The sequence below is a fragment of the Arthrobacter sp. Cza30 genome, from assembly GCF_059090765.1.
Genome location: NZ_JBNHGA010000001.1, coordinates 574,951 through 799,748 on the forward strand (window position 1 = coordinate 574,951; position 224,798 = coordinate 799,748).

211 protein-coding genes, 4 tRNA genes, 1 other RNA gene and 2 pseudogenes (2 of these 218 only partly in view) are annotated in these 224,798 nt (G+C 70.1%); 131 read left to right on the forward strand and 87 right to left on the reverse strand.

Annotated features, from left to right (window positions below; genetic code table 11):
- From AC5RVZ_RS02490 to AC5RVZ_RS02510, 5 genes are all read right to left on the reverse strand, one after another.
- Positions 1-488 carry the beginning of a LacI family DNA-binding transcriptional regulator gene (locus tag AC5RVZ_RS02490; RefSeq protein ID WP_494064195.1) on the reverse strand. The gene continues 526 nt to the left of window position 1, outside the view, so the window shows 488 of its 1,014 coding nt (coding positions 1-488); its start codon is at positions 486-488; the stop codon falls past the left edge of the window.
- A complete protein-coding gene (lacZ, locus tag AC5RVZ_RS02495; protein ID WP_494064196.1) occupies positions 488-3,493 on the reverse strand; it encodes a beta-galactosidase, LacZ type in 3,006 nt (1,001 codons plus the stop codon). Before lacZ ends, AC5RVZ_RS02490 begins: the two co-directional genes overlap by 1 nt.
- A gap of 8 nt (positions 3,494-3,501) precedes the next feature.
- The gene (locus AC5RVZ_RS02500) at positions 3,502-4,320 is read right to left on the reverse strand and encodes a carbohydrate ABC transporter permease (protein ID WP_494064197.1); all 819 of its coding nucleotides are present in this window, start codon (positions 4,318-4,320) and stop codon (positions 3,502-3,504) included.
- Entirely contained in the window at positions 4,313-5,281 is a 969-nt protein-coding gene (locus AC5RVZ_RS02505; protein WP_494064198.1) for a carbohydrate ABC transporter permease, read from the reverse strand. Before AC5RVZ_RS02505 ends, AC5RVZ_RS02500 begins: the two co-directional genes overlap by 8 nt.
- Positions 5,282-5,355: 74 nt before the next feature.
- Positions 5,356-6,657: an ABC transporter substrate-binding protein gene (locus AC5RVZ_RS02510; RefSeq protein WP_494064717.1), complete on the reverse strand. Its 1,302-nt coding sequence runs from the start codon at positions 6,655-6,657 to the stop codon at positions 5,356-5,358.
- Positions 6,658-7,020: 363 nt separating this feature from the next.
- Here AC5RVZ_RS02510 and AC5RVZ_RS02515 point away from each other — a divergent pair, with 363 nt between their 5' ends.
- Positions 7,021-9,186 (forward strand): glycosyl hydrolase 53 family protein, encoded by a 2,166-nt coding sequence (locus tag AC5RVZ_RS02515; protein WP_494064199.1) that lies wholly within the window; start codon positions 7,021-7,023, stop codon positions 9,184-9,186.
- Positions 9,187-9,302: 116 nt separating this feature from the next.
- Positions 9,303-10,556, forward strand: coding sequence for a glycoside hydrolase family 43 protein (locus AC5RVZ_RS02520; RefSeq protein ID WP_494064200.1), 1,254 nt, complete (start codon positions 9,303-9,305; stop codon positions 10,554-10,556).
- A gap of 155 nt (positions 10,557-10,711) precedes the next feature.
- Here AC5RVZ_RS02520 and AC5RVZ_RS02525 read toward each other — a convergent pair whose 3' ends face one another.
- Positions 10,712-12,010: a cation:proton antiporter gene (locus AC5RVZ_RS02525; RefSeq protein ID WP_494064201.1), complete on the reverse strand. Its 1,299-nt coding sequence runs from the start codon at positions 12,008-12,010 to the stop codon at positions 10,712-10,714.
- Positions 12,011-12,310: 300 nt separating this feature from the next.
- On the opposite strand from AC5RVZ_RS02525, the gene AC5RVZ_RS02530 reads away from it, so the two are divergent.
- A complete protein-coding gene (locus AC5RVZ_RS02530; protein ID WP_494064202.1) occupies positions 12,311-13,408 on the forward strand; it encodes a hypothetical protein in 1,098 nt (365 codons plus the stop codon).
- Between the two features lie 62 nt (positions 13,409-13,470).
- Here the strand turns inward: AC5RVZ_RS02530 and AC5RVZ_RS02535 are convergent.
- Both AC5RVZ_RS02535 and AC5RVZ_RS02540 read right to left on the reverse strand, forming a co-directional pair.
- Positions 13,471-13,546 (reverse strand) — tRNA-Met (locus AC5RVZ_RS02535).
- 85 nt (positions 13,547-13,631) lie between these two features.
- Positions 13,632-14,648, reverse strand: coding sequence for a helix-turn-helix transcriptional regulator (locus AC5RVZ_RS02540; protein WP_494064203.1), 1,017 nt, complete (start codon positions 14,646-14,648; stop codon positions 13,632-13,634).
- Positions 14,649-14,709: 61 nt separating this feature from the next.
- Here AC5RVZ_RS02540 and AC5RVZ_RS02545 point away from each other — a divergent pair, with 61 nt between their 5' ends.
- The 10 genes from AC5RVZ_RS02545 (at position 14,710) to AC5RVZ_RS02590 (ending at position 23,681) form a co-directional block, all read left to right on the forward strand.
- On the forward strand, positions 14,710-15,804 hold the full coding sequence (locus AC5RVZ_RS02545) for an ABC transporter ATP-binding protein (protein WP_494064204.1): 1,095 nt from the start codon (positions 14,710-14,712) through the stop codon (positions 15,802-15,804).
- A complete protein-coding gene (locus AC5RVZ_RS02550) occupies positions 15,801-16,598 on the forward strand; it encodes an ABC transporter permease (RefSeq protein ID WP_494064205.1) in 798 nt (265 codons plus the stop codon). Before AC5RVZ_RS02545 ends, AC5RVZ_RS02550 begins: the two co-directional genes overlap by 4 nt.
- A gap of 290 nt (positions 16,599-16,888) precedes the next feature.
- Positions 16,889-17,758, forward strand: a complete 870-nt coding sequence (locus AC5RVZ_RS02555) for an ABC transporter permease (protein WP_494064206.1) — start codon at positions 16,889-16,891, stop codon at positions 17,756-17,758.
- A complete protein-coding gene (locus AC5RVZ_RS02560; protein WP_494064207.1) occupies positions 17,758-18,549 on the forward strand; it encodes an ABC transporter permease in 792 nt (263 codons plus the stop codon). Before AC5RVZ_RS02555 ends, AC5RVZ_RS02560 begins: the two co-directional genes overlap by 1 nt.
- A 68-nt stretch (positions 18,550-18,617) precedes the next feature.
- Complete coding sequence (locus AC5RVZ_RS02565; protein ID WP_494064208.1) at positions 18,618-19,682, forward strand: ABC transporter substrate-binding protein; 1,065 nt, start codon at positions 18,618-18,620, stop codon at positions 19,680-19,682.
- Positions 19,683-19,714: 32 nt separating this feature from the next.
- On the forward strand, positions 19,715-20,863 hold the full coding sequence (locus AC5RVZ_RS02570; protein WP_494064209.1) for an ABC transporter ATP-binding protein: 1,149 nt from the start codon (positions 19,715-19,717) through the stop codon (positions 20,861-20,863).
- Complete coding sequence (locus AC5RVZ_RS02575; RefSeq protein ID WP_494064210.1) at positions 20,860-21,675, forward strand: carbon-nitrogen hydrolase family protein; 816 nt, start codon at positions 20,860-20,862, stop codon at positions 21,673-21,675. Before AC5RVZ_RS02570 ends, AC5RVZ_RS02575 begins: the two co-directional genes overlap by 4 nt.
- Entirely contained in the window at positions 21,672-22,349 is a 678-nt protein-coding gene (locus tag AC5RVZ_RS02580) for an RraA family protein (RefSeq protein ID WP_494064211.1), read from the forward strand. Before AC5RVZ_RS02575 ends, AC5RVZ_RS02580 begins: the two co-directional genes overlap by 4 nt.
- 24 nt (positions 22,350-22,373) lie before the next feature.
- Complete coding sequence (locus AC5RVZ_RS02585; protein ID WP_494064212.1) at positions 22,374-23,102, forward strand: 3-keto-5-aminohexanoate cleavage protein; 729 nt, start codon at positions 22,374-22,376, stop codon at positions 23,100-23,102.
- A gap of 27 nt (positions 23,103-23,129) precedes the next feature.
- The gene (locus AC5RVZ_RS02590; RefSeq protein WP_494064213.1) at positions 23,130-23,681 is read left to right on the forward strand and encodes an Lrp/AsnC family transcriptional regulator; all 552 of its coding nucleotides are present in this window, start codon (positions 23,130-23,132) and stop codon (positions 23,679-23,681) included.
- On the opposite strand, the gene AC5RVZ_RS02595 is transcribed toward AC5RVZ_RS02590, so the two are convergent.
- Positions 23,614-24,132: an Lrp/AsnC family transcriptional regulator gene (locus AC5RVZ_RS02595; protein ID WP_494064214.1), complete on the reverse strand. Its 519-nt coding sequence runs from the start codon at positions 24,130-24,132 to the stop codon at positions 23,614-23,616. The genes AC5RVZ_RS02590 and AC5RVZ_RS02595 overlap by 68 nt on opposite strands.
- Positions 24,133-24,376: 244 nt before the next feature.
- Here AC5RVZ_RS02595 and AC5RVZ_RS02600 point away from each other — a divergent pair, with 244 nt between their 5' ends.
- From AC5RVZ_RS02600 to AC5RVZ_RS02625, 6 genes are all read left to right on the forward strand, one after another.
- Complete coding sequence (locus tag AC5RVZ_RS02600) at positions 24,377-26,593, forward strand: adenylate/guanylate cyclase domain-containing protein (RefSeq protein ID WP_494064215.1); 2,217 nt, start codon at positions 24,377-24,379, stop codon at positions 26,591-26,593.
- A 2-nt stretch (positions 26,594-26,595) separates the two neighbouring features.
- Entirely contained in the window at positions 26,596-28,014 is a 1,419-nt protein-coding gene (locus AC5RVZ_RS02605) for a mechanosensitive ion channel domain-containing protein (protein ID WP_494064718.1), read from the forward strand.
- A gap of 61 nt (positions 28,015-28,075) precedes the next feature.
- Positions 28,076-29,083, forward strand: a complete 1,008-nt coding sequence (locus AC5RVZ_RS02610; RefSeq protein ID WP_494064216.1) for a hypothetical protein — start codon at positions 28,076-28,078, stop codon at positions 29,081-29,083.
- Positions 29,084-29,202: 119 nt separating this feature from the next.
- On the forward strand, positions 29,203-29,715 hold the full coding sequence (locus tag AC5RVZ_RS02615; RefSeq protein WP_494064217.1) for a hypothetical protein: 513 nt from the start codon (positions 29,203-29,205) through the stop codon (positions 29,713-29,715).
- A gap of 341 nt (positions 29,716-30,056) precedes the next feature.
- Positions 30,057-30,614: a YflT domain-containing protein gene (locus AC5RVZ_RS02620; protein ID WP_494064218.1), complete on the forward strand. Its 558-nt coding sequence runs from the start codon at positions 30,057-30,059 to the stop codon at positions 30,612-30,614.
- A gap of 73 nt (positions 30,615-30,687) precedes the next feature.
- On the forward strand, positions 30,688-33,216 hold the full coding sequence (locus AC5RVZ_RS02625) for an ATP-dependent helicase (RefSeq protein WP_494064219.1): 2,529 nt from the start codon (positions 30,688-30,690) through the stop codon (positions 33,214-33,216).
- Positions 33,217-33,343: 127 nt separating this feature from the next.
- On the opposite strand, the gene AC5RVZ_RS02630 is transcribed toward AC5RVZ_RS02625, so the two are convergent.
- Together AC5RVZ_RS02630 and AC5RVZ_RS02635 are read right to left on the reverse strand one after the other, a co-directional pair.
- Positions 33,344-34,750, reverse strand: coding sequence for an NAD(P)/FAD-dependent oxidoreductase (locus AC5RVZ_RS02630; RefSeq protein WP_494064220.1), 1,407 nt, complete (start codon positions 34,748-34,750; stop codon positions 33,344-33,346).
- 517 nt (positions 34,751-35,267) lie between these two features.
- Positions 35,268-36,809 (reverse strand): PucR family transcriptional regulator, encoded by a 1,542-nt coding sequence (locus tag AC5RVZ_RS02635; RefSeq protein WP_494064221.1) that lies wholly within the window; start codon positions 36,807-36,809, stop codon positions 35,268-35,270.
- A 91-nt stretch (positions 36,810-36,900) separates the two neighbouring features.
- Here AC5RVZ_RS02635 and gabT point away from each other — a divergent pair, with 91 nt between their 5' ends.
- The 8 genes from gabT to nusG all read left to right on the forward strand — a co-directional run bounded on the left by gabT (position 36,901) and on the right by nusG (position 45,619).
- Positions 36,901-38,274, forward strand: a complete 1,374-nt coding sequence (gene gabT, locus AC5RVZ_RS02640; RefSeq protein WP_494064222.1) for a 4-aminobutyrate--2-oxoglutarate transaminase — start codon at positions 36,901-36,903, stop codon at positions 38,272-38,274.
- Between the two features lie 162 nt (positions 38,275-38,436).
- Positions 38,437-39,858 (forward strand): flavin monoamine oxidase family protein, encoded by a 1,422-nt coding sequence (locus AC5RVZ_RS02645; RefSeq protein ID WP_494064223.1) that lies wholly within the window; start codon positions 38,437-38,439, stop codon positions 39,856-39,858.
- Positions 39,855-40,739 (forward strand): universal stress protein, encoded by an 885-nt coding sequence (locus tag AC5RVZ_RS02650; RefSeq protein WP_494064224.1) that lies wholly within the window; start codon positions 39,855-39,857, stop codon positions 40,737-40,739. The genes AC5RVZ_RS02645 and AC5RVZ_RS02650 overlap by 4 nt, the downstream gene beginning before the upstream one ends.
- Positions 40,736-42,307 carry an APC family permease gene (locus AC5RVZ_RS02655; RefSeq protein ID WP_494064225.1) on the forward strand — a complete coding sequence of 524 codons (1,572 nt, stop codon included), beginning with the start codon at positions 40,736-40,738 and terminating at the stop codon, positions 42,305-42,307. The genes AC5RVZ_RS02650 and AC5RVZ_RS02655 overlap by 4 nt, the downstream gene beginning before the upstream one ends.
- A 38-nt stretch (positions 42,308-42,345) precedes the next feature.
- The gene (locus AC5RVZ_RS02660) at positions 42,346-43,710 is read left to right on the forward strand and encodes an NAD-dependent succinate-semialdehyde dehydrogenase (protein ID WP_494064226.1); all 1,365 of its coding nucleotides are present in this window, start codon (positions 42,346-42,348) and stop codon (positions 43,708-43,710) included.
- Between the two features lie 254 nt (positions 43,711-43,964).
- Positions 43,965-44,037: transfer RNA gene (locus tag AC5RVZ_RS02665), tRNA-Trp, on the forward strand.
- 92 nt (positions 44,038-44,129) lie between these two features.
- Positions 44,130-44,402: a preprotein translocase subunit SecE gene (gene secE / locus AC5RVZ_RS02670; protein WP_494064719.1), complete on the forward strand. Its 273-nt coding sequence runs from the start codon at positions 44,130-44,132 to the stop codon at positions 44,400-44,402.
- A gap of 77 nt (positions 44,403-44,479) precedes the next feature.
- Positions 44,480-45,619 carry a transcription termination/antitermination protein NusG gene (nusG, locus tag AC5RVZ_RS02675; RefSeq protein WP_494064227.1) on the forward strand — a complete coding sequence of 380 codons (1,140 nt, stop codon included), beginning with the start codon at positions 44,480-44,482 and terminating at the stop codon, positions 45,617-45,619.
- Positions 45,620-45,717: 98 nt separating this feature from the next.
- On the opposite strand, the gene AC5RVZ_RS02680 is transcribed toward nusG, so the two are convergent.
- The gene (locus tag AC5RVZ_RS02680; RefSeq protein ID WP_494064228.1) at positions 45,718-46,116 is read right to left on the reverse strand and encodes a VOC family protein; all 399 of its coding nucleotides are present in this window, start codon (positions 46,114-46,116) and stop codon (positions 45,718-45,720) included.
- A gap of 81 nt (positions 46,117-46,197) precedes the next feature.
- Here AC5RVZ_RS02680 and AC5RVZ_RS02685 point away from each other — a divergent pair, with 81 nt between their 5' ends.
- The 3 genes from AC5RVZ_RS02685 to rplA all read left to right on the forward strand — a co-directional run bounded on the left by AC5RVZ_RS02685 (position 46,198) and on the right by rplA (position 48,460).
- A complete protein-coding gene (locus AC5RVZ_RS02685) occupies positions 46,198-47,208 on the forward strand; it encodes a helix-turn-helix transcriptional regulator (RefSeq protein ID WP_494064229.1) in 1,011 nt (336 codons plus the stop codon).
- 113 nt (positions 47,209-47,321) lie between these two features.
- Positions 47,322-47,753: a 50S ribosomal protein L11 gene (gene rplK, locus AC5RVZ_RS02690; protein WP_494064230.1), complete on the forward strand. Its 432-nt coding sequence runs from the start codon at positions 47,322-47,324 to the stop codon at positions 47,751-47,753.
- Positions 47,754-47,767: 14 nt separating this feature from the next.
- Complete coding sequence (rplA, locus tag AC5RVZ_RS02695; RefSeq protein WP_494064231.1) at positions 47,768-48,460, forward strand: 50S ribosomal protein L1; 693 nt, start codon at positions 47,768-47,770, stop codon at positions 48,458-48,460.
- 122 nt (positions 48,461-48,582) lie between these two features.
- On the opposite strand, the gene AC5RVZ_RS02700 is transcribed toward rplA, so the two are convergent.
- Complete coding sequence (locus AC5RVZ_RS02700) at positions 48,583-48,858, reverse strand: acylphosphatase (protein ID WP_494064232.1); 276 nt, start codon at positions 48,856-48,858, stop codon at positions 48,583-48,585.
- A 54-nt stretch (positions 48,859-48,912) separates the two neighbouring features.
- Positions 48,913-49,626 carry an L-lysine exporter gene (gene lysE / locus AC5RVZ_RS02705; protein ID WP_494064233.1) on the reverse strand — a complete coding sequence of 238 codons (714 nt, stop codon included), beginning with the start codon at positions 49,624-49,626 and terminating at the stop codon, positions 48,913-48,915.
- A gap of 65 nt (positions 49,627-49,691) precedes the next feature.
- On the opposite strand from lysE, the gene AC5RVZ_RS02710 reads away from it, so the two are divergent.
- Positions 49,692-50,588: a LysR family transcriptional regulator ArgP gene (locus AC5RVZ_RS02710; RefSeq protein WP_494064234.1), complete on the forward strand. Its 897-nt coding sequence runs from the start codon at positions 49,692-49,694 to the stop codon at positions 50,586-50,588.
- A 17-nt stretch (positions 50,589-50,605) separates the two neighbouring features.
- Here AC5RVZ_RS02710 and AC5RVZ_RS02715 read toward each other — a convergent pair whose 3' ends face one another.
- Together AC5RVZ_RS02715 and AC5RVZ_RS02720 are read right to left on the reverse strand one after the other, a co-directional pair.
- Positions 50,606-51,637, reverse strand: coding sequence for an NADP-dependent oxidoreductase (locus tag AC5RVZ_RS02715; protein WP_494064235.1), 1,032 nt, complete (start codon positions 51,635-51,637; stop codon positions 50,606-50,608).
- A gap of 313 nt (positions 51,638-51,950) precedes the next feature.
- Entirely contained in the window at positions 51,951-53,141 is a 1,191-nt protein-coding gene (locus AC5RVZ_RS02720; protein ID WP_494064236.1) for an ROK family transcriptional regulator, read from the reverse strand.
- A 115-nt stretch (positions 53,142-53,256) separates the two neighbouring features.
- Here AC5RVZ_RS02720 and AC5RVZ_RS02725 point away from each other — a divergent pair, with 115 nt between their 5' ends.
- The 10 genes from AC5RVZ_RS02725 to AC5RVZ_RS02770 all read left to right on the forward strand — a co-directional run bounded on the left by AC5RVZ_RS02725 (position 53,257) and on the right by AC5RVZ_RS02770 (position 63,769).
- A complete protein-coding gene (locus AC5RVZ_RS02725; protein WP_494064237.1) occupies positions 53,257-54,363 on the forward strand; it encodes a Gfo/Idh/MocA family protein in 1,107 nt (368 codons plus the stop codon).
- 8 nt (positions 54,364-54,371) lie between these two features.
- Positions 54,372-55,952, forward strand: coding sequence for a sugar ABC transporter ATP-binding protein (locus AC5RVZ_RS02730; RefSeq protein ID WP_494064720.1), 1,581 nt, complete (start codon positions 54,372-54,374; stop codon positions 55,950-55,952).
- Between the two features lie 5 nt (positions 55,953-55,957).
- On the forward strand, positions 55,958-57,052 hold the full coding sequence (locus AC5RVZ_RS02735; protein ID WP_494064721.1) for an ABC transporter permease: 1,095 nt from the start codon (positions 55,958-55,960) through the stop codon (positions 57,050-57,052).
- Positions 57,049-58,128, forward strand: coding sequence for an ABC transporter permease (locus AC5RVZ_RS02740; protein ID WP_494064238.1), 1,080 nt, complete (start codon positions 57,049-57,051; stop codon positions 58,126-58,128). Before AC5RVZ_RS02735 ends, AC5RVZ_RS02740 begins: the two co-directional genes overlap by 4 nt.
- Positions 58,129-58,130: 2 nt before the next feature.
- Positions 58,131-59,345: a substrate-binding domain-containing protein gene (locus AC5RVZ_RS02745; RefSeq protein ID WP_494064239.1), complete on the forward strand. Its 1,215-nt coding sequence runs from the start codon at positions 58,131-58,133 to the stop codon at positions 59,343-59,345.
- A 134-nt stretch (positions 59,346-59,479) separates the two neighbouring features.
- On the forward strand, positions 59,480-60,388 hold the full coding sequence (locus AC5RVZ_RS02750) for a sugar phosphate isomerase/epimerase family protein (RefSeq protein WP_494064240.1): 909 nt from the start codon (positions 59,480-59,482) through the stop codon (positions 60,386-60,388).
- 9 nt (positions 60,389-60,397) lie between these two features.
- Positions 60,398-61,210, forward strand: coding sequence for a sugar phosphate isomerase/epimerase family protein (locus AC5RVZ_RS02755; RefSeq protein ID WP_494064241.1), 813 nt, complete (start codon positions 60,398-60,400; stop codon positions 61,208-61,210).
- Positions 61,210-62,337, forward strand: a complete 1,128-nt coding sequence (locus AC5RVZ_RS02760) for a Gfo/Idh/MocA family protein (RefSeq protein ID WP_494064242.1) — start codon at positions 61,210-61,212, stop codon at positions 62,335-62,337. The genes AC5RVZ_RS02755 and AC5RVZ_RS02760 overlap by 1 nt, the downstream gene beginning before the upstream one ends.
- 113 nt (positions 62,338-62,450) lie before the next feature.
- Entirely contained in the window at positions 62,451-63,464 is a 1,014-nt protein-coding gene (locus tag AC5RVZ_RS02765) for a sugar phosphate isomerase/epimerase family protein (RefSeq protein ID WP_494064243.1), read from the forward strand.
- An 8-nt stretch (positions 63,465-63,472) separates the two neighbouring features.
- Positions 63,473-63,769 carry a Dabb family protein gene (locus AC5RVZ_RS02770; protein WP_494064244.1) on the forward strand — a complete coding sequence of 99 codons (297 nt, stop codon included), beginning with the start codon at positions 63,473-63,475 and terminating at the stop codon, positions 63,767-63,769.
- A 12-nt stretch (positions 63,770-63,781) separates the two neighbouring features.
- Here the strand turns inward: AC5RVZ_RS02770 and AC5RVZ_RS02775 are convergent, their stop codons facing one another.
- Positions 63,782-64,246: a MarR family winged helix-turn-helix transcriptional regulator gene (locus tag AC5RVZ_RS02775; RefSeq protein WP_494064245.1), complete on the reverse strand. Its 465-nt coding sequence runs from the start codon at positions 64,244-64,246 to the stop codon at positions 63,782-63,784.
- Positions 64,247-64,257: 11 nt separating this feature from the next.
- Positions 64,258-66,006 (reverse strand): MDR family MFS transporter, encoded by a 1,749-nt coding sequence (locus tag AC5RVZ_RS02780; protein ID WP_494064246.1) that lies wholly within the window; start codon positions 66,004-66,006, stop codon positions 64,258-64,260.
- Between the two features lie 182 nt (positions 66,007-66,188).
- On the opposite strand from AC5RVZ_RS02780, the gene AC5RVZ_RS02785 reads away from it, so the two are divergent.
- A complete protein-coding gene (locus AC5RVZ_RS02785) occupies positions 66,189-66,692 on the forward strand; it encodes a 2'-5' RNA ligase family protein (protein WP_494064247.1) in 504 nt (167 codons plus the stop codon).
- A 107-nt stretch (positions 66,693-66,799) separates the two neighbouring features.
- Here the strand turns inward: AC5RVZ_RS02785 and AC5RVZ_RS02790 are convergent, their stop codons facing one another.
- Complete coding sequence (locus AC5RVZ_RS02790; protein WP_494064248.1) at positions 66,800-67,480, reverse strand: YqaJ viral recombinase family protein; 681 nt, start codon at positions 67,478-67,480, stop codon at positions 66,800-66,802.
- A 413-nt stretch (positions 67,481-67,893) separates the two neighbouring features.
- Between AC5RVZ_RS02790 and AC5RVZ_RS02795 the strand changes: the two genes are divergently transcribed.
- From AC5RVZ_RS02795 to rplL, 4 genes are all read left to right on the forward strand, one after another.
- Positions 67,894-68,745, forward strand: a complete 852-nt coding sequence (locus AC5RVZ_RS02795) for a hypothetical protein (protein WP_494064249.1) — start codon at positions 67,894-67,896, stop codon at positions 68,743-68,745.
- Entirely contained in the window at positions 68,702-68,875 is a 174-nt protein-coding gene (locus AC5RVZ_RS02800) for a hypothetical protein (RefSeq protein ID WP_494064250.1), read from the forward strand. Before AC5RVZ_RS02795 ends, AC5RVZ_RS02800 begins: the two co-directional genes overlap by 44 nt.
- 456 nt (positions 68,876-69,331) lie before the next feature.
- Positions 69,332-69,847, forward strand: a complete 516-nt coding sequence (gene rplJ, locus AC5RVZ_RS02805; RefSeq protein WP_494064251.1) for a 50S ribosomal protein L10 — start codon at positions 69,332-69,334, stop codon at positions 69,845-69,847.
- A 44-nt stretch (positions 69,848-69,891) separates the two neighbouring features.
- On the forward strand, positions 69,892-70,281 hold the full coding sequence (rplL, locus tag AC5RVZ_RS02810; RefSeq protein WP_165128292.1) for a 50S ribosomal protein L7/L12: 390 nt from the start codon (positions 69,892-69,894) through the stop codon (positions 70,279-70,281).
- Between the two features lie 88 nt (positions 70,282-70,369).
- Here the strand turns inward: rplL and AC5RVZ_RS02815 are convergent, their stop codons facing one another.
- Entirely contained in the window at positions 70,370-71,419 is a 1,050-nt protein-coding gene (locus AC5RVZ_RS02815; RefSeq protein ID WP_494064252.1) for a LacI family DNA-binding transcriptional regulator, read from the reverse strand.
- A gap of 236 nt (positions 71,420-71,655) precedes the next feature.
- Here AC5RVZ_RS02815 and AC5RVZ_RS02820 point away from each other — a divergent pair, with 236 nt between their 5' ends.
- From AC5RVZ_RS02820 to AC5RVZ_RS02830, 3 genes are all read left to right on the forward strand, one after another.
- A complete protein-coding gene (locus AC5RVZ_RS02820) occupies positions 71,656-73,011 on the forward strand; it encodes an ABC transporter substrate-binding protein (protein WP_494064253.1) in 1,356 nt (451 codons plus the stop codon).
- A gap of 116 nt (positions 73,012-73,127) precedes the next feature.
- Complete coding sequence (locus AC5RVZ_RS02825; protein ID WP_494064254.1) at positions 73,128-74,096, forward strand: carbohydrate ABC transporter permease; 969 nt, start codon at positions 73,128-73,130, stop codon at positions 74,094-74,096.
- Positions 74,093-75,079: a carbohydrate ABC transporter permease gene (locus tag AC5RVZ_RS02830; protein WP_494064255.1), complete on the forward strand. Its 987-nt coding sequence runs from the start codon at positions 74,093-74,095 to the stop codon at positions 75,077-75,079. Before AC5RVZ_RS02825 ends, AC5RVZ_RS02830 begins: the two co-directional genes overlap by 4 nt.
- Before the next feature lie 78 nt (positions 75,080-75,157).
- Here AC5RVZ_RS02830 and AC5RVZ_RS02835 read toward each other — a convergent pair whose 3' ends face one another.
- Both AC5RVZ_RS02835 and AC5RVZ_RS02840 read right to left on the reverse strand, forming a co-directional pair.
- Positions 75,158-75,835: a DUF305 domain-containing protein gene (locus AC5RVZ_RS02835; RefSeq protein WP_494064256.1), complete on the reverse strand. Its 678-nt coding sequence runs from the start codon at positions 75,833-75,835 to the stop codon at positions 75,158-75,160.
- 2 nt (positions 75,836-75,837) lie between these two features.
- Positions 75,838-76,548: a thioredoxin-like domain-containing protein gene (locus AC5RVZ_RS02840; RefSeq protein WP_494064257.1), complete on the reverse strand. Its 711-nt coding sequence runs from the start codon at positions 76,546-76,548 to the stop codon at positions 75,838-75,840.
- Positions 76,549-76,901: 353 nt separating this feature from the next.
- Between AC5RVZ_RS02840 and AC5RVZ_RS02845 the strand changes: the two genes are divergently transcribed.
- The 5 genes from AC5RVZ_RS02845 (at position 76,902) to AC5RVZ_RS02865 (ending at position 84,104) form a co-directional block, all read left to right on the forward strand.
- Positions 76,902-78,287 (forward strand): multidrug effflux MFS transporter, encoded by a 1,386-nt coding sequence (locus AC5RVZ_RS02845; protein ID WP_494064258.1) that lies wholly within the window; start codon positions 76,902-76,904, stop codon positions 78,285-78,287.
- 57 nt (positions 78,288-78,344) lie between these two features.
- Positions 78,345-79,001 (forward strand): phosphatase PAP2 family protein, encoded by a 657-nt coding sequence (locus AC5RVZ_RS02850; RefSeq protein ID WP_494064259.1) that lies wholly within the window; start codon positions 78,345-78,347, stop codon positions 78,999-79,001.
- Positions 79,002-79,103: 102 nt separating this feature from the next.
- Complete coding sequence (locus AC5RVZ_RS02855) at positions 79,104-81,719, forward strand: ATP-binding protein (protein WP_494064260.1); 2,616 nt, start codon at positions 79,104-79,106, stop codon at positions 81,717-81,719.
- 80 nt (positions 81,720-81,799) lie between these two features.
- Positions 81,800-82,072 carry a DUF4242 domain-containing protein gene (locus tag AC5RVZ_RS02860; protein WP_494064261.1) on the forward strand — a complete coding sequence of 91 codons (273 nt, stop codon included), beginning with the start codon at positions 81,800-81,802 and terminating at the stop codon, positions 82,070-82,072.
- Positions 82,073-82,145: 73 nt separating this feature from the next.
- On the forward strand, positions 82,146-84,104 hold the full coding sequence (locus tag AC5RVZ_RS02865; protein WP_494064262.1) for a helicase HerA-like domain-containing protein: 1,959 nt from the start codon (positions 82,146-82,148) through the stop codon (positions 84,102-84,104).
- A 185-nt stretch (positions 84,105-84,289) separates the two neighbouring features.
- Here AC5RVZ_RS02865 and AC5RVZ_RS02870 read toward each other — a convergent pair whose 3' ends face one another.
- On the reverse strand, positions 84,290-84,943 hold the full coding sequence (locus tag AC5RVZ_RS02870) for an NTP transferase domain-containing protein (RefSeq protein WP_494064263.1): 654 nt from the start codon (positions 84,941-84,943) through the stop codon (positions 84,290-84,292).
- A 207-nt stretch (positions 84,944-85,150) separates the two neighbouring features.
- On the opposite strand from AC5RVZ_RS02870, the gene AC5RVZ_RS02875 reads away from it, so the two are divergent.
- Positions 85,151-85,750, forward strand: a complete 600-nt coding sequence (locus AC5RVZ_RS02875; RefSeq protein WP_494064264.1) for a GNAT family N-acetyltransferase — start codon at positions 85,151-85,153, stop codon at positions 85,748-85,750.
- Positions 85,751-85,823: 73 nt separating this feature from the next.
- Positions 85,824-87,365, forward strand: coding sequence for an SDR family oxidoreductase (locus tag AC5RVZ_RS02880; RefSeq protein ID WP_494064265.1), 1,542 nt, complete (start codon positions 85,824-85,826; stop codon positions 87,363-87,365).
- 124 nt (positions 87,366-87,489) lie between these two features.
- On the opposite strand, the gene cydC is transcribed toward AC5RVZ_RS02880, so the two are convergent.
- The 5 genes from cydC to AC5RVZ_RS02905 all read right to left on the reverse strand — a co-directional run bounded on the left by cydC (position 87,490) and on the right by AC5RVZ_RS02905 (position 94,040).
- Positions 87,490-89,193 carry a thiol reductant ABC exporter subunit CydC gene (gene cydC, locus AC5RVZ_RS02885; protein ID WP_494064266.1) on the reverse strand — a complete coding sequence of 568 codons (1,704 nt, stop codon included), beginning with the start codon at positions 89,191-89,193 and terminating at the stop codon, positions 87,490-87,492.
- The gene (gene cydD / locus AC5RVZ_RS02890) at positions 89,190-90,887 is read right to left on the reverse strand and encodes a thiol reductant ABC exporter subunit CydD (RefSeq protein WP_494064267.1); all 1,698 of its coding nucleotides are present in this window, start codon (positions 90,885-90,887) and stop codon (positions 89,190-89,192) included. Before cydD ends, cydC begins: the two co-directional genes overlap by 4 nt.
- An 8-nt stretch (positions 90,888-90,895) precedes the next feature.
- A complete protein-coding gene (gene cydB, locus AC5RVZ_RS02895) occupies positions 90,896-91,927 on the reverse strand; it encodes a cytochrome d ubiquinol oxidase subunit II (protein ID WP_494064268.1) in 1,032 nt (343 codons plus the stop codon).
- A 28-nt stretch (positions 91,928-91,955) separates the two neighbouring features.
- Positions 91,956-93,374 carry a cytochrome ubiquinol oxidase subunit I gene (locus AC5RVZ_RS02900; RefSeq protein WP_494064269.1) on the reverse strand — a complete coding sequence of 473 codons (1,419 nt, stop codon included), beginning with the start codon at positions 93,372-93,374 and terminating at the stop codon, positions 91,956-91,958.
- A 180-nt stretch (positions 93,375-93,554) separates the two neighbouring features.
- On the reverse strand, positions 93,555-94,040 hold the full coding sequence (locus AC5RVZ_RS02905; RefSeq protein WP_494064722.1) for a Dps family protein: 486 nt from the start codon (positions 94,038-94,040) through the stop codon (positions 93,555-93,557).
- 228 nt (positions 94,041-94,268) lie between these two features.
- Between AC5RVZ_RS02905 and AC5RVZ_RS02910 the strand changes: the two genes are divergently transcribed.
- On the forward strand, positions 94,269-95,678 hold the full coding sequence (locus AC5RVZ_RS02910; protein WP_494064270.1) for an amidase: 1,410 nt from the start codon (positions 94,269-94,271) through the stop codon (positions 95,676-95,678).
- A 57-nt stretch (positions 95,679-95,735) separates the two neighbouring features.
- Here the strand turns inward: AC5RVZ_RS02910 and AC5RVZ_RS02915 are convergent, their stop codons facing one another.
- Positions 95,736-99,668, reverse strand: a complete 3,933-nt coding sequence (locus tag AC5RVZ_RS02915; protein ID WP_494064271.1) for an IPT/TIG domain-containing protein — start codon at positions 99,666-99,668, stop codon at positions 95,736-95,738.
- A 378-nt stretch (positions 99,669-100,046) separates the two neighbouring features.
- Between AC5RVZ_RS02915 and AC5RVZ_RS02920 the strand changes: the two genes are divergently transcribed.
- The 3 genes from AC5RVZ_RS02920 to AC5RVZ_RS02930 all read left to right on the forward strand — a co-directional run bounded on the left by AC5RVZ_RS02920 (position 100,047) and on the right by AC5RVZ_RS02930 (position 101,237).
- Positions 100,047-100,427 carry a hypothetical protein gene (locus AC5RVZ_RS02920; protein ID WP_494064272.1) on the forward strand — a complete coding sequence of 127 codons (381 nt, stop codon included), beginning with the start codon at positions 100,047-100,049 and terminating at the stop codon, positions 100,425-100,427.
- Positions 100,428-100,494: 67 nt separating this feature from the next.
- On the forward strand, positions 100,495-100,980 hold the full coding sequence (locus AC5RVZ_RS02925) for a DUF2975 domain-containing protein (RefSeq protein ID WP_494064273.1): 486 nt from the start codon (positions 100,495-100,497) through the stop codon (positions 100,978-100,980).
- Entirely contained in the window at positions 100,980-101,237 is a 258-nt protein-coding gene (locus AC5RVZ_RS02930) for a helix-turn-helix domain-containing protein (RefSeq protein WP_494064274.1), read from the forward strand. Before AC5RVZ_RS02925 ends, AC5RVZ_RS02930 begins: the two co-directional genes overlap by 1 nt.
- A 15-nt stretch (positions 101,238-101,252) precedes the next feature.
- Here the strand turns inward: AC5RVZ_RS02930 and AC5RVZ_RS02935 are convergent, their stop codons facing one another.
- On the reverse strand, positions 101,253-102,194 hold the full coding sequence (locus AC5RVZ_RS02935; protein WP_494064275.1) for a helix-turn-helix transcriptional regulator: 942 nt from the start codon (positions 102,192-102,194) through the stop codon (positions 101,253-101,255).
- A 158-nt stretch (positions 102,195-102,352) separates the two neighbouring features.
- Between AC5RVZ_RS02935 and AC5RVZ_RS02940 the strand changes: the two genes are divergently transcribed.
- A complete protein-coding gene (locus tag AC5RVZ_RS02940; RefSeq protein WP_494064276.1) occupies positions 102,353-103,498 on the forward strand; it encodes a zinc-dependent alcohol dehydrogenase in 1,146 nt (381 codons plus the stop codon).
- A 48-nt stretch (positions 103,499-103,546) separates the two neighbouring features.
- The gene (locus AC5RVZ_RS02945; protein WP_494064277.1) at positions 103,547-104,128 is read left to right on the forward strand and encodes a hypothetical protein; all 582 of its coding nucleotides are present in this window, start codon (positions 103,547-103,549) and stop codon (positions 104,126-104,128) included.
- A gap of 125 nt (positions 104,129-104,253) precedes the next feature.
- Here the strand turns inward: AC5RVZ_RS02945 and AC5RVZ_RS02950 are convergent, their stop codons facing one another.
- Genes AC5RVZ_RS02950 through AC5RVZ_RS02960 form a run of 3 tightly spaced genes read right to left on the reverse strand, consistent with a single transcriptional unit; the run spans position 104,254 to position 105,190 of the window.
- Positions 104,254-104,463, reverse strand: coding sequence for a hypervirulence associated TUDOR domain-containing protein (locus tag AC5RVZ_RS02950; protein ID WP_494064278.1), 210 nt, complete (start codon positions 104,461-104,463; stop codon positions 104,254-104,256).
- A 10-nt stretch (positions 104,464-104,473) separates the two neighbouring features.
- A complete protein-coding gene (locus AC5RVZ_RS02955; protein WP_494064279.1) occupies positions 104,474-104,929 on the reverse strand; it encodes an SRPBCC family protein in 456 nt (151 codons plus the stop codon).
- 39 nt (positions 104,930-104,968) lie between these two features.
- Positions 104,969-105,190, reverse strand: a complete 222-nt coding sequence (locus AC5RVZ_RS02960) for a hypothetical protein (protein ID WP_494064280.1) — start codon at positions 105,188-105,190, stop codon at positions 104,969-104,971.
- 168 nt (positions 105,191-105,358) lie between these two features.
- Here AC5RVZ_RS02960 and AC5RVZ_RS02965 point away from each other — a divergent pair, with 168 nt between their 5' ends.
- Positions 105,359-106,006 (forward strand): DUF1345 domain-containing protein, encoded by a 648-nt coding sequence (locus tag AC5RVZ_RS02965; RefSeq protein WP_494064281.1) that lies wholly within the window; start codon positions 105,359-105,361, stop codon positions 106,004-106,006.
- 57 nt (positions 106,007-106,063) lie between these two features.
- On the opposite strand, the gene AC5RVZ_RS02970 is transcribed toward AC5RVZ_RS02965, so the two are convergent.
- Genes AC5RVZ_RS02970 through AC5RVZ_RS02985 form a run of 4 tightly spaced genes read right to left on the reverse strand, consistent with a single transcriptional unit; the run spans position 106,064 to position 109,216 of the window.
- Positions 106,064-106,975, reverse strand: coding sequence for an ABC transporter substrate-binding protein (locus tag AC5RVZ_RS02970; RefSeq protein ID WP_494064282.1), 912 nt, complete (start codon positions 106,973-106,975; stop codon positions 106,064-106,066).
- A gap of 26 nt (positions 106,976-107,001) precedes the next feature.
- Positions 107,002-107,727 (reverse strand): ABC transporter permease, encoded by a 726-nt coding sequence (locus AC5RVZ_RS02975; RefSeq protein WP_494064723.1) that lies wholly within the window; start codon positions 107,725-107,727, stop codon positions 107,002-107,004.
- Positions 107,724-108,395, reverse strand: a complete 672-nt coding sequence (locus AC5RVZ_RS02980) for an ABC transporter permease (RefSeq protein WP_494064283.1) — start codon at positions 108,393-108,395, stop codon at positions 107,724-107,726. The genes AC5RVZ_RS02975 and AC5RVZ_RS02980 overlap by 4 nt, the downstream gene beginning before the upstream one ends.
- Positions 108,392-109,216 (reverse strand): ABC transporter ATP-binding protein, encoded by an 825-nt coding sequence (locus AC5RVZ_RS02985; RefSeq protein ID WP_494064284.1) that lies wholly within the window; start codon positions 109,214-109,216, stop codon positions 108,392-108,394. The genes AC5RVZ_RS02980 and AC5RVZ_RS02985 overlap by 4 nt, the downstream gene beginning before the upstream one ends.
- 98 nt (positions 109,217-109,314) lie before the next feature.
- On the opposite strand from AC5RVZ_RS02985, the gene AC5RVZ_RS02990 reads away from it, so the two are divergent.
- Positions 109,315-110,730 (forward strand): dihydrolipoyl dehydrogenase family protein, encoded by a 1,416-nt coding sequence (locus AC5RVZ_RS02990; protein WP_494064285.1) that lies wholly within the window; start codon positions 109,315-109,317, stop codon positions 110,728-110,730.
- A gap of 16 nt (positions 110,731-110,746) precedes the next feature.
- On the opposite strand, the gene AC5RVZ_RS02995 is transcribed toward AC5RVZ_RS02990, so the two are convergent.
- Positions 110,747-111,349: a flavodoxin family protein gene (locus AC5RVZ_RS02995; RefSeq protein WP_494064286.1), complete on the reverse strand. Its 603-nt coding sequence runs from the start codon at positions 111,347-111,349 to the stop codon at positions 110,747-110,749.
- A gap of 131 nt (positions 111,350-111,480) precedes the next feature.
- Here AC5RVZ_RS02995 and AC5RVZ_RS03000 point away from each other — a divergent pair, with 131 nt between their 5' ends.
- The 4 genes from AC5RVZ_RS03000 (at position 111,481) to AC5RVZ_RS03015 (ending at position 115,039) form a co-directional block, all read left to right on the forward strand.
- Complete coding sequence (locus AC5RVZ_RS03000; protein ID WP_494064287.1) at positions 111,481-111,999, forward strand: PadR family transcriptional regulator; 519 nt, start codon at positions 111,481-111,483, stop codon at positions 111,997-111,999.
- The gene (locus AC5RVZ_RS03005; protein WP_494064288.1) at positions 111,996-112,631 is read left to right on the forward strand and encodes a GyrI-like domain-containing protein; all 636 of its coding nucleotides are present in this window, start codon (positions 111,996-111,998) and stop codon (positions 112,629-112,631) included. The genes AC5RVZ_RS03000 and AC5RVZ_RS03005 overlap by 4 nt, the downstream gene beginning before the upstream one ends.
- A gap of 92 nt (positions 112,632-112,723) precedes the next feature.
- On the forward strand, positions 112,724-113,296 hold the full coding sequence (locus tag AC5RVZ_RS03010) for a PadR family transcriptional regulator (protein ID WP_494064289.1): 573 nt from the start codon (positions 112,724-112,726) through the stop codon (positions 113,294-113,296).
- Positions 113,297-113,350: 54 nt separating this feature from the next.
- Positions 113,351-115,039 carry an ABC1 kinase family protein gene (locus AC5RVZ_RS03015; RefSeq protein ID WP_494064290.1) on the forward strand — a complete coding sequence of 563 codons (1,689 nt, stop codon included), beginning with the start codon at positions 113,351-113,353 and terminating at the stop codon, positions 115,037-115,039.
- Between the two features lie 55 nt (positions 115,040-115,094).
- On the opposite strand, the gene AC5RVZ_RS03020 is transcribed toward AC5RVZ_RS03015, so the two are convergent.
- The gene (locus AC5RVZ_RS03020) at positions 115,095-116,201 is read right to left on the reverse strand and encodes a fatty acid desaturase family protein (RefSeq protein WP_494064724.1); all 1,107 of its coding nucleotides are present in this window, start codon (positions 116,199-116,201) and stop codon (positions 115,095-115,097) included.
- A 253-nt stretch (positions 116,202-116,454) separates the two neighbouring features.
- Complete coding sequence (locus AC5RVZ_RS03025; RefSeq protein ID WP_494064725.1) at positions 116,455-116,658, reverse strand: cold-shock protein; 204 nt, start codon at positions 116,656-116,658, stop codon at positions 116,455-116,457.
- A gap of 589 nt (positions 116,659-117,247) precedes the next feature.
- Here AC5RVZ_RS03025 and AC5RVZ_RS03030 point away from each other — a divergent pair.
- Positions 117,248-117,649: a nuclear transport factor 2 family protein gene (locus AC5RVZ_RS03030; RefSeq protein ID WP_494064291.1), complete on the forward strand. Its 402-nt coding sequence runs from the start codon at positions 117,248-117,250 to the stop codon at positions 117,647-117,649.
- Here the strand turns inward: AC5RVZ_RS03030 and AC5RVZ_RS03035 are convergent.
- The 3 genes from AC5RVZ_RS03035 to AC5RVZ_RS03045 are packed head-to-tail and all read right to left on the reverse strand — an operon-like array spanning position 117,630 to position 119,730.
- Positions 117,630-118,436 (reverse strand): glycosyltransferase family A protein, encoded by an 807-nt coding sequence (locus AC5RVZ_RS03035; protein WP_494064292.1) that lies wholly within the window; start codon positions 118,434-118,436, stop codon positions 117,630-117,632. The genes AC5RVZ_RS03030 and AC5RVZ_RS03035 overlap by 20 nt on opposite strands.
- A complete protein-coding gene (locus AC5RVZ_RS03040) occupies positions 118,433-119,236 on the reverse strand; it encodes a cytochrome c oxidase assembly protein (RefSeq protein WP_494064293.1) in 804 nt (267 codons plus the stop codon). Before AC5RVZ_RS03040 ends, AC5RVZ_RS03035 begins: the two co-directional genes overlap by 4 nt.
- Positions 119,237-119,244: 8 nt before the next feature.
- Positions 119,245-119,730 (reverse strand): DUF2243 domain-containing protein, encoded by a 486-nt coding sequence (locus tag AC5RVZ_RS03045; RefSeq protein WP_494064294.1) that lies wholly within the window; start codon positions 119,728-119,730, stop codon positions 119,245-119,247.
- 237 nt (positions 119,731-119,967) lie between these two features.
- Between AC5RVZ_RS03045 and AC5RVZ_RS03050 the strand changes: the two genes are divergently transcribed.
- Positions 119,968-122,055 (forward strand): serine hydrolase, encoded by a 2,088-nt coding sequence (locus AC5RVZ_RS03050; RefSeq protein ID WP_494064295.1) that lies wholly within the window; start codon positions 119,968-119,970, stop codon positions 122,053-122,055.
- Positions 122,056-122,115: 60 nt separating this feature from the next.
- Here AC5RVZ_RS03050 and msrA read toward each other — a convergent pair whose 3' ends face one another.
- The gene (msrA, locus tag AC5RVZ_RS03055) at positions 122,116-122,676 is read right to left on the reverse strand and encodes a peptide-methionine (S)-S-oxide reductase MsrA (RefSeq protein WP_494064296.1); all 561 of its coding nucleotides are present in this window, start codon (positions 122,674-122,676) and stop codon (positions 122,116-122,118) included.
- A gap of 280 nt (positions 122,677-122,956) precedes the next feature.
- Positions 122,957-123,625, reverse strand: coding sequence for a DUF4386 domain-containing protein (locus AC5RVZ_RS03060; RefSeq protein ID WP_494064297.1), 669 nt, complete (start codon positions 123,623-123,625; stop codon positions 122,957-122,959).
- Between the two features lie 86 nt (positions 123,626-123,711).
- On the opposite strand from AC5RVZ_RS03060, the gene AC5RVZ_RS03065 reads away from it, so the two are divergent.
- Positions 123,712-124,395, forward strand: coding sequence for a TetR/AcrR family transcriptional regulator (locus AC5RVZ_RS03065; protein WP_494064298.1), 684 nt, complete (start codon positions 123,712-123,714; stop codon positions 124,393-124,395).
- A 34-nt stretch (positions 124,396-124,429) separates the two neighbouring features.
- Here the strand turns inward: AC5RVZ_RS03065 and AC5RVZ_RS03070 are convergent, their stop codons facing one another.
- Positions 124,430-125,371, reverse strand: a complete 942-nt coding sequence (locus AC5RVZ_RS03070; protein WP_494064299.1) for a hypothetical protein — start codon at positions 125,369-125,371, stop codon at positions 124,430-124,432.
- Between the two features lie 174 nt (positions 125,372-125,545).
- Here AC5RVZ_RS03070 and AC5RVZ_RS03075 point away from each other — a divergent pair, with 174 nt between their 5' ends.
- Complete coding sequence (locus AC5RVZ_RS03075) at positions 125,546-126,301, forward strand: HNH endonuclease family protein (RefSeq protein WP_494064300.1); 756 nt, start codon at positions 125,546-125,548, stop codon at positions 126,299-126,301.
- Positions 126,302-126,437: 136 nt separating this feature from the next.
- Positions 126,438-126,754: pseudogene (locus AC5RVZ_RS03080) on the forward strand (DUF3054 domain-containing protein).
- A gap of 12 nt (positions 126,755-126,766) precedes the next feature.
- On the opposite strand, the gene AC5RVZ_RS03085 reads toward AC5RVZ_RS03080, so the two are convergent.
- On the reverse strand, positions 126,767-127,351 hold the full coding sequence (locus AC5RVZ_RS03085; protein ID WP_494064301.1) for a helix-turn-helix domain-containing protein: 585 nt from the start codon (positions 127,349-127,351) through the stop codon (positions 126,767-126,769).
- 93 nt (positions 127,352-127,444) lie between these two features.
- Here AC5RVZ_RS03085 and speB point away from each other — a divergent pair, with 93 nt between their 5' ends.
- The 5 genes from speB to AC5RVZ_RS03110 all read left to right on the forward strand — a co-directional run bounded on the left by speB (position 127,445) and on the right by AC5RVZ_RS03110 (position 132,028).
- Entirely contained in the window at positions 127,445-128,446 is a 1,002-nt protein-coding gene (speB, locus tag AC5RVZ_RS03090; protein ID WP_494064302.1) for an agmatinase, read from the forward strand.
- Positions 128,447-128,478: 32 nt separating this feature from the next.
- Complete coding sequence (locus AC5RVZ_RS03095) at positions 128,479-128,868, forward strand: YybH family protein (protein WP_494064303.1); 390 nt, start codon at positions 128,479-128,481, stop codon at positions 128,866-128,868.
- 96 nt (positions 128,869-128,964) lie between these two features.
- Entirely contained in the window at positions 128,965-130,356 is a 1,392-nt protein-coding gene (locus tag AC5RVZ_RS03100) for a purine-cytosine permease family protein (protein WP_494064304.1), read from the forward strand.
- A gap of 7 nt (positions 130,357-130,363) precedes the next feature.
- Positions 130,364-131,008, forward strand: a complete 645-nt coding sequence (locus AC5RVZ_RS03105) for a cyclase family protein (RefSeq protein ID WP_494064305.1) — start codon at positions 130,364-130,366, stop codon at positions 131,006-131,008.
- 129 nt (positions 131,009-131,137) lie between these two features.
- Positions 131,138-132,028, forward strand: coding sequence for an aldo/keto reductase (locus AC5RVZ_RS03110; RefSeq protein WP_494064306.1), 891 nt, complete (start codon positions 131,138-131,140; stop codon positions 132,026-132,028).
- Between the two features lie 41 nt (positions 132,029-132,069).
- Here the strand turns inward: AC5RVZ_RS03110 and AC5RVZ_RS03115 are convergent, their stop codons facing one another.
- From AC5RVZ_RS03115 to AC5RVZ_RS03170, 12 genes are all read right to left on the reverse strand, one after another.
- Positions 132,070-132,390: a biopolymer transporter Tol gene (locus tag AC5RVZ_RS03115; RefSeq protein ID WP_494064307.1), complete on the reverse strand. Its 321-nt coding sequence runs from the start codon at positions 132,388-132,390 to the stop codon at positions 132,070-132,072.
- A 126-nt stretch (positions 132,391-132,516) separates the two neighbouring features.
- Positions 132,517-133,602 (reverse strand): type I restriction endonuclease, encoded by a 1,086-nt coding sequence (locus AC5RVZ_RS03120; protein WP_494064308.1) that lies wholly within the window; start codon positions 133,600-133,602, stop codon positions 132,517-132,519.
- A gap of 79 nt (positions 133,603-133,681) precedes the next feature.
- The gene (locus AC5RVZ_RS03125; RefSeq protein WP_494064309.1) at positions 133,682-134,362 is read right to left on the reverse strand and encodes a signal peptidase I; all 681 of its coding nucleotides are present in this window, start codon (positions 134,360-134,362) and stop codon (positions 133,682-133,684) included.
- Positions 134,362-135,279, reverse strand: a complete 918-nt coding sequence (locus AC5RVZ_RS03130; protein ID WP_494064310.1) for a hypothetical protein — start codon at positions 135,277-135,279, stop codon at positions 134,362-134,364. Before AC5RVZ_RS03130 ends, AC5RVZ_RS03125 begins: the two co-directional genes overlap by 1 nt.
- On the reverse strand, positions 135,276-135,875 hold the full coding sequence (locus AC5RVZ_RS03135) for a hypothetical protein (protein ID WP_494064311.1): 600 nt from the start codon (positions 135,873-135,875) through the stop codon (positions 135,276-135,278). Before AC5RVZ_RS03135 ends, AC5RVZ_RS03130 begins: the two co-directional genes overlap by 4 nt.
- Positions 135,876-135,939: 64 nt before the next feature.
- Positions 135,940-136,512 (reverse strand): alternate-type signal peptide domain-containing protein, encoded by a 573-nt coding sequence (locus AC5RVZ_RS03140; RefSeq protein WP_494064312.1) that lies wholly within the window; start codon positions 136,510-136,512, stop codon positions 135,940-135,942.
- A gap of 605 nt (positions 136,513-137,117) precedes the next feature.
- A complete protein-coding gene (locus AC5RVZ_RS03145; protein WP_494064313.1) occupies positions 137,118-138,347 on the reverse strand; it encodes a hypothetical protein in 1,230 nt (409 codons plus the stop codon).
- Between the two features lie 264 nt (positions 138,348-138,611).
- Positions 138,612-139,859 carry an RNA polymerase sigma factor gene (locus tag AC5RVZ_RS03150; protein ID WP_494064314.1) on the reverse strand — a complete coding sequence of 416 codons (1,248 nt, stop codon included), beginning with the start codon at positions 139,857-139,859 and terminating at the stop codon, positions 138,612-138,614.
- 25 nt (positions 139,860-139,884) lie between these two features.
- On the reverse strand, positions 139,885-140,304 hold the full coding sequence (locus AC5RVZ_RS03155; RefSeq protein ID WP_494064315.1) for a YciI family protein: 420 nt from the start codon (positions 140,302-140,304) through the stop codon (positions 139,885-139,887).
- 111 nt (positions 140,305-140,415) lie between these two features.
- Positions 140,416-140,943: a DUF1697 domain-containing protein gene (locus AC5RVZ_RS03160; protein WP_494064316.1), complete on the reverse strand. Its 528-nt coding sequence runs from the start codon at positions 140,941-140,943 to the stop codon at positions 140,416-140,418.
- Between the two features lie 77 nt (positions 140,944-141,020).
- On the reverse strand, positions 141,021-142,208 hold the full coding sequence (locus tag AC5RVZ_RS03165; RefSeq protein WP_494064317.1) for a MalY/PatB family protein: 1,188 nt from the start codon (positions 142,206-142,208) through the stop codon (positions 141,021-141,023).
- 231 nt (positions 142,209-142,439) lie between these two features.
- The gene (locus AC5RVZ_RS03170) at positions 142,440-143,207 is read right to left on the reverse strand and encodes an SDR family oxidoreductase (RefSeq protein WP_494064318.1); all 768 of its coding nucleotides are present in this window, start codon (positions 143,205-143,207) and stop codon (positions 142,440-142,442) included.
- Positions 143,208-143,307: 100 nt separating this feature from the next.
- On the opposite strand from AC5RVZ_RS03170, the gene AC5RVZ_RS03175 reads away from it, so the two are divergent.
- The 6 genes from AC5RVZ_RS03175 to AC5RVZ_RS03200 all read left to right on the forward strand — a co-directional run bounded on the left by AC5RVZ_RS03175 (position 143,308) and on the right by AC5RVZ_RS03200 (position 148,873).
- Positions 143,308-144,171 carry a helix-turn-helix transcriptional regulator gene (locus AC5RVZ_RS03175; protein ID WP_494064319.1) on the forward strand — a complete coding sequence of 288 codons (864 nt, stop codon included), beginning with the start codon at positions 143,308-143,310 and terminating at the stop codon, positions 144,169-144,171.
- 84 nt (positions 144,172-144,255) lie between these two features.
- Positions 144,256-144,717 (forward strand): hypothetical protein, encoded by a 462-nt coding sequence (locus AC5RVZ_RS03180; protein ID WP_494064320.1) that lies wholly within the window; start codon positions 144,256-144,258, stop codon positions 144,715-144,717.
- A 117-nt stretch (positions 144,718-144,834) separates the two neighbouring features.
- Positions 144,835-146,106 carry an HNH endonuclease signature motif containing protein gene (locus tag AC5RVZ_RS03185; protein ID WP_494064321.1) on the forward strand — a complete coding sequence of 424 codons (1,272 nt, stop codon included), beginning with the start codon at positions 144,835-144,837 and terminating at the stop codon, positions 146,104-146,106.
- Positions 146,107-146,233: 127 nt separating this feature from the next.
- Complete coding sequence (locus tag AC5RVZ_RS03190; RefSeq protein WP_494064322.1) at positions 146,234-146,578, forward strand: DUF2200 domain-containing protein; 345 nt, start codon at positions 146,234-146,236, stop codon at positions 146,576-146,578.
- Between the two features lie 101 nt (positions 146,579-146,679).
- Positions 146,680-147,981 (forward strand): M18 family aminopeptidase, encoded by a 1,302-nt coding sequence (locus AC5RVZ_RS03195; RefSeq protein WP_494064323.1) that lies wholly within the window; start codon positions 146,680-146,682, stop codon positions 147,979-147,981.
- Positions 147,982-147,997: 16 nt separating this feature from the next.
- Complete coding sequence (locus AC5RVZ_RS03200; RefSeq protein WP_494064324.1) at positions 147,998-148,873, forward strand: alpha/beta fold hydrolase; 876 nt, start codon at positions 147,998-148,000, stop codon at positions 148,871-148,873.
- A gap of 30 nt (positions 148,874-148,903) precedes the next feature.
- On the opposite strand, the gene AC5RVZ_RS03205 is transcribed toward AC5RVZ_RS03200, so the two are convergent.
- The 7 genes from AC5RVZ_RS03205 to AC5RVZ_RS03235 all read right to left on the reverse strand — a co-directional run bounded on the left by AC5RVZ_RS03205 (position 148,904) and on the right by AC5RVZ_RS03235 (position 155,414).
- Entirely contained in the window at positions 148,904-149,938 is a 1,035-nt protein-coding gene (locus tag AC5RVZ_RS03205; protein WP_494064325.1) for an isopenicillin N synthase family dioxygenase, read from the reverse strand.
- 78 nt (positions 149,939-150,016) lie between these two features.
- On the reverse strand, positions 150,017-150,496 hold the full coding sequence (locus AC5RVZ_RS03210) for an S-ribosylhomocysteine lyase (RefSeq protein ID WP_494064326.1): 480 nt from the start codon (positions 150,494-150,496) through the stop codon (positions 150,017-150,019).
- Positions 150,496-151,668 (reverse strand): aminotransferase class I/II-fold pyridoxal phosphate-dependent enzyme, encoded by a 1,173-nt coding sequence (locus AC5RVZ_RS03215; RefSeq protein WP_494064327.1) that lies wholly within the window; start codon positions 151,666-151,668, stop codon positions 150,496-150,498. The genes AC5RVZ_RS03210 and AC5RVZ_RS03215 overlap by 1 nt, the downstream gene beginning before the upstream one ends.
- Positions 151,665-152,333: a methionine ABC transporter permease gene (locus AC5RVZ_RS03220; protein WP_494064328.1), complete on the reverse strand. Its 669-nt coding sequence runs from the start codon at positions 152,331-152,333 to the stop codon at positions 151,665-151,667. The genes AC5RVZ_RS03215 and AC5RVZ_RS03220 overlap by 4 nt, the downstream gene beginning before the upstream one ends.
- Positions 152,330-153,385, reverse strand: coding sequence for a methionine ABC transporter ATP-binding protein (locus tag AC5RVZ_RS03225; RefSeq protein WP_494064329.1), 1,056 nt, complete (start codon positions 153,383-153,385; stop codon positions 152,330-152,332). The genes AC5RVZ_RS03220 and AC5RVZ_RS03225 overlap by 4 nt, the downstream gene beginning before the upstream one ends.
- Entirely contained in the window at positions 153,382-154,239 is an 858-nt protein-coding gene (locus tag AC5RVZ_RS03230; protein ID WP_494064330.1) for a MetQ/NlpA family ABC transporter substrate-binding protein, read from the reverse strand. The genes AC5RVZ_RS03225 and AC5RVZ_RS03230 overlap by 4 nt, the downstream gene beginning before the upstream one ends.
- 173 nt (positions 154,240-154,412) lie before the next feature.
- Entirely contained in the window at positions 154,413-155,414 is a 1,002-nt protein-coding gene (locus AC5RVZ_RS03235) for an aggregation-promoting factor C-terminal-like domain-containing protein (RefSeq protein ID WP_494064331.1), read from the reverse strand.
- 246 nt (positions 155,415-155,660) lie between these two features.
- Between AC5RVZ_RS03235 and AC5RVZ_RS03240 the strand changes: the two genes are divergently transcribed.
- Both AC5RVZ_RS03240 and AC5RVZ_RS03245 read left to right on the forward strand, forming a co-directional pair.
- The gene (locus tag AC5RVZ_RS03240) at positions 155,661-156,503 is read left to right on the forward strand and encodes an SDR family oxidoreductase (RefSeq protein ID WP_494064332.1); all 843 of its coding nucleotides are present in this window, start codon (positions 155,661-155,663) and stop codon (positions 156,501-156,503) included.
- A gap of 14 nt (positions 156,504-156,517) precedes the next feature.
- Positions 156,518-156,757: a hypothetical protein gene (locus AC5RVZ_RS03245; RefSeq protein ID WP_494064333.1), complete on the forward strand. Its 240-nt coding sequence runs from the start codon at positions 156,518-156,520 to the stop codon at positions 156,755-156,757.
- Here the strand turns inward: AC5RVZ_RS03245 and AC5RVZ_RS03250 are convergent.
- The gene (locus AC5RVZ_RS03250) at positions 156,748-157,326 is read right to left on the reverse strand and encodes a DUF2510 domain-containing protein (RefSeq protein ID WP_494064334.1); all 579 of its coding nucleotides are present in this window, start codon (positions 157,324-157,326) and stop codon (positions 156,748-156,750) included. The two genes, AC5RVZ_RS03245 and AC5RVZ_RS03250, sit on opposite strands and share 10 nt — an antisense overlap.
- A 59-nt stretch (positions 157,327-157,385) precedes the next feature.
- Here AC5RVZ_RS03250 and AC5RVZ_RS03255 point away from each other — a divergent pair, with 59 nt between their 5' ends.
- The 3 genes from AC5RVZ_RS03255 (at position 157,386) to AC5RVZ_RS03265 (ending at position 159,771) form a co-directional block, all read left to right on the forward strand.
- Positions 157,386-158,108, forward strand: a complete 723-nt coding sequence (locus AC5RVZ_RS03255; protein WP_494064335.1) for an NUDIX hydrolase — start codon at positions 157,386-157,388, stop codon at positions 158,106-158,108.
- A gap of 63 nt (positions 158,109-158,171) precedes the next feature.
- Positions 158,172-158,549: a nuclear transport factor 2 family protein gene (locus tag AC5RVZ_RS03260; RefSeq protein ID WP_494064336.1), complete on the forward strand. Its 378-nt coding sequence runs from the start codon at positions 158,172-158,174 to the stop codon at positions 158,547-158,549.
- 19 nt (positions 158,550-158,568) lie between these two features.
- Positions 158,569-159,771, forward strand: a complete 1,203-nt coding sequence (locus AC5RVZ_RS03265) for an NAD(P)/FAD-dependent oxidoreductase (RefSeq protein WP_494064337.1) — start codon at positions 158,569-158,571, stop codon at positions 159,769-159,771.
- On the opposite strand, the gene AC5RVZ_RS03270 is transcribed toward AC5RVZ_RS03265, so the two are convergent.
- The 3 genes from AC5RVZ_RS03270 to AC5RVZ_RS03280 all read right to left on the reverse strand — a co-directional run bounded on the left by AC5RVZ_RS03270 (position 159,768) and on the right by AC5RVZ_RS03280 (position 161,970).
- The gene (locus tag AC5RVZ_RS03270; protein WP_494064338.1) at positions 159,768-160,370 is read right to left on the reverse strand and encodes a dihydrofolate reductase family protein; all 603 of its coding nucleotides are present in this window, start codon (positions 160,368-160,370) and stop codon (positions 159,768-159,770) included. The genes AC5RVZ_RS03265 and AC5RVZ_RS03270 overlap by 4 nt on opposite strands.
- Before the next feature lie 24 nt (positions 160,371-160,394).
- The gene (locus tag AC5RVZ_RS03275) at positions 160,395-161,117 is read right to left on the reverse strand and encodes a cache domain-containing protein (RefSeq protein ID WP_494064339.1); all 723 of its coding nucleotides are present in this window, start codon (positions 161,115-161,117) and stop codon (positions 160,395-160,397) included.
- Between the two features lie 73 nt (positions 161,118-161,190).
- On the reverse strand, positions 161,191-161,970 hold the full coding sequence (locus AC5RVZ_RS03280) for a FadR/GntR family transcriptional regulator (protein ID WP_494064340.1): 780 nt from the start codon (positions 161,968-161,970) through the stop codon (positions 161,191-161,193).
- Positions 161,971-162,099: 129 nt separating this feature from the next.
- On the opposite strand from AC5RVZ_RS03280, the gene AC5RVZ_RS03285 reads away from it, so the two are divergent.
- From AC5RVZ_RS03285 to AC5RVZ_RS03300, 4 genes are all read left to right on the forward strand, one after another.
- On the forward strand, positions 162,100-163,170 hold the full coding sequence (locus AC5RVZ_RS03285) for an ABC transporter ATP-binding protein (protein ID WP_494064341.1): 1,071 nt from the start codon (positions 162,100-162,102) through the stop codon (positions 163,168-163,170).
- A gap of 50 nt (positions 163,171-163,220) precedes the next feature.
- Complete coding sequence (locus AC5RVZ_RS03290) at positions 163,221-164,408, forward strand: extracellular solute-binding protein (RefSeq protein WP_494064342.1); 1,188 nt, start codon at positions 163,221-163,223, stop codon at positions 164,406-164,408.
- A gap of 151 nt (positions 164,409-164,559) precedes the next feature.
- Positions 164,560-165,387, forward strand: a complete 828-nt coding sequence (locus tag AC5RVZ_RS03295; RefSeq protein ID WP_494064343.1) for an ABC transporter permease — start codon at positions 164,560-164,562, stop codon at positions 165,385-165,387.
- A 9-nt stretch (positions 165,388-165,396) separates the two neighbouring features.
- Entirely contained in the window at positions 165,397-166,209 is an 813-nt protein-coding gene (locus AC5RVZ_RS03300) for an ABC transporter permease (RefSeq protein WP_494064344.1), read from the forward strand.
- A gap of 11 nt (positions 166,210-166,220) precedes the next feature.
- Here the strand turns inward: AC5RVZ_RS03300 and AC5RVZ_RS03305 are convergent, their stop codons facing one another.
- Entirely contained in the window at positions 166,221-167,237 is a 1,017-nt protein-coding gene (locus AC5RVZ_RS03305; RefSeq protein WP_494064345.1) for a serine hydrolase domain-containing protein, read from the reverse strand.
- A 55-nt stretch (positions 167,238-167,292) separates the two neighbouring features.
- Entirely contained in the window at positions 167,293-167,670 is a 378-nt protein-coding gene (locus AC5RVZ_RS03310) for a cupin domain-containing protein (RefSeq protein ID WP_494064346.1), read from the reverse strand.
- Positions 167,671-167,740: 70 nt separating this feature from the next.
- On the opposite strand from AC5RVZ_RS03310, the gene AC5RVZ_RS03315 reads away from it, so the two are divergent.
- Positions 167,741-168,283: a DUF488 domain-containing protein gene (locus AC5RVZ_RS03315; protein WP_494064347.1), complete on the forward strand. Its 543-nt coding sequence runs from the start codon at positions 167,741-167,743 to the stop codon at positions 168,281-168,283.
- A gap of 95 nt (positions 168,284-168,378) precedes the next feature.
- Positions 168,379-169,455, forward strand: coding sequence for a phosphogluconate dehydrogenase (NAD(+)-dependent, decarboxylating) (gene gnd / locus AC5RVZ_RS03320; RefSeq protein WP_494064348.1), 1,077 nt, complete (start codon positions 168,379-168,381; stop codon positions 169,453-169,455).
- 13 nt (positions 169,456-169,468) lie between these two features.
- On the opposite strand, the gene AC5RVZ_RS03325 is transcribed toward gnd, so the two are convergent.
- Positions 169,469-170,605, reverse strand: coding sequence for a helix-turn-helix transcriptional regulator (locus AC5RVZ_RS03325; protein WP_494064349.1), 1,137 nt, complete (start codon positions 170,603-170,605; stop codon positions 169,469-169,471).
- Positions 170,606-170,749: 144 nt separating this feature from the next.
- On the opposite strand from AC5RVZ_RS03325, the gene AC5RVZ_RS03330 reads away from it, so the two are divergent.
- Positions 170,750-172,120: an FAD-binding oxidoreductase gene (locus AC5RVZ_RS03330; RefSeq protein WP_494064350.1), complete on the forward strand. Its 1,371-nt coding sequence runs from the start codon at positions 170,750-170,752 to the stop codon at positions 172,118-172,120.
- Positions 172,121-172,199: 79 nt separating this feature from the next.
- Here AC5RVZ_RS03330 and AC5RVZ_RS03335 read toward each other — a convergent pair whose 3' ends face one another.
- Positions 172,200-173,180 (reverse strand): LLM class F420-dependent oxidoreductase, encoded by a 981-nt coding sequence (locus AC5RVZ_RS03335; protein ID WP_494064351.1) that lies wholly within the window; start codon positions 173,178-173,180, stop codon positions 172,200-172,202.
- A 274-nt stretch (positions 173,181-173,454) separates the two neighbouring features.
- Here AC5RVZ_RS03335 and erm point away from each other — a divergent pair, with 274 nt between their 5' ends.
- The 5 genes from erm to AC5RVZ_RS03360 all read left to right on the forward strand — a co-directional run bounded on the left by erm (position 173,455) and on the right by AC5RVZ_RS03360 (position 178,396).
- On the forward strand, positions 173,455-174,255 hold the full coding sequence (gene erm, locus AC5RVZ_RS03340) for a 23S ribosomal RNA methyltransferase Erm (RefSeq protein WP_494064352.1): 801 nt from the start codon (positions 173,455-173,457) through the stop codon (positions 174,253-174,255).
- Positions 174,252-175,517, forward strand: a complete 1,266-nt coding sequence (locus tag AC5RVZ_RS03345) for an MFS transporter (RefSeq protein ID WP_494064353.1) — start codon at positions 174,252-174,254, stop codon at positions 175,515-175,517. The genes erm and AC5RVZ_RS03345 overlap by 4 nt, the downstream gene beginning before the upstream one ends.
- Positions 175,518-175,521: 4 nt before the next feature.
- Positions 175,522-176,016 (forward strand): metallophosphoesterase family protein, encoded by a 495-nt coding sequence (locus AC5RVZ_RS03350; protein WP_494064354.1) that lies wholly within the window; start codon positions 175,522-175,524, stop codon positions 176,014-176,016.
- Positions 176,017-176,028: 12 nt separating this feature from the next.
- Positions 176,029-177,114, forward strand: a complete 1,086-nt coding sequence (locus tag AC5RVZ_RS03355) for a DNA glycosylase AlkZ-like family protein (protein WP_494064355.1) — start codon at positions 176,029-176,031, stop codon at positions 177,112-177,114.
- A gap of 64 nt (positions 177,115-177,178) precedes the next feature.
- Positions 177,179-178,396 (forward strand): alpha/beta hydrolase family protein, encoded by a 1,218-nt coding sequence (locus AC5RVZ_RS03360; protein WP_494064356.1) that lies wholly within the window; start codon positions 177,179-177,181, stop codon positions 178,394-178,396.
- Position 178,397: 1 nt separating this feature from the next.
- On the opposite strand, the gene AC5RVZ_RS03365 is transcribed toward AC5RVZ_RS03360, so the two are convergent.
- Entirely contained in the window at positions 178,398-179,429 is a 1,032-nt protein-coding gene (locus AC5RVZ_RS03365) for an LLM class flavin-dependent oxidoreductase (protein WP_494064357.1), read from the reverse strand.
- A gap of 90 nt (positions 179,430-179,519) precedes the next feature.
- Between AC5RVZ_RS03365 and AC5RVZ_RS03370 the strand changes: the two genes are divergently transcribed.
- Together AC5RVZ_RS03370 and AC5RVZ_RS03375 are read left to right on the forward strand one after the other, a co-directional pair.
- Positions 179,520-180,002, forward strand: a complete 483-nt coding sequence (locus tag AC5RVZ_RS03370; RefSeq protein WP_494064358.1) for a GNAT family N-acetyltransferase — start codon at positions 179,520-179,522, stop codon at positions 180,000-180,002.
- An 86-nt stretch (positions 180,003-180,088) separates the two neighbouring features.
- Positions 180,089-180,577, forward strand: coding sequence for a bifunctional nuclease family protein (locus AC5RVZ_RS03375; RefSeq protein ID WP_494064359.1), 489 nt, complete (start codon positions 180,089-180,091; stop codon positions 180,575-180,577).
- A gap of 29 nt (positions 180,578-180,606) precedes the next feature.
- Here the strand turns inward: AC5RVZ_RS03375 and AC5RVZ_RS03380 are convergent.
- Together AC5RVZ_RS03380 and AC5RVZ_RS03385 are read right to left on the reverse strand one after the other, a co-directional pair.
- Positions 180,607-180,694: transfer RNA gene (locus tag AC5RVZ_RS03380), tRNA-Ser, on the reverse strand.
- Positions 180,695-180,783: 89 nt separating this feature from the next.
- Positions 180,784-181,119, reverse strand: a complete 336-nt coding sequence (locus AC5RVZ_RS03385; protein WP_494064360.1) for a hypothetical protein — start codon at positions 181,117-181,119, stop codon at positions 180,784-180,786.
- Between the two features lie 228 nt (positions 181,120-181,347).
- On the opposite strand from AC5RVZ_RS03385, the gene AC5RVZ_RS03390 reads away from it, so the two are divergent.
- On the forward strand, positions 181,348-182,826 hold the full coding sequence (locus AC5RVZ_RS03390) for a dicarboxylate/amino acid:cation symporter (RefSeq protein WP_494064361.1): 1,479 nt from the start codon (positions 181,348-181,350) through the stop codon (positions 182,824-182,826).
- 97 nt (positions 182,827-182,923) lie between these two features.
- Here the strand turns inward: AC5RVZ_RS03390 and AC5RVZ_RS03395 are convergent, their stop codons facing one another.
- Genes AC5RVZ_RS03395 through AC5RVZ_RS03405 form a run of 3 tightly spaced genes read right to left on the reverse strand, consistent with a single transcriptional unit; the run spans position 182,924 to position 187,524 of the window.
- Positions 182,924-185,224, reverse strand: coding sequence for a transglutaminase TgpA family protein (locus AC5RVZ_RS03395; RefSeq protein WP_494064362.1), 2,301 nt, complete (start codon positions 185,222-185,224; stop codon positions 182,924-182,926).
- Complete coding sequence (locus tag AC5RVZ_RS03400) at positions 185,211-186,458, reverse strand: DUF58 domain-containing protein (RefSeq protein WP_494064363.1); 1,248 nt, start codon at positions 186,456-186,458, stop codon at positions 185,211-185,213. The genes AC5RVZ_RS03395 and AC5RVZ_RS03400 overlap by 14 nt, the downstream gene beginning before the upstream one ends.
- Positions 186,459-186,465: 7 nt before the next feature.
- Positions 186,466-187,524, reverse strand: coding sequence for an AAA family ATPase (locus AC5RVZ_RS03405; protein ID WP_494064364.1), 1,059 nt, complete (start codon positions 187,522-187,524; stop codon positions 186,466-186,468).
- Positions 187,525-187,662: 138 nt separating this feature from the next.
- On the opposite strand from AC5RVZ_RS03405, the gene ffs reads away from it, so the two are divergent.
- From ffs to AC5RVZ_RS03445, 8 genes are all read left to right on the forward strand, one after another.
- An RNA gene (gene ffs / locus AC5RVZ_RS03410) (signal recognition particle sRNA small type) lies at positions 187,663-187,759 on the forward strand.
- Positions 187,760-187,805: 46 nt separating this feature from the next.
- Entirely contained in the window at positions 187,806-189,935 is a 2,130-nt protein-coding gene (gene pta, locus AC5RVZ_RS03415; RefSeq protein ID WP_494064365.1) for a phosphate acetyltransferase, read from the forward strand.
- A 13-nt stretch (positions 189,936-189,948) separates the two neighbouring features.
- Positions 189,949-191,184 (forward strand): acetate/propionate family kinase, encoded by a 1,236-nt coding sequence (locus tag AC5RVZ_RS03420; protein ID WP_494064366.1) that lies wholly within the window; start codon positions 189,949-189,951, stop codon positions 191,182-191,184.
- Between the two features lie 39 nt (positions 191,185-191,223).
- Positions 191,224-191,949, forward strand: a complete 726-nt coding sequence (locus AC5RVZ_RS03425) for an HAD family hydrolase (protein ID WP_494064726.1) — start codon at positions 191,224-191,226, stop codon at positions 191,947-191,949.
- The gene (locus tag AC5RVZ_RS03430; protein ID WP_494064367.1) at positions 191,946-194,471 is read left to right on the forward strand and encodes a glycoside hydrolase family 65 protein; all 2,526 of its coding nucleotides are present in this window, start codon (positions 191,946-191,948) and stop codon (positions 194,469-194,471) included. The genes AC5RVZ_RS03425 and AC5RVZ_RS03430 overlap by 4 nt, the downstream gene beginning before the upstream one ends.
- Positions 194,472-194,539: 68 nt before the next feature.
- Entirely contained in the window at positions 194,540-196,735 is a 2,196-nt protein-coding gene (locus tag AC5RVZ_RS03435) for a DNA polymerase III subunit gamma and tau (RefSeq protein ID WP_494064368.1), read from the forward strand.
- A gap of 3 nt (positions 196,736-196,738) precedes the next feature.
- Positions 196,739-197,332, forward strand: a complete 594-nt coding sequence (gene recR / locus AC5RVZ_RS03440) for a recombination mediator RecR (RefSeq protein WP_494064369.1) — start codon at positions 196,739-196,741, stop codon at positions 197,330-197,332.
- Positions 197,333-197,345: 13 nt separating this feature from the next.
- Entirely contained in the window at positions 197,346-198,278 is a 933-nt protein-coding gene (locus tag AC5RVZ_RS03445; protein WP_494064370.1) for a DMT family transporter, read from the forward strand.
- A gap of 2 nt (positions 198,279-198,280) precedes the next feature.
- Here AC5RVZ_RS03445 and AC5RVZ_RS03450 read toward each other — a convergent pair whose 3' ends face one another.
- Positions 198,281-198,769, reverse strand: a complete 489-nt coding sequence (locus AC5RVZ_RS03450) for a hypothetical protein (protein WP_494064371.1) — start codon at positions 198,767-198,769, stop codon at positions 198,281-198,283.
- Between the two features lie 151 nt (positions 198,770-198,920).
- On the opposite strand from AC5RVZ_RS03450, the gene AC5RVZ_RS03455 reads away from it, so the two are divergent.
- The 9 genes and pseudogenes from AC5RVZ_RS03455 to AC5RVZ_RS03495 all read left to right on the forward strand — a co-directional run.
- Positions 198,921-200,219, forward strand: coding sequence for an aspartate kinase (locus AC5RVZ_RS03455; protein WP_494064727.1), 1,299 nt, complete (start codon positions 198,921-198,923; stop codon positions 200,217-200,219).
- Positions 200,220-200,224: 5 nt separating this feature from the next.
- Positions 200,225-200,677, forward strand: coding sequence for a hypothetical protein (locus AC5RVZ_RS03460; RefSeq protein ID WP_494064372.1), 453 nt, complete (start codon positions 200,225-200,227; stop codon positions 200,675-200,677).
- Positions 200,678-200,771: 94 nt separating this feature from the next.
- On the forward strand, positions 200,772-201,860 hold the full coding sequence (locus tag AC5RVZ_RS03465) for an aspartate-semialdehyde dehydrogenase (protein ID WP_494064373.1): 1,089 nt from the start codon (positions 200,772-200,774) through the stop codon (positions 201,858-201,860).
- A 100-nt stretch (positions 201,861-201,960) separates the two neighbouring features.
- Positions 201,961-203,469 (forward strand): malate:quinone oxidoreductase, encoded by a 1,509-nt coding sequence (locus tag AC5RVZ_RS03470; RefSeq protein WP_494064728.1) that lies wholly within the window; start codon positions 201,961-201,963, stop codon positions 203,467-203,469.
- 17 nt (positions 203,470-203,486) lie between these two features.
- A complete protein-coding gene (locus AC5RVZ_RS03475) occupies positions 203,487-203,918 on the forward strand; it encodes a pyrimidine dimer DNA glycosylase/endonuclease V (protein WP_494064374.1) in 432 nt (143 codons plus the stop codon).
- 9 nt (positions 203,919-203,927) lie between these two features.
- A complete protein-coding gene (locus AC5RVZ_RS03480; RefSeq protein WP_494064375.1) occupies positions 203,928-204,575 on the forward strand; it encodes a thymidine kinase in 648 nt (215 codons plus the stop codon).
- A gap of 25 nt (positions 204,576-204,600) precedes the next feature.
- Entirely contained in the window at positions 204,601-205,620 is a 1,020-nt protein-coding gene (galE, locus tag AC5RVZ_RS03485) for a UDP-glucose 4-epimerase GalE (protein ID WP_494064376.1), read from the forward strand.
- Between the two features lie 78 nt (positions 205,621-205,698).
- Positions 205,699-206,403, forward strand: coding sequence for a FadR/GntR family transcriptional regulator (locus AC5RVZ_RS03490; RefSeq protein ID WP_494064377.1), 705 nt, complete (start codon positions 205,699-205,701; stop codon positions 206,401-206,403).
- A gap of 36 nt (positions 206,404-206,439) precedes the next feature.
- A pseudogene (locus AC5RVZ_RS03495) lies at positions 206,440-207,681 on the forward strand (alpha-hydroxy acid oxidase); the annotation flags it as partial.
- A gap of 288 nt (positions 207,682-207,969) precedes the next feature.
- Here AC5RVZ_RS03495 and AC5RVZ_RS03500 read toward each other — a convergent pair.
- From AC5RVZ_RS03500 to AC5RVZ_RS03520, 5 genes are all read right to left on the reverse strand, one after another.
- A complete protein-coding gene (locus AC5RVZ_RS03500; RefSeq protein ID WP_494064378.1) occupies positions 207,970-208,761 on the reverse strand; it encodes an HAD-IIB family hydrolase in 792 nt (263 codons plus the stop codon).
- 53 nt (positions 208,762-208,814) lie between these two features.
- A tRNA-Pro gene (locus tag AC5RVZ_RS03505) sits at positions 208,815-208,888 on the reverse strand.
- Positions 208,889-208,905: 17 nt separating this feature from the next.
- The gene (locus tag AC5RVZ_RS03510; RefSeq protein WP_494064379.1) at positions 208,906-210,738 is read right to left on the reverse strand and encodes a hypothetical protein; all 1,833 of its coding nucleotides are present in this window, start codon (positions 210,736-210,738) and stop codon (positions 208,906-208,908) included.
- Between the two features lie 96 nt (positions 210,739-210,834).
- Positions 210,835-211,776 (reverse strand): metallophosphoesterase, encoded by a 942-nt coding sequence (locus AC5RVZ_RS03515; protein ID WP_494064380.1) that lies wholly within the window; start codon positions 211,774-211,776, stop codon positions 210,835-210,837.
- Complete coding sequence (locus AC5RVZ_RS03520) at positions 211,776-214,487, reverse strand: transglycosylase domain-containing protein (RefSeq protein WP_494064381.1); 2,712 nt, start codon at positions 214,485-214,487, stop codon at positions 211,776-211,778. The genes AC5RVZ_RS03515 and AC5RVZ_RS03520 overlap by 1 nt, the downstream gene beginning before the upstream one ends.
- Positions 214,488-214,605: 118 nt before the next feature.
- Here AC5RVZ_RS03520 and sp36 point away from each other — a divergent pair, with 118 nt between their 5' ends.
- Together sp36 and AC5RVZ_RS03530 are read left to right on the forward strand one after the other, a co-directional pair.
- Complete coding sequence (gene sp36 / locus AC5RVZ_RS03525; protein WP_494064382.1) at positions 214,606-214,827, forward strand: Sp36 family protein; 222 nt, start codon at positions 214,606-214,608, stop codon at positions 214,825-214,827.
- On the forward strand, positions 214,824-215,291 hold the full coding sequence (locus tag AC5RVZ_RS03530) for a RidA family protein (RefSeq protein WP_494064383.1): 468 nt from the start codon (positions 214,824-214,826) through the stop codon (positions 215,289-215,291). The genes sp36 and AC5RVZ_RS03530 overlap by 4 nt, the downstream gene beginning before the upstream one ends.
- A 44-nt stretch (positions 215,292-215,335) precedes the next feature.
- On the opposite strand, the gene acs is transcribed toward AC5RVZ_RS03530, so the two are convergent.
- Complete coding sequence (gene acs, locus AC5RVZ_RS03535) at positions 215,336-217,303, reverse strand: acetate--CoA ligase (RefSeq protein ID WP_494064384.1); 1,968 nt, start codon at positions 217,301-217,303, stop codon at positions 215,336-215,338.
- 442 nt (positions 217,304-217,745) lie between these two features.
- Between acs and AC5RVZ_RS03540 the strand changes: the two genes are divergently transcribed.
- The 8 genes from AC5RVZ_RS03540 to AC5RVZ_RS03575 all read left to right on the forward strand — a co-directional run.
- Positions 217,746-218,924: a TadA family conjugal transfer-associated ATPase gene (locus AC5RVZ_RS03540; RefSeq protein WP_494064385.1), complete on the forward strand. Its 1,179-nt coding sequence runs from the start codon at positions 217,746-217,748 to the stop codon at positions 218,922-218,924.
- Complete coding sequence (locus tag AC5RVZ_RS03545; RefSeq protein WP_494064386.1) at positions 218,909-219,838, forward strand: type II secretion system F family protein; 930 nt, start codon at positions 218,909-218,911, stop codon at positions 219,836-219,838. Before AC5RVZ_RS03540 ends, AC5RVZ_RS03545 begins: the two co-directional genes overlap by 16 nt.
- 42 nt (positions 219,839-219,880) lie before the next feature.
- Entirely contained in the window at positions 219,881-220,120 is a 240-nt protein-coding gene (locus AC5RVZ_RS03550; RefSeq protein WP_494064387.1) for a DUF4244 domain-containing protein, read from the forward strand.
- Positions 220,117-220,452, forward strand: a complete 336-nt coding sequence (locus tag AC5RVZ_RS03555; RefSeq protein WP_494064388.1) for a TadE family type IV pilus minor pilin — start codon at positions 220,117-220,119, stop codon at positions 220,450-220,452. Before AC5RVZ_RS03550 ends, AC5RVZ_RS03555 begins: the two co-directional genes overlap by 4 nt.
- Positions 220,452-220,772 (forward strand): helicase, encoded by a 321-nt coding sequence (locus tag AC5RVZ_RS03560; RefSeq protein WP_494064389.1) that lies wholly within the window; start codon positions 220,452-220,454, stop codon positions 220,770-220,772. The genes AC5RVZ_RS03555 and AC5RVZ_RS03560 overlap by 1 nt, the downstream gene beginning before the upstream one ends.
- A gap of 68 nt (positions 220,773-220,840) precedes the next feature.
- Positions 220,841-223,561, forward strand: a complete 2,721-nt coding sequence (gene topA / locus AC5RVZ_RS03565) for a type I DNA topoisomerase (protein ID WP_494064390.1) — start codon at positions 220,841-220,843, stop codon at positions 223,559-223,561.
- On the forward strand, positions 223,558-224,199 hold the full coding sequence (gene tmk, locus AC5RVZ_RS03570; RefSeq protein ID WP_494064391.1) for a dTMP kinase: 642 nt from the start codon (positions 223,558-223,560) through the stop codon (positions 224,197-224,199). Before topA ends, tmk begins: the two co-directional genes overlap by 4 nt.
- A gap of 56 nt (positions 224,200-224,255) precedes the next feature.
- Positions 224,256-224,798, forward strand: partial view of a DNA polymerase III subunit delta' gene (locus AC5RVZ_RS03575; RefSeq protein ID WP_494064392.1) — the beginning only. It continues 621 nt past the right edge of the window; only the first 543 of its 1,164 coding nucleotides appear in the window; it begins with the start codon at positions 224,256-224,258; its stop codon lies off the right edge, out of view.

Sequence of the window (224,798 nt, forward strand, 5' to 3'; positions counted from 1 at the left end):
AAGTCGAGCGCGGCGGCGCCGGCGAGCACAGGAGGTCCGATCACGACGATGGGCACACCCGGCGGGATGTGAAGCGACTCGACCGCATCGAAGTGGTCCGGCAGCACCACGATGATCGCGTCGACCGCCATCTCGCCCAGGCGCATGAACGCGCCATCGGCGGCCTGACTCGACGTGACGGCGATGGGCATGAGCGTCGTCGCGTAGTCCTGCTCGGCCGCGCATTTCGAGATCGCCTCCACCGACCGGTGCACGCCGACGCTGACGAGGTCGTGATAGACGACCCCGACAGTGTGGAATGCCCCGCGCCGGATCGCTCTCGCAGCGGCATTGGGGCGGTACCCGAGCTCGTTCATGGCTGTCAGCACCCGGCTGCGCAGCGCGTCGGTCACGTTCGGCTCGCCGTTCGCCACACGCGAGACGGTCTGCACCGACGCGCCGGCGCGGTCGGCGACATCCCGCAGCGACGGACGGCGAAGGCGCTCCATCACAAGCCCTGGAAGGAGAACTCGAAGCGGAGCATCCCCTCCGCGGGCAGGTGGTACTTCTCGAGCGTCCGGGCACCCCACGAGTCGTCTCCGCCGACCCCGCGACGCATCAGCGCCGGGCGCAGGATCGTGCGATGGATCGGCGGCAGCTCCGTGTGGTGCAGCGCGTTCTCGATCTCGAACGGCGTCCACGGCAGGGCCGAGAACTCCATGGTGTCGGCGCTCTCCATCCGGATGCCCCGCCCCCGGTCATCTGTCACCTCGGCCCAGCGCACACCCGTCCGGCTGCCGGCCTCCTGAGGCCGCAGGTAGGGGGTGAGCTGCTCGCGCACATCTCCTTCATACACGTCCAGCCGGGCACCGTTCCGGCGGTCGATGTAGCACTCCTCGGGTCCCTCGCCGTACCAGCGGAGGTTACGGAACTCCGGCCTGGTGGCGAACAGCATCCCGAACTCGGGCAGCGCAGGAAGGCCCTCGAGAAGCTCCATCGTCTGGGTCACGGTGACCCGTCCGGCGCCGTCCACGCGGTAGTCGACCACGCACTCGGTGGCCGGCGCGGTGGGCAAGGCGTAGCGGAAGGTCACCGTCGCCGTGGATCCGTCCGACCGGAAGCCCACGTCGGCGGGCTCGTCGGCACGGGCGTACCGGCTGGCGAGCAGCCACTGCCCGTCCTCGAACGGCCCGTCCCATCCCCGTTCATTCGAGGTCGGGGCATGCCAGAACAAGGGCTTCGGGATGGTGGCGAGCAGCTCGTCGGCGGCCGCGGGATCGGGGCCGAAGCGATACGACTGCAAGCCGCCGTGAAGCCGCGAGAACAGCACCGAGAACCGGTCGCCGTGCACCCCGACGTTGTGGGTTCCGACCACGACCCGAGGAGCCGGCGCGCTCACGGTCGCGGGAGTTCCCGCAACCGCGACCACGCGCTGCTCCCGGGCGACCTCGTGGCCGGCCGGAGCCCATTCGGTCTCGTCCCGCAGGCGGAACGAGACGTCGATGGTGTACTCGCCCGGCGATGACGGCACCGCGAAGGGAAGGGCGTACGTGGCGCGCCGCTGCGGCGGGCACGCCGTCTCCACTCGGGCTTCGTCGAGCACCTCGCCTTCGCGAGCCAGCCACACGACGCATTCGAACGCCTCCGACGACGTGGCGAGCAGGCGGTTGTCGACCTCGAAGGAGGCGTCGCCGAGCCGGATCCGCAGCGGTTGATAGAGGTAGCTGACCTCCTGCAGCTTGGGCGTCGGCGAATGGTCCGCGAAGTAGATGCCGTTGCCGCAGAATTCGCCGTCGTGAGGAGCTTCGCCGCAGTCGCCGCCGTAGCCGAAGAACGGCTGCCCGTACCTGTCGGTGAGGGCGATGGCCTGGTCGGCGAAGTCCCAGATGAACGCGCCCTGGAACAGCGGCTCGCGATATGCCAGGTCGACGTACTCGTCCACCGCCCCGAACGAGTTGCCCATGGCGTGGGCGTACTCGCACAGGATCATCGGCTTGTCGCGGTGGTCGCGGAGGTACGCCTCGACCTCGGCGGAGGGCGTGTACATCCGGCTCACGACATCGGTGGTCTCCGGATAGCGGGTGTCCCAGTCGACGCCTTCATAGTGCACCGGCCGTGAGTCGACCGAGCGGAACCAGTCGGCGAGGTCCCGCAGGTTCGACCCGCCGTAGGACTCGTTCCCGAGCGACCAGATCACGATGCTCGGGTGATTCTTGTCGCGCTCGAACATGTTCACCGCACGGTCGCGGAGCGCCGGCATCCACTCCGGACGGTCACCGGGAACGGCCTCGTCGATCGACGCGCCGAACTTGCGGACACGATCCCACAGCCCGTGCGTCTCGAGGTTCATCTCGTCGATCACCATGAGCCCGTAGCGATCGGCGAGCTCGTAGAACGGCGTGCTGTTCGGGTAGTGGCTGGTGCGGACGGCGTTCACCCCCGCGCGCTTGAGCGCCTTGAGGTCCTCCGCGATCTCGTCCCGCGTCATGACGCGGCCGCGCAGCCCGAACTCGTGCCGGTTCACGCCGAAGAAGACCACTCGCGTGCCGTTCAGGGTCAGCACGCCGTCATCGATCGCGAACCGGCGCACGCCGATCCGCTGCGGGATGACTTCGACGAGGTCGCCGTCGTCGCCACGCACCTCGATCGTGAGGTCGTACAGCGCCGGACTGTCCGGACTCCACAGGCGCGGGCTCTCGATGCGGATGCCGAAGCGGCCGTCGCCGCGGTTCTCCAGCGTGCCCACACCGTCCAGGTGGGCGGAGACGCTGCCCTCGCCGTGAAGCGTGACCGAGAGCTCGACGTCCGCCGTGGCGGCGTCGAGGTCGAGCTCGGTCTGCACCCGGAGATCCTCGACGTGCACGACGGGCCGGCGGTAGAGCGTCACGTCGCGGAAGATGCCCGAGAAGCGGTAGAAGTCCTGATCCTCGAGCCAGGAGCCGGACGACCACTTGAACACCTGCGCGGCGAGGACGTTCTCACCGTCGACGACGGCATCCGTGAGGTCGAACTCGGACGGCGTGAAGCTGTCGGTCGCGTACCCGATATAGCGCCCGTTGAGCCACACGGCGATCGCGCTCTCGGCGCCATGGAAGGTGACGCTGAGCGACTCGCCTTCGAGGAGCGGCTGGTCGAGCGCGAAGCGCGTGAGGTAGGAGGCCACGGGATTGAACCGTGTGGGAATCTCCCCCGGCGCGATCTGCTCGACGCCGTCCCACGGGTACTGCACGTTGACGTACTGCGGACGGTCGTACCCGTGCAGCTGGATATGTGCGGGCACCGGGATGTCGTCCCAGCTGGAGCTGTCGAAGGACGGCTCGTGGAAGCCCGGGACGACGGCATCCGGGCTCTCGGCGTAGTGGAACTTCCATGTGCCGTTGAGCGACTGCTCGAACCCGCTCACTCCCGCCCGCGCCTCGACGGCGCTGCGGAACCAGCGATGATCCGAATGCGCCGGGCGACGGTTCTCGGAGACGAAGGTGGGATCGGCGAGTCGTACGATGCCGACGCTCATGTCGATGCTCATTTGATCGCCCCCGTGATCCCTTCGGCGAAAGCCCGCTGCAGCAGGAAGAAGACGACCATGGTCGGCAGGGATGCCAGCAGGACCGCCAGCATCAGCACGCCGTAGTCGGTGACATACCCCGCGCTGAGGTTCGCGATCAGCATGGGCATGGTGAACACGTCGCTGTCGAGGAGGATCACCTTCGGCCAGAGGAAGTTGTTCCAGGCCATCATGAAGGTGATCACCGCCGCGGCGGCGAACGTCGACCTCATGGTCGGGATGTAGATGCGCGCGAAGATCGACAGCTCGCTCAGACCGTCGATCCGCGCGGCCTCGACCAGCTCGTGCGGGAACGACCGCGACGCCTGCCGGAACAGCAGGATCAGGAACGGCGTCGCGACAGTCGGGATGATGACCGCCCACAGCGAGTTCACCATCCCGACGGACGCGAACAGCTGGAACAGCGGGATCATGATCGCCGCGAACGGGATCATGATCGCCAGCAGCAGCACCGACATCAGGATGTCTTTGCCCCGCGAATGGAAGACCTCGAACCCGTAGCCGGCGATCGAGCACACAGCGAGAGCGAGCACCGTGGTGCCCACGGCGATCGCCGCCGAGCTCCACATCGCGCTGAGGACGTTCTGCGTCTGGAAGAGCTTGGCGACGTTGTCGAAGAGGTGTATCCCGGGGATGAGCTTGGACGACAGCACCTCGGCACTCGTGTTGGTGGCCGAGACCACCATGAAGTAGAGCGGGAACACCGAGAAGATCGCGAACACGGTCAGGAACGCGTATCCCGGCAGGCGGCGGAGTCTGGCCTTGGTCTTAGTCACGCTTGTCACCGACCCTCAGCTGGACGAGGGCGAGGATCGCCACGAGGATCAGGATCACGTACGAGATCGCGGCCGCGTACCCGAAGTTCGGGTTCTTCAGGAACGACACCTCGTAGAGGTAGTGGGACATCGACATCGTCATGTATGCGGGGCCTCCTCGGGTCAGCGCCCAGGACTCGTCGAACAGCTGCAGCGTGCCGTTCGTGGACAGGATCGCGGTGAGCACGATCATCGGCTTCAGTTGCGGGACGGTCACGTGCCAGAAGACCTGGAAGGAGTTGGCACCGTCCATGCGCGCGGCTTCGATGCTGGAGTAGTCGATGTTCTGCAGCGCGGCCAGGTAGAACACCATGTTGTAGCCGGTCCACCGCCACAGCAGACCGAGGATGATCACGAAGCGCGCGGTCTCGGCGTCGCCCAGCCAGTTGACCGGGCTGTCGAGGATGCCGATCCCGGTCAGCATGTCGTTGACGAAGCCGTCGTTCGCGAAGAGCGTGCGGAAGACGAGCGAGTACGACACCAGCGAGACGGCGCAGGGCAGGAAGATCGCCGTGCGCCACAGGGCCTTGAATCTCAGGTTCCTGTCGTTGAGCAGGTTGGCGAGGATCATCGCCAGGATCAGCATCACCGGCACCTGGATGATCAGGTAGATGAAGGTGTTCTGGAGCGTGAGCTTGAAGATCTCGTCATTGAGCATCCGCTCGTAGTTGAACCACAGCGGGTCGGCCCAGTTCAATCGCGAGCCGCGTCCCGTCTGCAGCGACAGCAGAAACGCCTGCAGCATCGGCAGGAAGTTGATGCCGACGATGAGCAGGGACGCGGGGATGAGGAATCCCCAGCCGGTCAGGTTCCTGCGCCGGCTCGGGTTCAGCCAGGGCTTCTTGTGTCCGATGTAGTTGTCCAGCGGCGGGGCGCCGCCGTTCTCCGGCGCCTTCGAGGGCGCTTTCAGTTGAAATGCCACGTCGTTCTCTCTTTCATGCAGGGGACGGCGGAGCCGGCCGGCCGGGATAGACCCCGGCCGGCCGACGGATCGCGTTACTGCATGCCGAACTCGACGTTGGCCTGCGCCTCGGCGAGTGCCGTGTCGCGGTCGGTGCCGTTCATGATCTGGGTGACGGCAGCGCTCACGGCATCCCGGCCCTCGTAGTAGTAGGCGCCGGTGTTGTTCGAAGGGACCTCGGAGCCGTACTCGACAACCTTGGCGAAGATGGCATCGCCGCCGAAGAACTCGATCGGCTGGGCGTACACGTCGCTCTCGCCCGCCGGGATCCAGTTCGCGACCGCACCCGACGCGGGCAGGATCGTGTCGTAGAGCTCGGTCGAGCCGGCGAAGGTGGCCGCGAGGAAGTCTCCCGCGAGGTCGACGTTGGCGTTCGACGAGATGGCCCAGGACGAGCCGCCGTTCGCGGTGTAGTTCGTCGCGCCCGAGACCCCGTCGAGGGACGGGACGTTGGTCACGCCCCACAGGCCGCTCTGGTCCTCGGCGGTCTGAATGGAGCCGACGATCCAGACGCCCTGCTGGGTGCCGGCGACGTTCCCGTTCACGAAGGTGCCGATGTACTCGTCCCACGAGTTGACCTCGAGGTACACGCCCGCCTCGACGAGCTCGGTGTAGACATCGATCGCCGCGTTGAGCGCGTCGTTGTCGACGATGGTCGGGTTGCCTTCCTCATCGAACAGGCTCGCGCCCGCCGACTGCAGCATCATGACGATGAGGTCGGACGAGCCCGCCTGCCCCGACAGCAGCGGCTTGCCGGTCTTCGCGAGGACATCCTTGCCCTGCTCGATGAAGGTGTCCCACGTGATGTCGGTGAAGTCGTCGATCGTGTAGCCGGCGGCCTCCAGCACGTCGGTCCGCAGGGCCGTGATGGCCGTTCCGGAGTCGAACGGCACGCCGTAGTTGACCCCGTCGAGCGTGGAGTACTTCACGACCGAGTCCGGGAACTCGGAGAAGTCGATGTCGGCGGCCCCGACGTCGCTGAACAGGTCGGGGTAGTTGATGAGGTTCTTCTGGAACGCGTTGTTCTGCATGAGGAAGATGTCGGGCAGTTCGTCGAACGACTGGGACTGCGCCAGCGTCGTGAGGCGGGTCTGCAGGTCCTCCCACGGCACCTCGACGATCTCGAGCTCGAAGTCCGGGTTCTCCTCCTGGTAGATCTTCTCGGCTTCTTCGAGGGCGTAGATGTTGAACGCCGGGTCCCAGGCCCAGACCGTCAGGGTGTTGTCGTCGCCCGGGGACTGGGCGTCGTTGCCGCCTCCGCTGCACGACGTGAGAAGCAACGCCGCGGGCAGTGCGAGAGCGAGGGCACCGAGTCCGGCTCGCTTGTAACGATTCATTTTCAACGCAGGATCCTTCCGAGTGTCTGTTCCGCAAGATGCCTCTAGCGGTGAGCAGGGCGGGGGAAGGCGCTCTCCCGGCACACTCCGACGCGTCCGTGTGTCGGGTTTCGTGTGAGAGGGCGACCTTGCCTGCTCTGGCGTCAAAGTAACACTGGTGACGTCACCACGCCAGTGTTTTCTTGGGTTCACGGAATGAACGGTGGCCGGATGCGGCCACATTCGGCCGAGATGTTTGCACGTTTCAACGTGCGGGGCTCACTGTGGGACGCACATCAGCGAGCACGGTGTGCCGGCCGGACCGCGATCGCCTCGACGACGAGGGCGAGCGACCCGCGGTGCACCCGAGCGAAGGAAGAGGAAATGCACAGGAAGTCACTGCGGACTTGTGCGGGAGTCGGCGCCGCGTCGGTGCTGGTGCTCGCGGGAGTCGGCTTGGCCGCGCCCGCGAGCGGTCTCTACGGCCAAGCGGAGATCGATCCCGTCGAGAGCAACCTGGCCGGCAAGTACTGGACGAGCGTCTCGGCCACGGGCGGTGAAGACACCGCCGCACTCGCCGTCGATCAGGACCGTTCCACCTCATGGATCGGAGCCGCCGGTGAGTCGCTGACGCTGGACCTCGGCGGGGCGTATGACAACGCGCGGAAGGTGGCCCTCGAGTTCACCGACCCCGGGGCCGCGTACCGGTACGTCATCGACGTCTCCAGCGACGGTGAGAACTGGTCCACCGTCGCCGACGAGAGCTCCGCCGTGCGCGCCAGCGCCGGCGCCGAGCACCTCGTCACCAGCCCCGGCATGCGGTTCATCCGTGTGACGATGCTCGGTGCGTCCGGCGACGCCCAGGTCGGCATCCGCGAGCTGGAGGTCTTCAACTACCTCCGGGAGGATGTCGTCCTCGGTGCCGACATGTCCGGTGTCGACGGCGACAACAACCAGTACTGGGTATCGCCGCTCGAAGAGGACCGCGGCGCAGGGCCGCACCTGTTCGACGTGGCGAAGGACCGCGGCATGGACTTCGTCCGCCTGCGCATCTGGAACGAGCCGCGGAGCGAGTCGACCGGGCAGCCGTCGGCCGTGCCGCGTCAGGGCCCGGCGCGGTCGCTGGTGTCGGCCAAGGCCGTCGCCGACCGCGACCTCCAACTCGGGGTGGACTTCCACTACGCCGACTCCTGGGCCGACCCCGGCAAACAGCCCAAGCCCCGCGCCTGGGCCGAGCTGCCCTTCGACCAGCTCACCGACGCGGTGTACGACTTCACGTACGACTACGTGAACCAGCTCGTCGCCCAGGGCACGACTCCCGACAAGGTGGCCGTGGGCAACGAGATCCTGCACGGCTTCATGTGGGGCAGCGAAGCGAAGCTGTCGGCCGACGCCAGCGCGCCGGTGTGGACGGGCGCCAACCCCGCCTACTTCCGCAACCAGGCTCACATCTATCAGTCGCAGCCGGGTGGCGGCATCCTGTGGCAGTACTGGAACTCGGACGACCCGGCCGAGCGCGCGCTCTACCTCGAGTCGTTCGACCGCTTCACCGCGCTGCTGGGCGCCGGCATCGACGCGGTGCGGGATGCCTCGCCCGAGACCAGCGTCGAGCTGCACTCGATCGTGCGCAACGAGGGGTACGACGGTCGCAGCGGTCTGGACATGGCGAGCGAGTTCTGGAACCAGGTGCTGAGCCGGCTGGAAGCGCGTGAGCTCGCGCCGGACTACATCGCCCACTCGTACTACCCCGAGTGGCATGGCACCGCGGAGACGATGGAGCGCAACCTCCAGACGATCAGCGCGCAGCACCCGGAGTACAAGATGGCGATCGCGGAGACCTCCTACCCGGCTTCGGGTGGCGGCGGGGCGCCGATGCCCAACGCGATCTACCCGCGCACCGTCCAGGGTCAGGCCGACGCGCTGCAGCGCGTGTTCGCGATGGTCAACGACATCCCGAACAACCGCGGTGCCGCCGTCCTCACGTGGGAGCCGCAGTTCTGGCAGTCGATGTTCCGCACGGTGCCCGGCACGAACATCCGTGAGCCGCACACCTCGATCGACGTGTACAACAAGAGCGCCGCACGTCAGGTGCTCGAGGACCGGGTCTACGTCGCGTCGGAGGTCGGCGACGTGCCGGCGCTGCCCGAGACGGTCGACGTGCTGGATGTGGCGAGCGGCGCCGTCTCGCCGACCGTCGTCACGTGGCAGTCGGTCGGGGCTCAGGACGCCGAGGGACGGATCACCGTCGCCGGCACCACCGAGTTCGGCGCCGTCGAGGCGATCGTCGACGTCGTGACCGACACGACGGCTCCGGTGATCACGTCGATCACGAAGACCGGCGATCAGAAGCTGGTCGTCGAGGCGACCGACGAACTGAGTGGTGTCGCCGTCATCGAATACAGCACGCAGAAGAACAAGCAGGCCGCCGGTGAATGGCAGGTCTACACCGGGCCGCTGCAGGTCGATGCGAAGAGCACCGTCTCGTTCCGCGTGACCGACAACGCCGGCAACGTCAGCGAGATCACGGAGGTGAACCGCAAGGACCTCTGAGCGCAGGTGGGGGCGCCGCGTGCGCGCGGTGCCCCCACCTCGCTGGCCCGCTCCGCCATCGAGGAGCGGACCGCTGTTGCTTCACCGACGGACGCCAACCAAAGGAGAACTCAACGATGAGCAAGGTATTGGGACGGAACTTCACAGCGATCGGCACGGTGGTGGCTGTCGCCTTCGCGGGCCTGTTGCCGCTGGCGATCGGCTCGTCGGCGGCGCCATCCGGGGCGGAGACAGCGGCAACCAGTCGCACCGTCGATCAACGGGAGCGTTCAGACGCACGAAGCGGGAGTGGAGACGACCTCGTTGCCGGAGATCACGGCGCCCGGGCCGCGACCCAACTGCCGTGCGAGGCGACGCACAAACTGCCTGACATCGGCGTGCACGACCCGTTCATCATGCCCGACCCTGTCAGCGGCATCTACTACCTGTACCAGGGGAGGACTGCTCGGATGAGCATCGACCTGGTGAACTGGTGTGCGCCCCAGACCGTGTTCACCGTGCCGGAGGGGACCTGGGCGAATCCGCGCCAGGCGCCATGGGCGCCGGAAGCTTGGTATTTCAACGGGAAGTACTACTGGTTCGGAACCCTGCACAACCGCAACACCGTGCTCGCGGAAGCGTCCACGCAGGGTCAGGCGTGTGGAGACTGCGGGCAGATCTGGCAGACGCAGACGGCGCGCGGAACCATCGTGGCGAAGTCGGACTCGCCGATGGGCCCCTTCGAGATGGTGAACACCGAGAGCCCCGTCGCGCCGGCCGACTTCATGACTCTCGACGGGACACTCTTCGTCGACCGTGACGGTACCCCGTGGATGGTGTACGCCCACGAATGGATCCAGAAGATCGACGGAACCATCGAAGCGATCCGACTCGAGCAAGATGAGGCCGGCGACCTGACCGGTCGTGGGACCGGGGATCCGATCTACCTCTTCAAGGGATCGGACGCGCCCTGGTACGGACAGGAGGCGCGAGCCGACAACGTCCAGCTGCCTCCCTATGTCACCGACGCCCCCTCGTTCTTCCGGACCGCCAGTGGCGAGCTGCTGATGTACTGGACCAGCTATCGCAAGCACAACAACGAGTACGTGGTGACACGCGCCCGCTCCGAGTCTGGCGAGCTCACCGGTCCTTGGACCCAGGAAGATGTCGTGATCACCGAGAACAAGGGCCATTCGATGCTGTTCTGGACCTTCGCCGACAAGGGAGAGAAGAGCCAGCTCATGATGGCGCTTCACAACAACATGAACCGGCAGAACATCCGAACCGAACTGTATGAGATGAAAGCGACCGGTAACGACGTCAGCGTGGTTCGCCAGCGTACCGACATCGACGGCGACCCGGTGTCCAGCTGGGTGTGGCCGATCGAGTAGCTCCGTCCGGCATCGTTGCCGACTCGTCAGCGCCGTGGGGCGGCATCCGGATACACGGATGCCGCCCCACGGTCGCGTCGTATCCGCTGGTCTGCTGCGCCGACGCCATCAGGCGGGTCCGCTCCGCCATCCGCAAGGCGGGTGGACCTGTGCGTTCAGATCGGGGTGTCCTTGACCGCATCCGGCTTCCCCCGGCGTGCGGCGCGCCGCCGGCGCGCGCGATCGAGCAGCGCCATGGTCGGGGTGGCGGCCAAGCCATGGATGAGGATGGAACCCAGGATCACGACGGTCACGATCGCCCAGAGGCGCTCGCCGCCGGGAAAGTCACCGTGCTGCAAGCCGTAGGCGATGTAGAACAGAGACCCGACACCCCGCACTCCGAAGAACGCGATGACGCCTCGTTCGCGCGGTCCGGTCTTGCCTCGAGCAAGCGCGATCCACCCCGTGAGCGGTCGGATGACGAAGAGAATCGCCGCCGCGAGAAGAACATCGGCGAGCGTCAGCGACTCGAGGATGCCGCGCGCGACGGCGCCGCCGAGCAGGATGAGGACGAGGACGGTGAGCAGACGCTCCACCTGCTCGACGAAGGTGTGCAGCACCGAGTGAAGTCCGTGCGCCTTCTCAGCGGCTCGGATGGTGCACGCACACACGAACACCGCCACGAATCCGTAGCCCTCCGCCACCTCGGCTGCGCCATACGCGAGAAAGGTGGCCGCAAGTGCGATGAAACCATCCGCCTTGCGGGTGAAACCGAGCCGCTCAGAGAACGAGGAGAAGAAGAGGCGGCGCAGAAGCCAGCCGGCCGCCAGCCCGACGGCCACGCCCACGCCGAGCCGCCACACGACATCGAGCAGCAGCCATTGCCCGAGCCAGCCGGAGGGAGCGAGCCCGGCGAGGCTGATGGCGATCGCGGCGTAGGTGAACGGGAAGGCGAGCCCGTCGTTGAGGCCGGCCTCGGACGTGATGGCGAAGCGCGCTTCATCGTCGTCGGCTTCCTCGTCGTCGGTGAGGGGCTCACTGACCTGCACTTCGCTGGCGAGCACCGGGTCGGTCGGGGCGAGAGCCGCGGCCAGGAGAAGGGCGCTTGCTGCCCCCAAGCCCAGGCCCCACCATCCGAAGACCGCCACGGCCGCGATGGACAGGGGCATCGTGATGGCAAGCAGCCTCCACGTCGTCGACCAGGTGCGCCAGTTGAAGGCGCGGTTGATCGCGAGCCCGGCACCCATCAGCGACACGATGACGCACAGCTCCGTGAGATGGAGCGCGAAAGACGAGTGCGTGACCGGGTCGGGGTCGGGCAAGTTCGGGAACAGGGCGAACGCCGCGATGCCGGCGCCGACGAACACCATGGGCATCGACACCGGCACCCTGCCGAGGAGCCGAGGAAGAAGGGCGGCGACCAGCGTGGCGATGCCGCCGGCGAAATAGAGCAGTCCGACAGGATCGAGTTCCACCGCCCGACCGTCCCCTCTCGAGCCGGCACCCCGATAGGGGCGGCGGCACGCTTCGTCGAATGAACCCGACTGTTGCGGGCCCGTGCCGGCCGTTCCACGCTACGCGCCACCGGAGCGGTGAGGGCCGGACGGAGATGAGACTTCCCCGCCGCGCCCGTCCCTGCTCTCACCTCCTGCGGTTAATGCCTGGGGACGGCCGCGTGAACACACTCGCTCCGCGGGATGGTGGCCGGTCGCGCGCCCGTATCTTCAACCTGGGCGGAACCGCCCGGACGGAACTCCATTCGACGTGAGGATGACATGCGAAGAATTCACGGGCTCGCGGGGGCGGGGATCGCTCTCGCGGTGGTCGCTGCACCGCTGCCGGCCATGGCGGACGAGACGACGGACGCCGCAACCGGCGACCTCGCCGTCACGCGCTTCGACGACCGATACCCCGACGGGCTGTTCGACACGTCGAAGACGGCTCCGAGCGGAGACGTCGACAGCCTCAACTCATCCTCTTCCGCACAGCTGGTGGACGTGAACGGCAAGCGCTGGTACTCCAGTGCTGACGCGGACGGGGTCTACCGGTTCACCGACGTTCCCGTCGGTCCCGCGACGCTCTACGTGGGACACGACCCGGCCAACACGGTCCTGTTCGACGCGACCGGGGCGACGAGCGCCGCGGACATCACGCGCCTGGCTACCACGGAGTACTTCGGAACGCAGGGCACGCTGCCCGTCGTCATCGACGAGGACGGCGAGGATCGCCTCATCGGCACAACCGCGCTCCGGCTGGTTGCGAAAGTGCAGCTCGCTGACGGCACTCCGGTGCCCGGGCTGACCGGCATCGAACTCGGCTCCGGTGACCAGTGGTATCCGGCGACGGAGTACTGGTTCCAGGCCGGCACCTACGAGGCGTTCCAGGGATCCGGCTACAGGTACCACCTCCCCGGCGACCTCGGCGTGCGGCTGACCGTTCCCGACGGGTACCGCATCGCCGACGTGACGGCCGGCGACAACACCCAGTTCACGGTGACCGAGCGGGACGGCTCGTACTACTTCGACTCGACTGCCGTCTGGAACTACTTCTGGAACCCGGCCTTCACGGTGACTCTCGCAGAGGCGGACACGACCGCTCCCGCGGTAGCCGTGAAGCACGGGGCGCCGTTCACGGTCCTGCATGGCGGTGGGCGGAACGGGAACTCGTACAACAAGGTCAGCTTCGCCCTGTCCGACGACGAGAGCGGCCTCGACCGCTTCGCCATCAACGGTGTCGTGACGCCTCTCTCAGGGGAGTCGTACGAGCTCGAGTCCGTCAAGCCGGGCACGTTCGGCGCCGTGCGCGGTGCGAACACCCTGGTCGTCTACGACGTCGAGGGTAACGCCCAGACCGTGACCTTCACGCTTCGCTGATCGCTGCGCCGGCTCGCATGGGCCGGCGCAGCGCAAGCGCATCCAGCACGGGCCGTTCGACGTGGACGCGACGGCGGGAGTCGAACCCGCAGCGCAGCCGGTTATGAGCCGGTGCCCGGGACCGCCCGGATCGCCGCGATGCCACCTACGGTAGAGGGCCAGGCGTGGTGGCGCATCAGCGTTGCGGATGGTTTCGCTATGCGTCTGTGCGTGACGGGGGTCGTCAGTCGCGCGGCTGATCGGCCCGGGCGGAATCGGGCCGCGACGAAGGCGGGGGAGCATCGAGCGCTCGCAGCATCCGCTCGAGGGTCTCGCGCAGCTCGCTGCGCTCCGGCTCGGCGAGGTCGGTGGTGTACTCGACGCCCGCCGGTATCCACGAGAACCCGTACATCGTCTCGCGGAAGTCCGACCCGCCGACCGGCCAGCGCGTGCGGTGCTCGTCCTCAGCGGTGGCGCCTTGGCTCCACTGGCCGAAACGCTCCCGCATCTGGCCGAGCGGCATCTCCATGACGGCATCCGCCTCGACAGCCTGCCGCACCCACGACCGCGCGACGAAGATGAACTCCTCGATCTGCTCCGGGGTGAGGGGCTTGGGCGTGAACAGCACGCGCGTGTGCTCGACATCCGCCAGCCGGTCGACGCGGAAGGTGCGCCAGTCGTCCTTCTCAAGATCCCAGCACAGCAGGTACCAGTGCCGGTCGGCGGGCGCGAGCGCGTGGGGCTCGACACGACGTTTCGTGACCGCACCGGATGCCGCCGTATAGGTGAACCGCACCCGCTCGTGGTCACGGCAGGCCAGCGCCAGCTCGCCGAGCACTTCGCTCGAGACGGCGGCGCCGGCGTTGATGCCGGCCGGCTGCACCGTCTCGGCGAGCGCGTTCACGCGTCGCCGCAGGGGAGCGGGCAGCACCTGCTCGAGCTTCGCGAGCGCCGTGATCGTCGTCTCGGGTCCGCTGACGAGGCGCTGGGATGCCGCCACCCGCAGCCCGATCGCCATGGCGACCGCCTCCTCGTCGGTGAGCAGCAGCGGCGGCACGGCGCTCCCGGCCTCGAGGCGATAGCCGCCCGCGGCGCCCGGTGTGGACTCGATGCGGTAGCCGAGGTCGCGCAGGCGCTCGACATCCCGCCGCACCGTGCGTTCGGTCACGCCCAGCCGGGCGGCGAGCTCGGAGCCGGGCCAGTGCCGGTGCGTCTGCAGCAGATTCAGCAGCGACAGCGCTCGTGTCGTCGTGTCGGACATGACTCAAGATTGCCTCACAACGCGGACGGGATCTGTCCGGGTTGGCTCCTAGCTTGAGTCCATGGCGAAGGAACCGATCATCGAAGCGCAGGGCCTGACCAAACGCTTCACCGTCAAGAAGAAGACCGTCGAGGCGGTCACCGACCTCACCTTCCAGGTTTCGCGCGGCGAGCTCGTCGCGTTCCTGGGACCCAACGGCGCGGGCAAGTCGACGAGCCTGCGCATGCTGACCACCCTCATCCCGCCGACCTCGGGCACGGCCCGCGTCGTCGGCCACGACATCCTGACGCAGCCCGCCGACGTGCGCGCCCGCATCGGCTACGTCGGCCAGCTCACCAGCGGAAGCTTCTCGCAGCGGGCACGCGACGAGCTGCTGAGCCAGGGCGCGTTCTACGGCATGTCGAAGGCGGCATCCCGTGCGCGCGCCGACGAGCTGATCGCGTCGCTCGATCTCGCGGGCTTCGCGAACCGCTCGGTGCAGCAGCTGTCGGGCGGGCAGAAGCGCCGGCTCGACATCGCGCTCGGCCTCATGCACGCGCCGCCGCTCATCTTCCTCGATGAGCCGTCGACGGGGCTCGACCCGCAGAGCCGCGCGAACCTGTGGCAGCACATCCTCGACCTGCGCGCGAAGTACGGCACCACGATCTTCCTCACCACCCACTACCTGGAGGAGGCGGACCGCTACGCCGAGCGCGTCATGGTCATGGACAGGGGGCGGGTGATCGCCGACGACACCGCGGCGCACCTGAAGGCGAACCTCGCCGGCGACCTGCTCACCTTCGGTTTCACCACCCCGGCCGATGCGGATGCCGCTGTCGCCGTGGTGCAGCGGCTCACCGACCGCGAAGTGCGGCGGGAGGGTGAGGCAGACGTCGTGCTCACCGCGCCGGAGGGCGACGCGCTGCTGCCGACCGCGGTGCGGGCGCTGGATGCCGCCGGCATCCAGGTGCAGCGCGCGACGGGCGTGCCGCCGACCCTCGACGACGTGTTCCTCGCGCTGACCGGACGGACGCTGCGCGAAGCGGGCGAGGGCGAGCCGGTCGAAGAAGAAGGAGCGGCCGAGGCTGAGGCGCCCCAGGCGCCCGAGGCTGCGAAGAAGACGGATGCCGCGGCGCAGACCGCGCCGGCGGCCCAGGCGACGGGAGCGAACCGATGACCACCATGCACGACGAACGCCGACCCGACACCGTGGTGCGGGCCAACGCCGCCCGTGACACCTGGAACGTGCTCACCCGCGAGCTGAAGCCGGTCATGCGGGATCCGTTCACGCTCATCTTCAGCCTCGTGCAGCCGCTGGTCTTCCTCGGGCTGTTTGCGCCGCTGCTCGTCGGCTCGTCGGGGCAGCCGGTGGGGGAGACGCTGCAGTGGTTCGTCCCCGGCGTGCTCGTGATGATCGTGCTGTTCGGCACCGGGGCGACCGGGTCGAACCTGCAGTACGAGATGATGACCGGCTCCCATGAGCGCACGCTCGTCGCGCCGCTGTCGCGATCGTCGCTGCTGGTCGGCCGGGCGCTCAAGGAGATCGCGCCGATCGTGGTGCAGGCGCTTCTCATCGTCCTCATCGCGTGGCCGTTCGGGTTCAGCATCCACGTGCCCGGGCTCGTGATCGGCCTGGCACTGCTGGCCGTGTTCGGCGTGGGCCTCGGTGCGCTGTCGTACACGCTGGCGCTGAAGACCAAGGACCGCGAGTGGCTGTTCTGGGGCGTGCAGCAGACGCTCATCTTCCCGCTGCTGATTCTGTCGGGCATGCTGCTGCCGCTCGATGAGGGACCGGCCTGGATGAGGGCGGTCGCGACCGTCAACCCGGTGAACTGGGTGGTGCAGGCCGAGCGTGCCCTGCTCGCCGGTGACCTCGGCGACATCACGGTGCTGTGGGGCTGGGTCGCCGCGCTCGCGCTCGCCGTGGTCGGCCTCTGGGTCGGTGTGCGCGCGATGCGCAAGAGCAGCTGACACCTCACGCCTTGAAGGGTCGGATGCCTCGGCGCGAGGCATCCGGCCCTTCCGCTCGCGGGTGCTCGCTCGCTCAACGACCGAACGCTCCCCGCGATTTACGCGAGTGGAAACGCGTTCGCCGGGGCGCGTGATTCCGGGAGTCGGCGGACCGAGCGGCGTCCCCGTCACACGGTGTTCTTCGAAACGCGTCAACGAGAAACCTGCCGACTGCGGGATTCGTTGCGAGTTTCCCGCATCGCTCCGCCGGGTTGCCGAAGGATGGACGGCATCCGAACGCAAGGACCGTCATGACATCCACCCCGCAGTCGCGCCGACCGAAGGCACTCGCCGGCTACCTTCTGCTGCTTCCGGCGACTGCGGTGATCGTCCTCCTCGTCGTCGTGCCGATGCTGGTCATCCTGCGTGACAGCTTCGCCGTCAGCGACCCCCTCGGCGGCAACCTCGGCGGCTTCACGCTCGAGAATTACGGCAAGCTGCTCGACCCGGTCTATGCCAAGACGCTCGGCTACAGCCTCGGCATGGCGGCGCTCAACGCCGTGATCTGCACGGTGATCGGCTACATCGTCGCCTACTTCATCGCCACGCGGTCGGCACGAACGCAGCCGGTGCTGCTGGTGCTCGTCATCATCCCGTTCCTGACGGACTTCCTGGTGCGCACCTTCGCCTGGATCACCCTGCTCGGCTCGGGTGGGCCCCTCATCCCCGTGTTGCGCCTGCTGGGACTCGACGCGACCTCGCTCGTGCCCTCGCAGCTCGCGGTGACGCTCTCGCTCCTGTACGCGTTCCTTCCGGTCGCGGTCTTCCCGATCTACGCGTCGCTGCGGGCCGTCGACCCGTCGCTCCGCGAGGCGGCGGCCGACCTCGGCGCCAGCTCGATCCAGACGCACCTGCGCGTCTTCATCCCGCTGTCGTCGTCGGGGCTGGTCTCGTCGGTGATCCTCACGTTCGTGCCGACCCTCGGGGTGTTCGTCATCCCCGTGCTGCTCGGCGGAGGGAAGGACCCCCTCGTCGGCAACCTCATCGTCACCCTGTTCACCGAGTTCCGGAACCAGCCGCTCGGCGCTGCGCTCTCGATGGTCGTGCTCGCGCTCATGCTGCTCTCGATCCTCCTCTCCGCGCTCCTCCTGCGCGGTCGCAACCCGCGGAAGGCCCGCTGATGGACCGCATCATCGCCTGGATCGCCGGCGCGATCTTCGTCTTCCTCTACATTCCGATCGCCGCTCTGATCGTGTACTCGTTCAACGCGTCCGAGGTGGGATACCGATTCGACGGCCTGACCCTCGCCTGGTACGCCGAGCTGTTCCGTGACGAAGCGCTGGCTGACGCACTGCGCACGAGCGCGATCGTCGGCTTCGCGGCAGCCCTGCTCTCCACCGTGCTGGGGCTGCTGTCGGCCTACGGCCTCGCCCGATTCCGCGTGAAGGGGCGCGCGCTCTTCCTCGGCGCCATCCTCATCCCGCTCATCGTGCCCGAGATCGTCCTGGGCGTCTCGCTGCTGACGATCTTCTCGACGGTCGGGATGCCGACCGGGTACGTCACCCTGATCCTCGGGCACATGGTCGTCACGCTGCCGCTGTCGACCCTGGTCCTCCTGGGCGCCATGAGCACGCTCGACCCGAGCCTGACCGAGGCCGCCGCTGATCTTGGTGCGAGCCCGTGGGACACCTTCCGTCGCGTCATCCTGCCGCTGCTGCGCCCTTCGCTGACGGCTGCGTTCCTGCTCAGCTTCACCACGTCGTTCTCGAACATCGTCATCTCGACGTTCACCTCCGGTGTCGGCACGACGACGCTGCCACTGCGCATCTACAGCACTCTGCGCACCGGCCTCACACCCGAACTGAACGCTCTCGGCACCCTCCTCGTCGTCGCGACCCTGGGAGTCATCCTCGTGGTCGGCGTTGCCCAGATGCGCCGCATCCTCGCCGGAGCACCGGCCACCGGCGCATGAGCGCGCCGGCATCCCGACCCTTCCTCCACCCGAACACACCCACGACCCACCACGAAAGCAGGCTCCACATGCACAAGCGTCAGCTGGCCATCGGTGCGGTACTCACCGTCGCGGCCGTCACCAGCCTCACCGCATGCTCCTCCGCCTCGAGCGCCGACGGCGACGCCGAGAGCCTCAGCATCTACGCGTGGGCCGGCGAGATCCCAGACTCGGTCATCGCCGGTTTCGAGGAAGAGACCGGCATCTCGGTGACCGTCGACACGTTCGACAGCAACGAGACGATGATCTCCAAGCTCGCAGCGGGCAACTCCGGCTACGACATCGTCGAGCCGAGCCAGTACGCGGTTCAGCTCCTCGTCGAGCGCAACCTCATCGCCCAGATCGACCACGACAAGCTCGAGGGCTTCGACAACCTGGCCGAGAAGTTCGTCGACCCCTCCTTCGACCCCGGCAACGAGCACAGCATCCCGTGGGCGTGGGGCACCACCGGCATCCTCTACAACGAGGCATGCACCGGCCGCCCCATCACCGGCTGGGCCGACATGTGGGATCCGGCATTCAGCGGCAAGATCTACATGCTCGACAACATGCTGTCCGCCTACATCGCCGGCCTGCAGGTCGCAGGGCTCAGCGCGACGACCACCGACGAAGCCGACATCAAGGTGGGCACCGAGAAGCTCCTCGAGCAGAAGCCGCTCCTCGCCGGCTACAACAGCCAGAACTACGCCGACCTGGTCGGAGCCGGCGACGCATGCATCGCGCAGGCGTACAGCGGCACGGTGGCGGCCAAGGCCGTCGAGGCGAACCCCGACGTCCACTACATCCTCCCCGAGGAAGGCGGCACGCTCTGGACCGACAGCTTCTCGATCGTCGAAGGCACGAGCAAACTGGACGCCGCCTACGAGTGGTTGAACTACACCCTGCGCCCCGAGGTCGCAGCGCTTCTCACCGACGACGCCTCGCTCGCATCCACCAATGAGGCGGCGCTCGAACTCGTCTCGGACCAGTCGCTGGTCGAGAACCCGGCGATCTACGCACCGGCCGACTCGCTCCTGAACTCCGAGTTCATCGTGGACCCGGGCGACGCGCTGGCCTACTTCCAGGACGGCTGGACCCGCCTGCGCGCCTCCTGACCTGACCTGACCTGACCTCGACAGGGAACCTCATGACGACCATCGCAAGCCCCGTGGCCGGCACAACGCCGGCCACGGGCCCGATTCCCGCAGTCCGCCTGCGCGGCATCACCAAGACCTTCGGTGACAACCGCGTCGTCGCGCCGCTCGACCTCGATATCCGCCAGAACGAGTTCTTCAGCATCCTGGGCCCGTCCGGATGCGGCAAGACCACCCTCATGCGCATGATCACCGGGTTCGAGACGCCGACCGGCGGGACCGTCGAGCTCGACGGACGCAACGTCGACGGGGTTCCCACGCGGCACCGCGACCTCAACATGCTGTTCCAGAGCTACGCGCTGTTCCCGCACCTCAGCGTGTACGAGAACGTGGCGTTCGAGCTGCGCGTCCGGCGCGTGCCCAAGAGCGAGATCGACGACCGCGTCCGCGCCGCGCTCGAGCTCGTGCGCCTCGGCGGATTCGCCGGGCGCAAGCCCGCCGAGCTCAGCGGCGGTCAGCGTCAGCGTGTCGCCCTGGCCCGCGCGGTGGTCGGGCGCCCCGCCGTCGTGCTCCTGGACGAGCCGCTGGGCGCGCTGGACCAGAAGCTGCGCAAGGAGATGCAGTTCGAGCTGAAGCGCATGCAGCGCGAGGTCGGCATCACCTTCATCTACGTCACGCACGACCAGGAAGAGGCATTGACCATGTCAGACCGCATCGCGGTCATGTCGGAGGGTCACGTTCAGCAGATCGGCACGCCGACCGAAATCTACGATGCTCCGGCCTCGCGGTTCGTCGCCGGCTTCATCGGCAGCTGCAACCTCCTCGAGGGCACGCTCACGGCCGACGGTGCGGCTTTCAGCGTGCCCGGCGTCGCCGACATCCCGGTCGAATCCGCGCCGAGTGCGTCGCGTGGGATGCCGCTGACGCTGGCGGTCCGCCCGGAGCGCGTGCGAATCCTGCACGAGTCGACAACGCACGCCGTCGACGGATCGTTCGCTCTCCCGACGACGCTGTCGGATCGGGTGTTCATGGGAGACGAGTGGGTCTACCACCTCACGCTCGCGTCCGGCGTCGTGGTGACGGCATCCGTCCCCAGCGGCCCCGCCGCCGCCGCTCTCGCGGCCCTCCCGGACAGCACTCGCCTGTCAGTGACGTGGGACCCGGCAGACGGCCGCGTGGTCGGGAACGGGGTGGCCGCGTGAATCCGTCGCTCATCGCCGCGGTGGGGCAGCTCGCCCCCACGACATCGCCCGCGCACAACCGCGACGAGATCGCCGCACTGGCCGAGGGAGCCGCAACCGGGGGAGCGCGGCTCCTGGTGCTGCCCGAGGAGTCCATGCTCCTCGCCGGCGAGCTTGCCGCCGAGGACCGCGCCGCAGCCGTCGAGGAGGCCTGGCCCGCCTTTCTGACGCACCTGTCCGCGCTCGCGACGCGGCATGACCTGTGGATCATCGCCGGCGGCTACGAGCCCAGTGGCACGGAGCGCCCGTACAACACGCTGGTCGTCGTCAATCCCCGCGGCGAGCTCGTGGATGCATACCGCAAGCTGCACCTCTACGACGCCTTCGCCTACCGGGAGTCCGACTACGTCACCGCCGGCTCGGAGCTGCCGCCGCTGGTGCTCGTCGACGGCGTCGCCATCGGGCTCGTGAACTGCTACGACCTGCGGTTCCCGGAGCTCAGCCGTGACCTCATCGATCGCGGCGCGGATGTGCTCAGCGTCTCGGCGGCGTGGGTCGCCGGCGATCGCAAACCCGAGCACTGGCACACGCTCGCCGCGGCGCGCGCCATCGAGAACACGTGCTGGGTCATCGGGGCAGGGTCGTCCGCACCCGACTGCATCGGTTCGAGCATCGTGATCGATCCGCTCGGAATCGAGCGGGTCCGGCTCGAGCCCACCGGCCGCGCACTGGCCGTGGCGGAGATCTCGCTGGATCGCACCGCCGAGGTGCGCGAGACCCTGCCCGCCCTGTCCAATCGCCGCCTCACCGCCGCCCTCACGATCCAGGAGTGACCATCGCCTTCGCCTCCGCCCCCACCCCCGAGCCGCTCGACAGCACGCTGCTGGAAAAGCTCCGCCGGGTCTCGTTCCCCACGCTCGGTCACTACCTCGAGGAGGGCTTCGTCGACCCCGCGATCCGCCGTCACGCCGGCACCGATCGCGTCGTCGGGCGGGCGATCACGGTGCGGATCACGGCGCAGGACTCCACCGCCCTCCACCACGCCGCGGGGTGGTGCGAGCCGGGCGACGTCTTCGTCATCGACACCGGCGGTGATACCCGGCACGCGCCCGTCGGCGAGGTGCTCGCAGCGGCGCTCAGCATCCGCGGCGCCGCAGGCATCATCGTGGACGGCGTCCTGACCGACCTCGACGAGGTCGAGTCGTTCGGCATCCCCGTCTACGCGCGGGGCACGAGCGTGCTCACCACCAAGCTGCTGGGAGTGGATGCCGGCGGGCACAACGTGCCGGTCACCTGCGGTGGCGTCGTCGTGAGCCCGGGCGACGTCGTGCTCGCCGACCGCAACGGAGCCTTCATCGCCCCGTCGGCCGTTCTGAACGCGATCATCGACGTCGCGCTCGAGGACGACGCCGAGGAGCCCGCTCTCATCGACCAGCTCCGCCGCGGCGCTCGCCTCGGCGAACTGACCGGCGCGACCGAGACCCTCGCCGCGCTCGCGCGTGGCTGACAAGCCCACCAGGAGAACCACGCAATGCTGATCAAGGCCGCCATCAACGGAGGTCGCTCGCGCGACGAGCATCCCGCCATCCCGCTGTCCGCGGACGAGATCGCGGCGGCCGCCGTCGCCGCCGTGCGCGCCGGCGCCGACGTCGTGCACGCGCACGCCCGCACGGAGGACGGCGGGCAGAGCATCGCCCCCGACGACATCGCGGCGATGGTGCGCGCGGTGCGCGCGGCAGACCCGTCGGTGATCGTCGGCACCACGACCGGCCTGTGGACATGCTCCGGCCATGCGGAGCGCATGGCGTCGATTGCGCAGTGGCCGCAGGAATGGTTGCCCGATTTCGCGTCCGTCGCGTTCTCGGAAGAGGGCGCAGATGAGGCGGCCGTCCTCGTGCGCGAGCGCGGCATGGTGCTCGAGAGCGCCGTGTGGCACATCGACGAAGTGCCCGCGCTGCTGGCCTCGCCGACGCTGCACGACAACGTGCGCATCCTCATCGAGCCCGAGGACGAGGACACGCAGGACGCCATCGACCATGCGCGTCGGATCGCGGCCGCGATCCGCGACGCGGGCGTCACCGTGCCGCTGCTGTACCACGGCTATGACGAGACGGCATGGCCGGTCGTCCAGGCGGCGATCGAGGACGGATGCGAGGTGCGCGTCGGCTTCGAAGACATGCTGACGCTCCCCGGCGGACAGACCGCAGCGGACAACGTCAGCATGGTGCGCACGGCGCGCGCGATGGCGGCGACGTTCTGACCTGTTCGGCGGGAGCACAATGTAAGGATGAGCGCGGACGATCTGGACCGCCGCCTGGTGGAACTCCTGGTCGAGGACGGCCGGCGGGCGTACACCGAGATGGCGGCGATCGTGGGGGTATCGGAGGCGACCGTGCGCACGCGTGTCCAGCGGCTCACGTCCACCGGCATCCTGCGCATCGTGGCGCTGTGCAATCCGCTCACCCTCGGTCATCAGTCGGTGCGTCTCATGCTGACGGTGCAGGGTCTGCGTCCGCGGCAGGTCGCGCGCTCACTGGCATCGCTCCCGATGATCGGGCACGTCTCGCTGACGTCGGGGCCGGCGGACATCTACCTCGAGGTGACGACCCGGGATCTCACGCAGCTCGTCGATGTGCTCGACGAGATCCGCCGCACGCCGGGGGTGGCGCGCATCGATCAGTACGTGCTGACCCGCCTGTACAAGGACTACTCGTGGGACGGGCTGCGCGACCACTCGGGTCAGCGGGCCGCGGGCGGGTCGACGGGAACCGTCACGAGCGAGACGGGATCGATCCGGCAGCCGGATGCGGGCGCGCGAAACGGCCGACGGGGTCCCTGAAGCCCGACCACAGGTATTCGTCCTTGATCACCTCGAGGATGTTCGTCGTCTCGAGCACGTAGACGCCGGGAATCACCCGGACCGTGTCGGTGAGGAACGTGGTCAGCTCCTCCTGCGTCTCGCAGCGCACATCCGCGATCAGGTCGAACGCGCCGATGCACGCGCCGACGTACTTCACCGGAGCCAGAGCCGAGAGCGCCTGGGCCACCGACTCGACCGTCGAGCTGCGTACGCGGATGGACAGCCGCACCTCGACGTAGCCGAGAAGCGGACTGTTCGGCATGCCGATCACCTGGACGACCCCGAGGTCGAGCAGTCGCTTGTAGCGCTGGCGCACCCGGGCCTCCGACAGGCCGACGTACCGGGCGATCTGGCCGAACGAGCGCCGTCCATCCAGGCGCAGCTGATCGATGATCTTGCGATCGATCACATCGATGGCCTCGAGCTCCACTCGCCGATCCAATCACATCGCTCCGTACGGGCGCGCTCGCTCGAGGGCGCGGAGCGAGATGAAGGTCCCGTGGGTCTCGTCTTGCTCGTTCCTCGCTCGCTCAACGACCGACCGGGGTGTGCGCTATCTCGCCCGACGACCGACCGGCGCGAGGCATCCGGCCCTTCCACTCTTCTCCCACCCTTGTTCGCGTGATGCCGCTGTGAATAGAGTGACCGGTGAGACGAACCGGGGGGCCACGTTCGTGACGATCACCGAATCGACATCGGATCTCAAGCAGGAAGAGGGTTCGCCGTCGAGCGAGCCGCTGCGTCGGCGGGAGCGTCCGGCGCCTCCGCCCAAGGAGAGGCGTATCCGCCGCGGTGGACTGACGATCCAGTCGAAGCTGCTCATCATGCTGCTGGCAGTCAGCCTCGTCTCGTCCGTCATCGTCGGCATCATCGGCTTCGTCAGCGGACGGGAGTCGCTGCGCGCGGCGGCCGTCGAGCAGCTCACGACGATCCGCGAACTGCGTGCGAACGAGATCGAGAACGCGATGGCGGGCCTGCAGCAGGGCGTCACCCTGGACTCCCGCAACCTCAGCGCGCAGAACGCGTCGGTCGCGCTGAACGAGGGGTTCGCGCAGCTGCAGAACGCGCCGCTCACCCCGGAGCAGGAGGCCGAGCTCGAGGCGTACTACGCGAACGCCTTCATCCCCGCGCTCGAGCAGCGCTCGGGCACCGAGTACGGCGAGAGCGCGTTCATCCCCGAGTCAGCCGCCGGCCGGTATCTGCAGTACTGGTACACGCGAGCCAACACCACCTACGACGACGCCGGGTTCGAGCAGGCGCTCGCGGTCGCCGACCCCGGCGACGGCAGCGCCTACTCGGCAGCGCACGCGCAGTTCCACGACTACTTCCAGCTCCTCATCGACGAGATCGGCTACGTCGATCTCCTCATGCTGAACACCGACGGCGACGTCGTCTACAGCGCCCACAAGGGCGTCGACCTCGGCACCAACCTCACCGACGGTCCGTACCGCGACACCGTCCTCGCCGAGGCGTACCGCGACGCGATGGCGACCAACACGGTGAACACCGTGGAGACCACCGACTTCGAGCGGTACATCCCGGCGCTGGACGTGCCCGCACTGTGGGTCGTCTCGCCCGTCGGCGATGAGGACGAGGTCACCGGGGCGCTCGCGGCGCAGATCCCGATCGAGACGATCAATGAGGTCATGACCGGCGGGCAGTCGTGGGAGGAGCAGGGCCTCGGCCGCACCGGCGAGGTGTACCTCGCCGCCCGCGACGACCTTATGCGCAGCATCTCGCGCGAGCTCGTGGAGTCGCCCGAGGAGTACGCCGAGGAGGTCGTCCGCAACGGCACCCCGCCGGATGTCGCGAAGCGCATCGAAGAGGTCGAGGGCACGATCCTGCTGCAGCCCGTGGACACCCCCTCGGTGAACGAGGCGCAGCAGGGCCGCACCGGCTGGGCGATCACCTCGGACTACCTCGGCGGCGAGAGCATCACCGCGTACCGGCCGCTCGACATCGACGGGCTGGAGTGGGTGGCCGTCGCCCGGATCGAATCCGACGAGGCGTTCGCGCCGGTCACCGACTTCACCCGCAACCTGGTGCTGTCGACCCTCGCGATCCTCCTCGCGGTCAGCGTGATCTCGCTGCTGCTCGCCCAGGTGTTCACCCGGCCGATCCGCCGCCTGGTCGACGCGGTCCGCCGCATCGCCGGAGGAGACCTCGCCGTGCAGGTGCCGCACAGCTCGCGCGACGAGTTCGGCGACCTCGGAAGCGCGTTCAACGACATGGCCTCGAGCCTGCGCATCAAGCAGGACCTCATCGACCAGCAGCGTCAAGAGAACGAGAAGCTGCTGCACACCCTCATGCCCGAGTCGGTCGCCCGCCGCTACCGCGAAGGCGAGGAGTCGATCGCCGAGCAGCACGACAACGTCGCGGTCGTCTTCGCCGAGCTCGTGGGCTTCGACGAGCACGCCGCGACGCTCACGAGCGACCAGGAGATCACCCAGCTCAACACGATCATGCGCGGATTCGACGAGGCCGCCGAGAAGGCCGGCGTCGAGAAGGTGCGCACGCTGCGCGGGGGCTACCTGGCATCGTCGGGGCTCATCGTCCCGCGCGTGGACAACGTCCGCCGCGCGGTCGAGTTCGCCCGCGAGATGCGCGCCTCCATCGAACGGTTCAACGCCCAGCACGGCACCGCCATCGATCTGCGCGCGGGCGTCGACACCGGAACGGTGACCAGTGGCCTGGTCGCCCGCACGAACCTCGCCTTCGACCTGTGGGGGGATGCCGTCAGCCTGGCGTACCGCGTGCGCTCGGTGAGCGGCGAACCCGGGATCTACGTCAGCGACGCCGTGCGCGATCGCCTGCAGGACAGCGTCGCGTTCGACGAGGCGGGAGTGGTCGAGCTCGACGGCCGGCAGCAGACGGTCTGGCGGGTCGAGTGAGCATGGACCCGTTCCGCGACGGCTGGATCTGGGCGGCGCTCGCACTCGCCGTCGGCGTGCCCGTCGTCCTCGTCACGCTCACCGAAATCATCGGCGCGCTGCAGCGTCGCGGGAACCCGGCGGTGGGCCCGCTCAAGCTGCTGCGCAACTGGGTGGTTCCCACGGCGGCCCTGCTCGCGCTCCTGGCCTTCGCGTTCTCCTCCCCGGCGGACCAGGCCTGGGTGCGCGTCGTGGCGACAGTGCTCGGGTTCCTCCTGATCCTGCTGATCCTCTCGAGCTTCAACGTCGCTCTCTTCGCCACGGCCCGGAAGGGGTCGTGGCGCGAGCGGATCCCCACGATCTTCGTCGAGCTCGCGCGCCTCATCCTTGTCGTGGTCGGCCTGGCGCTGCTGTTCCAGTGGGTGTGGGGCGCGGATGTCGGCGGACTGATCGCCGCCCTCGGCGTCACCTCGATCGTCATCGGCCTGGCGCTGCAGAACGCCGTCGGCGGCGTCATCTCGGGACTCCTGCTGCTGTTCGAGCAGCCGTTCAAGATCGGCGACTGGCTCGACACCGGCAGCGTCGTCGGGCGGGTCATCGAGGTGAACTGGCGGGCGGTGCACATCGACACCGGATCCGGCATCCAGATCGTCCCGAACTCCATGCTGTCGGGATCGTCGTTCCGCAACCTCAGCCAGCCCGCCGGTGTGCACCACGCCTCGACGACCGTGAAGTTCACGACCGACGATCCGCCCCACGAGGTCATCCGCCTGCTCGTGGAGGTGGCCGACTCGCTTCCGATGCGGGTGGCGGAGCAGCGCGCGACCGCCGCGTACTCCGGCGCCGGCAGCTACACCATCACTCTGCCGCTGCAGGGCCCGGCGCTGGTCGACCAGGCGATGAGCGTGTACCTCGCGTGGCTCTGGTACGCCGCGCGCCGCCGCGGCCTGGCGCTTGACGGGGATGCCACCGACCCGATCGCCGAGCCGGAACGGCTCGAGTCCGCGCTCGACATCGTCGGCCCGACGCTGCACCTCGGTGACGAGGAACGCGAACTCGTGCGGTCGGCGTCGCGACTGGAGCGCTGGGGGTCGGGCGAGGTGGTCCTCCCCGCCGGTGCGGTGCCGTCCGAGATGCGGTTCATCGTCGAGGGACGCGTGCGACTCTCCGTCGAGGTGGCCGGTGGACGCCTCGACGTGGGGTGGGCCGAGCCGGGGGACTACATCGGCCAGACCGCCCTCACGCGGGAGCCGACGATCACGACCGCCGTCGCCGCCGACACCCTCACGGTGCTCGTCGTGCCGCTCGCGACGGTCGACCAGCTGGTGCGCCGCCGCCCGCCCCTCGCGCAGGACATCGGCCGCTCCATCGAGGTCAAGCGCAAGCTCGCGAACGAGGCGCTCGCCGAAGCCGGGGTCGTGCGCGGCACCCTCGCACGCTGACGGGTCCGACGGCCACCGGTAGTGGTCCTGGGAGCCCGCGCGCATCTACTACCGTTGTCGCATGACGACGGCGACGCGGCGGGGGATCCTCGCTGTCGTCACCGTCGTCGCGCTCGTGGCCATCGGGCTGGGTCTGGGCGCCGCGGTGGATGCTTTCGGACCGGCCGCGGGCGCGACGGATGCCTTCGGTTCGGACGCCGATGCGGCGGATGCCGGTTCTCGTGCTGACGCAGCCGAGCGCGACGCGACGATGGCGTGGCTGGCGCGGGGACTGCTCGTTCTCGCCGTCGCGTGGGTCGTGATCGGCATGCTGTCTGCACGGACACGGCTGGTGCGGCGGCCTGGTGCCGCCGCGGCACGAGCGTCGTGGCTCGCCTCTTCCCGCCCGTGGCGCGCGCGGGAATCGACCCTCGGGATGCTCGAACTCGACCGCGGGCTGCTGCTCGTCATCCCGACCGGGCTGCTGGTCGCCACTCGTGCCGTGCAGGCGTCGTTCCTGGCGTGGGCGGATCTGGCAATCCTTCTCGGCGCGTGGCTCGCCTTCGCCGCTGTGGTGCGGCTGTGCCTCTGGCGGCTCTCGCCGTGGCCTGTCATCGCCGCGGTCGGCGGTGTGGTCGTGCTCCGCTGCATCGTCACGCTCGCGCTTCTATCATTCAACGGACCGAGCGGGTACTGGTCCGTGCTGTCAGCTGAGCCGGTGCTGCGCACGATCTTCATCGCCGTCGCGTTCGCGTTGCTGGTGTGGCTGTTCACCGCCGGAGGCTGGGCGCTGTCGACCCAGGTCGGCCCGCGTAGGGCGACCGGGTTCATGCTCGCCGGGATCGGCGGAGGACTCGCCGTGCCGGCACTGGTGGTCGGCGCGGTCGGACTCGAGGCGGTGCTCGCCCAGTCCGGCGACGCGTCGGGACTGCTTCCCTGGGGGCTCGTGCGCGTTGTAGGCGTCACGACGTTCACGGAGATCCCCACCGGAGCGCCGTGGTTCGTCACGGCCGTCGGCGGCGTGGTGCTGGTGGTCGGCGTTCTGCTCGCCATGCCGTGGCGGCGTCGGACAGAGGCATCCGCGTCCTGACCTGAGCCGGCGAGGTCGAGCAGGCGTCGCCGCCTCTTCCGGGCCTCTGTGGTCAGACCACACCGAGGGCCGGGTAGCGTAGAGGCATCCCCCGAAGCTGATCCGAAAAGGTGTTTGTCATGCGTTCCCGCAGTACCGCTGTCCTGTCCCTCTTCGCCGCCGGTGTCCTCCTCGCCGGCTGCGCCTCCAATGCGCCCGCAGCTGCGCCCGGTGGCACCCCGGGCGTGACCGTGGTGGCCTCATCCATCACCGAGCCCGCCTCCGTCGGCGAGCGCGTCGGCGCGGACGGGAATGCGCTCGAGGTGTGGAGCGGCATCGTGCCCGACGAGGCGGCCGCCGGCGCACTCGGCGCCCCGGAGGCGGGCACCCAGTGGGTCACCGCGAACGTGGCGCAGTGGGTGGAGGACGACGACCTCACCGGTGCCGACGTCGCTCCCGTCCTGCGCTCGACCGCTGACGAGTCGTTCCAGGGCGTCGCCGTGCCGCAGCAGAACGTCGACGTCGTGATGAAGCCCGGCAAGTCCTACACCTACGTGTGGAGCTACCAGGTTCCGGTCGAGCTCGTGGATGCCGACGCGCTCGTGCTGTGCGTCGGCACGGGAGACGAGGGCTGCAGCAGCCTCATCAAGTGATCCGGGTGCGGCCCGGTGCCGCGCCTGCTGACACGCGTTCGCGCCGCGTCCCGTTCGGGGCGCGGCGCGATCGCGTTCACGGCGTGCGGTGCGGCGTGCGGTGCGTGTGCGGCGGTGCGAGACGGGGTTCGCGGCATCCCTCCTGACCGCTCCGCTGCCGGCCGCGGGCAGGCTGTCGACCGCGGTGTCCTGCGCAGGAGAAGTGCGCTTGCACAGGGGAGCCGCCCTCCCGTCGTCCGGTGGAGGGCTGCATCTCCGGTCGGGGGCTCGCCGCTCGCCCGCGAATCGCGGGGAGCAATACACTGGCGCCAGGGGCGGGTCCCCGCCCGCGAAGGAGAGTCATGAGTGATGTCATGAGCGCGGTGCCCGAGCGCCGCCTGCTGTCCAGCTTCTCCGACTACGCCGGTGCGCAGGCCGTCGTGGATCGGCTGTCCGACGCCGGGTTCCCGGTCGAGAACGTCGCGATCGTCGGGCACAACGTCAGGATCGTCGAGCAGGTGACCGGTCGCATGACCAGCGCGCGCGCCGCCGGGTACGGCGCCGCCTCCGGTGCGTGGTTCGGCCTGCTCATCGGGCTGCTGTTCGGCCTGCTCTCGCCCGGACCGGTGTGGCTGTGGCTGATGCTGTGGGGCCTCGTGCTCGGTGCCGTGTGGGGCGCCGTGTTCGGCTTCGTCGGGCACTGGGCCACCCGCGGCCGCCGTGACTTCAGCTCGGTGCAGAAGTTCGAAGCGGAGCGCTGGGACGTCATGGTCGACGCGGAGCACCTGCTGCGGGCGCAGTCGATCCTGGGATCGACGGGTGGCTCCGCCGCCGCGGGTGCGCGGGCGACGGGTGCGACCGCGCCCGGTGCTGCCGGTCCGGCCGCTCCGACGACCCCTCCGGCGCCGCCCGCTTCCTGATCCCCGGGGAGGAGGCGGCTGCCTCACTCGCCCGGACCGGGGTGTCGGCGGTCGCGCCTAGACTTGATGGGACATGACCGACGCATCAACGCCTGGGCCCACTCGCTCCGAGGCTCCGCGCAGCGCGTCAGCGATGCGGGGAGGAAGCGTGGGGATCATCGTCAGCGGCGATCGCGGTCCGCAGATCGGTGCTGCTGCGCCGCGCCCGGACGACGATCTGCTCGTCGGCCTCAACCCGCAGCAGCGCGAGGCCGTCACCTACCGTGGGCAGGCCCTGCTGATCGTCGCGGGCGCGGGATCGGGCAAGACGAGCGTGCTGACGCGTCGCATCGCGAGCCTGCTGCGCAGTCGCGAGGCGTGGCCGAGCCAGATCCTCGCGATCACGTTCACCAACAAGGCCGCCGGCGAGATGCGCGAGCGTGTCGAGCAGCTCGTGGGCGACACCGCGCGCGGCATGTGGATCTCGACCTTCCACTCGGCGTGCGTGCGCATCCTGCGCCGCGAGGCCGAGCAGTTCGGCTTCACCAAGGCGTTCACGATCTACGACTCCGGCGACTCCCGGGCGCTCATCAAGCGCCTGGTCAAGGAGCACGAGGCCGACGCGTACGGACTCACGCCCGCCGCTACGCAGGGCAAGATCTCGAAGCTGAAGAACGAGCTCGCCGACGCGGAGTCCTACGCGCGGCAGGCCAACATGAACGACCCCGCCGAGCGGGTGTTCGTCGAGCTGTTCGGTGCGTATCAGCGCGAGCTGCAGCGCGCGAACGCGTTCGACTTCGACGACCTCATCGCGCAGACGGTATACCTCTTCCGCGCGTTCCCGCATGTCGCCGACGTGTACCGGCGCCGCTTCCGGCACATCCTTGTCGATGAGTACCAGGACACCAACCACGCCCAGTACGCCCTCATCCACGAGCTGACGCGGCCCATCGGATCGGATGCCGGCCCCATCGCCTCGTCCGGCGGCATGATGATCTTCGAGCCCGACCCCGCCGACGACCCCGACCGGGCCGGGGCATCCCTCACGGTCGTGGGTGACTCCGACCAGTCGATCTATGCGTTCCGTGGCGCCGACATCCGCAACATCAGCGAGTTCGAGCGCGACTTCCCGGGCGCGAAGGTCGTGCTGCTCGAGCAGAACTACCGCTCGACGCAGAACATCCTGTCGGCGGCCAACGCCGTCATCAGCCACAACTTCGACCGCAAGGACAAGCGGCTGTGGACCGACGTCGGCGAGGGCGAGAAGATCGTCGGCTTCACCGGGTACTCGCAGCACGACGAGGCGCAGTTCGTCGCCGACGAGATCGAGACGCTGCACCGGTCGGGCGTCGACTACTCCGACATGGCGGTGTTCTACCGCACCAACTCGCAGTCCCGTGCGCTGGAAGAGATCTTCATCCGCTCGGCGGTGCCCTACAAGATCATGGGCGGCACGAAGTTCTACGAGCGCGCCGAGATCAAGGACGCCCTGGCCTACCTCGTGGCTGTGGCGAACCCCGCCGACGAGATGGCGATGCGTCGCATCATCAACCGGCCTCGGCGCGGCATCGGCGACGTCACCATCGAGGCGATCTCCCGCTACGCGCAGGAGGAGGGCATCACCTTCCGCGATGCGCTCGCGAACGCCTCGGCGCTCGGCGTCGGCCCCAAGATCCAGGCGGCGATCTCGCATCTGGACGCGGTGCTGGCCGAGGCATCCGAGCTGATGCTCCCGTCATCGGGTGAGCTCGCCCCGCCCACCGCGGTCGCCGACGGACTGCAGCTGCTGCTGAGCAAGAGCGGCTACTACGACGCGCTGCGCGCCAGCAAGGACGCGCAGGACGAGGCCCGCATCGAGAACCTCGACGAGCTCGTCGCCGTCGCCCGCGAGTTCGCCCGCAACAACCCCGAGGGGACGATCCTCGACTTCCTGACCGAGGTCGCGCTCGTCTCGGATGCCGACGACCTCGAGGATGCCTCCGGCTCGGTGTCGCTGATGACCCTCCACACCGCGAAGGGCCTGGAGTACGACGCGGTCTTCGTGACCGGTGTCGAGGAGGACCTCATCCCGCACCGCATCTCGGCGGGGGAGCCGGGCGGTCCGCAGGAGGAGCGGCGCCTGTTCTACGTCGGCATCACGCGTGCCCGCAAGCGCCTGTACCTCTCGCTGGCGATGACGCGCGCGCAGTTCGGCGAGGTGTCGGTCGCGATGCCGAGCCGGTTCCTGCAGGAGATCCCGGCCGAGCTGCTGAACTGGCGCCAATCGCCCGGAGACGTGAACTCCCGCGGCGGGACCCAGTCGCGCGCGCTCAACGCCCGTCGCGGTTCGGGCTCGGGCGGGTTCGGCGGTTCGGGCAAGCGCTACGGCGACGACCTCGTGCCGCTCGCGCGCCGGCAGCCGACCGGGAACCTCGAGCGGTTCGCCAACAAGATCCCCGCCAAGGTGCGCGACAACGGCGATCTCGAGCTCGCCCCGGGCGACCGCATCCGTCACGACGACTTCGGCGAAGGCCGCGTGGACGCCGTGACCGGCGAGGGCGCCAAGCGCGTCGCTCACGTGCGGTTCGATTCGGCGGGACCGAAGAAGCTCCTCATCAAGATCGCCCCCATCGACAAGCTCTGACCTGGGCGCGGCCGGCCGGAGGTCGAGGAGCGCGAAGCGCGTATCGAGACCCGGTGCGTGTGGATCTCGGTGCGGCTCGTTCTTCGCCTGCTCGATCACCGCAGCGGGCCGGCGCGCCAGGCGGGACCTAGTGCCGTCCGGCGACGAGGTCCGCGACGTGCGCGGGCCACGCCGTGCGGGTCGACGAACCGGATGCCTCCACCCGGTCGGCGAGGCGATACGCGGTGTAGATGGCGTTGACGGCGACCCAGCGCAGGGGCTCGATCTCCCAGCGCTTCGCACGGTGCCCGACCCACGGCAGGCGCGTCAGCTCGGTGTCGCGCTCGAGCACGAGGTCCGCCAGGGTGCGCCCGGCGAGATTCGTCGCGGTGACGCCGGTGCCGACATAGCCGCCGGCGTAGCCGAGGCCGGTCGCACGGTCGTGCTGCACGGTCGCCGCCCAGTCCCGCGGCACACCGAGGACGCCGGCCCACGCGTGGGCGATGGGCACGTCCGAGGCATCCGGGAAGAAGTCCCGCAGAAGGCGGGCGAGCGACGCGATGGTGCGCTGCTGCGTGCGGCCGTCAGTGTCGACGCGCGAGCCGTACCGGTACGGGACCCCGCGCCCGCCGAACGCGATGCGGTCGTCGGCGGTGCGCTGCGCGTACATGTAGACGTGGGCGAAGTCGCCGAGCGTCTCGCGCTGCGCCCAGCCGATCCGCTCCCACGCAGCAGCGGGAAGCGGGTCGGTGACGATCATCGACGAGTTCATCGGCAGCCACGTCCGGTGCTGGCCGCGCAGCTCCGGCGTGAACCCCTCGGTCGCCCGCAGCACGTGGGTCGCGCGCACGGTGCCGGCGTCGGTCTCGGCCCGTCCCGGCGCGATCTCGCGGACGCGTGTGTTCTCGTAGATCGGCACCCCGAGCGCCTCGACCGCCGCCGCCAGCCCGCGCACAAGCTTGACGGGGTGAACGCGCGCGCAATGCGGATGCCACACCGCGCCGAGTACTCCATCGACCGCGATGCGGGATGCTGCCTGCGCGGCATCCAGCAGTTCCAGGTCGGTGTGCGGCCAGGTCTGCTCGGCCGCGGCGCTGGCCCGGAGCCGCGCCAGCTGTGACGGGGTCCGTGCGACGTTGAGCTCGCCGCCCTTGGCGATGTCGGCGTCGATGCCCTCCCGTGCGGCGACCGCGATGACCTCATCGACGGCTGCATTGAGCGCACGCTGCTGCGCGATCGCGGCGTCGCGGCCATGCGCTCCGGCGTACCGGGCGCGTCCGCCGGTGACCGTGTTGGTGAGCCAGCCGCCGTTGCGACCGGATGCCCCGAACCCCGCGAACCGCTGCTCGAGCACGGCCACGCGCAGGTCGGGCTGCGCCCGCTTGAGGTAGTACGCGGCCCAGAGGCCCGTGTACCCGGCGCCGACGATCGCGACGTCCGCCTCGAGCGGGCCGGGAAGCGACGGTCGTGCCGCCGGCGTGCCGCCGAGGCTCCGCCACCACCATGAGACGTCGCCGTTGGGAACGGACGCGAGATCGCCGCGGGATGCTGACACGCGCACAGGCTATCGGCCGGTCGCACCCGGCCGACGCCGCGGCATCCGTCGATCCGTCCGGTTCCCCCGGTTCGTTCGTCACACATGTACGGCGAGGGCGCCGTACGCCCGTCGGGCCGCCGGACGGCAGGGCCTTAGCTGCGCCGTCGAACTCTGCGCCGTCGAAACCGCATGTTCTCGGCGGCAGGGACATGCGTTCTCGGCGAGACCGTACGTTCTCGTCGAAACCGCACGCCGTCGGCGGCAGGGACATGCGTTCTCGGCGAGACCGTACGTTCTCGACAGGGGGAGAGCGGACGGTCTCGACAGGGGAAGCCGGGACGGTCTCGACAGGCGGAGGGGCGAGGGGCGGCCGCCGGATGCGAGGCCGCTCGCTGCGCCGTCGAAACCGCATGTTCTCGTCGAAACCGCACGCCGTCGGCGGCAAAGACATGCGTTCTCGGCGAGACCGTACGTTCTCGATGGCGGGAGGGGCGAGACCGTACGGTCTCGACGGGCACAACATCGTCCGGCGCGTCTACCCGTCGCCGTCGAGGGCGCGGAAGGCGGCCCACAGCTCGGCGCGGGTCGCGAACGAGGTCAGCTCGCGGCCGAGCACGCGCTCGGTGAGGGCCAGGCGCGTGCGGATCGTGTGCCGGTGCACGCCCAGCGACTGAGCGGATGCCTCGTGCGAGCAGTCGTTGTCGAGCCAGACCCGCAGCGTGTCGACGAGCCGCGTGCCGTTCGCGGCATCGTGCTGGAACAGGGGACCGAGTTCCGCCCTCGCCAGAGACCGCGCCTCTTCGCTGAGCGCCGACAGCACGCCCGAGCGCGCGACCTCGGCGAAGGCGGTGATCGCCGCCGTGCCGCGATCGCGCGCGACCCGCGCCTGGCCGACGGCTGCCGCGATGCCGTCGTACGCCGTCGGCTCCGAAAGACCCACTCTCACGTCGAAGCGCTCGGTGAGCTCGCGCACCACCGCGAGCTCGCCCTCGGGCACGATCAGCACGAGCCCGTCGTCGCCGCGACCGAAGAACAGTCCGCCGCGGGTCTCCTCGGCCCGCAGCTCGAGAAGCTCCGCGACGGCGTCGACGCGGCTGGCCGCCGCATCCGTCACCGCGACCACGACGGGCGCGGTCGGCAGCGGACCCCACAGCTCCCGCGAGATCCGGCGGGCCAGACCCACGTCACCGGTCAGCAGCGTCTGCACCAGTCCGGCGCGCAGCGCACCGCGCGCGCGGGTGAGGCCCTGCTGCTGCTCGAGCGCCAGACCGGCCATCGCGATGACCGCGGTGACGACGACCCGGCCCTCCTGGTCCAGGTCGCCCGCGGCGATGGCGATGACACCGCGCAGGTGCCCGCCGCGCCCGAGGGTCTGCAACGTGAACGGGGTGTCGCCGATCCGCAGCGACGACCCGGCGCGCGCGCCGCGGTGCAGCACTCCCGTCACCTCGCGCTGCAGGGCCTCGGCCGTCGCGGGCTCGAGACCGCCGACCGGATGCTCCCGCGACAGCTCGCCCGCCGCATCGAACATGCCCACCCACGTGTCCAGCTGCCGGGCGAGCTCCGCGACGGTCGCTCCGAGCCCGTCCGGTCGCAGCGCCGCCAGCGCGATCGCCCGCTGCGCCGCGAGGGCCCAGCTGCGCCGGGCGTACGCCTGCGCGGCGATCGCCTCCGCGTTCGCGCGGGCCACCGCGATGAAGGGCGTGCGGTACGGGACCTCGAACAGGGGCATCCGCTCGGCGCGGCACGCGTCGGCCAGCGCGGGCGGGATGCCGGCGCGCACCACCTCCGTGCCGAACCCGAGCCCGACCACGCCCCGCACCGCGAGCCGGTGCACGTAGGCGCGGTACGCCTCCGGATCGTCGGCGTCGTGGTCGCTCGACTGGAACTGCGTGCCGGTCGTCAGCAGCACGAGCCCCTCCGACAGGAACGGCGTCGGGTCGGCCAGATCCGAGCTGTGCACCCAGCGGATCGGGCGGTCCAGGGCGCCGGCATCCAGGGCGTCCTCGTCGGCGAGCCGGAGGCGCAGGTCGGTGCGCGCGAGCAGGGCGCGCAAGGTGGGAGCGTCGTTGTCCATGGGATCCGATGTACTGGTCGTATAGCGGGCTATTGAGAATGTACAGCCGGGAAGGTGCGACCGCTGCGAGACCCCGCATACGCTCGCGACCATGAGTGCCGACACCGTCTCCGCCGTCTCGACTCAGACCGCGACCTCGCTGGGCGGGCCGACCCTGCCGCAGGAGCGTCGCCTGGTCACCAGCATCCCCGGTCCCCGCTCGCAGGAGCTGATCGACCGCAAGGGCGCCGCCGTCGCCGCCGGTGTGGGCCACACCGCCCCGGTGCACGCCGTCGCCGCCGGTGGAGGCGTGATCGTCGACGCCGACGGCAACTCGCTGATCGACCTCGGGTCGGGTATCGCCGTCACCACCATCGGCAACGCGCACCCGAAGGTCGTCGCCGCGGTGCAGGAGCAGGTCGCGCAGTTCACCCACACGTGCTTCATGATCGCGCCGTACGACTCGTACGTGTCCGTCGCCGAGGCGCTCAACCGCATCACCCCCGGCGATCACGCCAAGAAGAGCGCGCTGTTCAACTCGGGCGCCGAAGCGGTGGAGAACGCGGTCAAGATCGCCCGCAAGTACACCGGCAAGCAGGCGGTCGTCGCGTTCGACCACGGCTACCACGGCCGCACGAACCTCACCATGGCGCTGACGGCGAAGTCGATGCCGTACAAGAGCGGTTTCGGGCCCTTCGCATCGGAGATCTACCGCGCGCCGCTGTCGTACCCGTTCCGCGACGGGCTCAGCGGCGCCGAGGCGGCCAAGCGCGCGATCGCGGTCATCGAGAAGCAGGTCGGCGCCGACAACCTCGCCGGCGTGATCATCGAGCCGATCCAGGGCGAGGGCGGGTTCATCGTCCCCGCCGACGGGTTCCTGCCCGCGCTCGTGGAGTGGTGCCGCGCGAACGGCGTCGTCTTCATCGCCGACGAGATCCAGACCGGCTTCGCCCGTACCGGCGCGATGTTCGCCAGCGAGATCTTCGGCATCGTCCCCGACCTCATCACGACGGCCAAGGGCATCGCGGGCGGCCTTCCGCTCGCCGCCGTCACGGGCCGGGCCGAGATCATGGATGCCGCGCACACCGGCGGCCTCGGCGGCACATACGGCGGCAACCCCATCGCCTGCGCCGCCGCCCTCGCCTCGATCGACGTGTTCGAGAACGACGGGATGCTCGAGCGCGCCCGTGAGGTCGGCGAGATCCTGCTCAGCCGCCTCGGCGCGCTGCAGCAGTCAGACCCGCGCATCGGCGATGTCCGCGGTCACGGCGCGATGATCGCAGCGGAGTTCGTCGACCCGGCGACGGGGGAGCCGGATGCTGCGCTGACCGGCGCCGTCGCGAAGGCCTGCATCGCCGAGGGTGTCATCGTCCTGACCTGCGGCACCTACGGGAACGTGATCCGTTTCCTCCCGCCGCTGTCGATCACCGACGACCTGCTCCACGAGGGCCTGGACGTCGTCGCGGCTGCGCTCGCGGCATCCTGACCCCTCCACCACCGACCGTGTCCCCAACCCGCGCCTGCGTGTCCCGAGAACACGGCTGAAACGCCGCGTGGAAGCGCGATCTCGGGACACGCAGTCCCGTGTCGACCGCGCGGCCGCGCCTACCGCGGCCGGCAGACCCACCAACACCAAGGAGTGATGCGAGTGACCGATCTCACCCGCGACGTCGTCATCGTCGGAGCCGGCGCGGCAGGCCTCACCGCCGCCAACGAGCTCGAGAAGGCCGGACTGTCCGTCGTCGTCCTCGAGGCGCGCGACCGCGTCGGAGGCCGGCTGTGGACCGACGTCGTCGACGGGGCGATGCTCGAGATCGGCGGCCAGTGGGTCTCGCCCGACCAGGAGGCGCTGAAGGAGACGATCGCCGAGCTCGGGCTCGAGACCTACAGCCGCTATCGCGACGGCGAGTCCGTCTACATCGGTCGCGACGGTCGGCTCAAGCGCTTCACCGGCGAGATCTTCCCGGTCGCGCCCGAGACCGAGAAGGAGATCGTCCGCCTCATCGAGCTGCTCGACCGGCTGGTCGCCGAGGTCGACCCCGACAGGCCGTGGGAGCACCCGGATGCCGAGGCGCTGGACCGCATCTCGTTCGAGGCGTGGCTCGAGGAGCAGACCGACGACGTGGAGGCCCGCGACAACATCGCCCTCTTCATCGCCGGTGCGATGCTCACCAAGCCCGCCTACGCGTTCTCAGCGCTGCAGGCGCTGCTGATGGCCGCCAGCGCCGGAAGCTTCACGAATCTCGTCGACGCGGACTACATCCTCGACGAGCGCGTGATCGGCGGTCTGCAGCAGGTGCCGCTGCTGCTGGCGGAGCGTCTGGGCGACGACGTGATGCTCGGGCAGCCGGTCAACGAGGTGCACTGGTCGGAGGACGGCGTGACCGTCGTCACCGACAAGGGCCTGCGCGTCCGCGCCCGCTTCGTCGTGCTCGCCCACGCGCCGATCCTCTACCCGTGGATCCAGTTCTCCCCGCCGCTGCCGCGCCTGAAGCAGCAGATGCACCAGCACCTGTCGATGGGCTTCGTCATCAAGGTGCACGCGGTCTACGACCGCCCGTTCTGGCGCGAGCAGGGACTGTCGGGCACCGCCTTCAGCCCGTACGAGATCGCGCACGAGGCCTACGACAACACCAACCACGGCGACGAGCGCGGCACGCTCGTCGGGTTCGTCTCGGACCGCAATGCCGACGACCTGTTCCGCGTCTCGCCCGAGGAGCGCAAGGAGCGCATCCTCGAGTCGCTGTCGCACTACTACGGACCCGAGGCGAAGAACCCGCTGGTGTACTTCGAGAGCGACTGGGGCGCGGAGGAGTGGACCCGCGGCGCGTATGCCGCGAGCTTCGACCTCGGCGGCCTCGCCCGCTACGGCGCGGACCTGCGCACCGCCGTCGGACCGATCCACTTCGCGTGCAGCGACATGGCCGGTGCCGGGTACCAGCACGTCGACGGCGCCATCCGCATGGGACGCCTCGTCGCGGCGAACATCCTCGACGGCGCCCGGCTCGAGCACGCAGACCCCGAGAGTGCCGAGCTCGAGAGCGCCGACCTCGAAGGCGCGCGCCGATGACCGGCCGCATCGTCGTCGGCTACACCGCGACCGACGCGGGAGCGGATGCCGTCGCCCTCGGCGTGCGCCTCGCCACCGCCGTCCGCGCCGCTCTCGACCTCGTGCTGGTGCTCCCCGGCGAGGACCGCAGCGTGATCACCCCGCCGAACGCCGCCTACGACCGCTACCTCGTGACCGAGGCGGAGTCCTGGCTCGCCGAAGCGGCCGCCACGATCCCGGGCGACCTCGCTCACGCCACGCACGTGCGCTTCGCCGACTCGTTCGCCGAGGGTCTGATCGCCGCAGCGCACGAGCGGGAGGCATCCCTCATCGTCGTGGGCGCCGCCAACGGCGGGCTCCGCGGGCGTCACCGCTTGGGCACCGTCGCCAACGAGCTGCTGCACTCGTCCGACGTGCCCGTCGCCCTCGCCCCCGAGGGATCCCGACGCACGGCGGTGACCGGCGTCAGCCGCGTCACCGCGGCCATCGGCACGCGGCCGGGCGCAAGCGCGCTGCTGGAAGCGAGCGTCGCTCTCGCGACAGCCACCGGCGCGCAGCTGCGGCTGCTGTCGCTGGTCTCGGTGGACCTGCCGGCCGGCGTCGACACCGGCGTCATCCGCCTTGCGGGAGCCGCCCACGCCGACGATGTGCTCGGCAGAGCGCTCGACGCGCTCCCCGAGGGAGTCCAGGCTGACGTCGTCGTGGCACGCGGGGAGAGCATCGAGGACGCCGTCGCGCACCTCGACTGGAATCCCGACGAGCTGGCCGTCGTCGGCTCCAGCCGGCTCGCGCAGCCCCGGCGCCTGTTCCTCGGCTCGACTGCGGCGAAGATGCTGCACGAGCTGCCCGTCCCGATGGTCGTGGTGCCCCGCACCCGCGACAAGGAAGGCGAACGCGCATGAGCGCTTCCCAGAAGTCCAGCGGCGCTGCGGCCGCGCCGGCACCCGCAGCCCGCGTCCACGCGGGCGAACTGTCGAAGAAGGGCCTGCGCGCCGGCGCCGTCGGCGTGGTCGGCGCGGTGGTCATCGGCATCTCCACCATCGCACCGGCGTACACGCTCACCGCGTCGCTGGGTCCGACGGTGGCGGAGGTGGGGACGCAGGTGCCGGCCATCATCCTGGTCGGATTCATCCCGATGCTGCTGACGGCGTTCGGCTATCGCGAGCTCAATCGCGCGATGCCCGACTCGGGCACCTCCTTCACGTGGGGCGTGCGGGCCTTCGGCCCCTGGATCGGATGGATGACCGGGTGGGGGCTCGTCGCGGCCACGGTCATCGTGCTCTCGAACCTCGCCGGCATCGCGGTGGAGTTCCTGTTCCTGCTGATCTCGCAGCTGACCCGGAACCCCGACATCGCCGACCTGGCCTTCAACCCCTTCATCAACGTCTTCGTGTGCCTGCTGTTCATGCTCGGCGCGACGCTGGTGTCGTACCGCGACATGCAGACGACGCAGAAGTTCCAGTACGTGCTCGTCGGCTTCCAGGTCGTCGTGCTCGTGCTGTTCGCGGTCGTCGCGATCGTGAAGGCCGTCGACGGCGAGGCGCCCGACCCGACGCCCTTCTCGTGGTCGTGGTTCAACCCGCTCGAGGTGCCGACGTTCAGCGCGTTCGCTGCAGGGCTCTCGCTGTCGATCTTCATCTTCTGGGGCTGGGACGTCGTCCTCACCATGAACGAGGAGACGAAGAACCCCGAGAAGACGCCGGGTCGTGCCGCGATGATCACCGTCATCGTCGTCGTGACGCTGTACCTCCTGCTGTCGATCGGCCTCATGATGTTCGCCGGTATCGGCGACGGCGACCTGGGGCTTGCGAACGAGGAGATCTCGGCCAACGTGTTCTTCGCGCTGTCGGATCCGGTGCTCGGACCGCTCGCGTTCCTCGTGTCCCTGGCGGTGCTGTCGAGCTCGGCGGCCTCGCTGCAGTCGACCGCGGTGGGACCCGCCCGCACGCTGCTCGCGATGGGCCACTACGGGGCGCTGCCGCAGAGCTTCGCGCGCGTGAGCCCCCGCTTCTTCACCCCCGGGTATGCGACGGTGGTCTCGGCTGTCGTGGCATCCGTGTTCTACGCCGTGATGCGGGTGGTGAGCGAGAACGTGCTCACCGACACGATCCTCTCGCTCGGCATGATGATCTGCTTCTACTACGGCCTCACCGCGTTCGCGTGCGTGTGGTACTTCCGCAAGCAGTGGTTCGACTCCGCCCGCAGCTTCTTCTTCTCGTTCCTGTTCCCGCTCGTCGGCGGCGGCATCCTCGCGGTGCTGTTCGTCACGACGCTGATCGACTCGATGGACCCGGCGTACGGCAGCGGATCGAGCATCGGCGGCGTCGGGCTCGTATTCATCCTCGGCGTGACGATCATCCTCGCCGGCGTCGTGATCATGTTCTGGCAGGCGATCAAGCGTCCGGCGTTCTTCCGTGGCGAGACACTCGGTCTCGACGCGCCCGAAAGCCTTCGACGTCCGCGCCGCTGAGCGGCAGACTGTAAACCCACCCGATCGGAGAGAACGCTATGACTGACTACGCCGTCGTCAATCCCGCCACGGGAGAGACCCTGGCCACCTATCCGACGATCACCGACGACGCCCTCGAGGCCGCGATCGCGCAGGCGGATGCCGCGTTCCGCTCGTGGCGCGACGTGCCGGTCGCCGACCGCGCGGACCTCATCCGCCGGGTCGCCGAGCTGCACCGGGAGCGCCGCGACGAGCTCGCCGCGATCATCGTGCGCGAAATGGGCAAGCCGCTGTCGGCCGCCCTCGCCGAGGTCGACTTCGCCGCCGACATCACGGAGTACTACGCCGACAACGCCGAGAAGGTCACGGCGGACCAGCCCATCGACATCGAGGGGGAGGGGTCGGCGGTGATCCGCCGGTCGCCGCTCGGGGTGCTGCTGGGCATCATGCCCTGGAATTTCCCGTACTACCAGGTGGCCCGGTTCGCCGCGCCCAACATCGTCGTGGGCAACACCATCCTCCTCAAGCACGCGCCGCAGTGCCCGGAGTCGGCTGCCGCGATCGCGCAGATGTACGCCGATGCCGGCCTCGGCGACGGCATCTACACCAACGTCTACGCGACCAACGAGCAGGCGGCGACGATCATCGCCGACCGTCGCGTGCAGGGCGTCTCGGTCACCGGATCCGAGCGTGCCGGCTCGGCCGTCGCGGCGCTGGCGGGGCAGAACCTCAAGAAGGTCGCGCTCGAGCTGGGCGGATCCGACCCGTTCATCGTGCTGTCCACCGACGACCTCGACGCGACGGTCGCCGCGGCGGTGGAGGCCCGCATGGACAACAACGGGCAGTCCTGCAACGCGCCCAAGCGGTTCATCGTGCAGGAGGGCCTGTACGACGCCTTCCTCGAGAAGTTCACCGCGGCGATGACCGCCGCGAAGATCGGCGACCCCTTCGCCGAGGACACGGTGCTCGGCCCGCTGTCGTCGCAGGCGGCGGCCGATCGGCTGCAGGACCAGATCGACCGGGCGGTCGCGCAGGGCGCCAAGCTGGTCGCGGGCGGCAAGCACGAGGGCGCCTTCTTCCAGCCCACGGTGCTCACCGACGTCACGCCCGAGATGGACGTGTACCGCGAAGAGCTCTTCGGTCCCGCCGGCGTCGTCTACAAGGTCGCCGACGAGGACGAGGCCGTCAAGCTCGCGAACGACACGAGCTTCGGGCTCGGCTCGTACGTGTACACGACCGACCCCGAGCAGGCCGAGCGCGTCGCGAACAAGATCGAGGCCGGCATGGTCTACGTCAACATCGTTCTCGCCGACTCGCCCGAGCTGCCGTTCGGCGGCATCAAGCGCTCCGGCACCTCGCGCGAGATGGGCCTGCTCGCCGCCGACGAATTCGTCAACAAGAAGCTGATCCGCGTCGCGCCCTGACGCGTTCCCGGTCGTTGAGCGAGGAGCGCAGCGGCGAGACGAACCGCACCGCCGAGGTCGCCGTTTCGTCTCGCTTCGCCCGCTCAACGACCGGGTGGCGGTCCCCGGCGGGTTCGCGGGGTTCGCGGGCATGCCGTACACTGGATCATGCAGTTGAAGTCTGCATTCTTTCGCTGTGCCCGCCCGTCGGGTACGTGCCCCCCTCGCTCAGGTGACCGGGGTAGAGTGCGGACTTCCGAGGCCCCCGGGTCTCTAGGGCGGTAGCTCAATTGGCAGAGCAGCGGTCTCCAAAACCGCAGGTTGCAGGTTCGATTCCTGTCCGCCCTGCGCGTCAGCGCAACACCGGAAGAGATTCCGGCGGTTGACAGAAACAGTGTGTCGGCGCCAGCCGGCTCACGGAAGGTAATCAGGTGGCATCGATGGTTCAGGACGAGCCGACGGGCGAGGTCGTCCGCGCAGACGGCGTGGCCGCCCCGCGCGAGAAGAAGCCGAACGTCTTCGCGCGCATCGCCCTGTTCATCCGTCAGGTCTTCGCCGAGCTCCGCAAGGTCGTCACGCCGACCCGCCAGGAGCTGCTGAAGTACACCGGCGTGGTGCTCGGATTCGTCGTCGTGATGATGGCGATCGTCTACGGCCTGGACGTGCTGTTCGTGTGGATCACGTCGTACGTCTTCGGAGTGCCCGGCGCCTGAGGCCCGGCCTAGCCAATCAAGGGGCGCGACGCGGACGGACGATGCAACCCGCCGCGACGGAACGGAAGAGAATCCACGTGACTGAAAGACATGTCGACGACGCCGACTGGGCGACCGCCGCGGAGCAGTCCTCGGAGGACGACGAGGCGCAGGAAGGCAGCGTCCTGGCCGCCGAGCAGCGGTCGGTCGAGTCGGCCGAGCACGCCGCCATCCACATCGTCGAGGACCCGGACGACGATGACGCCGGCCTCGACGACATCGACGACATCGACGACCCGGAAGCGGACGCAATCGTGAACGACGCCCTGAACCTTGACGAGACGGCCGAGACCGAGGCCGCCGCCGAGGTGCTCAACGACTCCATCGCAGAAGAAGCCGCCGAGCGCGAAGCCGACGCGGCGGACGAGGTGACCCCCTATGACGGACCTGACGTGAACGGCGACGAGGACGAGCCGGTGCTCGATGAGGAGTTCGTCGAGCAGGTCGACGCCGCCGAGAGCGTCGTCGACGAGGTCGAGGCGGGCGTCTCGCCCGCGGATGCCCCCGAGGCTCCGGTCGACCTCGACGAGGACGAGGCCACCGACGTCGACGACGAGGACCCGTACGAGGCGTTCCGCGCCGAGCTGCGCAGCCTCCCGGGCAAGTGGTACGTCATCCACTCCTACGCCGGCTTCGAGCGCAAGGTGAAGGCCAACATCGAGCAGCGCAAGTCGACGCTCGAGGTCGAGGACGACATCTACCAGATCGAGGTCCCGATGGAGGACGTCGTCGAGATCAAGAACGGACAGCGCAAGATGGTCACGCGCGTCCGGATCCCCGGCTACGTGCTCGTGCGCATGGAGCTCAACGAGGACACCTGGTCGGTCGTCCGCCACACGCCGGGCGTCACCGGCTTCGTGGGCAACGCCCACAACCCGACCCCGCTGCGCTTCGAAGAGGCCTTCAACATGCTGAAGAGCCTCGTCGAGGTCAAGGAGGTCGCCGCCGCGAAGGGCGGTGCCGCCAAGAAGGGTCAGGCTGCCACCGCGCGCGCGATCCCGGCCGAGGTCGACTTCGAGGTCGGCGAGACCATCACGATCAAGGAAGGCTCGTTCGCGGGTCTGCCCGGCACGATCAGCGAGATCAAGCCCGAGAGCGGCAAGCTCACGGTGCTCGTGTCGCTGTTCGAGCGCGAGACCCCGGTCGAGCTGTCGTTCGACCAGGTCACCAAGCTCTGACGCACGCCTACGTCACGACGACGCCCCGCTCGGCCTCGGCCGGCGGGGCGTCGTCATGTCGGGGGCATCCGCACGAATCCGTGTTGCCGTCAGGCGAGTCACCCGGCGTGACGAGCGGCCCAGTGGGGGCTCTGGATCAGCCCGATCAGGTTGCCGAAAGGATCGCTGACGGATGCCGACCACCAGCCTTCTCCACGCTCCGTGATGGGATCGACAGGCGCGGCGCCGAGCTCGATGATGCGCTCGAAGGACGCGTGGATGTCGTCGACGTGCATGCTCACCAGTGCGCCGCCGGGCTGCGGAAGGACGGGCCGGAATCGAGCATCCATGAGGGCCAATTCGTCCTCGTCGTCGCCGAAACGCCACTCCGCGTACTGCGCGGGACCGCCCTCCGGTCGAACGAAATACGGCGGCGCGCCGAGAACGGCCGAGTACCAGTCGACGGCTGCGTCCATGTCGTCGGCGACGAGATTCAGATTGGCGAGTCCGCGGAACATTCTTCCTCCTTGGTCGTGACCTCCTCTTATGCTCGCAGTCGAAGTGCTCACCGAATGAGCACTTCTGGGAAGAGGTTCGCCATGCGCGCTGACCGCCTCATCCAGGCGCTCCTGCTGCTGCAAGGCCGCCAACGAATCACCGCGGCCGAACTCGCAGCGGAGCTGGAGGTGTCTGTGCCGACCGCGCGACGCGATCTCGAGGCGCTCGCCATGGCTGGGGTTCCGCTGTACCCCAGCCGGGGCAAGGGCGGGGGGTGGCGGCTCATCGGAGGTGCCCGCACGGACCTCACCGGCCTCACTTCCCCGGAGGCGATCGCGCTGCTGATCGGACTGACGCAGAGCGCCGGAGCGTCTCCGGACCGGATCGCCGCGATGCGGAAGCTGGTGCGTGCCATGCCGGAGCCGTTCCGAGAAGGGGCCCAGAGGGCGGCGTCCGCGACGGTGCGAGAAGCGCCCTGGGGGAGACGCGAACCCCAAGATGCCCCCGCTGCCGTAGGCCAGCTGCAGCAGGCGATCGCTCAGAGCAGAAGGGTGCGCATCGACTATTCCGGGACGGGAACGAACTCCGTGGTGGAGCTCGTGCCGCTCGTCGTCGGCAGCCGAGGCGATCGCTGGTACCTGATCGCCGCTCCTCCCGAAGATGAGCGGGGCACAGCGGACGCGAGCCGCCTGCGTACGTACCGGGTCGATCGGATCCGATCAGCGCAGATCCTTCCGAGCAGGGGAGAGGCACCCGGCGCGTTCGATCACGCACGAGTCTGGGCCGACATGGTCGCCCGTGTGGAGGAGTGGCGCGGAGCCGCCCGTGCCGTCGTCGTCGTCAAGGCGGACGCGGCCGGCGCGCTTCTTGAGCGCTTCGGCGCCCAGGCGCGGGTGATCGACGACCCGGCGGCGGAATCCAGCGCGGACCTCGTGTGTGTGGAGGTGCGGGCGCATCGGCTGGAGGCGCTCGCCGAACAGCTGGTGGGATGGTCGGACGTGGCTGAGGCCATCGAGCCGCCGGAGCTTCGCCGCGCGCTGTTCGAGCTGGCGTCTCGAGTGCGACGGATGTACGCCGACAGTGTTGAGGAGGCTCCCGAGCACATCAGGTAGACTTACGTGGTTTGTGTGCCGCTTCGGCGTGCGCAAACCGACACCGCGGCCCGGAACGGCCGGATTCGCGGGAGAACGGATGCTGCGGCATCCGCTCGATGAAAGGAAAGAGAATGGCACCGAAGAAGAAGGTGACCGGCCTGATCAAGCTCCAGATCAACGCCGGCGCCGCCAACCCGGCGCCGCCGATCGGCCCCGCGCTCGGTCAGCATGGCGTCAACATCATGGAGTTCTGCAAGGCGTACAACGCCGCGACCGAGTCGCAGCGCGGCAACGTCATCCCCGTGGAGATCACCGTCTACGAGGACCGCAGCTTCACGTTCGTCCTGAAGACCCCGCCGGCCGCTGAGCTCATCAAGAAGGCCGCCGGCGTGCAGAAGGGCTCGAAGACGCCGCACACGGCCAAGGTGGGCAAGCTCACCAAGGAGCAGGTGCGTCAGATCGCCGAGACGAAGCAGCCCGACCTGAACGCGAACGACCTCGAGGCCGCCTCGAAGATCATCGCCGGCACTGCCCGTTCCATGGGCATCACGGTCGAGGACTGAGGGGAGTAAGGAACATGGCTACGAAGTCCAAGGCCTACCAGGCTGCTGCCGCCAAGATCGAGGCGGACAAGTTCTACACGCCGACCGAGGCTGTCGCCCTCGCGAAGGAGACCGGCTCGGCGAAGTTCGACGCGACCGTCGAGGTCGCGCTCAAGCTCTCGGTCGACCCGCGCAAGGCCGACCAGATGGTGCGCGGCACCGTCATCCTCCCGCACGGCACGGGCAAGACCGCCCGCGTCATCGTGTTCGCGACGGGTCCGGCCGCTGAGGCCGCGATCGCCGCGGGTGCGGACGAGGTCGGCGGCGCCGAGCTCATCGAGAAGGTCGCCGGCGGCTACACCGCGTTCGATGCGGCCGTCGCCACGCCCGAGCTCATGGGCCAGGTCGGTCGACTGGGCAAGGTGCTGGGCCCCCGCGGCCTCATGCCGAACCCCAAGACCGGCACGGTGACCCCGAACCCGGCCAAGGCCGTCGAGGAGATCAAGGGCGGAAAGATCGAGTTCCGCGTCGACAAGCACGCCAACGTGCACTTCGTCGTCGGCAAGGCCTCGTTCTCGACCGACCAGCTCGACGAGAACCTCAAGGCTGCGCTCGAGGAGATCGTGCGTCTGAAGCCGTCGAGCTCGAAGGGTCGCTACATCCAGAAGGGCGCCGTGTCGACCACGTTCGGTCCCGGCATCCCGCTGGACGTCAACGCGCTCGTCTGAGTCGTACAGTTCGAACGCAAGGGGCTTCACCTTCGGGTGGGGCCCCTTCGTCGTCCCGGGCGGCGCGCGGGGCATCCGATCCGCGCTGACGCCTGCCGCAGCGGTGAGGCGCCTCGTCGGCGTCACGCCGTCGGCCGCACCTCGAATCCGTGCTCGCCGGTGGGTGTGACATCCGTCACGGTGGAGGCTTCGACCCGCGACCCGGGCGGCCCCTCGGCCATCCACGCCAGCACTTCGTCGACCTGTTGCGGGCTGCCCTCGACCTCGGCCTCGACGCTGCCGTCGCGGCGATTGCGCACCCAGCCGGTGACGCCGGCATCCCGGGCGACCATCCGCATCGTGTAGCGGTACCCGACGCCCTGGACGTCGCCGGTGACGAGAACGTGCACGCGCCTCATGGTCCCATGGTGCCCGGGTGCCGCTGTCGTTCGCGACCCGCGACGCGCCACGGCTCAGTGAGGCAGGACGAGCGAGACCCCGAGCGCGATCATCACGACGGCGATGACGGCATCCAGGATGCGCCATGCACGGGGCGTCGAGAGCCAGCGCCCCAGCAGGCGCGCGCCGAACGCGAGGCCGAAGAACCAGACGATGCTCGCCGTGATGGCGCCGGCGGCGAAGAGCCAGCGCGCGTCGCCGTGCGTGTTGGCGATCGACCCGAGCAGGAACACGGTGTCGAGGTACACGTGGGGGTTCAGCCAGGTCAGTGCGAGGCAGGTCAGGAGCACGGGGACCAGTCGCGTGCGTGACAGCGTGGTCGTGGACCGGATGCCGGTGCCCTGTGTGCCAGGGCGACGCCCGTGCCCGGTCCTGGCCGCTCTGTCGCCGTCTCGCGTGCTGTCCGTCTCGTCGTCCGAAGCGGCGGCGAGGGTCTGCCCCGACGGCCGCCAGGCTCTGCGGGCGGCGAGCAGGCCGTACGCGACGAGGAACGCAGCCCCCGCCCATCGCACCGCGTCGACGAGCCACGGCACCGCCTGCAGCACGAGTCCGATACCCGAGACCCCCAGCACGATGAGGGCGGCATCCGACACCGCGCACACGGCGGCGACGGCGACGACGTGTTCACGGCGCAGCCCCTGCCGCAGCACGAAGAGGTTCTGGGCGCCGATGGCGATGATGAGGGAGAAGCCAAGGCCGAGGCCGGCGAGCAGGGGAGTGAGCACCATACGACGGTAAGCGCGGGCCGATCGATAGTACAGCTCATGCTTCTTCAGTATCATTAGCGCCACTTATGGCACGCATACCGTTCGAACTGGCCGAGACGCTGGCCGCCGTTGTCGACGAGGGGACGCTGGATGCCGCCGCCCGTCGCCTGCGCATCACACCGTCCGCCGTCAGCCAGCGCATCAAGGCCCTCGAGGAGCAGCTCGGACGCGTCGTGCTCGTGCGCTCCAGGCCGGCTCGCACCACCGAAGCCGGCAGCGCCGTGGTCCGCCTCGCGCGCCAGGCGGCGCTGCTCGAGCACGACACGCTCGTGACGCTCGGCGAGGACCCGGCCGAGGGATCACGCATCAGCGTTCCGCTGGCGGTCAACGCCGACTCGCTCGCCACGTGGTTCCTCGCGCCGCTCGCGCGCCTCGTGCAGCGGCATCCGATCGTGTTCGATCTGCACCGGGACGACCAGGACTTCACCGCCGGGCTGCTGGAGTCGGGAACCGTCATGGGCGCCGTGACCTCGCGCGCGGCGCCGGTGCCCGGGTGCCGCGTATCGGCACTCGGGGCGATGCGGTACGAAGCGGTCGCGACGCCCGCGTTCGTCGCCCAGTGGCTGGCCGACGACCCGGTCGCGGCGCTCGCCGACGCGCCGCTGGTCGACTTCGACCGCCGCGACGACCTGCAGAACGTCTGGCTCGCCCGTCGCGGGATCGATCCTGCGCGACCGCCTCGCCACTACGTGCCGGCGTCGAACGACTTCGCGACGGCTGTCCGGCTGGGCCTCGGCTGGGCCATGCTGCCGCGCTTCCAGTCCGCCGACGCGCTCGAGCGCGGTGAACTCGTGCTGCTGGGCGGCCCGCCGGTCGACGTCGCCCTGCACTGGCAGCAGTGGAACCTGCGCTCGCCGCTGCTGGATGCGATCGCCGACGAGGTCGTCGCGGAGGGCCGTCGCCTGCTCACCCCGGCCGCCTAGCCGAGGCGGATCCGAGCTCAGTCGTCGGTCACGCGCAGCACGATCTTGCCGCGGGTGTGACCGTCCTCGATCTCCCGGTGCGCGGTCGCGGCGTCGGCAAGGTCATGAACCCGATCGATGTAGACCTGCACCGCACCGGAGTCGAGCAGGCGCCCGATCGTCGCGAGCGCGCCGCCGTCGGGGATGACCTTGTAGCTCGTCGCGCGCACGCCGGCTTCTGCGGCGGCATCCGCGTAGCCGGGCCACGCGCCCGTCGGCACCATGACGTACAGGCCGCCCGGACGCAGCACCCGCAGCGACCGGGTGCCCGTGTCGGCCGCAACGTTCCCCACCAGGTCGATGACAACGTCGACATCGGCGACGACCTCGTCGAAGCGGGTGGTGGTGTAGTCGATGACCACGGACGCGCCGAGCTCCCGCAGCCACGAGGTGTTGCGACCCGACGTGGTGGCGGTGACGTGCGCGCCGAAGTACGCGGCGAGCTGCACGGCGAAATGCCCGACGCCGCCGCTGCCGGCATGGATCAGCATCCGCTGCCCTTCGTGGGCGTGCGCCGTCTCGACGACCAGTCCCCACGCGGTGAGCGCTGCCAGCGGCACGCCGGCCGCTTCGACGTGTGACAGCGACGACGGCTTGCGGGCCACCGACAGCGTCGGCGCCACCGTGTACTCGGCGTACGTGCCGCCCGATCGCGGAAAGGTCGCCATCCCGAACACGGGCGTCCCGGGCGGAAACGGGTGCGATTCGTACGGGGCCGACACCACGATGCCGCTGAAGTCGAAGCCCAGCGTCGCCGGGAAGCCCGAGATCGCGCCAGACACCCCTCTGCCGGCGCGCGTCTTGGCGTCGATGGGGTTCACGCCCGCCGCGACGACCCGCACGAGCAGCTCGCTGAGCACCGGCTTCGGGACGGGAATGGATGCCTCGCGCAGCGCGTCGGCCTCGCCCGGCGCGTCGAAGACGACGGCGCGCATCTCTGCCGGAGGCTTGCTCACCGGCATGATGTCGGCATCCGATGAGGCCGGGGATCGCAGCGGTCGGAATCTCATGGCTCGCTCCTTCCGCGTGCCTGCCGGCGTCGGCAGCGCTGGTCGCCGTTGTCGTGAACAGTCAATCGTGCCAATGTCTCGCCCGTGTTACGTCGGTGCTACCGCTGGACGCAGTGCTCCGCCACCGGCATCTGTCAGCCCTTCGACGACCGCCTCGCCGTGTCCCAAAGGCTCGGCTGCATCCGGGGTTGCAGCGGATCTTTCGGGACACGAAGCGTCGGCATGTCCCGAATCCACGGCTGGGAACAGCCTTGCAGCCGGTGTTTCGGGACACGGAACCGATCATTCGGGACACGGAGCGAGCGGTGCTGCATCACCCCTGGGCGGTGCGCGCGTCGACGCCTGCCGGCGAGAGGACCTGCTGCGTCACCATGATCGCCGCGCCCACGACACCGGCGGTCTCGCCGGCCTGGGACTGCACGATGGCGAGGTGCTGCGTCGCCAGCGGGATCGAGCGGCGGTATACGACCTCGCGCACGCCGGCGAGCAGGTGCTCGCCCGCCCGGGCGACGCTGCCGCCGATCACGATGATCGACGGATTGAGCATGTTCACCACGGTCGCCAGCACCTCGCCGACCTCGCGCCCGGCCTGCCGCGTGGCGGCGATCGCGGCCGGATTGCCGCCGCGAACGAGATTCACGACGTCGGAGCTGCCGGCGGCCTCGATGCCCTGCGCACGCAGCTCGGCGGCGATGGCGGTGCCGCTCGCGATCGCCTCGAGGTCGCGTTCGTCGCCGGGAGGCCGGGGGGAATCGTGACTGTAGGGCACCTGCACGTGGCCCATGTCGCCGGCCGATCCCTGCGCGCCCCGCTGCAGCTGACCGCCCGAGATGATGCCGGCGCCGATGCCCGTGGCCACCTTGACGAAGATGAGGTCGTCGACGTCCTTCCACGTGATCGCGCGCTCGCCGAGCGCGAGGATGTTCACGTCGTTGTCGACGAGCACGGGCACATCCAGCGTGCGCTGCACGTACCCCGGCACGTCGAAGCGGTCCCACCCGGGCATGATGGGCGGGTTCGTCGGCCGGCCGGTCGAGTGCTCGACCGGTCCTGGCACGCCGATGCCCACGCCGACCAGGCGCGAGAGGGGGTGCGATCCGGCTTCCAGCAGGCGCGTGCCGTCGGCGATGACGCTGTCGAGGACGAGCTCCGGCCCCTCGGCGATGCGCAGCTGCCTCGTGTGGCTCGACAGGATGCGTCCCGACAGATCCGACAGCGCGACGGTGGCGTGGGTGGCCCCGAGATCGACGGCCAGGACGATGCCTGCGAGCGGGTTGAACGCGACGCGAGCCGGCGGACGACCGCCCGTCGAGGCCGCCTCGCCCGCCGGGTGGACGAGGCCGGATGCCACGAGCGCATCGACCCGTGACGAGACGGTGGACCGGGCGAGACCCGTCAGCAGCGCGAGCTCGGACTTGGTCCGCGCGCGACCGTCGCGGAGGATCTGGAAGATCTCTCCCGCGCCCGGGCTCACGGCGCCCGGAGCACGCGTCACGTCGACCATGGCGACAGTAAAGCACACGACTTCCTTGCCCTCGCCATGGAACTTCGGGGCTTGAGCGGATCACTTTTGACGAAGTACTAGCAAAAGTTCGGTGCGTCGTGTCACAATCGTCCGCATGACAACGGGTGTCACCGACACCGGCGTCGGGACGATCCGCACCGGAGTCCTCGGCGGCGGATTCATGGCCAGAGTCCACTCCGGCGCCGCGCGCACCGCGGGCGCACGGCTCGTGGGCATCGCGACCTCGAGCGCGTCGCGTGCCGCGTCGGCCGCGGCCGCCCTCGGCGTCGACCGCGCCGAGGCCGACGCGCAGGCGCTCCTCGCGGCATCCGACATCGATGCCGTGCACATCTGCACACCCAACGCCACGCACGCCGCGCTGGCCTCGGCGGCGCTGGAAGCCGGCAAGCACGTCGTGTGCGAGAAGCCGCTGGCGACGACGGTCGAGGACGCGCGGCGCCTGGCCGAGGCGGCGCAGGCCAGCGGCCGCGTCGCCGCCGTCCCCTTCGTCTATCGCTACCACCCCATGGTCCGCGAAGCGCGGGCGCGGGTCGCCGCGGGCGAGGCGGGTGCCCTCATCAGCATCGACGCGGCGTACCTGCAGGACTGGATGCTGCTGCCCGACGACGACGACTGGCGGGCGGATGCCTCAGCGGGCGGTCCGTCGCGCGCGTTCGCCGACATCGGCTCGCACCTCTGCGACCTGATCGAGTTCGTCGCGGGGGAGCGCATCGTGCGGCTGACCGCCCGCACCCGACGCGTGTACGACGAGCGCGGTGGGCGTGCAGTGACGAACGAAGACGTCGCGGCGGTGCTGGTGGAGACCGCCTCCGGCGCGCTCGGGACCCTCCTGGTGTCGCAGATGGCGGCCGGCCGCAAGAACGGGCTCGTCCTCGAGCTGCATGGCACGGCCCACACCCTGCGCTTCGAGCAGGAGCGCCCTGAGGAGCTGTGGGTCGGCGGCCGGGAGGGGTCTCGGCTGCTGCTGCGCGACCCGGCCACCGCGGCGCCCGACTCCGCGCGTCTGCAGCGGGTCCCCGCCGGGCATCCGATGGGGTATCAGGACGCCTTCGACGGATTCGTCGCCGACGTCTACGCGGCGATCGCGGGCGAGCAGCCCGAGGGGCTGCCGACCTTCGCCGACGGTCTTCGCGCCGCCGTGCTCACCGACGCGGTGCTGCGAGCGGCCGAGACGCGAACCTGGATCGAGGTGGACTCGTGAGCGACACGATGCTCGCCGACGCCCCGGTGCCGCAGGGCGAGACCGATGTCGTGCTTCGGGCACGCGGCATCGGCAAGAGCTTCTTCGGCGTCACGGTGCTCTCGGACATCGAGATGGACATCCGCCGCGGCGAGGTCCACGGCCTCGTCGGCGAGAACGGCGCCGGCAAGTCGACGTTCATGAAGATCCTCGCCGGCGTCCATCAGGCTGACGCCGGGACAGTCGAGTTCGAAGGTCGGCAGGTGTCGTTCACGCACCCCCGGCCGGCGATGGATGCAGGGCTCGTGACCGTGTTCCAGGAGTTCAACCTGCTTCCCGAGCGGACCGTCGCGCAGAACGTGTTCCTGGGCCGCGAGCCGCGCAAGGCCGGCTTCGTGGACAAGAAGGGCATGGAGAGGCGCACGCGCGCGCTGCTGGAGGACCTCGGCGTCGCCTTCATCGATCCGGCCTCGCGCGTGGGGTCCCTCACGGTCGCCGAGCAGCAGATCGTCGAGATCGTCAAGGCGCTCTCGTTCGACGCGCGGGTCATCTCGATGGATGAGCCGACCGCGGCGCTGAGCGACCACGAGGTGGAGCTGCTCTACGCGATCATCCGGAAGCTCACCGCACGCGGCGTCGCGGTGATCTACGTGTCGCACCGGCTCAAGGAGATCTTCGACCTCTGCGACCGCATCACGATCCTCAAGGACGGCGCGCTGGTCTCCACCGACGCCACCGCGGACCTCACCAGCGCCGAGCTCGTGCGCCGCATGGTCGGCCGCCCCCTGCAGTCGTACTTCCCGGCCGCCGTGGAAGGCACGACGGTGGGCGCGGCGCGCCTCGAGCTGCGCGGATGCGGCAACGAGTTCGTCGACGACGTCACCCTCACCGTCCACGCCGGGGAGATCGTGGGACTCGCGGGGCTCCAGGGCTCGGGGCGCACCGAACTCGTCGAAGGCGTCTTCGGCGTCCACGCGTTCACGCGCGGGACCATGATCCTCGACGGGCGGACGATCCGCCTCACCAGCGCCCGCGCCGCCGTGAAGGCCGGGCTCGCCCTGGTCACCGAGGACCGCAAGGCGCAGGGTCTCGCGCTCGGCCAGTCGGTCCTCGACAACGCGCTGCTCGTCGTGCGGAGCGTCTTCGCCGGGCGCACCCGCACCTCCCGGCGTGACGTGCCGGGCATCCTGAGCTCCCTGGAAGTGTCGTCGCGCGGGGTCGACCAGGAGGTGCGGTTCCTCTCCGGCGGCAACCAGCAGAAGGTCGTGCTGGCCAAGTGGCTGGTGACCGACCCGCAGGTGGTCCTGTTCGACGAGCCCACCCGAGGCATCGACGTCGGCGCCAAGGTCGCGGTGTACCAGCTGATGCGCCAGCTCGCCGCTGAGGGCAAGGCGGTGCTCATGGTCTCCAGCGAGCTTCCCGAGGTCATCGGCATGAGCGATCGCATCCTCGTCATGCGCGACGGCGAGCTCGCCGCGGAGCTTCCCGCCGGGTCGGCCGAGCACGAAGTGCTGGCGGCGGCGACCGGGTCGCACGAGGACCTGCCGGGGCCGGTCACCGCGCCCGAGCCGGCAGATCCCCGCATCGAGTCCGAAGGAGGCCGGCCGTGAAGCGCATGCGCATCGATTCCACCGTGATCGTGCTCGGCATCCTGATCCTCGTGATCGCGGTCGGGGCGATCCTCGTCGCCACCGTCGGGCGCAACTTCTTCAGCCCAGGCAACATCCGCGACATCCTCACCGGCATGAGCGTGCTGGGACTGGTCGCCATCGGCCAGACGCTCGTGATCCTCGGGGCGTCGCTGGACCTCTCGGTCACCTACGTCATGAGCCTGGCGAGTCTGATCGCGGCGACCACGATGAACGGCAACCCGGGGAACATCCCGTGGGCGGTCACCCTCACGCTCATCGTGTGCGCCGCGATCGGGCTGGCCAACGGCCTCATCGTCACCGTGCTCAAGGTCAACGGGTTCATCGCCACGCTCGGGGTGGGCCTCATCCTGCAAGGCGTGCTGAACACGAACTTCCAGGGGAGCGCGGGCTCGGTGCCGTGGGAGTTCCAGATGGTCGGCGCGACGGTCGTGGGCCCCGTGCCCGTGTCGACGATGATCATGATCGCGCTCGCCGTCGTGGTGTGGTTCCTGCTCGACCGCACGCGCACCGGCGCGCACCTGTTCGCCGTCGGCGGCGACCCCGAGGTCGCGCGCCTGTCGGGTGTGCGCACCCGCCCGCCGCTCATCGTGGCGCACGTGCTGTGCTCGGTGTCCGCGGGCCTTGCCGGACTGCTGCTGGCGAGCCGCCTCGGCGTGGGCAGCCCGACGGTCGGCCAGCAGGGCGGCTACGCCCTGCTGTCGATCGCCGCCGTCGTGCTGGGCGGAACGCTGCTGCTGGGCGGCCGGGGCTCCATCTGGGGCACCATCGGCGGCGTGGCGATCTTCGCGGTCGTCGACAACGTCATGAGCGTCATGCAGGTCAACCCCTTCCTCAAGGACGTCGTCCGCGGCGTGGTCATCGTGGCCGCCGTCGCGGTCTACAGTCGCCGCGCGATCATCCGCCGGCGCACCCGCTTCGGACCGGGGGGCACGAGGACGGGTGGGGATGCCGCGGCTCAGGCCGCCGCGCCGGCCATGGCCGCGGCATCCCAGGCCCTCGAAGCCGAGGCCGAGGCGGCCGATACCCGCTCGGCGACCCAGGGAGGTGAGTTCCGGTGAACGCCCTGCGCACTCTTGTGAGCCCGCGCGGCGCGGTGTTCCTGCTGCTGGTGATCCTGCTGGTCGCCGTGACGGTGCTGAACCCGAACTTCGCCGAGCCCGGGCAGATCATGCGCTACATCCAGCGCGTCGCCCCCGTCGCGATCGTGGCGATCGGGCAGTACTTCGTCATCATCGCCGGCGAGTTCGACCTGTCGCAGGGCTCGCTCATCACCGCGCAGGTGATCGTCGCCGGCAACCTCGTCGGTCAGGACGACTCCCGTACGATCCCCGTGCTGTGCCTCATGGTGGTGCTCGGGCTCTTCGTGGGACTCCTCAACGGCCTGCTGACGACGCTGCTGCGGGTGCCGTCGTTCATCGTCACCCTCGGCATGATGCTGGCTCTGCTCGGCCTCGTGCTCTGGTGGACCGGCGGTGCGGCGACCGGCAACCCGGCCGACAGCTTCCGGCAGATCGGGCGCGGCGGCATCCGCGACATCCCGCTCATCGACTTCCTGCCGTGGTCGGTGCTGGTCCTCGCCGCGTGGCTGGCCCTGGCCATCTGGCTCACCAAGCGCCCGCTGGGCAGGCTCCTCATCGCGATCGGCGACAACGCCCGCGCGACCCGCTACTCGGGAGCCCGGGACTGGTGGGTGACCACGCGCGCCTTCATGATCTCGTCGCTGTCCGCGACGCTGTCGGCCGTGCTGCTCGTCGGGTACGCCGGCGTGCACCCGTCGGTCGGCCGAGGCTACGAGTTCATCGCGATCACCGCCGTCGTGCTCGGCGGCGTGGTGCTCGGGGGCGGCCGCGGCTGGATCGTCGCCGCCGTGGCCGGCGCCTTCGTGCTCGAGGCGCTGTTCCTGCTGCTGAACATCGCCGGCGTCCCGTCCTCGCTCCGCGACGCCGTGCAGGGCGTCATCATCATCGCCGCCGTGGCCTACTCGGGCCTGGTGTTCCGGTCCCGCCGCCGAGGGGCGGCCCACACGCCTTCTCCCGATCCGGGGAAGAAACCCGACGCGCCCGCCGGCGCCGAGGTGTCGTCCGCATCACCTGCCCTCGCTGCCGAGGGCGTCGCAGAAACCAGAGGAGACTAGCAATGCGACGATCAGTGAAGATCGCCACCACAGCGGTGGCGCTCGTCGGCCTCTTCGCCCTCGCCGGGTGTTCGACCGACCCCACCGTGGCCCCACCGGACGCGTCCGCCGCTCCGACCGAGGACGGCGGCGAGACCACCGAATGGTTCGACCAGGAGCTCTTCGACACGCAGATGGCCCAGCGCGAGGTCGTGCCCGAGGGCCCCGAGGGCGAGCCGTACCTGCAGCACATCGACGCCGAGATGGTGGACACGTCGCAGTACGCGAGCACCGGGCCCAAGAAGGCGTGCTTCGCCAACGCGTCCATCTCGAACCCGTGGCGGCAGACCGGCTGGATCACCATGAACCAGCAGCTGAAGGTGCTGCAGGAGCAGGGCGTGATCAGCGAGATGGAGACCCGCGACGCGCAGGACTCCGACGACACGCAGATCGCCGACATCGACTACTTCATCTCCGAGGGCAACTGCGACGTCTTCATCATCTCGCCGAACAGCACGGCGGCGATGACCCCGGCCGTCCAGCGCGCCTGTGACACCGGCAAGCCGGTGATCGTCTTCGACCGCGGTGTCGAGACCGACTGCCCGGTGACGTTCATCCACCCGATCGGCGGGTTCGCGTGGGGCATCGACACCGCCCAGTTCCTCATCGACAACCTCGAGGAGGGCGACAAGGTCGTGGGCCTGCGCATCCTTCCGGGCGTCGACGTGCTCGAGCAGCGCTGGGCCGCCGCCGAGCACATGTTCGAGGAGGCCGGCATCGAGGCGGTCGACTACTTCACCGGCGCCGACCCGGCCGAGATCAAGAGCATCATCGCCGACGAGCTGGCCAAGGGCGACGTGCACGGCGTGTGGATGGACGCCGGAGACGGCGCCGTCGCCGCCATCGAGGCGTTCGAGGACGCCGGCGTCGACTACCCGGTGATGACCGGTGAGGACGAGATGAGCTTCCTGCGCAAGTGGAAGGAGACGGGTCTGACGGGCCTTGCTCCGGTCTACTCGAACTTCCAGTGGCGCACGCCGCTGCTGGCCGCGCAGAAGATCTTCGCCGGCGAGGAGGTCCCGAAGGAGTGGGTCCTGCCGCAGGAGCCGATCACCGCGGAAGAGGCCGACCAGTACCTCGAGGCCAACGAGGGCATGCCCGACGGCCACTACGCCAAGTTCGGCGGCGAGAACCTGCCGGGCTACCCCGAGGTCTGGCAGGAGCGCCAGATCCCGTAACCGCCTGACCGTGTCCCGCTTTCCCGGTGACATGTCCCGAAGAACAGGCTTTCGGGGCCGATCCAACCGAGAAAGTGGGACACGGTTGCGGTGCGCCTGGCCGTACCGACATTTCGACACGAACAAGGAGCGGCATGCGTCGCAGAATCGGCGTCAACACCTGGGTATGGACCTCGCCGTTGACCGACGACTCCCTGGCCGAGCTGGTCCCGCGGATCGCGGCGATGGGCTTCCAGGCCATCGAGCTTCCCCTCGAGAGCGCCGGCGACTGGGATGCCTCCCGCACGCGCGACCTGCTCGACGCACACGGTCTCGCACCGGTCGTGATCGGCGCGATGGGTCCGGGGCGCTCGCTCGTCGACCGCGCCGGGAACGTCGCAGCCACCCAGGAGTACCTGCGCACCTGCATGGCGGCCGCCGCACGGCTCGGGGCATCCGTCGTCGCCGGCCCCTTCTACGCGCCCACCGGGGTGACGTGGCGCATGACGGCGGAGGAGCGCGTCGAGGTCTATGCGCAGCTGCGCCGCAACCTGCGACCGCTCGTCGACCGCGCCGCCGCGGATGGGCTGACCCTCGCGATCGAGCCGCTCAACCGGTACGAGACGAGCGTCGTCAACACCGTCGAGCAGGCGCTCGAGGCGCTCGGTCCGCTGCTCGGACCCGGTCTCGGGCTCGCCCTGGACACCTACCATCTGAACATCGAGGAGAAGCGCCCGGATGCCGCCATCCGCGCCGCCGCCGGCCGCATCGGACACGTCCAGGTGTGCGGCACCGACCGCGGCGCGGTCGGCGACGACCACGCCGACTGGCCGGCACTGCTGGACGCCCTCGATGACGCCGGCTACGACGGCATCCTCGGGCTGGAGAGCTTCACCGGCGAGAACGCGACGATCGCCGTGGCAGCCTCCGTCTGGCGGCCCCTCGCTCCCTCGCAGGATGCCCTCGCCGAGCGCTCGCTCGCCTACCTCGACGCGCTGCAGGCGCAGCGTGAGACCATCGACCACCGACCCGGCGCCGCCGACGCGGCCGCACTCCCGATGTGAGGATGTCTCGTGCCTGAACCGGAACTCTCCGTCCAGCTCTACTCCGTCCGCGAACCGCTCGAGACCGACCTCGACGGCACCCTCGAGCGGCTCGCGGCACTCGGCTTCCGCAAGGTCGAGGCCTTCGACTTCGTGCGCCGCGCGCCCGAGCTGGCTGCGTCGCTGCGCCGGGCGGGACTGGCCGCCCCGACCGCGCATGCGCCGCTCGTCACGGACGTGCTGCGATACGGCGGGGGTGAGCATCCCGCCCCGACGCACGACGAGGTGTTCGACGCCGCCGCGGAACTGGACGTGCGGCTCGTGATCGACCCGATGGTGAGCCCCGAGCGCTGGGCGAGCGCCGACGAGGTGCGACGCACCGCCGAGCTGCTGAACCGCGCGTCGGCGGCCGCGAAGACGCGCGGGCTGGCGGTGGGGTACCACAACCACTCGCAGGAGTTCCATCACAGCTTCGACGGCGTCACGGCGTACGAGCTCTTCGTCTCGGAGCTCGAGGACGATGTCGTGCTCGAGCTCGACGCCTACTGGGCGCAAGTGGGCAAGCAGGATGTCCCGGCGCTGGTCGCGCGCCTCGGCGAGCGGGTGCGGGCCATCCACGTCAAGGACGGCAGCGTCGACGTCGACCCGTTCCTGCCGGGAAGCGACGGGCCGGTCGATCTGGCTCAGGTGCCCGCCGGTCAGGGTGCTGTGCCGCTCGCCGAGATCCTGGATGCGGCACCCCATCTTCAGTACGCCATCGTCGAGTACGACGCGTACGCCGGCGACATCTTCGAGGGGCTCGCGGGCACCGTGGCGTTCCTCGTCGAGCGGGGGATCCGCTGATGGCGGGCACCGGGCCGGTCGGTGTCGGCTTCATCGGCACCGGGATGATCAGCGACACGTACCTGGAGAACCTCTCATCCTTCCCCGACGTGCGGGTCGTCATCCTCGGCGACCTCGATACCGCCCGAGCGGCAGCCCAGGCGGAGAAGCACGGCGTCGCCCAGTCCGGCACCCCCGACGACGTCCTGGCTCATCCCGACGTCGAACTCGTGGTGAACCTCACGATCCCCGCGGCCCACGTGCCGGTGAGCTCGGCGGCCATCGCCGCGGGCAAGCACGTGTGGTCCGAGAAGCCCATCGGCGTCGACCGGGCCGAGGCGCGCGCTCTCCTGGAGCAGGCGGATGCCGCCGGCCTGCGCGTGGGCATCGCGCCCGACACCGTGCTCGGTCCGGGCGTGCAGACCGCCCGCCGCGCGATCGCCCGCGGCGACATCGGGGTGCCGCTGTCGGCGCAGACCTCGATGCAGTACATCGGGCCCGACATCTTCCACCCCAACCCGGAGTTCCTCTTCGCACGCGGCGCCGGGCCGGTGTTCGACATGGGCCCGTACTACCTCTCGACCCTCATCAACGTCTTCGGGCCCATCGCCCGCGTCGCCGCCGTCGGAGCGCGCAGCCGCGACACCCGCGTGATCCGGGTCGGCGAGCGGGCCGGGATGGAGTTCCCGGTGGAAGTGCCGACGCTCGTGCACATGATCGCTCAGTTCGAGAAGGGCGGAGTGAGCCAGAGCGTCTTCAGCTTCGACTCGCCGCTCGCGCGCACCGGCGTGGTGGAGATCACCGGCACCGAGGGCACGCTCGTCATCCCCGATCCGAACACGTTCAGCGGCGACGTGAGGATCACGCACGCACCCACGCCCGAGCAGATGCGATCGGATGCCGCGTGGCACAGCATCCCGCTCGTGGGCGTGGAGGCGGGGCGCGGTCTGGGCGTGCTCGACATGGCCCGCGCGATCCGCGGCGGCGGCCCGCACATCGCCACCGGCGAGCTCGGGTTCCACATCCTCGACGCCATGGTCGCCATCGAGGAGTCCGTCGCCGCGGGCCGCTTCATCGAGCTCGGCAGCACCGTCGACGACATCCCGCTGGTGCCCGAGGACCGCGACCCGCGGGAGGCCACGCTGTGAACGACGCCGTCTCGCGCGGGACCGCCGTCGGGTGCGCCGGCGCCGGGTGCGCCGCCGCCGGCATCCCGCTTCCGACGAATGTCCGCTGAAACCACGACCTGGAGGATCGCGCCATGACCACCGCCTCGCACCCCGTGACCCTGTTCACCGGCCAGTGGGCCGACCTCCCGTTCGAGGAGGTGGCGCGGCTCGCCGCCGAGTGGGGCTACGACGGACTCGAGATCGCCGCATCCGGGGACCACCTGGACCTCAAGCGCGCCGACGAGGACGATGCGTACGTCCGTTCCCGCCTGGAGATCCTGGACCGGCATGGGCTCAAGGTCTACGCGATCTCGAACCACCTCGCAGGTCAAGCGGTGTGCGATGCGCCGATCGACTTCCGGCACCAGGCGATCCTGCGCGACTACGTGTGGGGCGACGGCGATGCCGAGGGCGTCCGGCAGCGGGCGGCGGAGGACATGATGCGCGCAGCCCGGGTCGCCCGCAAGCTCGGCGTCGACGTCGTGGTCGGCTTCACCGGCTCGTCCATCTGGCCGTACGTGGCGATGTTCCCGCCCGTGCCCGGCGAGGTCATCGACCGCGGCTACGAGGACTTCGCCGACCGGTGGAACCCGATCCTCGATGTCTTCGACGACGAGGGAGTGCGGTTCGCGCACGAGGTCCACCCCAGCGAGATCGCGTACGACTACTGGACCAGCGTGCGCGCCCTCGACGCCATCGGCCGCCGCCCGGCCTTCGGGTTCAACTGGGACCCCTCGCACATGATGTGGCAGAACATCGACCCGGTCGGCTTCATCTGGGACTTCCAGGACCGGATCTACCACGTGGACTGCAAGGACACGCGGATGCGTCCCCAGAACGGCCGGGCGGGCGTCCTCGGGTCGCACCTGCCGTGGGGCGACCCGCGTCGCGGCTGGGACTTCTACTCCACCGGGCATGGCGACGTGCCGTGGGAGGACGCGTTCCGCGCTCTCGACGCGATCGGCTACACCGGGCCGATCTCGATCGAGTGGGAGGACGCGGGCATGGACCGGCTGCACGGGGCGGCGCAGGCGGTGGAGTTCGTCCGTTCGCTGCTGTGGAAGCGGCCGGAGGCATCCTTCGACGCGGCGTTCTCGAACCAGTAGGCGCCGGCATGCCGATCCGTCACACGGTGGTGTTCCGGCTGGTCCACCCGGCGGGCTCCGCCGCAGAGCGGGAGTTTCTGGCCGATGCCGAGGCCGCGCTCACGTCGATACCGGGCGTCGAGGAGTTCGGGATCAGCCGCCAGGTGAGCCCGAAGAGCGACCTGGCGTACCAGTTCGCCATGACATTCGCCGACCAGCGGGCGTATCAGGCGTACAACGACCACCCGACGCACGTGTCGTTCGTCGCCGACCGATGGGTCCCCGAGGTGGCCGCGTTCCAGGAGTACGACTTCACCGAGGTCTGACCCGGGCACGACTCACGCGTCGGGCGCCTGACCGGCGGTGAGGGCGTGCAGAAGCCGGGTGAGGTTGCGGATGTCGTCGAGCGACCACTCCTCGAGGGCGTCGACGAGGGTGCTCTCCTGCGGGGCCCGCGCGGCGGCCAGACGCTCCAGGCCCTCGGGTGTGGGGGAGAGCAGGCTCGACCGCCCGTCGGCCGGGTCGGGCGTTCGCTGCACCAGCCCGAGCTGCTCGAGCTCGCGCACCGTGCGGCTGATCTGCCCCTTGTCGGCCATGAGGGTCTCGGCGAGCGCCGACAGGGTGATCCCCTCACGGCGCACGATCGTGGTGAAGACCTTGTACGCGCCCGGCAGCATCCCCGGGCTCACCCGGTTGGCGTTCTCGGTGATGATGCGGCGGAAGCGGTTGATCAGCTCGCCGAACTCCGCCTCGAGGGCGCGCACCGCCTCGGTGCGCGCCGCTCGAGTGTCGTCGGAAGTCATCGTGATCGACACTAGCGGCGGGCGGCGGGAGCCCCGTCCGCCGCTCCCTCCTGCTCCTGCGGATCGGCGGGGCGGGAGGCATCCGTCGTCGGCGCCATCGCCGTCACGGTCCCGGTCGCCGTCAGCGCACCCATGCCCTCGGCGGTGGAGACCGTCGCGAGGTCGGCCTCGCTCGCGTTGACCCGCTCGCTCGTCGTCATGCGCGTCAGGGGCACGTTGGGAAGGAACACGATCGCGACGAGGCTCAGCACCGACAGGGGCACGCCGATGAGGAAGGAGTGGGCGATGGCCTGCGCGTAGATGTCCTCGAAGATGACGCGGACGCTCTCGGGAAGGGCCGACACCTGCGGGATGGCGCCGGACTGCAGCTGCTGCGCGATGGCCCCGCCCTTCTCGCCGAGTCCGGCGATCGCCGCGCCGATGTCGGCGTGACGGTCGGCGACGAGATCCGTGGCGGAGCTGGCCAGGGCGGCGCCCATCACCGAGACGCCGATCGTGCCGCCAAGGCTGCGGAAGAACGTCACCCCGGAGCTCGCCACGCCGATCTCGCTCGGCTTCGCGGTGTTCTGCACGATGAGGACCAGGTTCTGCATCGTCATGCCGACGCCTGCGCCGAGCAGGAACATGTAGAGCGAGACGAGGGCGAAGTGGGTGTCGTAATGGATCGTCGACAGCAGGGAGGAGCCCGCGATGAGCAGCACGCCGCCGACGATGAGGTACGGCTTCCAGTGCCCGTGCCGGGTGACGAGGCCGCCGATGACGATCGAGGCGAGGAGCAGCCCGGCGATCATCGGGATGGTCATGAGGCCCGCCTCGGTGGGCGTCGCGCCGCGCGCCATCTGCATGTACTGGCTGAGGAAGACCGACGTGCCGAACATCGCGATGCCGATGGCGATGGACGCCACCACGGCGAGGGTGAAGGTGCGGTTGCGGAAGAGCGTCAGAGGGACGAGCGGCTCCTTCGAGCGCAGCTCGACGATGACGAACAGGGCCGCCGCCGCGAGGGCGCCGCCGACCATGAGGATGGTCTCGGTGCTCCACCAGTCGTAGTCCTCGCCGGCGCCCGTCACCCAGATGAGCAGGAGCGAGACCGCCGTCGACAGCAGCACGATGCCGAGGTAGTCGATGCGCACCTTCGTCTTCGGCCGGGCGGGAAGATGCAGCGTGCGCTGCTGGATGACGAGGGCGGCCACGGCGAACGGGAGCGCGATGAAGAAGTTCCAGCGCCAGTCCAGCGTGTCGGTGATGAGACCCCCGAGAAGGGGGCCGCCGACCGTGGCCACCGCCATCACGGCGCCGAACAGGCCCATGTAGCGACCGCGCTCGCGCGGGCTGATGATGTCGGCCATGATCACCTGGCTGAGTGCGGCGAGACCGCCGGCGCCCACGCCCTGCACCGCGCGGAAGGCGATCAGCATGCCCGGGTCCTGCGAGAATCCGGCCGCCGCCGTCGCGAGCACGAAGAGGACGATGGCGAGCTGGATCAGCAGCTTGCGGTTGAACAGGTCGGCGAGCTTGCCCCAGACGGGAGTCGAGATGGCGGTGGTCAGCAGCGTCGCCGTGACGACCCACGTGAACGCAGCCTGGTCGCCGCCCAGATCGTGCACGATGACCGGGAGCGAGGTCGAGACGACGGTCGAGGCGAGCATCGACACGAACATGCCGAGGAGGAGGCCGGAGAGCGCCTGCAGCACGCGACGGTGCTGACGCCGCTCGTCGGCGGCGGCGGCCGACCCGGTCGGAGTGGGAGACGTGGCCATGTGAGTCCTTCGTTCAGACGACGGGGAACGCGGCGGCGGTGGCGCGGAGAGAATGGTTGACAAGGGTCAACAGTTGATCACGGTCAACTATATGCCAATCGTTGACATGGGTCAACTATTCCCGTGGTGGCCGATCGTTCGATGTCGGGCCCTCACGAGGATTCCTTGGCCAGGATGGGAGGGTGTTCAGCGTCGAAGTGACCTTTGATGCCGCCGCCGAAGACGCCGTGCGCGCGGACTGGGCGCGGCTCATCGAAGCCGCGCTGCCCAGCTCGGGGCGCAATCCGTCGCCGAGCAACCGTCCCCACGTGACCGTCGCCGTCCGCGACGACGTCGACCCTTCCGTGGTCGCCGACGTGGCCGACATCCTGCCGCTGCCACTGGATCTCAGCGGAGTGCTCCTCTTCGGGCGGCGGGGGCAGTTCGTCCTCACGCGTCAGGTCGTCGTCACCCAGGCGCTGCTGGACCTCCACCGCCAGGTCGCACACAGGCTCGGGCCGCCCGAGCCGCGCTATGCCAACACCGCGCCCGACCGGTGGTCGCCGCACGTGACCTTGGCCCGGCGCCTCGACGCCGACCGCCTGGCGCACGCGCTCGCCGTCATCGATGCACCTCCGATCGCCGCCGAGGCGATCGGGCTTCGCGTGTGGGATGCCACGGCGAAGCAGATCACCACCCTCCGATGATCGCCGCGCGCGGTCGGCGAGGCCGATCGCGGGCTCGGCCGGCGGGCGGGGGCGACGCCGGACTCAGTCGGCGAGCGATCCGGTCGGCGGGCGGGCCGACGCCGGACTCAGTCGGCGAGCGCGAGGGCGCGGAACGGCTGGCGAACCGGAGCCGGCGGGTGAGGCATCCGCTGTCCGTCGCGGTGTGCGTGCGCGCCGACGCGGCTCAGCTGCGTGCGACGGTAGAGCTCGTCGATGAGCGCGGTGGCAAGCCGCACGAGCTTGGTGATCTCGGCTTCATCACGGTCGACCCACGCGCAGCGCGGCTCGTCGTCGACGGGTACGAAGCCGTCGTGCTGCTCCCATGCCACGAGCGTGCGCTCGGCGCCGAGGACGTGCTGCTGCCACCACACCTGCCGGAGATAGGACCGCGGGATGCTGCGCCAGGGCTTGTTCGTCGTCTTGATCTCGGCCAGCATGACGCGTCCGGCGCCGTCGACGGCGATGCCGTCCGGCGTCGCGAGGTGGCGCTTCTCGATCACGGCGTGGAACAGCGCCGACGACGGCTGGATGCCGTGTGTCGCCGCGACCCATGCGGCGATCTCGGGTTCACGCGCCCGCCCGTGCGCGGTGTAGGCGTTGCCGGAGAACCCCGAGCCCATCAGCTTGGCGTCCGCGGCGCGCGAGATCGCCCGGTCGGAGGTGAGGGCCGCGACGTCGGTCGCCGTGATGCCGCGGGAGCGAGCGCGGACCCACGCCACCCGATCGCGGGAGTCCGCGACGATGCGGGCGGCGAGCTCGGGTGTCACGCCTTCGAGGGTACGCCGCCGACGCGACATCCACCGCCACGACACCCGCCGCCGTCCCCTCCCGTCAACTCGCGCGGCCGTCTCTCGCGGGGCTGGGCGCTCGCGGGGTCGGGGTTCGCGGGGTCGGGTTCGCGGGGCTGGCGTTGTCGAGTACCGCGGTGGCGAGGTTCGCGGGGCTGGCGTTGTCGAGTACCGCGGTGGCGAGGTTGTCGAGTACGTGCGTAGTCGGCGACGCCGCACGCTGTCGACGCACGCCACATGCGTTCTCGGCGAGAACGCGCGGTTTCGACGATGCGGCGCACGGGATGCTTCGCGTGCGTCATGTCTCCTCCACAGTGTGGGGACAGGTCGGAGGTGTCACAGGCGCGCGCCGATCGGCAGTCCGCGGGCGACGCGCCTGTCAGCGTGTGACGATGACTCGCCACGTGACATTCGAAGGTGCTCGACGTGCGGTGCTCACCCGTGAGCAGCTTCAGCGCAACCGATGGCTCGACCGCGACATCGCGCGCGCATTGGACGACGGGTCGCTGCGACGCCTGCAGCGCAACCGGTACGTGCTGGACGCGGATTGGCGGGATCTCTGGCCGGAATCCCGGCACCGGATCCAGGTCGCGGCCGCATTCGGCGAGATGCGTGACGGCGGGGCGGTGGCGTCGTATGAGTCGGCCGCCGTGCTGTGGGATCTGCCCCTCTACCGGCACGTGCCCACCGCGGTCCACCTCACGATCCCCGAACGCAGGCACGTGCCGAGTCGGGCCGGACTGCGCCGGCACGCCGACGCGTTGCCTCCCCACGACGTGGCCGAGCGGGGAGGCATCCGCACGACGTCCCTCGACCGCACGGTCTTCGATCTCGCTCGCATGCTGCCCTTCGAGGCGGCCGTCGCGGCCGCCGACGCAGGACTGCGCCGGGTCGCGCTCGTGGAGCGGAGCTACGACGAGATGGCCGCCGAGCACTGGCGGGAACGGATGCGGGCACGCGCGGCGAAGGCCGTCGGCACCCGCGGGGTGCGCCAGGCGACCGAGATCATTCGCCTCGCCGACGGCCGCGCCGAGTCGCCGCCGGAAAGCGTCGGTCGGGTCCAGCTGAACAGGCTCGGATTCGAGCGCCTCCGTCTGCAGGTCCCCGTACCCGGTCCCGATGGGCAGGAGTACCGCGTGGACATCGAGATCGAAGATGAGCGTGTGTTCCTCGAGATCGATGGGATGACGAAGTACCAGGATGCCGATGCGGGCGGGCCGCAGCCTCGACCAGGTCCTCCTTGACGAGAAGCGTCGCGAGGACTGGATTCGCGGCACCACGCAGCGGCGACTCATCCGCGTCGAAGAAGCCCACCTTGCCACGGTCGACCGGCTGGCTGCTCGTCTGGCGGCGTTCGGCATCCGCGTTCCGTAGCTTCCCGCCCTCTTGCCTGTCGATCGCCCCATGGCCGCGCCTCGCCGGCGAGTACGCACGGTCTCGCCGAGAGTGCGTGTTGTCCCCCTCCACACCATGCTGATTCGTCGAGAACGCGCGTACTCGGCAAGGAGCGGGGGGAGCGGGGCGCTAGGGGGAGCGGGGGAGCGGGGAGCGGACGCGGGAAGGGGAGCGGGATTTGGTGAGGGAGGGCGGGTCGGGTAGCCTTGTAGCAGCCGAAGACCGCCGGTCATCGACGTGCGCGAAAGCGTGCGGAGATCGAAGCACTGCATCGCAGGGGCCCGCGCAGGTGACATGAACGAATCCCGGTTCGCCGGGAACTCCGCTCCGTCGCTTGCGCCGGAGCTTTTTTGTTGCCGTGATGCGAGCAGATGAGCGGATGTCGAGGCCGACGCCCCGCCATCGCGGAGCGTCTCGAACACACAAGGAGTGGCCATGGCGCAGAAGGAAGCATCGGTCGCCGAGCTCACGAAGAACTTCGAGGACTCGACCGCCGTTCTGCTGACCGAGTACCGCGGTCTGACGGTTGCCCAGCTCAAGGAGCTGCGCAACAGCATTCGTCAGGACGCGGAATACGCCGTGGTGAAGAACACGCTGACCAAGATCGCCGCGAACAACGCGGGGATCACGGCGCTGGACGACGACCTCAAGGGTCCGTCGGCCGTCGCGTTCGTGCACGGTGACCCGGTCGCCGTCGCGAAGGGTCTGCGCGCCTTCGCCAAGGCACACCCTCTTCTCGTGATCAAGGGCGGCTTCTTCGACGGAAACCCCCTGAGCGCGGACGAGGTCAACAAGCTCGCCGACCTCGAGAGCCGTGAAGTCCTGCTGGCGAAGCTCGCCGGCGCGATGAAGGCCTCGATGACCAAGGCGGCATACGTCTTCAACGCGCTCCCGTCGAAGGCCGTTCGCACGGTCGACGCGCTGCGCGAGAAGCAGGAGTCCGCGGCCTGACATCGGGCCTCGGCGAAGTAGAACCCCAATCAAGGAGAAACATCATGGCAAAGCTCAGCACTGAGGAGCTGCTCGACGCGTTCAAGGAGCTCACGCTCATCGAGCTCAGCGAGTTCGTGAAGGCGTTCGAGGAGACCTTCGACGTCACCGCCGCCGCTCCGGTCGCGGTTGCCGCTGCGGGTGCCCCCGCCGGTGGCGCCCCCGCCGAAGAGGTCGAGGAGAAGGACTCGTTCGACGTCATCCTCGAGGCCGCCGGCGACAAGAAGATCCAGGTCATCAAGGTCGTCCGCGAGCTCACCTCGCTCGGCCTCGGTGAGGCGAAGGCCGTCGTCGACGGTGCTCCCAAGGCCGTCCTCGAGGGCGCCAACAAGGAGACCGCCGAGAAGGCTCAGGCCGCCCTTCAGGAGGCCGGCGCGACGGTTACCCTCAAGTAATCTCGCTCTCGCGAATCACGAAGGCCCCGGATGCTCGGCATCCGGGGCCTTCGTCGTCCTCGGGGGACGCTCGGGGATCGCGCAGGCGTCACCGCTCCCGCGCGTGGCCGACGCCGATGATGGCCGAGGCGTCGTCGTCGACGGGGGCAGTGGAGTTGCGCACGACGAGCGGTGACGACTCGTAGATGCGGTGCGCCGGTGCCGTCGGATCATCCAGCTGCCACAGCAGGAGCTGCACGGCTGCGCGCCCCTGCTGATGCGGCCGCTGCTGCAACGTCGTCAGTGAGAACATCTCGGCGTAGGCGTGATCGTCGATGCCCACGACGCTCAGACGCTCGGGCACCCGGATGCCCAGGCGCCGCGCGGCGATGACGGCTCCGACGGCCACCTCGTCGCACACGCCCACGATCGCCGTCGGCCGCGTCCGTCGGTCGCCCAGCAGCTTGACCGCGGCGCTGTAGCCGCCGGGAAGCGTCACATCGCCCTGGACGTGACGAGCGGATGCCTCCAGCCCGGCATCCCGCATCGCCGCCCGGTAGCCGTCGAACCGGCGTGCATCGCCGAAGCTCGTCCGCCGGCCGTCGGCGTCTCCGCCGAGGAACACGATCGAGCGGTGACCGAGATCGATCAGGTGGTCGGTCGCGATCCGCCCGGCCGCCTCGTCGTCGATCGACACGGCGTTCGTGCCGGCGTCGTAGCCGCCGACGCTCACGACGGGCTTGCCGAATGCGACGAGTCGCTCGAGCTCGCGGGCGCTGGGCTCGATCCCGACGGCGATCAGGCCGTCGAAGCGCTTGCGGGCGAGGAAGTGCTCGAACATCTCCCGGCGGGCGGCCGAGCCGGGGGAGGCGCCGTACAGCGCGAGGTCGTAGCTGTGCTCGAGCAGCGCATCCTGGATGCCTTCGAGCACCTGGGAGAAGAACCACCGGTCGAGGGACGGCATGACGACGCCGACGGTCTGGGTGCGTCCCGTCACGAGGCTCACGGCGCTGGTCGTGGGGACGTAGCCCAGGGCGGTCGCGGCATGCTGCACCCTCATCCGGGTCGCCTCGGAGACATAGCCGGCGCCCGTCAGCGCGCGCGAAGCCGTCGACTTGGACACGCCTGCTGCCCTGGCGACATCGGCGATACCCGCCATCGGGTCCTCCTCGCGCGTCCCGCGGACCACTGTCGGTGCGGGATCCTGGAACCGGTTCCGGGCTTATTGTGCCGTGATGCGCCGTACTGCGCCACCCGAGAGGCGCTGTTTACCGAGTTGTGACCTCGGGCGATTGTGTCCGCCGCACCGGATCCCCTACCGTGAGCATGGAATCGGTTCCCGAACCTTCACACGCGGAGTGGTACGGAGCTCTGCGAACTCGACGAGGAGGACGAATGAGAGTGCACAGACGCGGCCGCATCATCGCGGCGGCAGCGGGCGCGGGTATCGCCGCGCTCGCGCTCGCCGGCTGCACCGGCGACATCCAGGGCGGCGGAGAGGACGTCGACTGCTCGGACTACGAGGAGTACGGCACCTTCGAGGACGCCACCGTCACGATCGGCGGCACGATCCTGGACCTCGAAGCCGACCGGCTCGTGGAGTCGTGGGCGGACTTCCAGAACTGCACGGGCATCGAGATCGACTACCAGGGCTCGAGCGAGTTCGAGGCGCAGATCGCCGTTCTCGCCGAGGGCGGCAACGCGCCCGACATCGGCATCGTCCCGCAGCCCGGCCTGCTCGATCGTCTCGCGGACGGCGGCTGGCTGGTCCCGGCATCCGAGCAGGTCCTCGCGAACATCGACGAGTTCTGGGACCCGATCTGGAAGGAATACGGGACCGGACCCGACGGCACGGTCTACGCGGCTCCGCTGATGGCCAGCATCAAGGGGTACATCTGGTACTCGCCGGCGGAGTTCGAGGAGAACGGCTGGGAGATCCCGACCACCCTGGACGAGCTGAAGGCGCTGTCGGAGCAGATCGCCGAGGACACCGGGCGTCAGCCCTGGTGCGCCGGCATCGAGTCCGGAGAGGCCACCGGCTGGCCCGGCACCGACTGGATCGAGGACTTCGTCCTGCGCCAGGCGGGCGCCGAGGTCTACGACGGCTGGGTGACCGGTGAGGTGCCCTTCAACGACCCGCAGATCGTCCAGGCGTTCGACGCGGTCGGGGAGTACCTGAAGAACCCCGACATGGTCAACGGCGGCATCGGAGACGTCTCGACCGTCATCACCGAGGCCTTCCAGACGGCCGGTCTTCCGATCCTCGACGGCGAGTGCTCACTGCACCACCAGGCCTCGTTCTACGAGACCTTCTGGAACCCCGAGGGCGGCGACGAGAACACCGTCGCTCCCGACGGCACCGTCTACGCCTTCCTGCTGCCGCCGGTGAACGCCGACGACCCGCAGGCGGTCACCGGCGGCGGCGAGTTCCCGGTGGCGTTCCGCGACGCCGAAGAGGTCGAGGCCGTGCGCGCCTACCTCTCCAGCGACCTGTGGGCGAACAACCGGGTGAGCCTGGGCGGCGTCATCAGCGCCAACAAGGGCCTCGACCCGAGCAACGCGTCCAGCCCGCTGCTGGAGCAGTCGATCGAGATCCTGCAGGGCGAGACCACGTTCCGCTTCGACGGATCCGACCTGATGCCCGGCGCCGTCGGTGCCGGCTCCTTCTGGCGCGGCATCGTCGAGTGGATCGGCGGGCAGAGCACCCAGTCGGTGGTCGACGAGATCGCCTCGAGCTGGCCGGCGAGCTAGCCAGCCCCTGAGCACGCCCCGGGGCGGAGCGCTCGCTCCGCCCCGGGGACGGCTCTTCCCGGCCCGCGACATCGCCGTCGCGTGCCCCGTCGAGACGAAGAAAGGGCAGTCGATCGATGACAACCTCTGATCTGATCGGCAAGATCCTTCAGGTCGTGATGGGCTTGGTGATCTTCGCCGCCATCGTGGGCCTGTTGATCTTCCTGATGGGTCGGGCCCCGAAGAAGGGCCGCGACTACTGGCAGCTGGTGTGGTTCCTCGCGCCGGCGATCATCCTTCTCGCGGTCGGGCTCATCTACCCGGCCCTGCGCACCACCTTCCTGGCGTTCCTGGACAAGTCGGGGGGATTCAGCCTCGAGAACTTCGTGTGGATGTTCACGCAGCCGTCGGCCGTCCGCACGCTGATCAACACGCTCGTGTGGGTGCTGCTGGTGCCCACGGTCTCGACGATCCTGGGCCTCGCCTATGCCGTGTGGATCGACAAGTCGCGCGGCGAGCGCTTCTACAAGGCGCTCGTGTTCATGCCCATGGCGATCTCGTTCGTCGGCGCCGGCATCATCTGGCGCTTCGTGTACGAGTACCGCTCGGCCGGGCGCGACCAGATCGGCCTGCTCAACGCGATGGTCGTCGCCTTCGGCGGTGAGCCCGTGCAGTGGCTGCAGACCGACCCGATCAACACGCTGCTGCTGATCATCGTGATGATCTGGATCCAGACCGGCTTCGCGATGGTCGTCCTGAGCGCGGCGATCAAGGGCATCCCGACCGAGCAGATCGAAGCGGCGCAGCTGGACGGCACGAACGCGTGGCAGCGGTTCCGCAACGTCACCGTGCCCGGCATCCGACCGTCGATCGTCGTCGTGCTGACGACCATCTCGATCGCGACGCTCAAGGTCTTCGACATCGTGCGCACGATGACCGCCGGCAACTTCAACACCAGCGTCGTCGCCAACGAGATGTACGTGCAGGCGTTTCGCGCGAGCGAGATCGGCCGAGGCTCGGCGCTCGCGCTCATCCTGTTCGCCATGGTGCTGCCGATCGTGATCTACAACGTCCGTCAGCTCCGCAAGGAGAGGGAGATCCGATGAGCAGCAGCGTGGCACCGGTCGACCTTCCCGCCGACAAGGGGGAGGACGTCTACCAGGAGGCGATGGAGGGCGGCACCCGCACCAGCCGCGCGAAGAAGCGGCTGACCTCGCCGTGGGCGACGATCGCGGCGCTCATCATCGCCGTCCTGTGGACGATCCCGACCTTCGGCATCTTCGTCTCGTCGTTCCGGCCCCGGGAGCTGATCAACGACACCGGATGGTGGACGATCTTCCAGAACCCCGGGTTCACGTTCGACAACTACCGCGACGTGCTGCTCTCGCCGTCGCAGTCGTCGCCGCAGCTGGGGGCGTACTTCGTCAACTCGCTGGCGATCGCGATCCCGGCGACGGTCTTCCCGCTCGTGTTCGCGTCGATGGCGGCGTATGCGTTCGCGTGGATCAAGTTCCGCGGGGCCAACGCGCTGTTCATCTTCGTGTTCGCGCTGCAGATCGTGCCGCTGCAGATGGCCCTCGTGCCGCTGCTGCAGACGTTCGTGGTGCTGCTGCGGCCGGGGCAGGAATGGCTGCACGACGTCATCCCGATGATCCCCACGCAGAACTACCTGCCGGTGTGGATCGCGCACACGATCTTCGCCCTGCCGCTGGCGATCTTCCTGCTGCACAACTTCATCGCCCAGATCCCGAACGACGTCATCGAGGCGGCACGCGTGGACGGCGCGTCGCACAGCCAGATCTTCTTCCGGATCGTGCTGCCGCTGGCGACGCCCGCGATCGCATCGTTCGCGATCTTCCAGTTCCTGTGGGTGTGGAACGACCTGCTCGTCGCCCTCATCTTCTCGGGCGGCACCCAGGACGTCGCCCCGCTCACGCAGCGGCTGGCCGAGATGGTGGGCTCGCGCGGGCAGGAATGGTACCGCCTCACGGCGGGCGCGTTCGTGTCGCTGATCATCCCGCTGATCGTGTTCTTCTCGCTGCAGAGATACTTCGTGCGCGGGCTCCTCGCCGGGAGCACGAAGGGCTGAGCGGCCGCCGGCCGGGCGGCGGCTCAGCCACCGTCGCCCGACCGGCATCTCGGCTCGGCGGCGACGCGGCTCGGTCGATCAGCCGGAGCAGCCCAGGCGAGCCGCGATCGACTGCATCGCGTCGATCTCGGCCGTCTGCCCGGCGCGGATGCCCTCGGCGACCTCGAGTGCGCGAGCATCGGTGCCGAGCTCCAGCAGCGCGTCCGCCATCGGGATGGCGCCTTCGTGGTGCCGGATCATGAGGTCGAGGAAGAGGCAGTCCGCTCCCGTGCCGGTCGCCTCTTCGAGAGCGCGGATCTCGGCATCCGAGGCCATGCCCATGGCCTGGCGCGCCTCGTCCTCGGTCATCGGCTCGTCGGGAGGGACGCCGTGGGCGTGACCGGCGTCGGTCGAGCTCATCCATGCCATCATCGGCCCGCCCGCCTGCGACAGTCCCCACTGGACGAGCCAGTCGTACATCTCGCCGCGCTGACCGGCCTGGCCGGTGGCGATGTCGTACGACACCACACGGAGCTCTTCGTCCTCGGTCTTGCGGTAGATCTCCATCGCCATCTGGATGGCCTGCGAATGGTGCACCTGCATGTCGCGCGCGAACCCCGCCTCGGGGGAGTCCGTGCCCGGCGTCCCCGCGCCCTGAGCGGTGCCGAAGGTCGAGAAGCGGCCGATCGCGAACGCCAGGGCGGCGACGGCCAGGAGGACGAGGGCGACCGCCCACCAGCGCAGCCGCGGGGAGGTGTCGGTCGCGTCGTCCGTCACGGTCACTGCTTGCCGGGGCCGTCCAGCGCGCCGGTGCAGGCGGCGTTCGGCTCGGGCACCGACGTGGCGCGCCAGTACGAGGTGAGGAACTGGCCGATGCGCTCGTCGTCGGCGGAGTCGATCTTCAGCTGCGCGTTCCAGGCGCTCAGGGCGATCGGGGTGTCCATGCCGGGGTAGGGCGAGAGGATCGTGTAGGTCGAGGGCAGCTGCGCCTCGAGTTCGGCGACCTCTTCGCCGGAGACCTCGTCGGGGTTGTACGTGACCCAGACGGCGCCGTGCTCGAGCGAGTGGACGGCGTTCTCGTTGGGCACCTGCTCGGCGTACACGCCGCAGTTCAGCCACACGGCGTTGTGCTCGCCACCGGCAGGAGGGGTCTGCTCGTACTCGACCGCGCCCTCGACGTGGGTGGTGGTGTGCGAGAACGTCTCGACACCCTCGATGGAGGCGCCGTCGCCGTCGCCGCGCTCGTACGTGGGCGCCGGCGCGGGAGCGAAGACGACCGAGGCGACGATGAGCGCGACGATCGCGAGGCCGGCCGTGGAGCCGACGATCCACCACACCAGCTTGCTGCGACGGCGCTTGGCGAGCTGCCGCTGGTACTCGGCGAGCTTCTCCTGGCGCTTCTGCTCGCGCTGCTGCTTGACGGTGAGGTTGATGTCGGCCTGGGTGGCGGGGTTGCCGCTCTTGCGCTTCTCGGCGGGGGTCGGGGTCATGTGCGTGATCTCGGCTCGGGCGCCGTGCGCAGTGCTGCGCGGGCGAGTGCGGATGGGTGGTCGGACTGCCCTCATCCTATGCGAGCGCATGATCTGCGGCCTGATAAGCGCCCGATAAGACGCCGGGATGCCGCCGATGGCCGGATGCCGCTGCGCGGTGCGTCAGGACCGCGCGACCGGCCGCCGGCACCGCGCGTGCCGGACGAGTGCGAGGCATCCGGTAGAATGGTCTCGAAACGATTCGACGTTGCCGAGTTCTGCTGGCCGCCGATCGTTCTTCTTCTTCTCCTGTGCGCCTGAGCCGGAATCGCCGGTGTCGACGCCTGCCGCCTCGTCGTCGAAACGAAAGTCACGTGCTCGATACTGCCTCCGTCCCCGTCCAGCGCCCCGAGGACCGTCTCCCAGAGACGCCGCTCGCGGGCGAGCCGCGAGCGCATGAGCCGCGCCCGCACACGTCCTCGACGGGTGCCATCCGCACCCTCGGCAGCAACCCGGCCACCGCGCCGATCATGCTGCACCCGGGCGATTCCATCTCGACCCGCCGCCGCGTCCTCTACATCATCCTGCTCGGCGCGCTCACCGCTCTCGGGCCGTTCACGATCGACCTGTACCTGCCGGCGTTCCCGGTGCTGGAGGCCGACTTCCAGACCACGTCCGCCGCGATCCAGCTCACGCTGACCGGGACGATGATCGGCTTCGCCCTCGGGCAGCTCATCGTCGGCCCGCTCAGCGACAAGGTCGGCCGGCGTGTGCCGCTCCTGGTCGTCACCGCGCTGCACGTCCTGGCCAGCACCGCGGCGGCGTTCGCTCCGACGCTCGAGCTGCTGTCGGGCGCCCGCGTCCTGATGGGCGCCGGCGCGGCGGCGGGCGGCGTCGTCGCCGCAGCGGTGGTCCGTGACCTGTTCGGCGGCCGGCGGCTGGTCGTGATGCTGTCGCGTCTTGCTCTCGTCTCCGGCGTCGCTCCGGTGCTCGCCCCGCTCGTGGGGTCGGCGCTGCTGGCCGTGATGCCGTGGCGGGGGATCTTCGTGGTCCTGGCGATCTACGGCGCGGTCATGCTCGTCTCGGCCATGGTCTTCATCCCCGAGACGCTGCCGCCGGCGCGTCGTCACGAACGCGGTGCCACCACGGTGTGGCAGCGCTACCGGAGCGTGTTCAGCGACCGCGTGTTCATCGGCGTCCTGATCATCGGCGGAATGACCTTCTCCGGCTTGTTCTCGTACCTGTCTGCGTCGCCGTTCCTGTTCCAGGTGAACTACGCGTTCAGCGCCCAGGAGTACGGCATCCTGTTCGCCGTGAACTCGCTCGGTGTCGTCCTGGGCGTGCAGACCGCCTCGCGGCTCGCCGCGCGGTTCGGGCCGCAGTGGGTCATGGCCTGGTCCACGGCCGTGCTCGTGATCGCGGCATCCGCCATCGTCATCACCGATCAGCTGGGCCTCGGGCTGTGGGGGACGATCGTCCCGCTGTTCCTGTTCATCACCGCGTGCGGCTTCACCTTCCCGTGCGTCCAGGTGCTCGCCCTCGACCGCCACGGCAAGGCCGCCGGCACCGCGCAGTCGATCATCGGCGCGGTCAACTTCGGCGTGGCCGGGATGATCTCGCCCCTGGTCGGCTGGATCGCGCGGGATGCCGGCATCACGGCCACCACGATGGCGTCGGTGATGGTCGGGTGCGCGGCGGTCGGCGTGCTGTCGCTGTGGTTCGTGGTGCGCCCGCGCACCGTGGAGCGCCTCGCCCCCTGATCAGCCCGCGCGCGGCGATTCCGCCCTCGCCGCCCGAGGGACCGGCAGAATGGGGCGATGACCGCAGAACGGCAGAGGGTCTCGTTCTCCGTCGTCACGCTCCTCGTCACCGGCGGCGCGCTCGTGGTCCTCGCGTGCCTGCTCGGGCTGTGGGTGCTGCTCCGCGGGGAGCAGCCCTTCGCCGTCGATGTGACGTGGAACGCGCTGGTCACCGCGTGGTTCAACCCGGTGCTGCTGGCGTTCTCGCGCGCGATGAACTGGCTGGGCGGCGGCTGGTTCGGCGTGCTGGCGATGCCGATCGCGGGTGCGCTCGCACTCATCCTGGCGCGAAGGCCCTGGGCGGCGGCGTACTTCCTCACCGCCGAGGCGGTGTCGGCGGCGGGCGTGCAGGTGCTCAAGCATGCCTTCGGCCGCGTCCGGCCCGAGGAGATCCTCGTCGTCTCCGACTTCGGCTCCTTCCCGTCGGGGCATGTGGCCAACGCGGCGACCATCGCCGTCGCCGCATTCGTGATCTTCCCGCGGGCCTGGGTCGTCGCCGTCGGTGCGGTGTGGGTGCTGCTGATGGCGTTCAGCCGCACGTATCTGCACGCGCATTGGCTCAGCGACACCCTCGGCGGAGGTCTGATCGGTGCCGGCGCCGCTCTCCTCGTGGCAGGCGCCTTCGCCGTCCCGATGGCGCGAGAGCGACCCGCGCTGCGGGAAGCCCGTCGTTAGGCTGACCGCCTGACGTGCGCCACCGCTGGGCGCGCCCGCCGGCGAGGTCTACGCTGAACGCCATGGAGCCGGGCGCGGTGCCCGGCGCAGGCAGGGTTCGCCATGGCGCTGCTGGAGCGAGAGCGGGAGCTCGCCGTGCTCGGCGAGGCGCTGGCCGATGCCCGTCGCGGCGCGGGCCGCATGGTGATCGTCCGAGGAGAGGCCGGGATCGGCAAGACCGCCCTCGTCTCGGACTTCGTAGCGGGCCTGGACGCGCGCACACCGGTCGCGTGGGGATCGTGCGATCCGGTCCCGCGTCCGCTGGGCCCCATCCTCGAAGCGGCCACGGCGCTCGGCGTCGGCATCCCGCGGGACGAGCAGGGCACGGCGGCATCCCGGTTCCTGCAGGGACTGCGGGCCACGCCGCGCCCACCGGTGATCATCGTCGAGGACGTCCATTGGGCGGACGAGGCCACACTCGAATGTCTCGGATACGTCGGCCGCCGAATCCAGCGCACCTCGGCGATGGTCGTCGTCACGACCCGGGACGACGAGATCCCCGCCGGTCACCCCGTGCGGCTCATGCTCGGCGAGCTCCTCAGCGCCGCAGGCGCGCGCATGATCGAACCTCGGCGGCTCAGTCGATCGGCCGTCATGGATCTGATCGGCGACCCGGTGGCGGGCCGCCGCGTCTGGGAGGTCGCCGGCGGCAATCCGTTCCTCACGTGGGAGCTGCGAGGCTCCCGCGGGGATGAGATCCCGGTCACCGTGCGGGATGCCGCGCGAGCGAGGCTGGCCCGGCTGAGCGCTGCCGCACGCGCCGCCGTGGAGGTCGCCGCGGTGGCGGGTCCCCGCTGCGAGGCGTGGCTGCTGGAGCGGATGCTGGCCGCCGAGGCGGGAGCGGTCGACGAGTGCATCGACCACGGCGTGCTCGTGGCGTCCGGCGACACGCTGGCGTTCCGGCACGAACTGGCCCGCCTCGCCGTGCTGGAAGGCATCTCGCCGCCGCGGCGCGTCTCGATCCATCGGCGCCTCCTCGACATCCTCACAGCGACGCCCGGGGCGCGAGGCGACACGGCGCGGCTGGTCCACCACGCCATGGGAGCGGCGGATCGGGACGCGGTGCTGCGCCTGGCGCCGCGGGCGGCCCTGGAAGCCGTGCAGCGGTCCTCGCACCGGGAGGCGGCGCGGCACTACCGTCAGGCTCTGGATGTCGCCGATGGAGTCGGCGTCGCGGAGCGGGCGGCCCTCTTGGAGGGCTATGCCCTCGAATGCCACCTGACCGACCAGCGCGATGCCGCGATCGCGGCGCTGGACGAAGCGGTGGCGCTGCATCGCGCCGCCGGCGATCGGCTGCGGGTCGCCGATGCGCTGGTCCGCTCGACGACGGTGCTCTTCCGCGCCGGGCGGACCGACGACGCCGAGGAGGCTGCGCGTGCGGCGCTGGCCGAGCTCGAGGGGATGCCCGTCACAGCAACCCACGTCCGCGTCTACCGCGCTCAGGCCTATCTGCGCATGCTCACCCGCCACAGCGAAGAAGCCGTCGCGTGGGCTCGCCGCGGGCTCGCCGCCGCCGAGGAGGCCGGTGAAGACGACGATGTCGCCGAGATCCGCAACGCGCTGGGGTCGGCGCTCATCGTCGCCGGCGACCTCGAGGCGGGCGAGCGAGAGCTCCGCGCGGCCATGGACCTCGCGCATGCCCGCACCGACTTCACGCAGGAGGCGCTCGCCGCCTCCAATCTCGGCAGCGCGCTGGGCGAGATGGGACATCCGCGCCGGGCCCGGCCGCACCTGGAGAGATCGATGCGCATCGGCGAGGTCTACGACCTGCGCGCAGCGGAGTCCTACGCGTCCTCCTGGTACGCCCTCACCGATCTCAGCCTGGGACTGTGGCAGGCGGCGGCGGAACGCGCTGCCGAGATCGTGCGGCGACCGTCCTCGCCGCCGATCGCCGTGGTGATGGCGAGGATGTGCCTCGGCCGGCTCGCCGCGCGGCGCGGCGACGGGGATGCCTGGCGTCATCTCGACGCGGCGCTGGAAGTGGCCGACGCGACCCGCACGCTGCAGCGTCAGGCGCCGGTGCGGGCGGCGCGCGCGGAGGCGGCGTGGCTGGAGGGGGACCTCGATCGCACGCGCGTGGAAGCCCAGGCGCAGTACGCCGAAGCCGTCGCACACCGCCACGTGCCGTTCATGGCGGAACTGGGCTTCTGGCTCGGACAGGCCGGAGCGCCGCCGCCGACGCCCGCCGACGCCGCCGACGGCTATGGCCTGATGATGCGGGGCGAGTGGGACGACGCCGCTCGCCTCTGGGCCGACCGCGGCGGCGTGTACGAACGCGCCCTGGCTCTGTCGTTCAGTGACGAGCAGGCCCGCCGCGAGGCGCTCCACGTGCTCGACGGACTCGGTGCGCTTCCGCTCGCGCGGCGGATCCGGCGGTCGTTGCGCGAGGAGGGCATCCGCGGCATCCCTCGTGCCCCCGGCACGGCGCGACGCGCACCGGCCGGCCTCACCGCGCGCGAGCTCGAAGTCCTGCACCTGCTCGCGGAAGGCCTCTCCAACGCGATGATCGCCCGTCGTCTCGTCGTCTCGGCCCGCACGGTCGACCATCACGTCTCCGCGGTCCTCGCCAAGACGGGCAGCACGACGCGCGGCGAGGCGGTGGCGAAGGGTCTGCAGGAAGGCATCATCACGCTGGCGCGTCACGGAGGCTCGCGGCCTCGGGCGGACAGCGAGGAATAGGCGGTATCGCCCATTCGAGGTCCAGCACCTGGTCCATAGCGTGTGCTCATGCCGCACGGTGCGGCCGGAAGGAGCACGAGATGACCAGGTATGTCGTGGAGCGGACGTTCCCTGACGGACTCCACATCCCCGCGAACGAGCAGGGCGCGACGGCGTGTCTGAACGTCGTCGGGACCAACGCCGACGGTGGTGTGACATGGGTGCACTCGTACGTGACCTCGGACAAGAGCCGCACGTACTGCATCTACGACGCGCCCTCGGCGGAGGCGATCAGGGCCGCGGCGGAGCGCAACGGCCTGCCGGTCGACCGGATCACCGAAGTGCGGGTCCTCGATCCCTACTTCGCGTACTGACCGACGGCTCCGCTTCCGCAGCGGCCGGCGGCGACGGGATGCCTGGGCGGGGGGCGCTGGCTAGGCTGAGCGCATGACCGCGCCTGCGACGCCCGACCCCGCCGCGGCCGCTGCGGAGGCGGAGCTGGCACGGCTGCGCGCCGAGGCCGAAGCAGCCGAGGCGCAGTTGCGGGCCGCGCAGGCCAGAGCGGCGCTGGCCGCAGCGGAGGCGCAGGCCGCGAAGGCGAGAGCCTCCACCGCGGTGGATGCCGCGGCGACCGCGCCGCCGGCAGCCGCGAAGGAGGGCCCCGCCGCCGCGGCTGCGGCCGCGCCGCCGGCAGCCCCGGACGAGATCGCATCCCGGGACGAAGCATCCGCTCCCGCGGATCCGCCCGCGGCGCGAAGCGCTTCGGAAGCGCAGAGCCCCCTCGACGCGGACCAGGTCGCCGCCATCGTGCAGGGGTACACCTTCGACACGGAGACGCTCGACCTCGGTGCGCTCGTCAACGGCGAGGCGGTGCCCGCTGCGCAGATCCGGATCCCGCTGGCGATGATGAACCGGCACGGCCTCGTGGCCGGCGCGACGGGCACCGGCAAGACGCGGACGCTGCAAGGCCTTGCCGAGCAGCTCGCGGCGAAAGGCGTTCCGGTGTTCGCCGCCGACATCAAAGGCGACCTGTCCGGCGTCGCGACGCCCGGAGAGCCGAGCCCCCGACTGCTCGAGCGCACGGCGGGCATCGGGCAGTCCTGGACGCCGCAGGCGTCGGCGACCGAGTACTTCGCGCTCGGCGGCGTCGGCAGGGGCGTCCCGGTCCGCGCGACGGTGTCCGGGTTCGGGCCGCTGCTGCTGAGCAAGGTGCTGGGCCTGAACGCCACGCAGGAGTCGAGCCTCGGCCTGGTGTTCCACTACGCCGACCAGCAGGGACTGGCGCTGGTCGACCTGGCCGACCTGCGCGCGGTCCTGACCTATCTCACCAGCGACGAGGGCAAGCCCGAGCTGAAGGAGCTGGGCGGGCTCTCGGCATCGACCGCCGGGGTCATCCTGCGTGAACTCATCGCGTTCGCCGATGACGGCGCGGACGTGTTCTTCGGCGAGCCGGAGTTCGACGTGCGCGACTTCCTGCGGACCGCCTCGGACGGCCGGGGCGTCATCAGCCTGCTCGAAGTCCCGGGTGTGGTGGACAAGCCCGCGCTGTTCTCGACGTTCCTGATGTATCTGCTCGCGGAGCTGTTCGAGATCCTTCCCGAGGTCGGAGACGTCGACAAGCCGAAGCTGGTGTTCTTCTTCGACGAGGCGCACCTGCTGTTCCGGGATGCCTCGAAGGACTTCCTCGCCGCCATCGTGCAGACCGTGCGGCTCATCCGCTCCAAGGGCGTGGGTGTGTTCTTCGTGACGCAGACGCCCAAGGACGTGCCCGGCGACGTGCTCGCCCAGCTCGGCTCGCGGGTGCAGCACGCGCTGCGCGCTTTCACCCCCGACGACGCCAAGGCGCTGCGCGCGACGGTGGGCACGTACCCGCGATCCGGGTACGACCTGGAGCGCGTGCTGCAGGAACTGGGCACCGGCGAGGCGATCGTGACGGTCCTGAGCGAGAAGGGGGCGCCGACGCCCGTCGCCTGGACCCGCATGCGTGCGCCGCAGGGGTCGATGTCCCCGACATCCGATGCCGACATCGACGCCGCGGTGCAGGCATCCCCGCTCCTGGCCGGGTACGGCACGCCGATCGACCGAGAGTCGGCGCGGGAGGTGCTGACAGCCAAGATGAAGGCGGCCGAGGAACGGGCGGCCGCGGAGCAGGCGGCCCTCGAGAAGGCGAAGGCCGACGCCGAGCTCGCCAAGCAGCGGGCCGCGATCGACCGCGCGGACGCGGCCGCCGAGAAGAAGGCGCAGCAGGAGTACGAGCGCCTGCTCAAGAAGACCGCGGGCACCACGCGCACCCGGCGCACGACCCGGAGCCGGCGCTCGCCGATCGAGCAGATCCTCGCATCGCCGTCGACGCAGGACGTCATCGGCACCGTGATCCGCGGCATCTTCGGCACGGGCCGGCGCTGAGCCCCGGCGGCGTGAGCCGGCCCCGGATCGAGCGGATCAGCGGACTTCCGTACGCCGCCGAGAAGCCGGGGTCTGCGGCAGGCGTGGGATCCGGCATGCCCGCCGTGCTGTCGGTGCCCGCCATGTGCTCGACCAGCTCGGAGGCATCGGCCACTGATGCCGGTCGTGCGGGTCGCCGCGATCGCTCACGGCGCGTCGTTGCGGCGGACGTCGCCGCGCGCGTGCGCCTCTTCCACGACGCCCTCCGTGTCCACGCCGCGGGTGAGTCCGTCCGCCACGACGACGGTGATCGCGAGGTCGTCCATCAGCGCCTGAACCGAGGCGCTTCGCCCGCCGTCGGGAAGCGCGGATGCCGCGGCGCGCAGCGCCGCCGTGCGGTAGACGCCGATGAGCCACCGTGGCCGGCTCGAGGCATCCGCGAGACACATGCCGTCGCTGTCGGAGGGGAGGAGCACGAGATCGGACAGAAGCCGCGCGACGATGGCGCCGGCGCCGGGGAGGTCGCAGGCCAGCAGCAGAGTCCATGCCGGGTCGCGAGCCGCCGACAACGGCGAGGAGTGCAGCGCCGCCGGTGAACGCCACGACTCCAGCGCCGCGACGATCGCGGCGGCGCTGCCGGCCTGCGCGGGCTCCCCGCGCACCCGATCGACGGGCAGCGTCGCATCCAGCACAGGCCCGACCACCGTGACGGGTCGCGCGCCTGCCGCAGTCGCGGCGCCCACTGCGGCTGCGAGCGGTGCTCGATCGGCGGGCTCGACAAGCGGCGGCGCCGCACCGTCGACGCCGGTGGCGCTCGCAGAGGCGAGGACGATCGCACCGAGCCCGCCCGGAACCTCCATCGTCGCCATCATCGCCCGCCGGGGCGGTGCTGGTCGACGCTCCTGCCTCCGGTCCTGGCCCGGACGCGGCTCTCGTCGATGCGCGTGCTCTCGCCGCGGCCCGCCTCGTCGAGTTGCGTGAAGCTCATGGAATCAGGATGACATCGACGAGATCGCCGGCGGCCGTCGCGGCGACGTGGCCGGACGGCGCCGTCCTAGAATCGCCCGGTGGCACACATCCGACCGTTCCGCGCCGGTGACGAGCCGGCTCTCGCCGACATCTGCCTGCGGACCGCCGACTCGGGAGCCGACGCGACCGGCCTCCTCGACGACGACGATCTGTGGGCCGAGATCTTCGTGCTGCCGTATGTCGCGCGGCATCCCGATCTCGCGTTCGTCGTCGAGTCCGACGACGGGCGTGTCGTGGGGTACATCGTGTCTGCCCCCGACACCGCGGCGTTCGAGGAGTGGTTCCGTGCCGAGTGGTGGCCGCGGCACAGTGCTCGCTGGCCACGTCCCCCCGCGGAGCGGTCCCGTCAGGACGGCATCCTCCAGTACGCCTACGGCCGGGGACGGGCGGATGTGCCGTACAGCGCGCAGTACCCCGCGCATCTGCACATCGACCTGCTCCCCGAGGCGCAGGGGCAGGGGTGGGGGCGCCGGCTCATCGACATGCTCGTAGCGGAGCTGCAGGGGCGTGGCGTGCCGGGGCTCCATCTCGTCGCGACCGCCGACAACGCCGGTGCGCTGTCGTTCTACCCGCGCGTCGGCTTCACGCCGCTGCCGTCGAGCGCCGGAGTGCAGGCGTTCGGACGCGCGCTCGCCTGACACGCGACGCACAGCGGTCGGCTCCGACGTCAAGGCCCCGGAGTGCGCCCCTGCGCGCACGTACTCTGCCGTCATGGAGGACCTCTCGGCGCCCACCGGCCGCGAACCCGGTCTGACCGCCGTGCCGAGGCCCGACGGCCGGTCGCCGCGCGCGCTGGTCGTCGGTGCGACCGGGTACATCGGCGGGCGCCTCGTACCGCGGCTGCTCACCGCCGGCTACACGGTGCGCGTGCTCGCCCGGGACCCGGCGCGCGTGACCGCGTTCTCGTGGGGCGACCGCGTCGAGGTGGTGACCGGGAATGCGACGGATGCCGACGCCGTCGCCCGCGCCGTGGACGACGTCGATGTGCTCTACTACCTCGTCCACGGCATGGCAGCGGGCAAGGGCTTCGCCGACGCCGATCGCCGCGCCGCCCGAACGGTGGCGGACGCCGCCGAGAGCGCGCGCGTCGGCCGCATCGTGTACCTCGGCGGGCTGCATCCGGAAGGCGCCGCACTCTCGGCCCATCTGCGCTCGCGCGTCGAGGTCGGTGACATCTTTCTCGCCGGCGGGGTGCCCGCGCTGGTGCTGCAGGCGGGGGTGGTCATCGGGTCCGGCTCGGCGTCGTTCGAGATGGTGCGCCACCTCACCGAGGTGCTGCCCTACATGCCGGCACCGAAGTGGGTGCGCAACCGCATCCAGCCCATCGCCGTGCGTGACGTCCTCCACTACCTGCTGGGGGCCGCCCGTGTCGCGCCCGGCGTCAGCCGCGCCGTGGATATCGGCGGCCCCGACGTGCTGCGCTACGGGCAGATGCTGAACGGCTATGCCAAGGAGGCGGGGCTCCGCCAGCGTCCGATCGCGGCGCTTCCGGTGCTCACGCCGCGACTGGCTTCCCTCTGGGTGGCACTGGTGACGCCGATCCCGGCGGTGATCGCGCGGCCGCTCGTGGAGTCCCTGCAGAACGAGTGCGTCGTCAAGGACCACGACATCGACACCCTCCTCCCGCCGCCCGACAGAGGCCTCACGAGCTACCGCGACGCCGTCCGCCTGGCCCTCGCTCGCGTCGAGACCGACACGGTCGAGACGAGCTGGGCCGATGCCCAGGTGCTGGCCGTCCCGAGCGACCCGCTGCCGAACGACCCCGAGTGGGCGCGGCGGGCCGTGTTCACCGACGCCCGCACGGCGCACACGTCCGCGTCGGCGGACGCGCTGTGGCGCGTGATCGAAGGCATCGGCGGCGACAACGGGTGGTATTCGTCGCCGCTGCTGTGGACGATCCGCGGCTGGATGGACCGGCTCGTCGGAGGAATCGGCCTGGCGCGCGGACGCCGCTCCCGCACGAGGCTCGGTGTGGGCGATGCCCTCGACTTCTGGCGCGTCGAAGCGATCGAGCCCGGGCGGATGCTGCGGCTGCGCGCCGAGATGAAGGTGCCCGGCCTCGCCTGGCTCGAGCTTCGGGCATCGCCCGAGGACGAGGGCGCACGCTACGACCAGCGTGCGGTGTTCTTCCCCCGTGGCCTCGCCGGACGCCTCTACTGGTTCGCCGTGCTGCCCTTCCACGGCTTCGTCTTCGCCGGGATGGCGCGGCGCATCGCCGCTGCCGCTGTCGGCGCGCCGGCGCCGGCGCGGTGAGGTCTCGCACGCGGCGCCGCTGCACTTCCCGTCCGACGAGCCCGGCGCAGGCTGCGCGCCCTGTGTCGGCGCGGATCCGCGCGATCGTGGCGGCATCGTCCCTGGACGCGGTGATCGGTCAGCGTCATGGGCCCACGCTCCCGAGGAGACGACCGTCCTCGACGCGCACCACCCGATCCACCAGGCGGCCGGGCACCGAGACGTGCGAGATCAGCACGACCGCCTGGTCCTCTCGCACCGCGCCGAGGAGATCCTGCAGCAGCTCCTCGGATGCCTCGGGATCGACCCCGGCCGTCGGCTCGTCGAGCACCAGGACCGGGAACCCGCGCAGCAGGGCGCGAGCGAGCGCGAGGCGCTGCGCCTGGCCGCCGGACACGAGCGCGCCGCGCTCGCCGACCGGTGCATCCAGTCCGCCGCGCGCACGCAGCCACGACGCGAGGCCCACGCGCGCCAGCGCATCCTCGAGGTCGGCATCCGTGGCGGTCTCGCGCGCGAACAGCAGGTTCTGGCGGATGTCCTCGTCGAAGAGCATCGGATGCTGCTCGCAGAGGCCGACCGTCCGCCGGACGTCGTCGGCGGCCAGGTCGTGCACGGAGCGTCCGCCGATCTCGTAGACGCCGTCTGTGTCGAGGAAGCGCACCAGCGCGTGGGCGAGCGTCGTCTTGCCGGAGCCGCTGGACCCCACCACGAGCACGCGCTCGCCGGGGCGGAGATCGAAGTCCACCTCGCGCAGCGTCGCCACGGCCGCGCCGGGCCAGCGCACCGACGCGCCCCGAAGCCGCAGCCCGTCGCCGAGCGCCGGTGCCTCGCCGGTCGGAGCGACGGAGTCGTGGACGAGCTCGGGAGGCACGTCGGCGGGCACGGACGCGGCGATGCGCCCGGCGGCGGAGCGCACCTGCCGCCACGCCGAGGCTGCGAGCGGGACGGTTGCGAACACCTCGAAGACGGCGAGGGGGATCAGTGCCACCACCGCGAGGGACGGCGCGTCGAGGACGCCGGCCTGAGAGCCGGGCATCGCGGTGACGACGGCGGCGATCGTGGCGGCGCCGGCGGCGAGCGACACGAGGGCCGAGGTGCCCGCCTGGGCTCCGGTTCGCCGCACCGTCGCGCGCCGCAGCGCGGCGTCCGCCGCCACGATGCGGTCGCGGCTCTCGGCCTCGGCGCCGTAGGCGATCAGCACGTCCAGGTTCGTCAGGTGGTCCAGCACCGCGTCGGCCAGGCGCCCGCGCAGGGGAGCGATGTCGCGTTCGGCGCGCGAGCCCGAGGCCCAGCCCCAGCCTGCCGCCGCGGCGGCTGCGATCAGGAGGCAGCCCGACAGCGTCAGCGCGGCGGGCCACCACACGAACGCCACGAGGACGACCGCGCCCGCGGCGACGAGCGCCGAGGAGGCGAGCGGCTGCACCACGCGCAGGGGCAGGTTCTGCAGCTCGTCGATGTCGTCCACGAGTGCGCCGAGGACCGATCCGCGTCGCGCGCGGAGAAGTCCGTCTGGCGCCAAAGGCACGAGCCGGCGGACCAGGTCCGCTCGCGTCGCGGCCAGCTGCCGCAGCGCCGCGTCGTGGCCCATCAGGCGCTCGCCGTAGCGGAAGACGGCCCGCGCGATCGCGAAGAACCGCACGCCGACCACAGCGGCCGTCAGGTACAGCACGGGCGGCTGCTCGCTCGCCCGCACGATGAGCCACGCGCTCACGGCCAGCAGCGCCACCGCGGAGGCCTCTGAGGCGAAGCCGGCAGCCAGGGTCCACCGGAGCCGGCGTGCCGGCGGCATCGCGTCCCGCAGCACGTCGCGCGCCGTGCGCGTCTCGGCGCGGCCCCGCGAGGCGGTCATGCCAGGACCTCGCTGGCCTCGACGGGAACGACGCGGTCGGCGATCCCGCGGGCGGCCGTGCGATGCGAGACCAGCAGCACTGTCGCGCCCTCGTCGGCGAGGGACCGGATGCCGCGCCACAGGCGGGCTTCGGTCGGCGCATCGAGCGCGGCGCTCGGCTCGTCGAGCACGATGACGCGGGCGCGACCCCGCAGGTACCGGTGGAAAGCACGAGCCACGGCCACGCGCTGCGCCTGCCCGCCGGACAGGCCCGCACCCTGCACGCCGAGTTCGGACTCGGGATCGAGGCCGTCGGCACACGCGAGAGCGAGGGCACGCCGGAGCGCGGGCTCCGTGGGCGAAGGGTCGCCCAGCGTGACGTTGTCGCGGATCGTCCCCGCGAGAAGGCCGGGGTGCTGATCGGCCCACGCGAGCCACGACGCTGGCGGGAGTCCGCGCACATCCCGACCGCCGAACGTCGCCTCGCCCTCGAACGCCGCGGCGCCGCGGAGAGCCGAGAGGATGCTGGACTTGCCGGCGCCGCTCGGTCCCTCGATGAGCGTCACCGTGCCGGGTGCGGCCTCGAACGACACCGGTGGCAGCAAGAGGTCCCCGCGGCGCACCCGCAGCCCGTCGACGCGCAGGATCGCGTCATGCCAGGGGCCCGCATCCCGCCGGAGGAAGGGGACTGCCGGGGGCACGCCACGTGCGGCATCCAGGACGTCGAAGACGTCGTCGGTCGCCGCGACACCTTCCGCGGCGGCATGGAACTGGACGCCCACCTGGCGCAGCGGCAGGTACGCCTCCGGGGCGAGCAGCAGCACGAACAGCCCGACGCCGAGCCCCAACGAGCCGTCGATGAGCCGGAACCCGATCGAGACCGCGACGATGGCCACCGAGATGCTCGCGAAGAACTCCAGCGCGAATCCGGAGAGGAACGACACGCGCAGCACGCGCAGTGTCTCGCGGCGGTAGTCGTCGGTGACCCGCTCGATGGCGGCCGCCGCCCGGTGCTGGCGACCGAACACGGTGAGCGTCGCCAGACCCTCGACGGTGTCGGCGAAGCGTGCGGCAAGTCGCTGCAGGGTCCGCCACTGCCGCTGCTGCACCGTGCGGGTCGCGAGCCCGATGAGCACCATGAAGACGGGGATGAGGGGGAGGGTCAGCAGCACCGTGATCGCGGAGATCACGTCCTGCCACCACATCACGGCGACGAGGATCGGCGTTGCGACGGCGGTCTGCACCAGTGCAGGGAGATACCGGCCGAAGTACGCCTCGAGCGCCTGCAGGCCACGGCCTGCGGTCACCGCGAGCGCGGCGGAGTTCCGCGTCGCGAGCCATCCCGGGCCGAGCGTGCCGATCGCCGAGACGAGCGCTGTGCGAAGCTGCGTCTGCACGCGGGCTGCGGCGCGGATGGCGACGGCCTCCCGGACCCACAGCAGCGCGCCACGCGCCGCCACGACGGCTGCGAGAGCCCCGAGGATCGCCGCCGCCTCGGGCAGCGGCATCCCGTCGATCAGCCCCGTGATCGCGCGGGTGAGCAGCCAGGCGAACGCGACGATCACAGCCGTCTGCGCTGCGGCGATCAGACCGATCGCGAGGAAGAACCCGCGTGATGCGGCGGCATACCGCAGGAGCCGCGGGTCCACCGGGCGGCTGGGGCGCGACCCGGCGTCCGCCCGTCCGGCGGCGGGCTCGGAGCTGCTTCCTGCCATGGTTCCCCTCAATGCGCGACCGCCGCCGCCTTCTCGATGTGGGAGCGCGTGACCCGCTGGCGGAACACCCAGTACGTCCACCCCTGGTACAGCAGCACCAGCGGAAGGAAGATCACCGCGGCCCACGTCATGATCGTCAGCGTGTAGTCGGTGCTCGAGGCGTTGTCGATGGTGAGGCTGTACGCCGGGTCGGTCGTCGAGGGCATCGCGAACGGGAACAGCGCGAGCCACAGCGAGAGCACCACCGCCAGCACCGTGACGGCGCCGAACGCGAACGCCCACCCCTCGCGACCGCGCGCGTTCGCCACCGAGGCTCCGACGAGGTGCAGTCCGGCAGTCACCGTGCACGCGACGGTCAGCCACGCCAGGTCACGGCCCTCGGAGAACGCCAGAAGGCTCGTCCACACCAGGAACGCCGCGGCGAGGAGGATCGCCACCAGGCCCGCCCGACCCGCGAGCCGGCGGGCGTCCGCGCGCACCCGGCCGTCGGTCTTCAGCGCGACGAAGAGGACGCCGTGCGTGAAGAACAGCAGCAGCGTGGTCAGACCGCCCAGCAGCGCGTACGGGTTCAGCAGCGTCAGCAGCGACCCGGTGACGTTCATCTCGGCATCGATGGGCACGCCCTGCACGATGTTCGCCAGGGCGATGCCCCACAGCAGCGCGGGCACGGCGGACCCCACCACGATCAGCGTGTCGAAGCGCTTGCGCCAGCGGGCGCTGTCGCGCTGGTGGCGGTACTCGAACGACACCCCGCGGGCGATGAGGGCGAGCAGGATCAGCAGCAGCGGGAGGTAGAACCCGCTGAACAGCGTCGCGTACCAGTGGGGGAACGCCGCGAACAGGCTCGCGCCGGCGACGATCACCCACGTCTCGTTGAGGTCCCACACCGGGCCGATGGTGTTGATCACCTGGCGGCGGCTGATGTCGTCCCGTCCCAGGAACGGCAGCGACATGCCGACGCCGAAGTCGAACCCGTCGAGGACGAAGTACCCGACGAAGAGGAATCCGACGATCCAGAACCAGAGGTGGGCGAGATCCATGGCGTGCTCCGTGTGCGCTCGGGTGTGGTTAGTAGACCGTCGTGGGGGTGTGTGCGTCGGCGTCGGCGCGGGCGTCGCCGTCAGAGAGGGGGTCCGGCCCCGTCCGGGCGGCCTTGAGGATGAGACCGAGCTCGACGACGGCCAGGGTCGCGTAGATGAGCGTGAAGGCGACGAGCGAGATCAGCACGGTCCACCCGGGCACGTTGGGCGAGACGCCGTCCTCGGTGAGCATGAGGCTGAACACGATCCAGGGCTGACGGCCCATCTCGGTGAAGACCCAGCCCACGAGGCTGCCCAGCAGCGGCAGCGGGGCCGCCCAGATCGCGACCCGCCACATCCACGGGGCCACGGGGCGCGGCGCGTTCCTCCGCGTGAACCACAGCCCCGCGAGCGCGACCAGCGCCGCGGCACCGCCCAGCGCGATCATCCAGCGGAAGGACCAGTACGTCACCCACACGATGGGGCGGTAGTCCACGCCCGCGCCGAACTGCTCGCTGTACTGCGCCTGCAGATCGTTCAGGCCCTCGACGCAGCCGTCGAGACTGTGGGTCGACAGCAGCGACAGCAGGTACGGCACACGCAGCGACCACACCTCCTCCGTGCCGTCGGGGGTGCCGATCGACAGCAGCGAGAACGAGGCATCCGCTCCGCAGGCGGAGTTCCAGATCGCCTCGGCCGCGGCCATCTTCATCGGCTGGGTCGCCACCATGACCAGACTCAGCTGGTCCCCGCTGACGGCCACGCCCGCGAAGGAGACGATCACGGCCCACAGTCCGAACCGCAGCGATGACCGCATGGTTTCGAGGTGCTGCCCGCGGGCGAGGTGCCAGGCGGAGACCGCGACGACCACCGTGGCCGAGAACATCCACGCCGCGAAGATCGTATGGGGGAAGGCGGCCAGAACCACGGGGTTGGTGAGCACGGCGCCGATGTCGATCAGCTCCGCCCGCGATCCGTCGGCGGCCATCCGGAAGCCCACCGGGTTCTGCATGAACGCGTTGGCGGCGAGGATGAAGTACGCCGACGCGGTGGAGCCGAGCACCACCATCCACATCGACAGCAGGTGGAGGATGCGGGGGAGCCGGTCCCATCCGAAGATCCACAGGCCGATGAAGGTGGCCTCGAAGAAGAACGCCATGAGGCCCTCGAAGGCCAGCGGCGCGCCGAACACGTCGCCGACGAAGCGCGAGTAGGCCGACCAGTTCATGCCGAACTGGAACTCCTGGACGATGCCGGTGACCACGCCCATGGCGAAGTTGATCAGGAAGATCTTCCCGAACAGCCGGGTGAGGTGCAGCCACTTCACATCGCCGGTGCGGTGCCACACCGTCTGGAAGATCGCGACCACCAGCGCCATGCCGAGGGTGAGCGGCACGAACAGGTAGTGGTAGAGCGTCGTGAGCCCGAACTGCCAGCGGGCAAGGAGCAGGGGGTCCAGCAGATCCACGATGTCTCTCCGATCGCTGCGAGGGCGGACCGTGTGTGGTCTGACCACAATACCATGTGGTCAGACCACAGGTATCGTCACGCGCGACTCAGCGTGATCCCGCTGCACCGGGACGGACGCCAGACACGCCACTGCCCACCGATCCACGGGGGAGGGTGGGCAGCGTGAGGGCGCCTGGGGTCACCGCGTCGGCGTGCGGTTCTCCGCGCTCACCATCCACGAGAGCTGCTCCATCCGCTCGAGGATGGCATGCAGGATGTCGGCGCTCGTGGGGTCTTCCTCGTCGACGTCGTCGTGCACCTCGCGGCACGTCGTCGCGACGGCGTCCAGTCGCTCGGTCATGAGGTCGATGACCTCGGTCGTCTCGATCTCGCCCTGGGGGAACTCCGGCAGGGTCGTGGTCTGGGCCACCTCGTCGCTGCGCCCATCGGGCAGCGCGTGCAGCGAGCGCATGCGCTCGGCGATGGTGTCGGAGAACTCACGCGCGGACTCGATGATCTCGTCCAGCTGCAGGTGGGTGTCGCGGAAGTTGCGCCCGACGACGTTCCAGTGCGCCTGCTTGCCCTGCAGCGACAGCTCGATCAGGTCGACGAGCACCTTCTGCAGGTTCTCGCTGAGGGCCTCGGAGGCGGTGAAGCCGCGCTCGGCGTTCTGCTCCGATGTCAGCTCGGCGCCCCCGCCGCCGCGAGCCGGCCGGCGCTTGTTACCCGCCGTCGATGCGCCCGCGCTCTTGTCGCCGCTGCTCTTGCTGGTGGTCGTGCTGGGGGTCACGATCTCTCCGTTCTGATGCCTGCCCCGAGGTTAGCCAGGCACAGGGTGGGGAGGCAGGGGTATTGCCGGAACGGTGGCGGCGTGCTACCCGCCCGCCCGGTCGTGCGTGGTGGGATGGAAAGGATGACCACCTCTTCCGATCTGCCTCCCGACGCCCGTGCGATCGGCTCCGCCGTGCGGCGCGGCCAGATCTCCGCGGTCGAGGTGACCCGGGCGCACCTGGAGCGCATCGCCGCCGTGAATCCTCACGTGAACGCCCTGACCGTCGTCTTCGAGGAGCGCGCTCTCGCGCTCGCGGCCCACCTCGACGCAGCGCGTGCCGCCGGGGAGGACCCGGGGCCGCTGGCCGGTGTGCCGATCTCGGTCAAGGAGAACATCGACCTCACCTGGTCGGCGACGACCAACGGCTGGCGGGGCCTGGCAGACGCCGTCCCGGCCGTCGACGCCGCCATCGTCCGGCGGATGCGGAAGGCCGGCGCCGTGCCGGTCGGGCGCGGCAACATGCCGGACTTCGGCATGCGGTGGGACACCGACAACGACCTCTTCGGTCGCACGCTCAATCCGTGGGATGCCGGCCGCAGCGCCGGGGGATCGAGTGCGGGCGACGCCGTCGCGGTCGCGACGCGCATGAGCGCGATCGGGCTCGGCAACGACTTCGGTGGCTCGCTGCGGCTCCCGGCGTACGCGGCAGGTGTCTGCGGGCTGCGTCCCTCGCGGGGGCTGGTCCCTCGCGCGGCTGTCCGTGAGAGCGGCGTCGCACTGACGCTGCAGAGCTTCTCGGTGAACGGGCCGCTCGCCCGCCGCGTCGACGACCTCGAACTCGCCCTCGACGTCGTGCGGGGGTGGGATGCCGACGACCCGGTGTCGCTCGAGGCTCCCCGCGTACGGCCCGACGCGCGGCCCCGACGGGTCGGCGTCGTGCGGGATCCGCTGGGCTGGGGCGCCGACGAGCAGGTGCTCGCCGCAGTCGACCGGGCGGCGGCATCCCTCTCTGGTGCCGGTTGGGAGATCGTCGAGATCGAGCCGCCCCTGCTCGAGGAGGCGGCGGTGCTGTGGCGCCGCCTGTCGTGCACCGACATGCTGACCTCGCTCACCCCCGAGGTCCTCGGCGCGCCGCTCGGACGCTCGGCGACCCGGTTCCTCCGGGACAGCACGGCGGCTGCGCGTCCGTACGAGACCGCGGCCGAGTACGCGCAGGCGTGGGCGCGCTCGGCCGTCGTCGCGGCTCGGTGGCGGCGGCTGCTCCTCGAGGTGCCGCTGATCCTCGGACCGGTGTCGACCTCCCGCATGCGCGAGCCCGATCACGACCTGGGCGGAACGGATGCCGCCGACCGGGCCTGGCGCGACCTCCGGCTCACGGTCGCGGCCAACTTCCTCGGCCTGCCGGCGCTCGCGCTGCCCACCGGGCTCGACGACGGCGGACTGCCCACCGGCGTGCAGGTGATCGGCCCGATGTTCGGCGAGGACCTGGTCTTCGCCGCGGCGCGGGACATCGAGGCGGCCGTCCCGCCGCTGCCCGCCCCACCGGTGTGACCCCGGGAACGAGCGAACACGCGGCGCCGCCGAAGCGACGCCGCGTGTTCGCGGTGATCAGGCCGTCCGGCGGCGCCGGAACACGGCCAGCGCCCCGAGAAGGAGCAGCATTCCGCCCAGGAGGGCCAGGAAGGTGGCATCCGCGCCCGACCCGGTCTGCGCGAGCGACCCGCCGGCTGCGGCCCCGGCGACGTACCGGAAGCCGTCCTCCAGCACGCCCGTCCCGCATGTGCCTGCGCCGACGACGGTGACATCGACCGTCCCGGCGGTCGCCGCCTTCGGCGTCAGGGCGCGGATCGTGGTGTCGTTCACCACTTGGAACTCCGTGGCCGGGATGCCGCCGAACAGCACGGCGGTGGCGCCGGTGAAGCACTGCCCCGTGATGGTCACGATGGTGCCGCCACCGGTCGGTCCCGTGCCGGGTCGGGTGCCGTCGACATCGGTGACCGGGTAGTACACGAACGAGCCGGGGTCGCTGATGCCGTCCGGGCCGGTCACGAGAACCAGCGCCGGACCCGGGGTGCCCGGAGGCGTCGTCACCCGGATCTCGGTGTCGCTGACCACCGTGAGGTCGGTGCCCGGCACGCCGTCGAAGGTCACGGAGGTCACGCCGGTGAAGTTCCACCCCGTGATGGTGACGGCGGTTCCGCCTGTCTCGGGGCCCGAGGCGGGCTCGAGCGAGGTGATGACCGGCTCGTCCAGGTACTCGTACCCGTCGGGCAGCGTGTCCTCGCCGCACGCGGCGGAGCCCACGACCGTGATGTCGACGATCCCCACGCCGGCAGGGGCGACCGCGGTGATCTGCGTGTCGCTGACGACGGTGAAGCTCATGGCCGGCCTGTCGCCGAAGAGCACCTCGGTCGCCCCTGTGAAGCACGAGCCGGTGATGGTGACCGTGTTCCCGCCTGCCTCCGGTCCGATCTCGGGCTCCACGCCGTCGATCTCGGTGCCCGGAACGAAGGTGAACCGGCCCGCGTCGGCATCCGCCACGGGGTGCTGCACGACGACCGGCACGGTGGCGGGGGCGTGCGCCGGGGTCGTCACCCGGATCTCGGTGTCGCTGACGACGGTGAAGCCGGTGCCGGGGATGCCGTCGAAGGTCACGCCGGTCGCCCCGGTGAATCCTTCGCCGGTGATCGTGGCGAGGGTGCCGCCGTCCTCCGGTCCGGAGGTCGGGCTCAGGTCGGCGACCGTCGGCACGTCGAGGTAGTCGAAGTCACCGGCGCCGACGTCGCCGCCCGGGTGCTGCACGCTCACGGGCGCGAGGCCGGGGACGTGCGCCGGAGTCGTCACCCGGATCTCGGTGTCGCTGACGACGGTGAAGCCGGTGCCCGGGATGCCGTCGAAGGTCACGCCGGTCGCGCCGGTGAAGCCCTCGCCGGTGATCGTCACGACGGTGCCGCCGGTCTCCGGACCTGAGGTGGGCTCGAGGTCGGCGACGACGGGGGGTGCGATGTACTCGTAGGCATCCTCCACCACGGCAGTGCCGCAGTCACCGGCGCCGACGACGCTCACGTCGACGATGCCGGTGCCGGCGGGCACGATGGCGGTGATTCGCGTGTCGCTGTTCACGACGAAGCCGGTCGCGGCGGTGCCGCCGAACAGCACCGCCGTCGCGCCGGTGAAGCAGTCGCCGGTGATGACGACCTCGTCGCCTCCTGCCTCGGGGCCGGAGCCCGGCTCGACGCCGTCGATCTCCGCCACGTCGAAGTACTCGAACTCCATCGGCTCGGACGGTCCCACCTCGTTGGTCACGACCACGTCGACGACGCCCGGGGCGTGCGGCGGGGTGACCACCGTGATCTCGGTGTCGTTCACGACGGTGAAGGGCACCTCAACGCCGTCGACGGTCACGGAGGTGGTGCGGGTGAAGTCGTCACCGGTGATGGTCACGGAGGTGCCCCCGGTCTCGGGGCCGCGACCCGGCACGATCGACGTCAGCACCGGCGCATCCGGCTCGACGTAGGTGAAGGCATCCTCCTGTGTCGCGTCGCCGCACTCGGTGGGGTTCACCACGGTCACGTCCACGGGGCCGACGGCGCCCGCGGGCGCGAGCACCCGGATCTCGGTGTCGCTGACGACCGTCAGGTCCGTCCCGGGCTGGTCGCCGAAGAGCACCTGCGTCGCACCGGTGAAGCACGTGCCGGTGATCGTGACCGGGTCGCCACCGGCGGTCGAGCCGCTGTCAGGCGCGATCCCGTCGATGCGGGTGACGTTGTAGTAGGTGAAGGTGAGGGTGGACGTCGAACCCTCGGAGTTCGTGACCGTCACGGGAACGGCGCCGGGCGCGGCCTGCGACGGCGCGGTCGTGCGGATGTCGCCGTCCGGGTCGATCGTGAAGGACTCCACCGGCACTGTGCCGAAGAGGATCTCGGTGACATCGCCGAGATTGTCGCCCGTGATCGTCACATCGGTGCCGCCGGTGAGCGGTCCGCGCACGGGCGTCATGGCGAGGTTCGCGGGGACGACGAGCGGGATGGCGCGCACGGTCGCCGAGGCCAGATCCAGGGCGATCGCGCCGCCCGTGATGCCCGGGGCGACTGTCAGGGCGACGGCGCGCTGGGTGAAGGAGCCTGCGTCCAGGCCGTTGGGATCGCGGAACTCTCCCTGCTCCTCCTGCACGTTCACGACGATCGTCACGACCCGGTTCAGGGCGGCCAGCACCGGCTGCAGGGCGCTCACCGCGCTCGTGAGCGTGGCGGTGAGGGATCCTTCCAGCGCCTCCACGTTCGAAGTCGTGCCGACGACGGCGCCGACGGCCGGCACGATGGTGCCCAGCACGTAGCCCGTGATCGGCGTGAGAAGCGACCCCACGGGTAGGCCGGCGATGTCGGTGCCCTCGAGCGACACGGCGGGGGGCGCGGAGCCCGGGGTGCCGAGGAAGCCGCCGAGCGTTCCGTCGATCGTGATGGCGAGGTTCCCGATCGGAAGGACCGTGCGGACCCCCGCGGCGATCGAGATGTCGAGGCTCGTGGTGTTCAGCACGGTGTCGAGGGCCGAGGACAGCGCCGTCGGCAGCTGGTCGGTGAGGATGTCGCTGAGCGCCTCGGCGATCGTGGGGTTCAGTCCGGCATCCGAGAGCAGCGTCGTGTTCGCGGGAAGGTCGTTGAGCGCGTACAGCTCGTCGAGGTCGATGACGATCTCGCCGCTGCCCAGCGTCAGGGAGAGCGGTCCGGAGACGAAGCGGTCGTCCGAGACGGCGTCGAGGGCCGCGCCCAGGTCGGCCGAGAGCGTCGCGGCGACGGAAGGATCGTCGAGGTCGACCAGACCCAGGAGCAGGCCCTCCAGGATGGCGTCGATCCCGCCCAGCAGTCCGCCGACGGTCGTGTCGATGGGGCCGCCGTCGCCGGCGAGCGCGTTGACGCTGGTGCTCGTCGACGCGAGAGTCGCGTCGAGGCTCTGCGCGACCTCGCCCAGGACCGGCGAGGTGAGGGTGAGCTCGCCGCTGGCGATCTGGTAGTCGCTCGACACAGTCACCGCACCGGGAGCGCGGGTGGCCTGAGCGGATGCCGACACGGCGCCGAGCTCCAGGGACAGCGTGTCGATCAGCGCGTCGACGCCGACGGCCTCGAGCACCGGGCCGAGGTTGAGGGTGGTGTTCTCACCGGGCGCTCCCGTGCCCGCCTGGATGGCGCCGTCGGAGCCGATGAGGCCCGATGAGGCGAACGCGTTCCCGACGACCGCGCGGCCATACTGACCGGTTGCGCCGAGAGTGAGGACGTCGTTGCCGCCGAACAGCTGCATGCCCAGACCCAGGTCGATCAGGCTGAGCGCCGTCGAGTCGATGGCGGCGTCGGCCACGCCTCCGGGCGGAAGGTCCCGGTAGGCACCGGCGAGAGCGGCGACGGCATCGAGGTCGACCAGGCCGCCGCCGGAGAGGAACAGGCCCTCGGCTTCGGCCCGGTCGTCCGCCGCGGCGAGGGCCGCGCCACCGCCGAGGGTGGTGAGGACGATGCCCGTCACGACGCCTGCCGCCGCGGCGGCTGTCACCCGTCGCGGGCTGCGCTTGTCACCCCCTCTCGATCTCGACGACGTCCAAAGCGATCGCGGTTCGAGCATGTCGACTCCAAGTCGGGGCGTCCTCGCGGACTGGGGACCCGCAAGGTGGCTGCGCGCGCGTCGCGAGCTGGGACTCGCAGGAGGGCTGCGCACGGCCGCGCCTCGAACCTAGGGTTCCGACGCGCGCCTTTCGGGGCCGTTTCGCGGACTTCAGTCGATCCTGAGGCGCTGTTTGCCGACTGTTAGGGGTATCCCTGGGTTTCCACTGGCCATCTCACGCCGGCCTCCCGTGGGGAGCCGGGCTGTCAAGCCCCGTGTGAGAGCCCGTGCGGACCGGGATCCTGGTAGCGATCCGAGGAGGACTTCTTCATGACCGACCCCGCGTCCGAACCCCACGGCCCCGAGAAGCTGCCCGATCAGCAGCCGGCCGACCCGACAGACCTCACCAACCAGCCGGCGCTGCAGTCCGGCGCGACGTCTCGCTGGCTCGTGCCGGCCGCAGTGCTGACCCTGATCGCGCTCGTGCTGTATGCCTGGGCGTTCTCGCTGCAGCTGATCCTGCCGATCATCGGCATCGTCTACGTGCTCGTGATGCTCGCGCTGATGATCCTCGTGTCGCGCCGGCGGGGAGACGCTCGGCGCAAGAACGTGCGTCTGGCGTGGTACATGGGTGCGCTCGCGGCCGGGGCCCTCATCGTCTTCCTCGGCATCTACGCTGTCGAGATCCTTCGGGTCGCGCCGAACGGCTGAGGCCACCCTTGTCTTTTCTATCGAAGAACGATAGCTTGAAGCCGTTCTTCGATAGAAAGGTACGCCGGTGGGAAGAAAAACCATCCTGGCGCTGCGCGTCGTGATCGCGCTGTCGCTGCTGGGCTCGCTGTTCGTGCAGACGGTCCTCCTGCCGCTGATCTGGATCGACCTCGAGGGCGCGGAACTGTGGGCTCGCATCGCGTTCGTGACGATCGCGGCGCTGTGGATCGTGACGCTGCAGGTCACCGCCATCTGCATCTGGCAGCTGCTGACCCTGGTCCGCCGCGGCGCGGTGTTCTCGTCGGCATCCTTCCGTTATGTCGACGTCATCATCGGTGCCATCGCCGCCGCCGCCGTCCTCACCTTCGCCCTCGCCGTCCTGCTCGCGCCCGGGCCGACCGCGCCCGGCGTCGTCGGGCTGGTGTGCGGGGCGGCGCTGGTGACGGCGGGCGTCGCCCTGGTCATCGTCGTGATGCGGATGCTGCTGGCCCAAGCGGTCGACCGCGAGTCCGAAGCGCGCCGCCTGCGCTCCGAGCTGGACGAGGTGATCTGATGCCCATCATCGTCGACATCGACGTCATGCTGGCCCGACGCAAGATGGCCGTCGGGACCCTCGCCGAGCGCGTCGGCATCACGCCGGCCAATCTCGCAGTGCTCAAGAACGGTCGTGCCAAGGCTGTGCGGTTCACGACGCTCGATGCTCTGTGCGAGGTGCTGCAATGTCAGCCCGGCGACCTGCTGCGCTGGGAACCCGACCAGGCCGCGACGGCGGAACCGGAAGAGCGCGGTCTGGCCGAGTCGTCGGCCTGATCGGGGGCGGACGCCTCAGACGCGTTGGAGTGTGTCGCGGGGGTGCACGCCGTATTCGGCGCGATAGTACGTGGCGAAGCGCGACACGTGAAGGAAGCCCCAGCGGCGCGCGATCTGCGCCACCGATCCGACGCCGCGCACGAGGTCGTCGTGGGCTCCGGCGATGCGCGCACGGCGAAGGTACTCGCGGGGCGAGACGCCGAACTCGCGCTTGAACGCGTACTGGAGGCCTCGGGTGGAGATGTGCACCGACTGCGCCACGTCGTCGATGGTGATCGGCAGACGCGCGTGCTCATCCATGAAGGCCGCGGCCCGTCGCGCCGTCGTCGGCGCCGGCGACCGCTGCGCCGGGCTCTCGAGGGCGCGCAGGAAGGTCGTGGGGAACGTGGTGAGCGTCGTGACGAGCGCGTGGCGGGTCAGCTCGGCTTCGAGCAGCGCGTGGGTCTCGCCGGGGGCCGCGAGCGTCGCGAGAGACGTGTGGACATGCCGGTGCACGTTCTCCCACAGGGCTCCAGCGGTGGAACTGATCGGCGACGAATCGGTGACCCGGAGCTCGAGGCGATCGTCTCCCGTGAGCCGACGGGCGAGCTGCTGCGCGGCCGCGCGGTGGAAGACGAAGGCGCGCACCTCCGCCATGTCTTCCCAGCCCACGAGCACCGGCGCGTCCGAGCAGGCCCACGGCGACCGTGGATCCAGGTCGCGCCGAGCTTCGTTCACCCAGCCGTCCTCGACGACCACTCGGCATGCGAGGAGCTGATCCTCAGGCTGCACGGTCGACCGGACACCGGCTGAGAGCTCGTAGCGGATGACGCTGAAGTCGGCCACCTGTGCCGACGCCCAGGCGAATCGGCAGCGCTGGGGATCGAGCGCCTGAACACGCGCCGAAGGGACGAACTCCGACCACGTCTCCTGCACCGTCTCCACATCGCTGCTGGAGCGTCGGAGTACGTGCGGCATCGGGTCCGAGGTTATCGCAGGCGGGGCGTACGGCAGCGGTCCGGAACACCTCGGCAGGCGCGTGACCGCGTCTCTTTGCCATCCGCGGTCGCCTCGCGCAACCCCCTCTGCACCGGGAGGGATCCGGGTGAGAGTCGAAGGAGACCGAGGAGGACCGAATGAAAGCCATGACGTATCGCGGGCCCTACAAACTCCGCGTCGAGGAGAAGCCCGATCCCGTGATCGAACACCCGAACGACGCCATCGTCCGCGTCGAGCTGGCGGCCATCTGCGGATCGGACCTGCACCTGTACCACGGCATGATGCCCGACACCCGGATCGGCCACACGTTCGGCCACGAGTTCATCGGGACGGTCGAGGAGATCGGCCCGTCCGTGCAGAACCTCGCAGTCGGCGATCGCGTGCTGGTGCCGTTCAACGTCTACTGCGGCAGCTGCTTCTTCTGCGCGCGCGGCCTGTACTCCAACTGTCACAACGTGAACCCGAACGCCACGGCGGTCGGCGGGATCTACGGGTACTCGCACACCACGGGCGGGTACGACGGCGGTCAGGCGGAGCTCGTGCGTGTGCCTCTCGCGGACGTCGGGCCGTCGGTGATCCCCGACGACATCCATCCCGAGGACGCTCTTCTGCTGACGGATGCCTTCTCCACGGGCTACTTCGGCGCTCAGCTCGCCGACATCGAGGAAGGCGACACCGCGGTCGTGTTCGGTGCGGGCCCGGTGGGGCTGGCGGCCGCACGATCGTGCTGGCTCATGGGCGCGGGACGAGTCATCGTCGTCGATCACCTCGACTACCGGCTGCGCAAGGCCGAGGAGTTCGCGTTCGCCGAGACGATCAACTTCGGCAAGGTCGGCGACATCGTGCGCGAGCTCAAGTACGCCACGGGCGGGCTGGGCGCGGACGTCGCGGTCGAGGCGGTGGGCGCCGAAGCCGACGGTCACGTGCTGCAGCACGTGACCTCCGCCAAGCTGAAGCTGCAGGGCGGCTCGCCGGTGGCGCTGAACTGGGCCATCGACTCCGTCCGCAAAGGCGGCACGGTCTCTGTCATGGGAGCCTTCGGGCCCATCTTCAGCGCGGTCAAGTTCGGCGATGCCGTGAACAAGGGGCTGACGATCCGGACCAACCAGGCACCGGTGAAGCGCCAGTGGCCGCGCCTGTTCGAGCACATCCGCGCCGGGCACATCTCGCCGCGCGACATGATCACGCACCGGTTCCCCCTCGACGACATCGCCGAGGCGTACCACGTGTTCTCATCCAAGCTCGACGACATCATCAAGCCGATCGTCGTTCCGGCCCCCTGACCGCCGGCGCCGCACACATCACGCCCTGACGACTCACTCGGAGGAATCATGCCGTACACCGCAGACAAGCCCATCCCGCCGCCGGACAGCTCCTCGCTGCGCGAGCGCATCCCCGGCTGGGGTGCCGACCTCGATCCGGCCAACCGGCCGGCGTTCCCTCACGAGCAGCCGGGCATCCCGACCGGCGCCCACTGGGAGCTCCCGGAACAGCAGCCCGAGAAGCAGCCGCGCGAACGGTCCGTCGAGCACACGCGACTGACGCCGGTCTTCGGCACGGCGCAGCCGCTGCACGGGCTCTCGGGAAGGATCCGCCGCTTCGCGTACGACACCTACAGCGAAGGTCAGGCAGCGCACTGGCTGCTGCTCATCGTGGGCGACCGCGTGGACGCCATCACGTCGCATCTGCGATCGTTCGTCTCCGCTCGCCCGGATGAGCCCATCTCGCAGTCGGGCATCCTGGGTGAGCGCGGTCGCCGTCCGGTCGCGTCCCGGGTGGCGCCGGGACGCATCGACCTCAAGCACACCTGGCTCGACCCGATCCTCGTGGTGGGCCCATGGCTCCTCGTCGCCTACGGGGTGTTCAAGGTCGGCAAGGCGATCGTGAGGCCGGGCTCGCGGCGATCGTCGTGATCCGTTCCGGCGGGTCGCCGGCGGCTGAGGCCGCTCGAGCGACGCGCTGACGCGATCGCGCCGGCATCCTCCTGTCGTCAGGGGATGCCGGCGCGATGCTGTGATGCTGTTCGCCGTCGCGGCTGTCAGTCCTTACGAAGGGCGTCGCCCTTGTGCGCCGCGCGCTTGCCGCTCTTGTCCGACTCGACGATGTAAGACGGCTCGTCCTCCGAGGCGGTGAAGTGCTGTCCGTCGAAGGTGAAGTCCTTCGTGCGGCGCTCGACGATATGGCCGTGTGTGCGGCCCTGCGAGGTCTTCCAGCTCACCCGGTCGCCCTTGGACAGATTCTTCGTCATGGCCGTCTGGTCACCGCGGCACGTCGCCGCGCCACGCGCCGGTCTCGTGGCCGGTCTTCTCGATGAACTTCTTGAAGTTCTCGAGGTCCTTCTTCACGGCGTGCTTCCCAGCGCCCACGAGCGAACCGAGCTTCTCGATCGCGTCCGCCGGCTCCCAGTCGATCTGCACGGTGACGCGCGAGGAGTCGTCGTCGAGCTTGTGGAACGTCACGACGCCGGCGTGCGCGGTGTCGCCGCTGGTGCTGCGCCACGCGACCCGCTCATCCGGGTGCTGCTCGGTGATCTCGGCGTCGAACTCGCGCTCGAACATGCCGACCTTCACCTTCCAGCGCAGATGCGTGTCGTCGTACTGCGTGATGGACTCGACCTCGTCGAGGAAGTGGGGGAAGCTCTCGAACTGCGTCCACTGGTTGTAGGCGGTCGTGACGGGAACGTTGACGTCGATGCTTTCGATGATCTGGCTCATGGCTTCTCCTGAGTGGGGTCGGTGCCGGTCGGTCGAATGTCAGGATTCGGGTGGGACCGGGAAGGTCGGCTCTTGCGGATTCGGCGCCGGCGGCTCCTCCGGCGTCGGCGCCAGGGGCTCGCTCGGATAGGGGCGTTCCGGTTCAGGCACCGACGGCTCGCTCGGCATCGGCGCGCCAGGTGTCGGCGCCCCGGGCGCCGTCGGGTCCGGGGGCATCTGGCCCGGCAGGGGCTCGGGCGATGTCGGATCGGTGGTGCTCACGGTTCCTCCTCGGGGCCGTACGGCCGACCGCCACGCTGGACGGGCGACGGCTCATGCTCCAGCATCCGCGGGCGGGGAGAGCGATCGCACCCCCTTGACCACGGCAGTCCTGCCGCGCTATCGCGCACGGACGGCTACGGTGGCTCCAAGCGGGGAGGAGGGGCGGATGTGGTCGCTGCAGTGATCATCCGCGTGGCGGACCTGATCATCCACGTCGCGCTGATCGTCCTGGGGTTCCTCATCGTCGACGCGGAGAACGCCAAGCTGACGATGGACCTGCTGGCCGTGTGGTCCGTACTGGGAACGCTCTACTGGCTCGCCGCGGTGATCGCGGTGGGATCGAGCGTGCGGCGCTCCCGCCCAGGTCTGCCGGGGTGGCTCTCGCGGTTCGAGCTGCACCCCGTGATCAGCATCATCGTGACCATCTCGACCTTCACCACGAGCGCCGTGGGCATCATCGCGGCGGTCGAGATCCTCGTGCTGAGGGATGACCCCGAATGGGCGGGGTGGGTGGAACCGGTGGCGGTGTGGGCGATGCTGCTCTCGTGGGCGCTGTTCCAATGGGGCTTCGCGCGGATCTACGAGCGCCGGTGCCGGCAGGACCCCACCCCTCAGCTGCACTTCCCTCGGACACCGGAGCCTCGCCTCGGGGACTTCGTGTACTTCTCCTACACGAACGCCACGACATTCTCGGTCTCGGATGTGCAGGTGCTCACGACGCGCATGCGCTGGACCGTGGTGTGGCACACCACCCTGAGCTTCTTCCTCAACGCCCTCATCATCGTGCTGGCGTTCAGCACGATCATCAGCGGGTGACAGGCGACGACGCCACCCGCGGAACGGGCGGCGTCGTCGACACCCTGCGTGAGCCGCTCAGCTCAGGCCGTTCTCCGCGAGCCAGTCCGTGGCGATGTCCTCCGACGAACGCTGCTCCTGCGTCGACTGCACGTTGAGGGCTACGAGACCTTCCGGAGTGAGAGCCGCGCTCACCTCGTTGATGACGTCCGCGATCTCGTCGGCGACGTCCTCGTTGACGAGCGGGACCACGTTCGAGGCGAGGAACAGGCCTTCGGGGTCCTCCAGCGTCACGAGGTCGTCCGTCTCGATGCGCGGGTCGGCGCTGTAGACGTTCGCAATCTGGATGTTCCCCGCCACAAGCTCGTCCACGGTGGTGTCGGCCGTCGCCTGGAACGTCACCGTGACTCCGTAGACCTCCTGCAGACCCTTCGGCCCGTACGGGCGCTCCTCGAGCTCGGGCGCGCCGCCGAGCACCAGGCCGTCGATCCCCGCGAGGTCGGCGATCGAGCTGACGTCGTTCTCCTCCGCGAACGCGGCTGTGACGTTGTAGGAGTCCTGGTCGGTCGCGGAGGACTGATCGAGCACCGTCAGGCCCTCGGGCAGCGCCTCCTGCAGCGCGGCGTAGACGTCGTCGCTGGTCGTCGCTGTGGTCTCGGGATCGAAGTACTGCAGCAGGTTGCCGGTGTACTCCGGGAAGAGGTCGATCGAGCCGTCCTCGATCGAGGGCATGTAGGCATCGCGCTGACCGATGTTGAACTGGCGTTCGACCTGGAACCCGGCGCCCTCGAGAGCCTGCGCGTAGATCTCGGCGATGATCTCGTTGGAGTAGTACGCCTGCGAGCCGACGACGATGGTCGACGTGTCGGCGGCCGCGCCGCCTCCCCCGCCCTGCAGCGGATCGGATGCCGCGCATCCGGCGAGGACGACCGAGGCGAGAGCCGTGGCGCCGAGTGCAAGCGTCAGGCGGCGGGTGCGTGTGGTGGGCATTGCGGAACCTCCGGGGTGGGTGGGGGTCAGGCGGAAGAGTCGGCGAGCAGAGTGCGGGCCTGCGAGCGGGCGGTGGCATGGGAACGATGACCGGCGGTGCGGGTGGCTGTGGACCGCGAGAGCAGCGCGAAGACGCCGTCCAGAACGAGGGCCAGGAGGATCACGACGATCGATGCGCCGAGAATCTGATCGAAGCGGCGGATGTTGATGCCCTGGATCAGGTAGAACCCGAGTCCGCCGAGGCCGACGTACGCCGCGATGGTCACGGTTGCGACCACCTGCAGCGTCGCGGAGCGCAGACCGCCGATGAGAAGAGACAGTCCGAGAGGCATCTCGATCCGGAACAGGATCTGCCACTGCGTCATTCCCATCGCCCGGCCGGCGTCGATCACCGACCGGTCGATGGCCTCGATGCCGGCGTAAGCGCCGGCGAGGATCGAGGGGATCGCCAGCAGCACGAACGCCGCCACCGCCGCTTCGGTCTTCTGCGTGACGCCCAGAACCATCACCAGGAGCGTGACCACGCCCAGGGCGGGCAGAGCGCGGGCGGCGCCGGACAGGAACACCGCGACTTCGCGTCCGCGGCCGGTGTGGCCGATCAGCCAGCCGAGCGGGATCGCGATCACGGCGGCGATCAGGACCGAGACGAAGGTGAATGCCAGGTGCTGCAGGATCGCGACAGGCAGGGGAAGGGCTCCGCCGAGGCGGTCGGAAGAGAGGATCCACACGAACGCGTCGATGAAGGGATTCATGCTGTCACCGCCCTCGCTCGAGGTGGTCGCGGCCGCGTCGCACTGGTCCACGGCATGAGGGCGCGTCCGAGCAGCACGAGCAGCAGATCGACGATCAGCGCCACGACGACGACCGCCACGACGCCGGCGAACACCTCCTCGACGATGCGCCGCTGGTAGCCGTTCGTGAACAGGTAGCCCAGGTTCTGAACGCCGACCAGGATTCCCACGGTGGCGAGCGAGATCGTCGAGACCGCCGTCACGCGCAGCCCGGCGAGGATCACCGGCCCCGCGAGCGGGAGGTCCACGGTCCAGAAGCGTCGCCACGGGCCGAAGCCCACCGCGACCGCGGCGCCACGCGCATCGGCATCGACCGAGCCGAGTCCGTCCGACACCGAGCGGGTCATGATCGCGACCGCATAGATCGTCAGCGCGATGACGACGTTCGACTCGGACAGCATGGGGATGCCGACGGCCGCGGGGATCAGCGCGAAAAGGCCGAAAGACGGCACCGTGTACAGCAGGCTCACCCCGGTCAGCACTCCGCCGCGCAGCCGGGTGTAGCGGAACGCCGCCCACCCGATCGGCAGCGAGATGAGGAATCCCACGGCGATCGCGATGGCGCTCTGACGCAGGTGGTCCACCGTCAGCTGCCCGATGAGATCCAGGTTGTCCAGCACCCAGTTCACGGGGCGTCCTCGACGAGCACGCCCTGGGTCCGTCCGGCCTCGTCGACCAGGACGGCGCCGCGCGGCGTCTGCTTGCGGCGCAGGGCGCGAGCGCCGCGCTCCACGCCGATGAACTCGGCGACGAAAGCGCTGGCCGGGTTCTCGATGATCTCGCTCGGGGTGCCGACCTGCGCGATCCGCGCGCCCTTCTGGAGGATCACCACCTGGTCGCCGAGGAGGAACGCCTCGTCGATGTCGTGGGTGACGAAGACGATCGTCTTGTCGAGCTCCTCCTGCAGCCGCAGCGTCTCGGCCTGCAGCTCCTTGCGCACGATCGGATCGACCGCGCCGAACGGCTCGTCCATCAGCAGGATGTTCGGGTCGACCGCCAGCGCGCGCGCGACGCCGACCCGCTGCTGCTGTCCTCCGGACAGCTGACCGGGGTAGCGGTCGGCGAGGGACCGGTCCAGCCCGACCACGTCCATCAGCTCCCGGGCACGCTCGCGCGCCTGGCGTCTCGGCACGCCGTTGAGGACCGGGACGGTGGCGATGTTGTCGACGACGGAGTAGTGCGGCAGCAGGCCTGCGTTCTGCAGCACGTAGCCGATGCCGCGCCGCAGCTTGACCGGGTCGCGCCGCGAGATCGGCTCGTCGTCGATGAGGATCTCCCCGGTCGTCGGCTCGACGAGGCGGTTGATCATCCGCAGCAGCGTCGTCTTGCCCGATCCGGACGAGCCCACGAGCACGGTGGTCTTGTGCGCAGGGAGGAATAGGCTGAAATCCTCGACAGCGGCAGGGCCGTCGCCGAAGCGCTTCGATACCGCGCGGAACTCGATCGCCATGCTGTCCTTTCGGCGGGATTCAAGGAAACCACAGGCGTCGGACATGGGCGCCGAACCTGTCGCACCCCGACGTCGGCCGGCGCCGCTACGTTGGGCGGATGAGCACACGCGAGTACGACCTCGTCGTCGTGGGAGCGGGGCCGGTCGGCGAGAACGTGGCCGATCGTGCCGTTCAGGGCGGATTGTCGGTGGCGGTCGTCGAGGGGGAGCTGGTCGGCGGCGAGTGCTCGTACTGGGCGTGCATCCCCTCCAAGGCGCTGCTCCGACCGCAGGCGGCGCTGCGAGCGGCGCGCGATGTCGAGGGTGCGAAGCAGGCGGTGACCGGATCGCCGGATGTCGCGGCGACGCTCGCCCGGCGCGATGCGATCGTCCACCACTGGGACGATGCGTCCCAGGTGAGGTGGCTGGAGGGCGCGGGAGTCCACCTTGTGCGCGGGCGGGGGAGGCTCAGCGGTGAAAGCCGGGTGACCGTGACGGAGGCCGACGGGCATGAGACGATCCTGATCGCCCGCCACGCCGTCGCCGTGTGCACGGGGTCGGATCCGCTCGTGCCCGACATCCCGGGTCTGCGTGAGGCCCGGCCATGGACGAGCCGGGACGCCACCGGCGTGCGCGAGGTCCCGGCATCCCTCGCGATCATCGGCGGCGGCGTCGTGGGCAGCGAGATGGCCACGCTCTTCGCGTCGCTGGGTACCGCGGTCACGGTCATCGCTCGGTCGGGACTGCTTCCCGCCGTCGAGCCGTTCGCCGGCGAGGCGGTCGCCGCGGCGCTGCGGGATGCCGGCGTCGAGGTCCGCACCGGTGCGGGCGTGGACCGCGTGCGTCGGAGCGAAGGCGGCGTCGTCCTGTCGCTCTCGGACGGCTCGCAGGTCCATGCCGATGACGTTCTCGTCGCCACCGGACGGGAGCCGCGCACGAAGGATCTCGGACTCGACGCCATCGGCCTGCAGCCCGGGGACTGGCTCGACGTGGACGACACGATGCGCGTGCGGGGGTACGACTGGCTCTACGCCGTGGGCGACGTCAATCACCGTGCGCTTCTGACCCACCAGGGCAAGTACCAGGCGCGCGCGGCCGGCGACATCATCGCCGCACGCGCACGGGGAGACGCGGTCGACGACGGCCCGTGGGGGAGGCATGTCGCGACGGCGGATCACGGGGTCGTGCCGCAGGTGGTCTTCACCGATCCCGAGGTCGCCGCGGTAGGGCATACCGAAGCGTCCGCGATCGCCGCGGGCATCGGCATCCGGGTGCTCGACTACGACCTGTCGTGGCTCTCCGGAGCCAGCACGCGCGCCGACCACTATCGCGGCCGCGCACGGGCGATCGTCGACGAGGCGAGGCGCGTGATCGTCGGCGCCACCTTCGTCGGACCCGACGTCGCCGAACTCCTGCATGCAGCCACGATCGCCATCGTGGGGGAGGTGCCGCTCGACCGGCTGTGGCACGCGGTGCCGTCGTTCCCCACTGTCAGCGAGGTGTGGCTCCGATGGCTCGAGGCGTACGGGCGCTGACCCTGCTCGTCGTCGCTCAGGGGCCGGGGTAGGGGCGCTCCTTGAGGATCGTCGCCAGGTGCGCCGCGTGTCGCGCGAGTGTCGCCGTGGTCGAGGCGACCTTCTCCGGTGTATCGAGGAGGTCTTTGTAGTCGGTCGTGTGCATGGCCTCGCCGTTCCAGTAGACCCCGCCCTGCGAGGGGACGTTGAATCCGACATCGACGAGGCCCTGATAGAGCGCCGCCGTGACCGCATGGGCGCCGTCCTCGTTGCCCACCACGACGGTCACCGCGACCTTGCTCGACAGGATCGGCCGTCCGTCGTCGTCGGTCTCGGAGATCTCCGCGTCCAGCCGCTCGAGCACGCGCTGGGCGACGCTGGACATGTGGCCCACCCACGTGGGGGTCGCCATAACGAGGATGTCGCTCTGCATCAGCTTCTCGCGGATCTGCGGCCATTGGTCGCCATCGCCCATGTCGGCGAGGACACCGGGCCTGATGTCGTGGTCCACGACACGCAGCTGCTCGCCATCGACGCCATGCTGATCCAGCGCGTCCAGCACCTGCTGGGCGAGCAACTGGCTGCTCGACGGCTCCGGCGACGGCTTGAGGGTGCAGTTCAGAGCGATTGCGCGAAGCATCGGTGATCCCTTCTCGTCCACCGGCACGCTAGCCACGGCAGCGACGATCAACGCAGGGTCTTGACACGCCGTGACCCGATCGGACGCCGACCACGTCGCCGCGAGCGTTATTCCAGTACTAGAGTATCGCCATGACGCTCACGCCCTCGGAGCTGGTGGTGCTCGGGCTCCTCGTCGAGAAGCCCCGGCACGGCTACGAGCTGGAGCAGACCATCGAGCAGCGCGGCATCCGGCAGTGGGCGCCATTGGCGTTCTCGTCCATCTACTACGTGCTCACCAAGCTCGAGAAGCGCGGCCTGGTCGCGGCGCACTCGTCGTCGAGCGCCAGAACGCGGCGGGTCTTCACCGCGACGGATGCCGGGCGTGCGGAGGCCTCCGCGGCCGTGATCCGGGTCATCGCTCATCCGGCATCGCTCGCCTCGCCGCTCGCGATCGGTCTGGCGAATGCTCCGCTGGCGGATGCGGAGGACTTCGCGGGCGCCATCCGGACGCGCATGGCGGCGCTGGACGCGCAACGCCGTGCCGTGGAGGCGGCGCGGTCGGCTCAGCACCCGGTGCCCGAGCCCGCGGAGTGGGTGTTCTCGTACTCGCTCGCCATGCTGATCGCCGAACACGACTGGCTGGCCGCAAGACTGGAGGACATGCGATGAAGATCGACTTCAAGAAGGAGATCCCCTCGTACCGCGCGCGGCGGGGCGTCTTCGAGGCCGTCGATGTGCCGCCGCTGCAGTACCTGATGGCCGACGGGCACGGGGATCCCAACGTCGTGGCCGACTACGGCGAGGTCGTCTCGGCGATCTACGCGGTGGCCTACCGCCTGAAGTTCTTCAGCAAGCGGGAGCTCGACCGCGACTACGCGGTGATGCCCCTGGAAGGCCTGTGGTGGGCGGACGACATGGCGTCGTTCACCGGCGCGCGCGACAAGTCCCGCTGGGACTGGACGATGCTCAACATGGTGCCCGACTGGATCACCGACGACCACTTCGAGCGCGCCCTCGAGGCGGCCGCGGCCGCGGACGAGCCCGCCCCCGGGCTGAGCCGGCTGCGGCTGGAGACCTACGCCGAGGGCTTGTCGGTGCAGACGCTGCATGTCGGCTCCTTCGACGACGAGGCGCCCGTGCTGGCGCAGCTGCACGACGAGGTCATCCCCGCACGTGGCCTGCGCATGACGGGCAGGCACCATGAGGTCTATCTGAGCGACCCTCGCCGCACGGAGCCGACCAGGCTGCGTACGATCCTCCGCCAGCCGGTCGCCCCGGAAGACGCCGACAGCGGCGACTGACGCGCAGCTGATTCGCACTCCGCCCTCTTGTTGACCGATATATCGGTATGTATCGTCAGAGCATCCGCAGCATCGAGGCGAGGAGGTTCATCATGAACGGTTCGTTCGGGGAAGAGCGGTTCGGCTCGCGCCACCGTGGGCCCGATATCACAGGGCTGGGCGCCGGCCTGTGGGAGGCGATGGACCAGTTGCGCGGCATGTTCGAGACGCGACCGAGCGGCACCCGGATGGGCAAAGGCGACGTCCGCGCTGCGGTCCTCGCGCTCTTGGCGGAGCGGCCGATGCACGGCTACCAGATCATCCACGAGATCGAGGAGCGCAGCGACGGGTCGTGGAAGCCGAGCCCGGGATCGGTCTATCCGACGCTGCAGCTGCTCGCCGACGAGGGCCTGATCAGGGCCGAGGAGTCCGGCGGTCGGAAGACCTACTCGCTCACCGAGGCCGGGCGCGCCGAGGCGGAAGGGGCCGAGGGACGGTCGGCGCCGTGGGAGTCCTCGGGAGCGCGCGAGTCCGGCCGAGCAACGGCGCTCCCCAAGGCCGGGGCCCGGCTGGCGCAGGCGGCGGCGCAGGTCGGAAGCAACGGCACAGCGGAACAGGTCCAGCAGGCGGTCGATGTGCTCGACGAGGCTCGCCGCAAGATCTACGCCATCCTCGCGCAGGACTGACCGGATGCCGCCGGAATGCCGGCAGCGGACCATCGGCTCCTGAAGGTGAGGTCGATGGCCGACGCCGATCATCTGCGCGCCCGCTATCGCCGCATCCTGCGCTTCGCGGCAAGGTACATGGTTCAGGCGTGGTGGTTCGAGCTGTTCCTGCCGCGCATCGGTCTGAGCGCACTCGCAGCCCGCGGTCGCGCGGGGCGTCTGCGCGGCATCGCCCGAAGCTTCCACGGACTGGCGGTCTCGCTCGGCGGACTCATGATCAAGGTCGGGCAGTTCATGTCATCGCGGCTCGACGTGCTGCCGCCCGAGATCACCAAGGAGCTGGAAGGCCTTCAGGACGAAGTGCCGCCGGTGCCGTTCGCCGCCATCCGCGCCTCGGCCGAGGCCGAACTCGGGATGCCGCTGGAACGGGCGTTCACGTACGTGGATCCCGTGCCGCTGGCCGCGGCTTCGCTCGGTCAGGCGCACCGGGCGCGACTGACCGAGGCTGACGCCGATGACGCGGGATTCGCTGACGTCGTCGTGAAGATCCAGCGGCCGCACATCGACGAGATCGTCGATGTGGATCTCGCGGCGCTGCGGCGGGTGGCGCGCTGGCTGATGCGGGTGCGGGTGATCTCCGAGCACGTCGACCTGCCGCATCTGGTCGAGGAGTTCGCCCACACCAGCCGGGAGGAGATCGACTACCTCCACGAGGCGCGCAACGCCGAGCGGTTCGCGGAGAACTTCGCCGATGACCCGCGCGTGTCCGTCCCGGAGGTGGCGTGGGAGCGAACGACGCGGCGGGTGCTGACTCTCTCTGACGTCAGCGCGATCAAGATCAACGACGTCGATGAGCTGCGTGCCGCAGGCATCGACCCGGCGCAGGTCGCGGCGGAGTTCGCCACGGTGATGTTCGACCAGCTGTTCGCCGACGGCTATTTCCACGCCGACCCCCATCCCGGGAACATCTTCGTCACTCCCACCGCTGCCGGTGAGGACCGGGGGTGGCGGTTCACGTTCATCGATTTCGGCATGATGGGCCACGTTCCGGACCGCCTCCGCCGCAGCCTGCAGCGGCTGATCATCGCCGTCGCAGCGCGCAACGGCCGTCAGATGGTCGAGAGCATCCGCGATGTCGGCGTGCTGCTTCCATCGGCCGACACGGTGCAGCTCGAGCGAGCCATGACGGAGTTGTTCGCGCGGTTCGGCGGCATGGGATTCGCCGAGCTGCAGAAGGTCGATCCGCGCGAGTTCCGCGACTTCGCGACCGAGTTCGGCGATGTCGTGCGCGCCATGCCCTTCCAGCTGCCGGAGAACTTCCTGCTCATCGTGCGGGCGGTCTCGCTCACCTCCGGCATGTGCAGCTCGCTCGACCCGGCGTTCAACATCTGGGATGCCGTCGAGCCGTATGCCGACCAGCTGATCCGCGACGAGCGCGGCACCTTCGTGCAGGAGCTCGGTAACGAGGCCACAGCGGTGGGCGGCATCCTGGCACGCCTGCCCCGCCGCCTCGATGACGCCCTCACGCGCCTGGACGACGGCCGGACCATCGTCGACACGCCACGCCTCGATCAGCGCATCCGCGGTCTGGAGCGCATGGGTCGTCGCCTGCTGTCGGCCGTGCTCTTCGCGGGGCTGCTGATCGGGGGAAGCGTGCTTCTTGCCACGGCGCGGATCTTCGGCGGTGTCCTGATGTCGCTGTCGACGGTCCCGCTGCTGCACGCCCTCCTCGCGGGCATCGTGGGCCGTCGCAGCCCGCGCTGACCCGGTGGTCGACGGATGCCGTCGCGCCTGGGTTGGCCCCGGGACCCACCGGCCGTCAGACGCGGCGGTACGTCGCAGCCATGGGGCAGTCGAACGGGTCGCGCGCGGCGAGCCCGACGCGGTTGAGGTACGCGATGACGATGCCGTACGAGCGCCACAGGGTGGTCTCGGTGTAGGGCACGTCGAGCGTGCGGCACTGCTCGATGACGATCTGACGGGCGCGCGCGAGATGCGGGCGCGGCATGTTGGGAAAGAGGTGGTGCTCGATCTGGTAATTGAGCCCGCCCATCAGCCAGGTCGCCCACCAGCCGCCCCCGACGTTGCGCGAGGTGCGGACCTGCTTGCTGAAGAAGTCGAGCTTGGCGTCCTTCGCGATGACGGGCATGCCCTTGTGATTCGGGGCGAACGACGCGCCCATGTAGACGCCGAAGACCGCGAGCTGCACGCCGAGGAAGGCGAAAGCCATGCCGAGGGGGAGGAACACGAAGACCGGGGTCCAGATGATGCCGAACCTGAGGGCCAGCATGCCGAGCTCGATCCAGCGTCCCTTGACCGGCTCGCGGCTGAACAGGTGCTTGAACGCGATGAAGTGCAGGTTGAGGCCCTCGAGCGTGAGGAGCGGGAAGAAGAGCCATCCCTGACGGCGAGTGATGAAGCGGCGCACGCCGCGGGCGGTGGCGGCATCCTCGTCGAGGAACGAGATCGTGTCGATCTCGATGTCGGGGTCCTTGCCGACGCGGTTGGGGTTCGCGTGGTGGCGCGTGTGCTTGGTCGCCCACCACGAGTAGCTCATGCCCACGACGCCGTTCCCCAGGATGCGGGCCAGCCGATCGTTGGCGGGACCCGACGTGAGGATCTGGCGGTGCGCGGCCTCGTGGGAGAGGAAGGCGACCTGGGTGAACAGAATGCCGAGCGCGGCTGCGATGAGCAGCTGGAACCAGCTGTCGCCGAGGAGGATGAACCCGGCGACGCAGCCCGCGAAGGCGAGGGCGATGAGCATGCCGACCATGGCATAGAACCACGGGGTGCGGCGGAGCAGGCCGCTCTCACGGACCACCTGCGACACGTCGGTGTAGGCACGTGCGATCGGCGGGAAGTCGGAAGTGCTGGCGTAGGTCTGTCGAACGGGTCCGAGTCGCGGCTCGAGCGTAGTGGAAGAGATGTGAGCACCGGGTTTCGGTCGGGACCTTCTTCGGCCCGTCTGAGCAACGGCAATTGCCTATCGCTGTCCTCAGGTTACGCCGCCTTGTATAGACGGACCGGAATACGGGGCGACTCCCAGGTATCCGACAGGCAACCTCGATGTTCGGGCCGCCGTGGCGGGTGACGGCAAAGCGCCCGCCCCGTGACCGGGACGGGCGCTTGTGACCCGAGTCGGCATCGGCGCTGTCGCAGCGCCCGCCGGCCGAGTCGGATCAGAGTGCGCGGATGTTCGCAGCCTGCATGCCCTTGGGGCCGCGCTCGGCGTCGAATTCGACCTTCTGGTCTTCGCGGAGCTCCTTGAAGCCGTTGCCGGCGATCGCGCTGAAGTGCGCGAAGAGATCCGCCGAGCCGTCGTCGGGTGCGATGAACCCGTAGCCCTTCTCGGAGTTGAACCATTTCACGGTGCCAGTGGCCATCGTGTCTTTCCTTTTACTATTCGGGCCGCCGGAGCGACCGGGGGTGCCGCGCCGACGTATGCGGAGCGGACGTGTGAGAAGCATCGCACGCCGAGGCGCCGGTGCGGGTCGTGTGACGGATGCCGCCACCGCAGCGCGGGCGGCGTCGTGCGTGTCGTACGCGCCGAGGTCTTCTCCGAGCGCGCTGTGGGCGTGGATGCCGCGCAGAGTGACGTCGACGAAGCCGGCGTACTCGCCGGCGTGCGTAGCGACGAACACATCGTCGTCGGCCTGGCGCCAGTCGAGCACGGCGCGCGTGAGCACCGGCGAGGAGGTGAGAGTAGTCAAAAAAGCCTTGGGTCTGCGCGAATGTTCGTGGATGTCGCGCGAAAGAGATGGAGATGGAAGGGCCGCCGGTGGCGGTGTGGGCGTCTGCGCTCTGCTTCTCCACAATGAGGCAGAGGACTCGGACGCGCATGCCGAAAGGCAACCAACAGCCTAGCACGGATACGGCGTTCGCAATGACCACCACGGCGGGGAGGTCGGCGAGGCGCCGAGCGAGTCGGACGAGACCCTTGCCCGCGGCCGGCTGCGCGAGGATCGTGGAGGCATGGGCAGCGGTGCGGCTGCGTCGGCGTCTGGTGATGCGCGCGAGCGGGTGGTGGAGGCATCCCGGGCCCTCGCCGACGCCATCGTCGCGAACGACGCCGACCGGATCGCGCAGTGGTTGGCGGAAGAGTGGCGCCTCATCGATGAGGACGGCGAGACCTCGCGGATGCGGTTCCTCGAGGTGGTGCGCAGCGGCGAGCTGCGCCACTCGGAGATGCGGTCTGTCGGCGAGATCGAGGTGAGGGTCTACGGGAACGTGGCCATCGTCTTCGCGCGTGTGGTCAACACCGCGCACGTCGGGAGCCGCACGTTCGACGCGGACGAATGGACGACCGACGTGTTCGCGCTTCGCGACGATCGGTGGCGCTGCGTCCACAGCCACGTCACGTCCGTCCGGACCTGACGCACCTCGCCTTCGCGCCGCGCAGCATCCGCCGCAGCAGCAGTCGGGTCCAACGCACGGGAGGGAAGTCCCGCGGCCAGTGCACCACGACCGACCGCACCCCGCGCCACACGCGCCGCGCGAAGGCCCGCCCATCGGTGAAGGGTCGCATCGAGATCCCCATGGCGGCATCCCGCGCGTAGCCGATGCGGCAGCGCTCGCCGAGGTGGAACGCGAGGTCGAAGTCGTCGTGCACTTCGGGGTCGCCGCGATGCACACTCCATCGGATGCGCTCCCACGCCTCGCGTCGCATTCCGAGATTCGAGCCGAACAACGGCAGGTGCCCGAGCGACAGAAGGGCGACGATCGCGTACGCACCGAGGTACGTCGCGGCGAGCGTGACACGCAGCGCACGCGGCCCGTCCACGAAGCGGGCGCCCCCGCTGAGCGCCGCCACGCCCGGGCGTCGATCGAACGCGCCCATCATCGCGCCGATCCATGACGCCGCCGGAATGCAGTCGGCGTCGAGCCTCAGGATCACATCGCCGAGCGCGGCGTCGTAGCCCGCCGCGCTCGCGGCGGGGATCCCCGGGGTCTCGCACCGGATCACGCGGGCACCGTACTCTCGGGCGACGGCAGCCGAGGCATCCGTCGAGCCGTTGTCGACGACGACGACCTCGTCGGGCCGCCGTGTCTGCAGCTCGAGCGCGCGAAGGCAGCGGGCCAGCTCCCTCTCGTCGTCCTTGACCGGGATCACGACCGACACGGTGACAGCCTGCGCGCCGCGTGCACGCGCGGGATCCGTCACGACGGCATCCCGCTCGCCGCCGTTGCCGCCCGTCGGCGTTGCACTCCTGCTGCGCGATACCACTGGGCGCAGAAGACGACGATGATCACCGCCTCCACCCACGCGCCCGCGTAGTACATCAGCTGTGCGCCGGCGCGGACATCGGCCGCCGCGAAGGCCGCAGGCGGATGAGCGTAGAGGTACTTGGCCAGGACGCCGTGCGCCGCGAGCGCGAGCACGAGCACGGCCGCAGCGATGGGACGCGCGACTGGATGCGGGCGGGGGTCGGGGGAGATCATCGCCGCGGTGAAGAGGTACCCCGCAAGCAGGAGGTGTCCGTGCACGGCGACGTGCACGAGCGGGGAGGCCCGCATCGCGTCGAGGATCGGCGTGAGATAGATGAGCCAGAGCCCTCCCGCGCTCAGCACGGCGGCGGTCACCGGGTGGGTGAGCACCCTCGCCGGCGCGCTGCGCAGCAGTCGCGACAGTCGGCGCGCGGGCGTCGGCGCCAGAGACCGCAGTGCGAGCGTGACGGGCGCGGCGAGCACGAGCAGCAGGGGAGCGATCATCCCGGCCAGCAGATGAGCGGTCATGTGGGCGACGAAGCCCTCGTGTGCCGCCGCGGCGAGTGGTCCGCTGACGGATGCCGCAGCCAGCACGATGCCCGCGCACCAGCACAGCGCGCGACGCAGTGGCCACGTCCGGCCGCGGCGGCGGGAGATCGTCATCCCGGCGAGGTACGCAGCGATCGTGGTGGCCGCAAGGCCGACGACCAGCAGCTCGACGACGGGGAAGGGGCTCGCGGGGTGCATCGTGTGCATCGGAGAGCTCACCGGAGGCGCGACGCCGCCGCACCCGCGCTGCGCGTCCTGTACAGGATCACCGCTCCGGCGACGATCATCGCAAGGGCGACCACGTTCCAGACGAGGTCGTAAGGGAGGACGTTCTCGACGTATCGGATCTGGTGGATGCGCAGCAGGATGTGGTGCACCGTGCCGTCGTAGAGCTGGAAGATCCCCGCTCCGACCAGGACGCCGCCGATCCAGCGCGGCCAGTGCAGAACGCGGCGACGCCGCAGATCGGCCAGGAGGAACAAGCCGGCGATGGTTGCGAACCAGCTGAACGCGTGGAAGAGCCCGTCCGAGACCAGCCCCACCTCCGTGGTGGCGAGGTCGTAGAAGTGGTGCCAGTGCAGCAGCTGGTGGAACACCGCCTCGTCGATGAAGGCGATCGCTCCGATGCCGAACAGCACGCCCGACCAGACGTTGCCGATCGTGCGCGGCCGGGTCGCGGCATCCGTCGATGCTCTGTCCATGGAAGTCTCCTGTCGCCACACGTGCGACGTCAGTACAGCAGGGCCGGCTCCGGCGACACACGGGCCTTGCGTTCGTGTTGCCGCTGTGGGACGCGGCGGTCGCTGCCGTGCCGCTGACGGCCGCAGCGCACCGACGCTGTGCGCACGGAAACGGTGGTGAAACAGGCAGGCAACACGCACCTGATCGGATGACGACGGGATCGCTCGACGCGGTTCCTGCTCACCGAAAGGAACCCCTTGCGCGCGCGCCTGCCTTCCACACCACCACGAATCCTCACCCGCCTGACCGCCTGGGTCGCCGGCGCAGCGGTGATCGCGGCATCCGCCGTCGCCGCCCCCGCCGCGGCAGCCACCCCCGACCAAGCCTGGACCGTTCTCGAGGACCGCCTCGCGGTCCTGATCGCAGAGGCCGAGGCCGACGGCGTCCGCATGGGGGTGAGCGTGCAGGACCTGAGCGGAACCTACGGCGACGCGACAGCGAGCGTGGGCAACCAGGAACGCTACAAGGCGGCAAGCGTGATCAAGCTCCCACTCCTGGCTCTGCTGATGAGCTATGCCGACGCCGGAACCCTCAGTCTGGATGAGACCATCACGATTCCGGCGAACGACAGCAACATCGTCGGCGGCTCGGGCACCCTGCGTGACCGCGAGTTCCCCCTGGACATCACCGTGCGCGAACTCATGGAGCTGATGGTGCAGGTGAGCGACAACACCGCCACGAACGTCCTCATCGATCGTGCCGGCGGCTTCGACGCGGTGAACGAGTACATCTCCTCACTCGGGTTCTCGCAGATGTGGCTGGGACGCAAGATGATCCATCCCGCTTCCCCTCCCCTTCAGGAGAACTGGCTGAACGCCGACGAGGTGACCGAGCTCGTCTCGATGCTCTATGGGCACGAGATCCTCACTGCCGCCTCGAGCGAGCACATCCTCGAGCTCATGCGCGGGCAGCTGGTCGACACCAAGTTCGGCGCGGTCATCCCGCGCGAGGTGCTCGGCAACAAGACGGGGGAGCTCGCCGATGTGTCGCACGACAGCGGAGTGATCTTCCTGCCCGGTCGCGAGGTCGCTCTCACGGCGGCGACGGCGTTCGCGGCATCGCGTCCGCGCACCGAGGCCGACCTGTACGTGCAGCGCGCCGCCACGATCGTGTACGAGTTCCTGCAGGAGCCGCTCGACGAACCGGAGGAGCCGGTCGTCATCCCCGCGCCGACGATCCCCGCCTCCGACGCGTGGCCCGGGCTGTCCAGTGCGATCGAGCCGATCATCATCGAGGCGCGCGCTGCGGGTGTCGAGTTGGGGGTCGCCATCTCGGACCTCTCCGGCTACTACGACGACCGGGCACTGTATGCGGGCAAGCTCGACCGGTTCACGACCGCGAGCACGATCAAGATGTCGCTCGCGGCGACCGTCATGCACCAGGTGCAGTCCGGCGTGCTGAGTCTGGATCAGCTCGTCACGATCACCGAAGAGGAGCGCTACGGGGGCTCGGGCGTGCTGCAGGACCGGGCCTTTCCGCTCGAGGTCTCCGTGGGTGAGATGCTCGAGCTGATGATCACGGTCAGCGACAACACCGCGACGAACAAGCTCGTGGACGTCGTGGGGGGCTTCGACCCGATCAACGCGCTCACCCAGTCCGCCGGCATCTCGATGGGCGACCTGCATTTCGGCCGCAAGATGTTCGGCCCCATCGTGCCGCCCGCCGGAGACATCTGGCTCACTCCGTACGGCGTGAATCAGCTGATGACGCTGTTCTACGAGATCGCGGGGGGCGCCAGCACCGACGACGACTTCCTGACAGCGGAATCCGCGCAGCTGATCGTCGACCTGATGCTGCAGCAGCAGGTGAAGACGAAGCTCGGCGCCGTCATCCCGGCGGAGGTGCTGGCACACAAGACCGGCGAGAACGCCGACGTCAGTCACGACATCGGGATGATCCTGCTGCCGGGGCAGGAGGTGACCCTGTCGGTGTTCTCCACGCGCGGCCTGGGCTTCGCCGGCGACATCCAAGCGGTGGCGAATCCGTACCTTCAGAGGATCGGCGGCGTCGTGTACGAATACCTTCTCGCCACCGCCCCGCAGGTCGTCGAGCCGCCCGCCGGCGAGCCCGGAGCCGCCGATGGGCAGGGCCAGGGTCCCGGAGGGGATGCCACCGGCCCAGCGCCGGCGGTTTCGCCCCGCGAGGGTGCCAGCGATCTGGCGTCGACGGGGTCCGGGTGGACACCGGAGGGTCTGTTCGCCATGACGGGGCTGGCCGCGCTGTTCGTGGTCGCGGGCGCCGCAGCCGTGCTCATCGCGCGGCGCCGATCCCTCACCGCGGACTGAGCGAGACGACGGATGCCGCGGCCCGACGGGCCGCGGCATCCGCTGTACGAGCGCTGATCGCTACGCGGTCCGGGTGGCGTCCTCGCGCTTGGGCAGCACCCACCCCGCGCGCGGGAAGTGGCAGGTATAGCCGTTGGGATACTTGATCAGGTAGTCCTGGTGCTCGGGCTCGGCCTCCCAGAACGGCCCGGCGGGCTCGATCGTCGTGACGGCCTTGCCCGGCCAGAGCCCCGACGCGTCGACGTCGGCGATGGTCTCGCGCGCGATGTGCTTCTGCTCGGGCGTGAGCGGGAAGATCGCGGAGCGGTAGCTCGTGCCGATGTCGTTGCCCTGGCGGTTCAGCGTCGACGGGTCGTGGATCTGGAAGAAGAACGCCAGGATGTCGCGGTACGACGTCTGCGACGGGTCGAACACGATCTCCACAGCCTCGGCGTGACCGGGGTGGTTGCGGTAGGTCGCGTGGTCGTTGTGTCCTCCGGTGTAGCCGACGCGTGTGCTGAGCACTCCCGGCTGGCGGCGGATCAGGTCCTCCATGCCCCAGAAGCAGCCCCCGGCGAGGACGGCCGTCTCGGTGCCGGGTGTGCGGGTGATCTCTCCGGTGTCGGTGGGTCCGCTGGTCATGATGCGTCCTTCTGATTGTCGGTGTCGAAGAGGGTCGGGGAGGCGCCGTATCGCGCGGCGTCGAGGTCCGAAGCGGCGACGAAGCGCAGTGCGGCCGAGTTCCTGCAGTATCTCAGGCCGCCGGCGGTCCGTGGGCCGTGCGGCTGAGCGCCTCGGGGGTCCTGCGGTACTGGTCGGTCACGATTCCTCCTGGAGCGACGCGGCTGGCTGCGGCGTCATCGGAGGACAACGGATGCCGGCGCACGTTTGGTCCCGCGAACCTGGGAGCGAGCTTCGAGTTCTACGCCGCCAGACTCTCCGGAGCAGGGGCGCCGGACCCGTCGGCCGGTGTCGACGGCGCGAAGGAGCGCAGGCCACGGGCGATCAGGTATATGGCGAACCAGATCTCGAACGCGAAGATCGGAGCGGCGCACAGGCCGGCGATGGTGCCGTTGAGGGGGATGAGGCCGAGCAGCTGCGCGGTGTTGCTGAGAAGCACGAGCACGCCACCGGCGAGGCCGAGCAGCGCGAGCGCTCGCGGCACCACGCGGGCATCGAGCAGCAGCCAGCCCAGCATGATCGTGTTGACGCTGATCACGAGGCCCTGCCCGACCAAGAATGCCGCGGTGTGCAGCTGGACCAGCGTGTCTCCGAGGACCGAACCCAGCGTGTCCGTCCGCACCAATGCGAGCATCGGCAGGGTCCCCGCACAGATGACGGCCGCCTCCACCGCGCGCAGTGCCGCGAAGGTTCCCGCCCGCACCAAGCCGTGCGACCGAAGAAGTGCCAGGAGCAGGATCCCGGTGCCGAGGCATCCGAGCGCGAGCGCGAACTCGAGTGCGACGCCGACGCGGATGCCGAAGGCGTTCGACCCGTCGCCGTAGGCCACGACGGCGAGCACCGAGGTCGCGTGCGTCGTGAGGTAGAGGATCCCTGCGGCGCGGGCGTAGAGGCGGGGGTGTGGGGTCATGGCGGTCTCGCGATCTCGAGGTCGGTCAGTACGACAGGTGTACGGCGTATACCTGCCCCGCATCAGCTTAGGTATACGCTGTATACGTGTCAAGCTCGAGGACGGCGCGGCAGGCGCTGGATCGCCAGAAGGTGATCGATGCGGCGATCGCTCTGGCTGATGGCGTCGGGTTGGAAGCGACGAGCATGAGGCGACTCGCTGAGGAGTTGGGGGTCACCCCGATGGCGCTCTACAAGCACGTGGGCAGTCGCGAGGACCTGATCGACGGCATGGTCGATCAGATCGTTCGACGCATCTCGGCCGTCGGTACGGGCGGCCCATGGAAAGCCGTGCTGCGCGAGCGCATCATGGCGGCCCGCTCGGTCGTGACGCAGCATCCGTGGGCGCAATCGGCGATCGAGTCGCGCAGCGCCGCGAGTCCGACGGTGATCGGGTACATGGACGGCCTCATGGCCGTGATGTTCGAGGGCGGATTCAGCGCCGACCTCGTGCATCATGCGATGCATGCGCTGAGCACACGGATGTGGGGGTTCACGCGCGACGTGATGCCGACGCCCAGCGTCCCCGAGGACCCCGTGGAGCGCGAGCGGGCGATGGCGGCATTCGCGCAGCGGTACCCATCGATCGTCCGCATGGCCACGACGGCTCCGCACGCCGGGGTCGGCTGTGACGACGATGCCGAGTTCGCGTTCGCGCTCGACATCCTTCTCGATGGGCTCGACAGACTGCACGCCGCGGGCTGGTCGTCGGCCACGCGAACGGGTCGCTGAGCACAGCGGAGTCTCGGCGGAAGGCGGAGGCGGCTCAGCTGTCGGTCGGATCGGGGCGATGGATCTCGATCGCCCAGCGGACCGCCGATCCGAGCGACGCCACGATGGCGGCGACGAGGACGAGCCGCGGCGCCACGGCGGGCGAGAAGAGTGCGGCTGCGAACACCTGAAGCGCGTACTCCGTCATGGCTGCCGGATCCTCGGCGAGCACGCGGCTCCCGCCGGCTGCGGCGATGGCCGTCACTGCGGCCGGCACGATCCACAGCAGAGCGAGACTGGCAAGCGCGCCGCCGATGCGGCCGGCGGTCTCGATCCCCGCCCACGCGATGGCGATACCCGTCAGCAGCGAGGTCACCAGGGGAAGGAAGCTGAGGACGGGAAGCGACCACCCGTAGCCGTACAGCGCGGACGGGAGGAAGAGAGCGCTCAACCACGAGGGCGCCGCGATCGCAGCGAGCGTCAGGCCGATGACGGCCCCGGCGCGCGGCGACAATGCGATGAGCGCTCCCGCGAACCCGCCGATGAGCAGCGACAGCAGACTCGCGCCCACAAGCCCGGTCACGTAGCCGGCCGCCTCCGAATCTGCCGGCAGTCCCGCATTCGTCACGAGCGCCGCCTGCGCGATCGCGATCGCCTGCACCAGCGGGGCGGTGCCCAGCATCAGGGCGAGTCCCCTGCGGCTGAGCCTGGTGCGCAGACCGCGAGCCACGACGCCCGTGACGGCCGTCCCGACGATGAGCAGCGCGAAGATCTGCGTCAGTGCATACCGGCTGAACGGCAGCAGCGCGATGGGCATGTCGCCGGCGGGGACAGGGCGCGTCCACAGCTCCTGCTCCGGCAGTCGAGCCCCGGTCACGAGCCACGGCAGCAGGCCGACGAGTGCGGCTGCGAGGGAGAGGAGGGCCGCAGCCCAGAGAGGGACTTCCCGCCGGGGAGCGTCGGCAGGTGCGGATCCGATGCGCCTTTCGGTCATCATCGCGGACTCCGTCCTGCCCTCCACGCGCGGGGCCTGGTGGGCGTCAGCCTATCCCGCGGGGACGCTCGGCCGGCCGTTCGGCGGAGGTTCGCCGAGCCGTCACCCTCGCGCGTGAAGCCGCGATGTCGCCGCCATCCCGGATGATCGAGGGGTGCGAGACAGCGGAGCAGGGCGATGACCACGACGAGGGGCAGGGGGAGACCACGACGGCGTGCACGTCGCTCGTGGCTGACGCGATCGGTCGTCGTCCTCGTCATGGCGCTGGTGGCCGCGGTCGGCATCCCTGTCTGGACCGCTCTTTCTCCCAGGCCCTCCGCGGCGGAGCCGGGCGCGACACCCGAGGTGTCGATCGACGCGACACCGGCCTATCCGTCGTCGCCCGCCGCGCTCGAGGCCCTCGCCGAGCTCGAGACGGTTCCGGGTCAGTCGATCGCGCGGTACTACCGTGAGTCGTTCGGGCAGGCCTGGTACGACCTCGACCGGAACGGCTGCGACACCCGCAACGACATCCTGCGGCGCGACCTGGAGCAGGTGGTGCTCAAGGCCGACACGAACGGGTGCAAGGTTCTCGAAGGCTTGCTGCAGGACCCGTACACCGGCGAGACCCTGTCCTTCGTGTCGGGGGCCGACACCTCGGTGCTCGTGCAGATCGACCACCTGGTTCCGCTGTCGTGGGCCTGGCGGCACGGCGCCGAGTTCTGGACCGACGACCAGCGCGTGGCGTTCGCGAACGATCCCCGGAATCTCCGGGCGACGTCGGGTTCGGTCAATCAGTCCAAGAGCGACTCGGGCCCTGCCGAGTGGATGCCGCCGTCGGTGGCCGCGCACTGCATCTACGCGATGGACTACGTCGCCGTGCTGTCCGGATGGCATCTCGGCATCAACCGGGCCGATCGCGCGGCCCTCGAGCGCACCCTCCACGCCTGCTGACCTGTCGGCCTGCGGCCTTCGCATCCCGGTCTACCCTCGAAGGGTGACCACGAGAGGACCCAGGGCGGCCGTCGACGCGGCGCGGACGCCGGTGACGAAGCCGGTCGTCCTGTCGTTCCTCCTCGACGCGCTGCTCGTGGTCATCTTCGCGGCGATCGGGCGCGCGAGTCACAGCGAGAACGTCCTCGCCGGACTGTGGAACACCTCCTGGACGTTCCTCCTCGCCCTCGTCGCCGGCTGGGGCGTCGCCCGCGCATGGCGGGGCCCGGCCGCCCCGATCCGCGCCGGGCTCCCGGTCTGGGGTACGACCGTGCGGGCGGGATGCTGCTGCGCGGGGTGAGCGGCCAGGGAGTGCAGATGGCCTTCGTCATCGTCGCGGCCATCGTGCTGCTGCTGATGCTCGTCGGCTGGCGGGTCATCGCAGCGCTCATCCGCCGGCGCGCTCGGCGCTGACGGGCCGCGCAGTCACGCCGAGCCGCTCCACGGCGCCGGCACGATGACCCAGACGACCGTCGCCGGCCTGCCTCCCTCGACGTGCCACGTGTGCGGCTCCCGGCCGGGGAAGGTCAGCGCGTCGCCGGCGCCGAGCGTCACGGAGCGGTCGGCGAAGCGCATGATGACGGCTCCGTCGATCACGTGCAGCACTTCGACGTCGCAGTTGATCGTGTACAGGTCCGACCCGCCGTGGGCGTCCGGCTCGAGCTCGGAACGCAGCAGCTGCACCCGGTGCTCGCCGCGCGGCGACATCAGGCGCTCCTCGGCCTGCACCCCGCCGAGGTTGATCCGCGGCGCGTCCGCATACGACACGCGCTGGATCTCCGGCTCGGCGAAGAGCGCTCCGACCGGAAGGGACAGCACCTGACACAGCTGCACGAGCGTGGCGACGCTCGGGGAGGTCTCGTCCCGTTCGACGCGGCTGAGGAACCCTTTCGACAGTCCCGTCGTGTCGGCGAGCTGGCCGAGCGACATCCCCTGGCTTGTCCGCGCCGCCCGCAGCTTCGCTCCGATCGGGGTCGCGGTCGTGTCGGCGTCGGGATGAATGGCGCGCATCGCAGCCTCTCGCTTCGGACGCACTTGACGCCGTGGCGCCGCGGGCGTAGCTTTACCGCAGAGTTGCTTACAGAGTATCGAAAGTTGTCATATATGCAACCCCTCCCTTCCGCCGACTCCAACGACGGCGCCCGCGGCACCGGCGCCGCCTCCGTCGGCGGAGCGCCGGTCGGACCGGTCGACGCCAGCGTCGTCCCGCGCTTCGCCGGCATCGCGACGTTCGCGCGCCTGCCGCGCCTCGACGAGGTGGGAAGAGCGGATGTCGCCGTGGCCGGTGTGCCCTTCGACAGCGGTGTCAGCTACCGGCCGGGTGCCCGGTTCGGCCCGGCGCACGTGCGCGAGGCATCCCGTCTGCTGCGCCCGTACAACCCGGCGCAGGACGTCTTCCCGTTCGGCTCCCAGCAGGTCGCCGACGCGGGCGACATCATCGGCAACCCGTTCGACATCGCCGCGGCAGTCGGCGAGATCGAGGCCGGCGCCCGCGAGCTCCGCACCCGCGCCGACCGTCTCGTCGTCATCGGCGGCGACCACACCATCGCGCTGCCGCTGCTGCGTGCGGTGCACGCGGAGCATGGACCGGTCGCCGTCCTGCACTTCGACGCCCACCTGGACACGTGGGACACCTACTTCGGTGCTCCCACCACGCACGGCACGCCGTTCCGCCGTGCGTCGGAGGAGGGGCTCATCGACCTGACAGCGAGCATGCACGTCGGCATCCGCGGGCCGCTCTACGCCAAGAGCGACCTCGAAGACGACGAGCGCCTCGGGTTCGCGATCGTCTCGAGCGAGTTCGTCGAAGAGCACGGCGTGCCGGCGGCCATCGACCGCATCCGCGCGCGCATCGGCGACAAGCCGCTGTACATCTCGATCGACATCGACGTGCTCGATCCGTCGCACGCGCCCGGCACAGGCACCCCCGAGGCGGGCGGCCTCACCAGCCGGGAGCTGCTCCGGATGCTGCGCGCCCTGGCGGACCTCCGCATCGTCGGCGCCGACGTGGTCGAGGTCGCGCCCGCCTACGACCACGCGCAGGTCACGGCCGTGGCCGCGAGCCATGTCGTGTACGAGCTGCTCAGCGCGATGGCGCCGCGCTGATGGCATCCGGCCCGTCTTCGAAGGAGAAGCGCATGACCACCCCTGATCCGGCGGCCGTCGAAGCGGCGGCGGCGGCCATCGTCGACGCGTTCGGCGCCAACGACGGCGACCGATACTTCGACGGGTTCGCTCCCGAGGCGACGTTCGTGTTCCACACCGAGCCGCGACGCCTCGAGAACCGGGCCGAGTACGAGCGCCTGTGGGACGAGTGGGTCGAGAGCGGATGGCGCGTGACGTCGTGCAGCTCCAGCGACCGGCGCGTGCAGGTGTTCGACGGCGGGGCGGTGTTCTCGCACACCGTCGACACGTCGGTCGAGACCGCGGACGGCCCGGAGTCGTACCGCGAGCGCGAGACCATCGTCTTCACCGCTGACGGCGACCGCCTCCTCGCCGTCCACGAGCACCTCTCCCCGTTCGCCTGACCGGTCGATGAACGCCATGCGATGCCCGCGCTGAGCGCCCGCCTCCGTTCCGGCACCTACACCCGAACCCGAAACCGAACCCGAAGGAGCACGACGATGTCGCTCTACACTCGCCTCGAGCAGCGGCTCGAGGCTCAATCCGACGACGCCGGTCCTGTCCGCGGCACGTATTCGACCGGCCGCCTGTTCATGATCTGGCTGGCCGCGAACCTCGTCGTCACGACGCTGCTCACCGGCACTCTCTTCATCCCGGACGTCCCCTACGGGCTGGTGCTGCTGCTCATCGTCGGGGGGACGGTCGCAGGCGCCGCCGTCCTCGTCGCGGTGGGCACCATCGGTCGTCGCACGGGCCTTCCGACGATGGCACTCACCCGCGGGCCGTTCGGCACGCGCGGCAGCCTGCTGCCGGTCGCCGCGAACGTCATCATCCTCATGGGGTGGAGCTGGGTGCAGGCGATGCTCGCCGGCATCGCGCTGGACTACATCGTCGCGAGCCTCACCGGTTTCTCGAGCCCGGTGATCTTCGCGGTGCTGTGCCAGACGATCGTGGTGATCCTCGCGATCTTCGGCCACGCCGGGGTCGCGCGCGTGGAGCCCTGGTTCGCCGCGGTCATCCTCGCCATCGCCGCGTACATCTTCATCGTCGCATTCGCGTCCTTCACTCCCGGCGCCTTCGGAACGATCCAGAACACGCCCGAGCCGTTCTACTCGCCCGGTCTGGTGTTCGACGTCGTGCTAGCGACCGCGATCTCGTGGACGGTGCTCGCGGCGGACTTCAACCGCTTCGCGGGCAGCACCCGGGCGAGCGTCGTCGGATCGGGGGTCGGCTACACGCTGTCGACCGTGATCTCGATGTCCCTCGGGGCGACGGCGATGGCCTACGTCATCCTGAGCGGCGGAGAGGCGATCCCGTTCGACCCGGTGACGATCATCGCGCCGTTCGGCTGGCTGTTCGGCGTCGCGATCTTCCTGTCCGTCATGGCGACGAACACGATGGTGGTCTACGGCATGGTCACGACCGTCGTGAACTCGCTGCCGGGCAAGCGCATCAAGTTCCTGCCGACGGCCCTCGTGCTCGGGGCGATCTCGATCATCGGGGCGACCTTCTTCGGCCTGCTCAACCAGTTCACGACGTTCCTCGTGACGATCGGCGCCCTGTTCGCCCCGATCTTCGCGATCATGATCGTCGACTACTACGTGATCAAGCGCAGCTCGTACGACCGCGACATCCTGCGTCCGATCGGCGGCCGGTACTGGTACACCGCCGGCATCAACTGGCTGGCGATCGGGGCCTGGGTCGTCGGGGCCGTCCTGGCGTACGTGTGGGCGTACGTGTGGCCGCTGCCGTTCGGCTCGACGGCCCCCGCGTTCATCGTGACGTTCCTCCTGTACCTGCTGGTCTCGCTGCCGTCCCGCCCGAAGGGGCCGATCACTCCCGTCGGCAACCTCGCGGACCAGACGGACACAACGACGACCGTGAGGGCATGATCGGAGGATGCTGCGCGACCTCAGCCATCCCGTCCGCGACGGCATGATGGTCTACCCCGGTGATCCCGGGGTGACCATCGGTCCCGGGCTGACCCTCGATGCCGACGGCGTGGCCGTCGCGCGCATCGATATGGGGTCCCACACCGGCACGCACGTCGACGCGCCGGCGCACACGGTGCCCGGTGGGCGCACGATGGCGGACGTCGCACTCGACGAACTCGTGGGCGAGGCGATCGTGCTGCGCGTTCCCGGTGCGACGCAGGCACGGCCGTACGGCTGGCAGGACTTCGTCGTGGACGGCGGGATGCCCGCGTCCCTGCCGCCGATCGTGATCATCGACACCGGCTGGGCGCCCTGGTTCGGCGATGCGCTCGCGCTGCGGCATCCCTCGCTGGACGCCGCGGCCGCGCGGGAGCTGATGCGCCGCGGCATGCGGGTGCTCGCAGTCGACACGCTGAGCCCTGACCCGACGGACGCCGCCGCCAGCGGCTTCCCGGTGCACGAGGTCGTGCTCGGAGGAGACGGGCTGGTCGTCGAGAACGTGTGCGGGCTGGAGGGTCTCCCGTCGCGCGTGCGGGTCGGGTTCTTCCCCTTCAAGCTCGAGGGCGACGGCGCGCCGGTCAGGGGCGTGGCGTTCCTCGACGCGCTGTGAGCGCCACGTCGGAGCGGTCCGGGGTGTGGAACGCCTCGGTCTCTCATACGAATTCGGCGCGCCCCTGTCCAGCCCTGATCAGGACCGGTCCGCTTCTGGCAGGCTCGGCACACGCGAGGAGGAGAGAACGTGAAGCAGCGCACTCTGGCAGGACGACAGGTCTCGGCGATCGGGCTCGGCGCCATGCCGCTGTCGATGAACAACGACAAGGAGTATCCGTCGTTCGAGGATGCCGTCGCGACGGTGCACGCGGCGCTCGACGCCGGTGTCACCCTGATCGACACCGCAGACATCTACGCCCCTTCGTGGGACCAGATGGGCCACAACGAGCGCATCGTCGCCGAGGCTCTGCGCACGTGGGACGGCGATGCGTCGACCATCTTCGTCGCGACGAAGGGCGGCATCACCCGCAGTGAAGGCGAGGTGTTCGGCCGTGACGGATCGGAGGCGTACCTCCGCAAGGCGGTCGAGAAGTCACTCGAGATCCTCGGCGTCGACCAGATCGAGCTGTACCAGTACCACCGTCCCGACCGCTGGCGCGTGTACGGCGACATCATGAAGACCCTGGCCGGGCTGCAGGAGGACGGGCTCGTGCGCGCCGTCGGCATCTCGAACGCCAGTGTCGAGGAGATTCAGATCGCGCTGGACGTGCTCGGCGAGGGCAACCTCGCGAGCGTTCAGAACGAGTTCTCGCCGAAGCATCCGGGCAGCATCGGCGAGCTGCGCTTCTGCGCCGAGCACGACATCGCCTTCCTGCCGTGGAGTCCGCTCGGCGGCACGGGCGGGGGAGCCCGCAGCGTCGGCGATCGGTTCTCGGCCTTCCGCGAGGTCGCCGAAGCTCACGGCGTCAGCCCGCAGCGGGTCGTGCTCGCCTGGGAGCTCGCCCTCGATCCGCACGTCATCCCGATCCCCGGAGCGCGGCGCGCGGCCTCCATCATCGACTCGGCTCAGGCGGCGGACCTCGAGCTCAGCGCCGATGAGGTGACCCGCCTGTCGGCGTCGGTCGGCATCTTCGACTGAGTTCGCGCCGCCTGGGGCGACGCCACTCCGCTCCTGCGGGGTCAGTCCGTGGCTGACGGTGGATCGTCCAACGCGTCAAGCTGCTGCAGTGCGTCGCGGGCACGCTCTAGCCGGGCGTCCAGAGGCAGCTCCCACCAGCGCCCGCCCCGCTCGCCGAGGCCGTGCTTCGCAAGGCTGACTCGGCGCCGTGCGTGGGAGACGGCTTCCTCATCGGCATCTTTCATCGCGATGCGCACGGCAGAGCGCCCCCGGCCCAGGTGTGAGGTAAGCGCCGTGACGACCTCCTGTGGCAGGTCGGGGTCGGTGCGCCGCCATCTGCGTCCGTTGACAACGAGCCACCGGTCGTCGTCACCTGCATCCATGAGAAGCACCGTAGCGCGGTGATGGATCGCCCGGTGTGGGCCGTAGCGTTTGACGGACCCGAGTACGTGAGCCCGCGGAAGTGGCTTCCAGCTCAGAGGTTGCTCAAGCGTTCGGCGTAGGAGGCGCTACCGGTACCGGCGCACAGCCTCTCGGATCGCGTCTGCGTGCTCGTAAATCTCGTCGAGCGAGTTGATGGCGTGTCTCGTCTCCGTCTTTTCTTCGTCCAGAAGTCCGAGGTACTTCTGCTTCGAATTGAAATGCAGTCGAGCCACAGGCTTGCGATTGTTGTCGTCGAGAAGCACAGCGAAGTAACTCTTGGCGTCACGGTGCGTGATTCGCACTGGCTTCACCTCGCCGCAAGCGATCGCCTTCACGATCGTGTAGCCCTCGAGTTCTTCGAGCGTCGTCTCGATCTCGGTGTCGCCCGTGATGTCATTGACTGCAACCTCTTCCGACGTGATCGCCGGCTGGGTGGGCGGAGTGTGGATCGCTGATCCTGCGCCAAGCGCAGTCTTGAGCCGGTCGTTCACGCTCTCCGTCAGGAATTGCTTAGATGCCTTGGTGACGAGAGGCGTGAACTGCTCACGCACCTTCTGGGTGAAGGCGCCTTCGTAGACCTTCGTCGTGAAAAACCGAATCCACTCATCGCTAGGCTCGCGGAACTGAGCGGCGATCTCGCGCTTCAACGCCCCGACATACTTCAGCTCTTCGGCGGCACTGATGATGGAGTCGAGGTCGAAGCTCTCCTTGCTCAGTTTCTGCAGTTCCGGGAGCAACGTGTCGTCGATGTCGAGTAGGTCGAGAACGAGGAACGGCTTGGAGTCCATTCGATTCGGAGCGTCGAGGTCTGTGAAGAACTGCCAGACGACGCCGTTAGTCAGCGCAGCGATCCGTGCATTGGTGGTGGAGAAGTAGCGAAACAGCTGCGAAGCGTGCTCGATCTTCGGCACACCGTTCGACGACTTGCACTCGATCAGGATCTGCACCTCGCCATCGCGCATGATGGCGTAGTCGACCTTCTCGCCCTTTTTTATGCCGACATCTGCAGTGAATTCCGGGACGACCTCCAACGGGTCGAAAACGTCATAGCCGAGAATCGTCGAGATGAACGGCATTACGAAGGCGTTCTTAGTGGCTTCTTCCGTGCCGATAGCGGTGGCCTGGTTGCTCACCTTTGTGGCCAGGGCTGCCAGTCGGTCTGCGAAGTCCATCCCTCTCCTTTGATCCATGGGGACGCATGGATCCTAACGTGAGAGTCGTCTCATCTAGCGCCAAGGCCGCCGCGTGTTCTCAGAGGTCGCTTGCGCGCCTACGAAGCTGAGAAGGGCCCGCAGCAGCGGCATCCGCCGTCGTCGTGCGACGATCGCGCACGGCACCGATGACCGACACGGCGGCGTAAAGGAAAAGAGCACCGGCCGCGACGGCGACGACGACGGTGCGGTTGGAGCCGTTGAGGAGGGTGTTCACCCACCCGAGCAGCGGCAGGCTGTACCAGAGCTTGCCGCGGACCTGCACCTCGCGGACGGGCTCGGGGTCGACCGTGTCGTTGTTGTCGCCCTTCGTCACGAACGTGAGTTCGCCGTCGGCGTACGTCTTCGACATCACCCTGTGGCTGACGACCGCCGCTTCGCCCGATCGGATCTGATACGTGATCACGTCGCCGACGCGGATGTCGTCGACCGGTGTCGGCCGGACGACGACCAGTGTGCCCGGTGGCAGTCCCGGCTCCATCGACTGGGTCAGCACCGTCATCGCGCTGCCGCCCGTCAGAGCGGGCAGGCCGATCACGGCGACGGCGACACCGAGCAGCAGCACGAGGAGCGCCGCGCTCAGTGAGACCGCGAGGTAATGCAGCAGGCTCTGACCCTCTTCGCGGCGGCGGATCTCGGCGCGGATGAGCCGGCGCGTTCCGGATGCCGCGCTGAGCGTGGGCACGGTGACGGTGGTCGTCATGGGCGTCGTGGTCGTCATCAGCAGTGGTAGTTCGGGGACAGCTGCAGAAGGTCCAGGAGTGAGGTCGATCGGATGACACGGACGGTCGCGCTGGCCGGTGCGGTCGTCGCGCCTCCCGTCGTCTCCTTCGCCTCGATGGCGAGCCGGTAGGTGCCGTTCGAGCCGATCATGTGGCCGGAGAAGACGATCGACACGTTGGCGTTGGCGCTCGCCACCGTCGCGAACGTCGTGCCGGACGCGCTGTCGTACACGCGGTAGGACACAGGAGCGGTGTCGGCCCGGTTGGTGGGAGCGGTCCAGGTGAGCCGGACGGTGCTGGCGGACTCGGCTGAGCACGTCGGGGTTCCGGCGGCAGCCAGGCGGTACACCGACTGCGTCACCGCGGCGGCGGTCGCCGAGGTCGTCCAGCTCGTGCCCACGGCGCCGGTGACGCGGAAGGTCGCGGTGGCGCTCTGACCCTGCAACGACTCGTTCGACGCTCCCTCGACCTGAGTCGAGACGCACACCGTGACCGAAGCGCCGGCGGCGAGGGAGCGCGCCGCCGCAGGCAGCGCGGGCGCGGTGTTGGCGAGCGACGTGGTCACCGCGTCGGCCGGCGCCGTCGCACCGCACGCGCCCGTCCACAGCCGCAGCGTGGTCTTCTGCGCGAGCGCGGCGCTCCCGCCGACCTGATTCGCGAGCGCGTACGACAGGGGCGCGCCGCCGGTGTTGGTGATCGTCAACTGCCCGGAAGCCGCCGTCGACGCGGTGCCGGAGTAGCGGTAGGTGGTGCTGAGCTCACCGGTCTGCGCCAGGGCGGTCGCGATGGTGGTTGAGGAGGCGGATGCCGACACAGATGCGCTCGCGATCCACGCGGCGGACGCTCCGCCGGCGCCGCCGAGCACCGCGAGGGTGACCAGCGCGGCGACGGGGCCGAGGAGGCGGCGACGGGTCATGAGCGGACCTGCGTTCCGGAGACGGTGATCGTGAGGGCGGATGCCGCCGCACCGGCGGCTGCGGCGGGCGCGGTCTGGGGCATCCCGATCCCGATGCAGAGGATGGTGGAGGCACCCGGGGCCAGCGTCAGCTGCAGGTCGGAACCGGCCGCGGCCCCCACGGGGGTGGTCACGGTCGGGGTGACGCGACCGGCGGTGCAATCGGCGCTCGAGACGGTCTTTCCGACCGACACCACGAGGGACGCGGTGAACGTGGTCGGCGTCGCGGGCCCCTTGACCGGATCAAGCGTGAGGGCGAGGGGCGCGGTGCCGGAGTTGGTCACGGTGGTGGACGCGTAGAGGGTGCGACCCGGATAGAGACCGGCGGCAGACAGGTTCAGGGCGCCGGCGGTGAGTCCGGCGGACCCGGCCCTGAGGGTCGTGGTGGCGGCGGCCGCGGGGGCGACGACGGTCCAGACGGCGAAGGTCCCGCCGCCGGCCAGTACGCCCAGGACGATCGCGCCCGCCGTCCCGAGGGCAGTGAGGAGCAGACGCGCCGGCGCCGCGGCGCGACGCTGTGCGCGTCGGGCGGCGTGGCGACGGATGCGGCGGCTCATTCTCGGTCCTCGTCGGGAATCGGACGGTGCGGGGCTCGCCTGCGGCGAGGCGAGCCCCGTTCGGTCACTTCGTGTTCTGCGTGAGGCTGACGGTCAGCGCGTCGAGCGTGACGGCGCCGTTCATGGCGTTGTTGTTGCCGCCCGCGGTGTCGCCGTAGGGGAAGGTGATCGTCACGGTGACGGTGACGTTCTGGTTCACCACGCCGGCGCCCGGCGTGACGGTGAAGGTGGGCCCTGTGCCGGTGATGCCCGAGCCGGACGCGGTCAGCACGGCGGAGTCGGTCAGGTAGCTCGCCAGCGCCACGTCGGCGGGCTTGGTGTTGTCGGCCGGAGCGATCGACGAATCGGTCAGTGACAGCGTCGCGCTGAGGCTGTCGCCCTCGGCACCGACCTTCATCGTCTTCGTGTACGTGAGGACATCGCCGGGGGCGACGCGGTAGTCGCCGATCGTGATCGCCGTGCCGTTGGCCGTCCATGCGCCCGGGGTGTTCGAGTCCTCGACGACCAGGTTGCCGGCGACGATCGAGCCGCCCGCGACGGAGGCCGAGGAGTTCCAGGTGGCGAACGTGCCGGCGCCGCCGAGCAGCAGGATGACGCCGGCGGTGGTGGCGATGGACGCCTTGACGATCTTCTTCATGGTGATGTCCTTCCGCGGTTTGCAGCCCGCTTCAGTAGGGGAGTGTCGGGGTGCCGCGGAGAGGCGAGCCGGTGCGGACCGCTGCTCCTCGAACACGTCCCTCAGTCTCGGGCGCTCGCCGCAAGGCGCTGCCGAGTCGTCGGCAGGGCTTCCGCAAGATCGCGACAAGATCCGGGGATGCCTCAGCGTGATCGGCGGCGAACCGCAAGAACAGCGCAAGACCGGGGCGCCGCGAGGCGTCGCGGCTGTCGTGTGCCGCTGCCTTGGCCGCTATCGGACCCGCGCGTAAGGGGTCGCGATCGTCGCCTATGAGATGCTCGCGGAATGGGCGTGGAATCGCCGGCGCCCGTGGCTGATGGCGAGCGCCGATCCGTGGGGATCACGGCGACGGGTTCGCGTCGGAAGCTCGGGTCTGCGAAGGACGACGAGATGGCCTGAAGGGGGATGCCGACCTCGTGGCATCCGCGGCCGCCGACAGCGCGGCAGGTCTCGCGGCGGGCGATGGCCGACCTCGGTGTCGGCCGCCCGGCAACCGGTGCGGCGGGCTGAAGCGTCGATCCGGTCGACCGCCGATGTGGCGGCCGACCGGATCTGATGGCCGGACGTTACAGGGAGGGGTACGCCTCGAACGTCGTGTCGGCGGGGAGCGGCTCGAAGAACACCGCTTCGAACTGGACCTTGCTGCCGTCGTTGGGCAGCCGCTCGATGTACGTGGCCTCGGCGCCGATGATGGCCCCGGCGGCGTCGCGAGCGATCACGACGACATTGACGAGCTCCTGCTCGCTCTCGAAGTCGGCGCTGACCGTTCCGTGCACGGTCGTGCTGTATTCGTCGGTGGTGGCCTGCACCCCCTCCACGGTGAACACGCCGGTCTCCTCGAGCGGTGCCTCCACCGCGGCGGTCGCCTCCGGACCCCGCACGTTGAGCGAGGCGATCTCGCCGTCGCCGACGGAGAAGAACGCGCCGGTGATGGCGGTGCGGCCCGACAGCAGCGTGCGATAGTCCGTCGCGGTGTCGAGGATCGTCCCGGCGGCATCGAGCGCTTCGACGCTGATGTCGGCGAAGTCGAAGACGTAGTCCTCGTTCGGGTTGTCGAGGACGACGGTGTACCACCAGGTGCCCTCGTCGTAGGTCATGCGGCCGAAGGCCGCCTCGACGACCGACAGATCCTCGGCGTCGCCGGCGACAGGTGCCGGCTCGTCCTCGGCGGGCGCTGCGTCGGCGTCGTCGACGCTCGAGGAGGTGCCCTCCCGCAGCGCGTCGTCGATCGCTGCCTGACCCAGCAGGCCGATGGAGACGATCGTCATCACGATCGACACGATCCATCCGACGACCGACACGACGACCGCGGCGATGCTGAACGGCTTGCCGCCGTGCTTCTTCGCGATCAGGGCGACCAGGCCGACGATGAAGCCGGCGAGCAGGACCAGGCCCGAGAACCAGGTCACGAACGGGATGAACGCGAGGATGAGCCCGAGTGCGGCCAGACCCAGCGCGACGAACGCGAGGGTCTTCGGTCGCGCGTCACGCGGGGGCTGGGTGGCGTAGCCCGCCGGCGGGGCGTACTGCGGCGGAACGCCCTGTGCGAACGTGTTGCCCGGCGCGACCGGCGCCACGGGGTGGCCGGGCGCGGCCTGGGGCGGCACGGGATGACCGGGACTCGGCGCCGGCGCGGGGTTCTCGGATGTCGCCTGCGCCGTCGGCTGCCCCGCAGCCGTCTGCGGCATGGGCTCGCCCGGCGTGGTCGGCGTGGACGCGCCGGAAGCGGCGGGGGACGGGGGAACGGGCGACGACGACCCCGGTTCGGGTGTCGACGGCGAGGTGGGATCGGACAAATGAACTCCTTCCAGGCGTTCTCATGCATGCATGTGCCGCACGGCGGATGCCGCGCAGCGACGGCGGGATGACCCGGGGCGTCCATGCGCACGAGACCACCGACGCGACCCTCGCTGCTGCGAGCTTCGCGCGTGGACGTCACTGGTGTCGCGGGCGTTCGTTCCCTCGACGCATCCCCCCAGCCGGTTCCCCCCGGCGAAGGGCACGTTACCGGATATCGACGACATCCGTTCGTCGCGCCTGCGCGCGCCGGTGGAAGGCGCTCAACGGTCGGTCAGGGCGTTCGCCTTCTCACGCAGCACCCGCTGCTGCGCCGCGTTCGCGGTCAGTCCCGCGGCGGTCATCAGCTCCGCCCGGGCTTCCTCGATGCGACCGAGCTGAGCGAGCAGCTCGCCGCGGACGCTCGGAACCAGATGCGATCCGCGCAGGGAACCGGCCTCCTCGAGCGCGTCGACGATGCGCAATGCCTCGGTGGGGCCGGAGGCCATGGACACCGCGGCCGCCCGGTTGAGTTCGACGATCGGGTTCGGTGCGATACGGCCGAGCACCTCGTAGAGCAGCACGATGCGGTGCCAGTCCGTCTCGGCGACGCTGGGTGCGATCGCATGGCACTGCGCGATCGCGGCCTGCAGCGCGTACGGCCCGCGTCCGACGCGGCGTGCCGCGGCGATGGCATCCGCTTTCGCGAGGAGCCCGACAGCGCGCGCGATCTGGCCGCGATCCCAGCGGGAGCGGTCCTGGTCGGCGAGCAGGACGGGCGCCCCCGAGCGCGACTCGCGGGCGGCGAAGCGCGAACGCTGGAACTCCATGAGCGCCACCAGTGCAAGCGGCTCGGGCTCGCGTGGCAGCAGGCCGGCGATGATGCGCCCCAGCCGCAGCGCCTCGTCGGCGAGGTCAGGACGCACCCACCGGTCGCCGCCGGTGGCGGCATAGCCCTCGGTGAAGACCAGGTACACCACGCCGAGCACAGCCGACAGGCGCACCGTCCACTCCGACGGATCCGGCGTCTCGAACGGCACGCGCGCCGCCGCCAGCGCCTTCTTGGCCCGCGTGATGCGCGCCTGCACCGTCGGAACCGTGGTGAGCAGCATCCGCGCGATCTCCTCCGTCGACAGGCCCGCGACCACCCGGAGGGTGAGCGCCACCTGCGACTCGCGCGAGAGCGCGGGGTGGCATGCCGTGAAGATCAGACGCAGGACGTCGTCGTCGATCGGCTCCCACGCGTCGTCGGTCGCCTCATCGAGCGTGTGTGCGATGGCGGCATAGCGCTCGTCGAGCCGCTCGCGGCGCCGCCACGCGTCGATCACACGGCGCTTCGCGACCGCGGTGAGCCATGCGCCCGGGTTGACCGGAACGCCCTCGCGCGGCCAGGATCCGAGGGCTTCGACGAGCGCCTCCTGCGCGACATCCTCGGCGAGGCCGAGGTCGCCGGTCATCTTGGCCACGGATGCCACGATCCGCAGACCCTCGATGCGCCAGACGGCCTCGACCGTGCGCCGGGTGTCGTTCATCCTCGTGCGTGCTCCCGGTGGCGGCTCATTCGGTGCCGAGCTCGGCGCGCCACTCCTTCTCCTTCTGGATGTACTCGTTCTCGGAGAAGTCCGCGAAGTCCGCCTCATCGGTCACACGCCGCACCTCGAGCTTGCTGCCGGGGCCCAGCGGGCACCGCTTGGCCCACTCCAGGGCCTCCTCGGCGGTGGCGGTCTGGATGATCCAGAAGCCGTTGAACAGCTCGTGCACCTCGCCGTAGGGGCCGTCGCTGACGATCGGCGTCTCGCCGGAGAAGTCGACGACGTAGCCCGGCTCGGGCGCGAGTCCCTCGCCGGCGACCATCACGCCGGCCTTCATCAGGGACTCGTTGTAGGCGCCCATCGCATTGATGACGGCCTCGAAGTCCATGTTCTCGTAGTTGTCCACGGCCTCCTGCGTCGCCCGCATGATCAGCATGTGCTTCATTGTTCGCTCCCTCTGTGTCGGTTCTCTCGGAGGGAACCGTTCGCTCCCTCTCACTATCGCGTCGAATGGGCGCGAGAGAAATCGACATCGGCTCCGAATTCTTTTCGTGGCTTACAGGTGGTCGGCGAACCGATCCACGAGGCGCAGGAGCGTCGGCAGGCCGCGGGATGACGCGTGTCCGTCCGTCAGGCGCTCGATGACCGGCGTGGCATTGCCCTCGCCCTCGCGCTCGTTGCGCACCAGGGCCCAGCCGCGACCGGCGTCGACGACCACGCAGCGGCGCACGGCGGCTTGTTCGATGACATCCCGGCTGCGGCGGTCGATCACGTCGCCATGGTGCAGCGTGAGCTCGAAACGGCGGGCGGCGGCCGCCGCTCGGCGGGCGTCGACGACCGCGACGAGCTCGTCGAACGCCATCGCGAAGGCATCGCGTTCGAGACCCGTCCGCGCCGCGATCGACGCGATGACCGTCTCGAGCACGAGGGCGGGATCTTCGGCTTCGAAGAGCACGGTGCCGTTGCTCTGGAACAGGACGGCGCCGGGGCATCCGGCATCCGCGAAGGCCCCCACGATGTCGGCGGTGGAGGGGTGACCGCGCTGGCCCTGGTTGACGTTCCTCAGGAACGCGACGTACCTCATGGCATGACCGTAGCCCCGGCGTCCGACGCGACGGATGTCGGCCGGGCGCCGGCGCTAGCGCATCTGGTGCAACCTCACTACGCGGCGGCTTCGCGCTCCTCCATGTGCGCGTCGAGCGCCCGCCCCATGCGCAGGACGGCTTCCCGCAGCAGCGGGCGAGGGAGAGCGAACACGAAGCGGGTGTGACCGATCGCGGCCTCGCCGCACGCGGCGCCGTCGGTCATCGCGACGCCGGCGTTCTCGCGGAACCACTCGCCCAGATCGCCTTCCAATCCGTAGTCGCGGAAGTCGATGAGTGCGATGTAGGTGCCCTCCGGAAGGGTCATGCGGGCGCGCGGCAGGTGCTCCGCGACCAGGTCGGCCAGCAGACGACGGTTGCCGTCGAGGTAGTCCACGACGTTGTCGAGCCATTGGGCGCCGGCGGAGTACGCCGCCGTGTTCGCCAGGACGCCGAGCGTCGAGGTGCCGTGTCCGGCCCACATGCCGAAGGATTCCCAGGCCTCGGCATCGGCGTCGTTCGACAGGATCACCTGCGCACACTTCAGGCCCGCGAGGTTCCACGCCTTCGAGGCGGATGCCGCGGTGATGGTGTGGGACGCCGCCTGTTCCGACACGGATGCGTAGGGGATGTGCTGTGCGGGTCGATAGACGATCGGCGCGTGGATCTCGTCGGAGAACACGCGCCCTCCCTTCGCGGCGACGACATCGGCGAGGGCGAGGAGCTCGTCGCGGCGGAACACGGTGCCGAGCGGATTGTGCGGGTTGCACAGGACGACCATCCCGGCGCCCTCGTCGAAGGCGCGGGCGATAGCCTCGAGGTTCATCGCCATGCGTCCGTCGACCTCGATGCTCGGCACCTCGATCACCTCGCGCCCGTGCAGCTTCGGCACGAACAGGAACGGCATGTACGCCGGCGTGGGAACGATCACGGCGCTGCCCGGCGCGGTGAACTTCTCGAGCGCGAGCTCGAAGGCGGCGATGACGTCGGGAACGTGGTGCACCCGCTCGGCAGGCACCGCCCATCCGTAGCTGTCGGTGTACCAGGAGGCGGTCGCCTCCGACATGTCACGAGCGACCTGCTGAGGCAGATATCCGGTCAGTCCGCGGTCGAGAGCCGCCTTCAGCGCCCCGTTGACGGCGGGCGCCAGACCGAAGTCCATCTCGGCGACGAAGGCGCCGATCGTGTCGGGGAACATCGTCCACTTGACGCTTCCGGCGTCCCTGAGATCGGCGGCGGAGATGGCGTCGAAGTCCTGCTGCAGCACGGGTTTTCCTTCCGTCGGAGGCGCGTCGGCATTGGAGGCAACGGCGGCCGACCCCGCCGCCATTCCCACGCCGACGCGTAGGGTCCTGACACTACCGACGGCTCCCGACGCCGCATGCACGTCCGGTGGGCGACACGGCGCCGAGCGCACGCTTCGCGCCGTCACGAAGCTGTGCCCTGGGCGGGAGCATCTGCACTCGGCGGGCTCGCCGGTTCGGCTCCGACCCTCCCGTTATGCGGCCGCGTGCGGGTCGTGCGCGTTGAGCGTCGCTACGACGGTCGCGTAGTCGCCGCGCGCCTCGCCGTATCGCAGGAACTTCACGCGTTCGACCTGCACCTCCGTCACGTCGGGATCGTCGCGCAGGATCCGCATGACCTCGTCGGCGAAGTCGTCCAGCGGCATCGCGAAGGCGCTGCCGCGCTGGCCGGGCAGCAGGTCGGTGGCGACCGACGGCGGCTCGAGTTCCACGACGCGCACCGATGTGCCGGCCAGTTGGAGGCGCAGCGACTCGCTCAGCATGTGGATGGCGGCCTTGCTGGCGTTGTAGCTCGGCGTGACGCGCAGCGGTGCGAACGCGAGGCCGGACGAGACGGTCATGATGGTGGCATCCGGCTGCCGGCGCAGCTGCTCGATGAATGCCCCGATGAGGCGGATCGGGCCGAGGATATTGGTCGTCACGGTGTCCTCGGCGGACTCGAGGAAGCCGGCCGAAGTCGTCCAGTCCTCGAGGCGCATGATCCCGGCCATCGTCACGAGCACGTTGAGATGCGGGTGTCGCGCGATGACCTCGGATGCGGCGGCCCTGATGGAGGCGGCATCCGTCGTGTCGATCCGAACAGTGTCGATACCGGGATGCTGCGCCGCGATCTCGTCGAGCAGCTCCCGGCGGCGCCCGCCGACGATGACGGTGTTGCCGGCCTCGTGCAGGCGCTCGGCGAGGGCCAGGCCGATGCCGCTGGTGGCACCGGGGATGAAGATGGTGTTTCCGCTGATTCGCATGCTCCGAGTCTTCGAGCCGCGCGAACGGCGCTCCAGAGAGCGCTGATCGGGGGAGTGGCGATCCCTGGATGCCGTGGCGCCGCGCGAGCAGGATGGGTGCATGGATCGCGAAGCCCTCGCCGAGTTCCTCCGCACGCGCCGCGAGCGGCTGCAGCCGGCCGACGTCGGGCTGAGCTCCGGCGCGCGGCGGCGTGCGCCCGGACTGCGACGCGAGGAGGTCGCGCAACTCGCCCTCATGTCGGCGGACTACTACACCCGCCTCGAGCAGCAGCGGGGGCCTCAGCCCAGCACGCAGATCCTCGCATCACTCGCCCGGGCGCTGCGGCTCACCGCCGACGAGCGCGACTATCTCTACCGGATGGCGGGGCAGCCGGCTCCTGATCGCCTCCGTCCCGCGGGACACGTCGCACCCGCGCTGCAGCGGGTGTTCGATCGCCTCTCCGACACTCCGGCGCTCATCATCTCGAATCTGGGTGAGACGCTCGTGCAGAATCCGCTCGCAGCCGCGCTGCTCGGCGATCACGTGGGGGCGTCGGGCTGGGAGCGGTTCGAGCCGTGGCGCTGGTTCGTGAACCCGGATGCCGAACGCCGCCGCTACCCGGAGCACGACCGCCCGCGTCAGAGCCGGGCGCTGGTCGCGGGCCTTCGAGCGGCGTACGGGGCGATGGGGCCGTCGTCACTGGCCGGTGAGCTGGTGGCAGAGCTGTCGAAACGAAGCGCGGAGTTCCGGCAGCTGTGGGACCGGCAGGAGGTCGCCCAGCGCTTCGCCGACCACAAGGTCCTGGTCCACCCCGAGATCGGACCGATCGAGGTCGACTGCCAGGTCCTGTTCACCGAGGACCGTTCCCAGGCGCTGCTCGTGCTGACACCGGAGCCGCGGAGCGAGGACGAGGAGAGGATCCGGCTGCTGGGAGTGCTCGGGGTGCAGCGATTCGCCACGGGCGAGAAGACTGCGGCGCCGTAGCCGCACCGATCGGTGAGACGGGAACCTGCTCGCACACCGAGTCAACCCGGGCCGAGCGTGAACCGTACGGGTTAGTGTCGGCGGATGGCCGAGGCATCCGAGTTCTGGCGCGACGCGGGCATCATCCTGGGATGGAATCCGAATCTCTGGAATGAATGGCCGGGGTCGTACGCCGACGTGGTCAGGGGCGTGTGCGGCGGGGAGCCCTACGTGACGCAGTGGTCGATCGGCTCGCGACGCTCCGTGGACCTGGGCACCGACGCCTGGCTGCTGCGGCAGGGTGGGTCGTACGGGATCATAGGCCACGGCACGGTCGTCTCCGACCCCTATCAGGACGCTCACTTCGCCGACGCGCGCAAGCCGGCGACCTTCGTCGACGTCGCGTTCGACGGGCTGGTCGTGGAAGATCACCGGATCCCGCGCGACCTGCTCGAGGTGGTCGTGCCCGAGGTCGCGTGGCGGTTCCAGTTCCGGTCCGGCAACAGGATCGCCCCTGAGCCCAACCGGCGGCTGCGAGACCTGTGGCAGGAGACGCTCGCCGACTGAGGGAGGGCGCCACGGCGGTCCCGCACACGACTCCTCCACCGGATGAACGCGGTGCTGCATTCCCACCGTCGCCGACCGCGCACGAGGAATGTCGTACATATGTTCTAAAGTCGAATCATGTTCGACGTACCGGCGCATCCGCACTCAGGGATGCTGGACGCGCTGGACGAAGTCGCCGAGGCGGACGTGATGATGACGTCCCTGGCAGCCCGCCGGCTGCACAAGATCGACGTCCTCCGCCGCGAGGCGCTCGCCGATGCCGCTCGTCATGGACGAGAACTCACCGAGGTGATCGAGCGGGGCGTCCGCTTGGAGCTGGCCGCACGCCTGCGGATCACCGAGCACGTGGCGGGTCGGCTCATCCGCTATGCGTCGGCGCTGACGCACGATTACCCGGCCGTCATGGCCTCCTTCCGGCTGGCCCGGATGACTCAGCAGCATGCGGAGCTGCTCGTGGACGGGTTCGATCAACTCGAGCCAGACCTCCGCGACCGGCTGCTCCCCGAAGCGATCGACCTCGCCGAGGCGCATCCGGTCGGCAGCTTCCGTCGAGAGCTGAAGAAGATGATCGACGCGGCTCGCGCCGTCACGCTCGCCCAGCGCCATGAAGAGGCGCTCTCGGCACGTCGATTCGTCGTGGAGCCGGACGCCGACGGCATGTCATGGCTGCATGCCTACGTGCCATCGGTCGAGGCTCGCGCGATCGAGACGCGGATCACCGCCGAGGCGAAGGCTCTTCTCAACGATGAGAGCGAGACCCGCACCCTCCACCAGGCGCGGGCGGACGTCCTGTGCGATCTTCTCATCGACGGCGAGACGTCGTATCGCACGCCCGAATCCCGCGGAATCAAAGCCACCGTGGTCGTCACCGTGCCCGCACTTGCGCTGTTGGCGACAGGGGATGCGGAACGGGATGCCGCCGGCCTGGCGCCGGCCGTCGTGGAGGGGGTCGGGCCGATTCCGCTCGCTCGTGCAAAGGAACTGTGCGGCAGCGCAGACGGCTGGATGCGGGTCCTCACCCATCCTGGGACCGGCGCCGTCCTCTCGGTGGGCCGGGAGCAGTACCGGCCGCCCGCCGCGCTGGCGCGGATCGCGAAATGGCGTGCCGACAGGTGCATGGCACCCGGATGCGGCATCCCGGCCAGCCGATGCGAGATCGATCACACGATCGCATGGGAGGACGGCGGCCACACCTCGCTCGACAATCTCGCGCCTCTCTGCAAAGGGCACCACACTGTCAAGCACCACGGCGGATGGCGGGTGAGACAGGTGCCCGACAGCGGTGGCGCCTTGGAGTGGACCTCGCCGGCGGGGCGACAGTACGTGGTGCAGCCGGAACGACCAGTGCCGGTGTTCCGGCCATCCCACGCTGGTGACGCCCCCTTCTGACGCGTCGCCCATCACGACCGAGTCCTGACCAGCGCGGAAGGCAGCCGGCCGACGATGAAGCGTCGGGCCGGGGAGAGCATTTTCGGCGGGGGAGGCGGCGTCCGTAGCGCGGCGCTACGCTGACGGCGTGCACCGGATCTTCACCACGAGCTTCGCCTCGGTCTACCCGCACTACGTGACGAAGGCGGAGCGCAAGGGGCGCTCGCAGGCGGAGCTCGACCATGTGATCCAGTGGCTCACGGGCTTCGACGACGCCGAGCTGCGAAGACACATCGACGAGCACACGAGCTTCGAGGACTTCTTCGCCGCCGCAGACCTCAACCCGAGCGCGTCTCTCATCACCGGTGTCGTCTGCGGCATGCGCGTCGAGACCATCGAGGACCCCCTCATGCAGAAGATCCGCTACCTCGACAAGCTCGTCGACGAACTGGCGAAGGGCAAGCCGATGGAGAAGATCCTCCGTACCGCGTGAGCGGCGGTGCACCAGACACCCGATCGGCCGGGCAGCCCCCAGTCCCGATAGTCGCCAGAACTACGATCGAAGCACCGTCCCTCGACACAGGAGGCTCGACCGTGCCCCAAGCGCCCTCGCGCACCGCACCCGACGCGCTCGCTCACGCCGAAGACCTCGCGGCGTTCGTCGAGGCGTCCCCATCCAGCTTCCACGCCGCAGCCGAAGTCGCCGCGCGCCTCGAGCGCGTCGGGTTCACACGACTCGACGAGGGCGAGCACTGGCCCGCGCCGGCGGGAGGGCGATTCGTCGTTCTCCGAGATGGGGCCGTCATCGCGTGGGTCGTTCCGTCATCGGCGACCGCCGAGACACCGGTGCGCGTGTTCGGCGCCCACAGCGACTCGCCCGGCTTCAAACTGAAGCCCCAGCCGACGACGGGCCGACTCGGCTGGCTGCAGGCGGGCGTCGAGATCTACGGGGGACCGCTCCTGAACTCGTGGCTCGACCGCGAGCTGCGTCTCGCCGGCCGCCTCGTGCTCGACGACGGCACGAGCGTCCTGGCTGCGACGGGTCCGCTGCTGCGTCTGCCCCAGCTCGCGATCCACCTCGACCGCAGCGCCAACGACCACCTCGCCCTCGACAAGCAGGCGCACACGCAGCCCGTGTGGGGACTGGGCGACGCCGAATCAGCGGACCTGCTCGCGGAACTCGCGAGTGCGGCCGGCATCGACGCGGCACGTATCCGCGGGTATGACATCGTCACCGCGGACGCCGCGCGCGGCGCGACCTTCGGGCTAGACGACGTCTTCTTCGCGGCCGGACGACTCGACGACCTGGCGTCGGTGCACGCCGGCGTCGTCGCGCTCGAACGCGCCGCGGATGGCCACGACGCCGACCACATCGCGATGCTCGCGGTCTTCGACCACGAGGAGGTCGGCTCGGCGACCCGGTCCGGGGCCGCCGGGCCGTTCCTCGCCGACGTGATCGAGCGGGTGCAGGTCGCGCTCGGCGCCGATCGCGAGCAGCAGCTGCGCGCCCTCGCCGGATCGTGGTGCGTCTCGAGCGACGTCGGCCACTCCGTGCACCCGAACTACCCGGAGAAGCACGACCCGGTGGTCCGGCCCGTCCTCGGCTCCGGCCCCATCCTCAAGATCAACGCGAACCAGCGCTACGCGACGGATGCCGAAGGCGCAGCCGCCTGGAACGGCTGGTGTGCGCTCGCGGGCGTCGAGAGCCAGGAGTTCGTCTCGAACAACGCGGTGCCCTGCGGCTCGACGATCGGACCGATCACGGCGACCCGGCTCGGGATCCGGACGGTCGACGTCGGAATCCCCATCCTCTCCATGCATTCTGCCCGCGAGCTCGCCGGGGTGAGCGACCTGTGGGATCTCACCCGGGTGGCCGAGATGTACTTCCGCGGCTGAGGAATCCGGACACGGCATGTTCGAGGGGTTCACCGAGGAATTCGTCGACACGGCGCACGCACGCATCCTCGTCCGTCATCGTGGCGCGAGCGGCGAGCACGGTGCCCGCGACCCGGTGCTGCTCCTTCACGGCCATCCCCGCACCTCGGCGACATGGCATCGCGTCGCCCCGCTCCTCGTCGACGCCGGTCACGCGGTGGTGTGCGCCGACCTGCGCGGCTATGGGCGGTCCGCCGGACCGGCGCCGACCGCAGACCACCGCGCGCACTCGAAGCGCGCCGTGGCCGGCGACATGGCGGAGGTGATGACGCACCTCGGTTACGAGCGGTTCGCCGTCATGGGACACGACCGAGGCAGCTACGTCGCCTTCCGCCTCGCCCTCGACCATCCCGATCGCGTCCGCGCGCTGGGGGTCTTCGACGGCGTGCCGATCACGCACCACCTCGACCAAGGCGGCACCCGCTTCGCGCTGCGATGGTGGCACTGGTTCTTCTACGCACAGGCCGACATCCCCGAGCGGGTCATCGGGGCCGACCCGGATGCCTGGTACCGCGGCGACGCCGCGGTGATGGGAGCCGACAACCACGAGGAGTTCCGCGCCGCCACGCGGGATCCGCGGGTCATCCGCGCGATGCTCGAGGACTACCGAGCCGGCGTCACGGTCGACGCCGACCTCGAACGCGCCGACCGCGCCGCCGGACGCCGTCTCGCGATGCCGGTGCTGTCGCTGTGGTCCACGCGCGACGATCTCGAAGAGCTGGTCGGCGACCCGCGCGCGGTGTGGCGCCAGTGGGCGGACGAGGTCACCGGCTACGGCATCGACTCCGGTCACCACATGGCCGAGGAGGCGCCGGAGGCCGTCGCCCGCGCGATCGCCGCGTTCCTTGGCTGACCGGGGTGTCCTCGCCGGGCACGCGTGGGCTCAGACCGAGGCCGTCTCCACCGAACGCGCCAGCAGATCCGCGTGGTGGCGCTCCGCGACATCCGGGTGCGCGCGCAGCCGATACTTCAGCAGGTTGTCGCCGTACGTGCCGCGGATGACGTTGCTCGGATCCTGCTCCACGCCGCGGGCGTCGGCGCGGTACTCCGGCGCGATGGCCAGCCGCGGCACCTCGGCATCCAGCCGCGGGTTGAAGAAGAACGGGACCGAGATGCGCTCGCTGCCCTCGGCCGGAGCCAGCACACGATGCACAGTGGCACGCAGGTAGCCGTCGGTCGCCCACTCCAGCAGCTCGCCGATGTTGACGATGAGCGCCCCCTGCTGCGGCGGGACGTCGTGCCACTCGCCCTCGTACTCCACCTGCAGGCCGCCCACACCGGGTTCGATCCACAGCAGCGTCAGCATCCCGGCGTCCTTGTGGCTGCCGACGCCCTGACGAGACGGGTCGCTGTCGGGCTTGCCGGGATACCGGGCGATCTTGATGTGCGTCGACGGCTCTTCGGCGAACAGATCCAGCAGCGCCGCCGGGTCGGCACCGAGCGACTCGGCCCACGCCGAGAGCAGGCGGCGGCCGATGGCGCTGAGCCGCGCCTCCCACTCCTCGACCACGCCCTGCAGCTCGGGCAGCGCGCTCGGCCACTGATTCGGGCCGTCGAGGCGCAGGTAGGCCGGGTCGTCCGGACCGACCTCGCGAGCCTCACGGCCGGGGCCGATGTCGATCTGCTCACGCCAGTCGACCTTGCCCTGCGTCAGCTCGCCGCCGACGCGGGCATAGCCGCGGAAGTAGGGGGAGCGGAGATTCTCGACTTCGAGCTTGTCGTCCTCGGGCAGGGCGAAGAACGCGCGAGAGGTCCGCAGCAGACGGTCCTGAAGCTCCTCCGGGATGCCGTGCCCGACCAGCGTGAAGAAGCCCACCTCGTGCGTCGCGCGCCGCAGCTCCTGCCGGAACCGATCGGCCTCCTCGGAACCCTGGTCCAGCAACGAGAGGTCCAGAACGGGGATCGGCGTGGTGGTCATGATCCGACGCTACGTCGGTGTCCGCCGGCGATCCCCGTTTGTTTCGGACCGTGACGGATGCCCCGACCCCGAGCGACCTCAGGAGCTGAGGACGCGGCGGCTGAAGGCATCCGTGCTGAGACCCTCATCGAGCACCACCTTGGCCCACTCGCGTGCGGAGTGCAGCGAGTGGTCGCGGTAATTGCCGCAGGAGAACGCCGAGACGCCGGGGACGTCGGCCTCCACGGCCTCGTCGGCGATGAAGCGGAGGCTGCCGGTGAGCGCCGCGACGACGTCCTCCACCGGCGGCTCGCCCCACATCAGGAGGTGGAACCCGGTGCGGCATCCGAAGGGCGAGATGTCGATGACGCCGCCGATGCGGTCACGCAGCAGGCCCGCGAGCAGGTGCTCGAGGGTGTGGAGGCCCGCCGTGGGGATCTCGCCCTCGTTGGGCTGCACGAACCGGACGTCGAAGTTCGTGATGGCGTCTCCGGCGGGGCCGCGCTCGACGCCGATCCGCCGGACGTAGGGCGCCAGGACGGCGGTGTGGTCGAGGGTGAAGCTCTCGATCTCGGGCATCAGGTCCTCCTTCTCGTGAACGCGTCGAGGCGTTCGATCAGCTCTGCCAGGGTCTCTTCGTCCGAGACCAGTCCGATGCGGATGTGCCCGCGTCCGCGGGGTCCGAACCCGTCGCCGGGCGCGACCGCGACACGAGCTTCCTCGCGCAGCGCGCGGGCGAAGGCGACCGCGTCCGCCTCGCCGGGCACGCGCAGCCACACGAAGAACGTCCCGCCCGGCGCCTGGACGTCCCATCCGATCGCCCGCAATCCCGACACGACCGCATCGCGCCGCCGCTGGTAGACCGCGACGAGCTCGGATGCCGCCGCCTGGTCGCCGGCAAGGGCGGCCGCGGCGGCCTCCTGCGTCGCCCCGAACATCGTGCTGAACGCATGCGCCTGGTAGGCGCGCATCGCCCCGATGAGCGACGGGTTCCCCGCGGCGAAGCCGACGCGCCAGCCGGCCATGCTGTACGTCTTCGACAGCGTCTGGATCTCGACCGTGCGCTCCCGGTCGAGCGCGAGCGCCGACAGCGGACGGCGGCCGTCGAACCCCAGCGACGCGTACGCGAAGTCGTGCACGAACGCCGCATCCGTCCGCTGCGCGAACGCCACCGCCCCGTGGAAGGTCGCGGGCGTCGCGAGGGCACCGGTCGGGTTGTTCGGGTAGTTCAGCACCAGCACACGGGCCCTCGCGAGGCCGTCGAGGACGGCGAAGTCGGGCTGGTGGTCATCTTCGCGCAGGGGCAGGGTCGCGATCTCGGCCTGCGCGAGCTGCGCCGCGGAAGCGTACGCCGGGTAGCCCGGATCGGGAAGGACGACCGTCGAACCGGGATCGGCGAGCGAGAGCACCGCCGCCATCAGACCTTCGTGAGACCCGTGGAAGATCGCGACATCCGCGTCGGGGTCGAGTGCGACGCCGTGATCGTCCCGATAGCGCCGGGCGACGGCATCCCGCAGCGCCGGCCGACCGGCGTAGGACGGGTACCGGTGGTTGGCAGGGTCTGCCACGGCCTGCTGCATCGCCGCCACGATGTGCTCGGGCGTCGGAAGGTCGGGATTGCCCTTGGACACGTCGATCATGCGGGGGCCGGGGAGGGCCGACAGTCTCGCGATCTCGCGGTCCATCGCTCCCCAGAAGTTCGGCGGCAGCGCTCGCACGCGCTCCGCCGGTGTGAAGGCGACCACGGTCATCGCCTCCGGTATCGGCGGGCGACCGCCGAGCCGAAGGTCTGGATCCCCTGCACGAGCAGGATCAGGGTGACGCAGGTGACCACCATGGCGAAGCCGTCGTACCGCTGGTAGCCGTACGACAGCGCCAGGTCGCCGATGCCGCCGGCGCCGACCGTGCCTGCCATCGCGGTGGCGTCGATGAGACCGACGGTGGCGATCGTGACGGCGAGGATGAGCGAGCTGCGGGCCTCCGGAAGCAGGAACCGCCGGAAGATCTGCAGGGGAGTGGCGCCCATGGACCGCGCCGCCTCGATCACGCCCTGCGGCACCTCGAGGAGGGAGTTCTCGACCAGCCGCCCGATGTACGGGGCGATCATCACGGTGAGCGGCACGATCGCCGCCCACACGCCGATGCTCGTGCCCACCAGCAGCCGGGTGAAAGGCAGGATCGCCACGAGCAGCACGATGAACGGCAGCGACCGGAGGATGTTGACGATGGCGCCGAGGATGAGGTTCACCGGCCGGTTCGGCAGCACGCCGCCGGGGCTCGTGACGGCGAGCACCGTGCCGATGAGGATGCCGAGGACCGACCCGAGCAGCAGCGCGATGCCGAGCATCTGCAGCGTCTCGCCGAGCGCCTTGAGATAGATCTCGGGCGTGATGAGCGTGAACTGGTCGCCGTTCATGCCACGAGCTCCTCGAGGTGCACGACCCGTTCGGCGAGGAACCGTCGGGCGGCCGCGATCCTCTCGGGGGCGCCGGTGACCTTCACGATCATCTGCCCCACGGTGTGCTCCTGGATCTCGGTCATGTCGGCGTGAAGCATGTTCACCTGCACGCCGATGTCGGTGATGAGGTCCGACACCAGCGGCTGGGTCACCTCGTCGTCCAGCAGCAGCAGACGCCACAGGCCCTCGCCGCCCAGGTGCGCGACCACCCGATCCGGGACGGCCTGGGGCACGACGGTCGACACGAAGTCGCGGGCCACGCCCGTGCGAGGTCGGAGGAACGTGTCGAGCACGGAACCCTGCTCGACGACCTCGCCCGCGGCCATCACGGCCACCTGGTGGGCGAGGTCCTTGATGACATCCATCTCATGGGTCACGACGAGGATCGTGGTGCCGTACTCGCGATTGACCCGACGGAGCAGATCGATGATCTGCGCCGTCGTGGTCGGATCCAGCGCGCTCGTCGCCTCGTCGGCCAGGAGGATGCGGGGGTTCCGGGCGAGTGCCCGTGCGATCCCGACGCGCTGCTTCTGGCCGCCGGAGAGCTCCCCGGGGAAGCTGTCGGCCTTGGCGCTCAGGCCGACGAAGTCGAGGACCTCATCGGCCCGCGCGCGGGCTTCGGCCTTGCCGACGCCGTCCAGGCGCAGCGGCAGGGCCACGTTGTCGCGCACGCGCACGGTCGCCAGGATGTTGAACTGCTGGAAGATCATGCCGGTGTGCTTCTGCGCGGCCCGCAGAGCGGCGCCGCGCAGCGCGCCGATGTCGACCCCGTCGACCACCACGCGCCCGGTCGTGGGCTGCTCGAGCCCGTTGACCATCCGGATCAGCGTGGATTTGCCGGCGCCGCTGTAGCCGATGACGCCGAAGATGGTGCCCGGCGCGACGTCGATCGAGACGCCGCGAAGGGCCGCCGTCGAGGCGGCCCTTCCCGGGAAGGCCTTCGAGACGTCGTCGAAGACGATGCGTCCCGCTCCGGCGCCTGATCCCGCGGCCGGTCCGGATGGACTCACTCGAACCATTCCGGCAGGTTGTAGCCGTCGTACTGCGCGTTCGAGGTGATGTACTCGACGAACTCCGGGGACTCGTAGGCGGCCTTGATCGCCTGCGCCCAGTCGCTCTCGACATCCTCCGAGCGCACCGTCACGACGTTCGAGAACTCGACCGGCTGGTCTTCCAGGGCCAGTGCGTCGTCGTAGTCGAGGCCGCCCGAGACGATGAAGTTGCCCTGGATCGTGGCGTAGTCGACATCCTGCAGCGCCGGGACCTGCTGCGCGTTCTCGATGGGGGTGATGTTCAGGTTGTGCGGGTTGTCGGTGATGATCGACAGATCGGCGGTGTTGGGGTCCTCGACGTCGTCGAAGTCGATCCAGCCCACCTCGCGAAGGATCAGCAGGCCGCGGTAGAGGTTGGCCGGCGAGTTCGGGACGGTGACGGTCGAGCCGTCGGCGACGTCGTCGAGCGAGGACTTCTTGCCGCCGAACAGGCCCATGCGCGGCGTCGGGATCTGCACGAGGGCGGCGTTGTCGATGCCCTCCTGTGCGTTCACGAACTCCATGTACACCGGGTGCTGCATGATGTTGGCGTCGATCTCGCCGCTGTCGACGGCGACGTTGACGACGATCCCGTCGGTGAACTCCACGGCCTCGACGGTGTAGCCCTCGTTCTCGAGGATCGGCTGGATGCCACCCTCGAACATCTCGCGATACGGGCCGGGGTTGAAGCCGATCCTGATGTCCGTCTTGTCGGCGGCGTCGCCGTCAGCGGCTGCCTGGGGCGCGGACGAGCCGCCGCTGCATGCGCTGAGCGAGACGGCGAGAGCGGCGGCCGCGGTGGCGGCGATCAGAGCCTTGCGGGTGAAGCGCATGTGTCCTCTTCGTGCTGTGAGTGGCGGACGCGCGCGGACGGGTGCTGCGCGCGGACTCACGCTAGAAGGGGCGCCGTCGTCGCGTCGATTCGGACGTTACAAAGGGCAACAGTGTGCGTAGACGACGACGCGGGGCCGCCCAGGCGGCCCCGCGTCGTGGAAACGGTGGTGGCTCAGTACCAGCCGTTGGACTGGGAGTGACCCCATGCGCCGCACGGCGAGCCGTAACGGCCCGAGATGTAGCCCAGACCCCACGAGATCTGCGTCACCGCGTTGGTCTGCCAGTCGGCGCCGGCGCTGGACATCTTGCTGCCGGGAAGGGCCTGCGGGATGCCGTACGCACCGCTGGACGGGTTGGAGGCGCGGTAGTTCCAGCCGGACTCCTTGTTCCACAGCGACACCAGGCACGAGAACTGGTCGTCGCCCCAGCCGTAGCCCGCGAGCATCCCGCGTGCCGCCGCCTGCGCGTCGGCCGGGCTCATGCCGGGACCGCCGCCTCCGGTGTAGACCGGTGCCGGCGCCGACGAGCGCTGCTGAGAGGTCTGCTTCGCCGCGGCGGCCTCTTCGGCGGCCTTCGCCTCGGCCGCGGCCTTCGCCTCGGCCTCCTGGCGGGCACGCTCGGCAGCGGCTTCCTGCTCGGCCTTCAGCGCGAGAGCGGCGTCGAGGCTGCCGCGAAGGCCCGCCACACGCTCGCCCACCGTCGAGACGGCCGCCGTGACGTCCTCCGCGATATCGGGCACCAGCGGCGCCGGCAGCAGCTCGGCGCTCTCCAGGCGGTCGACGGCCGCTTCCAGCTCGGCGGTGTCGACGGTCGGATCGGGGTCGCCGACATCCAGGCCCGAGGCCTGGATGTCGGTGGTCACGGTGGCGGCCTGGGCGATCGCCTGTTCGGCCGCATCCAGCGCCTCGCGGACCGCTGTGGAGATCTCGTCCGTGCCGCCCGAGCTGACCGTGGCGACGGGATCGGTCGTCGGAGTGAACGACGCCAGGGCGATGCTCCTCGGCGTCGCCGGGGATGCCTCGGCGTGGGCGACAGGTCCGGTCGCGGCCAAGCCGACGGTGGCGGCGACCGCCACGGCGAGGGTCGAGGCGACCAGAGCGGGCCGGCGCCGTGTGCGGCGCTGAGCCTCGCGGAGGGTGCGGCGGTTGGGGACCAAAGACGTGTTCGAGCGCATGAAAACCGGTTCCGTATCGAGATCCGCGCCGGCCGAGCGGCGCCGTGCGTCCGTTCGGGTCGGACACAAGTCCCCGAGTCAATCGGGTCCGTCTGGACGGTTCCGGTGCGTTTTCTGGACGCCCGGTGTGAACGAGAGGACGGGCGAGTCGCAGGAAACCTCGTGTCAACCCCGCTGCGCGATCATCCGAGAACGAGTGGAGTCGTGACACGAACGTCATCAGAGACCGATGCGAAAGGACGACTCATGTCGAATCAGCCCCCGCAGCAGCAGGACGTGCCGGGCACCGATCAGGAGATGCAGCCCAAGCCCGACTACGGCGAGAACAGCTACCGCGGATCGGGGCGGCTCGAGGGGAAAGTGGCGCTGATCACCGGCGGTGACAGCGGCATCGGCAAGGCCGTCGCGCTCGCATACGCGCGGGAAGGGGCCGATGTCGCCATCAGCTACCTCGACGAGCACGAGGACGCCGAGGAGGCACGCCGGTGGGTGGAAGAGGCCGGTCGCCGCTGCGTGCTGCTTCCCGGGGACATCTCCGACCCCGAACACTGCCGCCAGATCGTCGCCCAGACTGTCGAGCACCTGGGCGGACTCGACATCCTCGTCAGCAATGCGGCCTTCCAGATGGATCACCCCACGCTCGAGGAGGTCTCCGACGAGGAGTGGGACTACACCTGGGCGACCAACGTGGACGCGCTGTTCCACCTCGTGAAGGCCGCGCTGCCGCACCTGAAGCCCGGCGCATCGATCATCGGCTCGTCGTCGGTGAACTCCGACCAGCCCTCGCCGACCCTGCTGCCGTACGCGGCGACGAAGGCCGCGATCGCCAGCATCATGGCCTCGCTCGCGCAGCTGCTGGCCGAGAAGGGCATCCGCGCCAACAGCGTCGCTCCCGGCCCGGTGTGGACGCCGCTCATCCCCGCGACGATGCCCGAGGAGAAGGTGGAGCAGTTCGGACAGCAGGTGCCGCTCGGACGCGCCGCCCAGCCGGCCGAGTTGGCGCCCGTGTACGTCATGCTCGCCTCCGACGAAGCCAGCTACGTCTCCGGTGCCCGCATCGCGGTGACCGGCGGCAAGCCGATCCTCTGAGACAGGAGAGCACCATGGACATCTCGGACATCGCTTGGAACGAGCCCGCCAGGGAAAAGATCCTTCAGGACGCTGACAACGTGCTGCGCGAGGCCGTGCTCGAGGTCGCCAAGACGCACGGCGGAAGGTCGTCCGACGAAGCGTTCGCCGCGCTCAACGCTCGGCTGAAGGATCGCTTCATCGACTACGAGCCGGGGCCGGACCTGCGCAAGTACGCCGACGCGATCGCGGCGGGCGAGATCAGTCAGCCGTAGCGGTAGTGCTGAGCGCTGGTGTTGACCCAGGTCGCGAAGCGCCGGGCGGCGGCATCCTGCCCATCGGGGGAGCGTGAGACCCACACCTGCTCCCGCCCGGTGATCACGAGGTAGGCGTGGGCGCGGTCGATGGCGCGGTTGAGTGTGCGGGGCGTGATCGGCCCGGATGCCCCGAACAGGCGACGCTCGACGGCGGTGCGGGTGAAGGCCGGCCGCCGCAGGAGGGCGTCGCCCGTCTCGACGGAAGCCTCGACGTCGCCGACCGGCAGGCTCAGGTCGCGGAAATGCACCCATCGGCCGTCGATCGTGACGCCCGCGAACTCCTGCTCCTCGCCGCTGTACCGCACGGCGGTGGTCCACTGCCGCCCGTCCCACCAGCGGTGTCGGCCGCGCTGGTCGTCGTACCAGCCGGCCGGCGCCGCCGTGGTCGGCACCGGGCCGGCATCGCGATGGAGCTCGACCGCGGCCTCATGCAGGTCGATGTACTCCTCGGTCCACCGGGTGCCGGTCCACCACCGGTGCTTGCCGGTGCCGTCGTCGTACCATCCGGCGGGCGGTTGCGTGCCCATGCAGGAAGCGTAGTTCCGGTCGGCGACACGGTGTCAGGCGATCGCTCTAATCTGAACGGGTGGCCCCCGACGACCTCGCCCCACAGGGCGCCCGCGCGCAGCTGACAGCGCTCGTCGCGGCAGCGTCGGCCGCGCGGGGCGCGCAAGGCTTCCGCGCGTTCGCCGGACTTCCGACGGCGGAGAACTCCCGCTCCGCGGCCGTTCTCATCCTCTTCGGCGTGCTGGATGGGCTCGCGAGCGACCACGACGCCTCCGCCACCGCGGTGTCGCGCGACCTCGACGTCCTCCTCCTGGCGCGCGCGACCACGCTGCGCGCTCACCCGGGTCAGGTCGCTTTCCCAGGCGGGCGCGTCGATCCCGGGGACGACGGTCCCATCGGCGCGGCGCTGCGCGAGGCGCGCGAGGAGACGGGGCTCGATCCGGCCGGCGTCGACGTCCTCGGCACGCTCGAGGACGTGCCGCTGGCCTATTCCCTGCATGTGGTGACCCCGGTGCTGGCGTGGTGGCGGCGTCCGTCCCCGGTTCGCGTGGTCGACGTCGCCGAGTCCGCCGCCGTGTTCCGGGCGCCCGTCGCGGACCTGCTCGATCCCGCGAACCGCGGCGTCACGGTGATCCGGCGCGACGGTCAGGAGTGGCGCGGCCCCGGATTCCTCGTCCGCCACGACAGCGGCGCTCATCTGGTGTGGGGCTTCACCGGGATGCTGCTCGACGGACTGTTCGACCGGCTCGGCTGGACCGAGCCGTGGGACGACACGCGAGAGCTGCCGCTGCCGCCCGTCTAAGCGCCGGTGGCGGCCGAGCGCAAGCCCTTGTGCTGTGGTTGCGCCGACGCCGACAGTGAGAGCATGACCTCCGACATCGCAGAGCTGCTTCGGCTAGAGCAGGCCGGCTGGATGTCGCTGTGCGACGGCTCCGGCGACGACTACTACGGCAGGATCATGACGCCCGACGGCGCGATGGTGCTCGCCGACGGATCCGTGCTGGACCGGGACGGCGTCGTCCAGTCGCTGCGCGATGCGCCGGCGTGGAGCAGCTACGAGATCTCGGACGAACGGATCGTCCCGCTCGGACCCGACGCCGCGGCGCTCGTCTACACCGGCCGCTCGTTCCGTGCGGCCGGCGGCCCCGCGTTCGTCGCCGCGATGTCGAGCGTGTACGTCCGCCAGGACGGTCAGTGGCGGCTGGCGCTGTACCAGCAGACGCCGGTGCCCGAGGCCGACTGACCCGACAGGCAGGAGCGACATGACCGAGGAACACCTGCATCACCGGATCCTGGTGATCGGCGGCGGCAACGGGGGCATCTCCGTCGCCGCGCGCCTGCGCCGCCTGGGGGTCGACGACATCGCGCTCGTCGAGCCGCGCGAGGAGCACCTGTACAAGCCGCTGTTCTCGCACGTCGCCGGCGGTACCGCCCGCGCGAGCATCACGGTCAGACCTCAACGGGACGTCATCCCCAAGGGCGTCGAGTGGATCCGCGACGGTGTCACCTCGATCGATCCCGACCGCAATGCCGTCGAACTGGCCGGCGGAGATCGGGTGACGTACGACCACGTCATCGTCTGCCCGGGCATCCAGCTCGACTGGGCGCGCATCGCCGGTCTCGAGGCGGCGCTGCAGACGCCGGCGGTCGCGTCCCACTACGAGTACGCGCTGGCCGCGAAGGCCTCGCTGCTCCTGCGCGATCTGAAGGAGGGGACGGTCGTCTTCACGCAGCCGCCAGGACCCGCCTCATGCGCCGGTGCGGCCCAGAAGCCCATGTACCAGGCATGCGACTACTGGCGCGCGACGGGCGTCCTCGACCAGATCCGGGTGGTTCTGGTGGTGCCGACCGACACCGTCTACGGCATCCCGGCGTTCGACGCGGAGCTCGATCGCTGCATCGAGGAGTACGGCATCGAGCTGCACACCAGCAGCGAGCTTCTCGAGGTGGATGCCGCCGCGCAGGAGGTGGTGATCGGCGGGCCCGAGGGCGCCGAGCGCATCGCCTACGACGTGCTCAATGTGGTGCCGCCGCAGTCCGCACCCGACTGGATCAAGAACTCGCCGCTCGCGGGCCCGCGCAGCGAGGGCGGCTTCGTCGAAGTGGACACCCGGACGCTGCGGCATCCGCGCTATCCCAATGTCTGGACGCTGGGCGATGCCGCCGCCACGACCAACTCGAAGTGCGGCGGGGCCCTGCGCAAGCAGACTCTCGTGCTCGCACGCAACCTCGTCGCCGTGCTGCGCGGCGAGGAGCCCGGCGACAGCTATGACGGCTACGCCGTGTGCCCGTTCACGGTGTCGCGCTCGACCGTGGTGTGGGCCGAGTTCGACGACGAGGGCGAGCTGTCTCCCACCATCCCGTTCCTGAAGGGCATGTACCGCGAGAACCGGCTGGCGTGGATCGCCGACCGGCACATCCTGCCCTGGGTGTACTGGAACCTGATCCTCACCGGGCGCGTCTAGCGGGAGCGCACGCGGTAGCGCAGCTGCACGTTCGAGGATCCCTCGAAGGTGCGCGCCTCGAGCAGTTCGAGGCTCGCCGGACGGGTGAAGAGCGCAACGCCGGTGACCAAGGCGTCCGGGCTGACCATGAGATGCAGTTCGTCGACCAGTCCGCGCGCGAGCAGGTCGTTCCACAGCACATGGCTGGCGAACACGACGATGTCGCCCTGGGCCGCATCCAGCCACTCGGTGAGGCGGTCGCGCGGGACCGCGGTCGTGGACTCCGCCCACGCGTTGGAATCCGGCACCGGCCCACGATCTGTGATCACGACCTTCGGCACGGCGTTCCAGCGACGGCTGATCGCGCGGTTCACCTCGTCGTACTGCCGGATGGGGCCGGACTCCTGTTCGACCGGCTCGGGGGCGTCGGCGATGAAGGGCCAGTACGCGCTGAAGCCGTCGAATGATTCCCGCCCCAGCAGGACGACGTCGGCGCGCTCGATGCTCTCGAGGTTCGCCTGATCGAACGCGGTGTCCATGTTCAGCGCGAGCGGGTCGCCGTCAGCGTCGGCGTAGTAGCCGTCCAGTGAGACGATGTTGTTGACGATCACCGTGCGCATCAGTGTCACCGGCAGGGCACGTGCTCAGTCCAGGACGACCACGTCGAGGTCGACCGAGTCGCAGGCGCGACGATCGCGCACGCCGACGCGGTCCGGGCGCAGGACATCCCCGGCCGAGTACCGCGCGTCGGTCGAGACCAGGACGCGGTTCACGCCGTTCACCAGCAGCAGGGGAGCCGCAAGCGCCCGCAGGGGCGGGGTGAGGCGGCGCTCGATCATCTCGATGAGGACGTCGAGGCCGGCCACGCCCACGAATGTGCCGTCGACGGTGACCGGCGCGGCGGCCGTCATCGTGTACTCGTCACTGCAGAGGTAGTCGACGTACGGCCCCGCGACATGCGGCTTGCCGGTCAGCAACGGCACGCGGAACCACTCGAGCTCGCGGTAGTCGATGCCCTGCTTCACGGACTGCGCCGGGAAGACGAGCTTGCGGCGCTCGGCGCCCTGCCACCAGGCGAGGTGGCTGGAGGCGTCGGTGAGCAGGTCCACCGTGGCGATGAAGCCCGCGCCGTAGATCCGCTCGCCGGGGTGGTCGAACAGCGCCCGCGCGTGCGGCTCGACCAGGTCGTCGATGCGCGATGCGGTGAGGCCCTCGGGCCCGTGGGCGCGGATCGCCTCGCCGAGCCGTCCCGCGTGCTCCTCGAGCTGCGGCAGGAGACCACGGAAGTAGGCCGAGACGACGGCGGCGGCCTGCTCGAGCGCCGTCGCGCCCTCGGCGGTGCGGGGTGGAGCAGACGTCGCGGGCATGTCGTCTCCCAAGGTCAGTGGCTGCGTCGACGGCGACCGTGCCGTGAACGCATCGTACACACGCGCGCGCCCGTCACGAATCGTCGGCGTGCATGCGCAGCGCATCCAGCGCATCGATCGACGCTGTGACGAGCTCTTCGATCGCACTGCTCGCCGACGACTCGTCGCCGGCATCGACGGCGTCGAGCGTCCGCTCGAGCAGCTCGCGCTGACGTCTCCGCAGCGCCGGATCCACGTCGATCAGGCGCAGCAGGGGCGAGAGCTCCGCCTGGAGTCGCATCTGGTCGCGTGTCAGACGCGCCGACTGGCTCAGCGCCACCAGCTCGAGGTGCAGGTCGTCCATCGACTGGCGCCAGACGCCCAGCTGGCGGGAATCGAGCTCCCCGTCCAGCGCGTCGAGCCGGCCGAGGTGGGACCGGATCGTCGCGACCTCGCCGGGAGCCGCGCGCCGTGCGGCCAGGCGCACGCCGGCTGTGGTGAGGGCGGCGTAGTGGACTCCGAGATCGCGGATGGCCAGTCGCGACGAAGCGAGAAGGGTCTCGTGCGCGAACACGAGCGGATCGGCCGTCTCGGAGACGAAGCTGCCGCCGTTGCGCCCGCGGCGTGTCGTGACCAGGCCGCGCGCCCGAAGAGCGAGGAGCGCCTCGCGCACCGTTGTGGGCGCCACACCCATCGTGCGGGCGAGATCGGCCTCGGAGGGGAGGCGATCGCCCGCGCGCAGATGCCCGCCCGTGATCGCCTCGGCCAGGCGCTTCTCGACGAGTTCGGCGCGCCCAGCGTCCCCGATCGGCATCAAAATCGACCCCTCCAGACGGCGAGGGCGTCGATCTCGGCCCGGCAGCTGGCTGGTCACGTGCTCATCCTCTCACCCGGCGTTTTCGGCAACCTGAGCGTGACGGCGAAGAAATCCGCTTGAAATATAACCTCTGGTTTCATATGTTTACTCGTGCCCTCAAGCACAGAGTCGTCCCGAGGAGTCCGCATGTCGTCCACCGTCGCCGCTGCATCCGTCGCCCCCACCGAGGCGGCCGCCTCCGGCCATGTCTCGCTGACGGGCGTCACCAAGTCGTTCGGCGACCTCACGGCGGTGCGAGACCTCGAGCTCGACGTCAGCCAGGGGGAGTTCCTGTCGATGCTCGGCCCATCGGGTTCCGGCAAGACGACGGTGCTGCGGATGATCGCGGGTTTCGAGGACGTCACCAGCGGAACCATCCGCATCGGCGGAGAGGATGTCACACGCATCCCGCCTCATCGGCGCCCCGTCAACACGGTCTTCCAGGACTACGCGCTCTTCCCCCACCTGACGATCGCGGAGAACGTCGCGTACGGCCTCCGCGTCCGAGGCCAGTCCAAGAGGGAGCGGCAGGCGGCGGTGGACGCCGCGCTGGCGCAGGTGCGCCTCGATCACGTGGCGTCGCGCCTTCCCCACCAGCTCTCCGGCGGGCAGCGTCAGCGGATCGCACTCGCCCGGGCCCTCATCCTCCGCCCCCGCGTGCTGCTGCTCGATGAGCCGCTGGGCGCCCTGGACAAGCAGCTTCGCGAGGAGATGCAGATCGAGCTCAAGAGCATCCAGCGCGAGGTCGGCATCACCTTCATCTTCGTCACGCATGACCAGGAAGAGGCGCTGACCCTGAGCGACCGGGTGGCCGTGTTCAACGACGGGCGCATCGAGCAGATCGGCAGCGCGCGCGAGGTCTACGAGTACCCCCGAACCGAGTTCGTCGCCCGATTCCTCGGGCTGTCGAACATCATCCCGGCAGAGACGGCACAGCGCCTCACAGGCACCGCCGCGGCGATCAGCATCCGCCCGGAACGCGTGCGGCTGCTGGCGCCCGATGAGCAGGTCAGCCGCGACGACGTCGTGGTGGAGGGCCACGTCGCCGAAATCGTCTACACGGGGCCCACCACCCGCGTGATCGTCGACGGGATCGATGGCCTCCGGCTCATCGCCGAGACCCAGAACAGCCATCACCCGTCTGCCGATGTCACCGTGCGCCGCGGCGACCGCGTGCGTGTCGCCTGGGCGTCCAGCCACGCCGCCGAGCTGCCGTGACCACCAGTCGCAGTACCCATCCACCGAGAAGCGAAAGCAAGGAGCAGAACATGAGAAGCAGGCTCATCACCGGTGCCGCCGCCGTAGCGGTCGCCGCACTGGCCCTGACCGGCTGCAGCACGGCCGCCGAAGAAGAGGCCGCCGGCGGTGCGGGCGGACTGTCGATCGACGTGCCCGACGTGCCCATGCAGGAGGAGCTGGGCGAGTACGAGGGCGAGGTCGACATCATCGCGTGGAGCGGCTTCGTCGAGCCGGCCTGGTCGGACGCGTTCACCGCGGAGACCGGCTGCGTCGTCAACCGTCGTGTCGCCGGCACCAGTGACGAGATGGTGCAGCTCATGCGCACCGGCGACTACGACCTCGTGTCGGCATCGGGCGACGCGAGCCTGCGCCTGATCGCCGGCGGCGACGTCGCGCCGATCAATCTCGACCTCATCCCGAACTTCGGCGACGACATCGTCCCGGGCATGAAGGGACAGCTGTACGACACGATCAACGGCAAGTCGTACGGTGTGCCGATCGGCCGCGGCGCGAACATCCTGCAGTACAACAGCGAGGTCGTCACGGAGGAGCCCACGAGCTGGTCCGTGGCCTGGGAGGAGGACAGCCCCTACGCCGGCAAGATCATCGCGTACGACGCCCCCATCTACATCGCCGACGCCGCGGTGTACCTCATGGCGCACGAGCCGGAGCTCGGCATCGAGAACCCGTACGCGCTGGACAAGGAGCAGCTGGCCGCCGCCGTGGATCTGCTGAAGAAGCAGAACGGGATCGTGTCGGAGTACTGGTCGGACCCCGCGGCGCAGATCACGTCGTTCGTGGGCGGCAACACCGTCCTCGGGACGTCCTGGGAGGTCCTGCGCAAGCTCACCGAGGACGACAAGTTCAAGAGCGTGCTGCCCGAAGAGGGATCGACCGGATGGTCGGACGCCTGGATGCTGTCGTCCCAGTCCGACAGTCCCAACTGCGCGTACGCATGGATGGACTACACCAGCTCGCCCGAGGTCAACGGCGCGATCGCGATGAACTTCGGCATGGCGCCCGCGAACGCCGCGTTCTGCGAGCTGAACGACGAGGCGAAGGCGCACTGCGACTACTACAACGCCACCGACGAGGAGTACTTCGAGAAGGTCTGGTTCTGGACCACCCCGATCGAGCAGTGCATCGACGGGCGCACGGACGTCCAGTGCACGAACTTCCAGGAGTGGACCGACGCCTGGCTGACCGTCAAGGGCTGATGAGCCGGGGTGGGCGGCGCCCGACGCCGCCCGCCCGACCGGTGGGCGGTGCCCCCCAGCGCCGCCCGCCTTCTCCGGGTGGGCGGCGACCCCAGCGCCGCCCACCCACCTCCGGCCGGTCGTCGGCCGATCCGCATCGAAGGGAACGCACATGAAGCGTCGATCGCACGTCGCAGGACTGCTCGCGCTGCCGATGCTCTGGCTCGTGGGCATCTACATCTTCTCGCTGGCCATGCTGCTGGTCACGGCGTTCTGGACGACCGACCCCTTCACCTCGAAGGTGAAGCCGGGATTCACGATGCGCAACTTCGAGCAGCTGGTCGCGAACCCCGCCTACCTGTCCACCGCAGTGCGCACGCTGCTGATCGCGCTCGCGGTGACGGCGCTCAGCATGCTCATCTCCATTCCGCTCGGGCTGTTCATGGCGAAGATCGCGAAGCCGTGGCTGCGTGCTGTGCTCGCCGTGGCGATCACCCTCCCGCTCTGGGCCGGCTACCTCGTGAAGATCCTCGCGATGCGCGTGACGTTCACCGAAGGAGGCTTCTTCAACGGGATGCTCGCACCCCTCGGGATCTCCGGTCCCGGGTTCGGCGTGACGACGGTGATCCTCACGCTCACGTACCTCTGGCTGCCCTATATGGCCGTGCCGGTGTACACCGCGATCCGTCAGCTGCCGGCGAATCTCTTCGACGCCGCATCCGACCTCGGCGCGGGGGCGTGGCGCACCATCCGGACCGTCGTGCTCCCGCTCATCAAGCCGGCCATCATCGCCGGCTCCATCTTCACCTTCTCCCTGAGCCTCGGCGACTACATCGCCGCCAAGTTCGTCGGCGGGTCCACGCAGATGATCGGCAGCATCATCGCCTCCAACATAAACCTCAACCCGCCGATCGCGGCCGCGTTCTCGGTCGTGCCCATCGCGTTCGTCGTCATCTATCTGCTGAGCGTGCAGCGCACCGGCGCGCTCGAGCGGATGTAGGAGGTCCTCATGCTTCGACTCTCGCGCGGCGCGAAGGTCATCCTCGGCCTCCTCGTGGCCATCGTGCTCGTCTTCATGTACGTCCCGCTGCTGCTGGTGGTGCTCAACTCGTTCAACGAGGCGCGCATCGCCAGCTGGCCCATCCGCGGCTTCTCACTGGAGTGGTGGGGCAAGGCCTTCGTCAGCGAGCCGATCCGGCTGGCGCTGCTCAACTCCGTCCTCGTCGGACTCGGCGCCACGGCGGTCGCGCTGATCCTCGGGACGCTCGTGGCGTTCGCGCTGCAGCGGTACGCCTTCTTCGGCAAGCAGCCGGTGAACCTGCTCGTGGTCCTGCCGATCGCGCTGCCCGGCGTCGTCACCGGCGTGGCGCTGAACAACACGTACAACCAGCTGCTCGAGCCGGTCGGCATCCAGGTGGGGTACTTCGGCATGATCATCGCGCACGCCACCTTCTGCATCGTGATGGTGTTCAACAACGTGTTCGCGCGCCTGCGGCGCATGAGCCCGAACGTCGAGGAGGCGTCGCGAGACCTCGGTGCGACACCGTGGCAGACGTTCTCGCTCATCACGTTCCCGCAGTTCCGGTCGGCGTTCATCGCCGGCGGCATCCTGGCGTTCGCGCTGTCGTTCGACGAGGTGGTGGTGACCATCTTCACCGCCCCACCCGGCGTCGACACGCTGCCTCTGTGGATGATGAACCAGATGGCGCGGCCCAACGAGGCCAGCATGGTCAACGTCGTCGCCACCGTGGTGATCCTCTTCTCGCTGCTGCCCGTCTGGGCGTCGCAGCGGCTCGGCCGCGAGATCGGCGACCGCAGGTAGGGGAGCAGATGTCACGCGCGGTCGAGCTCGTCGGCGAGGGCGCGTGCCGCGACCGAGACGACCGGCCACGCGCCCTCCGAGCTGTTACCCAGGGCGGTAGCCGTCGTGGCGGTCGCGGGCACGTGGCGCGACCACATCGATACACCGGCATCCTGGCCCTGTACGGACACCGCTCGCCCTGACGGATGCACCCAGAAGCCCAGGCCGTATCGGGACGAGCCCCCGGTGTCGTGGAGGGGTCGGGTCATCATGTCGACGCTGTCGCGCGAGACGAGCACACCGTCGAACAGCGCCCGCCAGAAGCGGTGCAGATCGCGGGCGGTCGTGAAGGCACCACCGTCGCCGTTGCCGATCACCGGCAGATGCAGGGTGTTCACGCGATCGCCTTCCGCGTGCAGATAGCCGCGTGCAACGGTGCCGGGCAGGTCGTCCATCCGGAGGAAGTCGGTCTCCTCCAGCCCGGCCCGTGCGAACACCAGCCGTCGGACGGCGTCCTGGTACGCCTCGCCGGTCGACCGCTCGAGCACGAGCGCCAGCACCACGTATCCGCCGTTGCAGTAGGAGAAGCGCTCGCCGGGCGGGAACTTCTGCGCGCGACCGTCCAGCACCGGCAGGAACGCCTCGGCGGTGGTCAGCGTGTGCACCGGGGCGGCCAGCGCGTACTCGGCGGGATCCCACTCGTCGTCCTCCTCCAGATAGTCGCCGATCCCGGACGTGTGGCCGAGGAGGTGCTCGATCGTGACGGCGTCGTCGATGAGCGGCAGGTCGGCGCCGAGCACATCCCGGACCGGAAGATCCAGGCGGAGGGTCCCGTCCTCGACGAGCCGCATGACAGCCAGCGCCGTGAAGGCCTTGCTTCCGCTCGCCATGGCGAACCGCATGGTGGTCGCGTTGGGAACCGCGAACGCCCGGTGCGCGAAGCCGTAGGCCGCCTCGAAGACGCGCTGATCCGCGACGTCCACGGTGAGAACTCCGGTGAATCGCCCGTCGGCGGCAGCCTCGTCCACGAGGGACCGGTCGAGTCTCATGGTGTTCTCCGTTCAGCGGGCGCGGCTCGCGGTCCGGTCCACGCTACGGGGAGATTCACGACGACGGGTGGGCGGTCTTCACGACGGTCAGAAGGAGCGCCGCGTCCTCGAGGGCGTCGACGCTCTGGCGCTGCAGGGGGACGGAGGTGTGATCGCCGGACGACCCCTCCCACACGATGTCGCCGGCGTTGACCCGCACGCGGCCGGCGAGGACCTGCAGGGTCGCTTCACCGGGACTCTCGTGCTCGCTCATGCGCTCGCCGGCCCGCAGGGCGATCACGGTCTGGCGCAGGATGTGCTCGTGGTCGCCCTGGATGGTCCGGGCCGCGCGTCCGCTCGACGCAGCCCGAGCGGTGCTCATCAGCTCCGCGACCAGATCGGTGAGGTTGTCGTCGTCCATCGGCGCCCCTTCGTCGTCGCGTCCCCGTGGCACCAGCGTCACCTGTGCGCTGGGCCGATGCAAGCCCCACGCCGCGTCCGTTCATGCGACGTAGCGTGGAAGCGTGGATGCGTCGCCCTTCTTCACGGTCGGTCACTCCACCCGCACCGTCGAGGAGTTCATCCGGCTGCTGCGCGCGGGGGACGTGGGCACCGTCGCGGACATCCGTCGCCTCCCCGGATCCCGCACGCACCCGCAGTTCCAGCGAGACGCGCTGGCGGAGACACTGGCTGAGGCCGGCATCCGGTACACGCACGTCCCTGAACTGGGCGGGCGCCGCGCGCGGCAGCCGGACGTGCCCGATGACCTCAACGCGTTCTGGCGCAATCGCAGCTTCCACAACTACGCCGACTACGCCCTGGGCGAGGAGTTCCGCTCGGGGCTGCGTCGCCTCCTGGCACTCGGAGCGGACCGGCCGCCGGCCGTCATGTGCTCGGAGGCGGTGTGGTGGCGGTGTCACCGGCGCATCGTCGCCGACCATCTGCTCGCCGGCGGCGCGGAGGTGTTCCATCTGATGGGGGAGGGTCGCGCCGAGCCGGCGCGCATGACGGAGGCGGCGCGTCGGTCGGAGGAGGGGATGCTGGTCTACCCCGCGAGCGGGGGTTGACATGCCGGCGCTCCGGCTTGGAGTGTCGGGAGGTGCGGTCGCGTCGGACGCGACCGGGAGACGGCCGGTGGAACGGCCGGAGAAGGAGGTTCGCGATGCGGCTGGCAATGGTGGGACTCGGACGGATGGGCGCGAACATCGCGCGCCGCCTGATGCGCGACGGACACGAATGCGTCGTGTTCGACGTCAACGCCGACGCGGTGACGGCGCTGGCAGCGGAGGGCGGGATCGGTGCCGAGAGCCTCGCCGACGTCGCCGCTCAGCTGGAGACTCCGCGCGTGGTCTGGCTCATGATTCCCGCCGGTCTGACCGGGCGGGTCGTCGACGAGGTCGCCGCCGTCCTGGAGCCCGGCGACATCATCATCGACGGCGGCAACTCGAACTATCGCGACGACGTGCGCCGGGCGGCGAAGCTGAGGGAAGCCGGCATCCACTATGTCGACGTCGGCACGAGCGGCGGCGTGTTCGGCCTCGATCGCGGATACTGCCTCATGGTCGGCGGACCGGATGAGGCCGTCGCCGAGATCGAGCCCATTCTTCGGACCATCGCTCCGGGCGCCGGCGAGATCCCTCGCACGCCCGGCCGCTCGGGCGACCTCGCGCCCGAGGAGCAGGGGTACCTGCACTGCGGGCCCTCCGGCGCCGGCCACTTCGTGAAGATGGTCCACAACGGCATCGAGTACGGGATCATGGCGGCCATCGCGGAGGGGCTGAACATCCTCGAGAACGCGGATGCCGGCATCCGCGAGTCCGTGCACTCCGCTGAGGTCGCTCCGCTGGAGGAGCCGGAGTTCTACCAGTTCACGATCGACACGCCCAAGGTGACGGAACTCTGGCGGCGGGGATCGGTCATCTCGTCCTGGCTGCTCGACCTCACCGCCGCCGCCCTGCAGGAGAACCCCACGCTCGACGGCATCGCCGGCCGCGTCTCCGACTCCGGCGAGGGTCGCTGGACCGTCAAGGCGGCGGTGGACGTGGGGGTGCCCGTCCCGGTGCTCGCGGCGTCCCTCTTCGAGCGGTTCGCCTCGCGCGATGAGGACCGGTTCGCCAACCAGGTCCTCTCCGCCATGCGACTGCAGTTCGGCGGCCACCAGGAGCTGCCCGCCGGCGACGTCCTGGAGGCCGGCTCGCGCAAGGCCGAGTCGAACGCGACGAGCGACACCACCCAGTGACGGCCCCGGGCGCTCAGGAGGCGGGCTCGGCGTACCAGCCGCTGGTGCCGACCTGAGCGCCCAGGCGCGGCGCGTACTGGTCGAAGTACACGCGCGCGACCAGTTCGCGCCGGCTGGCGACGCCGGCCTTGTCGAAGATCGACTTGAGATGGTCCTGCACGGTGTACGGCGACACGTGCATCTCGGCGGCGATCTCCTTCGTGTCCGCACCGCGCAGCACGATCGCGACGACCTCGCGCTCCCGCGCGGTCAGCTCGAACGCCGCTGAGACGAGGTCCAGCACCTCCTGCGGGCGAGCCTCCTCGATCGTGACCACCACGTCGCCCGCCCGGTCGTCCGTCCCGCCCAGCGGCGCGGCGTGCAGCACCAGCCACACGCCGTCGCCGGTGCGCGCCCGGACGCGAGGCATCCTGTCGATCTCACCGCGCGCGAATCGGCGCGCCGCGCTCACGAGCGCCTGCACCGAGGTGAGCGGATCGCCCATTCCGGGGACGACCGCCATGCGCCCGAGGTGGGCCTGAGCTCCCGGCGTGGACTGCACGATGCGGTCGTGCGCGTCGAACACGATCACGGCGGGCCCCGTCGCGGGCAGGGCATCGACGCGGCTGAGCTGCGCGAGCAGACCGGTGCGGATGCCTCGCGTGAACGCCGGTGCGACGGCCGCGATGAAGCCCAATTCGTCCTCGTCGAACGCAGGGTCGTCGCTGCCGCGGAACAGCGAGATGTGCCCCCAGGCGCCGTTGCGGTCGGCGAAGACGGCGCGGGCCTCGTCATGGAAGTCGAAATACGGGACGAGCAGGTCGGCCATGCGCACCGATCGGTCGATCGCCCCGCGCGTGAGGTGCTGGACGCCGATGACGGAATGGCCGGTCCTCACCAGCGCGGTGATCGACGTCGGGTCGTCGCCGCCGTATTCGATCTGCGACCACATCACGTCCTGCTCGTTCCGGCCGTCGAGCACGCCGAGCTTGCGGGCGCTGGAGACCATGGTGGTCGCCGGGTCGAGCGTGGACACGCACGCCGCGACGAAGGGGACGACCGACTGCAGCGCCGCCGCCGCCTCGTCCATGAAGCGGTGCAGCGGCAAGCCGGCGCGCGAGACGACGTCGATGTCGCTGCGCGCGCGCCCGATCGCCAGAGCGGATGCCATGGAAGAAGTGTGCTCCCGCGCGCGCCGATGCGCCATCCCAGGTATCTGGGGGGTTGGAAGTCCCTCGTGATCTGGGATGGTGCGCGCCGATCCCGATCAGGGAAAGTGGCCGCATCGTCACCGATCGAACCCGATGGAGCCGTCATGAGCCTTTCCGAAACCACCTCCGATACCCGCGCGGCCGCGCTGCGCGACGCGCTCGGCGATCGCGTCGTCCTGCCCGGCGACCCCGCGTACGACCTCGCCCGCGTCCCATGGAACGTCGCCGTCGACCAGCGCCCCTTCGCGGTGGCCCGTCCGGAGACCGCGGAGGACGTGGTCGACGTCGTGCGCGCCGCCGTGGCGTCCGGTCTCCGGGTCGCTCCGCAGTCGACCGGCCACGCCGCGGCCGCGCTCGCGGACACCGATCTCTCCGATGCCGTGCTTCTCTCGCTGGCCCACCTGCGCGGTGTGACGGTCGACCCCGCGACCCGCGCGGCGCGGGTGCTCGGCGGGTCGGTGTGGGCCGACGTGCTGGCCGCAGCCGCACCCCATGGCCTCACCGCGCTCCACGGCAGCGCCGGCGACGTGTCGGTCGCCGGCTACAGCCTGAGCGGCGGCATGTCGTTCTACGCCCGCGAGCACGGACTGGCCGTCAACACCGTACGTGCCGTGCAGCTCGTGACGGCCGACGGTCGTCTCGTGCGGGCGAGCGCCGACGAGAACGCCGAGCTGTTCTGGGCGGTGCGTGGCGGGTCGGGCGCCTTCGGCGTCGTCGTCTCGCTCGAGATCGACCTGCTGCCCTACGCCGACGTCTTCGCCGGCATGCTGCTGTGGGACGCCGCACGCGCGGCCGACGTCGCGCACGCGTGGGCGGCGTGGACCGCCACGGCGCCCGAGAGCGCGACCACGTCGCTGCGGGTGATGCACTTCCCGCCGCTCCCCGAACTCCCGCCGTTCCTCGCAGGCCGGTCTCTCGTGGTCATAGACGGCGCGATCCGCGAGACGGATGAAGCCGCGTCCGCCATCCTGGAGCCCCTGCGCGCCCTGTCGCCGGAGATGGACACCTTCGCCCGCATACCGGCTGCCGGTCTGCTCGCCGTCCACATGGACCCGCCCGGGCCGACGCCGGCGGCGACCGCGCATGCGGTGCTCGGCTCGCTCCCCTCCGACGCGGTGGAGACGTTCCTCGCCGCGGCCTCCGCTCCCGGGCTCTTCATCGCCGAACTCCGCCACGTCGGCGGTGCGGTCGCGCGGCGTCCGCTGCACGCCGGGGCCGTCGGCGCCTTCCCCGGCGAGTATGTGGCGCACACCATCGCGATGGTGCCCGTCCCCGAGGCGATGCCCGCAGCGAATGCCGCCGTCCGGGGCGGCATCGCCGCCCTGGCGCCGTGGCACATCGACGCGCGCGTGCTGACCTTCCTCGACGGCGGCGTGGACCGCGCGCCGGGCTTCGGGGAATCCCTTGCGCGGCTGCGGGAGCTGAAGTCCCTGTACGACCCGCAGGGCGTGTTCGCCGCAGCACAGCCGGTGTAGAGCGTCGCGGGTCGGGCCGGAGGGAGGGGCGCGCCCGGGGAACGCGCCCCTCCTTCCTCGTCGACGCCGGTGGAGCCGGCTAGCCGAGCCCGCGCAGCTTCTCCAGGAGCGGGCCTGCGGCCTCAGCGAGGAACCGATCCTGCTGCTCGTCGCCGATCTGCACGATCGCGACGTCGGTGAATCCGGCGTCTATGAACGGTCGGACGCTCTCGGCGATGGCATCCAGATCCGGCCCGCACGCGATGGAGCCTGCGACGTCCTCCGGACGCACGAACTGCGTGGCGGCGGCGAAGCTCCCGGGATTGGGGAGCTCGGCGTTCACGGCCCATCCGCCCCCGAACCAGCGGAACTGCTCGTGCGCACGCTGGATGGCCGTCTCTTCGTCCGGATCCCACGAGATGGGGACCTGGCCGATCTTGCGCGACGTACTGCCCGACGAACGGTTGCGCGCCTGGTCCCACTGCTCCACGAGCGAGGCCTGCGGCTCCACCGCGATGAGGTGATCGGCCAGCGGGGCGAAGGACTCGATGCCCTCGGCGCCCGACACCGCCACCGCGATGTCCACCGGCGTGTCGGGGTTGTCCCACACCCGCGCCGAATCCACGCGGAAGTAGTGGCCGTCGTAGGTGACGAGGTCGCCGCTGTGCAGTTCGCGGATGATCTCGATCGCCTCGACCAGCATCGACTGGCGTGTGTCGACGCTCGGCCAGCCCTCGCCCACGATGTGCTCGTTGAGGCTCTCGCCCGAGCCCAGCCCCAGCGTGAAGCGTCCGTCGCTGAGCAGCTGCAGCGTCGCGGCCTTCTGCGCGACGATCGCGGGGTGGTACCGCATGGTGGGGCAGGTCACGTATGTCATGAGGTCGACGCGGGATGTCGCGTGGGCGACCGCGCCGAGAACCGTCCACGCGTGGGGGGAGTGGCCCTGGCTCATGAGCCACGGCGAGTAATGGTCGCTCGAGACCTCGAAGTCGAAGCCGACGTCCTCCGCCGCCTGCGCGTACCGGACCAGCTCGCGGGGCCCGCTCTGCTCTCCCATGAGGGTGTAACCGAATCGCACCATGCCGGGGACGATACGCGGGGACCCGCACCCTCGCACGGGTATTGCGAGCCCGGAAGCGGGGGTGATATCCGACCGGCTAGCATAGGGCGCATGGGAACGATCTACAGCGCGCCGACGATGGCGTGCGACGTCTTCATCCGCGACCGCCGCGCCTGACGGCGCATTCGCAGTCGTCGCGATAGCGCCGTCGTCCGGGAGTCCTCGCACCCCGGGCGCACGCGATGGTCCCCGCATCCGGCGTCGGGGTGCTCCAACTCTTCACCGTGGAGCGCTCATGCGAAATCGTTCATCCTTCGGCGGCCGACACGAGCTCGGCCAGAACTTCCTCACCCACCGTCCGACGATCCAGCAGATCGTCGGCATCGTGACCCGCACGCACGGCGCGATCCTCGAGATCGGTGCGGGCGACGGCGCGTTGACCGGTCCGCTCGCAGGCCTCGGGCGCGACCTCGTCGCCATCGACATCGACGAGGATCGCGTGCGGACCCTGCGTGACCGGCTGCCGCAGGTCCGTGTGCTGCACGCCGACGCGCTGCGGCATCCGCTGGATCGCCCCGTCGTGGTCGGCAATGTGCCCTACCACGTGACGACGCCGATCCTGCGGCGGCTGTTGTCGCGGAGCGTCTGGCAGCACGCGGTGCTGCTGACCCAGTGGGAGGTGGCTCGCAAACGCGCCGGCGTCGGCGGCGGCACGATGATGACGGCCCAGGCTGCGCCCTGGTTCGACTTCGAGCTCCACGGCCGCGTGCCGGCGCGGCACTTCCGTCCGATGCCCAGCGTCGACGGCGGCATCCTGACGATCACGCGGCGCGCCTCGCCGCTCGTGCACAGCCGGGACCGGCTCGCGTATGAGCGGCTCGTGCGGGAGATGTTCACCGGCACGGGGAACGGTGTGGTCGCGCTCGTCCAGCGCAGCGCCCGCCTGAGCCGGTCGCAGGCGAGGGCGGTGACGAGTCGGGCGGGAATCGCCCACGACCGCCTTCCCCGTGATCTGCGCCCGGAGCAATGGGCCGCGCTGTGGCGCGAGGTGAACCCTAGGCTGGGACCCGGCGCGAGGGGGACCACGGCGAGATGACAGCGGCACGTCCGGGCGGCGAGCGGTCGTTCCTCCGCTTCTGGACCGGCGCCGCCCTGAGCGCGTTCGGCAGCGCTGTCACGGCCGTCGCTGTGCCGGTGCTCGTCGTCCAGGTGCTCGGGGCCTCGCCCGTCGAGGTGGGGATCGTCAACGCGGCGCAGGTCCTGCCGTACGCCGTCCTCGGCCTGGTCGCCGGCGTCTTCGTCGACCGATGGCGCCGCGTGCGGGTGCTCATGTGGGCGAGCGTCGGACGCGCGGTCGTCCTTGCGGCGATCCCGATGCTGTGGCTGGCGGGCGGGCTGGAGATCTGGTCGCTGGCGGTTCTGCTGCTGATCTTCGGATCGCTCATGGTCTTCGGTTTCGCGGCATCCCAGTCGCTTCTGCCGCAGCTGGTCTCGCGCGACCGGCTGCTGATCGCGAACGCCCGCCTGGATCAGACGGATGCCGCCGCCCAGACGGCCGGCCCGGCGCTCGGGGGTGGCCTGGTGAGCGTGCTCGGGGCGCCGGCGGCGATCGCGGTGGACGGGCTGACCTACCTCGTCGAGGCGGCCGTCGTGGCACGGCTGCGGATCCAGGAGCCGCCTCGGCGACGCGCCGCGGCAGGCGGAATCCGCCGCGAGATCGGGGAGGGACTGCGGTGGGGGTATCGGCACCGCGCGCTGGCGCCGCTGGCCGTCTCGACGCACGTGTGGTTCATCGCCAACGCCGCGGCCTTCACGACGCTCGCCATCTACGCCCTGAGGGATCTGGCGCTTGCGCCGGTGGCATACGGGATGCTGTTCGCCGCGGCGGGAGTCGCCACGCTCACGGGTGCGGTGCTGTCGCCGTGGCTCGGCCGCACCGCCGGCGCGGGGCGCACGATCGCCCTCGCCCGCGCGGTGTATCCCCTCGCGTGGCTGCTGGTGGCGGTCACGGCGATCCACGCGGCGACGCGCGAAGCCGCGGCCGGCCTTCTGGCGGCGGCTCTCATGCTGCAGGGAGTCGCCGCCGGTGTCGAGAACGCCAACGAGATGGCGTACCGGCAGGCCGTGACCCCGGACGCGATGCTCGGCCGCGTGAACGCGACGATGCGGTCGGCGAACCGCACGATGGCCGCCGTGGGTGCGCTGCTCGGCGGTGTGGCGGTGGGGCTCGTCGGTCCGGGCGTCACTTTCGGCGCGGTCGTCGCCGTGTTCGCCGTCGCGGCAGCCATCGCCCTCTTCTCGCCGGTATGGGGCGCGCGGCACGGCGACGACGATGCGGGGATGCAGACGGCAGAATGACCGTGTGGCGACGACGCTCCTGCTCATCTCCGACACGCACATCCCGGGTCGGGCACGGAGGCTGCCCGACGCGGTCCTGCACGCCGCGGATGCCGCAGACCTGGTGCTTCACGCCGGCGACTGGGTCGCGGCATCCGTCCTGGACGACCTCAGCGCCCACGCGGAGGTGCTCGGCGTGTACGGCAACAACGATGGGGCCGACCTGCGCGCCCGACTGCCGGAGGTCGCGCGACGAGACATCGACGGCGTCCGCGTGGCGGTCGTGCACGAGACCGGCGATGCGCGTCGCCGCGAAGCGCGCATCGACGCCGCGTTCGACGACATCGACGTGCTCGTGTTCGGGCACAGTCACATCCCGTGGGACACGACGACGCCCGGCGGCATCCGGCTGCTCAACCCGGGATCGCCGACCGATCGGCGCCGGCAGCCGCGACACACCATGATGACGGCGGTCGCCGACGGCGGCGTCCTGCGGGACGTCACGCTGATCGGGCTGTGAAAGGCCGGCGAGATGACACCGCACCGGCTCACGCGCGACGACGCCCGCCGCATCATCGTGCGCGCGCAGCTGCTCGAGGCCGACCGGCCCGGCGACGTGGTGGAGGTCGCCGAGCAGCTGGGCTACATCAAGATCGACCCCACGGCGCCCATCGCCTCGTGCGAGCACACGGTGCTGTGGTCGCGCATCGGCTGGTCGTACGAGACCGGTCAGCTGACCAAGGCGGTCGAGGGGGACCGGCTGCTGTTCGAGTTCGACGGCGCCTTCCGTCCCGTGAGCCTGCTGCCCCTGATGCTGCCCGCGATGCGGCGCTGGCCGCAGCGCGAGAGCAGTCGGCAGTGGCTGGAGGCGAATGCCCGGTTCCGCGTCGACGTGCTCGCCCGTCTGCGTGCCGAGGGACCGCTGCTGGCTGCCGAGATCCCCGACACCGCCCAGGTCACGCGCGCGCCCGACGGCTGGTCGGGCTCGAACCAGGTGCCGCACATGCTGGAGTTCCTGATGCGTCGGGGCGAAGTGGCGATCGCCGGCCGCGAGGGACGCCACCGGCGGTGGGATCTCGCCGAGCGCGTCTACCCGCCGGACCTGCCCGAATACGACGACGAGGAGGCGGCACGCCTCCTCGCGGAGCGCCGACTGCAGGCGGCGGGCCTGGCCAAGCAGAAGTCACCGTGGACGCCGGTCGGTGACGCGGGGGAGCCCGCCACGGTGGAGGGCAGCCGGTGGCGATTCCGCGTCGACCCGGACGCGATCGCGGCGCTCGCTGAGGACCGTGGCGGACGCGCGGCGCTTCTGAACCCCTACGACAGCATGCTGTTCGACCGGCCGCGCCTGACGGAGGTGTTCGACTTCACGTACGTGCTCGAGCAGTTCAAGCCCAAGGCTCAGCGCCACTACGGGTTCTTCGCGCACCCGATCCTGCTCGCAGATCGCTTCGTGGGGATGCTGGACGCCGAAGTCGACCGCGATCGCGAGGTGCTGCGCGTGAACGCGGTGCACGAGCTCATGCCGCTCGAGCCGGAGGAGCACGACATGGTCCGCGCCGAGGTCGCCGACCTCGCCGAGTGGCTCGGCGTGAGTGTCAGCGGGATCGATCGGTAGCGCCGGCAGCCGGTTCCCGGGCAGAGTGAAGGCGTTCGCTCGATCCCCGTACAGGAGACGCCCTATGACCCGTCACGCCGGTATCGCTCCGTTCTCACCCAACCCCGACTTCGACTTCGACATCCGCATCGCCCTCGGCAGCAGTGTGGAAGGCGCCGCCGAGCCGGGCGAGGTGCTCGCCGCGACCGCCGGCGTGGGGAAGCACGACCACGAGGCGTGGTTCGGCGCCTGGAAGGGCATCGCCGAGAGGGCCGCGGCGATCGCGGACGAGTCGGCCGCCGCGGGGCACGGCACCAGCGCCGCGCAGGCGTACCTGCGTGCGTCCGCTTACTACGCCGTCGCGGTGAACGCCGCGAGCGCGCTCGCCGACGACAGTCGCCTGCATCCGACATTCGAGTCGCAGCAACGCGCGTGGGAGGCGTTCGTCGACCACGTGCCGTCGACCGTCGAACGCGTCGGCATACCGTACGAGGACTCGGCGCTGCCGGGGTACTTCTTCCGCGCGCCCGCCGGGGACGGCGAGCCCGCGGCCACGCTCGTCGCCGTCAACGGCAGCGACGGGTCTCTCGCGGCGCTCTGGGCGGCGTGCGTCGCTCCCGCCCTGCGCCGCGGATACAACGTCCTGGTCTTCGACGGGCCCGGCCAGCAGTCGCAGCTGTTTCAGCTCGGAACCACGTTCCGGCCCGACTGGGAGCACGTGCTCACCCCCGTGTACGACGCTGTCGCGGCGCTGGATGGCGTGGTCGCGGACCGCATCGCGGTCTACGGGATCAGCCAAGGCGGGTACTGGGTCGCGCGTGCTCTCGCGTTCGAGCACCGCTTCGCCGCCGGCATCACCGATCCCGGTGTCGTGGACGTGTCGACGTCCTGGACCGACCACCTGCCGAGAAGCCTGAGGGCCCTGCTGGAAGCGGGGGAGAACGAGAAGTTCGACCGTGAGATGGCGCTGGCCATGAGGTTCTCTCCCGGGCTCTCCCGGACCTGGAGCTTCCGCGCCCGGCCCTTCGGCACGAGCGGCTATGCAGAGACGCTCGACGCCGTCCGGGCCTACACCGTCGCAGATGTCGCCCCGCAGATCACCACGCCCCTGCTGATCCTCTCCCCCGAGGGAGAGCAGTTCTGGCCGGGGCAGGCCGATCAGCTTTCAGCTCTCACGCGATCGGTCTCGACCCTTGTCCGGTTCACCGCCGCCGAAGGCGCCGACCAGCACTGCCAGCCGCTCGCTCGGACGCTCACGGCTCAGCGCATGTTCGACTGGCTCGACGAGCGTCTCGCCGCGTGAATCACGCTCGCGTCGACACCCAGCCGAGCGCCGGCGCGACGTATCTCGCGAAGGACTCCACGACGCGCAGGTTGAACTCCACGCCGAGCTGACTGGGAATGGTCAGCATCAGCGTGTCGGCGCTCGCGATCGCGGCATCCTCCTTGAGCTGCTCGACCAGCACGTCGGGCTCCGCGGCATACGTCTTGCCGAAGGTGGAGCGCATGCCGTCGATGATGCCGATCTGGTCGCCGTCCTGGCGGCCGCCGAAGTACATCGCGTCCTCGGCCGTGGTGATCGGGAAGATCGAGCGGCTCACCGACACGCGCGGCTCGCGCTCGTGCCCCGCGGACCGCCAGGCGGCGCGGAAGGCGTCGATCTGCTCGGCCTGCAGCAGGTCGAACGGACGTCCGTCGGCCTCGGTCAGCAGGGTCGACGACATCAGGTTGACGCCGGTGCGGCCGGCCCACTCCGCCGTCTCGCGGGTTCCCGCTCCCCACCACACGCGGGAGCGCAGCCCGGGGGAGTGCGGCTCGATGCGCTGCAGGCCCGAGGCCCCCGCGCCGAACGGCGAGCCCGGGTCGCGTTCAGCCAGACCCTCGCCCTCGATCGCGCGCAGGAACAGGTCGAAGTGCGCCCGGGCGATATCGGCGCCCCGGGGGTCCTGCGACCCGGTGTAGCCGAAGGCCTCGTAGCCGCGCACGACCGTCTCGGGTGACCCGCGACTCACACCCAGTGCGAGACGGCCCCCCGAGAGCAGGTCGACCGACGCGGCCTCCTCGGCGAGGTACAGCGGGTTCTCGTAGCGCATGTCGATCACGCCCGTGCCCATTTCGATGCGCTCGGTTCGTGCGGCGATCGCCGCCAGCAGCGGCATGGGCGAGGACTGCTGCCGCGCGAAGTGGTGCACGCGGAAATACACGCCGTCGACGCCGAGCTCGTCCATGCCCTGGGCCAGATCGACGGCCTGCAGCAGCGAGTCGGCGGCTGTCAGCTGGCGGCCGCCGCCCAGAGGGCCGTAGTGTCCGAACGAGAGGGTTCCGAAGCGCTGCATGTCGATGACAACGGTACGCCGGCCTCATCCATTCCGGTGAATACACAGTGCGGCGGGGGCGGTGTCGGAGGTGGGCGGTAACCTGGCGCGATGACCAGCCGGATCCGCCCCGCCCGCGAGGGAGACGAGACCCGCGTCGCCGAGGTCTGGGAATCGGCGTGGCGCGACGGTCACCTCGGCCATGTCCCACAACAGCTCCTGGCGCATCGCACGGCCGAGACGTTCCTCTCCCGAACGGTCGCGATGCTCGGTCGCACGCATGTCGCCGAGGTCGACGGCGTCATCGTCGGATTCGTCACCCTCAAGGGCGACGAGGTCGAGCAGCTCTTCGTCGACGCGTCCGCTCGCGGCACCGGCGTCGCCCGCGATCTGCTCGCACACGGCGCCTCACAGCTGAGGGCCGCCGGTCATGCCACGCCGTGGCTGGCGGTGGTCACCGGCAACGCGCGGGCACGACACTTCTATGAGCGAGAGGGCTGGCGCGACACCGGGCATCTGGACTACGAGGCGGCCGTCGAGGGGGGCACGGTCACCGTCTCCTGCCGCCGGTACGAGCTCGTCGTGACCGACTGACGCACTCCGACGCAACCCCCCTGTCCCACGCGAACCGGCGTGCTTACGATGGCGAGACCAAACCGGAGCCGGCGGAGGGAGAGATCGTGCAGGTTCGCGTGGCCGGCGTCGCCCTCGACGCCTCGGGGCAGCACGTGCTGCTGCTCAAGCCCATCGACGAGATGCCCGGCGACGGATATGTGCTGCCGATCTGGATCGGTCAGCTCGAGGCCACCTCGATCCTGGTGGCCGTCGAGAACGCGCCCGTCCCGCGTCCGCTGTCACACGACCTCATGCGAACCATCCTCGAAACCCTCGACGCGGAGCTCGTTCGGGTCGAAGTCACTCGCATCGAGGAAGGCACCTTCTACGCCGAGCTGACGATCTCGACGGCGCTGGGGGCACGGGTCATCGACGCGCGCCCGTCGGATGCCGTGGCGCTGGCCGCCCGCGTCGGTTCGAGCATCTTCGTGGCCGAGGCCGTCATGAGCGAAGCGGGCGTCCCCGACGTGCTCACCGACACCGACACCGCCGACAGCCTCGACGAGTTCAAGCGCTTCCTCGACGACGTCGAACCGGAGGATTTCGACGGCTGACCGCCCGCGCAGCGGCCGGCAGAGGGATGTGGCGGAGGATAGGGGATTCGAACCCCTGAGGGCTTGCACCCAACACGCTTTCCAAGCGTGCGCCATAGGCCACTAGGCGAATCCTCCAGCGGCCCCGGAGGGCCAGCGACCATCCTACCCTGCTCATGCCGCGGCGCCCGACGCGTCGCGTCATCGGGCGCCGCGGAACGAGCGGGTCAGGCCGCTTCGGCGAGATCTGCGGGGAGCGCCGGCTTCCCGAGGGCGACCGAGCTCTTGTCGGTCACCACATCCCTGATGGCGGTGGTGAGGCTCGAGCGCATGCCGATCGAGCGGGCGTCGGCCATGTGGGCGCCGACGAAGCACTCCCACCCTTCCTCGTCCGAGCAGACATACCCCTTCGGGTCGTCGCCCATCACCACCCGATAGCAGGTCAGGCTCACCGGGATGATGGTGGCCTCCGGCGCGCGACCGAGGCTGGGGTGTCCCGAGTTCATCGGCGAGATCACCCGAGAGGTGGCGGCGAGGGCAGTCGTATCAACGGTCAGCGTCATCGTTCCTCCGTCATTCTCGACTGTCGTGGTCGAAACCGTTTTGGGTGGTTCCTTTGTATCCAGCGGGTGCGGACGCCGACCAATCGGGCAGCGAGGCTTGACACCGCCAGAGGACCCCGATACAGGCCGGCGTCGTCATCAACCGTCACATCCGCACACGGGCACCCGGAGGCGCATAGCCTCATCCGAGTCGCCAGAGAGGCGACCCGAGAACCATCCAGGAGAGCCATGAGTTCTGCCACGACGCCCACCACCGGAAAGCGGGACAAGACGCAGACGTCTCGCTCCCGCCGCATCCTCACTTCGTTCGGCTTCCAGATCACCGTCGCGCTCGTGCTCGGCGTGCTGCTGGGTCTGCTGGCGCGGCAGATCGGGCCGAATGCCGACGACAGCCCCAACGGCCTCGCCGCGACGCTCGACGTCATCGGCGGATCGTACGTCGCCCTGCTGAAGACGGCCGTGATCCCGCTGATCTTCCTGGCGATCGTGGCGAGCATCGCGCAGCTGCGCCGTGTCACCAACGCCGCCCGCCTGGCAGGCCAGACGCTGCTGTGGTTCGCCATCACGGCGCTCATCGCGGTGACGATCGGCATCGTGCTGGGCATCGTGATCCAGCCGGGCGCGCGGGTCGACCAGTCGCAGCTGACGCCGGCCGACCCCTACACGGTCGGCACGTGGTGGAACTTCCTGATCGGCCTCGTGCCGCAGAACTTCCTCGGGCTCACTGTCTCCACGAACATCAACGGGGAGACCGGCGCGGCCACCTCCTCGGTGGGCTTCAACGTCCTGCAGGTCATCGTCGTCTCCGCCGCCATCGGCATCGCGGCCCTGAAGCTGGGCAAGCGGGCCGAGCCGTTCCTCGACGTCACCGAATCCGGCCTCAAGGTCGTCCAGCGGGTGCTGTGGTGGATCATCCGCATCGCGCCCCTCGGCACGCTCGGGCTCATCGCGTCGGCCGTGGTCGAGTACGGCTGGGAGAAGCTGACCACGCTCGCCTGGTTCGCCCTCGCGGTCTACATCGGGCTCGCCCTGGTCGTCTTCGTGGTCTACCCGATCCTGCTGCGGGTGAACGGACTGTCGATCCGGCAGTACTTCTCGGGCGCCTGGCCCGCCATCCAGCTCGCGTTCGTCAGCCGCTCCTCCATCGGCACGCTGCCGCTGACGCAGCGGGTCACCGAGCGCAACCTCGGCGTGCCCCGCGAGTACGCCTCGTTCGCCGTGCCGTTCGGCGCCACGACGAAGATGGACGGCTGCGCGGCCATCTACCCGGCCATCGCGGCGATCTTCGTGGCGCAGTTCTTCGACATCGAGCTGTCGATCTGGCAGTACCTGCTGATCGTGCTGGTGTCGGTCGTGGGATCGGCCGCGACCGCCGGCACGACCGGCGCCACCGTCATGCTGACGCTCACCCTGTCGACTCTGGGGCTGCCGCTCGAGGGCGTCGGACTCCTCCTCGCGATCGACCCGATCCTCGACATGGGGCGCACGGCGGTCAACGTCGCGGGGCAGGCGCTCGTGCCGACGCTCGTGGCTCGGCGCGAAGGCATCCTCGATCGCGATCTGTACGACGCGCCTCGCGGCACCGTGCCGTTCGACGACGACTCCGTCGAAGACGTGGCCGGTCCGGCCGCGGCCGACGAGTTCGAAGGGGCGAGCGCCGAGGACGCCGCAGCGGTCGAGCGCGGTCTGCAGCGTTCACGCGTCTGATCGGAACGGTCGGCACGACGACAGAGGAAGAGGCACTCCGCTCGCGCGGGGCGCCTCTTCCTCTTCCCTGCTGCGGCCCCTCGCCGCGCCCCGACCCTCAGCCGGCCGCGAGCCGCCGCGCGGCAGGACCGGATCCGGCGTACACCGAGCCCGGGCGCACGACGAGCGAGCGCGGCACGAGCCGTGCGAACAGGCGCCGCGGCGGATCGGCCGCCGCGAACAGCGCTGCGCGGACGGCGAGGGCGGCATCGGTCGTCGCGTCGCCTTGGCCGAAACCGTGCTTGCCGCCGCGGGCGTAGCTCGCGCGCTCGATCGCGGTGACGAGGACCCGCATCTCGGCGGCGGGTGCGCCATGCTCGTGGACGAGCCGCGCTCCCAGGACGCGGGCGCTCTGGCTCGCGGGCACCGGGATGCCGAGGTCGATCGCCGCGTCCTGGACGGCCTGCCATGCCGCCGCGACGTCGCCCCGGCGCCCGGCGACCTCAAGCTGACGTCGTCGCAGCTGACCGAGGAGGAAGGGCAGCGCGAGGACGAGGGCCACCAGCAGCAGGATGCCGAACGCCGGGAGAGGATCGGCCTGCGTGTCCGTGGATCCGCTCGCCGTCCCGCCGGTCCCCTGGTCCACACCCGGCGCCGGTGTCGTCGTGGGCGCCGCCGGTGTGGCTGCGGTGTCGGGTGCGGTCGCCCCCGGCTGTCCGAGCTCGCCGGGAAGCGCGGCCGCCGGCGAGAACGACGTGGGCACGCCCAGTCCCGATGTCGGCTCGAACGCGACCCAGCCGATGCCGCCGAAGTACACCTCGGGCCAGGCGTGCAGCTGCGAGCTCGAGACCGAGTACACCGGCTGCCCGTCGACCGAGTCCGTCGTCGGCTGACCGGGGAGGTATCCGACGACGATGCGAGCCGGCATGTGGAGCGTGCGCGCCATCAGCGCGAAGGCCGAGGCGAAATGCACGCAGTACCCCTCCCGCTGCTCCAGGAAGCGGGCCACGGCTTCTGCGCCGCTGCCGTCGAAGCCGTCCTCGACCGGCGCGTCGAGCGAGTACCGGAAGTCGCTGCCGCGGAACCAGCGCTGCAGGGCGACCAGCCGGTCGTAGTCGTTGGTCGCCTCGGCGGTGACCTGGGCGGCCGTCTGTCCGATGATCTCCGGGATATCGGCCGGCAGCTGGGTCGTCTCGTCGCGCACCTGCTCGCCTCCGGCCGTCAGCGCACGGATCTGCTCGAGCGTCGGGCGAGGCTGTGTCGACACGACCGCGTACTCCTGACCCTGCGTCGACCCGTCGCGGGCCACGACGGTCCGGTTGTAGGGGACGGCGCTCCACTGACCGTCCAGCCCGTCGATCGAGACGGCCGGGAAGGGGACCGGCGCCCACAGCGAGTCGAGGTTGACCACGTCGACGATGGTGTTGTACTCCGAGACGCGGATGTCCGGACCCACGGTGAGCTCGCCGAGGGAGCGGTCGCTGTCGAGCGCGATGGACTGGGGGCGATCCGGCTCCCACACGCCTCCGTCGAACCGCGTGAGGGTCGTCGCGCGCAGGTACGGGACGACCGGGGAGTCGGTGCGCACGCGCAGGACCTCGACCTCCTGCGGGCGTCGCAGGTCGTCTCCCAGCTGCAGCGTCGCATCGATGCCGGGGCCGGGGCCCATCCCGGCGCCTGCGCGCGCGGCAGGCTGGGGAAGCATGGGCGTCGCCACGACCGCGACCACCACGGCGATCGCGCCGATGGCCACCGCGGTGGCCGGCACGCCTGCCGAACGCTCGGCCTCCTGCTCGAGCGGCTTCTCGCGCGACCGGGTCTCGGCCCGGATGAGGAAGAGGATCGCCACGGCCAGCAGCACGAAGCCGATCACCTCCACATCGCCGGGCACCGCGATGGAGGGGATGAGCGAGACGGCCACGATCCCGATCGAGGCCAGCAGCGGCATCCGCGCGGTGACCACGACGTGGTCGATCACGAGCGCGAGCAGCCCCATGGCGCCGACCACCATGAAGGCCAGTGCGAGCGACGGCTCGAGCGGAGCCGCGCCGAGGGTGATCTCCTCCATCGCCGTCTGGACGAGGCGGGGGACTTCGCGGATCGTGTCGGCTGTCGGGATCAGCCAGACGAACGCCGTGTCGCGCACGAAGACCACCGTCATGAACACCACCCAGACGGCGGCTTCGATGAGGGTCACCGCAACAGCCGGGAGGCGGAACCGCCGGGCGTTGTAGCCCGCGGCGAGGATGAGTCCGGCCAGTGCGACCGAACCCACCAGCCACGCGCCCGACTCGATCACCCGGGCGACGGGCAGCAGCGCTGCCAGAAGCGCTGTCAGCACCGCTGCCGTCAGCATCCATTCACCGCCGCGCGGCCCGTCCACGGCGCCCCTGCGGGCGGAGCGTTCAGCCGACGACATGGCGCACCCCTCGTCCGACGGCGTTCGTCCATGCGACCCCCAGATCCCCGTCCGGGTCGATCGCGGCCACGTGCCACCCGTGGTCGGCGGCTCGCTCGAGGGCGTCGCCCATGGGAGCGGCCGCGAGCAGCAGCGGCAGCGTGCTGTGATGCGCGACCGGTCCCACGGCGTCGGCGTCGGCCGGATCGAAGCGGCCGACGACGAGCACGACCGGTCCCGTGGTGAGGCCCATGAACAGGCGCGCCAGCCGTGGCAGGGTGTCGTCGCGCCGCGCCGTCACGGTCGCGAAGTGAGCGAGCATCACCTCGACCTCGGTCATGTCGCCCCCGTCGACCCGCTCGGCCAGGACGGTGCCGTCGCTGTCGAGCACATCGACGGCGTAGCCGTCGCGGACCAGACGCGCCACCGCCGAGACGCAGGCCGAGACCGCTGCCTCGAACGCCGGGTCGGCGCCGGGCGTGTGCAGCGCGTCCATCGACCAGCGCAGCACCCCGCGGTCCAGCACCACGGTGGCCTCCGGGGTGGACTCCTGCTCCTCCTGCCGAACCATGAGCGCGTCGCGATGAGCGGTGGCGCGCCAGTGGATGCGGCGCATCGAGTCGCCCGGGGCGTACGGGCGGGCGACGAGGTTGTCGGCACCCTGGCCCAGCTGGTTGGTGGTGGTCTGCAGCGTGCCGCCGGTCGCGCCGGCGTAGTCCACGAGCGGAGAGAGGTCGACCACCGCGGGGGCCACCGTCACCGGGGTGCGCTGGCCGAAGAGCATCGTCCGGCGCGCCAGGCCGAAGGGGTCGGTGGACCGTACGGTCAACGGTCCGAGTGCGTGCACGCCGCGCCGTTCACCGGTGACCGTGTACGACAGATCGACGACGCGCTCCCCGCCGCGCATGCCGGACCCGAGCGCCGGAAACGCCCCGGCGGCGGTGCCGCGCAGCCCCACGGGGAGGGTGTCGTGCCAGGTCCCCGGCGGCGTCGGAACCGCGGTGCGCACCGCTACACGCACCGAGACGAGCGACTCGCGCCCCACGGAGGCCACGTCCGGGACGAGAGACCGCGTCACCGAATCGGTGCGGCGCCCCACGTACAGCGAGACGATGCTCGTTCCGACGACGGCGATCAGCAGGATGCCGAAGTACAGCAGCTCCGGGATGCTCGCCTCAGCCGCCACGATGAAGCACGTCGCCGCCAGCAGGAGCGCTCCGGTTCCCCGGGCGGTGAGCGGCCACAGACGTCTCATGGCCGACTCACTGCCGTGGGGCGATCGGCACGCGCACACCCGCCGCGATGCGCTCGAGGACCATCGTCACGGCGTCGGCGGCCGTGCGTGCGCGCGCCCCGCCGGCCGAGCGCGTGGGGATCAGTCGATGCGCGAAGACCGGGACGAGCAGGGCGGTGATGTCGTCGGGGATCACGAAGCTCCGGCCGTCGAGGGCCGCCCACACCTTCGCCGCCCGCACGAGCTGCAGCGTCGCCCGCGGGCTCGCGCCCAGACGCAGGTCGGAGTGGGTGCGGGTGGCCTGAGCGAGCGCGACGGCGTAGTCCTCGATCGGCGGGGCGACGTGGACGCTGCGTGCCCACGCGATGAGCCCCGAGACCTCTCGAGCGGAGACGACGGCCGAGAGCTCGTCGAGCGGATTCACCGTCTCGCGCTGACGCAGCATGAGCGCCTCGGACCGGGCGTCGGGGTAGCCCATCGAGATGCGCATCATGAAGCGGTCCCGCTGCGCCTCCGGCAGCGCGTACGTGCCCTCCATCTCGAGCGGGTTCTGTGTGGCGACCACGAGGAACGGCTGGGGCAGGACGTGCGTGTGCCCGTCCACCGTGACCTGCCGCTCCTCCATGGCCTCCAGGAGCGCCGACTGCGTCTTGGGGGAGGAGCGGTTGATCTCATCTGCGATGACGATGTTGGCGAAGACGGCACCGGGCTTGAACTCGAACTCGCGATCGACGGGGTTGAAGACGCTGACCCCGGTCACATCGCCCGGCAGCAGGTCCGGCGTGAACTGGATGCGGCGCACGGTCGCATCGACGGAGGTCGCGAGGGCCCGGGCGAGCATGGTCTTGCCCACGCCCGGCACGTCCTCGATCAGGAGGTGCCCCTCCGCGAGCAGGCACACCAGCGCGCTGCGGACGGCTTCCGGCTTGCCGTCGATGACCCGTCCCACCGCGCCGAGGATGGCGTCGGTCACGCGTGCGAAGCCGTCGGCCGTCAGGGGGCTCGAGGACTGCTCGGCTGGGCTCGTGAGATGGGGTCGGCGCGCGGCGCGCTCATCCAGATCATCCGTCATCGCGGTATCGACCATCGCGGCCTCCTGTTCCGCCTGATTCGGGCGGTTGGCGGGTGGGCGCGGGCGCCCTCGCCCACGGGTCCGATCCTAATCGGCGCAGCGCGGCGGTGGCGCGGTGCGGCACTGGGAGATCCCTGGACGGGTTAGACTGGTGGCAGCTCTCCGCGAGGCGGCATCCAGGCCAACTCCCCCAGGACGGAAACGTAGCAAGGGTAACCGGGCTCTGCCGGGTTCGCGGAGAGTCTTACTTTTCCCGGCGACCGGCGAGCGCATCCGCGGGCCCATAGGCTGGATCCGTGGCGCGGAGCATCTACATCACGTCGGCGGAAGGTCATTCCGGCAAGTCGACGGTCGCCCTCGGCGTGCTCGATGCGCTCAGTCATGCCACCCCGCGCGTGGGAGTGTTCCGCGCCATCGCACGCTCGACCGTGGAACGCGACTACATCCTCGAGATGCTGCTCGACCACGACGGCGTGGATCTCGCGTACGACGAGTGCATCGGTGTGACGTACGACGACGTGCGGCAGGACCCGGATGCCGCTCTGGCGACGATCGTCGAACGCTACAAGGCCGTCGAGGCGCAGTGCGACGCGGTCGTCGTCGTCGGCAGCGACTACACCGACGTGGGCAGTCCGGCGGAGCTGGCCTACAACGCGCGCATCGCGGCCAATCTCGGCACCCCCGTGCTGCTCGTGCTCGGAGGGCGCTCGGTGCAGCCGCAGACGCAGCCCGAGCAGCTGGGATCGTCGCTGGCGCGTACCCCCGCCGAGATGGGTCAGATCGCCGATCTCGCCCTCGCGGAGCTGCAGCACGAACGCGCGCAGCTGTTCGCGGTGATCGCCAACCGTGCCGACCCCGTGCGCACGGAGGAGACGATCTCGGCCGTGCGACGCGCGGTGAGAGCATCGGGCGTCCGCTCGGTGGTGCCCGTGTGGGCCATCCCGGAGGACCGCTACCTCGTCGCACCCTCGATGCGCGGCATCATGCGCGCCGTCGACGGCGAGCTGCTCTCCGGCGATCCGGACCGGCTGACGCGTGAGGCGCTGGCCGTCGTCGTCGCGGGCATGTCGATGGTGAACGTTCTGCCGCGCCTGCTCGAAGGCGCCGTGGTCGTCATTCCTGCCGACCGTTCCGAGGTGCTGCTGGCGACGCTCCTCGCGAACGCCTCCGGCACGTTCCCCTCCATCTCGGGCATCGTCCTCAACGGCGGGTTCGAGCTTCCCGAGCCGGTGACGCGGCTGCTGGACGGCCTCAACTCCAACGTGCCCATCATCACCACGAAGCTCGGCACCTTCGAGACCGCGGTGCGCATCATGAACACCCGCGGACGCCTGGCCGCCGACTCCCAGCGCCGGTACGACACCGCGCTGGCGCTGTTCGAGCAGAGCGTCGACATCGAGGAGCTCCTGGTGGCGTTCGGCGTCGCCCGCGCGACGGTCGTGACGCCCCTCATGTTCGAGTTCCAGCTCATCGAGCGGGCGCGTGCGCAGCGCAAGCGCATCGTGCTGCCCGAGGGGGATGACGATCGCGTGCTGCGCGCTGCGGCCACGGTGCTCAAGCGCGGGATCGCCGACCTGGTGATCCTCGGCGAACCCTTCGAGGTGCGGGCACGGGCGATCGAGCTCGGCATCGACATCCAGGGCGCCGAGGTGCTGTCGCCGCTGGATGCGGTGCACGTGCACAGGTTCGCGCAGGAGTATGCGCGGCTTCGCGCCCACAAGGGCGTCACGCTCGAGCAGGCGGCCGACACCGTCACGGACGTGTCGTACTTCGGAACGCTCATGGTGCATCTCGGGCTCGCCGACGGCATGGTGTCCGGCGCCGCGCACACCACCGCGCACACCATCCGCCCCGCGTTCGAGATCATCAAGACCCGAGCCGGCGTCTCAGTCGTCTCCAGCGTCTTCCTCATGGCGCTCGCCGACCGCGTGCTCGTGTACGGCGACTGCGCGGTCATCCCCGACCCGACCAGCGAGCAGCTGGCCGACATCGCGATCTCCTCGGCCGCGACGGCGGCGCAGTTCGGCATCGAGCCGCGCGTGGCGATGCTGTCGTACTCGACCGGGGAGTCCGGCTCCGGCGCCGACGTGGAGAAGGTGCGCACCGCCACCGCCCTCGTGCGGGAGCGGGCACCGGAGCTCCTGGTGGAGGGGCCCATCCAGTACGACGCCGCGGCGGACGCGGCCGTGGCCGCGGCGAAGATGCCCGGGTCCGAGGTCGCCGGTCGTGCGACGGTGTTCGTCTTCCCGGATCTCAACACCGGCAACAACACCTACAAAGCGGTGCAGCGCTCCGCCGGTGCGGTGGCGATCGGCCCCGTGCTGCAGGGGCTCAACAAGCCCATCAACGACCTTTCCCGGGGTGCGCTGGTCGACGACATCGTCAACACCATCGCGATCACGGCGATCCAGGCGCAGGGGGAGTGAGGGTCTCACGGTCATGACGCCGGTTCTGGTGATCAACAGCGGGTCGTCGTCGCTGAAGTACCAGCTGATCGACATGGACGCCGAGGCGACGCTCGCCTCGGGTTTGATCGAGCGGATCGGCGGGCAGGGGCAGGGCGCAGCCCGGCACACCGTCCACGCGGCGCCGGCGGCGGAAGGGGAGGCGGCGCCGGCGTTCCTCGACGCCACGCGCAGCCGCGAGCTGGAGATCCCCGACCACACGGCGGCGTTCCGCGTCATGCTCGAGGCCTTCGCGTCCGACGGCCCCTCGCTGGCGGACAATCCGCCCATCGCGCTCGGTCACCGAGTGGTGCACGGCGGCGCGCGGTTCTTCGAGCCGACCCTCATCACGCCGCTCGTAGAGATCAACATCGACGAGCTGTCGGTGCTGGCACCGCTGCACAACCCGGCCAACCTCGCCGGCATCGTCGCAGCCCGGGAGGCCTTCCCGGAGGTCCCCCACGTGGCCGTCTTCGACACGGCCTTCCACCAGACGCTCGCCCCGGAGGCGTACACGTACGCGATCGACCACACCCTGGCCGCATCGCACCGCATCCGGCGCTACGGCTTCCACGGCACGTCGCACAAGTTCGTCGGCGAAGCCGCCGCGGCGTTCCTGGGCCGCCCGCTCACAGAGCTGAAGCAGATCGTCTTCCATCTCGGCAACGGGGCGTCCGTCACCGCGATCGACGGCGGGCGCTCGGTCGAGACGTCGATGGGGTTCACCCCGCTCGAAGGCCTCGTGATGGGGACGCGGTCGGGCGACATCGACCCGGCCGCCCTGTTCCACCTCGCGCGCCGCGCGCGGATGTCGATCGACGACCTCGACGACCTGCTGAACAAGCGCAGCGGCCTGCTCGGACTCGCCGGGTCCAACGACCTGCGCGACATCCGCGCGGGCATCGAGCGCGGCGACGAGCGAGCGCGCCTCGCCTTCGACGTGTACGTGCACCGTCTTCGGGCGTACGCGGGCGCCTACCTCGCGCAGCTGGGGGGAGCGGACGTGATCTCCTTCACCGCCGGCGTCGGTGAGAACGCACCGCATGTGCGCGCCGCCGCTCTCGAGACGCTCGGCTTCGCGGGCGTGGAGCTGGACCCCGGGCGCAACGCGGCCCCGGGCGGAGGCATCCGGGTCATCTCGACGGATGCCTCGCCCGTGACGGTCCTCGTCGTGCCCACCGACGAGGAGCTCGAGATCGCGCGGCAGACGCTCGGCGTCGTCCGCGCGTGACGCACGGGCTCCGCCGTTGAATACGCTTGGACAGTGCCGATGGACACCCTGCCCGATCTGACGTCCTACGACGCCGTGCTCTTCGACCTCGACGGCGTCCTCACTCCCACCGCCGAGGTGCACATGCACGCGTGGCAGACGATGTTCGAGGAGCTCTTCTCCGCGTGGGGCATCGCCCCGCCGTACTCGGAGCGGGACTATTTCGACTACCTCGACGGCAAGAAGCGCTACGACGGGGTGGCGAGCCTCCTGCGCTCGCGCGACGTCGAGGTGCCGTGGGGCGACCCGTCCGATCCGCCGACCGCCGACACCGTGTGCGGCATCGGCAACCGCAAGAACGAGGTGTTCGCCCGGGTGCTGCGCGCCGAGGGCATCGCGCCGTACCCCGGATCGCTGCGTCTGCTCGACAAGCTCGCGGCGGCCGGGACGCCGATCGCGGTGGTGTCCAGCTCCAAGAACGCCGAAGAGGTGCTCGCGGCCGCCGGCATCCGCGACCGCTTCGACGCCGTCATGGACGGCGTGATCGCCGAGCGCGACCACCTGGCGTCCAAGCCCGCGCCGGATGTCTTCGTCGAGGCGGCACGGATGCTGCGGGTCGAGCCGTCCCGCAGCGCCGCCGTCGAAGACGCCATCAGCGGCGTCGAATCGGCCGCGGCGGGCGGATTCGGTCTCGTCGTCGGCGTCGACCGCGGTGCCGGCCAGCAGCAGCTCGCCGCCGCGGGTGCACACGTGGTGGTCTCGGACCTGGAGGAGTTCGCACGATGATGGACCGCGATCGGTTCCCGGTCGACCCGTGGCGTCTCGTGGAGACGTCCTACCGTCTCGATGACGCCGGGGTGACCGAGACGATCTTCGCCGTGGCCAACGGCTACCTCGGCATGCGCGGCAACTACGCCGAGGGCCGGTTCGCCAACGAGCACGGCACCTTCATCAACGGCTTCCACGAGACCTTCCCGATCCGCCACGCCGAGCAGGCGTACGGCTTCGCCGAGGTCGGGCAGACGATCGTGAACGCGCCCGACGCCAAGGTCATGCGCGTCTACGTCGACGACGAGCCGCTGTCGCTGGACGTCGCCGACGTGCGCGAGTACGAGCGGGTGCTCGACATGCGCGACGGCGTCCTGCGCCGCCACATGCTGTGGGTCACCCCCTCGGGCAAAGAGGTGCGCATCGAGCTGGAGCGGCTGGTGTCGTTCGAGGAGAAGCACCTCGCGGTCCTGAGCGTCGAGGTCACCGTGCTGAACGCCGACGCGCCGGTCACCGTCAGCTGCCAGCTGATCAACCGCCAGGACGGCGAGGACGTCTACGGCGGGATGCCGCCCACCACGCGGCGGGCGGCGTTCGATCCGCGCCGCACCGAGAGGCTCAGCGAGCGGGTGCTGCAGCCGCAGGAGTTCTGGCAGGACGGGCAGCGCTCGGCCCTGTCGTACCGGACCACCCAGTCGGGCATGACCCTCGCCGTCGTCGCCGACCACCTGGTCGAGACCGAGAACGAGTTCACCACCCGTTCGCTCATCGAGCCGGACATCGCCAAGAACGTCTTCCGCGTGCAGGCCCGCGCGGGCGTGCCGACCCGCGTGACCAAGCTCGTGAGCTACCACACCTCGCGCGGCGTGCCCGCCCGCGAGCTCGTCGACCGCTGCCGCCGCACGCTCGACCGGGCGCAGGCACGCGGCGTCGACGCGGTGCGGGCTGAGCAGCGCGCGTGGCTCGACGCGTTCTGGGAGCGCTCCGACGTCCGCATCGCCGGTCACGACGACCTGCAGCAGGCCACGCGCTGGTGCCTGTTCCAGCTCGCGCAGGCTTCCGCACGCGCCGACGGGCTCGGCGTGCCGGCGAAGGGCATGACCGGGTCGGGCTACTCGGGCCACTACTTCTGGGACACCGAGATCTACGTGCTCCCCTTCCTGGCGTACACGTCGCCGCTGTGGGCTCGCAACGCGCTGCGCATGCGCTACCTCATGCTGCCCGCCGCCCGTCGCCGCGCGTTCCAGCTGAACGAGGCCGGCGCGCTCTTCCCGTGGCGCACGATCAACGGCGAGGAGGCATCCGCCTACTACGCCGCCGGCACCGCGCAGTACCACATCAACGCCGACATCTGCTACGCGCTGGCCACGTACGTGCGTGCCACCGGCGACCAGGAGTTCCTCTTCCGCGAGGGCGTCGACATCGCCGTGGAGACCGCTCGCCTGTGGGCGACGCTGGGATTCTGGCGCTCCAGCAACGGCGGGCTGGACGGAGAAGGCGAGACCTTCCACATCCACGGCGTGACGGGCCCGGACGAGTACACCACGGTCGTCAACGACAACCTGTTCACCAACGTCATGGCGAGGTTCAACCTGCGCTTCGCCGCCCGGACGGTGCGCGAGATGGCGGAGATCGACGGCGAGGTGTACCGCCAGATGGTCGAGCGTCTGGCGCTCGAGCCGGGGGAGCCGGAGTCGTGGGAGCGCGCCGCCGAGGCCATGCACATCCCGTTCAGCCCGGCCCTGGGCATCCACCCGCAGGACCACGTGTTCCTCGAGCGCGAGATCTGGGACCTCGAGAACACCCCGCCCGACAAGCGTCCGCTGCTGCTGCACTTCCACCCGCTGGTGATCTACCGGTACCAGGTGCTCAAGCAGGCCGACGTCGTGCTGGCGCTGTTCCTGCAGGGCAATCACTTCTCGGACGAGGACAAGCTCGCCGACTTCGAGTACTACGATCCGCTGACCACCGGCGATTCGACCCTGTCGGCGGTCGTGCAGGCGATCCTGGCGGCCGAGGTCGGCTACCAGGACCTCGCCCTGCAGTACTTCCGCGACGCGATCTTCGTCGACCTCGCCGACCTGCACCACAATGCCGCCGACGGCGTCCACGTCGCCTCCGCCGGTGGGGTGTGGACGGCGCTGGTCTCGGGGTTCGGCGGCATGCGCGACCACTTCGGCGAGCTGTCGTTCGACCCGCGCCTGCCTGCGGAGTGGCCGGAGCTGTCGTTCGTCCTGCACTGGCATGGCACGCGACTGGATGTCACGGTGACGAAGGACCGGCTGACCGTCCGGGCCGGTGAGGGTGACCCCGTCGCCTTCAGCGTGCGCGGCGTCGGGTATGTCGTCGGGCCGGGCGAGGAGGTCGCGGTCCCGCTCGAGGGCCAGGGGCCGGTCATCCCCGGGCGTCCGTCGCTGCGCCAGCTCGGCGAGGCGCGCCGCGAGGACGGCTCGCTCATCTCCGCGTCGGTGCCGACCGTCACCTCGTCGATCCCGATCATCACCGGAACAGTCGACGTCCAGCACGGCGCCGACGTGTGAGCGAGCCTGCCCGCGCGCGGGTCGGGCATCGCTCCTCCGATGTCGCCGGCTGGCCGTAGGCTGTCGTGGTGACCACCGCCCTCTACCGCCGCTACCGGCCCGAGTCGTTCGGCGAGATGATCGGCCAGTCGCAGGTCACCGAGCCGCTCATGACCGCGCTGCGCAGCGACCGCGTGGGGCACGCGTATCTGTTCTCGGGTCCGCGCGGCTGCGGCAAGACCACATCCGCCCGCATCCTCGCACGCTGCCTGAACTGCGCCTCGGGTCCGACGGACACCCCGTGCGGCACGTGCGCGAGCTGCGTCGAGCTCGGGCGCGGCGGCGGCGGGTCCCTCGATGTGGTCGAGATCGACGCGGCCAGCCACAACGGCGTCGACGACGCCCGTGACCTGCGCGAGCGCGCCGTGTTCGCACCCGCGCGCGACCGCTTCAAGATCTTCATCCTCGACGAGGCGCACATGGTGACGCCGCAGGGCTTCAACGCGCTGCTCAAGCTCGTCGAGGAGCCGCCCGAGCACGTCAAGTTCATCTTCGCCACGACCGAGCCCGAGAAGGTCATCGGCACCATCCGCTCGCGCACCCACCACTACCCGTTCCGGCTCGTGCCGCCCGGCGCCATGCTCGAGTACGTCGAGCAGCTGTGCGCCCAGGAGGGCGTGGACGTCGAACCGGGCGTGCTGCCGCTCGTGGTGCGCGCGGGCGGCGGATCGCCGCGAGACACGCTGTCGCTCCTGGACCAGCTGATCGCCGGCTCCGACCCGGCGACGGGCACGGGGACCGTGCTCGTGACCTACGCGCGCGCGGTGGCATTGCTGGGATACACGCACGCCGAGCTCCTCGACGAAGTCGTCGAGGCGTTCGCCGCCGCCGACGCCGCGGCGGCATTCGGTGCGATCGATCGAGTGGTGCAGACCGGCCAGGATCCGCGCCGCTTCGTCGACGACCTGCTCGAGCGGCTGCGCGACCTCATCGTCGTGGGTGCGACCGGCGACGGGGCATCCGCGGTTCTGCGCGGGGTGTCGGCCGAGGACCTCGCTCGCATGAAGCGCCAGGCCGACGCGTTCGGCACGGCGCGGCTGTCGCGCGTCGCCGACCTCGTCATCGCGACGCTCGACGACATGACCGGTGCGACCTCGCCGCGGCTGCAGCTCGAGCTCATGGTCGCCCGCGTGCTCGCCAAGGGCACGGATGCCGCGGCTGGGGCCGTCCCGGCGGCGGGCGCGCCGACCGTCTCCACCCCGGCCGGTGCGGCCGCGACGCCCTCCGTCGCGCCGGCTGCAGCCCCGCCGGCTGCGCCTGCTGCGGCTGCGCCGGCCGCGCCTGCTGCGGCTGCGCCGGCCGCGGCTGCGCCGGCCTCGCCCGCGCCTGCCGCGGCGGCCGCGGTGGCTCCGGCGTCGCCAGCGGGACCCGACACCGCCGCTCCCGCTGCGGCTCCTGCGTCCGCGCCGGTGCCGGCCGGTCCCGTCACCGAGCAGCGGATGCGTGACGCGTGGCCGGACATCCTCGGCCGGCTCGAAGGCATCAGCCGGTCGTCCTGGATGCTCGCATCCGGTGCCCGGATCGTCTCGCTCGATGACGACGTCCTGACGCTGTCCTTCTCGAGCCAGAACGACGTCGCGAAGTTCAAGCAGCTCGCGGCCGGCAAGGGCCCCAGTGAAGACCTGCGCCAGGCGATCACGGCCGTCCTCGGCATCCGTGTGAAGTACATCGCCCGGTTCGAGGGCTCCGGTCCCGCCGGAGGCTCCGGCGGGAGCCCCGGCGGCGCGCCCGCGCCATCGACCGGCGTCCGCACCGCGCCGCCGCGCCCCGCCCCGGCGGCGGCGCCGGCCTCGGCCGCCCCGGTCACCGAGTGGGCCGTCGCTCCGATCCCGTCGGACGCCGACGCCCCACCGCCCGACCCCGGTCCGGCAGCTGTGGTCACGGCCGCGCCCGGACAGCTCGCCGTCGACGAGGAGCCGGAAGAGGCGGCGACCATCCGCTCCGCGACCCGCACCGCGACGCTCGCGCCGGCGCCGGAGGGTCAGGTGCTCCCCGAAGCGGACGTGGCCCCCTCCATCGAGCGCGACGACGACGAGGACCTCGACGAGATGGGGGACGGCGGCCTCGACGCGCCCGTGCCGCCGACCGTCGCTCCTCCCATCGCGCCGATCGTCACGGTGCGCAACGACGGTGTGCAGCGGTACGGCGAGGCCGTGATCCGCCAGGTCCTCGGCGCCACGTTCGTGCGCGAGGAGCCCTATCAGCCGCCCACGAGGTTCAGCTGATCCATGTACGACGGCATCGTCCAAGACCTCATCGACGAGTTCGGCAAGCTCCCCGGGATCGGGCCGAAATCGGCGCAGCGCATCGCGTTCCACATCCTCCAGACGCCGAACTTCGATGTGTCGCACCTCGCCCAGCTGCTCAGCGAAGTGCGTGAGAAGGTGCGCTTCTGCGAGGTGTGCGGCAACGTCTCCGAGCAGGAGCGCTGCTCGATCTGCCGCGACCCGCGGCGCAACCACACGCTCATCTGCGTCGTCGAGGATGCCAAGGATGTGGCGGCGATCGAGCGCACGCGGGAATTCCGCGGCCTGTACCACGTGCTGGGGGGCGCCATCAGTCCCATCGCCGGCATCGGCCCCGACGACCTGCGCATCGCCCAGCTCATGCAGCGCCTCGCCGACGGCACCGTGCAGGAGGTGATCCTCGCCACCAACCCCAACCTGGAGGGGGAGGCGACGGCGACGTACCTCAGCCGGCTGCTCCACACGCTGCAGATCAGCGTGACGCGGCTCGCCTCGGGGCTCCCCGTCGGCGGCGATCTCGAGTACGCCGACGAGGTGACGCTCGGCCGGGCGTTCGAGGGCCGCCGCTCGATGTGAGGAACGGAGCCGCATGAATCCGGTGCAGCGCTTCGACACGCGCGCGTGGCTGCTCTTCGCCGCCATGGCGGTGCTGTGGGGCATCCCATACCTGTTCATCAAGCAGGCGGTGGACTCGTATTCGCCTCCCGCGGTCGTCGCCGGCCGCACCCTCATCGGCGCGCTGATCCTGCTGCCCTTCGCGATCCGCCGCGGCGCCCTGGCGCCCGCCTGGCGCAGGATCGGCTGGGTCCTGGCCTTCGGCGCGATCGAGATGGCCGGGCCCTTCCTCCTCCTCGGTCATGCCGAGCAGACTCTGCCGTCGGGACTGACCGGTCTGCTCGTCGCCACCGTGCCGCTGTTCGCCGCGCTCATCGCTCTGGGCGGAGGCGACCGCTCGGTGCTGCGCCCGTCCCGTGCGATCGGTCTGGCCATCGGATTCGCCGGCGTCTTCCTCATCGTCGCCGGTCCCGGCCTCGCCATCGAAGGCGGCGGCGGGCTCATCGCCGTGGGCGAGGTGCTGCTGGTCGCGGTGCTGTACGCGGTCGCGCCGTTCATCGTCGCGCACAAGCTGAAGGGGGTGCCCGCGCTCGGCACCATCACGCTGTCGCTGTTCGCGGTGGGCCTGTTCTACCTGCCGATCGGGCTGCTCACACAGCACGAGACGCCGACGTCCACCAGCACCGCATCCCTGCTGGCGCTGGCGGTGCTGTGCACGGCGCTCGCCTTCATCGTCTTCTTCGCGCTCATCGACCATGTCGGCCCGGTGCGAGCGCCGCTGTTCACCTACGTCAACCCCGTCGTCGCGATCATCCTGGGCACGATCGTCCTCAGCGAGCCGCTCACGTTCGGCCTCGTCGCCGGCCTGCCGCTGGTGATCCTCGGGTGCTGGCTCGCCGCCACCGGCGGCACCCTGCGCACGCGGACCATGCCCGAAGACGAGCTGCCGCGCGTCGCCCCGGGCTGAGGTCAGCGCAGCACCTCGACCAGCACGATCCACGACACCAGCAAGGCGGCGACGATCGCGACGATCGAGCCGGCCGCCAACCACGACAGACCGTCCGCGCGCCCGCTCAGAAGGAGCGCACCGCCCACGATGTAGGCCGCCGGCGCCACGAACCCGACGGCGGCCTTGAGCACGCGCAGACGGTTGGCGGGATGCCGGTTCTCGAAGATCCGCCGTGCCGCCTGCGTCTGGAACGCGCCGGCGCCCAGCGCGAGCACGACCATCAGCACACCGTACGGCAGCGCCCCGATATCGGGGATCAGCCCGATGGCAGAGCCGACGAGGGCCAGCACGAGGCCGGCGATCCCCGCCGCGAGGCGCGCGGTGAGGGCGTCCTCTTTGATGATGTCGCCGATGTTGACGCTCGCGGCGACGATCACCAGACCGGCGAGGGCGGCGGTCGCGCCGACCATCGCGACGTTGAAGTCCGACCATGCGGCGATCTGCTCCATGATCGGATGCTAGCGGCGGCGCACCCGCGACGGGGGCGCCGTCACATGATCGGGTGCGCATGGGCGCGTCCGTAAGATGGAGGGCGGGGTGCGGCATCCTTCGCCGCCCGATCCAACACGTGTGCCCAAGCGCACCTCCGGGAGTTCCATCGTGGCGCTGATCGTCCAGAAGTACGGCGGATCGTCGGTCGCGGATGCCGAGAGCATCAAGCGCGTCGCCAAGCGCATCGTCGACACGCGCCGCGCCGGCCACGAGGTGGTCGTCGCCGTCAGCGCGATGGGCGACACCACCGACGAGCTGCTCGACCTGGCCGCAGAGGTCGCACCCATCCCGGCGCCGCGCGAGCTGGACATGCTGCTCTCCAGCGGCGAGCGCATCTCGATGGCGCTGCTGGCGATGGCGATCCACTCCATGGGATTCGAGGCGCGGTCGTTCACAGGCAGCCAGGCGGGCATGATCACCGACGCCACGCATGGCGCAGCCCGCATCGTCGATGTCACGCCGATCCGCCTGCGCGAAGCCCTCGACGAGGGGGCGATCGTCATCGTCGCGGGCTTCCAGGGATTCAACCGCGACACCCGCGACATCACGACGCTGGGACGTGGGGGATCCGACACCACCGCCGTCGCGCTCGCAGCCGCGCTCGATGCCGACGTGTGCGAGATCTACAGCGACGTCGACGGGATCTTCACCGCCGATCCGCGCGTCGTGCCTCGCGCGAAGAAGCTGGGCGTCGTCTCGGCCGAGGAGATGCTCGAGCTCGCTGCCAACGGTGCGAAGGTGCTGTACATCCGCGCCGTCGAATACGCGCGGCGTCACGGCGTGCTGATCCACGCGCGGTCGACGTTCAGCTCCGCCGTCGGCACGTTCGTGCTCGGCGACGGGATGACGCTGCCGGACGAGCTGTCCGACGGGCAAGAGGGAGAACAGATGGAAGAGCCGATCGTCGCGGGCGTTGCGACCGACCTCAGCCAGGCCAAGATCACGATCATCGGCGTGCCGGACGTCCCCGGCAAGGCGGCCGAGATCTTCAAGATCATCGCCAAGTCCGGTGCCAACGTCGACATGATCGTGCAGAACGTGTCGGCGGCGGCAACGGGTCGCACCGACATCTCCTTCACGCTGCCCAAGGCCGACGCGGCGACCGCGCTGAAGGCGCTCGCCGGCGAGCAGACCGCCGTCGGCTTCGAAAGCCTCGTGCACGACGACCAGATCGGCAAGCTCTCGGTGGTCGGCGCCGGGATGCGCACCCACTCCGGTGTGTCGGCGACACTCTTCGAGGCGCTCAGCGTCGCGGGGATCAACATCGAGATGATCTCCACCTCGGAGATCCGGATCTCGGTCGTCGTCCGCGGCGACGACCTGGCCGAGGCGGCGCGCGTCGTGCACCGCGCGTACGGCCTGGACGGCGACGTCGAAGCCGTCGTGCACGCCGGCACCGGCCGCTGACCGCCATGGACACGGCGCATCTGCCTCTGTCCGCGGTCGTCGGCCTGCCCGTTCTCGGGCCCTTCGGAGAGCTCTCCCGGCTCGTCCCCGCCGCGTGGCAGCAGCTCGAGGAGATGGTGGGACGCAACGCGGACGAGAACTTCGTCGAACTGAGCACGCAGCTCCGAGACGGGCGCTACCACGAGGTCGTCGGCGTGCTGCGAGAGGCCCAGACCGCGGCGGAGATCTCCCGACCCGGCATGGTCACCGTCCTGGTGCCGCCGGGAGAATGGCTCTCCGCGCAACACGGCGGTCCACGGGAGACGATCGCGGAAGGGTTCGACGCGCTCATCGCAGAGGCGCAGCGGCTCGGACGCACTCCCAGCGGCGAGAAGCTCGACATCGGATACCGCCTCGACGGCGCCGAGGAGAGTCACGAGCTCCGGATCCGACTCCTGCCCGCTTCGCGACGGGCGTAACCGGTGGCCGCTCCTACCGTGCGGCGGCGGTAGAATCGGGCAATCCCGCGCGTCCGACGGCGTCCGCGCGTCCGCTCCACGCTGAGGAACTTCCATGACCCGTATCTCCGAAACAGGACTCTCCGTCGCCGTCGTCGGCGCGACCGGCCAGGTCGGCACGGTCATGCGCGAGATCCTCGCGGAGCGCAACTTCCCGATCCGCGAGCTCCGGCTCTTCGCCACGGCGCGCTCGGCCGGCACCACCGTGGAGTTCGCCGGGGAAGCCGTCGTCATCGAGGATGTCGCGACGGCCGACCCGTCCGGCATCGACATCGCACTGTTCTCGGCCGGCGCCACCGGCAGCCGTGCGCACGCGCCGCGGTTCGCCGAGGCTGGCGCCATCGTGATCGACAACTCCAGCGCCTGGCGCATGGACCCCGACGTGCCGCTCGTGGTGAGCGAGGTGAACCCCCACGCGATCGCCGAGGCGAAGAAGGGCATCATCGCCAACCCGAACTGCACCACGATGGCCGCCATGCCGGTGCTGAAGGTGCTGGACACCGAAGCGGGCCTGGAGCGCCTCATGATCTCGACGTACCAGGCGGTCTCGGGTTCGGGTCTCGCCGGCGCCCGCGAGCTCCTCGGCCAGGTCGAGGCCGTCATCGCCCAGCCGAACGCGATCGAGCTCGTGCACGACGGATCCGCGGTGGCCTTCCCCGAGCCGGAGAAGTACGTCGCGCCCATCGCCTTCGACGTCATCCCGTTCGCCGGGAACCTGGTCGACGACGGCTGGAACGAGACCGACGAGGAGAAGAAGCTCCGCAACGAGAGCCGCAAGATCCTCGAGCTGCCGGACCTGCGGGTCGCCGGCACGTGCGTGCGCGTGCCCGTCTTCACCGGTCACTCGCTGTCGATCCACGCGGAGTTCGCCCGCGACATCACCCCGGAGCGCGCGCGCGATCTGCTCGCCTCGGCGCCCGGCGTCTCGCTCGAAGAGGTTCCGACCCCGTTGCAGGCCGCGGGCAACGACCCCAGCTACGTCGGCCGCATCCGAGCCGATCAGTCGGCGCCGGAGGGGAAGGGCCTCGTGCTGTTCATCTCGAACGACAACCTCCGAAAGGGCGCCGCGCTCAACGCGGTGCAGATCGGCGAGATCGTCGCCTCCCGGCTGCTGTCGCTGGCGAAGCAGGACGTTCCCGCCTGATTTGCCCGGGCGGCAAGATCGCCCGGACTTTCCACCCCTGACCGGATTCCCGGTCAGGGGTGCTTTCGCGCGCGAATAGAATCGTCTGGTGACCGAAAAGTTGGACGTCAGCTCCCTCGATGCGAACCGCAGCGCTCTTCCCGGCGGCACGGTGGATGTGCTCCTGATCGGCGGTGGCATCATGAGCGCGACCCTCGGCACCCTGATCCGGCAGCTGCAGCCGGATTGGAAGATCGCGGTGTTCGAGCGTCTGCACGAGGTGGGCCTGGAGAGCTCCAACGCGTGGAACAACGCCGGCACCGGTCACGCCGCACTGTGCGAGCTGAACTACATGCCCGAAGGTCCCGACGGGTCGGTCGACCCCACGAAGGCCATCGCCATCAACGAGCAGTTCCAGCAGAGCCGCCAGTACTGGTCGTCGCTGGTCGAGCAGGGCGTCCTCGACGAGCCCTCCACCTTCATCAACTCCACCCCGCACATGACGTTCGTGCGCGGAGAGAAGGACGTCGCGTACCTGCGCAAGCGCTACGAGGTGCTCAAGGAGCAGCCGCTGTTCGCCGGCATCCAGTACAGCGAGGACTCGCGGGTCATCCATCAGTGGGCGCCGCTGCTGATGAAGAAGCGCCGCAAGGGCGAGCCGTTCGCCGCCACGCGCGTGCCCGCCGGCACCGACGTCGATTTCGGCGCCCTCACCCGTCAGATGTTCGCCTACCTGTCCGCGAACGGCGTCGACGTGCGCACGAACACCGAGGTGCGCCGCCTCAAGCGACTCCGCGACGGATCATGGCGAGTGCGCTACCGCCGCACGGTGGGGCAGACCCCCGGCGAGATCCGCGCGCGCTTCGTTTTCGTCGGCGCCGGCGGCTGGGCGCTCAAGCTCCTGCAGCGCGCGGGCATCCCTGAGATCTCCGGCTACGGTGTCTTCCCGATCGGCGGACAGTTCCTCAAGACGACCAAGCCCGAGCTCGTCGCACAGCACAAGGCGAAGGTGTACTCGCAGGCCTCGGTGGGGGCGCCGCCGATGTCGGTGCCGCACCTGGACACGCGCATCGTCGACGGCGAGGCATCCCTGCTGTTCGGGCCGTTCGCGACGTTCAGCCCCAAGTTCCTCAAGAACGGCTCGTTGTGGGACATCGTCGGCCAGGTGCGTCCGGGAAACCTCGGCCCCATGCTCAAGGTCGCCATCGACAACCCGGGGCTCATCAAGTACCTCGTCAGCGAACTGCTGAAGAACCACAAGAGGAAGGTCGACAGCCTGCGGGTCTTCGTACCCACCGCGAAGGACGAGGACTGGGAGCTCATCCAGGCCGGCCAGCGTGCACAGGTGATGAAGAAGGATCCGAAGAAGGGCGGCGTCCTCCAGTTCGGCACCGAGGTGGTCACCGGCGCGGATGGCACCATCGCAGGACTGCTCGGCGCCTCGCCGGGCGCCTCGACCGCCGTCTCCATCATGCTGGGGCTGCTCAAGACCTGCTTCCCTGAGCGCATCGACGCGTGGGAGCCGCGACTGCGAGAGCTGATCCCCAGCTACGGCGACACCCTCAACCCGCGCCCGGAGGTGGCCGAGGAGGTCCTCACCGAGACGGCGGAGGCGCTCGCGCTGGTCTGAGCCGAGGCCGCCGATCCATGAGGCTGTGGTCGCTGCATCCCTCGATCCTCGATCGCGCTGCACTGATCTCGTGCTGGCGTGAGGGACTGCTCGCGCAGCGCGTGCTGACCGGCACCACGCGGGGCTACACGAAGCATCCCCAGCTGGAGCGGTTCCGGGCGACCCCTGAGCCCCTCGACGCGATCGGGCACTACCTGATGAGCGTGCGCCAGGCGGCGACGCTGCGCGGGTACGTCTTCGACGCGTCCCGCGTCCTGCGGCCGGATGCCTCCACGCCGGCCATCCCGGTGACCAGCGGCCAGCTGGCGTACGAGTTGGAGCATCTGCGGCGGAAGGTCGCGGTCCGTGACCCCGCCTGGCTGCCGCGGCTCCCCGAGGTCGCATGGCCGTCTCCGAGCCTGATCGAGGTGCCCGGCGGCGTCGAATCGTGGGAACGCGCGTCACCGTAGACTCGCGGGGTGGCCAAGCTCTACTTCCGGTACGGAGCGATGAACTCCGGCAAGTCGACGTCGCTTCTGCAGGCCGCCTACAACTACGAGGAGCGCGGGCAGCACGTGCTGCTGGCCAAGCCGACCATCGACACCAAGGGCGCGGACCAGATCGACAGCCGGCTGGGCGTCAAGCGCACCGTCGACTTCCTCATCGACCCCGACGACGATCTGCGGACGCTGTTCCACACGCACCGTGAACGGCTGAGGCGCAACGCCGCGGCCGCCCTGGTCCCGGAATCTGACGAGCACGAGGTGGACGTCGCGTGCCTGCTCATCGACGAGGCGCAGTTCCTGACGCCGGAGCACGTCGACGACCTGCTGCGCATCGTCGTGCTCGACCGCGTGCCGGTGCTCGCATACGGCATCCGCACCGACTTCCAGACGCAGGCCTTCCCCGGCTCGGCACGCCTGATGGAGCTCGCCCACAGCCTGGAGGAGCTGAAGACGATCTGCCGCTGCGGGCGCAAGGCCATCTTCAACGCGCGCCTGGTCGGCGGACGCTTCGTCTTCGAGGGCGACCAGGTGGCGATCGACGAGCTGAGCGCCGACCGCGTCACGTACGAGTCGCTGTGCGCCGAGGACTACCTGCGCGAGTCGGGTGGTCGGTTGCGCTGACTGTCAGCCCTCTAGGCTTGAGACCATGCGAGTACTTCTCACCGGCGGAGCCGGCTACATCGGCGCGCACACGGCCGTCGCCCTCGTCGAGGCCGGGCACGACGTGCTGGTCGTCGACGACCTGTCGAACTCCTCGGCCGAGGCGGTCGCGCGCGTGGAGCGCATCACCGGCGCGACCATCCCGCTGCTGAGCGCCGACGCGCGCGACGCGGACGCGCTCACGGCTTTCGTGCGCGAGCACGCGCCGGTGGACGCCGTGATCCACCTCGCCGGGCTCAAGGCGGTGGGGGAGTCCGTGGCCGAGCCGCTCCGGTACTACGACGTGAACATCGGCTCCTCGATCGCGGTCCTGAAGGTGATGGCGGCCGAGGGCATCCGGACGATCGTCTTCTCGAGCTCGGCCACGGTGTACGGCGAGCCCGAGTCCCTCCCGCTGTCGGAGGAGTCGCCCACCGGGATCGACCTGGCGAACCCGTACGGCAAGACCAAGCGCATGATCGAGGAGATCCTCAAGGACGCCGCCGCGGCCGACCCGCATCTGCGCGCGGTGAGCCTGCGCTACTTCAACCCGGTGGGCGCTCACGACAGCGGCCTCATCGGGGAGGACCCCACCGGCGTCCCCAACAACCTCATGCCGTACGTCGCGCGCGTGGCCGTCGGCGCCCTCGAGCGCGTCGGCGTGTTCGGGGACGACTACGACACGCCGGACGGCACGGGGCAGCGTGACTACATCCACGTCGTCGATCTCGCCGCCGGGCACGTCGCCGCGCTCGAGCACGCCCGAGAGGGGTACGAGGTCTACAACCTGGGCACCGGCACACCGGTCAGCGTGCTGGAGCTCATCGCGGCCTTCGAGCGCGCGGCCGGCAAGGAGATCCCGCGGGAGATCCTGCCCCGCCGTGCCGGCGACATCGCCGCGTCCTACTGCGACCCGTCGAAGGCGCAGCGGGAGCTCGGCTGGCGCGCGACCCGCACGATCGACGACGCGTGTCGCGACTCGTGGAACTGGCAGTCGAACAACCCCACGGGGTACGCGACCGCCTGAACGGACTCCCGCGCGGACGCGCTTGCTGTGGTCGGACCACAGGTGTATCGTGGTCTGACCACAACGATGAGGAGATTCGTGGCAAGCGTTTCCCGAGCCTGGCGCGTGGTGCTCGAGAAGATCGAGACGGATCTCCTCGACGGCACCCTGCAGCCCGGCGACCGACTGCCGCCCGAGAGGGAGCTCGCAGCGACGCTCGGCGTCGGGCGCTCGAGCGTCCGCGAGGCGTTGCGCGTGCTCGAGGTGATGGGTCTGATCCGCACCGGCACCGGGTCGGGTCCGACGTCCGGAGCGATCATCATCGCGACACCGCAGGGTGGGATGTCGGCGCTGCTGCGACTGCAGGTCGCCGCACAAGGGTTCCCCCTCGACGACGTCGTGGCGACGCGTCTCGTGCTGGAGTCCGCCGTCGCCCAGGCCCTGGCGTCGGATCCCGACCGCCGCACCGATGGGGCTCGAGCGGTGCTCGAAGCCATGGACGCCGACGACCTCACCGCTGCGGAGTTCCTGGCGCTGGACGCTCAGCTGCACCTGGCCCTCGCCGAGGCATCCGGCAACGTCGTGATCACCGCCATGATGGCGGGCCTGCGCATGGCGATCGAGTCGTACGTGCAGGCCGGCGCGGCGCGGATCCAGGACTGGGATGCCACCGCCGAGCGCCTGCGCGGCGAGCACCGCGACATCCTCGCCGCTGTCGAGGCGGGGGAGCCCGAGCGCGCCCGGACGCTCGTGCGCGACCACATCACCGGCTACTACGCGCACGCGGGCCTCGCGCGCGCCTGAGCCGGCATCCACTCCATCCCGAGACGAAGGACATCCATGGTCAAGCGTCAGCTGCCCAAGCCGACCGAGCTGCTCGAGCTCATGCAGTTCAAGAAGCCCGAGCTCAACGCGAAGAAGCGTCGCCTCGACGCCGCGCTCACCATCTACGACCTGCGGCGCATCGCCAAGCGCCGCACGCCGAAGGCCGCGTTCGACTACACCGACGGTGCCGCGGAGGGCGAGCTCTCGCTCGCACGAGCACGGCAGGCGTTCGAGGATGTCGAGTTCCACCCCAGCATCCTCCGCCCGGCCGAGAGCGTCGACATGTCGACCGAAATCCTCGGCGGGCCGAGCGCGCTGCCGTTCGGCATCGCGCCGACCGGGTTCACTCGGCTGATGCAGACCGAGGGCGAGAGCGCGGGGGCCGCCGCCGCCGGCGCCGCGGGCATCCCGTTCACCCTGTCGACGCTCGGCACGACGTCGATCGAAGACGTCAAGAGGGCGAACCCGAACGGGCGAAACTGGTTCCAGCTGTACGTCATGCGCGACCGCGAGATCTCGTACGGGCTCGTCCGCCGCGCCGCCGAGGCCGGCTTCGACACCCTGCAGTTCACCGTCGACACCCCGGTGGCCGGCGCGCGACTGCGCGACAAGCGGAACGGCTTCTCGATCCCGCCGCAGCTGACGGTCGGCACGATCATCAACGCGATCCCGCGCCCCTGGTGGTGGTTCGACTTCCTCACCACCCCCAAGCTCGAGTTCGCGTCGCTGTCCACGACGGGCGGTACGGTCGGGGAGCTGCTCAACGCCGCGATGGACCCGACGATCAGCTTCGACGACCTGACCGTCATCCGCGAGCTGTGGCCGGGCAAGATCGTGGTGAAGGGCGTGCAGAACCTCGAGGACTCGGTGCGGCTCATCGACGCCGGCGTCGACGGGATCATCCTGTCCAACCACGGCGGACGTCAGCTGGACCGCGCGCCCGTGCCGTTCCACCTGCTGCCGCAGGTCGTGCGCGAGGTCGGCAAGGATGCCACCGTCATGATCGACACCGGAATCATGAACGGCGCAGACATCGTCGCCTCGATCGCGATGGGCGCGAAGTTCACGCTCATCGGACGCGCGTACCTGTACGGGCTCATGGCGGGCGGACGCGAGGGCGTGGACCGCGCGATCGCGATCCTGCGCAGCGAGATCGAACGGACGATGCAGCTGCTCGGCGTGTCGAGCGTCGCGGAGCTCGAGCCCAGGCACGTCACGCAGCTGACCCGGCTCATGCCGCTCGCCGGCGCGCCGGCCGAGGCCATCGGCGGGGGCGCTCCGCGCGTACGCGCGGTGTCCGATTCGTCGGCGTCGTCCCCGTCGCGCGGGGCCGGTGCGAAGGCACCTGCGAAGAAGAGCTCCACGGCGGCGCGGACCGGGGCCGCGGCGAAGGCATCCGGTGCGACGAAGAGCGCCGCGGCGAAGACGGCTGAGGCAGGCACGAGCTCGGCGGGACGCTCCTCGGCGGCTGCCGGGAGCTGATCACGCGAGGTGTGCGCATCCGGGCGGCGAGGGTCGCCCGGATGCCGCCCTGCGCCGCGCGCGTCAGCGGGCGGCGGTTTCCTGGCGAGCCGGAAGAGCGGGGATGAACCGCTCGAGGAACGCGGCGGTGTCCTCCCAGCCGTCGACCGCCTGGCAGGCGACGCCCATCGCCAGAACGGGGTAGTCGTTGCCGTCCGGGTCGAGGCGGTCGCCGACGAAGAGCATGTCGTCGAGCGGGATGCCGCTCTGCTCGGCCAGCTGTCGCATGCCGTAGGCCTTGTCGATGCCCCGTTCGGTGATGTCGACCGACGTGGAGCCTCCGGAGCGGACCTCGAGGTCGGGCAGCAGTTCGGCCACGGCGGCGCGCAGCCGGTTCTTCTTCTCGCCGGTGGGATCCCAGGCCATCTTCGCCTCGACGGGCGCCTGCTGACCGAGGGCCGAGAAGGTGATCTGCGAGCCGCGGTCCTCGAGGATGTCGCCCCACGTCCGGGGCTCCCACAGGCCGAGGCGGCGCGCCTCCTGCTCGACGGCGGCGAGGGCACGGGCCTTCTGGTCGTCCGTCAGGGAGCGCTTGTACACGGTGACGACGCCGTCGCCGGACAGGCGGTAGTACTGCGTGCCGCAGGTGGGAAGCAGGTGCATGTGCGCGAGGATCCCGGCCGAGGCCGCAGGAAGTCGGTCCACGACCTGGCTGGTGAACTGTGCGAGCTGTCCGCCGGAGATGATCGCGACGTCGACGCGCTCGGCGAGAGCCACGAGGAGGTCGCCCATGCGAGGGTCGATCGGGCTCTTGGACGGAGCCAGCGTGTCGTCGAGATCGAAGGCGACGAGGCGAGGGGGAGTGCTGTCAGTCACGTGCGCGTCCTTCCATGCGAGAGGCTCCGCCTCGCGGCGGAGCCTCTCCGTTGTCGGGGTGACAGGATTTGAACCTGCGGCCTCTTCGTCCCGAACGAAGCGCGCTACCAAGCTGCGCCACACCCCGGAAGCAACCCCCCGAGTCTACCTGATGTTGACCGCTGCGCCGAACCGTCGGCGGGGGAGGGCCACGAGCGCCGCTCCCGCGGTCAGCAGGGCGATCGCCGAGCCGGACGCGGCACGCACCCAGGTCTCGGACACGCCGGTGGCGGCGAGCGGCGGCTCGTCCGCCTGACCGGGTGCTCCCGGCACATCGGGCGCCGACACCGTCGTCGTCTCGTTCGGTATGCCGCAGACGCCGACGTGAACGGTCTCGCCCGTGCGGTCGACCGCGCGCTCCTGCCAGTAGTACGTGCCGGCGAGTTCGATCGCGGGAGCTGTCACGACGTAATCGCCCGGCGTCGCGACGTCGATCCACGCGCTCTCCCACACCAGGTTCTCGGTGACGCAGCTCGCCTCGGGCGGTACGCCCTCCGCCGCACGGTACACCGCTCCGGCCACGCGGAGCCCGTCAGCCGGAATCGGAGCCGAGACGCGGATCGTGTCGCTGATCGGTTCTCCGACGACGGCCGCTGGCTGCGCCTGGGTGGCGATGCTCGGCACCATGGTGACCTGACTGCGCTCACCGAACTGCTCGGTCCACACGAAGTCGTCGCCGAGGTGCCGGCGCACGACCTCGGACTGGTCCTCGCCGCGGATGGTCCACACCGCGGTGTAGAAGCCCGGTTCCGCCATCGTCCACTCCGAGCGCACGGTGTACGGGCCTTCCGGTCCCGTCGCAGGGTCGGTCACCAGCGCGAGCTCGCCGGCGACCGCCTCCTCCGGCGGCGGCGATGAGGTGGGAACCGGCTCGGTCTCGGTGCGGTACACCGCGGCGCGGGCCGACACCGGAAGGTAGCTGCCGTCCTCTCCGCGCGGCCATTCCCCGGCCGTGGTGGCGAAGGACACGTCATCGACGAAAGGGCCACCGGGAGCGTAGCGCGAGCCGACCTGGGTCGTGATGGCGGGCGAGAACGGCGGGACGCGCTGCTGGCCGCCGGCGACCTCGAACTCCAGCTTGCCGGCCGGTCCCGCCGTGTCCTGCCCGCCCGCGGTCACGAAGTGGCGGACGGCAGCCGTGAAGCCCGCCGAGAAGCGCCCCGAGGCGGCGACCTCGTACGGCCTTCCCGCCGCCGGCGGCGACATCCGGATGGCGTAGCGGGTGCCGGCGGCGGCGTCGCCGCGGAACACCTGACCGGTGTCTTCGAAGACGGCGTTCGTAAGTCGCAACGACCCGGTCGCGGCGATCGTCGCGTCGACCTGCACCGTGCCGGCCAGAGGGTCCGCGTCATCCCACGTGAACGCGACGGTGCCGCTGGCCGAGGCGGCTCCCGCAGCGAGACGGGTGGCCTCGCCGTAGTAGGCGACCGCGCGCTGCTGGACGGCGACATTGTGATCAGGAGCCAGGCGCGAGAAGGTCCAGTCGATCGCGCCGGCGAGCGAGTCGCCACGGTACCCGAAAGCGTGGAGCGTCTCATCCCAGTCGGCGATCGCCTTGACCGCCCAGCCGACCGCGGCGGCCTGCACCGCGTCGTCGGTCTGCCCGTACGTGCTGACCAGCATGTTGATGGCCGTCAGCTGCGACGGGTTCAGACCGGCGGCCGATCCGCTCACGCCCTGATCGACGCTCGCGCCCGTCGGTGCCGGCGCGCCGGGAGTGATGCAGTACGTGTGGACGCCGTTGACGAGCATCGAGCCGTGCCACCCGTACGCGGACACCGGCGCCCACGTGCCGAAGCCCGCGCCCTGCGATGCAGCGTTCGCCGGTGCGGCACCGAGGAGTCCGACGACCACGGGGGCGAGGACCGCCAGGATGGCGCTCGCGAGCGCGAGGAGACGGAAGCGAGGAGGATGCGGGTTCACATGACGGTTCGGCACACCGTCGATCCTGCGATCGCGCCGGATTCGGCCGGTCGCGTGTCGACGGATCTGCGCAGAACCGGTGTGAAGCCGGAGCTGTGGAGGAGCGGGTGCTCAGTCGCGCGCGGACAGCGTGATCAGCGACGCCTCGGGCCGGCAGGCGAAGCGCACCGGGGCGTAGATGGAATGCCCGAGTCCGGCGCTGACGTTGAGCGGCACGGTGCGGTCGTGGTTCGTCCAGGTGCTGAGACCGCGCGACTGCCGCAGCGGGATGTCGCAGTTCGCCACGAGTGCGCCGAAGCCCGGCACCCGCACCTGGCCGCCGTGGGTATGCCCGGCCAGCAGCACGTCCGCGCCCAGATCGGTGAAGGCGTCGAGCACCCGCCGATACGGCGCGTGCGTGACGCCGATCGTCAGCGCCGCCGGTCCGGCTGCGCGCAGGTCGCCGACGGCGTCCGGAATCACCTCGAGCCGATCCCAATCGCGGTGGGCGTCGCTGACGCCGAAGGCGTCGATGCGCAGGCCGCTCGCGGCGACCGAACCGGCCCTGTTGTTGAGGTCGACCCAGCCGAGCTCCTCGGACAGGTAGTCATCGAGGGCGTCGGTGTCCAGCGGCTCAGCGGTGGTCTTGATCTTCGACGGTCCGGTGAAGTACTTCAGCGGATTCCTCGGCGACGGCGCCACGTGGTCGTTGGACCCGTGGACGAAGAAGCCCGGGATGCCGCGCAGCGGGTCGTACGCCGCCCGCAGGCCGCTCAGTCCGCGGGCATGGCCGAGATTGTCGCCCGTGTTCACGACCAGGTCGGGCTCGAGCTCCGCGAGCGCGGCAATCCACTGCTGTTTGCGCCGCTGCCACGGCGCCATGTGCGCGTCCGACAGGTGCAGCACGCGGAGGGGGTCCGACCCGGGCGGGAGGATCGCGAGTTCATGGAAGCGGACCGTGAAGAGATACCGTTCGATCCCGATGCCCCACACCGCCGCAGCGGCGCCGGCCACCCCCACCGCGCCGAGCGAGGTGAGGGCGGCACGGGCACCGCGGGATGCTGCGCGCGGCACTAGCAGTCGGTCTTCGTCACGACCACCGAGATCGCGGCGTTGCGATTGACGACGCTTCCGGCCGGCGGGTTGGTGCCGATCGCTCGGTTGTTCCCGTCCGCCGCTTCCTGACACGTCGTCGTGACGTTCCCGAACCCGGCCCCCCGCAGCGCCGCTTCCGCCGCCTTCTCCGGCTGTCCCGTCACATCCGGTACCGCGATCGCCTGCCCGTTGCTCGGATTGATGGTCACGGTGATCCCGCCCGCGACACGGCCCGCCCCGGGGTTCTGCGCCGCGACGACACCTTCGGGGCGATCCGAATCCACCGGCTCTCCGACAACGACCCCGAAACCGAGCTGCTCGAGCTTCCCACGCGCTTCGTCCACCGACAGACCGACGACATCGGGGAGATCCTCGAGGATCTGGCGAGTCAGGTTGGAATCGGCGTTCGGGAAGCGATCGCCCCCGTAGACGGCGTTCGCGGCGGCTTGGATCTGCCGCGCGATCGGATAGCGCAGATTGTTCACGGTGTCGCGGCCGCTCCACTTCCGGGAGACGTCGACTTCGCCGATCGAGTTTCCGACCCACACGGCGGTGGCGACCTTCGTGCTCGACTCGATCATCCATGTCTGCCACAGTTCGTGCGTGCCCGTCTTGCCAAGCACGGGCACACCGTCACGCGGGTTGGCGCGGTTACCGGTGCCGCCGTTCATGACGCCCTGGAGTGCGGACGCCGCCGTGGCAGCCACCGCGGGATCGAGGACCTGCGAGCAGGTGCGCTCGGGCTTGGGCAGCTCGTTCCCGTCGGAATCCGTGACCTTGTCGATCACCGTGGGCTGGCAGTAGATGCCGTTGTTGGCGACGGTCGCGTAGGCGCCTGCCATCGCCAGAGGCGAGACGTTGTCGGAGCCGATGACCTGGTTGGCGTTGATCATGTTGATATCGGCGCCATCGCCCCGGGTGACACCCAGCTTCTTCACGACCTTCGTGATGTCGCACAGGTCGAGCTGGGTCGCCATCGCGACGAATCCGGAGTTCAGCGAGTCGCGCGTGAAGCGCATAGGCGTGCCGTAGTAGCCGCCGCCCTGGCCGAAGTTGTTCGGCTTCCAGTTCTCCATGTTCACCCAGTCGCCCTCACAGCTGTTGGTCATGCGCTTGGGCGGTCGCACCGTGCCGTTGATCGACTGATTGAGCGACTTGCCCTGCTCGAGCCAGTCGATGAGAGTGAACAGCTTGAAGGTCGAGCCGGCCGGGAAGCCGATCGACCCGCCGAAGTCGCGGTCGCCGGCGTAGACGATGCTGGAGAAGTTCGGGTCGCCGCCGTTGTCGCCGTCTCGGAATTGCGTGTTCTGCGCGATCGAGAGCACACGGCCCGTCGTCGCCTCGATGCTGGTCGCCGCCGCACCGAACGCCATGTCGGGCAGGGAGCTCGGCGCCCACTCCGCGACCGTGTCGCGCGCGGGGTTCTGCACGCGCCAGTCGAGGGTCAGGTAGATGTTCAGGCCGCCCTGACGGAGGTTCCTGACACGCTCCTCCGTCGTCTCGCCGAAGGCAGGATCGCGCTCGACGACCATGCGGGCGTACTGGCAGAAGTACTCGGCGCCGCTGGCGTTTCCGCAGCCGGTCTTGGGCGCGGTGATGTTCGGGGTGATCGGCTCGATCACGGCCGCCTCGTACTGCTCCTGGGTGATCTTGCCGTCATCGAGCATCCGGCTGAGCACGTACAGCTGCCGGCCCTTGGTCGCCGAGTAGCCGTCGGCGGCCGCGAGGTACTGCTCCTGCGTGATCTTGCCCTGCTCGAGCATGCTGTCCAGGGCGGCCAGCTGCCCGGCCTTGACATCGTCGATCGAGCCGTCGGGCGCCTTGTTGAACGTGGCGCCGTCGCTGCCGAAGATGGACCCGCCCGGGCGGTCGATGCGGTAGGTGTTGGGGTTCTGCACGATGCCGGCGAGCGTCGCCGCCTGCGACAGGCTGAGCTCGGCCGCCGAGACACCGAAGTAGTAGCGCGCCGCCGCGTCGATGCCGTACGTGGTGCCGCCGAAGTTGGCGATGTTGAGGTAGCCGAGCAGGATGTCGTTCTTGGAGTACTTCTGCTCGAGCGCGATCGCGTACCGCATCTCCTGCAGCTTGCGCTGGATGCCTTCGGTGCCGACGGCGGTCGTCGCCTCGGTCCAGCAGTTCAGCAGCGCCTGGTCGCGGGTGACCTGGACGACCTCGCCCTTCTCGTTCTCCTCCTCGTGGGCCTCGGCGTCGCGCTCGCAGTCCTGGATGAGGATGTTCTTGACGTACTGCTGGCTGATCGACGAGCCACCCTGGGTCTCGCCGCCGCCGCGGATGTTCGACAGCACCGCGCGGGTGGTGCCGATGAGGTCAACGCCGCCATGCTGGTAGTAGCGCGGGTCCTCACTGGAGAGGATCGCGTCATACATCACGGGAGTGATCTGGTCCCACTCCACCGGCGACCGGTTCTGGTCGTAGAACTGCGTCAGCACCTCGTCCTGGCCGGTGTCGGGGTTCTTGACCCAGAACGTCGTCGGCAGCATCAGCTTCTCGATGTCGAGCACGCTCGGCAGCCGGTCGAACAGCGTGATCGCGCTGGAGGCTGCCGCACCCGACAGTGCGACGGCGGGAGTCACCGTGGCGGCGATGAGGACACCCGCGACCGCGCTGAGGCCCACGAGGCCGGCGAGACCGCCGAGCACACCGCTAGCCGTCCGATTCTTATCAGGCATAGGGTGATCGTAGGGGAGATACCTGGGCGATTCCCTCAGAGACGTGCGCCCGAAAGGTGTTTCCCAGCATCGACCGGGCCGTCTCGGCCACCCGCCCCGCTGACCCGAGGAGTCGCGAATGACGACGTGGGAGTATCTCACCACGCCCCTTCTGATCCACAACACCGCCGCGATCCTCAACAACTGGGGCAAGCAGGGCTGGGAGCTGGTGCAGGTCGTCCCGGGTCCCGAGGGCGGTCTGGTCGCCTACTTCAAGCGCCCGATGGGCGGTGGCCAGTCCAACGCGGGACTGGATGCCGCCGCGCAGGCCGCGAAGCAGTTCGAGGAGCCCTCGGCATGAGCGTCAGCGCGCGACTGGAAGAGCTGGGCATCGAACTGCCCGGCGTGGTGCCGCCGGTGGCCGCATACATGCCGGCCAAGGCGCATGGCGACCTGGTGTACACCGCCGGGCAGCTGCCGATGATCGCGGGCGAGCTGCCGGCGACCGGCAAGGTGGGCGACGGCGCGGGACTGGTTCCGCCGGCGGACGCCGCCGCGTACGCGCGCCAGAGCGCTCTGAACGCGATCGCCGCGGCAGCCGACGCTGTCGGCGGCGTGGACCGGCTCACCGGCGTCCTCAAGCTCACCGGGTTCGTGGCATCCGTTCCGGAGTTCACCGGGCAGCCGGGCGTCATCAACGGCGCCAGTGAGCTGCTCGGCGAGATCTTCGGCGAGGCCGGCCGCCACGCCCGCTCGGCCGTGGGAGTGCCGGTGCTGCCGCTGGATGCCCCCGTCGAGGTCGAGGTCGTCTTCTCCTACGCCTGACGCGTTCCGACGCGCTTCGCTCGCTCGACGGCCGCGGCTGTCCGCTACTTCAGCTGCGCCGAGATCACGCTCATGACCGCTGTGTCGGCGAGCGTCGTCGTGTCGCCGACTTCGCGGCCCTCGGCGACGTCGCGAAGCAGGCGCCGCATGATCTTGCCCGAGCGGGTCTTGGGCAGCTCGCCGACGATGTAGACATCGCGCGGCCGTGCGATGGGGCCGATCTGCTGGCCCACCCACTGGCGCAGCGTGTCCGCCAGGCCCTCGGGGGAGTGCTCGTCGAGGTAGGACTGCTTGATGATGACGAACGCCACGACGGCCTGGCCCGTGGTCTCGTCCGACGCGCCCACGACGGCCGCCTCGGCGACGGCTTCGTTCGCGACGAGCGCCGACTCGATCTCGGTCGTCGAGAGCCGGTGCCCGGAGACGTTCATGACGTCGTCGACGCGGCCCAGCAGCCACACGTCGCCGTCGTCGTCGAGCCGCGCCCCGTCCCCGGCGAAGTAGTACCCCTGCTTCCGGAACTTCTCCCAGTACGTCTCGACGAATCGCTCGGGGTCGCCCCAGATGCCGCGCAGCATGGACGGCCAGGGCTCGGTGATCACCAGGAGTCCGCCGTTGCCGTTGCCGACGTGCGCGCCGTCCTCGTCGACGACGTCGATGGAGATGCCCGGGAGCGGGACCTGTGCCGAGCCCGGCTTTGTCTCGGTGACCCCGGGCAGCGCCGAGATCATGATGGCGCCGGTCTCGGTCTGCCACCACGTGTCCACGATCGGCGCGGTCTTGCCTCCGATCACCTTGCGGTACCACATCCAGGCCTCCGGGTTGATGGGCTCGCCCACCGACCCGAGCAGACGCAGCGACGACAGGTCGAACTGCTTGGGGACCGAGCGGCCGATCTTCATGAAGGAGCGGATCGCGGTCGGTGCGGTGTAGAGGACGGTGACGCCGTACTTCTGCACGATCTCCCACCACCGGCCCGGATGCGGGGTGTCGGGCGTGCCCTCGTACAGCACCTGGGTGGCGCCGTTGGCGAGCGGCCCGTATGTCACGTAGCTGTGGCCGGTGACCCAGCCGATGTCCGCGGTGCACCAGTACACATCGGTCTCGGGATGGATGTCATGGACGACCTTGTTCGTGAAGGCCGTCTGCGTGAGATAGCCGCCCGAGGTGTGCAGGATGCCCTTCGGCTTCCCGGTCGTGCCGGACGTATAGAGGATGAACAGCGGGTTCTCGGCCGGGAAGGGCTTGGCCTCATGTTCCGCAGGAGCCTGCGGCACGACGTCGTGCCACCAGATGTCGCGGCCCTCGGCCCAGTCGACGTCGTTCTCGCCGCGCTTGACCACGAGCACGTGCTCGACCGTCTCCTGCACGCCCGAGCCGTTGCGGTCGGCCAGCGCCATATCGACGGCGGGCTTCAGCGGCGACACCTTGCCCTTGCGGTAGCCGCCGTCCGCGGTGATGACGAGCTTGGCCCCGGCGTCGTCGATCCGAGAGCGAAGGCTGTCGGCGGAGAACCCGCCGAACACCACCGAGTGGATCGCGCCGATGCGCACCACGGCCAGCATCGCGGCGACCGCTTCGGGGATCATCGGCATGTAGATCGCGACGCGGTCGCCCTCGCCGATGCCAAGCCCCTCGAGCACGTTCGCCAGTCGCTTCACCTCGGTGGTGAGCTCGGCGTAGGTCACCCGGCGCTCGTCGCCCGGCTCGCCCTCCCAGAGCAGAGCGACGCGGTCGCCTCGGCCTGCCTCCACGTGGCGGTCGAGGCAGTTGTAGGCGACGTTGAGCTCTCCGTCGGCGAACCATCGCGCGAACGGCGGATTCGACCAGTCGAGCACCTGCGTGAACGGCGTGTGCCAGTGCAGCGCCCGTGCCTGGTCGGTCCAGAACCCCTCGCGATCGGCGGCGGCCTGCTCGTAGAGGTCGGCGGTGGCGACCGCGGCGGCAGCGAACTCCGGCGGCGGGGCGAACCGGCGCGTCTCGGTCAGGAGGTGGTCGATCTGGCTGCTCATGGAGCGCGCTCCTTTGCGGGCTGGAAACGGATGCGGGGCGCCGAAGCCGGGACCTCGGCGAGTCTGCAGGAAATGTATCCGCCGCCGGAACGGGTCACCACCCCCGATAGTAGGTGCGGCGGGCGCGACCGGCTGGCACGGCCCTGACGTGAGAATCCTCTCCTTTTTGGATGTTCACGTTCCGTGAGGTACAGCTCCTCGCATATGCTGGCCCCCGGCCGAACATCGATTCTGGCATCGCGGGCCCGGCGTCAACCCCCCGAATTCGGGCACCGCATACGGCGGCATCCCATTCCCCCCATGGGATGCCGCCTTCAATTTCCCTCGGGGCGCTCGAACAGCCACCGAGCGCTCCTCCTCCACAGGCGCGGCTCGACCGCACGCATCCACGAGTCCGGCCCCCGCGAGCTCCAGTGCCGCGGGGTGTTCCTAGCGTCGAAGCATGTCCGCAGCATTCGTCGTCCGGCCGCGGGAGGACGCTCCTACCGTGCGTCTTTCCGACGCGAGGGCCCGGGGCGCCGACCCGGCCGTTCCCGCTGCTTGCGGCGACCCCGCATCCGTGCCCGTGCGCACGGCGCTCGGATGGGTGCCGTCTCCGGCCGTCCGAGCGGCACGAACGCCGGATGCCTCCGCCCGGCCGCCGCACGTCGACCGTGCCGCACGAAGCCGGTCCCTGGCGGCGCGTCACCCGATCCTCGCCCCGCTCACGACCTTCCTCGACGACCCGGACGTGACGGACGTGTTCGTCAACGGCGCCACGGGTCTGTTCGTGGACCGCGGCGACGGACCGGTGCCGGTGCCGGCGTGGCAGGCGACGGAGGAGGAGGTCCGCGAGCTCGCCGTCGCGCTCATCGGCGTCGGCGGGCGTCACATCGACGACGCGACGCCGTGCATCGACGTGCGCCTGGACGGCGGCATCCGCGTGCATGCCGCGCTTCCGCCGATCGCCGCCGAGGGGACGGCGATCTCGATCCGCGTGCCGCGCCTGATCGACCCGCGGCTGGACGAGCTGCAGGCCACCGGCATGGTGGATGCCTCACAGCGGAGGGAGCTCGATGCGGCGATCGCGCGCCGCGCCAATCTCCTGGTCACCGGCGCGGCCGGCGCGGGCAAGACCACACTGCTCGGCGCACTGCTGAGCGAAGCGCCGGCCTCGGAGCGCATCGTCACCATCGAGGATGTCGCCGAGCTGCGGATCGCGCACCCTCACCATGTGCGACTGGAGGCGCGCCAGCCGAACCTCGAGGGCGCCGGCGGCATCGGGCTCGCGCGCCTGGTCCGTGAAGCGCTGCGCATGCGACCCGATCGGCTGGTGGTCGGCGAGTGCCGCGGCGAGGAGGTGCGCGAGCTGCTGTCCGCACTCAACACCGGTCACGACGGCGGAGCCGGAACACTGCACGCCAACAGTCTGCGAGACGTACCCGCAAGACTCGAGGCGCTCGGCGCTCTGGCCGCGCTCGAACCGGTCGCGCTCGCGCGGCAGGCCGCCAGCGCCATCGACCTGGTGCTGCACGTCGAGCGATCGGCTGACGGGAGGCGGCGCCTCGCGGAGGTCGGGCGTCCGGTCGTGGGCGAGGACGGCAGGCTCACGATGGAGCAGGTGCGATGGCACGCAGAGTGACGGCGGCCGAGGAACCGCATGCCGCCGCCGAAACGGTCCTTCGGCTCGCCGTGCTCCTGCAGGCGGGCCTGTCCCCGGCGCGCGCGTGGCGTCAGCTGGCCGACGCCGGCGACCCGTCCGCGATCCGGATCATGCAGGCCATGGACGACGGCGTGCCGATGAAGGATGCGGTCGCCGCGGCGGGTCGCGGATGGCGCGACGTCGCCGCGGCGTGGCGGGTCGCGATCACGGTCGGAGCGCCGCTCGCCGAGAGCCTGCGAGGGCTGGCGGTCTCCCTGCGGGACGCGCAGGAGGCTGCCGACGACGTGCGGGTCGCCCTGGCCGAACCGGCCGCGACCGCGCGGCTGATGGGCTGGCTGCCGCTGGTGGGGATGGGGCTCGGCGCTGCGCTGGGCTTCGACACCTTCGGCGTGGTGTTCACCCACCCGGTCGGCATCGCGTGCCTGGTCGGCGGTGCCGGTCTGATCGTCGCCGCGCAGAGGTGGAGCACGCGACTCGTTCGACGAGCGCACGCCGCCGCCGGGGTGCCGGGCCTCGACGCCGAGCTCGTCGCGATCGCGCTGAGCGGCGGCGTGTCGATCGACCGCGCCACCGCTCTCGTCCGCGAGGCACGCGCCGCCTCGGGTGCGAGTGACCCGCCCTCGGGTGGCGAGCGCCCCGCGGCGCCCCCCGGCGACGGCGTGGCGGATGTGCTGACGCTCTCCCAGGCGGCCGGCATCCCGGCGGTCGAGCTGCTGCGAGCCACCGCCGCGCATGCCCGTCATCGTGCGCGCATCGACGGACGACTGCGCGCCGCGCGGCTGTCGTCTCGACTTCTCATCCCACTCGGGGTGTGCACGCTTCCCGCCTTCCTGCTCCTCGGGGTCGCGCCCATGCTGCTGAGCGTGGTGAAGGGGATGCCGCTGTCTCTGTGACCCGCCGAACGTGCCCACCACACCGATCGAAGGAGGAAACAAATGTCCCTACCCGCCGCCCCTGCACGGGCGCTCCCGATGCTCACGCGGCGTCGCGCCGAGCGGCTCTTCCTGCCGCGCGACGCGGACGACGCGGATGACGCGGGGGCCGCGACGGCCGAGTACGCGATCGCCACGATGGCGGCGGTCGCCTTCGCCGGGCTGCTCGTGGTCATCATGCGGTCGGACGAGGTGCGCGGCATCCTGACCGACCTCGTCCGCCGTGCCCTGACGGTGGCATGAGCACGCGGCGGGCGGGCGACGACCGCGGCTCGGTCGTGGCCGAGTTCGCGGTCGCGCTCCCCGCCGTCGTCCTCGTTCTCGCGCTCGGTGCGGGGGCTCTCGCCGCCGGCTCGCGCCAGGTGCGACTGCAGGATGCCGCGGCCGACGCCGCACGCCTGAGCGCGCGCGGCGAGTCGGCCGCGCGCGTCCACGCGGCCGTCTCGTCCGCGCTGCCCGGCGCCGCGGCCTCGATCCAGGAGCGCGGCGACCTCGTGTGCGTCACCGCGTCCGCCACGGTCCTGCTGAACCTGCGCATCACGGCGGACGCGTGCGCTCTTGCAGGCGGACTGTGATGGCCGGTGCTGTCTCCATCGCCGGGGTCGTAGGAGGAGCGGCCGCCCTCGTGATGGCGCTCGCCGCGGGCGGTGCGGCGGCCGTCACGGGGCAGCGATTGGCGGCAGCGGCCGACGCGGCGGCGCTCGCGGCAGCCGACACCGCGTCAGGAGCCGCGCTGGGGGTGCCGTGCGGGCGCGCGGCGGAACTCGCGGGAACGTTCCAGGCCCGCCTGGAGTTGTGCGAAGTGACGGACCTGATCGCGACCGTGACGGTTTCGACCTCGTTCGGCCCGCTGCCGGTGACCGCGTCAGCGCGGGCAGGTCCACCACCCGAGTGACCGACGGCTCACAGCGACCACACCGCAACGTGGAGTGTATGGTGTGCGTCGAAGAAAGGACGCCCCCTTTGGCATCAGGCAAGAAGCTCGTCATCGTCGAGTCCCCGACGAAGATGAGGTCGATTCAGGGCTACCTCGGCGAAGGCTACGAGGTGCTCAGCTCGGTCGGGCACATCCGCGACCTCGCGGACAAGAAGGACATCCCGGCCGACAAGAAGGAGGCTTACGGCAAGTACTCCATCGACATCGAGCACGGCTTCGACCCTTATTACGTCGAGAGCGAGCGCGGCAAGAAGACCGTGGCCGAGCTGAAGCGCGCACTGCGCGGGGCGGACGAGCTCCTGCTCGCCACCGATGAGGATCGCGAGGGCGAGGCGATCGCGTGGCACCTGCTGGAGGCGCTCAAGCCGAAGGTCCCTGTGCGACGCATGGTGTTCCACGAGATCACGAAGGACGCCATCCGCGCGGCGGTCGACAACACGCGCGAGCTCGACCTCGCCCTGGTCGACGCGCAGGAGACCCGGCGGATCCTCGACCGCCTCTACGGCTGGGACGTCAGCCCCGTGCTGTGGTTCAAGGTGCAGCAGGGCACCTCCGCCGGTCGCGTGCAGTCCGCCGCCACCCGCCTGGTGGTCGACCGGGAGCGCGAGCGCATGGCGTTCGTCTCGGCGTCCTATTGGGACATCGAAGCCACCGCCGCGCCGAACCGTCCGGGCGGCATCGACGACTCGTTCACCACCCGCCTCGCCCGCGTGGACGGCGCAGCCCTCGCCCGCGGCACCGACTTCGACGACCGCGGTGAGCTGAAGAAGGCCGTGCTCGTCCTCGACGAGACGCAGGCACGAGAACTGGCGACCGCCATCGAGGCGGCCGCCCAGGCATCCGTGTCAGGCGTCGAGTCCAAGCCCGGCACGCGCAGCCCCAAGCCGCCCTTCACCACCTCGACCCTGCAGCAGGAGGCAGGCCGCAAGCTCTCGATGAGCGCCAAGCACGCCATGAGCGTCGCCCAGCGTCTCTACGAGAAGGGCTTCATCACCTACATGCGCACCGACTCGACCGCCCTGAGCACGCAGGCCGTCCAGGCCGCGCGCGAGCAGGCGGTCGCGATGTACGGCGAGAAGGCTGTGCCGCTGAACCCGCGCACGTACCGCAGCAACAGCAAGAACGCGCAGGAGGCCCACGAGGCGATCCGCCCGTCGGGAGAGCGCTTCCGGACGCCCGCCGAGGTCTCCGGTGAGCTCGACCGCGACGAGATGCGGCTGTACGACCTCATCTGGAAGCGCACCATGGCGAGCCAGATGGCCGACGCCAAGTACGAGACCACGACGGTGACGCTCGAGGTCACCGCGGGCGGGCGCCGCGCCGAGTTCACGGCATCCGGAACGGTCTACACCTTCAAGGGCTTCCTCGAGGCCTACGAAGAGGGCAGGGACGAGAAGCGCGGCGACGCCGACAGGACCGATGACCAGGCGCTGCCCGCCCTCGCCGTGGGCGACGTCCTGCGCCTGCGCGAGGTCGAGCCCAAGGGGCACGCGACCAGCCCCAAGCCGCGCTACACCGAGGCGAGCCTCGTCAAGGCGCTCGAGGAGAAGGGGATCGGCCGCCCGTCGACCTTCGCGAGCATCATCGACGTGATCCTCAACCGCGGATACGTGACCAAGCGCGGACAGGCGCTGATCCCGAGCTGGCTGGCCTTCAGCGTCGTCCGTCTGCTCGAGCAGCACTTCCCGGACCTCGTGGACTACGACTTCACCGCCGCCCTCGAGGACGACCTGGACGCGATCGCGCGAGGCGAGCAGAAGCGCGAGGAGTGGCTGAAGGAGTTCTACTTCGGCTCCGACCAGCACGTGGGACTGCGCAACATCGTCGACAACCTCGGTGAGATCGACGCGCGGGCGCTCAACTCCACGCCCATCGGCGACGTGGCGACGCTGCGGTTCGGCAAGTACGGCCCGTACCTCGAGGTTCCCGACAAGGACAACCCGGATGCCGAGCCCCGCCGCGTCAACATCCCCGAGGACCTCGCCCCCGACGAGCTGACGCCGCAGAAGGCGCAGGAGCTCATCGACGCGCCGGTCGCGGGCGACCGCGTGCTGGGGGAGAACCCGGCCAACGGGAAGCTCGTCGTGGTCAAGGACGGACGCTTCGGCCCCTACGTGCAGGAGACCGACCCGCCCGCAGCGGAGGAGGTCGACGAAGCCACCGGGGAAGTGCGGCCGGCTCAGGAACCGGAGGAATCGGCGCCGAAGAAGCGCGGCGCGAAGAAGGCTCCGGCGGCACCCAAGCCCCGTACGGCGTCGCTGTTCAAATCGATGTCGGTCGACACGATCGACCTGGAGACCGCGCTGAAGCTGCTCGACCTGCCTCGGACGGTCGGAACCGATCCCGCGACGGGCGAGGTGATCACCGCGCAGAACGGCCGGTACGGGCCGTACTTGAAGAAGGGCACCGACTCGCGGACGCTGCAGAGCGAGCAGCAGATCTTCGACATCACCCTCGAGGAGGCGCTCGCCGTCTACGCCCAGCCGAAGTACGGCGCCCGCGCCGCGAGCTCGGCTCTGAAGGAGTTCGAGGCCGACCCCACCAGCGGCAAGCCGATCAAGCTGAAGGACGGCCGGTTCGGTCCGTACGTCACCGACGGCGAGACCAACGCCACCATCCCTCGCGGTGAGGACGCGATGGAGGTCACTTTCGAGCGCGCCGTGCAGCTGCTCGCCGACAAGCGTGCGAAGGGGCCGGCGAAGCGTCCCGCCAAGCGCACGGCGCGCAAGACCCCGGCGAAGAAGTGACGGCAGCCACCGACCGACGGCCGGGACTGTTCGTCACGTTCGAAGGCGGCGACGGCGTCGGCAAGACGACGCAGGCGACGCTGCTGGAGCGCTGGCTCACGGATGCCGGTCGCACGGTGGTGCGCACGCGCGAGCCCGGCGGCACCGAGGTCGGCGTGCTGATCCGCGACATCGTCCTGCATCACCGCGGCGAAGTGTCGCCGCGTGCCGAGGCGCTGCTGTACGCCGCCGACCGGGCGCACCACATCGAGACGGTGGTGCGTCCCGCGCTCGACCGCGGCGACATCGTGATCCAGGACCGCTACCTCGACTCGTCGGTGGCGTACCAGGGAGCGGGACGGGTGCTCGGGCGCGACGAGGTGCGACAGCTGTCGCTGTGGGCCACAGCGGGACTGCTTCCCGATCTCACGGTTCTGCTGGATCTGGACCCGGCCGCCGCCCGCGCGCGACTGGACGCCGACGACAAGCCGTTCGATCGGCTCGAGGCCGAGAAGGAGTCGTTCCACGCGCGCGTACGCGACGAGTTCCTCGTCCTGGCCGCCGCCGAACCGGACCGCTTCCTCGTCCTCGACGCCTCTTCGGCGCCCGACGTCCTCGCCGCGCTCGTGCGCGAGCGTGTGAAGACGCTCCTCGGCTGACCTCGCGCGCGCCCGCCGCCCGTCCGGGGTCGGCAGCCGCGGATAGGCTGTTCGGCATGGAACCCGCCCGCGACACCACGGTCGTCGATGCGCCTTGGGGGAACGTGTGGGGGCAGGACGAGGCGGTCGCGACCCTGCGGGAGGCGGCATCCGATCCGGCGTCGATGACGCACGCGTGGCTCATCACCGGCCCGCCTGGATCAGGCCGGTCCACGCTCGCGTACGCCTTCGCCGCCGCGCTCATCGCGGAGCCGGGAGATGAGGCGGCGATGCGACAGGTCCTGGCCGGGACGCACCCCGATCTCACGGCGCTGCGCACCGAGGGGGTCATCATCTCGATCAAGGACGCGCGGGCCCTCGTCGAGCGCTCCTACTTCTCGCCCTCGCTCGGCCGGTACCGGGTCATCGTGATGGAGGACGCCGACCGCATGGCCGAGCGCACGTCGAACGTGCTGCTCAAGGCGCTCGAGGAGCCGCCCGAGCGGACCGTCTGGGTGCTGTGCGCGCCCAGCGACGCCGATCTGCTGCCGACCATCCGCTCGCGGGTCCGCACGCTGCGCCTGCGCGAACCCGACGTCGCGGACGTCGCGCGACTGATC

Coding starts and splice junctions, on each gene's coding strand:
- AC5RVZ_RS02870 (WP_494064263.1), bottom strand. CDS start 84,943: ATGGAGGTTCCGGGCGGGCTCGGTGCGATCGTCCTCGCCTCTGCGAGC.
- AC5RVZ_RS03290 (WP_494064342.1), top strand. CDS start 163,221: ATGAGAAGCAGGCTCATCACCGGTGCCGCCGCCGTAGCGGTCGCCGCA.
- AC5RVZ_RS02620 (WP_494064218.1), top strand. CDS start 30,057: ATGAGTGATGTCATGAGCGCGGTGCCCGAGCGCCGCCTGCTGTCCAGC.
- AC5RVZ_RS02955 (WP_494064279.1), bottom strand. CDS start 104,929: ATGAGCCAGATCATCGAAAGCATCGACGTCAACGTTCCCGTCACGACC.
- AC5RVZ_RS03160 (WP_494064316.1), bottom strand. CDS start 140,943: ATGAGGTACGTCGCGTTCCTGAGGAACGTCAACCAGGGCCAGCGCGGT.
- AC5RVZ_RS02840 (WP_494064257.1), bottom strand. CDS start 76,548: ATGACCCCGACCCCCGCCGAGAAGCGCAAGAGCGGCAACCCCGCCACC.
- cydB (WP_494064268.1), bottom strand. CDS start 91,927: ATGGATCTCGCCCACCTCTGGTTCTGGATCGTCGGATTCCTCTTCGTC.
- AC5RVZ_RS02540 (WP_494064203.1), bottom strand. CDS start 14,648: ATGTCCGACACGACGACACGAGCGCTGTCGCTGCTGAATCTGCTGCAG.
- AC5RVZ_RS03115 (WP_494064307.1), bottom strand. CDS start 132,390: ATGGATGCAGGTGACGACGACCGGTGGCTCGTTGTCAACGGACGCAGA.
- erm (WP_494064352.1), top strand. CDS start 173,455: ATGCGAAATCGTTCATCCTTCGGCGGCCGACACGAGCTCGGCCAGAAC.
- AC5RVZ_RS02570 (WP_494064209.1), top strand. CDS start 19,715: ATGACGACCATCGCAAGCCCCGTGGCCGGCACAACGCCGGCCACGGGC.
- AC5RVZ_RS02850 (WP_494064259.1), top strand. CDS start 78,345: ATGACCGCAGAACGGCAGAGGGTCTCGTTCTCCGTCGTCACGCTCCTC.
- speB (WP_494064302.1), top strand. CDS start 127,445: ATGCAACCCCTCCCTTCCGCCGACTCCAACGACGGCGCCCGCGGCACC.
- AC5RVZ_RS02610 (WP_494064216.1), top strand. CDS start 28,076: ATGACGACGGCGACGCGGCGGGGGATCCTCGCTGTCGTCACCGTCGTC.
- AC5RVZ_RS03300 (WP_494064344.1), top strand. CDS start 165,397: ATGCTTCGACTCTCGCGCGGCGCGAAGGTCATCCTCGGCCTCCTCGTG.
- AC5RVZ_RS02510 (WP_494064717.1), bottom strand. CDS start 6,657: ATGAATCGTTACAAGCGAGCCGGACTCGGTGCCCTCGCTCTCGCACTG.
- AC5RVZ_RS03150 (WP_494064314.1), bottom strand. CDS start 139,859: ATGAACGACACCCGGCGCACGGTCGAGGCCGTCTGGCGCATCGAGGGT.
- AC5RVZ_RS02940 (WP_494064276.1), top strand. CDS start 102,353: ATGAAAGCCATGACGTATCGCGGGCCCTACAAACTCCGCGTCGAGGAG.
- AC5RVZ_RS03200 (WP_494064324.1), top strand. CDS start 147,998: ATGTTCGAGGGGTTCACCGAGGAATTCGTCGACACGGCGCACGCACGC.
- AC5RVZ_RS02585 (WP_494064212.1), top strand. CDS start 22,374: ATGCTGATCAAGGCCGCCATCAACGGAGGTCGCTCGCGCGACGAGCAT.
- AC5RVZ_RS03005 (WP_494064288.1), top strand. CDS start 111,996: ATGAAGATCGACTTCAAGAAGGAGATCCCCTCGTACCGCGCGCGGCGG.
- AC5RVZ_RS03105 (WP_494064305.1), top strand. CDS start 130,364: ATGCTGCGCGACCTCAGCCATCCCGTCCGCGACGGCATGATGGTCTAC.
- AC5RVZ_RS03270 (WP_494064338.1), bottom strand. CDS start 160,370: ATGCGCACGGTGATCGTCAACAACATCGTCTCACTGGACGGCTACTAC.
- AC5RVZ_RS02710 (WP_494064234.1), top strand. CDS start 49,692: ATGGCACGCATACCGTTCGAACTGGCCGAGACGCTGGCCGCCGTTGTC.
- AC5RVZ_RS02865 (WP_494064262.1), top strand. CDS start 82,146: ATGACCGCGCCTGCGACGCCCGACCCCGCCGCGGCCGCTGCGGAGGCG.
- AC5RVZ_RS02830 (WP_494064255.1), top strand. CDS start 74,093: ATGAGCAGCAGCGTGGCACCGGTCGACCTTCCCGCCGACAAGGGGGAG.
- AC5RVZ_RS03465 (WP_494064373.1), top strand. CDS start 200,772: ATGACCCGTATCTCCGAAACAGGACTCTCCGTCGCCGTCGTCGGCGCG.
- AC5RVZ_RS02590 (WP_494064213.1), top strand. CDS start 23,130: ATGAGCGCGGACGATCTGGACCGCCGCCTGGTGGAACTCCTGGTCGAG.
- AC5RVZ_RS02855 (WP_494064260.1), top strand. CDS start 79,104: ATGGCGCTGCTGGAGCGAGAGCGGGAGCTCGCCGTGCTCGGCGAGGCG.
- AC5RVZ_RS02685 (WP_494064229.1), top strand. CDS start 46,198: ATGCGCGCTGACCGCCTCATCCAGGCGCTCCTGCTGCTGCAAGGCCGC.
- AC5RVZ_RS02715 (WP_494064235.1), bottom strand. CDS start 51,637: ATGAGATTCCGACCGCTGCGATCCCCGGCCTCATCGGATGCCGACATC.
- AC5RVZ_RS03100 (WP_494064304.1), top strand. CDS start 128,965: ATGTCGCTCTACACTCGCCTCGAGCAGCGGCTCGAGGCTCAATCCGAC.
- rplK (WP_494064230.1), top strand. CDS start 47,322: ATGGCACCGAAGAAGAAGGTGACCGGCCTGATCAAGCTCCAGATCAAC.
- AC5RVZ_RS02735 (WP_494064721.1), top strand. CDS start 55,958: ATGCGCATCGATTCCACCGTGATCGTGCTCGGCATCCTGATCCTCGTG.
- AC5RVZ_RS03425 (WP_494064726.1), top strand. CDS start 191,224: ATGGACACCCTGCCCGATCTGACGTCCTACGACGCCGTGCTCTTCGAC.
- rplJ (WP_494064251.1), top strand. CDS start 69,332: ATGGCGCAGAAGGAAGCATCGGTCGCCGAGCTCACGAAGAACTTCGAG.
- AC5RVZ_RS03385 (WP_494064360.1), bottom strand. CDS start 181,119: ATGACGCTGACCGTTGATACGACTGCCCTCGCCGCCACCTCTCGGGTG.
- AC5RVZ_RS03185 (WP_494064321.1), top strand. CDS start 144,835: ATGTTCGACGTACCGGCGCATCCGCACTCAGGGATGCTGGACGCGCTG.
- AC5RVZ_RS02995 (WP_494064286.1), bottom strand. CDS start 111,349: ATGCTTCGCGCAATCGCTCTGAACTGCACCCTCAAGCCGTCGCCGGAG.
- AC5RVZ_RS03390 (WP_494064361.1), top strand. CDS start 181,348: ATGAGTTCTGCCACGACGCCCACCACCGGAAAGCGGGACAAGACGCAG.
- AC5RVZ_RS02730 (WP_494064720.1), top strand. CDS start 54,372: ATGCTCGCCGACGCCCCGGTGCCGCAGGGCGAGACCGATGTCGTGCTT.
- AC5RVZ_RS02725 (WP_494064237.1), top strand. CDS start 53,257: ATGACAACGGGTGTCACCGACACCGGCGTCGGGACGATCCGCACCGGA.
- AC5RVZ_RS03240 (WP_494064332.1), top strand. CDS start 155,661: ATGTCGAATCAGCCCCCGCAGCAGCAGGACGTGCCGGGCACCGATCAG.
- AC5RVZ_RS03155 (WP_494064315.1), bottom strand. CDS start 140,304: ATGAAGCACATGCTGATCATGCGGGCGACGCAGGAGGCCGTGGACAAC.
- AC5RVZ_RS03170 (WP_494064318.1), bottom strand. CDS start 143,207: ATGCGAATCAGCGGAAACACCATCTTCATCCCCGGTGCCACCAGCGGC.
- AC5RVZ_RS03260 (WP_494064336.1), top strand. CDS start 158,172: ATGACCTCCGACATCGCAGAGCTGCTTCGGCTAGAGCAGGCCGGCTGG.
- AC5RVZ_RS02930 (WP_494064274.1), top strand. CDS start 100,980: ATGCCCATCATCGTCGACATCGACGTCATGCTGGCCCGACGCAAGATG.
- AC5RVZ_RS03285 (WP_494064341.1), top strand. CDS start 162,100: ATGTCGTCCACCGTCGCCGCTGCATCCGTCGCCCCCACCGAGGCGGCC.
- AC5RVZ_RS02945 (WP_494064277.1), top strand. CDS start 103,547: ATGCCGTACACCGCAGACAAGCCCATCCCGCCGCCGGACAGCTCCTCG.
- AC5RVZ_RS02825 (WP_494064254.1), top strand. CDS start 73,128: ATGACAACCTCTGATCTGATCGGCAAGATCCTTCAGGTCGTGATGGGC.
- AC5RVZ_RS02910 (WP_494064270.1), top strand. CDS start 94,269: ATGACCACCTCTTCCGATCTGCCTCCCGACGCCCGTGCGATCGGCTCC.
- AC5RVZ_RS02550 (WP_494064205.1), top strand. CDS start 15,801: ATGACCACCATGCACGACGAACGCCGACCCGACACCGTGGTGCGGGCC.
- AC5RVZ_RS02625 (WP_494064219.1), top strand. CDS start 30,688: ATGACCGACGCATCAACGCCTGGGCCCACTCGCTCCGAGGCTCCGCGC.
- AC5RVZ_RS02660 (WP_494064226.1), top strand. CDS start 42,346: ATGACTGACTACGCCGTCGTCAATCCCGCCACGGGAGAGACCCTGGCC.
- AC5RVZ_RS03305 (WP_494064345.1), bottom strand. CDS start 167,237: ATGAGACTCGACCGGTCCCTCGTGGACGAGGCTGCCGCCGACGGGCGA.
- AC5RVZ_RS03325 (WP_494064349.1), bottom strand. CDS start 170,605: ATGGCATCCGCTCTGGCGATCGGGCGCGCGCGCAGCGACATCGACGTC.
- AC5RVZ_RS03250 (WP_494064334.1), bottom strand. CDS start 157,326: ATGGGCACGCAACCGCCCGCCGGATGGTACGACGACGGCACCGGCAAG.
- AC5RVZ_RS03230 (WP_494064330.1), bottom strand. CDS start 154,239: ATGCGCTTCACCCGCAAGGCTCTGATCGCCGCCACCGCGGCCGCCGCT.
- AC5RVZ_RS02615 (WP_494064217.1), top strand. CDS start 29,203: ATGCGTTCCCGCAGTACCGCTGTCCTGTCCCTCTTCGCCGCCGGTGTC.
- AC5RVZ_RS03000 (WP_494064287.1), top strand. CDS start 111,481: ATGACGCTCACGCCCTCGGAGCTGGTGGTGCTCGGGCTCCTCGTCGAG.
- AC5RVZ_RS03095 (WP_494064303.1), top strand. CDS start 128,479: ATGACCACCCCTGATCCGGCGGCCGTCGAAGCGGCGGCGGCGGCCATC.
- AC5RVZ_RS03025 (WP_494064725.1), bottom strand. CDS start 116,658: ATGGCCACTGGCACCGTGAAATGGTTCAACTCCGAGAAGGGCTACGGG.
- AC5RVZ_RS03360 (WP_494064356.1), top strand. CDS start 177,179: ATGACCCGTCACGCCGGTATCGCTCCGTTCTCACCCAACCCCGACTTC.
- AC5RVZ_RS03545 (WP_494064386.1), top strand. CDS start 218,909: ATGGCACGCAGAGTGACGGCGGCCGAGGAACCGCATGCCGCCGCCGAA.
- AC5RVZ_RS03075 (WP_494064300.1), top strand. CDS start 125,546: ATGACCACGACGAGGGGCAGGGGGAGACCACGACGGCGTGCACGTCGC.
- sp36 (WP_494064382.1), top strand. CDS start 214,606: ATGACGACGTGGGAGTATCTCACCACGCCCCTTCTGATCCACAACACC.
- AC5RVZ_RS03040 (WP_494064293.1), bottom strand. CDS start 119,236: ATGCACACGATGCACCCCGCGAGCCCCTTCCCCGTCGTCGAGCTGCTG.
- msrA (WP_494064296.1), bottom strand. CDS start 122,676: ATGACCAGCGGACCCACCGACACCGGAGAGATCACCCGCACACCCGGC.
- AC5RVZ_RS03045 (WP_494064294.1), bottom strand. CDS start 119,730: ATGGACAGAGCATCGACGGATGCCGCGACCCGGCCGCGCACGATCGGC.
- rplL (WP_165128292.1), top strand. CDS start 69,892: ATGGCAAAGCTCAGCACTGAGGAGCTGCTCGACGCGTTCAAGGAGCTC.
- AC5RVZ_RS03205 (WP_494064325.1), bottom strand. CDS start 149,938: ATGACCACCACGCCGATCCCCGTTCTGGACCTCTCGTTGCTGGACCAG.
- AC5RVZ_RS03130 (WP_494064310.1), bottom strand. CDS start 135,279: ATGACCCGTCGCCGCCTCCTCGGCCCCGTCGCCGCGCTGGTCACCCTC.
- AC5RVZ_RS03540 (WP_494064385.1), top strand. CDS start 217,746: ATGTCCGCAGCATTCGTCGTCCGGCCGCGGGAGGACGCTCCTACCGTG.
- AC5RVZ_RS02775 (WP_494064245.1), bottom strand. CDS start 64,246: ATGACTTCCGACGACACTCGAGCGGCGCGCACCGAGGCGGTGCGCGCC.
- AC5RVZ_RS02565 (WP_494064208.1), top strand. CDS start 18,618: ATGCACAAGCGTCAGCTGGCCATCGGTGCGGTACTCACCGTCGCGGCC.
- AC5RVZ_RS02720 (WP_494064236.1), bottom strand. CDS start 53,141: ATGGTCGACGTGACGCGTGCTCCGGGCGCCGTGAGCCCGGGCGCGGGA.
- AC5RVZ_RS02515 (WP_494064199.1), top strand. CDS start 7,021: ATGCACAGGAAGTCACTGCGGACTTGTGCGGGAGTCGGCGCCGCGTCG.
- AC5RVZ_RS02745 (WP_494064239.1), top strand. CDS start 58,131: ATGCGACGATCAGTGAAGATCGCCACCACAGCGGTGGCGCTCGTCGGC.
- AC5RVZ_RS03015 (WP_494064290.1), top strand. CDS start 113,351: ATGGCCGACGCCGATCATCTGCGCGCCCGCTATCGCCGCATCCTGCGC.
- AC5RVZ_RS03295 (WP_494064343.1), top strand. CDS start 164,560: ATGAAGCGTCGATCGCACGTCGCAGGACTGCTCGCGCTGCCGATGCTC.
- AC5RVZ_RS03560 (WP_494064389.1), top strand. CDS start 220,452: ATGGCCGGTGCTGTCTCCATCGCCGGGGTCGTAGGAGGAGCGGCCGCC.
- AC5RVZ_RS02800 (WP_494064250.1), top strand. CDS start 68,702: ATGCCGATGCGGGCGGGCCGCAGCCTCGACCAGGTCCTCCTTGACGAG.
- AC5RVZ_RS02935 (WP_494064275.1), bottom strand. CDS start 102,194: ATGCCGCACGTACTCCGACGCTCCAGCAGCGATGTGGAGACGGTGCAG.
- AC5RVZ_RS03265 (WP_494064337.1), top strand. CDS start 158,569: ATGACCGAGGAACACCTGCATCACCGGATCCTGGTGATCGGCGGCGGC.
- AC5RVZ_RS03085 (WP_494064301.1), bottom strand. CDS start 127,351: ATGCGCGCCATTCATCCCGACGCCGACACGACCGCGACCCCGATCGGA.
- AC5RVZ_RS02795 (WP_494064249.1), top strand. CDS start 67,894: ATGACTCGCCACGTGACATTCGAAGGTGCTCGACGTGCGGTGCTCACC.
- AC5RVZ_RS03550 (WP_494064387.1), top strand. CDS start 219,881: ATGTCCCTACCCGCCGCCCCTGCACGGGCGCTCCCGATGCTCACGCGG.
- AC5RVZ_RS02815 (WP_494064252.1), bottom strand. CDS start 71,419: ATGGCGGGTATCGCCGATGTCGCCAGGGCAGCAGGCGTGTCCAAGTCG.
- AC5RVZ_RS03355 (WP_494064355.1), top strand. CDS start 176,029: ATGACACCGCACCGGCTCACGCGCGACGACGCCCGCCGCATCATCGTG.
- AC5RVZ_RS02700 (WP_494064232.1), bottom strand. CDS start 48,858: ATGAGGCGCGTGCACGTTCTCGTCACCGGCGACGTCCAGGGCGTCGGG.
- AC5RVZ_RS02880 (WP_494064265.1), top strand. CDS start 85,824: ATGGAGGACCTCTCGGCGCCCACCGGCCGCGAACCCGGTCTGACCGCC.
- AC5RVZ_RS02650 (WP_494064224.1), top strand. CDS start 39,855: ATGACCGGCCGCATCGTCGTCGGCTACACCGCGACCGACGCGGGAGCG.
- AC5RVZ_RS03010 (WP_494064289.1), top strand. CDS start 112,724: ATGAACGGTTCGTTCGGGGAAGAGCGGTTCGGCTCGCGCCACCGTGGG.
- AC5RVZ_RS02820 (WP_494064253.1), top strand. CDS start 71,656: ATGAGAGTGCACAGACGCGGCCGCATCATCGCGGCGGCAGCGGGCGCG.
- galE (WP_494064376.1), top strand. CDS start 204,601: ATGCGAGTACTTCTCACCGGCGGAGCCGGCTACATCGGCGCGCACACG.
- rplA (WP_494064231.1), top strand. CDS start 47,768: ATGGCTACGAAGTCCAAGGCCTACCAGGCTGCTGCCGCCAAGATCGAG.
- AC5RVZ_RS02985 (WP_494064284.1), bottom strand. CDS start 109,216: ATGGCGATCGAGTTCCGCGCGGTATCGAAGCGCTTCGGCGACGGCCCT.
- AC5RVZ_RS02950 (WP_494064278.1), bottom strand. CDS start 104,463: ATGACGAAGAATCTGTCCAAGGGCGACCGGGTGAGCTGGAAGACCTCG.
- AC5RVZ_RS03335 (WP_494064351.1), bottom strand. CDS start 173,180: ATGGTGCGATTCGGTTACACCCTCATGGGAGAGCAGAGCGGGCCCCGC.
- AC5RVZ_RS03370 (WP_494064358.1), top strand. CDS start 179,520: ATGACCAGCCGGATCCGCCCCGCCCGCGAGGGAGACGAGACCCGCGTC.
- secE (WP_494064719.1), top strand. CDS start 44,130: ATGGTTCAGGACGAGCCGACGGGCGAGGTCGTCCGCGCAGACGGCGTG.
- AC5RVZ_RS03345 (WP_494064353.1), top strand. CDS start 174,252: ATGACAGCGGCACGTCCGGGCGGCGAGCGGTCGTTCCTCCGCTTCTGG.
- AC5RVZ_RS03555 (WP_494064388.1), top strand. CDS start 220,117: ATGAGCACGCGGCGGGCGGGCGACGACCGCGGCTCGGTCGTGGCCGAG.
- AC5RVZ_RS03400 (WP_494064363.1), bottom strand. CDS start 186,458: ATGAGACGTCTGTGGCCGCTCACCGCCCGGGGAACCGGAGCGCTCCTG.
- AC5RVZ_RS03135 (WP_494064311.1), bottom strand. CDS start 135,875: ATGAGCCGCCGCATCCGTCGCCACGCCGCCCGACGCGCACAGCGTCGC.
- gabT (WP_494064222.1), top strand. CDS start 36,901: ATGAGTGCCGACACCGTCTCCGCCGTCTCGACTCAGACCGCGACCTCG.
- AC5RVZ_RS03175 (WP_494064319.1), top strand. CDS start 143,308: ATGGATCGCGAAGCCCTCGCCGAGTTCCTCCGCACGCGCCGCGAGCGG.
- gnd (WP_494064348.1), top strand. CDS start 168,379: ATGCGGCTGGCAATGGTGGGACTCGGACGGATGGGCGCGAACATCGCG.
- recR (WP_494064369.1), top strand. CDS start 196,739: ATGTACGACGGCATCGTCCAAGACCTCATCGACGAGTTCGGCAAGCTC.
- AC5RVZ_RS02780 (WP_494064246.1), bottom strand. CDS start 66,006: ATGGCCACGTCTCCCACTCCGACCGGGTCGGCCGCCGCCGCCGACGAG.
- cydD (WP_494064267.1), bottom strand. CDS start 90,887: ATGGCAGGAAGCAGCTCCGAGCCCGCCGCCGGACGGGCGGACGCCGGG.
- AC5RVZ_RS02860 (WP_494064261.1), top strand. CDS start 81,800: ATGACCAGGTATGTCGTGGAGCGGACGTTCCCTGACGGACTCCACATC.
- AC5RVZ_RS02635 (WP_494064221.1), bottom strand. CDS start 36,809: ATGGACAACGACGCTCCCACCTTGCGCGCCCTGCTCGCGCGCACCGAC.
- AC5RVZ_RS03395 (WP_494064362.1), bottom strand. CDS start 185,224: ATGTCGTCGGCTGAACGCTCCGCCCGCAGGGGCGCCGTGGACGGGCCG.
- AC5RVZ_RS03450 (WP_494064371.1), bottom strand. CDS start 198,769: ATGGAGCAGATCGCCGCATGGTCGGACTTCAACGTCGCGATGGTCGGC.
- AC5RVZ_RS02545 (WP_494064204.1), top strand. CDS start 14,710: ATGGCGAAGGAACCGATCATCGAAGCGCAGGGCCTGACCAAACGCTTC.
- acs (WP_494064384.1), bottom strand. CDS start 217,303: ATGAGCAGCCAGATCGACCACCTCCTGACCGAGACGCGCCGGTTCGCC.
- AC5RVZ_RS03215 (WP_494064327.1), bottom strand. CDS start 151,668: ATGACCGTGGTCGCCTTCACACCGGCGGAGCGCGTGCGAGCGCTGCCG.
- AC5RVZ_RS02750 (WP_494064240.1), top strand. CDS start 59,480: ATGCGTCGCAGAATCGGCGTCAACACCTGGGTATGGACCTCGCCGTTG.
- AC5RVZ_RS02655 (WP_494064225.1), top strand. CDS start 40,736: ATGAGCGCTTCCCAGAAGTCCAGCGGCGCTGCGGCCGCGCCGGCACCC.
- AC5RVZ_RS02990 (WP_494064285.1), top strand. CDS start 109,315: ATGAGCACACGCGAGTACGACCTCGTCGTCGTGGGAGCGGGGCCGGTC.
- AC5RVZ_RS02765 (WP_494064243.1), top strand. CDS start 62,451: ATGACCACCGCCTCGCACCCCGTGACCCTGTTCACCGGCCAGTGGGCC.
- AC5RVZ_RS02680 (WP_494064228.1), bottom strand. CDS start 46,116: ATGTTCCGCGGACTCGCCAATCTGAATCTCGTCGCCGACGACATGGAC.
- AC5RVZ_RS02520 (WP_494064200.1), top strand. CDS start 9,303: ATGAGCAAGGTATTGGGACGGAACTTCACAGCGATCGGCACGGTGGTG.
- AC5RVZ_RS03365 (WP_494064357.1), bottom strand. CDS start 179,429: ATGCAGCGCTTCGGAACCCTCTCGTTCGGACACTACGGCCCTCTGGGC.
- AC5RVZ_RS03180 (WP_494064320.1), top strand. CDS start 144,256: ATGGCCGAGGCATCCGAGTTCTGGCGCGACGCGGGCATCATCCTGGGA.
- AC5RVZ_RS02555 (WP_494064206.1), top strand. CDS start 16,889: ATGACATCCACCCCGCAGTCGCGCCGACCGAAGGCACTCGCCGGCTAC.
- cydC (WP_494064266.1), bottom strand. CDS start 89,193: ATGACCGCCTCGCGGGGCCGCGCCGAGACGCGCACGGCGCGCGACGTG.
- AC5RVZ_RS02530 (WP_494064202.1), top strand. CDS start 12,311: ATGCGAAGAATTCACGGGCTCGCGGGGGCGGGGATCGCTCTCGCGGTG.
- AC5RVZ_RS03445 (WP_494064370.1), top strand. CDS start 197,346: ATGAATCCGGTGCAGCGCTTCGACACGCGCGCGTGGCTGCTCTTCGCC.
- AC5RVZ_RS02920 (WP_494064272.1), top strand. CDS start 100,047: ATGACCGACCCCGCGTCCGAACCCCACGGCCCCGAGAAGCTGCCCGAT.
- AC5RVZ_RS03520 (WP_494064381.1), bottom strand. CDS start 214,487: ATGCCTGATAAGAATCGGACGGCTAGCGGTGTGCTCGGCGGTCTCGCC.
- AC5RVZ_RS03275 (WP_494064339.1), bottom strand. CDS start 161,117: ATGCCCGCGACGTCTGCTCCACCCCGCACCGCCGAGGGCGCGACGGCG.
- AC5RVZ_RS03475 (WP_494064374.1), top strand. CDS start 203,487: ATGAGGCTGTGGTCGCTGCATCCCTCGATCCTCGATCGCGCTGCACTG.
- AC5RVZ_RS02605 (WP_494064718.1), top strand. CDS start 26,596: ATGGACCCGTTCCGCGACGGCTGGATCTGGGCGGCGCTCGCACTCGCC.
- AC5RVZ_RS03060 (WP_494064297.1), bottom strand. CDS start 123,625: ATGACCCCACACCCCCGCCTCTACGCCCGCGCCGCAGGGATCCTCTAC.
- AC5RVZ_RS03125 (WP_494064309.1), bottom strand. CDS start 134,362: ATGACGACCACGACGCCCATGACGACCACCGTCACCGTGCCCACGCTC.
- lacZ (WP_494064196.1), bottom strand. CDS start 3,493: ATGAGCGTCGGCATCGTACGACTCGCCGATCCCACCTTCGTCTCCGAG.
- AC5RVZ_RS03235 (WP_494064331.1), bottom strand. CDS start 155,414: ATGCGCTCGAACACGTCTTTGGTCCCCAACCGCCGCACCCTCCGCGAG.
- AC5RVZ_RS03405 (WP_494064364.1), bottom strand. CDS start 187,524: ATGGTCGATACCGCGATGACGGATGATCTGGATGAGCGCGCCGCGCGC.
- AC5RVZ_RS03070 (WP_494064299.1), bottom strand. CDS start 125,371: ATGATGACCGAAAGGCGCATCGGATCCGCACCTGCCGACGCTCCCCGG.
- AC5RVZ_RS03430 (WP_494064367.1), top strand. CDS start 191,946: ATGATGGACCGCGATCGGTTCCCGGTCGACCCGTGGCGTCTCGTGGAG.
- AC5RVZ_RS03330 (WP_494064350.1), top strand. CDS start 170,750: ATGAGCCTTTCCGAAACCACCTCCGATACCCGCGCGGCCGCGCTGCGC.
- AC5RVZ_RS02975 (WP_494064723.1), bottom strand. CDS start 107,727: ATGAATCCCTTCATCGACGCGTTCGTGTGGATCCTCTCTTCCGACCGC.
- AC5RVZ_RS03030 (WP_494064291.1), top strand. CDS start 117,248: ATGGGCAGCGGTGCGGCTGCGTCGGCGTCTGGTGATGCGCGCGAGCGG.
- AC5RVZ_RS02970 (WP_494064282.1), bottom strand. CDS start 106,975: ATGCCCACCACACGCACCCGCCGCCTGACGCTTGCACTCGGCGCCACG.
- AC5RVZ_RS03120 (WP_494064308.1), bottom strand. CDS start 133,602: ATGGACTTCGCAGACCGACTGGCAGCCCTGGCCACAAAGGTGAGCAAC.
- AC5RVZ_RS03140 (WP_494064312.1), bottom strand. CDS start 136,512: ATGAAGAAGATCGTCAAGGCGTCCATCGCCACCACCGCCGGCGTCATC.
- AC5RVZ_RS03245 (WP_494064333.1), top strand. CDS start 156,518: ATGGACATCTCGGACATCGCTTGGAACGAGCCCGCCAGGGAAAAGATC.
- AC5RVZ_RS03530 (WP_494064383.1), top strand. CDS start 214,824: ATGAGCGTCAGCGCGCGACTGGAAGAGCTGGGCATCGAACTGCCCGGC.
- AC5RVZ_RS02760 (WP_494064242.1), top strand. CDS start 61,210: ATGGCGGGCACCGGGCCGGTCGGTGTCGGCTTCATCGGCACCGGGATG.
- AC5RVZ_RS03220 (WP_494064328.1), bottom strand. CDS start 152,333: ATGAACGGCGACCAGTTCACGCTCATCACGCCCGAGATCTATCTCAAG.
- AC5RVZ_RS03420 (WP_494064366.1), top strand. CDS start 189,949: ATGACGCCGGTTCTGGTGATCAACAGCGGGTCGTCGTCGCTGAAGTAC.
- AC5RVZ_RS03210 (WP_494064326.1), bottom strand. CDS start 150,496: ATGCCCGAGATCGAGAGCTTCACCCTCGACCACACCGCCGTCCTGGCG.
- AC5RVZ_RS02770 (WP_494064244.1), top strand. CDS start 63,473: ATGCCGATCCGTCACACGGTGGTGTTCCGGCTGGTCCACCCGGCGGGC.
- lysE (WP_494064233.1), bottom strand. CDS start 49,626: ATGGTGCTCACTCCCCTGCTCGCCGGCCTCGGCCTTGGCTTCTCCCTC.
- AC5RVZ_RS02560 (WP_494064207.1), top strand. CDS start 17,758: ATGGACCGCATCATCGCCTGGATCGCCGGCGCGATCTTCGTCTTCCTC.
- AC5RVZ_RS03460 (WP_494064372.1), top strand. CDS start 200,225: ATGGACACGGCGCATCTGCCTCTGTCCGCGGTCGTCGGCCTGCCCGTT.